This is a genomic window from Streptomyces zhaozhouensis, from assembly GCF_900230195.1.
GTDB classification, from domain to species: domain Bacteria; phylum Actinomycetota; class Actinomycetes; order Streptomycetales; family Streptomycetaceae; genus Streptomyces; species Streptomyces zhaozhouensis.
Genome location: NZ_OCNE01000001.1, coordinates 510,508 through 741,193, shown reverse-complemented (window position 1 = coordinate 741,193; position 230,686 = coordinate 510,508). Strand labels below are relative to the sequence as shown.

Below are 230,686 nucleotides of genomic sequence, written 5' to 3'. Positions count from 1 at the left end.
GCGCCGAGCACCTCCAGCTCCCCGGGGACGAGGAGAAGCGCCGCCTGGATCGGGTAGTACCCGGCGTCCAGCAGGGCGCCGCCGCCCAGCTCCGGCCGGTACCGGACGTCCGTGGCGGGGAGGGGAGGGAAGGCCATCGTGCTGCTGAACACGCGCAGTTCGCCCAGGGTGCCGTCGGCGAGGAGCTTCGCGACCGTCTCGTGCTGGGTGTGGTGGGCGAACATGCGGTTCTCCCGCAGGACGAGTCCCCGTTCGCCGGCCAGCCGGGCCAGGTGCCCGGCCTCCTCGGCCGTGGTGGCCAGCGGCTTCTCGGCCAGGACGTGCTTGCCCGCCCGCAGCGCGCGCTCGCACCACTCGGCGTGCAGGCCCGTCGGCAGCGGGAGGTAGACGGCCTCCACGTCGGGGCGGTCGAGGAGCCGCTCGTAGCCGGTCACGGCGTCACAGCCGAAGCGTTCGGCGAACCGCGCGGCCTTGCCGGGGTCGCGACTGGCGACGGCGACGACCTCGGCCTGACGGGAATCGGCGAACGCCGGGAGGGTGCGCCGCCAGGCGATACCGGCACAGCCCAGCACCCCGACCCTGACCGGCCCCCGCTCCTCGCCGGGGGCGTCCCCGGCACCGGCGACGCCGGGCTGACCGGCGTCCTGGGCCTGACGTGCGTGTGGTTGTCGTGCGCCAGCGGTTCCGTCAGCTGGCCGAGTGTGAGCCACCGGTAGTCCTCCGGGAATGACGTCGTGGCTGACGGCGTCCTCATCGATTCGAGCCACCACGCGGCTGGGGAGAGACGACGTGGCGGGTGGGGTCAACGGGCGCGCGGGGCGCCAGCCCTGCGGAGAGGGACCGGCCGGAAGACCGGCGGACCGGTGTCACACCGCCGCACGGGTACACGCCGCGTGTCTGTGGGCGAAGTCCCGTCCGCGACCACACCGAAGAGAGCCGGAATTACCGGACGGCCCCTCGCCGGGCTGAAAGGAAAATGGTAAGGAAAAACGTCAGGACGTTTGTGCGTTGGTGGGAGAAGAAACGGCGGCGATGCCGCGTTCGGCAGGCGTGCCCCTGGCATCTCACCACCTCGGTATACGTGTGGGCCGGATCGTGACTCGGGGATTCCCGAAGTTCGGCGCCGAGCGTAGAAGGCGGGGTACACCTGGTCAACCCCTAGCTGGGGCGGCCCCATTGGCCCGGTCGCGGGCCGGTGGACGGCCGGAACGCGGGTATTCCGGGGCGGTAGGGGGGCGGTAGGGGTGGGGTGACGGGTAAGGGGCGCAGACCCCGGTGCGGCGCCCCGTCGACTCCCGGCGGAGGGCATTCGTCTGGGGGATTTTCCCGCGCGTTCCCGGTGCATTCCGCAACCCGTGGAAAAGCGTTCGCCGCCGCGCGGAGCGAGGGAGGGCGGACACGCTTCTGCCGTGTCCGCCCTCACCTTCCCCCGGTCCCGGCCCGGGGGCGTCACCCGGGTGTCGCGGAACCACGCGTCCGCACCGCTGTGGTGGTCACGCGGCCCGACGCGACCCGCGCTGAGGCCACGCCCGGGGCCGGCGCCGTCAGGCCAGCGGCATCACCTGCACGTCGCGGAACCACACGTCCGAGCCGGTGTGGTGGTTCTGCAACCCGACGCGGCCCGAGCTGAGATCACGCTCGGGGTCGGCGCCCTCGGTGTCGAAGTCGTTGATCAGCACGCCGTTCAGATAGACCTGGACGCGCAGGTCCTCGACCACGATCTCGTAGCTGTTCCACTCGCCCGGCGGGTTCAGCGCCTCGTCGCGCGCCGCGATGTCGGCGCCCTGGAAGTTGTAGATCGCGCCGGTGGTCTTCTCCGGCTCGTCGGTGGCGTCGATCTGCACCTCGAAGCCCTGGTTGCGCGCCTCGGGGTCGCCCTGCGGGTCGGGAACGCCGATGTGCACGCCCGAGTTGTCGTCGCCGCCCATCTTCCAGTCCAGCTTCAGCCGGTAGTCGGTGAACTCCTCCGGGTGGGTGAGCAGTCCGAGCCCGCCCACCGAGCGGATCGTGCAGTCCGCCTGGTGGATGAAGTCACCGGGGGCCGCCATGTCCCAGTCGGCCAGCGAACCCTCGGTGCCGTCGAAGAGCATCCGGTAGCCCTCGTCCGGCTGCGCCGGGGCGCACGGCTCCTGCTGGATCCGGAGATGGTCCCAGTTGACGTGGCGGTCGTCGTCCTCGCCCGCCGAGACGGTGATGGTGTTGTTCCCCTCCCGCAGCTCCAACTGCTCGACGTGGTCCGCCCACGCGTTCCACACCTCGGTCGTCTCGACCGCGATCTGCCCCTTGTCCTCCCCGTTGACGTCCAGCGAGATCGTCTTGGTGCCGACATAGGGGTTGGGGCCGTTGGCGTAGCGGAACGTCACCGGGTAGGTGCCGGCCTCGTCGACCCGCACGTCCCAGGTCAGCTGGGCGCCGATGTTGTCGAACCCGTCGACGTAGCCCCCGCCGGTGTGGTGGGCGTGCTCGTCGTCGATGTCCGCCAGGCCGGCCAGCGTCCCGTTCTCCGCCTCGTAGACGCCGATCTCGTTCGGCGGCTCCTCGTAGTTCGGGATGGTGTGCACCGTGTACCACGCCTCGGTGCTCCACAGCTCCGTGCCGTCGGCCGCCTCGAACGGGCGGGGCGAGCGGACGTGCGCCACCCGGTCCTCACGCAGCCCCGGGATCTCCAGGCTCACCGTCCGGCCGTCGTCCGAGACCGAGGCGCCGGTGACCGCGAGGACCTCCTCGTTGCGCTTCTCCCCGCCGTACTGCTGCGTCGGGGTGTAGGACCACTGCTCCACCTCGTACCGCTCGGCCGCGTTCTCCACCACGTCGGCGGCGACCGGCTTGGTGTACGTCAGGTCGAACCCGGACTCCGTGACCTCCATCGACAGGATGTCCATCGCGTCGTCGGAGGTCCGCGTCAGCTTCTGGAGGCCGTAGGGGAACTTGCCCGGCTGCTCCCAGTTGCCGCCGCCGCCGATGCCGCCGACGTAGAACGAGCCGTCCGGGCCGATCGCCAGCCGGCTGACGCCCGACTCCAGGCCCTGGGTCATCCGGAAGACGGCGCCCTGCTTCCGGCCGTCGACCTCCTCCAGATAGGCGCGCTGGATGCCGCCGTAGGTGACGTCACCGAAGACCAACTGGCCGGCGAACGGGCCCTCCTCGACCACCACCGGATTGGTCGGCGAGTTGGAGATCTCGCCGTGCGGCAGCCACAGCACCGGCTCGGTGACCGGCTGGTCGTCGAACGGGCCCGGCGGCGTGGTGTAGTGGTTGTAGAACGCGCCCTCCTCGATCTCCACCAGCTTCGACGACGGCAGCCAGTCACCCTGGTTGTCCGTCACGAAGACCTCGCCCTCGGGTCCCCAGCCGATGCCGTTGGGGGTGCGCAGACCGCCGGCGACGTACTCCAGCTCGCCGGTCTCCTTCACGATCCGCACCGAGGTGCCGCGGTTCTCCACGTGCTGGGGGACCGTGGTCCGGCCGCCCGGGGTGATCGCCACCGACAGGTTGAGGTAGTAGTACTCCTCGTCGGCCAGCAGCCCGAAGCCGAACTCGTGATAGGTGCCGCCGCTCGGCCAGGTCGCCAGGGCCTCCTTGTCCTCGTAGACCCCGTCGCCGTCCGCGTCGATCAACCGGCTGAGCTGGTGCTTCTCGGCGACGACGACCTCGCCGTCCTCGACCAGCACGCCCTGCGGCTCGTTCATGTCGGTCGCCACCACCTCGGTGGTGACGTCCGCCGGGTCGGCGTCCTCGCCGACCGTGCCGTCCACGATCTCCACGGCGCCGTCGAAGCTCTCCCGGCCGGCCCAGGTGGTGATCACCATGCGCCCGTCGTCGAACCAGTCCATGCCGGTGATCCGCGGCTCGTAGCCCTCGGGCCGCAGGTCCGTCACCTCGTAGTCGGGGTGCACGCCCGCCAGCGGCGCGCCGTCCCCGGGGCTGGCGTCCACGTCGGAACAGGACTTCACGCCCGGCGAGGTCACCCGGGTGACGCCCTCGTCTGTGGTCAGCGCCGACTCCGGTACCAGCTCGAACTCCTCCTGGCCCGGCGGGCTCCACTCCAGGCGCAGGGCCTTGTCGTACGCGCCCTGGAAGTACTCGATGCGCAGGGCGTGCGCGCCGGCGGTCAGCTCGGCCGTGCCGTCGACGGCCGTCGGCGGCTGCCGCTGGTCGTTGACGATGATCTCCTGGTCGTCCAGGTACAGGCGGGAGCCGTCGTCGCTGATCAGCCGGAAGTCGTAGGTGCCGTCGTCCGGCACGTGGATGTTCCCGATCACGTGGGCGACGAAGTTGTTGCCGATGCCGCCGAAGTCCTCGTCGGACTCCCAGTCGACGGTCGGCCGCAGCACGTCGATGTTCGGCGTCTGGCCCTCGGTCAGCTGGCAGATCTGCTCCAGTTCGAGCCCGACGTCGAAGGCCCGCAGCGTGACGCCCGGCTCCTGCGGCGGCAGTTCGTCCTCCGGTGCCGCCTGGGCCGCGCCGATCGGCAGGACCACCGCGGCGACCAGACTGACGCCCAGGGTCGCCGCCGGGAGGCGGCGCCGTCTGGCGCGTGGTCTCACATGCATGGACAGACTCCTTTGATGCGACTCGTGCGACTGCGGGAAGAACCCCTTCGCCGGTTCGTTCGGCGGAATCGGCGAAGGGGCGGTCTCGTGGGTGTGGTAACGCGCGCAGGGCAGGACTGATCGGCCGGTCGCCCCGTGCCGGAAACGTGCGGCGGGGAATCGGCGAATGAACGGGCAGGACGGAACGAGCTCCGTGCGTTCGGCGCGACGGTAATGTCCGTCACCCGTGCTTGATTTCACGCCGGATTCGGCCGGCGGGTATGGTCGGCCCCGCCGACGCGGGGCCGGAAACGGCCGCTGGCCTGCGCAGACCTGACGGTTGATAAAGAAGACGCGTGATCACCGCGCCCACGGGCGACGTGCCCGTGACACGCGGCGATTCTGGCTACCTGGTGTCGCGAACGGGGGGCGCGGGGGTGGCGGACACGGTTCGGTGGGGGCGCTTCTTCGGGTGCGGGAAGAGTGGCGACGCTGGATACACGGGCAGCCCTCGTTCGCTCGACAGAAAGCGGTTTCTATCGCTGGAAATTACGGTCGCCTCAATCGAGTGTCAATAACGTGCGCAGGAGTTGAGGGCGATTCACATCCATGACCCGGGCAAAACCCGGACAACCCCCAGGAATCGCTTACCGGACCCCGGTGGCGCCGTCACGCGGCGGGCACGAGGCGCGCATGATCACCTCGCCCGGCACGCTGACGTCCTCGCTCAGCGGGCCGTCCGCGCCCAGCGCGAGGTCCGCCGCCCGCCGTCCGATGGCCGCCAGCGGGAAGCGCACGGTGGTGAGTTGGGGCGTGACGTCCGCCGCCGTCTCGATGTCGTTGAAGCCGGTGACGGCGATGTCGCGGCCCGGCTCGATCCCGCCGTCCCGCAGTGCCGTCATCGCCCCGACCGCCATGAAGTCGTTGCCCGCGCAGAGCACGTCGGCGCCGCCGATCCGCCCCGACTCGATCAGCCGGCGGGTGGAGCGGTAACCGCCCGAGCGGTCGAAGGTGTCGCTCTCGACCACGGCGATCCCGCCGCCCAGCGGCGCCAGCCCGCGCCGCAGCCCCTCCGTGCGCTCGGTCACCGTCTCCAGCCGTTCCGAGCCCGTGACCACCGCCGCCCTGCGGTAGCCGTGGCGCGCGATGGCGGTGCCGAGGTCGCGGGCGCCGGCCGCGTTGGCCGGGCGCACCGCGCCGAGGCCGCCGACCGGCTGGCTCAGGAAGACCGCCCGGCCGCCGCTTTCGGCGAACGCCCGCAGCTCGGCGAGGAGCGCGCCGGTGTGCGGGTTGCCCGCGATGCGGCTGCCGCCGACCAGGATCGCGCGCGGTCGCTGGCCGCGGATCGTGCGCACCGAGGTGAGCTCGCGGGCGCTGTCGCGCGCGGTGATGGCGATGGTGACGATCACGCCGTGGGTGTGCGCGGAGCTGACCACGCCCTCGGCGATCGCCGAGAAGTAGGGATCGTCGATGGAGCTGACGAGCAGCGCCAGCACGGGGGCGCTGCCCCGCGCCATGGCCTGCGCCGACAGGTCCGTGCGGTAGTCCAACTCCGCCGCCGCGCGCAGCACCCGCTCGCGGTGCTCGGCCCCCACCTTGCGGTCGCTGTCGTTGAGCACCCGCGAGGCCGTGGCCAGCGAGACCCCCGCGCGGGCGGCCACGTCGGTCAGGGTCGGATTGCCGCTGGACGCCCTGGCCCTCGGCTTGCGCTTCCCATGTCCCGGTCCCTGCAAGGGCATTGACCCTCCAACTGGCATGTACCTAACATCCCCGAAACGGGAAAGCGCTATCCCAGCTTCCGCGAACCGTCGTGTAAGCGCTTTCCCAGCCGGCGAGACTTCCCCCATCGTCCCTTGAAACGTGACGCGAGGTCCGCATGACCGAACTCACCCGGCAGACCCCAACTCTCCCCTCGGCCCGGCTCGTTCGGCGGGCGCGGCCCTCCCGGCGGCGCCGTGCCTCGCGCGGGCTGGTGGCGGCGCTCTACCCGGCCGTCTTCCTCGCGCTGGTGGTGGTGGCGTGGTTCCTCGTCACGGCCACCGAGATGGTCGAGCCGTACATCATCCCGTCGCCGGCCGACACCTGGGCGGCGTTCACCGACTATCCCGACTACCTCTGGGAGCACACCCTCGTCACCACCCGGGAGACCCTGGCCGGCTTCGCGATCGCCGCCCTGGTGGGGGTGCTGGTCGCCGTGCTGATGGTCTACTCCTCGACGCTGGAGAAGACGTTCTACCCGCTCATCCTCTTCGCGCAGGTGATCCCGAAGATCGCGATCGCGCCGCTCTTCGTGGTCTGGCTCGGCTTCGGCACCAGCCCGAAGATCCTGGTGGCCGTGCTGATGGCCTTCTTCCCCGTGGTGATCTCGGGGATCAGCGGGCTGCGCTCCGTCGACCCCGAACTCCTCGAACTCACCTCGACCATGGGCGCCTCCCCGGTGAAGACCTTTCTGAAGGTCCGCCTGCCCGCCGCCCTCCCCGAGCTGCTCTCCGGCCTGAAGGTCGCCGCCACGCTGGCCGTCACCGGGGCGGTGGTCGGCGAGTTCGTCGGTGCCAACTCCGGCCTGGGATACGTGATTCTCCAGGCCAACGGGAACATCGACACCGCCATGCTCTTCGCCGCGCTGATCATCATGTCCCTGCTCGGGGTGCTGCTCTTCGCGGTGATCCAGGTCGCCGAGATGTTCCTGATCCCCTGGCACGCCTCCCGCCGCAACCGCGGCTGAGCCGGCCCGCGTCCGCCTCCCTCCCGGGGCCGCGCCGGCGCCACCCCTACTCCCGGCACCACGGCACCCCTACCTCCGTCCCGCACGACCGAAGGATGACCCATGGCCCTGCGCACATCCCTCAGTCCGCACCGCTCGACCGGCCCGCGGCCCCCGCGACCGGCGCGCACCCGCCGCACCGCCCTGCTCGCCGGGGCCTGCGCCCTCGCCCTCGCCGCCTGCGGTGGCGGCGGTGGCGGCGGCGGGTCGGGCGCCGACGGCACGGACGAGATCACGCTCCAGCTGAACTGGTATCCCTACGGGGAGCACGCCCCCTTCTACTACGGGGTGGAGGAGGGCATCTTCGAGGAGCACGGGATCTCGCTCTCCATCGAGGCGGGCCAGGGCTCGGCCAGGACCGTGCAGGCGGTCGGCCAGCGGGACTTCGACTTCGGCTGGGCCGACGCGCCCGCCGTGCTGGCCAACATCGACCAGGGCGTCGACGTCCGGTCCGTCGCCGTCTTCCTCCAGTCCACGCCCTCGGCGGTCCAGGTCTTCAGCGACACCGGGATCGAGGAGCCTGAGGACCTGCGCGGCCGGACGATCGCGGTCTCCGCCGGCGACGCCGTGACGCTCACCTTCCCGCTCTACCTGGACGCGGTGGGGCTGGCCGAGGGCGACGTGGAGCAGCAGAACCTCGACTCGGCCGGCAAGAACGCCGCGATGATGGTCGGCCAGGTCGACGGGCTGATCGGCTTCGCCCACGACCAGGGGCCGACGCTCTCCGACGAGAGCGGCAAGGAGGTCAACTACCTGCGGTACACCGACGCCGGGCTGAACTTCTTCAGCAACGGCCTGATCGCCCACGGCTCGACGCTCGCCGACGACCCGGAGCTGGTGGAGCGGATGGTTGCCGCCACCTCCGAGGCGTTCGAGGCGGCGCGGCAGTCGCCGGAGGACGCGGTCGCGGCGATGGACAACGGCGACCCGCAGATGCCGAGCGCCGAGGTGCTGCTCGACCAGTGGGAGGCGACCATCCCGCTGCTGGCCACCGAGAACACCGAGGGCCAGGCGCCCGGCACCACCGACGAGGCGGACTGGCGGCAGACCATCGAGACGCTGGCAGAGGCGGGACTGATCGACGAGGCCAGGGAGACCGAGGCGTACTTCGACGCCTCGTTCACGGGCGGCGCAGCCTCCGAGGCGGGCTCGGCGGACGGCGCCGGTGATCCGGCGGAGGGGGACGCCGGTGACGCGGACGGCGCCGGCGACGCGGGCGAGGGGGAGTGACGATGGCGGCCGAGACCGTTGACGGCGCGGCCCGGGGTGCGGGGGCGCCGTCCGACGCGCCGATGGTGGACATCCGGGGGCTGGACGTCACCTTCCACTCCAAGGGCCGCACGGTGCACGCGCTCAGCGGCATCGACCTGGCCATCGAGCCGGGCGAGTTCCTGACCATCGCCGGCCCCTCGGGCTGCGGCAAGTCGACGCTGCTGCGCGTCATCGCCGGGCTGACCGAGGCGACCGCGGGCGAGGTCACGTTGCGCGGGACGCCGGTGGAGGGCGCGCGGCGCGACGTGGGCTTCGTCTTCCAGCGCGCGGCGCTGCTGGACTGGCGGAACGCGCGGGGCAACATCCTCTTCCAGGCCGAGATGCGCGGACTGCCCAGGGCGTGGGCGCGCGAGAGGGCCGACGCGCTCATGGAGATGACGGGGCTTACCGGCTTCGAGAACGCGATGCCCTACGAGCTGTCCGGCGGGATGCAGCAGCGGGTCTCCCTCTGCCGGGCCCTGCTGCACGAGCCCGACGTGCTGCTCATGGACGAGCCGTTCGGCGCGCTGGACGCGTTGACCAGGGAGAACATGAACGTCGAACTCCGCAGGATCTGGGAGGCCACCGGCATGACCGTGGTGCTGGTGACCCACTCGGTGGCGGAGGCCGTCTATCTGGCGTCGCGTGCGATCGTGATGGGGCCGCGCCCGGGGCGGATCATCGAGGAGTTCCCCATCGACCTGCCGGGGCACCGGGAGTACGAACCGACGCTGGAGAGCCCGGAGTTCCGCCGGGTCTCCGGCCGGGTGCGGGAGCTGCTCGGCTCGGCGGCCCACGCGGAGTAGCCTGCCCGCGGCGTGGCCTCGACGACTCACCTTGCCGGTGGGGCGCCGTTGTCGTCCGCGGGTCGGTGCGGAAGCACCGCGCGGTTCCCCGCGCCCCTCGGGGTGCGTCGTGGCGGGGGTTGTCCCCGACTCGCGGGTTTGTCGCGGGTCTGTGCCACGGTGCACCTTCGGGCGCGGGGAACCGCGCGAGCGACCGGCTGTCGGGCGCGGTCGACCGTGGTGGGTGAGCACCCGGGTCCGTGGTCGTCCGCCGGCCGTCTCAGACGCGGAATATCTCCAGGAAGCTGCTCCAGAAGCCCTTCTTCTGCGGGGTCTTCCCCGAGCCCGCCGGTGCGGCCGGGAGCGGGGCCGCCGGCTTGGCGGCGGTGGCGCGCGGGGCCGCGGAGCGGAACGCCGACGCCGTGCGGGTGGCCGGCGCCGGGCTGAACTCCACGGGCAGGGTGGCCAGCGCCCGGTGGAACGGGCCGGGCCGCCACGCCAGTTCGGAGGCCGGCTGGCTGAGCGCGATGTCGGGCAGCGCGTTGAGCAGTTGCTCGATGGCCGCGACCGCCACGACCTGCGCCAGGCTCTTGGCCGGGCAGGCGTGGGGACCCGCGCCCCAGGCGAGGTGGGCGCTGCGGCTGTGGGCCTGGCCCGCCTCGGCGAGTGCCGGGTCGTTGTTGGCGCCGGCGAAGCTGATGACGACCGGGGTGTTGGCCTTGGCCAGAACCCCGCCGAGGTCCACGTCCTGCAACGGGAAGTGGGTCGCGTAGTTGGCGATCGGCGGGTTGTTGAGCAGCACGCGGTCCAGGGCGTCCTCGACCTGCATACTCGGCTCGTCGCCGCCCCGTTCCAGCAGCAGGAGCAGCGAGTTGGCGATGAGGTTGCGCTCCGGCTCCACACTGGCGCCGATCAGCATCACCAGCTGGTCCTTGAGCTCCTCGTCGCTGAGCCCCGCGGAGTGCTGGACGAGCCAGGAGGTGACGTCCTCGTCCGGGGTGCGGCGCTTGAGGGAGACCAACTCCAGGAAGCAGGCGGTCAGTTCCTCGCTGGCGGCCTGCGCGTCGCGGCCGTCGAACATGTCGGCCATCGCGGTGGTCACCCGGTCGCCGATGGTGGCGGGCGAGCCGAACAGCTTGTTGATCAGCAGCATCGGCAGCAGCTTGGCGTAGTCGCTGATCAGGTCCGCCCGGCCGGTCTCGCTGAACCGGTCGATCAGGTAGGCGGCGATCGGTTCGACGTCGCGCCTCACCCGCGCCACGTTGAGCCGGTCGAGGCTCTCGGTGACCGCCTTGCGCAGCCGCAGGTGCTGGGCGCCGTCGGTGAACAGGCAGTTGGGCCGGTAGACCATCATCGGCAGGACCGGGCTGTCCAGCGGGATGCGGCCCTCGTTCAGGTCGGCCCAGCGCCGTCCGTCGCGGGCGAAGAGGCCCGGGTTCTGGAGGACCCGCCGGGCGGTCTCGTGCTCGACGACCAGCGTCGCGTCGACGCCGGGCGCGAGTTCGACGGGGCCGGCCGGGCCGTGCGCCCTGAGATAGTCGTAGACCTTCTCCGGGGCGTCGGCGAAGCCCTGGTCGTACATGGGACATCTCGCCGCACCGGCGGCGGGGTTGTGCTCGTCCATCTTCGTGTCCTTTGGGGGCCCGGGCCCTGGGGCCCGGTGAGGGGGGTCAGGCCGCGCGGTCGAGGAGGTGACGGACCAGGGCGATCAGTGCCTCGTTGGAGGAACGCCGGTCGCGCGCGTCGCAGTAGACGACGGGGGTCTCCGGAAGCAGGTCGAGTGCCTCGCGGATCTCCTCCTGGTCGAACTTCTCCGGGTCGGAGAAGGAGTTCACGGCGATGGCGTACTCCAGGCCGTACTCGTCGAGCAGGTCGATGACGGGGAAGGTCTCCTCCAGCCTGGCGGGGTCGACCAGCAGCAGGGCGCCAAGCGCCCCGCGTGCCATGTCCTCCCAGACCTGGATGAAGCGGTGCTGCCCCGGGGTGCCGAAGAGGTAGAGCACCAGCTCGTCGCTGAGGGTCAGCCGGCCGAAGTCGAGCGCCACGGTGGTGGTCGCCTTGTTCGGCACGCCGCGCAGGTCGTCGACGTGTACCGACGCCTGGGTCATCTTCTCCTCGGTGCGCAGCGGAGCGATCTCGGAAAGGGACCCGATGAAGGTCGTCTTTCCCACCGCGAAATGGCCCACCACCAGGATCTTCGCGGCGGCGGTCACGTCGTCGGAGACGTAGATGGAACCGTTCACCGCGGCGTCAGCCGATGTTGAGGGCTTCGAGTCCATGCAGAACCTTCTCGAGAATCGGTCGGGGAACGCCCTGGGCCGGGGGCGGTTCGGCGCGGCGCAGGAGGTGGCCCTGATCGGCCAGGTCGGACAGCAGCAGCCGGGTCACCCCGACCGGCAGTCCCAGATGGCCGGCGACCTCGGCGACCGACAGATAGCCGCCGGCGCAGAGGTCCCAGATGGCCCGCACCTCGGGGCTGGCCCCGGGCGGCAGGGTCCTGCCGGGGGCCAGGCACACCAGGGCGTGCAGGGCGAGTTCGCCTTCGGAGGGCAGGGTGCGGCCCCCCGTGATGACATAGGAGCGGACGAATCCGCTCGTCGCCGGGGTCTCCTCGCGCGGCGCACTCATGCGTCCGAGTCCGCGGTCAGCCGAGGCGCCGCGCTCATGGCCTTGGCCAGCGCGCCCGTGGTCTTCTGCATCCGGATCGACATGGCCTCCATGTCCACGTCCAGGGTGGTCGAGACGGCGAGGTAGGAGCCGCTGCCGCCGGCGATCAGGAAGATCCAGCCGCCGTCGAACTCGATCAGCGTCTGCTTCCAGTGCCCGCCGTCGCCGAGGAACGAGGCCACGCTCCGGCAGAGGGACTGGAGCGAACTCATCGCCGCGGCGTTGCGTTCGGCGTCGTCCCGGTCGATGCCGTCGGAGCGTTGCATGAGCAGGCCGTCCGCCGAGACCAGGATGGCGTGGCGTGCCCCGCGCACTTCGAGCACGTCGTTCAACACCCAGGACAGATCTGCGCTCACTGGTTCTGAGGTCCTTCCGTGTTGTCTGAGTCGCGGCCGAGCGCGGTGCCCCGCGCGAACGCCTTGAGGCGCGAGGCGGTCTCCGCGTTGACCTCGTCCGAGCCGTGCTCCGGCGTGGACGAGGGCACCACCGTGACGGCACCGCCGCGGCGCCGGCGGCGCTTGGGGAGGCCGCCGGCCGTCTGCCCGATGACCAGGGAGGCGATCGGGGTCGGCTTGTCCTCGTCCTCGTCCTCGTCGGACGTGTCGAGCGCGACCGGTTCCGGGGTGGGGAGCTCCGCCGTCAACAGGCTCTCGGGGACCCGGATGACGGCGCGCACGCCGCCGTAGGGCGAGACGGCGTCCACGGAGACGTGGAACCCGTAGTGGGCGGCGAGCTTCCCGGAGAGGGCGAAGCCGAACTTCGGCGGGTCGCCCAGACTGGTGATGTCGACGGCCCCGCCGGCGGACAGCAGGGACGCGGCGCGGGCCTTGGTCTCCTGGTCCATGCCGAGGCCGGCGTCGTCCACGATCAGGCAGATGCCGGTCGGCACGGCCTGCACGTTGATCTCGACCGGCGAACCCGGCGCGCTGTACTTGGTGGCGTTGTCGAGCAGTTCGGCCAGCACCATCGCGACCGGCTCGACGGCCCGGCTGGAGACGGCGACGTTCGCCTGGGAGTGGATGCGCACCCGCTCGAAGCTGCGGATGCGGCCCTGCGCGCTGCGCGCCACGTCGTACACCGAGGCGTCGCGGTCCCGTCGGCCGAGCCAGCCGCCGCAGAGCACCGAGATGCCCTTGGTGCGTCGGCTGAACTGGCTGCCGGTGTGGTCGACCAGCATCAGGTCGGCGAGGAACGCGCGGTGGTCGCCGTACTTCTGCTGGAGCTCGTCCAGCAGGGCCAACTGCTCCTCGGCCAGGGTGGCCAGGGTGCCCACCGCCGACTTCAGGGTCGCCTTGGTCGCGGACTCGGCGTCCTTGCGCACCTCCTCAAGATCCGAGGCGTGCCGGGAACTCTCGCTGGAGTGGCGCGCCTGGAGGTCGGTCAACTGACCGCGTGTGGTGACGAGTTCACCCTGAAGGGTGTTGTTGCTCGCGCGGAGCTGGACGTTGGTTCTCCGCGCTCGCGTCACTGCGAAGACCGCAGCGATGAGCACCACAAGCAGGACCCACAGAAGTGGGTCCTCAAACAATGACGTCATGAGACTCTCTTCAAGTCGCCTCGCGTCGGGAGTTCGATCGCTGGGGGAGCCCCCGGCAAGCGACCGCCGCGTTGCGGCCGCGGGGCTTTACCGGCGGATCAACGATCGCTCCTTCACGATGGGGCTGCTGTGGCTGTCCCCCGTCGGTACATGTGACGCACCGTCAGCCCGCTGAAAAGCGTATTGATCTTAACAGCCGGCGCCCCTGTCGAAGACCGTTCGAGGGCCCGGACGCAGGGCGGCGATGTGTTCGAACGCTGGCGAATGTGAACGCCCGGCAGCGGCGTTGTGCCTGGCCGGAGCCCTTCCGGCGAGGGAGTGGCGGTGGACGTGGGGGGCGTGCGCCCCGCCGCGGCCACCGCCGGGTCAGCGGGGCCCGAGAGGCGCTACCCGCGTCACGCGGACATCGATTCGACGCGCAGCATGGGATGACGCTCCATCAGTTCTTCGAGGGTGTGGAAACCGTCCGTGAGCGTCAGGGCGTGCGGCAGCAGCGCGCCGACGACCGACTCGATCGTCTCGGGCAACTGGCGCACCTGGTCGGCGGTCAGCCGCTCGTGGGCGAGCAACTCACCGCTGTGGGTGGCGACATAGCGCAGCGCGAAGAGCCGCTGAAGATCCGTCAGCAGCGCGCCGGCCTCCGGGTCCCCGGTCCGTTCGGCCGCCGACAGCACCGCGCGGGCGGCGAGGTGGTGCGCGTGCGCCTCCACCAGGGACAGCGCGTGGCCGGACGCGCCGTTCCACCGGTCCAGCGGGGAGCCGGCCCCCCGGTCCCGCAGCCGGGTCCTGGCGCGTTGGTGGCGCAGCCGCTCCAGGTCGGCCAGCAGGTCGAGCAGGTGGTGGGGATCGAGCAACGAGCGTGCGGCGGGCGGGGCGTCGGCGACGGGGCGCGGCGTGAAGCCGCCCAGCAGCATCTCGCCGGCGGCCTTGACCCAGATGACGGTGTTGTCGCCCTCGGCGGTGATCGTGCCCTCGTTGGCGGCGAGTTGGCCGGCGATGCCGTTGGAGAGCAGCAGGCCCTGCGCGCCGCAGCGCTCGCGGCACTCGGTCATGACCAGCCGGGCCTGCCAGGTGATCCAGCCCTTGGCTATGGCCACCAGCCGTTCGGCGTCCTCGCGCGTGTCGTCGTCCGCGCGCGCCCAGCGGTCGGTCACCTCACGCTGGAGGAAGTTGGCCGCGTACGTCGTCGCCAGCGCCTCGACGAGCGGGGCGTGGTGGGTGCGGTGGGCGAAGAGCGGCACCCGCTGGCCGCTGGTCATGCCGGAGGTGACCCGCTGGTGGGAGTGGCGCACGGCCACGGCCAGGGCGTGCCGCATGGTGCCCAGGCTGTAGGCGCTCATGCAGAGCTTTCCGCTGGTCACCCGGCCGATGGAGCGCAGGAACCGCTTCCGGGGGCTGCCCAGCGAGGAGGTGAACCCGCCGTCGGGCGCCAGCCGGCCGTGGTCGCCCTGGAGCATGGCGGTCAGCGGCAGCCGCACGCCGCGGAACGCGGTGGCGCAGTGGTCGACCGGGCTGCTGGCCGTCTGCGGCAGCGCCTCCACCTCGACGCCCGGCAGATGGCGGCCGTGCCCGTCGGTCAGCGGTGTGAGGAAGAGGAACACCCCCTCGTCCCTGCCGTCGATCACCAGGCGGGCGGCGACCAGGGCGTCCTTGGGGCCGCCCGTGGTGGAGGTGTTGGGCATCCATTTGCGCGCGCCGGGGTCGGGTGTCTCCAGCAGTAACGTCCCGGTGGCGCGGTCCAGCGTGGCTGTCGTCCTGAGCTGGGCGGCGTCGTTGCCGTGGGCCCGTTCCGTGCACAGGAAGGTGCCGACTCTCTCCATCCGCAGATAGGGGCCGAGGTCACGTTCGCCGTGGTCGTGGTCGAGCAGGCTGCCGAGGAACAGGTTGTAGTGGATGCTCAGAATCGTGGCCAGGCCGGCGTCCACGACGCCCGCCCACTCGTGCAGCGCGCTCAGCGCCTCGGCGTCCCGCACCAGCGCCTCCGGGTCGGGCAGCCCGGCGTTCACGACGCGCAGCCGCTGGTACGACAGCGCGACGCGCGCCTCGTGGGTCAGTCCCTCCTGGTAGTCGAAGACGGCGGAACCGAAGAAGCCCCGCAGCGGTTGGTGGACCGGGCGTCGCGTCTCGAACAGCAGGTCCCTGAGCGCGGAGGAGGGGGCCGGTGGGGTCGACGACGTGAACGGTGCGGCGTGCGCGGAGAGTTGAGTGACAGTCACCGGAGAAAGTTACCCCTCGTGGCCGAGAGTGACGTTATGAGGATGAACACGATTGGTGGGGTGCGATGTGCGGTAGATGCTTCCGTGCTCTGTGGGGCGGCGGACGCTCCCCCGGAGGGCTGACCGCCGGGGGGCGGGGCGCGTGAACGCGTGCACGGGTGCGGGCGGTGCCGGCGCGCCGGGAAAGGCGTCGCCGCCGCCTCCCGTCGCGCGTTTCGGAGCGAGGTCGCGCGGTGACGGAAGGTGCCCGCCGAAACGCCGGAGGGCGGGCGTCCGACGCGACCGCGCGGGGGAGCGGCGACTCCGGGGGAAACGGCTTTCCCGGTTTCCGTGGCCCCGGGTGAAATGCGCGGGGGGTGTCGGGTACGCGCAGGTAGAGGGGGGAGCGTGCGTGTGCCCGGGGGGAAGGTGCAGGCTTTTCCCGCGGCGTTCTGCCTCGTTTTCCTCGCCGCATTCCCATGCTTTTCCGTCGCGTTCCCGGATGGCTTTTCCGTCCTCTCGCCTGTCGCGGCGAAAGGGGTGCGCGTAATACCCATGACGGCTTTGTCGGGGGAGGAATGAAAACGCCGGGGCCCCTCGGCGGGACGGGGGAGCGGCCGGGTCCTGTCGTAGTGACGGTCAGTCAAGTCCACGTGTGCCGCGCCGCCTTGTGGCGAGAGTGGCGCACGAGGCGGGTGTGTCGCGGCGCCCGCCCCGCCCCGTCACACCGCCGACGGAAAGCGGAAGGACTGGCTCCGAGACGTGAATGTCGAAACCCTCTGGCGAAGACGGTGTGGGTCGTGTTCTTATTGCGGCGGCGGGGGGACGCCAGGGGGATGACCAGTCAGGAAATCCGGCCACAGGTCACGTCTTGATGGGGGGACGTGATGCGCTGCTCCGCGCCTCAGGGACTTCACGAGAGGTGCGGGAGGGGCCGCCGTGAGCGAGGTCAACGTCCATATCCAGCCGATCGAGACCACTGACCGCTGCGGGGTGGTTCTCGCGGCAGACGAGCGGGTCCCCCTGTCGGGATGGCTCGACTCCGGCGCGGGGACCGTCGAGAAGCTGGTCCACGAGCACGGCGCGGTGGTCCTGCGGAACTTCGCCACCGAGGGCGACGACGACATCCGGGCGATCGTGACCAGGCTGTCCGGCCCGCCGTTGGACTACACGGAGCGCTCCTCGCCCCGTTCCGAGGTCAGCAGCGGCATCTACACCTCGACGGACTACCCGTCGGAGAAGCGGATCTTCCTGCACAACGAGCAGTCGTACAACCTCCGCTTCCCCGAGCGCCTGTACTTCCACTGCGTGACGGCGGCGGAGGAGGGCGGGGCCACGATCCTCGCCGACAGCCGGCGCGTCCACGAGCGGCTGACCCCTCAGCTGCGGGCCCGCTTCGCCGACGGCTACCGGCTGGTGCGCAACTACCGGCCCCACGTGGGGCTCTCGTGGCAGGAGGTCTTCCAGACCACGGACCGCGACGAGGTGGCCCGCTACTGCGCCGCCAACGACATCGACGTGGAGTGGCTGGGCGACGACGAGCTGCGCACCAGCCAGCTGCGGCCGGTGGTCGCCCGGCACCCGGCGACCGGCGCCCGCTGCTGGTTCAACCACCTGACGTTCTTCCATGTCTCCTCGCTGGGCGAGGAGTTGGCGCGGATGCTGGTGGACGCCTACGGGGAGGACGGGCTGCCGACCAACACCTACCACGCGGACGGCTCCTCGATCGCGCCCGAGCTGACCGACCAGCTGCGGGACGCCTACGAGCGGGAGTGCGTGTCGCCGAGCTGGGAGGAGGGCGACCTGATGATCGTGGACAACCTGCTGGCCTCGCACGGGCGCGCCCCCTACCGGGGCGCCCGGCGGATCGTCGTCAGCATGGCCGGCGCGGTCACCTGGTCCCAGGTCGCGACGACCGTCTCCTGAGGGCCGCGCGGGGCCGCGCCGTTCGCGCCCCCTCGCGCACCCACGCACCACCCACACACACCGATCGTCGTCAACGCGTCGTGGGGACCGTTGACTCGCCAGTACGGCCGCGGCATGGCGACCGCGCGCCCCGTCCCGCCGTGGGGGACGGGCGGGGCGCCCGTGCCGTGTTCACACCCGGGGGGTTCGGATGGACACACCACTGTCGGACGAGGGCCTGGCGCTGTCGTTCGCCCAGCAACGTCTGTGGTTCATGGACCAACTGGTCCCGGGCAACCCGTTCTACAACGTGCCCAGCGCCCACCGGCTCGTCGGGCCGCTCGACGTCCGGGCGCTGGAGCGGGCGCTGACCGAGGTCGTCGCCCGGCACGAGACGCTGCGGACCCGGCTGGTGGGCTCCTCGGACACCCCGCGCCAGGTGGTCGACCCGCCGTCGGTCGTGAAGCTGCCGCCGGTCGACCTGGAGGCGGAGGCCGACCCGGTCGCCGCCGCAGGGGAGCTGACCGCGCGGGAGGCGCTGGCGCCCTTCGACCTCTCGGCCGGACCGCTGCTGCGGGCCCGCCTGCTGCGGCTGGCGGCCGACGACCACGTGCTGCTGGTGACGATGCACCACTCGGTGACCGACGCCTGGTCCCTGGGCGTCTTCAACGGTGAACTGGGCGTGCTCTACGACGCGTTCACGGCCGGTCGCGCGTCCCCGCTGCCGCCGCTGGAGATCCAGTACGCCGACTTCGCCGAGTGGCAGCGCGACTGGCTCACCGGCGACGTGCTGCGGAAACGGCTGGACTACTGGCGTGCGCGCCTTGCCGACATGCCGACCGCGCTGGAGCTGCCGGCCGACCGGCCGAGGCCCCTGGTCCCCAGCTACGCGGCGGGGTCGGTGCCCGTCCGGGTGCCGGCGGCGCTGACGGAGCGCCTGCGCGCCCTGGGCACGGAGCGCGGGGCGACGCTGTTCATGACGCTGCTGGCCGCGTTCGACGCGCTGCTGAGCCGGTACACCGGGGCGCTCGACCTCGCGGTGGGCGTGCCGGTCGCGGGCCGCAACCGGGCGGAGCTGGAGGGGCTGATCGGTTTCTTCGTCAACAACCTGGTGCTGCGGGTCTCCCTTTCGGGTGACCCGACCTTCGCCGAGCTGCTGGAGCGGACGAGGGAGGCGGCCCTCGGCGCCTTCGACCACGAGGACCTGCCCTTCGAGCGGCTCGTGGAGGAGCTGCACCCGCTGCGGGACCTGAGCCGCAATCCGCTGGTGCAGGTGGGGTTCCAGTTCGGGCAGCAGCAGCACACCGGGATGGAGGGGGCGGACGGCGCCGCCCGTTCCCTGGCGCTGCGCGGCGTCGAGAGCGGCACCTTCCAGGGGGAGGACGCGACGACACGGCTGGACGTCGAGTGGAACTGCGCGGAGTCGGCCGACGGGCTGACCGGCTCGCTGGTGTACGCCACCGACCTGTTCGACCGCTCCACGGCGGAGCGCCTCGCGGCCGGCCTGACGCGGGTGCTGGCCCAGGTCGCCGACGATCCGGGGGTGCGGCTCTCCGAGCTGTCCCTGCTGGACGCGCGCGAGTGGCACCGGCAGGTGGTGGAGTGGAACGACACCGCCGTGGACGTGCCCGCCGGGGTGACGGTCGCCGCGCTCTTCGACGGGTGGGTCCGGCGCACCCCGGAGGCGACCGCGGTCTCCTTCGGCGGCGCCTCGCTGACCTACCGCGCACTGGACGCGCGGGCCAACAGGCTGGCGCACCATCTGCGCGCGCTGGGCGTGGGCCCCGAGGTGCTGGTGGGGGTCTGCCTGGAACGGGGCCTCGACCTGGCGGTGAGCCTGCTCGCCGTCGTGCGCGCCGGCGGCGCCTATCTGCCGCTCGACCCGGACTACCCCCGGGAGCGGCTGGAGTTCATGCTCGCCGACTCCGGCGCCCCCGTGCTGATCACCGACACGGCGGAGGCCCCGGCGGCGCCCGGGGTCAGGACGGTCCGCCTCGACGCCGAGCGCGAGGCCGTCGCGGCCCGGCCCGCGGTCCCGCCGGAGTCCGGGCCGACGGCCGCGCACACCGCCTACGTCATCTACACCTCGGGTTCCACCGGCCGCCCCAAGGGCGTCGAGGTGACCCACGCGAACCTGGCCAACATGGTCGGGACCCAGCGCGGGCCGCTGGGCGTCGGGACCGACTCGGTGATCATGCAGTACGCCTCGGTCTGCTTCGACGCCTCGGTGATGGACATGTGGTTCAGCTGGTCCAGCGGGGCGGAGCTGCTGATCGCGCCCGGCGGACTGCTGGGCGCCGAGCTGGCCGAGGAACTGCGGCGCGGGCGCGTCACCCAGGTGCTGCTGGTGCCCTCGGTGCTGGCGACGCTGCCGCCGGTCGCCCTGCCCGCGCTGCGCACGCTGCTGATCGGGGGCGAGGCGGCGGACCCGGAGCTGGTCAACCGCTGGTCGGCCGGGCGCCGGCTGTTCAACCTGTTCGGGCCGACCGAGGCCACCGTCAACGCCACGGCGTACCACTGTGCCGAGCCCGTGGACCGGGTGCCGCCCATCGGCCGGCCCATCGGGAACGCCACGGTGCGGCTGCTGGACGCGCGGCTGCGGCCCGTTCCGGTGGGTGTGGCGGGCGAGATCTACGTGGGCGGCGCGGGTGTGGCGCGGGGCTACCGGGGGCGCCCCGGGCTGACCGCGAGCCGTTTCGTGGCCGACCCCTACGGCGGTCCCGGGGCGCGGCTGTACCGCACGGGCGACCGGGGGCGGCATCTCCAGGACGGCACGGTGGAGTTCCTCGGCCGGCTGGACGACCAGGTCAAGCTGCGCGGGCTGCGCATCGAGCTGGGCGAGGTCGAGGCGGCGCTGGCCCGGCACCCGGCGGTGCGCCAGGTCGCGGTCACGGCCCGCGAGGACGCCGACGGGGAACGGCGGCTGGTGGGCTGCGTCGTGCCGGCCGGGACCTGGGGACGGGCCCCGGGCGACCGGGACGCGGCGGACGAGGCGGCGGCGGCCGCGCTGCTCGACGAGTGGCGCGCCTCCTTCGAGCGCGCCCACCGTGCCGCGCCGCCGCCGACCGGCGCGCCGGCGGACCCGGACCGGGACGCGTGCGCGGCGACCGTGGAGGCGCGGATCGCGGCGCTGCGCCCCGCGCGGCTGCTGGAGGTCGGCTGCGGCGACGGGGCGTTGACCCGGCGGCTGGTCGCCCACGCCGAGCGGTACACGGCCTGTGACGTCTCGGCGGCGGCGATCGACCGGCTGCGGTTCGACCCCGGTCTCGCGGGGCGCGCGGGCCTGACCCTCGCGGTCGGCTCCGCCGAGGAGATCGAGCGGCTGCCCGGCGGCCCGTTCGACGCGGTGGTCCTGGACGGGGTGCCGCGACGGCTGCCGAGCCTGGCGCACCTGGAGCGGGTGGCGCGGAAGGCGGTGGAGGCGACGGTCGACGGCGGGCTCGTGGTCCTGGGCGACCTGGACAGCCTGCCGCTGCTGCCTGCCCGGCACGCCGCCGACCGGCTGGCCTCGGCCGACCCCGGGACGGAGGTCGCGGCCGTGGCCCGTCAGGCGCGGCTGGCGAGCGCGGGGGAGCGACAACTCGCCGTCTGGCCGGGGCACTTCGCGGCGCTGGCGCACGCCTGGGAGCGGGTGGGCGCCGTGGAGGTGGTCCCCAGGACCTCGCCGGTCGAGGACGGGGCGCGGGCGTTCCGCATGGACGTGCTGCTCTGGGTGGGCGAGCCGCCCGCGACGGTGGTGCCCGCGCGCTGGTGGGAGTGGGGGACCGAGGTCGAGGGGCTGGACGCGGTGCGCGCGCTGCTGGCGCGCGAGCCGGGCGCGTTCGGCCTGCGGGGGGTGCCGGACATCGAGGCCCGCGGCCGGTCGCGACTGGCCGCCCGGCTGGGCGGGGCCGTGGCCGGCACCCGGGTGGCGGCGCTGCGGGAGGCGCTGGCGGCCGAGGGCGCGGGGGCGGGGGTGAGCGCCGCCCGGCTGAAGGCGCTGGCGGAGGAGTCCGGCCGCCACTGCCGGTTCAGCTGGCTGGCGGGCGATCCGCACGGGGACTGGGACGTGGTGTTCCTGGGCGCGGGCGACCCCGCGCACGCCCCCGTCCGCTTCCCCGGCCCCGACGGGTCGGCCTCCGCGCCGCCCCCGGCCAACGACCCCGCGCGGGCGCGGCGCGACAGCGCGGACCGGGCCCGGCTCTTCGCCGAGCTGCGGGAGTTCGCCAGGGAACGGCTGCCCGAGTACATGGTGCCCACCGGGTTCGCCCTGCTCGAAGCGCTGCCGCTGAGCCCCAGCGGCAAGGTGGACCGCCGGGCGCTGCCGGACGCCGAGCACCGGACGTCCTCCTCCGGAAGGGCCCCGGTCGGTGCCGAGGAGGAGGCGCTGTGCCGTCTCGCCGCCGAGGTGCTGGGCCGCGAACGGGTCGGCGCCGACGACAACTTCTTCGACCTGGGCGGGCACTCCATGCTCGCGATCCGCCTGCTCAACCGCGTCCGTTCCGCCTTCGGCGCGGAGATCAGCCTCAGAGAGTTCTTCACCGGGCCCACCCCGGCCGATCTCGCCGCGCGGCTGCGCGGCTCCGGCGCGGGGGCCCCGGCCACCACCGACGGAGGTTTCCGATGAGCAATCCCTTCGACGACGTCGACGGCGTCTTCCGGGTGCTGCGCAACGAGGCGGGCCAGTACTCGCTCTGGCCCGACTTCGCCGAGGTCCCGGCGGGCTGGACGTCGGTCCACGGACCGGCGGCGCGCGCCGCGTGCCTGGAGTACGTCGAGAGCGACTGGACCGACCAGCGCCCCGCCGGCCTGGTGCGCGCCCCCGGGGCTGGCGACTGACGGCCGCCGGGGCGCGAGGAACGACGGCGGCCGGGGTGGACCGCCGCGAGGGAAACGGGGGAGAGAAATGACCGACGACCTGTTCGACTGCTCACTGCTCCAGCGCCGGCTGTGGTTCGTCGACCGGCTGAATCCGGGGGACGCCGCCTACAACATCTCGCTGGGCTCGCGGATCAGGGGCCCGCTCGACGCGGAGTTGCTGGAGGCGTCGCTGGACGCGGTGGTCGCCCGGCACGGGGCGTTGCGCACCTGCTTCGTCGAGGTCGGCGGTGAGCCGCGCCAACGGGTGCTGCCCGGGGCGCGCGTGCCCCTGGTCCGCACCGACCTCACGCGGGAGGCGGCGCACGACCCGGCCGCCGCGGAGCGGCGCGCGCTGGCGCTGGCCGCCGAGGAGAACCACGCCCCGTTCGACCTCTCCCGGGCCCCGCTGCTGCGCGCCCGGCTGATCCGCCTCGGCCCCGAGGACCACCTGCTGACCCTCACGGTCCACCACATCGTCTTCGACGGCTGGTCCGCCGGCATCCTGCTGGACGACCTCTCGCGGGCCTACCGCGACGACGCCCGGCTCCCGCCGCCGCCCGCGCAGTTCACCGACCTGGTCGCCTGGGAGCGGAGCACCCTGCACCGGGACGAGCGGGAACGGCTGCTGTCCTGGTGGCGGGAGCGCCTCGACGGCGCCCCCACGGTGCTGGACCTGGTCACCGACCGTCCCCGGCCCGCCGTCCAGGCGCACCGGGGCGCGCGCCACACGCTGAGACTCCCCGAGGAGACCGCCGAGGCCGTCGAGGCGCTGGGGCGCGTCTACCAGGTGACCCCGTTCCTCACCCTGCTCGCCGCGTTCGGCACCGTGCTGGCGCGCCACGCCGACCAGGACGAGCTGCTGCTCGGCACGCCCGTCGCGGCCCGCCCCGACACCCGGTTCGAGGAGGCCGTCGGGCTCTTTCTGAACACGGTGCTGATCCGCTACGACGCCACCGGCGACCCGACCTTCGCCCAGCTGCTCTCCCGCGTCCGCGGCACCGCCCTGGACGCCTTCGAGCACCAGCAGGTGCCCTTCGAAAGCCTGGTCAACGAGCTGGACCGGGAGCACTCGCTGAGCCGCAACCCGCTGTGCCAGGTCTTCGTCAACGCCGAACCCGAGCCGTCGCCGCTGACCCTGGCGGGCTGCGCCGTCGAGCCGCTGACCAACGAGCAGCTGTCGGCCAAGTTCGACCTCACCCTCTACGTGCGCACGAGGGAGGGCGGCCTCGAACTGGAACTCGTCTACGACGCCGACCTGTTCACCGCCGACCGGGCCGCCGAGCTGCTGGACCAGACCGGGCTGCTGCTCGCCCAGATCGGCCGCAACCCGCATCTGCCGGTGCGCGAGTACACCCTGGTCACCGAGCGCTGCCGGGAAGGGCTGCCCGACCCCACCCGCCCCATCGAGCGGCGCTGGGCCGGTTCGGTGCTGGACCGGCTGGCGCGCCACCGCGCGGCGACCCCCGACCGCACCGTGCTCTCCGCGCCGGGACGCGACTGGACCTTCGCCGAACTGGACGCGGACGCCGACCGGTTGGCCGACCGCCTGCTGGCCGCCGGGGTCCGCAGGGGCGACGTGGTCGGGCTGCTGACCACCAGGGACCCCTCCACCGCGATCGGGATGTTCGCCGCGCTGAAGATCGGCGCCCCGTTCGTGATCATGGACTCCACGCTGCCCGCCGGCCGTCTCGAACAGTGCGTGGCGGTGAGCGAGCCCCGCGCGCTGGTCGTCTGCGCGGGCCCCGAGGCCCTGCCGCCGGAGGCGCCGCCGCCCGGCGCCGGCGACATCCCGGTGGTCCGTCTCGACGACCCGGCCTGGAGGGCGGGCGACGCCGGGCAGCCGCACGCGCCCGCGCTCGGGCCCGAGGAACCGGTCTACGCCGTCTTCACCTCCGGCACCACGGGGCTGCCCAAGTGCGTGCGGACCACCCACGGCACGCTCTCGCACTTCTTCGAGTGGTACGAGGAGAGCCAGGAGCTGGGCACCGCCGACCGCTTCGCGGTGCTCTCCGGGCTGGGCTACGAGCCGCTGATGCGGGACATCCTGATGGCGGTCTGGGCGGGCGCCAGCTGCCACTTCCCCGCCCACGACCGGCTGGAGTTCGCCGCGATCGGCCAGTGGCTGTCGGACGCACGGATCACCGTCGCCCATCTCACCCCGCCCTACGCCGAGGAACTGGCCACCGTGCTGAAGCCGCTGCCCGAGATGCGGCTGGTCGGCGTCGGCGGCGACGTGCTGCGCCGGGGCACGGCCGTCGCCTGGGCGGCGCTGGCCCCCGAGGCACGGCTGCTCAACTACTACGGCACTACCGAGACGCCGCAGGCGATCTCCGTGCTCTCGCTGCGTGACCGCGCCACCGAGGACGGGGTGCGCGCCTTCGGTAACAAGCTGCCCATCGGCCCCGGCATCGAAGGCGTGGAGCTGCTCTGCGTCAACTCCGCCTGGCAGCTCTGCGGGGTGGGCGAGATCGGCGAGGTGATGGTCCGCACGCCGTATCTCGCGCGCTATGTCGGCCAGGACCGGGGCGGCTTCCTCACCAGCCCCTGGACCGAGGACCCCGAGGACCGGATCTACCGCACGGGCGACCGGGCCCGCTGGCTGGGCGACGGCTGCCTGGAGTTCATCGGCCGCACCGACCACCAGGTCAACCTGCGCGGCTTCCGCATCGAACCGGGCGACGTGGAGGCCGTGCTGACCCGCCATCCGGCGGTCGGCCAGGCCCTGGTGGTCGTGCGCGAGGACCCACACGGCGACCGCCGGCTGGTCGCCTACGTCACCGCCCCCGCCGGGGACGAGGCACCCACCGCGAGGGAGCTGCGGGCCCTGGTCGCGGAGTCGCTGCCCCGGCACATGGAGCCGGCCGCCTTCGTGGTGCTGGACGCGTTCCCGCTGACCGTGAACGGCAAGATCGACCGCCGGGCGCTGCCCGCCCCGGTCTTCGGCGCCGCCGGCTCCTCCCGTCCCGCGGGCACGGCGACGGAGCGCGCGCTCGCCGCCCTGTGGGCGGAGGTCCTCGGCGTCGAGGACGTCGGCGCCGAGGACGACTTCTTCGACCTCGGAGGCCACTCGCTGCTGCTGGCGCGGCTGCTGGCCCGGGTGCGCGAGGAGCTGGGGGCCTCCCTCGCGCTGCGGGAGGTCTTCGAGCGTCCCACCGTCGCCGGCTGGGCCGAGCTGGTCGAGGAACGCGCCGGCGAAAAGGCCGGCCCCGCCGCGCCCGACGAGGACGAAGGACGGTACGGGGAAGGGGAGTTCGCGCTCACCTCGCTCCAGCGGCGGCTGTGGTTCCTCGACCGCCTGCACCCGGGAGACACCGCCTACCACATGACGGTCACGGCCCGCCTGCGCGGCCGGCCGGACCTCGGGCTGCTGGAGGACGCGCTGAACGCGGTGGTCGCCCGCCACGGCGCGCTGCGCACCCACTTCGTCGAGGTCGAGGGAGAACCGCGCCAGCGGGTCGCCGCCCAGGTCCGGGTGCCTTTGCGCCGCGCGGCGGCCGGCACCGAACGGGAGGCGCTGGCGCTGGCCGCCGAGGAGAGCCGGCTCCCCTTCGACCTGGGCCACGGCCCGCTGCTGCGCGCGCTCCTGGTCGAGATCGCCCCCGGCGACCAACTGCTCAGCCTCACCGTGCACCACATCGTCTTCGACGGCTGGTCCGCCGGCATCCTGCTCGGCGACCTCTCCGCGGCCTACGCCCACGGAGCCCGACTCGACGAGGCGCCCGCCCGGTTGACCGACCTGGTCGCCTGGGAGCGGACCGCGCTCGCCCAGCGGGAGGAGGGCCTGCTCTCCTGGTGGCGGGAGCGCCTCGACGGCGCCCCCACGGTGCTGGACCTGGTCACCGACCGTCCCCGGCCCGCCGTCCAGGCGCACCGGGGCGCGCGCCACACGCTGACGCTTCCCGAGGAGACCGCCGAGGCCGTCGAGGCGCTGGGGCGGGCGCACGGCGTGACGCCGTTCATGACCCTGCTCGCCGCGTTCGGCACCGTGCTGGCCCGCCAGGCGGACCAGGACGAGCTGCTGCTCGGCACGCCCGTCGCGGCGCGCCCGCACAGCAGGTTCGAGGAGGCCGTCGGGCTCTTTCTGAACACGGTGCTGATCCGCTACGACGCCACCGGCGACCCGACCTTCGCCCAACTGCTCTCCCGCGTCCGCGCCACCGCCCTGGACGCCTTCGAGCACCAGGACGTCCCGTTCGAACGCCTGGTCACCGCGCTGGCGCCGGCGCCCGACCTCAGCCGCAACCCGCTCTTCCAGGTGCTGTTCTCGTTCCAGAACACCCCGCGCACCGCGCTGCGGCTGGGCGACGTGGACGTGGAGCTGCTGGACGGCTCCGAGGCGCGCGCGCAGGGCGACCTGTGCCTGCGACTGGCCCGCAGGGAGCGTGGCGTCACCGGGGTGCTGGACTACGACAGCGAGCTGTTCACCCCGGCCACCGCCGAGCGTCTCGTCCGCCAGTTCCGCACCCTGCTCGACGCGGTGACCCGACGGCCGGACGTGCCGCTGAGCGCGCTGCCGCTCGCCGGGCCCGAGGAGCGGCGGACCGTGCTGACCGACTGGCAGGGCCCCGCGCGCGACTGGACGACCGCGACCACCCTCCCGGGGCTGCTGGCCGAGCAGGCGGCGCGCACCCCGGCGGCCGAGGCCGTCGCGCTGGGCGAGCGCCGGCTGACCTATGCCGAACTCCACGGGCGCGCCGACGCGTTGGCGCGGCGACTGCGCGACCACGGGGTGCGGCCCGGCACGGTGGTCGGGGTCTGTCTCGACCGCTCGCCCGAGCTGGTCGTGGCGCTGCTCGCCGTGCTGAAGGCCGGCGGGGCCTATCTGCCGCTCGAACCCGAACTGCCGCGGGCCCGGCTGCGCGAGATGCTCGCGGACAGCGCGGCGCCCGTGGTCCTCGCCGGACCCGGCCGGGGCACCGCGCTCGGCGGGGCCGGGCGCGTGGTGCTCGCCGTGACCGAGGAGACGGCGCCCGGCGGGCCCGAGCCGCTGGCCGGCCCGGACGACCTGGCGTACGTCCTCTACACCTCGGGCTCCACCGGCGCCCCCAAGGGCGTGATGGTGCCGCACCGGGGTGTGGTCAACCGGCTGTGCTGGATGCGCGACGCCTACGGGCTCGACGGCGCGGACCGGGTGCTCCAGAAGACGCCGATCGGCTTCGACGTCTCCGTGTGGGAGCTGTTCCTGCCGCTGATCAGCGGCGGCTGCCTGGTGCTGGCCGAGCCCGGCCGCCACCGCGACCCCGACCACCTGGTCGAGGTGATCGCGCGGGAGCGGGTCACGGTCTGCCACTTCGTGCCGACCATGCTGGGCGCCTTCCTGGACGCGCCGGGCGTCGAGACGCTGGGATCCCTGCGGCTGGTGGTGTGCAGCGGGGAGGAGCTGCCGGCCGAGCTGGCGCGGCGCGCGCGGAAGACCTGGGACGCGCGGCTGGAGAACCTCTACGGGCCGACGGAGGCGTCCGTCGACGTCACGTCCTGGTCGGTCGACGGCGACGACCTCTGGCGGGTGCCGATCGGCGCCCCGCTGGCCAACGTCCGGGCCTACGTGCTGGACCGGCGGCTCGCTCCGGTGCCCGTGGGCGCGGTGGGCGAGCTGTACCTCGGCGGGGTCGCGCTGGCCCGGGGCTATCTGGGGCAACCGGGGCGCACCGCCGAGCGGTTCGTCGCCGACCCCTTCGGCCCCCCGGGCTCCCGGCTGTACCGCACGGGCGACCGGGCCCGCTGGTTGGACGGCGGCGCGCTGGAGTTCCTGGGGCGCACCGACCACCAGGTGAAGCTGCGGGGCTTCCGGATCGAGCCCGGCGAAATCGAGGCCGTGCTGGCGCGCCATCCGGCGGTCGGCCAGGCGCTGGTGGCGGTCCGTGAGGACGGGCGCGGGGACCGTCGGCTGGTCGCCTACGTGACGGCGACGCCGGGGGAGGGGGCGCCGACCGCGAGGGAGCTGCGGGCCCTGGTCGCGGAGTCGCTGCCCCGGCACATGGAGCCGGCCGCCTTCGTGGTGCTGGACGCGTTCCCGCTGACCGTGAACGGCAAGATCGACCGCCGGGCGCTGCCCGCCCCGGTCTTCGGCGCCGCCGGCTCCTCCCGTCCCGCGGGCACGGCGACGGAGCGCGCGCTCGCCGCCCTGTGGGCGGAGGTCCTCGGCGTCGAGGACGTCGGCGCCGAGGACGACTTCTTCGCGCTGGGCGGCGACTCGATGCACGCGGTCGCCGTGGTCGGCCGGGCCAGGGCGCGGGGGCTGACGCTCTCCGTGGACGCGCTGTTCCGCACACCCACCGTGGCCGCGCTGGCCGAGGCGCACGAGGAACGCGCCCACGCGGGAGGGGCGCCAGCGGCCGACCAACCCCCGTCCGACGTCGGGGCGTTCGGGCTGATGACGCCCGAGGACCGCGCCCGGCTCGGCCTGGGCCGGGGCCCGGAGTGAGCCCGCCCGTGGCCGTCGACTTCCTGATCCGCAACTCATGACCGGAGACGCCACCATGGCCGACCCCGCGAGGGACATCGAAGACGCCTATCCACTGACCCGGTTGCAGTCCGGCATGTTCTTCCACAGCCAGCAGGACGCCGGGCGCTCCACCTACCACGACCTGTCCAGCCTGCGGGTCACGGGACCGTTCCGCGCCGAGGCGCTGACCTCCGTGCTGGCGGCGCTGGGCGCGGCACACGAGGTGCTGCGCAGCGGCGTCGACCTGACGACGTTCAGCGAGCCGATGCAACTGGTGCGCGCCTCGGCCGCGATACCGCTGACCGTGGAGGACCTGACCGGGCTCGCCGAGGCCGAGCGGGACGCGCGGGTCGCCCGGTGGCGTGCCGAGGAGACGGCCAGGGGCTTCGACCTGTCGCGCGCACCGCTGCTGCGGGTGCACGTCCAGCGGCTGACGGACCAGGAGTTCTGGCTGCATCTGAGCTTCCACCACGCGATCCTGGACGGCTGGAGCCTGTCGCTTTTCACCTCGCGGCTGCTGGCCGAGTACGACGCCGCGCTGGGCGGTGCCACCCCCCGCGTTCCCCGGCCCGGCACCCGGTTCCGGGACTACGTGCTGCTGGAACGCAAGGCGCTGGCCGACGAGTCGGCGCGCGACTACTGGGCCGCGCTGCTCGCCGACACGGACAGCTGCGACCCGCCCCGCTGGCCCGACGAGGCGGGGGACGAGGGGCGCTCCGCCGCGCTGCACCCGGTGCCGCTGCCGGCGCACGCCGCGCGCGGGGTGCGCGAGGTCGCCGACCGCGCGGGGGTGCCGCCGAAGGCCGTGATGTTCGCCGTGCACGTCGCCGTGCTGGCCCGGCTCACGGGGCAGCGCCGCGTGGTGACCGGGCGGATCGCCAACAGCCGGCCGGAGACGGAGGACGGCGACCGGATGGTCGGCCTCTTCCTCAACGTCGTGCCGCTCGTCGTCGAGACCGGGGGCGCCGACTGGCTGGAGCTCGCGCGCCGGGTGCACCGGGCCGAGACCGAGGCGCTGCCGTTCCGCCGCTACCCGCTCAGCCAGATGCTGCGCGACGCCGGCCGGGAGACCCCGTTCGGGACGCTGGTGGACTACCGGGAGATGCGCAGCTACGGAAAGCTGGCCCACCGGCGGATCGCGGTCGCGGACGCGGACTTCTTCGAGCAGACCAACTTCGGGCTCTCCGCCAACTACGGCGCCGACGTGACCTCGGGCGAGCTGCGGCTGCGCCTCAACCACGACACCTCGACCTACTCCGCGGCCCGCGTCGCGGAGATCGGCGCCCACTACGCCGACGCCTTCGCCGCGCTCATCGAAGACCCCGAGGCGCCGGTCGGGGACGCGTTCGCCGCCCAGGACGCCGCGCTGGCGCGGGCGTTGGCCGACTGGAGCGACACCGCCACCGCGCTGCCGGCGGAGCGGACGCTGCCGGGACTGCTGGCCGCGCGCGCCGACGGCGTCGCCGACCGGGTCGCGGTCCGCTCCGGCCCGCACGCCCTGACCTACCGCCGACTCCACGCCTCGGTCGACGCCCTGGCGGGCCGGCTGCGGGAGCGCGGCATCGGCCCCGGGGCGGTCGTCGGCGTGCATCTGCCGCGCTCGCCCGCGCTGCTGGTCGCGCTGCTGGCGGTGATGCGGGCCGGCGGCGCCTATCTGCCGCTGGACCCGGAGTACCCGGCCGAGCGGCTGGCCTACACGCTCGCCGACTCGGGCGCCGCGCTGGTGCTGGCGGACACGGAACGGCCGGTGGCCGGCGACGCGACGCCCGTGCTGCGGCTGGGGCCCGAGCCGTGGCCGGCCGCGCCCGCCCCGCCTGACCTCCCCCCGGTGGCGCCCGAGGACCTGGCGTATGTGATCTACACCTCCGGCTCCACCGGGCGCCCCAAGGGCGTGCAGATCCCGCACGAGGCGCTGGTCAACCTGCTGCTGTCGATGTCCGACGAGGTCGGGCTGACCGCCGGGGACCGCTGGCTGGCGCTGACCTCGCTCTCCTTCGACATCGCGGGCCTTGAGGTCTTCGCGCCGCTGCTGGCCGGCGCCGAGCTGGTGCTGTCGCCGGACGGTGCGGCGGACGGCGGGCGGGTGCTGGAGGAGCTGCGGAACAGCGGCGCGACGATCGTGCAGGCCACGCCGTCCAGTTGGCGGCTGCTGCTGGAGGCCGGGCTCGGCGAGGAGCCGGGGGTGCGCGGCATCTGCGGCGGCGAGGCGCTGCCCGCCGCGCTGGCCGACCAGCTCGCCGGGCGGCTCGGCGCGCTGTGGAACGCCTACGGCCCGACGGAGACCACCATCTGGTCCTGTCTGGACCGGATCCGCGTCGGGGAGGCCGTCACCATCGGCCGGCCGCTGGCCAACACCGGGGTGCGGGTACTGGACGAGCGGCTGCGGCCGGTGCCCGTCGGGGTGCCTGGCGAGCTGTATCTGGCGGGCGAAGGACTGGCGCGCGGCTACCGGGGCAGGCCGGGTCTCACGTCGGGGCGCTTCGTTGCCGACCCGTCGGGGGAGGCCGGCCGGCGCGTGTTCCGCACGGGCGACACGGTGCGCTGGCGGCCCGACGGACGGCTGGAGTTCCTCGGCAGGTCGGACGACCAGGTCAAGATCCGCGGCTACCGCATCGAGCTCGGCGAGATCGAGACCGTCCTGGGCGAACACCCGGCGGTCGACCAGGCCGTGGTGGTCACGCGCCGCGACGAGCGGGGCGGCGACCGGCTGGTCGCCTACCTGGTCGGCGACGAGCGCGGGGAGGCGACGCGGGCGCCGGCCGCGCTGCGGGCCTTCGCCGCCGGACGGCTGCCCGCCCACATGCTGCCCTCGGCGTTCGTGGCGCTGGAGGCGTTCCCGCTGACGCCCAACGGCAAGGTGGACCGCAGGGCGCTTCCCGACCCGGGCCGGGAGCACGTCGGCGCGGGGCCGTTCGTCGCGCCCCTGACGGAGACCGAGCGGCTGCTGGCCCGGCTGTGGGCGGAGGAGCTGGGCCTGGACCGGGTGGGCACCGCCGACACCTTCCGTGACCTGGGCGGCCACTCCATCGCCGCGCTGCGGATCGCGCTGCGCGTCCGGGAGGCCACCGGCGTGGAGGTGCCGATCGCCGGGCTGCTGACCGGCGGCACCGTCGCCTCGCTGGCCGCCGGGATCGACGGCGGCGGCCGGTTCGAGGGCTCGGTGCTGGTGCCGCTGCGCGAACGGGGCGGGCGGACGCCGTACTTCCTCGTCCACCCGCTGGGCGGCAGCGTCTTCTGCTACGCGGCGCTGACCGAGGCGCTGCCCGAGGACCAGCCGGTCTACGCGTTCCAGGTGGCCGACCTCGCCGGCGGCGAGGGCCCGGAGAGCATCGAGGCGATGGCCGGGCTCTACCTCCGGGAGCTGCGCGCCGTCCAGCCGCACGGCCCCTACCGACTGGGCGGCTGGTGCCTGGGCGGGGTGGTGGCCTACGAGATGGCGCGCCGCCTGGCCGACGAGGGGGAGCGGATCGAGATCCTCGCCGTCGTCAGCTCCAGCATCGAGGACCCGGTGCCGCCCGAGTACGCGGTCGACGAGTCGGCCGCCGTGCTGGGCGCGTTCGGCGACCATCTGCCGATCACCCGCGAGGAGCTCCGGGCCGTCGAGCCCGAGCTGCGGCTGCCGCACGTGCTGGCGCTGGCCAGGGGCGACCTGGCCAGGCCCGACGTCGGCGGCGAACGGGATCTGGCCCGCCTGGTGCGGGTCTTCCAGCGGCACGCGCGGGCCGTGCTGGCCTACCGCGACACCGCACGCGCCCCCTACCCGGGCGCGTTGCTGGTGGTGCGCGCCGCCGACGAGGAGTACGGCAGCGCCCACCTCGGCTGGGCGGGGCGGGTCTCCGGCCCGCTGGTGCTGCTGGACTCGCCCGGCCGGCACAGCGGGGTGATGACCGCCGCGCACGCCGGGGAGCTGGCGGCCAGGCTGCGCGCCGTCGAGGCGTCGGGGCGCGCGGGTCTTGACCGGTTCGGGGCGAGCGAGTGGAGCGACGGTGAGTGAGACCACGACGGCCGACCAGAGCGAGGGGACGCCGGAGCGGCCCCCCAGCCTCTGGCGCGACCGCGACTTCGTGCGGCTCTGGGTGGGGCACACGGCCTCCCAGTTCGCCTCCCAGGTCAGCACCCTGACCGTGCCGCTGGTGGCGGTCATGGCACTGTCCTCCTCGCCCGACGAGGTGGGCCTGCTGCGGGCCGTGGGACAACTGCCCTACCTGCTCTTCGCGCTGTTCGTCGGCGTCCTGGTGGACCGCTGGCGGCGACGGAACGTGATGGTCGTCGCCGACTTCGCGCGGGCGCTGGCGCTGGGCGCCATCCCCCTCTTCTGGGCGCTGGACGCGCTGGGCACCCCGGTGCTCTACGCGGTGATGCTCGTCGTCGGCACCTTCACCGTGCTCTTCGACGTGGCCTACCAGGCCTACCTGCCCCGGCTGATCGACCGGGAGTCGCTGGCGCGGGGCAACAGCCTGATGGAGAGCAGCCGTTCGGGCGCGCAGATCGGCGGCCCGGCCTTCGGCGGCGTGCTGGTCTCGCTGCTCACCGCGCCCGTGGCGATCGTGGCCAGCTGCGTCACCTACCTGGTCTCGGCGATCTCCATCCAGCGCATCCGCAGGCCCGAGCCGGAGCCCGACCCCACCGCCGCGAAGGGCGGCGTGCTGCGGCAGATCCGGGAGGGCGTCGGCCTGGTGGCCCGCGACCCGATGCTGCGCACGGTCGCCGCCACGGCCTGCGTGTTCAACTTCTTCTTCTCCGCCTTCATGACGGCCTATCTGCTCTTCCTGCCCCGCGACCTGGAGCTGTCGGGCGCGGCGGTGGGCCTGTGCCTGGCGGCCTTCGGACCCGGCTTCCTGGTGGGCGCCCTCGTCGCCGGCACGGCCCCGGGACGCCTGGGCTACGGCCCGGTCCTGGTGCTGTCCGCCGCCGTCAGCGACGGCGTGATGCTGCTCGTCGGCGCCATGCACGGCTCCGGGGCGCTCACCGTGGCCGGGCTGGTCGTCATCAACTTCCTGTACGCCGCGTTCGCGCAGACGTTCAACGTGGCGCTGATGGCCGTGCGCCAGGCCATCACCCCGGACGAGATCCAGGGCCGGGTGGTGGCGACCATCCGCTTCCTCGGGGTGGGACTCGCCCCGCTCGGCAGCGCGCTCGGCGGCGTGCTCGGCGGCGCCGCCGGGCTGCGCGCCAGCCTGCTCGTCGCGGCCGGCGGGATGTGTCTGGCCCCGCTGGTCCTGCTGATCTCCCCCCTGGCGCGCCTCGGCAGGGAACTCCCCGAGCACGTCGAGCAGCCGGGGAAACGGGCGTGAGGGCGCACGGGGCGGCACCCCGGCCCGCGGGCCCCCCGCCCGGCAGGCCCACCGCACAACGGCACTCAGGCTTTGGAGAGCACTCATGATCGGAACGGAACTCCACACCCAGGTCGAGGCGTTGGAGACCCACGCGCCCGCGGTCCACCGGCTGGTCGACCCCGCGCGCGTCGCGCGCCAGGCGGGGCGGGAGGCCGGGCGGGCGCGGCCGGCCGACGCCTTCGGCGCCGCCAGCGGCGGCGGGCGCGGGGAGAGCTACATCGCCGCGCAGCGCGCCCTCCACACCCGCAGGCACGGCATCACCCAGCTGCTGGACCTGCTCACCGCCGACCACCCCGCGCCGTCGCCCGTCGTGCTCGACCTGCTGGGCGGCGACGGCCTGGTCGCCAAGGTGGTCGCCGAGTGGGACGAGCCCCGGCCCACGATCGTGACCTGCGACGCCTCCCCGTTCATGGTGGAGGCCGCCTGGGCGGACGGGGTACCGGCGCTGCGGCAGCGGGCCGAGGAGATGCTCTTCCGCGACGCCTCGGTGGACGGCGTGCTGCTCGCCTACGGCAGTCACCACCTCTCCCGCGAGCAGCGGGGCGCCGCGGCCCGCGAGGCGTTCCGGGTGCTCGGTGCAGGCGGCGCGTTCGTGCTGCACGACTTCCTGACGGGCTCGCCGATGGACACCTGGTTCGCCAAGGTCGTCGACGCCTACTCGCGGACGGGCCACGACCACGAGCACTTCGACCGCGCGGAGACCGAGGGCTATCTGCGTGATGCCGGCTTCGCCGACGTCCGGCTGACGCTGCTCGACGACCCGTTCGTCGCCACCGGCGCCAGCCGCCGGGAGGCCGAACTGGCCCTGGGCGCCTACCTGGTGAACATGTACGGCCTCGTGGAGCTGGTCGCCGAGCACGGCGAGCGGACCGCGCACGCCCGCGCCTTCGAGCTGGCCGCCGACATCTTCCGCTACGAGCGGCCGGACGGCGGCACCTGGGAGATCCGCACCGTTCCGGACGAGGAACGCGGCACCTGGACCACCACCATGCCCCGGGAGGCGCTGGTCGCCGTCGGCCGCAGGCCCTGACCCGCCCCCGCACGGAACGCCGACGGCAGCCGCCGTCGACCCGGCAGAAGGATACGGAGAACGATGGACCGACACGAGGCGGACGCGCGGCACGAGCCGCCGACGATGCCCGCGCTGTGGGCGCGCGCGCTGGCGCGCGACCCCGAGGCGACCGCCCTGGTCAGCGGCGAAGAACGCGTCAGCTACCGGGAGTTGGACCGGCGCGCGCGGGCCCTGGCGCGCCGACTGCGCGCGGCGGGCGCGGGCCGGGGGCGGATCGTGGGCGTCTGCGCCCGCCGCCCCGAGGAGATGGTCGCCGGGCTGCTGGGCGTCGTCCTGGCGGGCGCCGCCTACCAGCCGCTCGACCCCGACTACCCGACCGAACGGCTGCGGTTCCTGCTGGCGGACAGCGGCGCCCCGCTGGTGGTCACCGGCTCCGACGCGCCGCCCCCGGCCGTCGAGGGCGTGGCCACCGTCCCCCTCGACGCCGCGGCCGACACCGAGCCCGAGACCGCGGGCCCGGACGACGCGGCCGACGCCGCGGGCCCGGACGACGCGGCCTATCTGATCCACACCTCCGGCTCCACGGGACGCCCCAAGGGCGCGCTGGTCGCCCACCGTTCGGTCGCCGCGCTCGCCGCCGCGCTGCCGGCGGCGCTGCCGGAACGGGTCACCCGCCCGGGTGCCACCACCCTGCTCACCTCGTCGTTCTCCTTCGACACCACGGTCAAGTCGCTGCTGCTGCTCTTCTCCGGGGTCACGCTGCGGCTGCTTCCCGAGGAGCGGCGGCGCGACCTGGCGGAGGTGGCGCGCGCGGTGCGGGAGGACCGGGTGGACTCCCTGCTGGCCACCCCGACCCAGCTGTGGCCGCTGCTGGAGTCGGGCGCCCTGGACGGCGCGCGGGACCATCCCGTGCACGTCCTGGTGGGCGGCGAGGCGATCGGCGCCGAGCTGTGGGCGAGGCTGCGGGACACCCCGGGCGTCGGCGCCACCAACCACTACGGCCCCGCCGAGTGCACGGTGAACGTCACCGTGGCCCCGGTGGAGGGCGAACACCCCGTGCTGGGCGCACCGTTGGGCGACAGCCGGCTCCACGTGCTGGACGGACTGCTGGCGCCGGTTGCCGAGGGCGCGGTGGGCGAGCTGTATGTCGCGGGCACCTGCGTCTCCCTCGGCTACCTGGGCAGGCCGGCCCTGACCTCGGGGCGCTTCGTCGCCGACCCGTTCGACGGCTCGGGCGGGCGGATGTACCGCACCGGGGACCTGGTGCGCCGACGCGGGGACGGCGCGCTGGAGTTCGTGGGGCGCGCGGACCACCAGGTCAAGATCCGCGGCTTCCGGGTGGAGCCGGGCGAGGTGGAGGCGGCGCTGGCCGCCCACCCCGCGGTGCGCGAATGCGCCGTGCTGGCCTCGGCGGAGGCGGACGGCACCCGGCTGGTCGCCCATGTGACGGTCACCGACGACGCTCCCTGGCCGGTGGCCAGGGAGTTGCGGGGCCATCTGGCCGGCCTGCTGCCCGACTACCTGCTGCCCGCCGCCTTCCTGGTGCTGGAGCGGATGCCGCTGGACCCGAACGGCAAGCTGGACCGGGCCGCGCTGCCCGCCCCCGGGGACCCGAGGGCGGAGCTCGCCGACCAGTTCGTCGCGCCAAGGACCCCGCTGGAGGAACGCGTCGCGGCGATCTGGACCAAGATCCTGGGCCTGGACGAGGTCGGCGTCCTGGACAACTTCTTCGAGCTGGGCGGGCACTCGCTGCGCGCCGCGCAGGTCATCTCGCGGGTGCGCAACGAACTCGACGCCGACCTGACGCTGCGCCACCTGATCGAGGCGCCGACCATCGCCGAGCTGGCCGAGCGCGTCGCCACCGCCGACCCGGCCCCGCCGCCCATCACCCGCCGCCGGTCGGCCGCCGGCCCCGACGGCGGGTAGCGGGAGGGGCGTTGAGCGAGAAAGGGCCGTCGCACGCGGGAGGGCCGTCCCACGCGGGAGGGCCGTGGAACAGCGACCGCGCCGGCTCAGCCGACCGCGCCGGCTCAGCCGACCGCGCCGGCTCAGCCGGCGGCGCCGGCGGGCAGCGCGGCGCGCAGCAGCGCGGCGGCGCCGGACCAGTCGAGGTCGCCGACGAGCCCCGGCACGTCGGCCCCGCAGGCGGCCAGCTTGGTGGCGAGGTCGGCCGCCGTCGGCGGGCGCCCCGGCGCGCCGGGCGGCAGGTCGAGCACCGCCTCCCGGCGGGTGCCGTCGGCGAGTTCGACCGACAGCCGGGTCTCGCCGTCGAGCAGCCCGCCGCCGCCCTCGACCAGCCGCACCTCGGTGCGGTCCATCAGCGCGGCGGCGGCCGGACGGCCCACCGCCGCGTCGGTGAAGCTGCCGAAGCCGGGCGCCTGGTCCAGCAGGGTGGCCGCGAGGGCGTACTCCATGCTGAGCCTGCCCTCCGCCCCGGACGTCGGCCGATGGCTGATCAGCGGACCCACCGTGCTGGTCAGCGTGGTGACCCGCACCCGTTCCACCGGGGCGGCGAGGGGCTCCTCAGCCAGCAGCCGCCGCACCGCGCCGATGGGCCGCTGCAACGAGTAGCAGCAGGGGAAGAGCTTGATCGCCAGCCCGCCGGGGACGGCGGGACCCGCACACTCCACGGCCGCCGCGTCGCCCCCGACCAGGGCGAGCCACTGGTCGAGCGCCGTCGGGTCGGCGTCGGCCCCGGCGGCGACCAGGCGCGCGGCCCGCACCCCGGCGGCGGCGGCGAAGCCCACCTGGAGGGGCTTGGCCGACGTGCCGAAGGCGTTGCGCACCCCGCCCGCCGCCGGCACCGCCAGCGCCATGGCGGCGGCCACGCCCTCCGGGCCGAGCCCCAGCGCCAGCGCCGCCCCGGCGGCGGCGGCCGGGGCGCCCGCGGTGCAGGTGGCGTGCCACCCGCTGGTGTAGTGCGCCCAGCCAAGCGCCGTGCCCAGCCGGGCCATCACGCCCGCCGCCCCCAGATAGGCCCGCGCGTCGCCCCCGGTGGCGAGCACGGCCGGCACGCAGACCGCGCTGACGTGGCTCGTGGAGGGCATGTGCACGTCGTCGAAGCTCAGCACGTGGGCCAGCGCCGCCCAGCGCGCCTCCTCGGGCAGCGGCGCCACCAGCGGCACCAGCGGGTCCTCGCGGGCGGCCAGCGTCACGGCCACCGTGTCGTGGAGGGAACGCCGCGCCAACGCGAGGTCCTCCTCGGTCGGCGCCAACTCCTCGGCCCACAGGGCAAGTCGCTCCGCGATGCTCGTCATGGCGCGATCCTAGGTCGCCCCCCTCACGCCGGGACAGGCCCCGGAAGGCCGGCCCGGCGGTGCCCCCGCTCTCGTCCCACCCACCTCTCACAGGGAGTCAGCTCATGAACACCAACGGGGCCAAGCCACTGCTCGCCGTCGTGTACGACCTGGGCGCCGTCGATCCCGTGCGGATCTCGTCGGCGGCCCGCCCGCTGTGCGACGTGGTCTTCGTCCTCGACCGGGGCAGCGCCTACGTGGACCGCGCGGCCGAGGGCATCGCCCAGTACGCGCGGACCGTGGACGTCACCGGGCTCGACGGGGCCGAGGCCGCCCGCCGGGTCGCCGCCCTCGGCATCGCCGGCGTGCTGACGTTCAGCGAGTACCGGCTGGGGCTCACCTCGCTGATCGCCGAGGCGGCCGGCGTTCCCTTCCACTCGCCCGACACCGTGCGCGGCCTGACCGACAAGTTCGAACAGCGGCGGAGGCTGACCGCCTCCGGCGTCCAGGCCACCGGCTGCGTGGTGGTCCGCGACCCGGCCGGGGCCGAGGCCGCGGCCGAGGAGGTCGGGCTGCCGGCCGTGGTCAAGCCCCGCACCGGCGCGGGCAGCGTGGACACCTGCCGGGCGGAGACCGCCGCCGAGGCGGGCGCGGCCGTCGCGGCGTTCCTGCGGGACGGCGGCGCGGCCGAGTTCGTCGTGGAGGAGATGCTGGTCGGCGACCCGACGGCGGCCGGCGCCGGCCTCGGCGACTATGTCTCCGTGGAGTCGGTGCACTGCGGCGATCAGATCCAGACGGTGTGCGTCACGGGCAAGTTCGCGCTGGCCGACCCGTTCCGGGAGACCGGCTACTTCATGCCGTCCACCGTCCCCGACGCGCTGGCCGCCGAGATCGTCGACGTGGAGCGACGCGCGCTGCGCGCCCTCGGCGTCGACCACGGCATCACCCACACCGAGGTCAAGCTCACCCCGGAGGGACCCCGGGTGATCGAGGTCAACGGCCGCCTCGGCGGCTACGTCGGCGAGATCCTGCAACGGGCCGCCGGCATCGACCTGGTACGCACCGCCGTGCGCCTGGCGCTGGGCGAGAAGCTCACCGTCCCCAGGCCGCGCTGGCGCCAGGTCGCCTACCAGTACTTCCTCGCGCCGCCCGCCGGCGTCGAGGAGCTGGTCTCGTTGACCGGTGTCGAGGAGGTGAACGAGGTGGACGGCGTGCACTACCTCGACCTCCACACCGAGCCTGGCTCGCGCGTGCACTGGCGCGCCGGCACCCGCGCCCACCTCGGCATCGTCTACGGGTCGGCCCCGGACCACGACCGGATGCGCGCCGCGCTGAAGGAGATCGACACCCGGCTGAGGCCCGTCTACCGCTGAGCCGCCCCGGCGCCGCGGGGCACGGCCTCACGGGAGCAGCCGGTGCCGGGCGGCGGCCGCGACCGCGGCCGCCCTGGTGTGGACGCCCAACTTGGCGTAGACCCGGCCCAGATGGGTCTTCACCGTGCCCTCGCTCAGAAACAGCGCGCGGGCGATCTCCCGGTTGCCGAGCCCCTCGGCGAGACGGGCCAGCACCTCGCGTTCGCGGGCGGTGAGCGAGGGCCCCGGGGCGCGGAGCCGGGAGACCACCCGGCCGGCCACCGCCCCGGAGAGGGCGGCGCGGCCGGCGGCGGCGTCCCGCACCGCGGCGAACAGGCGCTCCGGCGGCTCGGCCTTCAGCAGATACCCGGTGGCGCCGGCCGCGACGGCCCGCTCGATGTCGGCGTCGGTGTCGAACATGGTGAGCACCAGGACCCGCGGCGGGGCGTGACCGTCGGGCGCCCGCCCGGGCCCGGTCAGCCGACGGGTCGCGGTCACGCCGTCCATTCCCCCGCCCAGTTGCAGGTCCATGAGCACCACGTCCGGTCGCAGGGCCGCGGCCATGTCCAGCGCCGCCTCGCCGCCGCCGGCCTCCCCGACGACGTCGATGCCGTCCGCGCTGGAGAGCAGGGCCCGCAGCCCGGCGCGGACCACGGCGTGGTCGTCGCAGAGCAGCACCCGGACGGCGGGGCCCCGGGCGCCGGGCGTCACGGCGTTCCCCCCACGACCCCTTCGGAGGGCCCCTCCACCGGGCCCCCGGCGCCGCCCGCCGCGACCGGCACCGACAGCGTGACCACCGTGCCCGCGCCCGGCGCCGAGTCGACGGTCAGCACGCCGCCGGCCCGCCGGGCGCGCGTCCGCATCCCCGGGATGCCGTGCCCGCGCCTCGCGCGGGCGCCCCGGGCCGGCGCGCTGGCCACGTCGAAGCCGCGCCCGTCGTCGGCGATGTCCACCGTCGTCCGGTCCGCCAGGCAGGTCAGGGTGACGACGGCCCGCCGCGCCCCGGCGTGCTCCCGCGCGTTGGCCAACGCCTGCTGCGTCACCCGCAGCAGCGCCGTCGCGCCAGGACCCGGCGGCACCACCGCGGCCCCGGGCTCCGCGTCCAGCCGGAACTCGACGGCCGGCCCCGGCGGCGCCTCCCGCTCGACGAGCGCCCGCAGCGCCTGGACGAGGGAGTCCTCGGCGAGGTCGAGCGGGGCCAGGTCGCGGACGAACCGGCGCACCTCGGCCAGCCCCCGGTCCGCCATCGCGGCGGCCTCCCGCACGTGCGCGTGGGCGGTGTCGGGGGCGGAGTGCCAGCGCCGTTCCGCCGCCTGGAGCAGCATCCGCTGGCTGGACAGGCTCTGGGCGAGGATGTCGTGGATCTCGGCCGAGAGCCGTTCCCGTTCTGCCAGGACGCCGGCCCCCCGCTCGGTGACGGCCAACTCCTGCCGGGTCCGCACCAGTTCGTCGATCAGCTCGCGCTGGCGTCCGGTCAGCCGCCGGCTGTGCACGAGAACGGCCGTGGCGACCGCGCCGAGCGCGAGCGGGGCGATGACCAGGTTCGGGTTGAAGTCGCCGGTGGACACCCGCACCTCGGTCACGACCACGAGCACCACGAGCCCGGCCGCGAGGGACGCCGCCATCCGCACGGGCAGCCGGTGCAGCCCCGTGAAGAGCAGGGGCATGGTGCACCACGTGGCGCTCGGTTCAAGCACGAGCAGCACCAGCCACACCCCGATCACCAGTGCGAGCCAGCACAGATGGCGCACGGTGGGACGCTCGCCGAGCCGGGGGCCGGGCGCCCTCAGCCGCCCGACCAGATAGACCAGCCCGAAGACCAGAAACAGCGCCAGCACCCATCCGCTCCTGGCACCGCCGTCCGCGTCGTGCGTCAGATAGCGGGCCACGGCGCCGCCCAGCAGCAGCACGAACGCGGCGTCCAGGGCGCCGGCCAGCCAGCGCGCGTCGGGATCGTCCTCCGCGCGGTCGCGTCCCGTGCGGTCCTCACCCACTCGTTCCTCCTGCCACTCGCTCGCCTCCCACGTGTACCGGGCGCGCCTCGAACCCACATCATCCGATCAGCCGACATCGGCATGGCCCGGCGGGACCGGAAGAGCCGACCGCGCGCCTGACGTGCGGGACGGCGCCGGCCGTGAGACTTGTGGAGACAGGTTCCCGAGGAAGCCCCCAGGAAGAACGAGCCAGCCATGTCGAAGAAGTCCACGGTCGGGAAGTCCACGGTCGAGCGGCCGAAGGCCGGGAAGCCGGGGACCGCGAAGTCCGCGGTCGGGAAGTCGAGGATCGGGAGGTCCGCGGCCGAGAAGCTCAAGGCCAACCGTGCCTCCCTCGGCCACCGCCTGGCCTACGCGCTGCGCCACCCCGGCCGGGTGCCGCGCCATCTGCGCCGCACCGTCCGCGACGCCTGGCTGTGGCGCCGTTCCGCGGACCATGTCGCCTACTACCGCGCGGTGATGCGCTCGGACACCCGCCGCGACCCGGACCTGGCCGTGGGCGGGCGCAGCCGGGAGCGGTGGCTGGCGCTTGGGCAGATGCAGTTCGACTACCTGGTCCGCCACGGGCTCCGCCCGGAGCACCGGCTCCTGGAGATCGGCTGCGGCAACCTGCGCGCCGGCTGGCGGTTCATCGAGTACCTGGAGCCCGGCCACTACTACGGCGTCGACATCTCCCCCGACATCCTCTTCGCCGCGCAGGACACCCTCCAGGACCAGGGCCTCCAGGAACGGCTGCCGACGCTGACGCCCGTGCGGGACCTGAGACTGGGATTCCTGCCGGACGGGGCGTTCGACGTGGTGCACGCGCACAGCGTCTTCTCCCACTCGCCGCTGTCGGTGATCGAGGAGTGCTTCGCCCACGTCGGCCGCCTCCTGGCACCGGGCGGCTGGTTCGACTTCACCTTCGACCGCACGGAGGGCGAGGAACACCACGTGCTGCGCGAGGACTTCTACTACCGCACCGAGACCCTCACCGCCCTCGCGGCCGACCACGGCCTCACGGCCCGCTTCATGGACGACTGGGAGGCCCTCCCGCACGGCCAGTCCAAGATCCGCGTGACGCACGCCCCGACGCCGGGGTGACCCCCCGCGCCGCCGGGGCGCCCGCCGCGACGCGCTTACGCCGAACCGGACTTGCGTCGACCCGGCTCGCGGGCCCACCGCGCGGACCAGGCCCTGACCCCCGCGCCCCCACGCGTGGGGGCGCGGCGAACACGGAACAACGAGAGAGGGCGGGAGTCGGTGAGACCGACTCCCGCCCTCTGCTGCGGTGTACGCACTGGTCAGCGGTACGTTCACGCTGTCCTTTGTGGAAGTGCCCCCGGCAGGATTCGAACCTGCGCACACGGCTCCGGAGGCCGTTGCTCTATCCCCTGAGCTACGGGGGCGCTTGGCGCCTTGGGCGGCGACGAAGAGAACACTACCAGCTCGGCCGGGGTGTCTCGCACCGGTTGTTTCCGCACGTGGGTGCGGAGGCAGGTACTCCCGGGTAGAAGTTGCCGGAAAGGCCGGACGGCGGCGGTGGTACGCGCTTACGCTGGCTTCGTGCCAGGCGCTCCCGGCCGGGTGCTGGTGGTGGACGACAGCCAGGTCATCCGGCAGCTGATCAGGGTCAATCTCGAACTTGACGGGTTCGAGGTCATGACCGCCTGCGACGGCGCCGAGTGCCTGGAGCGGGTGCATCGGTTCCGACCGGACGTGATCACTCTCGACCTGGCGATGCCCAGGCTCGACGGACTCGGCACCGTCGACCGGCTGCGGCTGGACCGCAGGACGCGGCACATCCCGTTGCTGCTGGTGTCGGCGAGCGTCGACCCCCGGCCGCCGGGCGCCGGGCCGCCGCCCTGGGGCGCGCGGGGCCCGTTCGAGGGGGACGTCGACGGGGGCGATCCGGACGCGCCGCCCGGCGGCGGCATCGACGCCGTGTTGAGCAAGCCGTTCGAGCCCGCCGAACTGGTCGGCCTGGTCAAGCGGTTCTGCGCCGAGGGGCGGCGGCGGGTCGTCCAGTTGGTGAAACCGCTGGCCGAGTGCGCCCCCGCCTCTCGTACGCTTGCCCCGTGACGCCGACCCAGCTCTCCCACGCCGTGCTGCGCTCCGTGCGCGACGCGGTGGACGGTGGTGAGCTGCGGGTCGCCGCGCTGCCGGAACGGGTCGGGTTGCGGCGCCCGCCCCGGCACGTGGGCGCCCATGTCTGGTCGACCGGGATCGCGCTGCGGCTGGCCGGCCCCGCGGGACTGCCCGCGCCCGAGGTCGCCGCGCTGCTGCGGCGGCGGCTGGCCGACGAGCCCGGCGTCGCCGACGTCGACGTGACCGGCGGCGGCTTCCTGACCATCGCGCTGGCCGCCGACTCCGACGTCGCCCTGTTGCGCGCCGCTCTCGCCGCCCCGCCGGCCCCGGGCCACCCCGACGACCCGGCCTCGGACGCCGCCCGCTGGGCGGCCGTCGCCGGCGGCGACCCGGCCGGCGGGCTGCTGGTCCAGCGCGAGGAGAACCCGCTCTTCCTGGTGCGGTACGCCCGCGCCCGCTGCGCCGGCCTGGTCCGCGCGGGCGCGGACCTCGGCGTGGTCGCCGACCCCGGCGCCGCCCCGTTCGAACTGCCCGCCGAGCGCGAGCTGTTGACGGCGCTCGGCGACGGCGGTCGCCCCGCCGCCCGGCTGACCGCGATCGCCGACGCCCTGCTGACCGTCGAGGCCGCCCGCCCCACGCTCCCGAGGGGAGACGAGAAACCCGGGGCCGTCCACCGCGCCCGGCTGGCCCTCGCCCAGGCCGCCGGGACGGTGCTCGCCGACGGCCTGACCGCCCTGGGCGTCAGCGCCCCCGAGCGGCTGTGAACCCTCCGGGCCACCCCCGAAACGAGGCGCCGGCCGCCAGATCCGAGGAAGACCGAGGAAAGTCACCCCATGAGTCGTTCCGCCCACCCCGCAGGCCCCCGCCATGCCGACGTGCTGCCCGAAGGCCACTATTCTGCACCCCCGGTCGACCTCAATGCCCTGGACCCCAAGGTCTGGGCACGCACCGTGCACCGTGGCGCCGACGGCGTCGTGACCGTCGGCGGGATCGACGTCCGCGCGCTGGCCGAAGAGTTCGGCACCCCCGCGTTCGTGCTCGACGAGGCCGACTTCCGCGCCCGCTGCCGCGCCTGGCGCGACGCGTTCGCGCCGGACGCGGACGTGTTCTACGCGGGCAAGGCGTTCCTCTCCCGCGCCGTGGTCCGCTGGCTGCGCGAGGAGGGGCTGAACCTGGACGTCTGCACCGGGGGCGAGCTGGCGACCGCGCTGGCCGGCGGGATGCCGCCGGAGCGCGTCGCGCTGCACGGCAACAACAAGTCGGTCGCCGAGATCGAGCGCGCGGTCGCGGCCGGGGTCGGCCGGGTGGTGCTCGACTCGTTCCAGGAGATCGAGCGGGTCGCCGAGGTGGCCGGCCGGCACGGGGTGCGCCAGCGCGTGCAGATCCGGGTGACGGTCGGTGTCGAGGCGCACACCCACGAGTTCATCGCGACCGCGCACGAGGACCAGAAGTTCGGCCTGGCCCTCGCCGACGGCACCGCGCTGGAGGCGGTGCGCCGCGTGCTGGCCGCCGACAGCCTCGAACTGGTCGGGCTGCACTCCCACATCGGCTCGCAGATCTTCGACATGGCCGGCTTCGAGGTCTCCGCCCGCCGGGTCGTCGGGCTGCTGCGCGAGATCCGGGACCGGCACGGCGTCGAGCTGCCCGAGATCGACCTCGGCGGCGGCCTCGGCATCGCCTACACCCCCGACGACGACCCGGCCGAGCCGCACCAGATCGCCAAGGCGCTGTGGGACATCGTCCACCGCGAGTGCGAGGCGGCCGGTCTCGCGCTGCCGCGCCTGTCGGTGGAGCCGGGGCGCGCGGTGGTGGGGCCGACGGCGTTCACGCTCTACGAGGTGGGCACGGTCAAGCCGTTGGAGGGCCTGCGCACCTATGTGAGCGTCGACGGCGGGATGTCGGACAACATCAGGACCGCGCTCTACGACGCCGAGTACTCGGTGGCGCTGGTCTCCCGGGCCTCGGCGGCGCCGCCGCTGCTGGTGCGCGTGGTCGGCAAGCACTGCGAGAGCGGTGACATCGTGGTCAGGGACGCGTATCTGCCCTCCGACGTGGCGCCGGGTGACCTGATCGCGGTGCCGGCGACCGGCGCCTACTGCCGGTCGATGGCCAGCAACTACAACCACACCCCGCGCCCGCCGGTGGTCGCGGTGGCCGGGGGGATGGCGGGTCTGCTGATCCGCAGGGAGACGGAGGAGGACCTGTTGCGGCTGGACGTGGGGTGAGACGGGCGGTCGCCCGCCGCCGGTGGGCGACCACTCCCCGGTTGATCACGTCCGCATGGTGAACGTGGCGGGGCGGCACGGCCCCGGTACGTGAGACTGGTAGTTCCGAGTGAGCTGAAAGGCTGGTCGAATGGTGCGCACTCGCTCGTCGCGTCCGCTGAGGGTGGCGCTGCTAGGCTGCGGCGTGGTCGGCTCGCAGGTGGCCCGGCTGATGCTGACGCAGGCGGACGACCTCGCGGCCCGCGTCGGGGCCCCCGTCGAGCTGGCCGGGGTCGCGGTGCGCCGCCCGGACCGGGCGCGCGAGACGGTGCCGCCGGAGCTGGTCACCACGGACGCGGCGGGGCTGGTGGCCTCGGGCGACATCGACGTGGTGGTCGAGCTGATCGGGGGCATCGAGCCGGCCCGGACGCTCATCGACAGTGCCTTCGCGCACGGTGCGAGCGTGGTCACGGCCAACAAGGCGCTGCTCGCCCAGGACGGCCCCGCGCGCTACGCGGAGGCCGAACGCCACGGCGCCGACCTGTACTTCGAGGCGGCGGTCGCCGGCGCCATCCCGCTGCTGCGCCCGCTGCGCGAGTCGCTGGCGGGCGACCGGGTCAACCGGGTGCTGGGCATCGTCAACGGCACGACCAACTTCATCCTGGACCGGATGGAGTCCACCGGCGCCGGCTACGGCGAGGCGCTCGCCGAGGCGTCGGCGCTCGGCTACGCGGAGGCCGACCCGACGGCCGACGTGGAGGGCTTCGACGCGGCGGCGAAGGCGGCGATCCTGGCCGGCATCGCGTTCCACTCGCGGGTCAGCCTGGACGAGGTGCACCGCGAGGGGATCACCGAGATCACCGCCTCGGACATCGCCAGCGCCCGCGCGATGGGCCGCACCGTCAAGTTGCTGGCCATCTGCGAGCGGTCCCAGGACGGACGCTCGGTGACCGCCCGGGTGCACCCGGCGATGATCCCGCTCAGCCACCCGCTGGCCTCGGTGCGCGAGGCGTACAACGCGGTCTTCGTCGAGGCGGACTCGGCGGGCCAGCTGATGTTCTACGGTCCGGGCGCCGGCGGGGCGCCCACCGCGTCGGCCGTTCTCGGCGACCTGGTCGCCGCCTGCCGCAACAAGCTCAACGGGGGCCGCGGGCCCGGGGAGTCGGCCTACGCGCGGCTGCCGGTCCGCCCGATGGGCGAGGTGGTCACCCGGTACCACATCAGCCTGGACGTGATGGACAAACCGGGTGTGCTGGCCCAGTGCGCGACGGTCTTCGCCGACCACGGGGTCTCCATCGACACGGTCCGGCAGAGCGGCAAGGACGGCGAGGCGGAGCTGGTCGTCGTCACCCACCGGGCGCCGGACGCGGCGCTCAGCGCGACCGTCGAGGCGCTGCGCGGGCTGGACACGGTGCACGGTGTGGCCAGCATCATGTACGTCGAGGGTGAGTGAACGCCGGTACCGTGCACAGCGCAATCCACCCCACGGGAAGCCTTCCCCGGGGCGAGCAGAAGGAATGAGATGGGCATGAACGCATCCACCCGCGCCAACGGGCAGTGGCGCGGCGTGATCGAGGAGTACCGCGACCGGCTCCCGGTGACCGGGCGGACGCCCGTCGTCACCCTGGGCGAGGGCGGGACCCCGCTGGTCGCGGCGGAGACGCTCTCCGAGCGCACCGGGTGCGAGGTGTACCTCAAGGTGGAGGGCGCGAACCCGACCGGTTCCTTCAAGGACCGCGGGATGACCATGGCCATCTCGCACGCGAAGGAGGCCGGGGCCCAGGCGGTGATCTGCGCCTCCACCGGCAACACCTCCGCCTCGGCCGCCGCCTACGCGGTGCGCGCCGGGATGGTCTGCGCGGTGCTCGTGCCGCAGGGCAAGATCGCGCTGGGCAAGATGGGTCAGGCGCTGGTCCACGGCTCCCGCATCCTCCAGGTCGACGGCAACTTCGACGACTGCCTGACGCTGGCCCGCGGCCTGTCGGAGAAGTACCCGGTGGCGCTGGTCAACTCGGTCAACCCCGCGCGCATCGAGGGCCAGAAGACCGCCGCGTTCGAGGTCGTCGACCGGCTCGGCGACGCCCCCGACATCCACGTGCTGCCGGTGGGCAACGCGGGCAACATCACGGCCTACTGGAAGGGTTACGGCGAGTACGCGGCCGGGGGCCCCGCCACCCGCACCCCCCGGATGTGGGGCTTCCAGGCCAGCGGCGCCGCCCCGATCGTGCGCGGCGAGCCGGTGAAGGACCCGACCACCATCGCCACCGCGATCCGCATCGGCAACCCCGCCTCCTGGACGCAGGCCGAGGCGGCGCGGGACGCGTCCGACGGCTTCATCGACGAGGTGACCGACCGTCAGATCCTCTCCGCGTACCGGTTGTTGGCCTCTCGGGAGGGCGTCTTCGTGGAGCCCGCCTCGGCCGCTTCGGTCGCCGGGCTGCTGAAGACGGCCGAGGCCGGCGGGCTGGACCGCGGGCAGCGCGTGGTGTGCACGGTCACCGGCAACGGGCTGAAGGACCCCGACTGGGCGGTGGCCGGCGCGCCCCGGCCCATCGTGGTCCCGGTGGACGCCGACGCCGCCGCCGAGCGCCTCGGCCTGGCCTGACGCGCCGGCACACCGTGGTCCGCGACACCTGACGGCCCTGTATCGCGTCTGAACCTTCCTTCGATAGGCTGGTATTCGTCCCGGAGTGGTAAGCCGCTCGTGGCCTCCGCGCCCGAGTGGTCCACAGTCCGATACGCGCCGTCGTGTACTCCCGCGTGCCGCGTGTCCGCAGGGGACACGCGCCGCACATCTCACCAAGGAGAGTCATCGAGCGATGGCCCATCCCGCCTTCCGCGCCGCCGCGGTCCGCGTCCGCGTGCCCGCCACCAGCGCCAACCTCGGCCCCGGCTTCGACGCCCTGGGCCTGGCGCTCGGGCTCTACGACGACGTGGTGGTGCGGGTCGCCGACTCCGGGCTGCACCTGGACATCGCGGGGGAGGGCGCCGACTCCGTCCCGCGCGACGAATCCAACCTGCTGGTCCGCACGTTGCGCACCGCGTTCGACGCGCTCGGCGGGCAGCCGAGGGGACTTGAGATCGTCTGCGCCAACCGCGTCCCGCACGGGCGCGGCCTCGGCTCCTCCTCGGCGGCGATCTGCGCCGGGCTGGTCGCCGCGCGGGCCGTGACGACCGGCGGCGAGGCGAAGTTGGACGATGTCGCGCTGCTGGAGCTGGCCTCCGAGATCGAGGGCCACCCGGACAACGTGGCGGCCTGCCTGCTCGGCGGATTCACCCTGGCCTGGGGCGAGTCGGGGGCGGTGCGCGCCATCCGGATGGAGCCGGCGGCGACCGTGGTCCCGCTGGTGTTCGTGCCGGCGCGCCCGCTCGCCACCGAGACCGCGCGCGGGCTGCTGCCGCGCGCCGTTCCGCACGCCGACGCGGCGGCCAACGCGGGCCGCGCGGCGCTGCTCGTCGAGGCGCTGACCAGGCGCCCCGAGCTGCTGCTTCCCGCCACCGAGGACCGGCTCCACCAGGACTACCGCGCGCCGGCGATGCCGGAGAGCATGGAGCTGGTGGGGCGGCTGCGCGCCGAGGGCGTGCCGGCGGTCATCTCGGGCGCCGGGCCGACGGTGCTGGCGCTCGCCGACGAGGGGCAGGTCGACAAGAGCGCGCTGCTGGCCGGCGAGGGCTGGACGGCCAACCGACTTTCCCTGGACACCGCGGGCGCCTCCGTGCTCCCGCTGGCCGGGGCCGCCGCGTGAGGCGCCCGTGCGGCGCCGGGCGCGCGGCGGACGGGCACGTCCGCGCATACGCCGGCGTGCCCGGGGAAACGCACGTGAAGAACCGCGGAGAGGGGGAATGAAGGCAGTATCCGGTAGTGTTAATCTCAAGTCCGCACGTACCGTTCTGTCGGGCGTCACACAGAATGCGTGCGGAATCCGGGTTCCGCTTCATGGGACCGATCTTCTTCCGGGAGCCTCCCTCATCTGCCTGAGCAGCCTGCCTGGTAGCGCCGAGCACGCTCCGGAACCGGTGCGCCGGTTCGACGGTTCAACGTTTCTTCGACGTGTCTCGTCGATCCCCGCGTACCACCACGCATTGATCTTCCGCCGTGATCGAACAGGCGGGTTTACCGCACCGGCCGGACCTCAGCGAAGGGGCCGCAGCCGGACAGCACGACCGGTCGCCGAGCCAGACAGGCCGACGTCCGCTCCAGGGAAGGACCCTTAGTGAGCGACACCACCGATCTGATGGGCGTGAGTGCCGACAGCGCCGACAAGACTTCCGGTGCTGCCACCGCGTCCGCCACGGACGCTCCCGCCGCCTCCGCCGCTCCCCGCCGCCGGCGTTCTGGTACCGGCCTCGACGGGATGGTCCTGGCTGAATTGCAGCAGGTCGCCTCCCAGCTCGGGATCAGGGGCACCGCGCGGATGCGCAAGAGCCAGTTGATCGAGGTGATCAAGGAGAAGCAGGCCGCCGGCTCCGGCGGCCAGGCCGCGGAGCGGAGCGAGCCCGCCCCGGCCGAGAAGCCGAAGCGCCGCAGCACCTCCCGGGCCCGCACGGGCGAGGAGGGCCAGATCGAGATCCCCGGTCAGCCCGCCGAGAACCAGCCCGAGGCGCCGAAGGCCGCCAGGACCGCCGAGGCCAAGGCCCCCGCCGAGCCGGCCGAGAAGGAGCGCCGCGCGTCCCGCGCCTCCGAGGGCAAGGGCGAGAACGCCAGGTCCGAGTCCGCCGGCAACGACGGCAAGGGCGGCGACGGCAAGGGCAACGAGGGCAAGGGCGGCGACGGCGGCCGGAACGACGGCGGCAAGGGCGAGGGCGCCTCCGACCGCCAGGGCAAGCGCGAGCGCCGCGGCAAGGGCGACCGCCAGGGCCAGAACAACCAGGGCGGCGACCGCCAGGGCGGTCAGAACAACCAGGGCGGCGGCCGCAACCGCGACAAGGACGGCGGCAGGGACCGCGACAACAACCGCGACGACGACTTCGAGGGCGGCCGCCGCGGCCGCCGCGGCCGCTACCGCGACCGCAGGGGCCGTCGCGGGCGCGACGAGGTCGTCGAGCCGCAGATCAACGACGACGACGTGCTGATCCCCGTCGCCGGGATCCTCGACATCCTCGACAACTACGCGTTCGTGCGCACCTCCGGCTATCTGCCGGGCCCCAACGACGTGTACGTCTCGCTGGCCCAGGTCCGCAAGAACGGCCTGCGCAAGGGCGACCACGTGACCGGCGCGGTGCGGCAGCCGCGTGACGGCGAGCGCCGGGAGAAGTTCAACGCCCTGGTGCGGCTGGACTCGGTCAACGGGATGAGCGTCGACACCGGCCGCGGCCGGCCCGAGTTCAACAAGCTCACCCCGCTCTACCCGCAGGAGCGGCTGCGGCTGGAGACCGACCCCAGCGCGCTGCTGACCCGGATCATCGACCTGATCACCCCGATCGGCAAGGGCCAGCGCGGCCTGATCGTGGCGCCGCCGCGCACCGGCAAGACCACGATCATGCAGTCGATCGCCAACGCCATCACGACGAACAACCCCGAGTGCCACCTGATGGTCGTCCTGGTCGACGAGCGTCCGGAAGAGGTCACCGACGTGCAGCGCGCGGTCAAGGGCGAGGTCATCTCCTCGACCTTCGACCGGCCTTCCGAGGACCACACCACCATCGCCGAGCTGGCCATCGAGCGGGCGAAGCGGCTGGTGGAGCTGGGGCACGACGTGGTGGTGCTGCTCGACAACCTCACCCGCCTCGGCCGCGCCTACAACCTGGCGGCCCCGGCCTCCGGGCGCATCCTCTCCGGCGGTGTGGACTCCGCGGCGCTCTACCCGCCGAAGAAGTTCTTCGGCGCCGCCCGGAACATCGAGGACGGCGGCTCGCTGACCATCCTGGCCACCGCGCTGGTCGAGACCGGTTCGCGCATGGACGAGGTGATCTTCGAGGAGTTCAAGGGCACCGGCAACATGGAGCTGAAGCTCGACCGGAAGCTCGCCGAGAAGCGGATCTTCCCCGCCGTGGACGTGGACGCCTCCGCGACCCGCAAGGAGGAGATCCTGATGGGCTCCGAGGAGCTGGCCGTGGTCTGGAAGCTCCGCCGGGTGCTGCACGCCCTCGACCAGCAGCAGGCCATGGAGCTGCTGCTGGACCGGATGAAGAAGACCAAGTCCAACGCCGAGTTCCTGATGCAGATCCAGAAGACGACGCCGACCCCGGGCAACGGGGACTGACCGGCCGCTCTCCGGGGACGCTCACGGGCCGGTGCCTCCGTTCCCCGCCGCACGACGGCGGGGAACGGAGGCACCGGCCCCGTCCGTGCGTGGCCCGGCCCTCCCGGGGCCGGGGAGCGTTTCCCGGCATAACAGGGCACAATGGCTGAATGGTCCCTCCAATGGGTGAGGGGTCCGAGGCGGTCTCCGGCCAGGAGGAGCCGCCCGGCCGCCCGCCGTCAGCGTCCCGTCGCCGCCGCCTGATCCGGGTGGCGCTGGTGGGCGTCGTCGCCCTCGCCGTCCTGCTCGGCGCCGCCGGCACCGTGCTCTACTTCAAGCTCGACGGCAACATCTCCCAGATAGACATCGAGGAGGCCCTCGGCGGGGACCGCCCGGAGGACAGCGACAACGGCTCGACGGACGTCCTGGTCCTTGGCTCCGACACCAGGACCGGCGAGAACGGCTCCTTCGGCGGCGACGACCCGGACGGCGAGGCCCGCTCCGACACGGCGATGATCCTGCACGTCAACGAGGACCACGACGCGGCCACCGTCGTCTCCATCCCCCGGGACACCATCGTGCCGCGGCCCGCGTGCGAACGGGTCGACGGCGAAGGCGAGGCCCCCGCGGTGGAGCGCACCATGTTCAACGAGGCGTACGGCGTCGGCGGGCCGGTCTGCGCGGTCAAGACGGTCGAGGCGATGACCGGGCTGCGGATGGACCACTTCCTCGAAGTGGACTTCGCCGGCTTCGAGCGGCTGGTCGACGCGCTGGGCGGGGTGGAGGTCACCACCAGCGAGGCGATCGAGGACAGCGACAGCCATCTGCGGCTGTCCGCCGGCACCCACACCCTCAGCGGCCGCGAGTCGCTGGCGCTGGTGCGCACGAGAAAGGCGGTGGGAGACGGCAGCGACCTCGGCCGCATCCAGCTCCAGCAGTCGTTTCTGCGCTCCCTGATGACCCAGGTCGACGGCGTGGACCTGATGGGCAACCCGAAGCGGCTCTACGACCTCGCCGACACGGCGACCTCGGCGCTCACCACGGACTCCGACCTGGCCTCGGTCCGCAAGCTCGTCGACTTCACCCGCACCCTGGGGGACGTGGGCCCCGACGCGACGCAGATGGTGACGCTGCCCGTCGGCTACGACCCCGCCGACCCCAACCGGGTCGCCCCGCTGACCGAGCAGTCCCGGCAGGTCTGGGACGCGCTGCGCGAGGACCGCCCGGTGCCCCGCTCGGCGATCCGCGACTCGGCGGCGGAGGAGGGCGGCGCCGACGACGTCATCCTGCGGGGCTGAGCGGGTGGGCGCCGTCGGTGCGGGGTGGCGGTGGTGGGCTGTCGTCCTCGGCCCGGTGGTGGGTTGCTCGCGCGGTTCCCCGCGCCCCTTGACTGCCGGTGGGCGGTTTTCGGGGGCGCGGGGAACCGCGCGGTGCATTCGTGGCGGGGGGCGGCCGACTGCTCACGTGCACGGCCCGGGTGGGTGGTCGCGCCCGAGCCTCGGCAGGGAATAACCGCTTCGTCGACCCCGTTTTGGTCGACACGTGCCAGTGCTGGCAGACTGGAGCGTCGGTCCCGGTTCACGGCGCGCATTCCGCGCGCCGACCCGGCGGCCCTCCCGAACCCTAGGAGAAGCCTTGAAGCGCGACATTCACCCGGAGTACGTCGAGACCCAGGTCAGCTGCACCTGCGGCGCGTCGTTCACCACCCGCAGCACCGTCGGCGGCGGCAGCATCCGCGCCGACATCTGCTCGGAGTGCCACCCCTTCTACACCGGTAAGCAGAAGATCCTCGACACCGGTGGTCGGGTGGCCAGGTTCGAGGCGCGCTTCGGCAAGAACGCCGGGTCGAACCGCAAGTAGCGACCCCGTCGGCGTCGGCCGGCCGCTTCTGCACCACGGCGGCCGGACCGGCGCCTTTCGCGTCCCCACCCCCGGTCCCACACTCCAGGAGCGACCCACCATGTTCGAGGCGGTCGAGGAACTGATCGGCGAGCACGCCGACCTCGAACGACGGCTCGCCGACCCCTCGGTCCACGCGGACCAGGCGGCCGTCCGCCGCTACGGCCGGCGCTACGCCGAGCTGACCCCGATCGTCCGCAGCTACCGGCAGTGGCTGGCGACCGGCGAGGACATCGAGACCGCCCGCGAACTCGCGGCCGAGGACCCGGAGTTCGCCGCCGAGCTGAAGAGCCTCTCGGCCCGCAGGGAGGAGCTGACCGACGAGCTGCGGTTGCTGCTCGTGCCCCGCGACCCGAGTGACGACAAGGACGTCATCCTGGAGATCAAGGCGGGCGAGGGCGGCGACGAGTCCGCGCTGTTCGCCGGCGACCTGCTGCGGATGTATCTGCGCTACGCCGAACGCGTCGGCTGGCAGACGGAGTTGATCGACGGCAACGAGTCTGACCTCGGCGGCTACAAGGACGTCTCGGTCGCGGTGAAGGCGAAGGGCACCCCCGAGCCGGGACAGGGCGTGTGGGCCCGGCTGAAGTACGAGGGCGGGGTGCACCGCGTGCAGCGCGTGCCGGCGACCGAGTCGCAGGGCCGCATCCACACCTCGGCGGCCGGCGTGCTGGTGCTGCCCGAGGCCGAGGACGTCGACGTGGAGATCAACCAGAACGACCTGCGGGTCGACGTCTACCGCTCCTCGGGGCCCGGCGGGCAGTCGGTGAACACCACGGACTCCGCCGTCCGCCTCACCCACCTGCCGACCGGCATCGTGGTCTCCTGCCAGAACGAGAAGAGCCAGCTCCAGAACAAGGAGCAGGCGCTGCGCATCCTGCGCGCCCGGCTGCTCGCCGCCGCCCAGGAGGAGGCCGACCGCGAGGCGTCCGACGCGCGCCGCAGCCAGGTGCGGACCGTGGACCGTTCGGAGCGGGTACGGACCTACAACTACCCGGAGAACCGGATCTCCGACCACCGGGTGGGTTACAAGGCGTATAACCTCGACCGCGTGCTCGACGGCGAGCTGGACGCGGTGATCCAGGCCTGCGTGGACGCCGACTCGGCGGCCAAGCTGGCCGCCGCGCAGTGAACGTAGGGTGGGCGATGTGACTGCTTCTTTCGGTTCCTCCGGTTCCGGGGCCGGGGCTTCCGAGTCCGGGGCGTCGGCCCCCGCGCCGGCGGGCGGCCCGCAGCCCCCGGCCGGCGGACGCTCCGTGCTGCTGGCCGAGGTGGCCAGGGCGACGCAGCGACTCGCGGACGCCGGCGTGCCCTCGCCGCGGTTCGACGCCGAGGAGCTCGCGGCGCACGTGCACGGCACGGAGCGGTCGCGGCTGCACTCGGTCGCCGACGCCGAGTTCGACGCCCGCTACTGGGAGGCGGTGGCCCGCCGGGAGGCGCGGGAGCCGCTCCAGCACATCACCGGCCGCGCGTTCTTCCGCTACCTCGAACTCCAGGTGGGCCCGGGCGTCTTCGTGCCCAGGCCGGAGACGGAGTCGGTGGTCGGCTGGGCGATAGACGCGGTCCGCGCGATGGACGTGGCCGAGCCGCTGATCGTCGACCTCTGCACGGGCTCGGGCGCGATCGCGCTGGCCCTGGCGCAGGAGGTGCCGCGTTCCCGGGTGCACGCCGTCGAACTGGACGAACGCGCGCTGGTCTGGGCCCGCAGAAACGTCGAGGGCAGCAGGGTGGTGCTCCACCACGGCGACGCCCGGGAGGCGCTGCCCGAGCTGACCGGCCAGGTCGACCTGGTGATCTCCAACCCGCCCTACATCCCGCTCGGCGAGTGGGAGCACGTGGCGCCCGAGGCGCGGGACCACGACCCGGAGCTGGCGCTGTTCTCCGGCGAGGACGGGCTGGACACCATCCGGGGGCTCGAACGGGCGGCACGCCGGCTGCTGCGGCCCGGCGGGATGATGGTCGTGGAGCACGCCGACACCCAGGGCGGGCAGGTCCCGTGGATCTTCACCGAGGACCGTGGCTGGGCCGACGCGGCCGACCACCCGGACCTCAACAACCGCCCGCGGTTCGCCACCGCGCGGCGGGTGGCCCGATGACCTGCGGTCGCGCACCGCGAGAGGAGCAAGTGTGATGGCACGGCGTTACGACTGCGCGGACGAGGTCGACCGCGGGCACGGGCTGCGCGAGGCGGCCTCCGCCGTGCGCCGGGGCGACCTGGTGGTCCTGCCGACCGACACGGTCTACGGCGTCGGCGCCGACGCCTTCAACGCCGAGGCGGTGGCCGACCTGCTGGCCGCCAAGGGGCGCGGTCGCGGCGTGCCCTCGCCGGTGCTGGTCGGCTCGCCGACGGTGCTGCACGGGCTGGTGACGGACTTCTCGGAGCTGGCCTGGGAGCTGGTCGACGCCTTCTGGCCGGGCGCCCTCACGCTCGTCGCGCGCCACCAGCCGTCGCTCAACTGGGACCTGGGGGAGACCCGCGGCACCGTCGCCGTGCGGATGCCGCTGCACCCCGTCGCGCTCGAACTCCTCAAGGACGTCGGCCCGATGGCCGTCTCCAGCGCCAACCTCACCGGCCGTACCGCGCCGAGCACCTGCGACGAGGCCAGGGAGATGCTCGCCGACTCGGTGGCCGTCTACCTCGACGGCGGCGCGACGCCGGACAACGTGCCGTCCTCCATCGTCGACGTCACCGGAGAGGTGCCGGTGCTGTTGCGCGCCGGGGCGGTGAGCGAGGAGGAGCTGCGCAAGGTCGTACCCGATCTGGAGTCCGCGCATTGACGGCGTCCGCTGAGGGCCCTCCCGACCCGGGCATAGCCGCGCCACGCGCCTTCGCCGAACCGGCCCTGGGGACGCCGGTGTTCCGCATCCTGCACGTCAGCACGGGGAACGTGTGCCGTTCCCCGATCACCGAACGTCTCACCCGGCAGGCGCTGGTCGAGCGGCTCGGCGAGGGCGCCAGGAGCGTGGTGGTGGAGTCGGCCGGCACCTGGGGCCACGAGGGCGCGCCCATGGAGGAGCACGCCGCCGAGCTGCTCGCGGAGTACGGGGCCGACCCGGGCGGCTTCTTCGGCCGTGAGCTGCTCGACGAGCACGTGATAAGGGCTGACCTGGTGCTGACCGCGACCCGGGACCACCGCGCGCAGGTGATCTCGATGGGGCACTCGGCCGGGCTGCGCACGTTCACGCTCAAGGAGTTCACCCGGCTGGTGCGGGCGATCGACCTGGCGACCCTGCCGGTCGCCGCCTCGCCCGAGGCGCTGGTGGTGCGCGCCAGGGCGCTGGCGCGGGCGGCGGCGGCGCTGCGCGGCTGGCTGCTGGCGCCGAGCGTGGAGGCGGACGAGGTGCAGGACCCGTACGGCGCTCCGCTGCCCTACTTCCGCAGCGTCGGCGAGGAGATCAGGACGGCCCTCGACCCGGTGGTCACGGCGTTGACCGGGGTGTCGACGCCCGAGGGCCGCGTGGGGACGCGCTGAGTGCTCCCCGGGTCCGGTGTGCGGAGCGAAAGGCGTGGCTTGGTCGTGGAGGTCCGATTCGCCGTGTGCTTACGCGGGTTTGACGTGGGCGGGCGTAGTCTCGGGGGGCGCTTGACGGAGGTGCGGACATGAGAGGGTGTTGCGCGGTAGTCCAGCGAGATCTCTGGGGCAGCTTGTGCGCGAATACCTCTTGACGCTCTGCGTCGCGGCGGCCGTCACCTACCTGCTGACCGGGCCGGTGCGGAAGTTCGCGATCGCCTGGGGCGCCATGCCCCCGATCAGGGCGCGGGACGTGCACCGGGAGCCGACCCCGAGACTGGGCGGCATCGCGATGTTCGGCGGGCTCTGCGCCGGGCTGCTGGTCGCCTCCCAACTCACCAACGTCGGCCAGGTGTTCCGCCTCTCGGACGAGCCCAGGGCGCTGCTCTCGGGCGCCGCGCTGATCTGGGTGGTCGGCGTCCTGGACGACAAGTACGGGGTGGACGCCCTGGTCAAGCTGGGGCTCCAGATGATCGCCGCCGGTGTGATGGTGCTCCAGGGGCTGACGATCCTGTGGCTGCCGGTCCCCGGCGTCGGCATGGTCGCGCTGACCCCGATGCAGGGCACGCTGCTGACGGTGGCGATCGTGGTGATCACCATCAACGCGGTCAACTTCGTCGACGGGCTCGACGGTCTCGCCGCCGGCATGGTGTGCGTCGCGGCCCTGGCGTTCTTCCTGTACACGTACCGGATCTGGTACGGCTACGGCATCGAGGCAGCGGCGCCGGCCACGCTCTTCTCCGCCGTGCTGATCGGGATGTGTCTCGGCTTCCTGCCGCACAACGTCCATCCGGCGCGGATCTTCATGGGCGACTCGGGTTCGATGCTGCTGGGCCTGGTGCTGGCGGCCGGCGCGGTGTCGGTGACGGGGCAGGTCGACCCGGACGCCATGCGCCTCTTCAGCGGCTCGGAGCGGAACGCGGTGACCGAGACGGTCCCGGTCTACATGCCGCTGCTGCTGCCGCTGACGATCATCGTGCTGCCCTTCCTGGACCTGGTGCTGGCGATCGTCAGGCGGACGTGGAACGGCCGCTCGCCGTTCGCCGCCGACCGGGGGCACCTGCACCACCGGCTGCTGGAGATCGGGCACTCGCAGAGCCGCGCGGTGCTGATCATGTACTTCTGGTCGGCGCTGGTGGCGTTCGGCGCGGTGGGGTACTCGGTGGGCGCCAACGCGTGGGTGGTGCCGCTGGTGGTGGTGCTCTCCGGGGTGGGGCTGGTGGCGTTGCTGCTGCCCCGGTTCACGCCGAGGGCACCCGCCTGGGCGGAGCGGATCGTCCCGCCGCGGTACCGGTACCGGGCGCGGCGCGAGGCGGCCTCCTCGGGGGAGGCCGCGTCCGCCGGGCCCGCGTCCGCGGCGGCGGAGCCGGTCTCCGGCGGGGCGGAGAAGTCGCCCGCGGACCAGGCGGAGCCGGCGGGCCAGGCGCGCACGCCGTCCGGGCCGCACGGGGCGACGGCGGTCGGCAGCCGCCAGCGCTTCGCGCCCCGCCGCAAGATCGACACCCACTCCTGACGTCGGCCGCCGAGCCCTTAGCAGGACCCCGCCGTCGCGGCGTTCGGACGCGCCGGGCATACTCCCAACGGTGTGAGGTCCTGCACACGTTCGAGTAAAGACCTCATCAAAAAGTTTGTGATAGCGTTCACGAAACCCGGCATGGAGGCCCAACGGCCGGGTGCGAAACCGCTCGTCAACGACGACAGTCCCCAAGCCCGTCGGAGAACACTTCCATGCAGTCCAACGACGCCCGGATCATCCGCGGCGCCGCGCTTCCCACTGCCACGGTAGGTGTCCTGGCCACCGTGGTCGCCGCGTTCGTGGCCGGGGGGCGGGGGGCCGGCGGGGTCGCGTTCGGCGTGTTCGTCGCGGCCGCCTTCTTCGGTATCGGGCTGCTGTCGCTCAACCACGTGGGCCAGCGCTGGCCCGACCTGTTCTTCGGCGCCGCCTTCCTGATCTACACCACGCAGATGGGCCTGTTGCTCGTGCTGCTGCTGTTGCTGAGGGACGCGGACTTCCTTGACGGGCAGGCCTTCGCCATCGGCGTCCTGGTGGGCGCCGCCGTCTGGTTGGCCGGGCAGGTCCGCGGCCACCTCCGGGTCAAGACCCTGTACGTCGAGGTGGACCGGAAGCCCGAGGCCGCCGACGCCGAGCGGTCCGCCGTCACGCCGGGCGGTCCGGCATGACCAGCCACGGTGAGCCGGGGGGCTGCATAATCGCCGCCCCTCCGTGCTGCTATCGTCCGTCGCCGGAGGGCGGCTCACAGGCGGCGCGCGCGGTGCCGGGGACAGCTCCGCGAGCGCGGACCGGCCTTCCCTCCGTCACACCTAGTCCAGTGCCGCTCCGTGGTATGCCGCCACGCCGACACATCGAGGTAGCCGTATCCATGCGTCACGCCGAGGGAGTCTCGCGGTGAGTAATGACCAGGTGCTCGCCTTCGAGACCGACTGCCATCTCTTCGACGACTGTGGCTTCCCCGCACCGTCCGAGTGGTCGTTCATCTTCGAACCGCTGTTCACCATCGGTTCGTTCGAGGTCAACAAGCCGATGGCGCTGGTGTTCCTGAGCACCTTCATCATCATCGGGTTCTTCTGGGCCGCCTTCGCCAAGCCGAAGGTCGTGCCGGGGAAGCTCCAGCTGCTCGCCGAGGTCCTCTACGACTTCGTGCGCCGGGGCATCGCCAAGGAGACCATCGGCAAGAAGGGCGAGCCCTACGTCCCACTGCTGGTCTCGCTGTTCTTCTTCGTCTGGATCATGAACATCTGGGCGATCATCCCGTTCGCCCAGTTCCCGGCGACCTCGATCATCGCCTATCCCGCGGCCCTCGCGCTGATCGTCTGGTGCACCTACATGTACCTGACGTTCAAGAACAACGGCCTGGTCGGCGGCATTCGCAACCTCTGCGTCCCCAGCGGGCTGCCCAAGGGGATCTACGTGATCCTCACGCCCATCGAGTTCATCTCCGCGGTCTTCATCCGGCCGCTGACGCTGACCGTCCGGCTCTTCGCGAACATGTTCGCGGGACACCTGCTGCTGCTGGTCTTCATCATCGGCACCTGGTACACGATGGGTACCGTCGTCGGTACGTTCTACTCGGCCACCTCGCTGATCATGACGCTGCTGCTCACGGTCTTCGAGATGTTCATCCAGGCGCTCCAGGCATACGTCTTCACGGTGCTGACCGCTTCCTACATCTCCCAGGCCCTCGAAGAGGCGCACTGAGAGAGGCCCCAGGGCGAGCCGGTCACCCGTGAGCGGCGCCCGATGCCCCCAAGATCCGCAACGCACTCCGGTGGACATTCCCCCACCGGGTCACCACAGAGAAGGAAACAACGGACATGTCCGCAGCTCTCGCCGCAGTTGAAGGCAGCGTCAACACCATCGGCTTCGGCCTCGCGGCCATCGGCCCCGGTGTCGGTATCGGCATCATCTTCGGTAACGGTGTCCAGGCCATCGCCCGTCAGCCCGAGGCCACCGGTGTCATCCGGCAGAACATGCTGCTCGGCTTCGCCGTCGTCGAGGCCCTGGCGCTGATGGGCTTCGTGCTCGCCTTCGCCCTCGGCGGCTGACGCAAGCACTCAAGCCACTACCGAGGAAGGGTCCACCATGCTGATGCAACTGGCCGCGGAGGAACCGCAGAGCCCTGTGGTGCCGGTGGTGCCTGAGATCGTCATCGGGCTGATCTGCTTCGGAATCATCTTCTTCGTCTTCTACAAGAAGCTCCTGCCGGCCATCAACAAGGCGCTTGATGAGCGGCGGGAAGCCATCGAAGGTGGCATGGAGAAGGCCGAGGCGACCCAGGCCGAGGCGCGGCAGACGCTCGAAAGCTACAAGGAGCAGCTCGCCGAGGCCCGTCACGAGGCGGCCAGGCTCCGTCAGGAGGCCAAGGAGCAGGGCGCCTCGCTCATCGCCGAGATGCGCGAGGAGGGTCAGCGCCAGCGCGAGGAGATCATCGCGGCCGGCCACACCCAGATCGAGGCCGACCGCAAGCAGGCGGCCGAGACGCTTCGCCAGGATGTCGGCAAGCTGGCCGTCGAGCTGGCGGGCCGGCTGGTCGGGGAGTCCCTTGAGGACCACGCCCGGCAGAGCCGGACCATCGACCGCTTCCTCGACGAGCTGGAGGCCAAGGCCCAGGCGGGAACCGAGGCCACCCGATGATGGGAGCGAGCCGCGAGGCGCTGGACGCCGCGCGGGAGCGGTTGGACACGTTGGCCGACAGCACCGGCGTCGATGTCGCCGCGCTGGCCGGCGAACTGGCCGCCGTCACCGTCCTGCTGGACCGCGAGGTCTCGCTGCGCCGGGTGCTGACCGACCCGGCGCAGGCCGGCGAGGCCAAGGCGGAGCTTGTGGGCAGGCTGCTCTCGGGACAGGTGGGCGGCGAGGCCGTCGACCTGGTCTCGGGCATGGTCCGCTCCCGCTGGTCCGCTTCGCGTGACCTGGTGGACGCGGTCGAGGAGCTGGCCGACATCGCCGACCTGATCGTCGCCGAGCGGGACGGCAGCCTGGACTCGGTGGAGGACGAGCTGTTCCGGTTCAGCCGGATCGTCGCCACCTCGCCCGAGCTGCGTGCCGCGCTCAGCGGCAAGGACCGTGGCGAGCGTGCCGTCGCCGCCCAGACCGAGCTGGTTCGCCGGCTGCTGGGCGGCCGGGCGCGCGAGGCCACGCTCCGCCTGGTCGTCCGCCTCGTGGAATATCCGCGGGGACGTAGCCTGGACAGTGGGCTCGACGCGCTCAGCGTGCTGGCCGCGGCCCGGCGCGACCGCTCGGTCGCCCAGGTCACCTCGGCGGTGCCGCTCAGTGACGCGCAGCGGGACCGTCTGGGCGCCGCCCTCGGCCGTATCTACGGCCGGAAGGTCCAGCTGAACCTCGACGTGGACCCCTCGGTCCTCGGCGGGATCTCGGTCCGGATCGGGGACGACGTCATCCACGGCACGATCAGCGACCGGCTGGACGAGGTCACCCGCCGCATGGCGGGCTGATCGCGCGCCGCGCACACCAACTCAACAAGCAGGACCAGCGGCCCGGGTTGGGCCGTAGCGGAAGAACTTACGGGCCCAACAAGGAGAGCAGGGAACCCAGATGGCGGAGCTCACGATCCGGCCGGATGAGATCCGGGACGCACTGGAGAACTTCGTCCAGTCGTACACGCCGGACGCGGCCTCGCGGGAAGAGGTCGGGACGGTCAGCGTTGCCGGTGACGGCATCGCGAAGGTCGAGGGACTGCCCTCGGCCATGGTGAACGAGCTGCTGGAGTTCGAGGACGGCACCCTCGGTCTCGCCCTCAACCTCGAGGAGCGCGAGATCGGCGTCGTCGTCCTCGGTGAGTTCAGCGGCATCGAGGAGGGCCAGTCGGTGCGCCGCACCGGCGAGGTGCTCTCCGTCGGGGTCGGCGACGGCTACCTCGGCCGGGTCGTCGACCCGCTGGGGAACCCGATCGACGGGCTGGGCGAGATCGAGACGGTGGGGCGGCGTGCCCTGGAGCTCCAGGCTCCCTCCGTCATGCAGCGCAAGTCGGTGCACGAGCCGATGGAGACCGGCTACAAGGCGGTCGACACCATGACGCCGATCGGCCGCGGTCAGCGTCAGCTGATCATCGGCGACCGGCAGACCGGCAAGACCGCGCTGGCCATCGACACGATCATCAACCAGCGCGACAACTGGCGCTCCGGCGACCCGGAGAAGCAGGTCCGCTGCGTCTACGTCGCGGTCGGCCAGAAGGGCTCCACCATCGCGTCCGTGCGCGGCGCCCTGGAGGAGGCCGGCGCGCTGGAGTACACCACCATCGTGGCGGCCCCGGCCTCCGACCCGGCGGGCTTCAAGTACATCGCGCCGTACACCGGTTCTGCCATCGGCCAGCACTGGATGTACGACAGCAAGCACGTGCTGATCATCTTCGACGACCTGTCCAAGCAGGCCGACGCCTACCGCGCCGTCTCCCTGCTGCTGCGCCGCCCGCCGGGCCGCGAGGCGTACCCGGGCGACGTCTTCTACCTGCACTCCCGGCTGCTGGAGCGCTGCGCCAAGCTCTCCGACGACATGGGCGCCGGCTCGATGACGGGCCTGCCGATCGTCGAGACCAAGGCCAACGACGTCTCCGCGTTCATCCCGACCAACGTGATCTCGATCACCGACGGTCAGTGCTTCCTGGAGTCGGACCTCTTCAACGCGGGCCAGCGGCCGGCGCTGAACGTGGGTATCTCGGTCTCCCGTGTGGGTGGCTCCGCGCAGCACAAGGCGATCCGGCAGATCACCGGCTCGCTCCGTGTCGACCTGGCCCAGTTCCGCGAGCTGGAGGCGTTCGCCGCCTTCGGTTCCGACCTGGACGCCACCTCCAAGACCCAGCTGGAGCGCGGTCGACGGATGGTCGAGCTGCTGAAGCAGGAGCAGTACAGCCCGTTCCCCACCGAGAACCAGGTCGTCTCCATCTGGGCCGGCACCAACGGCCTGATGGACGACATCCCGGTGGGCGACATCCGCCGCTTCGAGCGCGAACTGCTCGACCACCTCGGTCGGGAGCGCAAGGACCTGATGACCAGCATCCGCGAGGGCGGGAAGATGTCCGACGACACCGTCGAGGCCATCCGGAACGCGGTTGTCCAGTTCAAGCAGCAGTTCGAGACCGCGGACGGCAAGCTGCTGGGCGAGGACTGATCCATGGCTGCCTCGCTGCGCGTATACAAGCGGCGCATCAAGTCGGTCACCGCGACCAAGAAGATCACGCGGGCGATGGAGATGATCGCCGCCTCGCGGATCGTCAAGGCCCAGCGGAAGGTGGCCGCCTCGACGCCCTACGCCGACGAACTCACCTCCGCCGTCACGGCGGTGGCCGAGGGAGCCGACGTCAGGCACCCGTTGACCACAGAGGCCGCTCGGCCTCGGCGGGCCGCGGTGCTGATCATCACCAGCGACCGCGGCCTCGCGGGCGCCTACTCCAGCAACGCCATCAAGGCGGGTGAACACCTGACCAGTCAGCTGACCGCTGAGGGGAAGAAGGTGGACACCTACATCGTGGGTCGCAAGGGCGTCTCCTACTACGCCTTCCGGGAGCGCTCGGTGAAGCGGTCCTGGACGGGGTTCACGGACAACCCGACCTACGCCGACGCCAAGGAGGTGGCCGCTCCGCTGATCGAGGCGATCGGGCGGGACACCGACGAGGGCGGGGTGGACGAGCTGCACATCGCGTTCACCGAGTTCGTGTCGATGATGACGCAGACCCCGGTCGAGCGTCGGATGCTGCCGCTGCGGCTGGAGAAGAGCGCCGAGGACTCGGCCGAGGTCTTCCAGCAGGGTGAGCAGACGCACCCGCTCTACGACTTCGAGCCCTCGCCCGAGCAGGTGTTGGACGCGCTGCTTCCGCGCTATGTGGAGAGCCGCGTCTACAACGCCCTGCTCCAGTCGGCCGCCTCCAAGCACGCCGCGACCCGGCGGGCGATGAAGTCGGCGACGGACAACGCCGAGGACTTGATCAAGTCGCTGACGCGACTTGCCAACGCGGCCCGCCAGGCCGATATCACCCAGGAAATCTCTGAGATCGTCGGTGGCTCCAGCGCCTTGGCCGACGCGACCGCGGGAAGTGAACGCTAACCATGACTACTGCTGCTGAGGCGGCCCCCAAGCAGGACCTGCCGACCGGGCGGGTCGCGCAGGTTCGCGGCCCGGTCGTCGACGTGGAGTTCCCCGTCGACGCGATGCCCGACATCTACAACGCGCTGACCGTGGACATCGCGGACCCGGCCAACGACGGCGAGACCAAGACGCTGACCCTGGAGGTCGCGCAGCACCTGGGCGAGGGCCTGGTGCGCACGATCGCCCTGGAGCCCAACGACGGCCTCGTCCGTCAGGCCGTGGTGACCAACTCCGGCGCCGGCATCTCGGTGCCCGTCGGCGACGTCACCAAGGGCCGGGTCTTCAACACCCTGGGCCGCATCCTCAACGAGCCCGAGGCCGAGTCGGAGATCACCGAGCGCTGGGAGATCCACCGCAAGGCCCCGGCCTTCGACCAGCTTGAGTCGAAGACCGAGATGTTCGAGACCGGCCTGAAGGTCATCGACCTGCTGACCCCGTACGTCAAGGGCGGCAAGATCGGTCTGTTCGGTGGTGCGGGCGTCGGCAAGACGGTCCTCATCCAGGAGATGATCATGCGTGTGGCGAAGCTGCACGAGGGCGTCTCCGTCTTCGCCGGCGTGGGTGAGCGCACCCGTGAGGGCAACGACCTGATCGAGGAGATGGCGGAGTCCGGCGTGCTGCCGCAGACCGCCCTCGTCTTCGGCCAGATGGACGAGCCCCCGGGCACCCGCCTGCGGGTGGCGCTGACCGGTCTGACCATGGCGGAGTACTTCCGCGATGTGCAGAAGCAGGACGTGCTGTTCTTCATCGACAACATCTTCCGCTTCACCCAGGCCGGTTCCGAGGTCTCCACCCTGCTGGGCCGGATGCCGTCCGCGGTGGGCTACCAGCCCAACCTGGCCGACGAGATGGGTGTGCTCCAGGAGCGCATCACCTCGACCCGTGGCCACTCGATCACCTCGATGCAGGCGATCTACGTGCCCGCGGACGACCTCACCGACCCGGCGCCGGCGACCACGTTCGCCCACCTCGACGCGACCACGGTGCTCTCCCGGCCCATCTCGGAGAAGGGCATCTACCCGGCGGTCGACCCGCTGGACTCCACCTCCCGCATCCTGGACCCGCGGTACATCTCGCAGGACCACTACCAGTGCGCCTCGCGGGTCAAGGGGATCCTCCAGAAGTACAAGGACCTCCAGGACATCATCGCCATTCTCGGCATCGACGAGCTGGGCGAGGAGGACAAGCTGGTCGTCAGCCGCGCGCGTCGGATCGAGCGCTTCCTGTCGCAGAACACCCACGCGGCGAAGCAGTTCACCGGCATGGACGGCTCGGACGTTCCGCTGGACGAGTCCATCGCGGCGTTCAACGCCATCGCGGACGGCGACTTCGACCACTTCCCGGAGCAGGCGTTCTTCATGTGCGGTGGTCTGGACGACCTGAAGGCCAAGGCCAAGCAGCTGGGCGTCAACTGACGGCGACGCGTCGCGCACCGGTTCGCCGGCCGCGCGGCGCGGCCCGTCGGCCCGGCCCGAGCATGGTCACCCGTGGGACGGACCCCCGTCCCACGGGTGTTCGGGACCGGAGCCTATTCTTCGACCGGGACCCGTCGGGGGACTTCCCGACGGCCCCGGAGACCAAGCCAGTGACCATTCAGGGATATTCCAGGTGAAGATCCAGGTGAACAGGAGCCATCGTGGCTGAGCTGCACGTCGAGCTGGTCGCCGCCGACCGCAAGGTCTGGTCCGGCGAGGCCAGCCTGGTGATCGCGCGCACCACCGCCGGCGACATCGGCATCATGCCGGGCCACCAGCCGGTGCTCGGCGTGTTGCGTTCGGGCCCGGTGACCATCCGCACCACCGGGGCGACCGGCGAGGGGACGGTGGTCGTCGCCGTTCACGGAGGCTTCCTGTCCTACACGGACGGTAAGCTGTCGCTGCTCGCCGAGGTGGCGGAGCTGGCGGACGAGATCGATGTCCAGCGGGCCGAGCGCTCACTGGAGCAGGCGAAGGCTGACGAGGACGTCGAGGCCGAGCGTCGGGCCTCGGTCCGCTTGCAGGCCGCGGCGGCGGAGCGCTGAGAGAAGACGGAGCGATCGCGCCCGGGTGAGAGCCGGGACGGACGCACGAGGCGAGGAGGTCGGTCGAGATGGTCCTCGCCTTGACCGTGCTGGGCGCGATCCTGTTGTTGTTGGTGATCGGACTCTTCGCCTTCGGGCTGCGCCGCCGGGTGATCCAACGCTCCGGCGGCACTTTTGACTGTAGCGCCCGCTTCACCCCGCCGCCGTCCGGCACCTCGCCGGGAAAGGGCTGGCGGTACGGAGTCGCCCGCTACAACGGGGACCGGGTCGAGTGGTTCCGGGTCTTCTCCTACGCGCCGCGTCCCCGGCAGGCGCTGCATCGGGAGCGCATCGAGGTGCGGGAGCGCCGACTGCCGGCGGGTGACGAGGAGTTGGCGTTGCTGCCGGGGGCGGTGGTGCTCAGCTGTCGGCAGGACGGCCTCGACGTCGAGCTCGCGATGAGCGAGGACGCGTTGACCGGCTTCCTCGCCTGGCTGGAGGCGGCCCCGCCGGGGCAGCGGGTCAACGTGGCCTGAGAGGCCCCTGACAGACCCTGACAGGCCCCAGAGAGAACGGCGCCGTCCGGCGGGTGGCTTCGCTCTCGTGCCGCTTTCGCTCTCTTCTTCTTCCGGGACCCGTGGCGACGGGTCTCTTTCGCGTTCGAGGGCACTGCGTTCGAGGCATGGCCTTCGGGTGGCCCGGTGTTCGAGTAACGGCGTTCGCGGGGACGGCGTTCGAGGGACTGTGCTCGGGGACACGGGGACACGGGGACACGGGGGCACGGCTTCGGGGCACCCGCTTTCCCGGGCCGCCGTCCGCTCCACGGCCCTCGTGCCCCGGCGTCCTGCTTCCGAGCGCAGCCTTCCGAACACGGCCTCCCGAGCACAGCGAACGGCGGGGTGGTACCGGCGGCCGCCGGTACCACCCCGCCGGGGTGTCCCTCGCTGAGCTGTCCCTCGCTGGGGTCAGGCGGCGCTGAGGCCGCTGTCGATGGCGTCCAGCAGGGCGCCGTCGGAGGTGTCGCCGGAGAACTCCCAGAAGAAGGCTCCGCCGAGACCCTGCTCGTTGGCCCAGGCCATCTTCTCGGTGATGGTCTCGGGGGTGTCGTAGCTCCACCAGTTCTGGCCGCAGTGGGCGTAGGCGGTGCCGGCGACGGTGCCGGAGGGCGGGCAGGACTCGGCGAGCACCTTGTAGTCCTCGATGCCGTCCTCGTAGGTGCCGGGCGCGGGTCCGGTGGCGCTGCCGCCGGGCTCGGCCTGGGAGACACCGGTCCAGCCGCGGCCGTAGAAGCCGACGCCCAACAGCAGCTTCTCCGAGGGCACGCCCTGGGCCTGGAGCGCGGCGATGGCGTCCTCGCTGGTGAAGCCCTCCTGCGGGATGCCGTCGTAGCTGGTCAGCGGCGAGTGGGGGGCCGTGGGCCCGTCCGCGTCGAAGGCGCCGAAGAAGTCGTAGGTCATCACGGCGAGATAGTCCGCGTACTCGGCGCCGTAGGCGTAGTCGGCGGCGGCTATCTTGCCGCCGTCGGAGGCGTCGGCGGTGATCGCGGCGGTGACGAGCTGGTCGCCGAAGGCGTCGCGGAACGTGCTCATCATGTCGCCGAAGATCTCGGGACCGGACTCGTCACAGGTCAGACCGCAGGCGTTGGGGTACTCCCAGTCCAGGTCGATGCCGTCGAAGACGCCTTCCCAGCGCGGGTCGTTGACCAGGTCGTAGCAGGACTGGGCGAACGCCTCGGGGTTCTGCATGGCCTCGGTGAAGCCGTCCGACCAGGTCCAGCCACCGAAGGACCACAGCACCTTGATGTCCGGGTACTGCTCCTTGAGCTGCCGCAGCTGGTTGAAGTTGCCGCGGAGGGCGCCGTCCTCCCAGGTGTCGGCCTCGCCGCTGACGCTCTCCTCGGCGGTGTAGGCGCGGTCGTAGGCGGCGTAGGAGTCGCCGACCGTGCACTCGCCGCCGACGACGTTGCCGAAGCCGTAGTTGATGTGCGTGATCTGGTCGGCGGAGCCGGAGTCCACGATGTTCTTGACGTGGTAGTTCCGGTCGTAGACGCCCCACTCGGTGAAGTAGCCGAGGCGGACGTCGCCGGCCGCGCTGGGCTCGGAGGCGACGATCTCGGGGGACGCCGGTTCTTCGGCCCCGGCGGTGGAGGTGAGGGCGACCAGGCCGCCGGCCGGGATCGCGAGGGCGGCGAGAACGGTGATGAGCCGGCGCATCCGACGCGGCCGGCGCTGCTCGACGGTGGTGGATGATCTCAAGGAGACTCCCGATGTCGGAGAAGAGACGGTGGGGGTGACTTCGTCTCCACGGGGAGCACGCGGTGGTCAGTGACCTCCGGGGGCGTGGGGCCGCCAGGGGGACTGACGGTGTTCTCTCAAGGGCGTGCTCGGCGTGTGCCCGTGAGAGTAGAGTGGTCTGGACCACGGGTCAATAGGTCTGTACCAAAGGCGGGTTGGCGATCGCGGCGGTCGACGGCCGGCGCCGTGGGGCGGTCGGTCTTCTTCCGAGGGCCGGTCAGCGGTGCGTGTCCGGGCGGGGGGTGTCCTGGAGGCCCAACTCCTGGGCGAGGACCGCCGCCTGCACCCGGTTGGTCAGGGCCAGCTTCCCCAGCATCCGGCTGACATGGGTCTTCACCGTGGCCTCGGCCATGGAGAGGCGTGCGGCGATCTGCGCGTTGGACAGGCCGGCGCCGACCTGGGCCAGCACCTGGCGCTCGCGCGGGGTCAGCTCGGCCAGCCGCCCGGCGGCGGGGGAGGGGGCGGGCGCCGGCGGCCCCGGAGTGTTTCTCGCGAACTCCGCGATCAGTCGGCGCGTCACCGCCGGGGCGATCAGCCCCTCGCCCGCGGCCACCGTGCGGACGGCGGTGATCAACGTGGCCGTGTCGCTGTCCTTGAGCAGGAAGCCGCCGGCGCCGGCGCGCAGGGCGCCGAAGACGTACTCGTCGAAGTCGAACGTGGTCAGCACCAGCACCTCGGCGAGCCGCCGCTCGACGATCAGCCGGGTGGCGGAGACGCCGTCGAGCCGGGGCATCTGGATGTCCATCAGCACCAGGTCGGGGCGCAGCTCGGCGGCGAGGGCGACCGCGGCCTCGCCGTCCGCCGCCTCCCCGACCACCTCGATGTCGTCGACGCTGCGCAGGATCAGCACCAGCCCCTGGCGCACGGCCGCCTGGTCGTCGGCGACCAGCACCCGGATCGTCATGCGTGGTGTCCTTCCGGGAGTTCGGAGAGTTCGGAGAGGGGGAGCTCGGCGGCGACCCGCCAGGTCCGCGGCCCGGCGGGCTCGGTGACCGGGCCGGCGTCGAAGCTGCCGTGCAGCAGCTCGACCCGCTCCGCCATCCCCACCAGGCCGGCGCCGGAGCCGGGGGCGCGGGAGGTGGCGTCGGTGCGGTAGGGGCTGGTGACGGTCACCGTCAGGCGCTCGTCCCGGTGGCCGAGGTGGACCTCGACCAGACCGGGGGCGGCGTGCTTGACCGCGTTGGTCAGGGACTCCTGGACGATGCGGTAGGCGGCCAGCTCGACGGGGGCCGGCAGCCGCAGGGCGGCGTCGCGCTCGTCCCGGCTGACGAAGCTGAGCTCGCCCGAGGCGTCGCCCCTGGCGGCGCGGTCCAGCAGCACGTCCAGGCCGTCGAGCGTCGGGTTGGCCTCCGGGGGGCGCTGCTCGGAGTCCTCCTCGCGCAGCAGGCCGATGAGCCGGCGCATCTCGGTGAGGCCCTGGGTGCTGTTCTCCCGGATGACGGCCAGCGCCTCGGCGCTGGTCTCCGGCTTGTTGAGGGAGAGAGCGGCGGTGGAGTGGATGGCGATGGCCGACAGGTGGTTGGCGACGATGTCGTGCAACTCCCTGGCCATCCTGGCCCGTTCCGCCGTCACCGCCTGCGCCCTGTCGATCTCGGCGAGGAGCGCCGTCTGCTCGGCGCGCAGCCGCTCCGCCGCCGCGACGTCCCGGTGCTCGCGCAGCAGCAGCCCCGTCCAGGCGGGAGCCGCGGAGATGCCCGCCAGGCCGGCGCCGAGGACCAGCGCCTCCGGCTGGCGCAGCCAGGCGACGAGGGCGACGGCGCCGGCGGCGCTGAGCATCGTGGTGCCGGAGACGACGGAGCGGCCGAAGCGGGCGGGGCCGTAGAGCACCGCCGCGTAGACCACGTCGGTGAACATGACGAGCACCGGCAGCGAGCCGCCGGTGAAGGCGTCGGCCACCAGGGCGAGCCCGGCGCCGGCCAGCGCCGTCCTCGGCATGACGCGGCGCAGCACCTCGGCGGCGGTGATCACCAGCAGGGCGGGGAGACGCAGGGCCGCGGCGGTCTGGTGCGGGTTGAAGGTGTAGAGGTCGAAGGCGATGGCGACCAGCCCCGTGACGAGGCCGGCCAGCGCGATCAGCAGATCGTCGCGGTGCGGTCGGGCCGGTCGGGACAGTCGTGCCATGGGGACATTCGAGCACGGGCGGGGGGTCCGGCGGGACCGTCGTCGGATCTACATCGAAGGATGCAGGCGCCGGTCAGGGAATCGTCACTGAGGGTGACGTGCGGTGGGGGATGGGTGGGCGACTCTTGAGGGGAACGTCTGACCGGAGAGTCCGAGGGGGGTGTGGGGCGATGATGGTGGGCCTGATCCTCGCGGCCGAGGTGGCCTTCTGGCTGGTGCTGGCCGCCGGCCTGGGGGCGCGCTACCTGCTGCGGATGCGGCGGCTGGGCGGGGCGCTGCTGCTCGGCGTTCCGCTGATCGACGTGCTGTTGTTGACGGCGACGGCGATCGACCTGCGGGGCGGCGGCGAGATGAGCACGGGGCACAGCCTGGCCGTGCTGTACCTGGGGTTCACGGTCGGCTGGGGGCACTACCTCGTCCGCTGGGCCGACGGCCACGCGGCGCACCGCGTCGGCGGGGCGCCGAAGCCGGCGAAGCCGCCGCGGTACGGCGCGGCCAGGGCGCGGCACGAGTGGCGGCTGTGGCGCCTGACGCTGGTCTCGGTGCTGATAGCGGTGGCCGTCGCGCAGCTGCTGCGGTGGTACATATCAGGGCCGGAGACCGACGAGGGCATGGCCGCGGTGCAGTGGAGCGCGCTGCGGGTGCTCGGCATCCACGCCGTGATCGCCCTGTCGTACACGCTCTGGCCCAGGCGGGCCAAGGGCGGTGAGGCGCCGGAGGCGCCCGGTTCTGTGCCGCCGGCGGGTGGCGGGCCGCGGGCGGTGGTGTGGCGGGCCCCGGAGGAGGGTCGGCGGCCGGGGAGCCCTGACGGGCACACGGGCTTCGGCGGGTCCCCGGACGGCGGTACCCCGCCCGGGGTGTGGCGCCGGTCGGACGCGGAGCGCGGGAGCTGAGCCGCGCCCGGCCGCGGGACCTTCCGGCGGCCCCGGGCGGGGGCGGCGGTCAGCGGCTCGGCGTCAGCGGTTCTCGCCGGGGACCCAGAGCACGTCGCCGGTCTCCTTGTTGGCGGTCCTGGCGAGGATGAAGAGCAGGTCGGAGAGCCGGTTGAGGTAGGTGGCCGTCAGCGGGTTCATGGTCTCGCCGTGCTCCTCCAGGGCGGCCCAGGTGGAGCGTTCCGCCCGGCGGACCACCGTGCAGGCCTGGTGGAGCAGGGCCGCGCCGGGGGTGCCGCCGGGGAGGATGAAGCTGCGGAGCTTCTCCAGCGAGGCGAGGAAGTGGTCGCAGTCCGCCTCCAGACGGTCGACATAGCTCTGTTCGACGCGCAGGGGCGGGTGCTCGGGGTTCTCCACGACCGGGGTGCTCAGGTCGGCGCCGACGTCGAAGAGGTCGTTCTGTACGCGCACCAGGACGGTCGCGACATCCTCGGGGAGTCGGCCCAGCGCCAGGGCGGTGCCGATGACCGCGTTGGCCTCGTTGGCGTCGGCGTAGGCGGAGATCCGTGAGTCGGTCTTGGAGGTCCGGCTCATGTCGCCCAGGGCGGTGGTGCCGCTGTCTCCGGTACGGGTGTAGATCCGGGTGAGGTTGACCATGCCGGGAGCCTACTGGGCGGGGTCAGGCGCCGGCCCTGCGGAAGAGCCGGGTGCCGAGGGTGAGGGAGGCGGCCGAGAGCAGGAGGGCCGCGAGGGCGCCGACGGCGAGCGCGCTGTCGCCGTAGTCGCCGACGAAGGCGGCGCGGACGCCGTCCACGAGATAGCGGAAGGGGATGAGGTGTGAGATCACGTCCAGCCAGGTGGGGGCGAGCGCCATCGGCAGCAGGATGCCGGAGAGGAGCATCGCGGGCAGGTTGATGGAGTTGATCACGGGGGCGAACTCCTGGGGGGTGTTCACCCGCATCGCGAAGGCGTAGGACAGCGACGCGAGGGAGGCGGCGAGGACGGCCACGAGGACGAAGCCGATCAGCACGCCGAGCAGAGGCGCCCGCAGGCCGAAGGCGACCCCGGCGAGCACGAGGATCACCGACTGGACCAGCAGCAGGGCGACGTCGCGCAGCGTTCTGCCCAGGAGCAGCGCGGTGCGGCTGACGGGGGTGACCCGCATCCGCTCCACGATGCCGTGCTGCTTCTCGATGAGGATGCCGAAGCCGGCGAACGAGGAGCTGAACAGGGCGAGTTGCACCAGCAGTCCGGGGACGAGGATCTGCCAGGAGTCGCCCTCGCGGCCCAGCGGGACGTCCTGGAGGAGAGGCCCGAAGAAGCCGAGGAAGAGCATCGGCTGCATCAGTCCGAAGATCAGGGTGATCCGCGAGCGGAGCGTCTGGCGCGCGTAGCGTTCGAAGACGAGGAGGGAGTCGGCGAGCACGGTGGGCATGGTGGGCTGAGCCTTTCGGCGGGCTGGGATCGGGCCGTGCGGGGCGGTGGCGTCGCGCCGGGTGTCACACGGTCAGGGGCGCGGGCTCCTCGCGGCGCGGGCCGTGGCCGGTGATGGCGATGAACGTGTCCTGGAGGGTCGCCTCCGGCGAGCCGCCGTAGCGCTCCTTGAGCGCGGCCGGGGTGCCCTCGGCGACGACCTCGCCGTGGTCGACGATCACCAGCCGGTCGGCGAGGGCGTCCGCCTCGTCGAGGTAGTGGGTGGTGAGGAAGATGGTGGTGCCCTCGTCGCGGATGCGGCGCACCAGCTCCCACAGGTCGGCGCGGCTCCCGGGGTCGAGTCCTGTGGTGGGCTCGTCCAGGAAGAGCAGGGCCGGCCGGTGGGTGAGGGCCATGGCGATGTCCAGCCGGCGGCGTTGGCCGCCGGAGAGCTCGGCGCAGGTGCGGTCGAGGAGCTCGGTGAGGTCGAGGTCGACGGCGAGCTCCTCGGCCCTGGCCTCGGCCTCGGCGCGGCTGAGGCGGTAGAAACGGCCCTGGAGCACCAGCTCGGAGCGGACCCGCTCCTGCGGGTCGAGCCCGCCGGACTGGGCGACATAGCCGATCTTCCGCCGCACCGCGCGGGGCTGGGTCGCCAGGTCGTGGCCGGCGACGGTCGCCGTGCCCCGGGTGGGCGCGAGCAGGGTGGTGAGCATCCGCAGGGTGGTGCTCTTGCCCGCGCCGTTGGGGCCCAGGAAGCCCAGGATCTCGCCCTGTTCGACGGCCAGGTCGATGCCGCGGACGGCCTCGACCGGCCCTCGCTTGGTGGAGAAGGTCAGCGCCAGGTCGTGGGTGCTGAGGATCGCTGTCATGGCCGCCAGAAAATCAGACCCTCTACAAAAATGCAATCGCCCCAAGTTTTCAGTTGGTCAAGAAACGTTACGATGCCCCCCATGACCGGATTGAGGGAGCGCAAGAAGCGGCAGACCAGACAGCACATCTCGGATGTGGCCACCGGACTGTTCCTGGAGCGCGGCTTCGACGCGGTCACCGTCGCCGAGGTGGCCGAGGCCGCCGAGGTCTCGGTGAACACGGTCTACAACTACTTCCCGGCCAAGGAGGACCTCTTCTTCGACCGCGAGGAGGAGGTCGTCGACCGCCCCTCGGCCCGGGTGCGCGACCGCGCACCCGGCCAGTCCGCCGCCGAGGCGATCCTCGGCGGGATGCGGGAGGACATCGACCGCCGGCCGGTCAACCTGGGCATGGTCGACGGGTTCGACCGGTTCGTCGCCGTGGTGACCGGCTCCCACTCGCTGCTGGCGCGGCTGATGAGGATGCAGCACCAGACGACCGCCCAACTCGGCCGCACCCTCGCCCGGGAGACCGGCCGCGAGCCGGGCGACCCGCTCCCCGAGCTGGTCGCCGCCCAGCTGATGGCCGTCCACGCCAACCTGCACCAGACCGTCCGCCGTTCCTTCCGCGCCGGCCGCGACGTGGAGGAGCTGCGAGCGGACCTGCTGCGGAGACTGGACATCAGCGAGCGTCTGCTCAGCGCCGAGGTGCGGGACTTCGCCCGACGTCCCCTCGGCGGGCGGGAAGGGGGCGACGGGCCGGACGGGAGCCGGCGGGCGGAGGCGCCCGGCGACGACGCGTGCGACACGTGCCGCCCCGCCCGTTGACGGCCGGTCCGCGCGCCGCCGGTCGTGACGCGTGTCTCTTCTCCCCCCACGAACGGCCCCCGGCCGCTAGGGTCTAGTCTCCCCGGAGTCGCCGTGTATCAAGGGAGATCACTCGTGGCCAGGAAGCTCGCCGTCGTTGGTGCCGGTCTGATGGGCTCCGGCATCGCCCAGGTCGCCGCCCAGGCCGGCTGGGACGTGGTGCTGCGCGACCTCACCGAGGACGCGCTCGCCAGGGGACGACGAGCGGTGGAGACCTCACTGGCCAAGTTCGTCGAGAAGGAACGCGTCGAACAGGCCGACGCCGACGCCGCGTTGGCCCGGATCACCACCACCACCGACCTCGACGCCGCCGCCGACGCCGACCTCGTCGTCGAGGCGGTCTTCGAGGACGTCGACACCAAGCGTGAGCTGCTGCGCACCCTCGACGGCCTGGTCAAGGACGACGCCGTGCTGGCCTCCAACACCTCGGCCATCCCCATCACCAAGCTGGCCGCCGCCACCGGACGTCCCGACCGCGTGGTCGGCACCCACTTCTTCTCCCCGGTGCCGCTGATGCCGCTCTGCGAGCTGGTGCGCGGTCACCTGACGAGCGACCAGACCCTGGCCACCGCCCGGGACTTCGCCGAGTCGACCGGCAAGACCGTCATCGTGGTCGAACGCGATGTCGCCGGCTTCGTCACCACCCGGCTGATCACCGCGCTCGTCATGGAGGCCGTCAGCCTCTACGAGTCCGGGGTCGCCACGGCCGAGGACATCGACACCGCCTGCCGCCTGGGCTTCGGCCACGCGATGGGCCCGTTGGCCACCGCCGACCTCACCGGTGTCGACGTGCTGCTGCACGCCACGGAGAACATCCACCGCGAGTCTGCCGACGGCAAGTTCGCCCCGCCCGAGATCATGCGGCGGATGGTCGACGCCGGCAGTCTCGGCCGCAAGACCGGCCAGGGCTTCTACCCCCACTGACCCCCGCCCCGGCCCGCCACACCCCGCGCCGGCCTTGCCACCCGCCGTCCGGCGCCGCGACGGCCGCGCCGTACCCCGGCCACGCCGTCCCCGGGACACCGTTGTCCCACCACCCCCACACGCATCGACAGCGAAGAGCGACGGAAGAGCCATCGCCACCATCAACGCACTCATCAGCACAGCCAGTTCGGCGGGCGCGCCCGGGGCGGGCCAGCGCGGCCCGGAGGACCGCCGGCGCGCCAGGCCGCGCACCCACCTGTCCGCGCTCTCCCAACCCCCGGCCCCCTCGACCGAGGGCCCCTGCCTGCGGATCACCGGCGACGCCGCCGCGCTGGTCGTCGGCGGCCGGCTCGACGTGCGCAGCGCGGCCGACGCCAGGATCGCGCTGCACCGCGCCGTCGACTCGGGCGAGGGCGACCTGGTGCTGGACATCTCCGGGTTGAACGCCTGGGACGCCACCGGGCTCGGCGTCATCATGGGCGTCCACCGCAGGGCCGGGCGCGCCGGCCGGCGGCTGGTGCTGCGCGACGTGCCGCCCCGGATGTGGCGGGTTCTGGTCGCCGCACGGTTGCACCGGGTCCTGACCATCGCCTCCTGAACGGCCCGCCTCCGGGCGGCGGGAGGCGGGGAGCGGCCCGTGCGGCCCGTGCGGACGCCGCCGTGCCGCGCCGCCCCGCGCCGGGGCCCGGCGCGGCGGTGCCAACCGGAGCCGGTGCTCACGGAATTAGCGGTACCGAGGTTCGTTCTGTCACACCCCACGGGTAGCGTGGGCACCATCATCGGGCGGCGTCGCCGCACTCACTGCCGAGAGATTCTGACCCATGGACCTCAACCACCCCTCGCAGCCCGCCGACCGGCCAGCGCAGCACAGCGGCGCGGGCGACGGGTCGGAGCGGGCGACCTGGCTGGTCGCGGGTGACTTCCTGCTCACCATCAACCCCGTGGACGGCAGCGAGATCGTGCCCTGTCCGCCCGGGCGCAGGCCGCTCGCCCCCCGCCGCGCCGCCGCCGCAAGCGCCGGCCACGCCGAGCCGGGCCCGCCGCTGCTCGACCGCGAGGAGCAGCGCGCCCGGCTCCGTTCGCTGCTGGCCAGCGGCCGTTCCGTCCGGCTGACCGGCCCGTCCGGCGCCGGCCGCAGCGCGCTTCTGGCCGCCGTCGCCGAGGACTGCGCGACGCTCGCCCCCGACGGGGTGGTGCGCCTCAGCGGCCACCGGCGCACCCCTCGCGACCTGCTCCACGAGCTGTACGCGGCCGTGCACCACGTGGACAACTACCGTCCGGGCCCGACCGAGTTGACCGCCGCGCTGCGCGAGGTCGGCGCCGTGGTGGTGCTGGACGACGTGGAGTTCGGCGGCGCCGCCCTCGACGAGCTGCTCAACGCGACGCCCGAGTGCGCCTTTCTGCTGGCCCAGCGTCCGGAGGCGCCGGCGCCCGGGGCGAGTTCCGGCGTCGCCGACGAGCCGGTCGCCGGCATCGGCGCGGAGGCCGGCCGCCGGCTGCTGGCCCTCGCGGTCGCCCGCGAGCTGACCGCGGCCGAGGTCGAGTGGGCCGACGAGCTGGGCCGCGCCGGCGGCGGCCTGCCGCGCCACTTCGTGCAGGCCGGCGCCGTGCTGCGGTACCGCGCGTTGGACGGCACCGGGCCGTTGCCCCCGGTCGACGCGCTGGTCACCACGTTGGCCGCCTCGATATCCGAAGGCGCCAGGGAGCTGCTGCGCATCGGACTGGCGCTCGGCGGCGAGCTGCCCGACCCGGCGGCGCTGCCCGCCCTCACCGGTGACGCCGAGGCCGCCACCGCCCACACCGAGCTGGACGACTGCGGGCTGCTCACCCGCGTCGGCCGCCGCCGGCGGCTGGCGCCGGACGCGACGGCCGCGTTCGAGGGGTCGGAGCTGGCCGCCGAGGGCGCCGCCAGGACGGCCGCGCTCACCCGGCACTTCTCCTGGTGGCTCGCCGAGTCCGGCACCCCGGTCGACGAGGTGGTCGCCCAGGCCGACGTGGTGCTCGCCGCGCTGCGCGCGGCCCAGCAGGCGTCCCTGCACACCGAGGTCACGGAGCTGGTGCGCCGCACCGCCCCGCTGCTGGCCGCCGGGCTGCGCTGGGGCGCCTGGGAGCGCGCCCTGCGCACCGGCCAGGAGGCCGCCAGGGCCACCGGGGCCGTCGCCCAGGAGGCCTACTTCCACCACGAGTTGGGCGTCCTCGCCATCTGCGAGGGGCAGTTGGCGCGCGCCCGCGTCGAGTTGGAGGCGTCCACCGCGCTGCGCGGCGTGCTCTCCGACGCCGGCGGCGCCGTCGCCGGCCGCCGGGCGCTGACGCTGGTGGACGACCTGACCAGGGCGCCCGCCCCGCCGCCCGCGCACACTCCGCCGTTCGGCGCCCAGGCGGCCGTCACCCAGCAGCCGCCGCCCGAGGTGAACGGGCCGGAGACCCCCGTCGGGCTGCGCGCCCCCGAGCCGCCGGGCGCCACGGAGCTGACCCTGACCATCAGGGGGCGCTCGCCCGAGGAGTCGGGCGCCACCCTGCGCCGGATGTTCACCCGGGGCAACCGCCGCAACGCGGTCGCCACCGGCGCCGGCGCGCTGCTCGCCGCCGTCCTCGGCACCGTCGTCGCCCTCGGCCTGACCTCGGGCGACCCGGATGACGACAAGGAGAACGTCACCCGCGACGACCCGGCGACCAGCGAGGAGGACGCCCCGGCCGTCGAGGAGACCGAGCCGGAGGAGTCGGCCACCGAGGAGCGCGAGGAGCCCACCGAGGACCCGGCGACGGAGGAGGAGACGACCCCGGAGCCGACCGAGGACCCGACGACCGAGCAGCCCCCCGCGCCGGACCCGACCACCGCCGACCCGACGCCGTCGGAGTCCGGCGGCTCGGACGACGGCGCGGACGGCGGTGCCGACGGCGGCGGTGGCGGTGGCGGCGATACCGACCCGCCGACGGAGGACCCGGACGACCCGCCGACCGAGGACCCGGACCCCCCGACGGAGGACCCGGACGACCCGCCGACGGAGGACCCGGACCCGCCCACGGAGGATCCCGAGGACCCGCCGACCGAGGGCGACGACGGGGGGCCGGACGCCTCGCCGTCCGCGGGCGAGCCGTCGCCCACGGCCTCCTCCTCCCTCGGCGCCTCGGCCACCGTCCGCTAGGACAGCGCGACCCGGCGGGGGCCCGTCGGGGCCCCGCGGGACGGGCCGCGACCGGAGCACCGTTGACCCGATGCCGTGCGGCGCGTGCGCCTCGGGCCGGTGGCGGCCTGAAGGGGCGCGGGGAGCGGCGCGGCGCGGGAGTGGCGGGGGCGGTCGACTACTCACCCGCGTGGCCCGGGTGGGGTTACGGCGCGGGCCCCGTCGCGTGGTCGCTCGCGCCGTTCCCCGCGCCCCAGCCGCCCACCGGCGGCGAAGGGGTGCGGGGAGCGGCGCGAAGGCTGGGGGCGGCCGCGGCCGGCGGTCAGAACAGGCGCAGCTTGTCGTCCTCGATGCCGCGCAGCGCGTCGTAGTCCAGGGTCACGCAGCGGATGCCCCGGTCGGTCGCCAGCGTCCTGGCCTGCGGCTTGATCTCCTGGGCCGCGAACAGGCCCTGGACGGGCGCGAGATGGGGGTCGCGGTTGAGCAGCTCCAGGTAGCGGGTCAACTGCTCGACGCCGTCGATCTCGCCGCGCCGCTTGATCTCCACGGCCACGGTGGCGCCGTCGGCGTCCCGCCCCAGGATGTCCACCGGGCCGATCGCCGTCGGGAACTCACGGCGGATCAGCGTCCAGCCCTCGCCCAACGTCTCCATCCGGTCCGCCAGCAGCTCCTGGAGGTGTGCCTCCACACCGTCCTTGATCAGCCCCGGGTCGACACCCAACTCGTGCGAGGAGTCATGGAGAACTTCCTCCATGGTGATGATCAGCTTCTCGCCCGTCTTGTTGACCACCGTCCAGACCCGGCCGCCGTCCTCCGTCTCGTCCTCCTTGAGACTGCACGGCGGCGACATCCAGTTCAGCGGCTTGTAGGCGCGGTCGTCGGCGTGGATCGAGACCGAGTTGTCGGCCTTGACCAGGACGAGCCGCGGGGCCATGGGCAGATGAGCGGTGAGGCGGCCGGCGTAGTCGACCGAGCAGCGAGCGATGACAAGACGCATGGTGTGCAGCCTAGATCGTCCCGCCGACACCCACGTCACCGTTCCCTGGTTCCCGCCGGGGCCGCCGCCCCGGCGGCCATCGCCGGAACGGACCCGGAACGACCGCCGCCGGCCGGTGGCCCCGTCCGGGAGAACGGTGCCGCCGGCCGGCGCTCCGGCCTTCGTCGCCCGCGGCGGGCGTCAACCCCCGCGACGCGCCCTGCCCTTCGGGCGTCAGTGGGCTTTGGACTCCTCGGCGCCGGTGGTCGCCTCGGCGCGTTCCCCCGGCTGCTTCGCCAGCCGGCCCCCGGCGCTCGCGCCGTCGCCTGGACCGTCGCCGCGACGGTCGTCGGGGGCGTCGTCACCGCCGCCGTGGCCGTGGTCGTCCGTCATCGACGACTCGTCGAACGGCAGCCGCCCGGCCAGCACCTCGGTGGCGCGCTCCCGGTCCAGCTCCTTGGTCCACGTGCCGACCAGCACGGTGGCCACCGCGTTGCCGGCGAAGTTGGTCAGCGCCCGCGCCTCGCTCATGAAGCGGTCGATGCCGACGATCAGGCCGACGCCGTCGAGCAGTTCCGGCCGGTGCGACTGGAGCCCGCCGGCCAGGGTGGCCAGGCCGGCGCCGGTGACGCCGGCGGCGCCCTTGGACGCGATGATCATGAAGAGCAGCAGGCTGATCTGCTCGCCCACCGACAGCGGGTCGCCCATCACCTCGGCGATGAAGAGCGAGGCCATGGTCAGGTAGATCGCGGTGCCGTCCAGGTTGAACGAGTATCCGGTCGGCACGGTGATGCCCGCGACGGGCTTGCTGACGCCCAGGTGCTCCATCTTGGAGATCAGCCTCGGCAGCGCCGACTCCGAGGAGGAGGTCGACAGGATCAGCAGGAACTCCCGGCCCAGGTACCTGAGCAGGGAGAAGATGTTGATCCTGGCCACCACCCAGAGCAGCACGCCCAGCACCAGCACCACGAAGATCACACAGGTGACATAGAAGCCGATCATGATGACCGCGAGCGAGCGCAGCGCGCCGGCGCCCGTCTCGCCGACCACGGCGGCCATCGCGCCGAACGCGCCGACCGGGGCGGCCCACATGATCATCGCCAGGATGCGGAAGACCAGCTTCTGGAGGTGCTGGACGCCGCGCAGCACCGGCTCGCCGGCGCGGCCCATGGTCTGGAGCGCGAAGCCGGTCATCAGCGCGACCAGCAGCGTCTGGAGCACCTCGCCCTCGGTGAACGCCGAGGCGAAGGAGGTGGGGATGATGCCCAGCAGGAAGTCGACGGTGGACTCGCTGGCGCCTTCGGCCTGGGCAGCGCCCGCCTCCCGGGTGGCCTCGGTGATGTCCAGCCCGGAGCCCGGGTGCAGGACGTTGCCCACCAGCAGGCCGATGATCAGCGCGAACGCCGACATCACCATGAAGTAGCCGAGGGCGAGACCGCCCACCGCGCCCACCTTGGCGGCCTTGCGGACCGAACCGATGCCCAGGACGATGGTGCAGAAGATGACGGGCGAGATGATCATCTTGATCAGGTCGACGAAGCCCGTCCCGAGCGGTTTCAGCTCGACGGCGACATCGGGGGCGGCCATGCCGAGCGTGACGCCGGCGACCACCGCCACGATCACGAATATGTACAGATAGTGCGTGCGGTCGCGCCGCTTCCTCGGCCCCGGGGGAGCGGGGGCGTCGGCGGAGGGCTTGGCAGCCACGGGTTCTCCTCGTCGTCGTGGAGTCGGCCTGTCGTGAGCGGTCGGCCTGGAGCTCTCGCGACTATCCATCCGGGCGTGACGTCGGTCACCCTTGCGTTCATTGAGTTCGCGCGGGACGGGGCTTCGCCCGGCCCCGACCGGGCCCGTGGCTTCCGGTGAACGTCCCGGCTGAGCACACTGTGCGCTATGGCTCTCCCCCGACCGCGCTCGCTGGCCGGCCAGCTCTTCGCCATGCAGGTCCTGCTGGTGGCGCTGGTCGTCGCGGGCTGCGCGGTCTTCACCTACCTCAACACCCGCGACCAGGCGGAGGAGGCGGCGCGCACCGAGGTGACCGTGGTCGCGCGGACCATCGCGGACGCCCCCTCCGTGCTCTCCGCGCTCGACTCGGACGACCCGAGCGCCGCCCTCCAGCCCTACGCCGAGCAGGTGCGCCGGGACACCGGCATCACGTTCGTCACCATCATGCGTCCCGACGGGGAGCGGCTCACCCATCCCAATCCGGAGCTGATCGGAGAGTCGTTTCTCGGCCACACTGAGCCGGCTCTTCGTGGAGAGACCTTCACGGAGTCCTACACCGGCACCCTCGGCCCCTCGACGCGGGTGGTCACCCCCGTCTGGTCGGACGACGAGATCGTGGCGCTGGTGAGCGCGGGGCTGGCCGTCGAGACCATAGGGCGTCGGGTCGCCGACCAGGTCAGCGGCCTGCTGATGGTGGCGGGCGGGGCGCTGGCGCTGGGCGGGGTCGGCACCTGGGCCGTCAACGCCAGGCTGCGTCGGCACACCCACGGCATGAACGCGGCCGAATTGAGCCGGATCTACGACTACCACCAGGCGACGCTGCGCGCGTTGCGGGAGGGGCTGTTGCTGCTGGACGGGACTGGCCGGATCGCGCTGGCCAACGACGCGGCGCTGGAGCTGCTCGGGCTGCCCGACGAACCGGTCGGCCGAACCCCCGAGGAGCTGGACCTCTCCGGCGAGCTGGTCGCCACCCTCCGGGCCGAGGGCCCTCTGGTGGACGAGGTGCGGGTCACCGAGGACCGGGTGCTCCTCGTCAACGCGGCGCCGGTCTCGGGCGGCAGCAGGCGGGGCACGGTTGTAACGCTGCGCGATCACACAGAGCTACAGGAGCTGGCCGGGGAGCTCGACTCGGCGCTGGCGTTCACCGACGCGCTGCGCGCCCAGGCGCACGAGGCCGCCAACCGGCTGCACGCCGTGGTGGCGCTGATAGAGCTGGGGCGGGCGGACGAGGCGGTGGAGTTCGCCACCGCCGAGCTGGAGCTGGCCCAGGCGCTGACCGACCGGGTGGTGGACGCGGTGGCCGAACCGGTCCTCGCCGCCTTGCTGTTGGGAAAGGTGTCGCAGGCCAACGAGCGCGGCGTCGAGCTGCTGCTGACCGACGACAGCAGGATCGACGACGGCGTGCTGCCCCGCGCGCTGCCGCCGCGCGACCTGGTGACCATCCTGGGCAACCTGATCGACAACGCCATGGAGGCCGCGATGGAGTCCGCACGGGAGCGCGCGGCAGCCGAGAGCGCCCGTGAGAGCACCCCGCGCGCCGGCGCGCGGGTGTGGGTGCGGGCGCGCGCCGACGCGCACGAACTGCTGCTGGAGGTGAGCGACTCCGGCGGCGGGCTGCGCGCGGAGAGCGCGGAGGCCGCGTTCGACTGGGGCTGGTCGACCAAGCCGGCCGGGGACCGGTCGCGCGGCCCGCGCGGCGTCGGACTGGCCCTGGTGCGCCAGGCGGTCCGTCGCAACCGGGGGACGGTCGAGGTCTCCCGCGCGGCGACGGGCGGAGCACGGTTCACCGTTCGGCTGCCGCTGCGGGTGGGGGTCGCGTGACCGGATCCGGGGGCGAACCGGCGCCGGTGCGGGTGCTGGTCGTCGAGGACGAGCCGCTGGCCGCCGAGGCGCATCGCGGCTATGTGGAGCGGGTGCCCGGCTTCGTCGTCAGCGGGGTCGCCCGTTCCGGCGCGGAGGCGGCGCGGCTGCTGGCCACCACGGAGGTCGATCTGCTGCTGCTCGACCTCTACCTGCCCGACGGCCACGGGCTGCGGCTGGTGCGGGCGCTGCGCGGCGCCGGGCACGCCGTGGACGTGATCGCGGTGACCTCGGCCCGCGACCTGACGGTGGTGCGGGAGGGGGTCTCGCTCGGGGTCGTGCACTACGTCCTCAAGCCCTTCACCTTCGCCACGCTCCGTGACCGGCTCGTGCGCTACGCGGCGTTCCGCCAGGCCGAGGGGGAGGCGGGCGGGCAGGAGGAGGTGGACCGCACGCTGGCGGCGCTGCGTTCCCCGGTGGCCGCCGCGCTGCCCAAGGGGTTGAGCCAGCACACGCTGGAATCGGTCATCGAGGCGCTGCGCGCCGCCCCCGAGGGGTTGACGGCGACGGTCGCGGCCGGGCGCGTGGGGGTCTCACGGATCACCGCGCGACGGTATCTGGAACATCTGGTGGCGACCGCGCGCGCCCTCCGTGCGCCCCGCTACGGCGGGGTGGGCCGGCCGGAGCTGTGTTACCGCTGGCTGGATGAGGAGGGTGAGCATGGGGTGGCGGAGTGGTAACCGGGTGAGGTCAACGGCGCCTGCTATGGGGAGGATTCAGCGGATTCGACAGTGGCCAGTTATGTGCCCAATCCACTGACACCACCGGTCGCGCGGCCTAACGTGACTTACGTCCGTCCTCGGATCTTCGTGAGGCTCCGCGTTCCCCCCTGCGCCCCCGGGCGCCGGGCGAGCCCACGGCGAGCCGGAAGGCGGACCCAAGGGGGGTAGCCGCTCGCACGTCTGAGCCGTGTGCGGCATCCCTCGGGCCAGTCCGCGCCTGACCCCGACGGGGGTCGCGAGAGGAGAAACCCATGTCGCTCGATGTCTCACCGGCGTTACTGGAACAGGCCGAGCGGGGCGAGGTCGACGAGAAGGAGTTCGTCGACTGCGTCCGCACCTCCCTGCCCTTCGCCTGGGACATGATCAGCAACCTGGTCACCCGACTCCAGGTCGACGGCGGGGAGTTCGCCGACAACACCACACCACCACCGGACGAACAGGCGCGCGGACAGCTGCTGCGCGCCCTCGCCAGCGACGCCATCAGGGGTGCCCTCGAACGGCACTTCGGCGTCCGCCTGGCCTTCCAGAACTGCCACCGGGTCGCCGTCTTCCCGCTCGACACGTCGAGCGACGAGCGGCACGCCCGGTTCACCTCCATCCGCGGTCAGATCCTCAACCAGTCCCCGGTGCTGCGCGACTGCTGAGCACGGAGACCCCGGTCGCTGCCGCCTCCTTCCCCGCGTGTCCGGGGAGGAGCGGCAGCACGTCCTCCGCGAGCCGGCGCACGTTCCGCTCCGTGGCCGCGGTCTCGCCCGAGCCCTCGACCATCAGCGCGAAGCGGGTGATGCCCGTGCGCTCGCTGGTCGACGCGAGCCGGTCGGCGCAGAGCTGGGGGTCGCCCACCGGGTGCAGCTCGCACAGCAGCTCCGTGTAGGCGCGCGGGTCGCGCATGGCGCGCGGGCCGCCGTCCAGGGTCTGGTGCGCCGAGAGCCCCTGCCGCAGCCAGCCGGGCAGCGAGCGGCGCAGCGTCTGCACGGCCTCCGACTGGCTGTCCCCGACCTGCCCCACGCCCGCCGCCACATGGTCGGCCGCGCGCACCGCCTCCGGGGGCAGCCCCGCCTGCGTCGCCGTGGACCGCCACAGCGCCACCATCTCGGCCTTCTCCGCGTCCCCGATGTGCATCCCCAGCAGCATCGGCAGCCCGCGCCGCGCCGCCAGGCGCACGGTCGCCGGCGAGGTGCACGCCACCACGACGGGCGGCGGCGGGTCGGACTCCTCGCCCGGCCTGGGCACCACCGGCACCGAACGGAAGCGGTAGCGCTCCCCGTCCGCGTCCACCGCCGGCTGCGTCAGCCACCGCAGCAGCAGGTCGAGCGACTCGGGGAAGTCCCGCTCCAGCGCCTCCCTGCCCGTGCCGAAGACCTCCAGGTCGACCCAGGGGCCGCCGCGCCCCACGCCGAGGGTGAAGCGGCCGCCCGAGGTCAGATGGAGCAGTGTCGCCTGCTCGCCGAGGGCCACCGGGTGCTGCGTGGAGAGCACGCTGATCGCGGTCCCGACCCCGATCCGGCGGGTGCGGCCGAGCAGCAGGGCGGCCAGGGTGGTCGCCGACGGGCACAGTCCGTAGGGAACGAAGTGGTGTTCGGCGAGCCAGACGGTGTCCAGCCCCACCTCGTCGGCCGTCTCGGCGGAGCGGACCGCCCGGTCGAGTGCCTCCCGCTGGCCCTGACCCGGAAACTGACCGGCCAGCACAAATGTCCCTATCCGTATGGTCGTCATCGCTTCCGCCCTCCTCGCGCGCCCGGACGGGCTCGCCGTGACCTGCCTGGTTCCGCGTCTCCCCATGGGCCTTAACGCGTGACACGTGCCAAAGGCACGGGACGGCGGCAGGTTTTTCCGATGATCACCAATTGACCGTCGGGAGGGCGGGTGAGTGCCCCGCGTAAACTCGTTTGCGTCGCCCGGCCCCCTGTGCTCCGCGTCCTCCCGGCGCGTGACCGCCGGGCCGGCCGCCCGCCAGCCGAACCGCCGAGCCAGGTCGAGGTGTTCCGTGTCCCCCCGTCGCAACCGCCCCCGCGGTCGTCAGCAGCCCCCCACGGGCGGTGAGGGCCCCCGCGAGTACGGTCTGGAGCGCACCGACGAGTGGCGCGGCGAGGAGTGGGTCGTGCGCGGGGTCACCGGCGCCGCGGCGGCCAAGCACTACCGCTGCCCCGGCTGCGACCAGGAGATCCCGCCGGGCGTCCCGCACGTGGTGAGCTGGCCGAGGATGGGCGCGGTCGAGGACCGCAGGCACTGGCACCGCGCCTGCTGGAACGCGAGGGACCGCAGGGGCGTGCGGCCCCCGCGGTCCCGGAACGCACCGCGCTACTGAGCCCGTCGCCGCACGGGCCCCGTGCCGCGGTTCGGACGTCGGTCGCCTCGGGTCAGACGTCGGTGGTGGTCAGGCGCGCCAGCGCCGCGATCGTCGCGGCGGCCGTCACCCCGGCCAGCAGCCCCAGCATGGTCCAGCCGGAGCCCGGCTCGCCGACCATCGGGATGCGGAACATCGACGCCAGCCCGTTCAGCGGCGAGTACTCGATCAGCGCGTCCCGCAGGTCCCGCAGGCTCTCCCCGGCCATGAAGAGCGCGGCGATCAGCGGCACCAGCACCACGCCCAGCATGGTGCTGATCGCCCCCGCCGAGTGCCGCAGCAGGGTGCCGACGGCGAGCGCCAGCAGGCCGAGCAGCGCCACGTACAGCGAGGCGCCAAGAGTGGCGTCGACCCAGTGGCCGGTCGTGGCCACGATCTCGCCGTTCTCGATCGACCCCTCCATGTCGGGGTTGTCGTACTCGTAGGCGGGCACGGTCTGGTCGCTCAGCATCGAGGAGTGGATCAACGCGGTGAGCCCGGTCGAGGCCAGCGTCACCGTGAACGAGAGCGCGAAGAAGACCAGCGCCTTGGCGACCAGCACCCGGGAGCGCCGGGGGCTGGCGGTCAGCGTGGTGCGGATCATGCCCGTCCCGTACTCGGAGGTGATCACGAGCACCCCGAGACTGATCACGCAGAGCTGGCCGAACATCAGGCCGAAGAAGCCGCCGGCGAGCAGCGGCATCCCCACGTAGTCGTCCGTGCTCAGCGCGGCGGCGAAGATCAGGCCGATCCCGACCGTCAGCAGCACGGTCAGCGCCAACGTCCAGACCGTGGAACGCACGGTGCGGATCTTGGTCCACTCCGAGACCAGGGCGTGCCCGAGATGCGTCCGCACCATCGGAAGCGACGAGCCGCCCGCCGGCGCCTGCCCCTGCCACTCCTGCTGCCGCTGCCCGGGAACCTGCGGCGGCGCCTGCGGCGGGAACGGCTGCTGCCCCGGCGCCTGCTGGGGCGGAGCCTGCTGGGACGGGACGTGCTGCGGAACGTGCTGGGGCGGCGGCGGAGTCGTCATCGGGCGTCCTCGGGGCGGTACGGGGCGGCGGCCTGGTGCGAAGCGTGCGGTGGGTGCGGCGGGGCGGCGTGCGCCGGCGGGGGCGCGCCGTAGCCGCCGAGCGGCGGCGGGGCGTAGCCGCCCTGCGGGCCCGCCGGCTGCTGCCAGCCGCCCGGCACCTGCTGCGGCGGCGCCTGGAGCCCGGAACGCTGGTCGTCGCTGGAGCGGTAGTCCACCGCGCCCTGCGTCATGCGCATGTACGCCTCCTCCAGCGAGGCGTGGTGCGGCGACAGCTCCCACAGCCGGACGTCGGCCGCGTGCGCCAACTCGCTGATGCGCGGCAGCTCGACGCCCGTGACCTTGAGCGTCCCCTCCGGCTCGGCCAGCACCTGGCCGCCGGCCTCGGCCAGGGCCCGCACCAGCTTCTCGCGCCCCGCCTCGTCCCCGTCGGGCGTGCGCACGCGCGCGAAGCCGGTGGAGTTCTGCTCGATGAACGCGCGCACCGGCAGGTCCGCCATCAACTGGCCCCGGCCGATCACGATCAGATGGTCGGCGGTCTGAGCCATCTCGCTCATCAGATGGCTGGAGACGAACACCGTCCGTCCCTCACTCGCCAATCTCCGCATCAACTCGCGCACCCAGCGGATGCCCTCCGGGTCGAGCCCGTTGACCGGCTCGTCGAAGAGCAGCACCTGCGGGTCGCCCAGCAGGGCCGCCGCGATGCCCAGTCGCTGGCCCATGCCCAGCGAGAAGCCCTTGGAACGCTTCCTGGCCACCTGCGTCAGCCCCACCACGTCCAGCACCTCGTCGACGCGCCGCGCCGGGATCCCGGAGAGCTGCGCCAGACACAGCAGGTGCGCCCGCGCGCTGCGCCCCCCGTGCTTGGCGTTGGCATCCAGCAGCGCCCCGACCAGCCGAGGGGCGTTGGGAAGCTGGTGGTACTGGTGGCCGCCGATGGTGACCGACCCGTTGGTGGGGGCGTCCAGGCCCAGGATCATCCGCATGGTGGTCGACTTCCCGGCGCCGTTGGGGCCGAGAAACCCGGTGACCTTGCCGGGTTGCACCCGGAAGTTCAGGTTGTAGACGGCCGTCTTCGAGCCGTAGCTCTTGGTCAGGCCGGTTGCCTCGATCATCGGGGCCTTCCTTTGTGGATACCTTCGGTTCAGCCGGGGGAGGAAACGAAGCTCCCGCGGAGCAGGGCAGGGAAACCTCGGGATCCGTCTCACGTTCGCCTCGCCGGGGCACCCGCGCGGGCTCCGCACCGCGCCCCTGTTCGGCAGACCCTAGTATCAAACGCTCACCAGTACACAAACTCTGCGCGGTGAGGGCGCCCGCCCCTCGGAGACGGCGGTGCCCGTCAGGCGTCGCGGTGGCGGAGGACGAGCCAGCCGGCGAGGACGGCCGCGGCGACCCAGGCGAGCATGATGAGCAGACCGGTCCAGGGGCCGTAGGGCCAGCCGCCGGTGTCGACGACCGCCATCGCGCGGGAGCCGGCCTGGTCGGGGAGGTAGTCGCCGATCTTCTCGGTCGCCGGGACGTTGGCCAGGATGTTGGAGATCATGAAGAAGAACGGGATCTGCACCCCGAACGACAGCAGCGGGCTGCGCAGCACCCACGTCAGCCCCATCGCGAAGAGCGCGATCAGCCCCATGTAGAGGCCGGTGCCGAAGACCGCGCGCAGCACGCCGGGCTCCGAGAGGTCGGTGCGGTGGTCGCCGAGCGCCAACTGGCCCAGCAGGAACGAGGCGAAGGCCGTCACCATCCCGACCGCCAGCGCCAGCGCGGTGGCCACCGCCAGCTTGGCGACGAGGAGTCGGCCACGCACCGGCACCGCCGACAGGGAGGAGCGGATCATGCCGGTGCTGTACTCGTTGGCGACCACCAGGATGCCGAAGGCGATCATCGCCAGCTGCCCCAGCTGGGTCCCGGAGAAGCTGATGAACGTCGGGTCGAAGGTCAGCCGGTCCTCGCGGGCGAGGTCGTCGAAGGTGTTGTTGAGCAGCGCGCTGATCAGCACGCCCAGCGCCACCGTGACCACCAGCGCGCTGACCAGGGTCCAGAGCGTGGCACGGACGGTGCGGATCTTGGTCCACTCCGAGAGCAGGACCCGGGACATGGGGGACACGGCTCAGCCCTCCTCGGCGCCGACATGCGCCTGGTACTCGACGGACTGGCTGGTCAGCCGCATGAACGCCTCCTCAAGTGAGGCCCGGTGGTGCCCGAGCTCGTGGAGGACCAGGCGGCGGTCGGCGGCCAGTTCGCCGACCGCCGCGGTCCGGTCGCCCTCCAGCTCCCACGCGCCCTCGGCGCCCGGGTCGCGGGAGGGCACCGCGTCGAGCCCGGCATGGGTGAGCGCGTCCAGCAGCCCCTCGCGGTCGGGGGAGCGGACACGCGTGTAGGAACGCGCGTTCTCCTCGATAAAGCCGGCCATCGACGTGTCGGCCAACAGCTGCCCCTGCCCGATCACGATCAAATGGTCGGCGGTCAGAGCCATTTCACTCATCAAATGGCTCGACACAAAGACAGTTCGGCCTTCGGACGCCAGTCTCCTGATCAGATTCCGAACCCAGTGAATGCCTTCGGGGTCGAGTCCGTTCACCGGTTCGTCGAAGATCAGAATGCGCGGATCGCCGAGCAACGCGCTCGCGATGCCGAGGCGTTGCCCCATGCCCAGCGAGAAGCCCTTGGGGCGCCGGGTCCCCACCGCGCCCAGACCCACCAGGTCGAGCACCTCGCCCACCCGCCGCCTGGGGATGCCGTTGCTCTGCGCCAGGCACAGCAGATGGTGGTACGCGGTCCGCCCCGGGTGGACGGATCTGGCCTCCAGCAGCGCGCCGACCACCGTCAACGGGTCGATCAGCCGCGCGTACGGCCTTCCCTCCACCAGCGCGCGGCCGGCCGTGGGACGGTCCAGGCCGAGGATCATCCGCATCGTGGTGGACTTGCCGGCGCCGTTGGGGCCGAGGAAGCCCGTGACCAGACCGGGCCTGATCACACAGGTCAGCTCCCGCACCGCCGTCTTGAGTCCGTACCGCTTGGTCAGTCCCGACAGCTCGATCATGTCCACGACGCTAGAACGGGCCAGGGCCCGCCGCCCGTGGACGGCGGCGGGCCCTGGCCCGTTGGAGTGAGCGGCGGCTCAGCGGGACTGCTGGGCGGGAACGCCCTGGCTCAGCCCCTCGTCGCCGTCGTCCGTGTCGCCCAGCGTCGCGGCCGCCACCTGGGCGCCGGTCAGCGTGGCCAGCATCTCGCGGACGTTGGTCAGCTGGGCGTTGATGCTGTCCCTGCGGTTGGTCAGGGCGGCCAGCTCGCGCTCGGACTCGCTGCGGATGCGGTCGGCCTTGGCGTTGGCGTCCGCCACGATGTCCTCGGCCTGGCGCTGCGCCGTCTCCACCGTCTGGCGGGCCCTGCGCTCGGCGTCCGTACGGAGCTTCTCCGCCTCCAGACGCAGCTGCTCGGCACGGTGCTCGATCTCCGCCAGCCGCTTCTCGGCCTTGGCCTGACGCGAGGCCAGGTCGCGCTCGGACTGCTCCCGGCGCTTGGCCAGGTTGGTCTCGAAGTCGGCCGCGGCCTGGGCCGCCTTGGCGCGGGTGTCCTCGAAGAGGGCGTCCGCCTCCTCGCGCTTGGCCTGGGCGTCCTTCTCGGCCTCGGCGCGGGTCGCCGACGCCTCACCCTCGGCCTTCTCGACGATCCGGACGCCGTCTTCCTCGGCCTTGGCCTTGCGCTCGGCCGCGTACGCCTCGGCGTCGTTCCGCACCTGCTGGGCCGCGCCCTCGGCGAGCTCGCGGTGCTGCTCGGCCGACCTGCGGGCCTCCTCGCGCAGGTCCTTCGCCTCCTCCTCGGCGAGGCGCAGGATCTTCTCCACGCGCGCGCCGAGACCGGCGTAGGAGGGCTCGGAGTCGTTGATCTGGGCCTGGGCGTTCTGGGTTTCGAGGTGCAGTTCCTCGATCCGCTTCTCCAGGGAGGTGATGCGCGCCAACGCGCCGTCGCGATCCGCGACGAGCTTGGAGATGCGGTCCTCCACCTGCCCGCGGTCGTAGCCACGCCGAACGAGCTCGAAGCCGAATGGGGAAGAGGAAGTGTCGCTCATGGGGTTCCTGTCGATTCAGACGGGTGAGTGAGTAGGGGATCGGGGCTTGGCGTTCTGCGCTTCGAGGTCCTGGCTCCCAACCAAGGTGAAACGTCGGTCGATTCGGAACGGGGTGCGTGCCTCGGAGGCTTCATCCTAGGGGGCATAACGGCGTGTCTTCGAGCGGATCTCAGCACTCTGTGGAGAATGTTCGCCGCTTCCGCCCATCGTGACGGTGAGTCGTGCGCACGCGCGTGCGACTCAGGCGCCGGGGCGCTTCCCGCCCGGCCGTCCGGAGCCGGCGCCGGCGGCGGCCGTGACCGAACCGGGCTGCCCCTTGCCGGACTTGGCGGACCCGGAAGGCTTGGGCGCCTCGAACCCCTCCAACGCCTCCAGGACGTCCTGCACGCGGGAGATCTCGGCGTTGATGTCCTCGCGCCTCCGGGCCAGCTGCTCCAGCTCACGCTTGCCCTCCTCGACCATGCGCGTCGCCTCCCGCTCGGCCTGGACGCGGGCCTCCCGCGCCTCGGCGAGGGTCGCCGTCCGCTGTAGCTCCGTCTCCTTCAGCAGCGCCTCGGCCTTGCGCACGGCGGCGACACGGACCTTGCCCGCCTCGGCATTGGCGTCGGCCGTGATCTTGGCGGCGGCCTCCCTGGCCTCCTCGCGCTGCTCCTCGGCCGCGCGCATCAGCTTGTCGACCCGCTCGCCGGCCGCCCTGGCCTGCTCGGCGGACTCCCGCCTGGCCCGGTCGTGCAGCTCCTCGACCTCGGCCTCGACCCGCGTGCGCAGCTCCTCCGCGCGCCCCCGGATCGCCGACGCGTCCCGACGGGCCTCCTCCAGCAGCGTGTTGGCGTCGGCGCGCGCACGCTCCACCGTCTCCTGGCCGTTGGCCTTCGCCTCGGCGAGAAGACGCTCGGACTCCTTGCGGGCGGCCGAGACCATGCTGTCGGCCCGCTTCTCCGCCTCGGCGGTCAGCCGCTGCGACTCCTCCGTGGCCCTGGCGACCAGCTGGTCCGCCTGCTCGGCCGCCTCGGCGCGGCGGCGGGACGCGTCCTCGCGCGCCTCGTCGCGTGCCGCCTCGGCCTCGGCGCGGAGCCGTTCGCCCTCCTCCGTGGCCCTGGCGACCAGCTGGTCCGCCTGCTCGGCGGCCTCGGCGCGGCGGCGCGAGGCGTCCTTGCGGGCGCCGTCCAGCACCGCCTCGGCCTCGGCGCGCACCCGCTCCGACTCCGCCTCCGCCTCCCGGCGCCTGGCCTCGGCGTCGGCGATCGCCTCCGTGACGGTCCGCTCGGCGAGCGCGGCGGCGGCCTCCTTCTCTTCCGCCGACTCGCGCAGCACCCGCGCCGCGGCCCGCTCGGCCTCGGCGCGGTGGGCCGCGATCTCGGCCTCGGCCTCCTCGCGCAGCCCGGAGACCGAGTCCCGCACCTGCTGCGCCTTGTGCTCGGCGGCCGAGACCAGCGTCTCGGCGCGCCGCTCCGCCTCGTCGAGCCGGGTGCGGGCGTCGGCCAGCAGCTCCTCGCTCTGCTCGTGCGCCTGCGAACGCTCCTGGTGGGCCGCGTCCCGCGCCTCGGCCAGCAGCGTCTCGCCCTTGGCCCGCAGCCGGGCCGCCTCCTCCTGCGCGGCGGCCAGCGCCTCGGCCGCCTCGCCCGCGGTCCGCTCGGCCGCCGCCGCCGCGTCGGCCCGCGCGCGGTCGGCCGCCGCGGCGGCCTCCTCGCGCAGCCGGTCCGCCTCGGCGAGCGCCTCGCCGCGCAGCCTGACGGCCAACTCCTCGCCCTCGACCCGGGCCTTGGCCGCGTCCGCCGTCGCCTCGGCCCGCATCTCCTCGGCCGAACGCTCCGCCTGCTCCGTCAGGGTCCTGACGCGCTCCGCCGTCTCGGCCCGCAGCTGCTCGGCCGCCTCGTGCGCCTCGGCGCGCGACCGCTCCGCCTCCGCCCTGGCCTCGGCCAGCTCCGCCTCCGCCGACGCCAGACGCTCGGCCGCCTCGGTGCGCAGTCGCTCCAACTCGTCGGCCGCCGCCTCCCGTTCGGCCCGGCCGGCCTCCCTGGCCTCCTCGCGCAGCCGCGCCGCGGCCTCCTTGGCCTCGGCCCCCACCCTCTCGGCGGCCTCGGCGGCCTCCTCGCGCAGTTGGTCGGCCTCGCCGCGCGCCTTGCGCAGCGCCTGCTCGGCCTGGTTGCGCAGGGTGGTGGCGCGTTCGATGGCCTCGGTGCGGACCCGCTCGCTCTCGGTGGTCGCGGCCGAACGCAGCTCCTCCGCGTCGGCCTTGGCCTGGGTCAGCAGCTCCTCGGCGCTGGCCGCCGCCTGCTCGATCTGGGAGACCGTCTCGCGGCGGGCCTCCGCCCTGATCCGCTCGCCCTCCTCGACGGCCTCGGCCCGCAGCTGCTCGGCCTCGCCGCGCAACCGCCGCGCCTCCTCCTGCAGTTCGACGGTCTTGGCGCGGTAGTCGGCGGTGTCGTCCTTCGCGGCGCCGCGCAGTTGCTCGGCCGTCTCGTGGGCCTCGGCGCGCAGCCGGTCGGCCTCGGCCTCCGCCTCGGCGCGCAGCCGCTCGGCCTCCTCGGTCGCGGCCTTGGTCGTCGCCTTGGCCTCGCCCGCCGCCTTGTTGAGTACCTCCTCGGCGGTGCGCGCCGCCTCGGCCAACTGCGCCGCGTACTCCTCGGCCGAGCGGGACCGCGCGTCCTCCGCCGCCTCCGCCAGCAGCTGCTCGGCCCGCGCCTTCGCCTCGTCCAGCGCGTTCTGCGCCTCGGTCCTGCGGCGCTCGGCGTCGGCCGTCGCCTCGCTGACCATGCGGGCGACCTCGGCCTTCGCGGTCGCGGTGCGCTGCTGGTACTCGTTCTCCGCGTCGGCGCGGCGCCGCTCGGACTCCTCGGCGGCCTCCGCGCGCAGCCTGTCGGCCTCCTCGCGGGCGAGCCGCAGCGCGGTCTCCGCCTCGGCGGCGCGCTCCTCGGCCTTCCGCACCAGCGCGGCGGCCTCGCGCCGGCCGGTCTCCGCCTCCTCCGCGGTGGAGCTGCGCAGCCGCTCCGCGTGGTCGGCGGCCTCGTCGGCCTGCGCGGACGCGGCGGACACCAGCCGCTCGGCGTCGGCGCGCGCCCGGCGCAGCAGCTCCTCGGCCTCGGCCCTGGCGGCCTCGGCGTCGCTGACCAGCCGCTGCCTGGCCTCCTCGGTCAGCCGGGCGGCCTCGGCCCTGGCCTGGCTGACGGTCCGTTCCGCCTCGGTCCTGGTCTCCTCGATCAGCCGCCTGGCCTGCGACTCGCTGCGGGCGCGCAACTGCTCGGCCCAGGCGACGTTCTCGTTGACGTGGGTCTCGACGGTGGAACGGCGCTGCGCCAGCTCCTCGTCCAGCCGCTGGCGGCGGTTGACCGCCTCGGCGTGCAGCTCGGCCTCCATGCGGGCGCGCTGCTCGGACTGCTCCTGGAGCACCTGCTGGGTGCGCGCCCGCGCCTCGCGCAGCTCGCGCTCGGCGTCGGCGCGCAGTTGGTCGGCCTGGTGCTGGGCCGAACGCAGCACCTGCTCGGCGTGTGACGTGGCGTCGCCGTAGACCGGACGCACCGCCAGCGCACGGCGGACCTCGTGCAGCTTGGCGCGCAGGACCTCGACCTGGTAGCCGAGGTCGTCGGCGTGGTCGACCGCCTTGTCCCGCTCCTTCTTGAGCCGGTCCATCTCGGCTTCGAGTCGCGAGAGGTGGTCGTCAGCCTGGTAGGCGTCGTAGCCCCGCACCGTGCGGCCCCATCCGTCCCCTGGTCGTGGTAAAGCTGATCCGGTCGTCGGCGAACACGGGACGAGAAGTGCCCCAAAGCCCCGGCTGGGCCACTCTACCGGCCTGGGAGCCTTGCGTCAGTGGGCCTCAGGTTCCGCTGAGGTCTCGGTCGGCGCCGAGGTGACCAGTTCGGTGAGCACGCCGTGACAGTCCTTGGGGTGGAGAAAGGTGATCCGCGAACCCATCGAGCCGCGCCTCGGCTGGTCGTAGAGGACCCGCACGCCCTTGTCCCTGATCGCTTCCGCTTCGCCGTCGACGTCGGCCGTGCCGAAGGCGATGTGGTGCACGCCCTCGCCGTTCTTGGCGAGCCACTTGGCGACGGGCGAGTCGTCCCGGACCGGCTCCAGCAGCTGGAGCCAGGTGGCGCCCCCGTCGTCGGTGCCGTTGACCCTGAGCATGGCCTCGCGTACGCCCTGCTCCTCGTTGACCTCGGAGTGGTGCACCTCGAAGCCGTAGGTGGTCCGGTAGAACTCGACGGTCGCCTCGAGGTCGAAGCAGGCGATCCCGATGTGGTCGATGCGCGTCAACATGCTCCCAGTGCACAGGGTTTGGCACCGATCGCGCAACGTGCCCACGGTCACAGGCGGGCGCGGGTGACCCGGTGGGGCGCCCTCGGTAGATTGAAGTGAACCATCGTTTACCTCGGGGCGGCCCCGGTGCCGTGTCCCGTCCCAGCGCGAGGAGTGCATGATGACGACTTCCCCACAGCGTCGTTCGGTGATCGTCTCGGGCGCCCGCACCCCGATGGGGCGGCTGCTCGGCTCGATGTCCGGGTTCTCGGGGGCCCGGCTGGGCTCGTTCGCCATCCGGGCGGCCCTGGAGCGGGGCGGGGTGGCGGCCGAGCAGGTCGACTACGTGGTCATGGGACAGGTGCTCACCGCGGGCGCCGGCCAGATCCCGGCCCGCCAGGCGGCGGTCGGCGCGGGCATCCCGATGACGGTGCCCGCCCTCACGGTCAACAAGGTCTGCCTCTCCGGGCTGGACGCGGTGGCCCTGGCCGACCAGCTGATCAGGGCCGGCGAGTTCGACGTGGTGGTGGCCGGCGGCCAGGAGTCGATGAGCAACGCCCCGCATCTGCTGCCGGCCGGCCGGCGCGGCGTGAAGTACGGCGCGATGCAGGTGCTGGACGCGATGGCGCACGACGGGCTCACCGACCCGTTCGACGGGGCCGCGATGGGCGAGTCGACGGAGACCTTCAACGGGCGGCTCGGCATCACCAGGGAGGAGCAGGACGCGGTCGCCGCGCTCTCCCACCAGCGCGCCGAGGCCGCGCGGAAGAACGGGCTGCTGGCCGAGGAGATCGTGCCGGTGAGCGTTCCCCAGCGGCGGGGCGAGCCGCTGCTGGTCGAGGAGGACGAGGGCATCAGGCCGGATACCACCGTGGAGTCCCTGGCCCGGCTGCGGCCCGCGTTCCCCGGCGCTGACGGCCAGGGCACCATCACGGCCGGCTCCGCCTCGCAGATCTCCGACGGTGCCGCGGCCCTGGTGGTCATGGAGCGCTCGCGGGCCGAGGCGCTCGGCCTGAGCTGGCTGGCCGAGATCGGCCCGCACGGCAACGTCGCGGGCCCGGACAACTCTTTGCACTCCCAGCCGGCCCGCGCCATCGAACACGCGCTGGACCGGGCGGAGTTGACGGTCGACGACCTCGACGTGGTGGAGATCAACGAGGCGTTCGCCGCCGTGGTCGTCCAGTCAATGCGCGACCTGGGAATCTCCTCCGAACGTGTGAATGTCAACGGTGGCGCGATCGCCCTGGGGCACCCCATCGGCATGTCCGGCGCCCGGCTCGCGCTCCATCTGGCGTACGAGCTGCGCAGGCGGGGCGGCGGCACCGGCGCGGCCGCCCTGTGCGGCGGCGGTGGCCAGGGCGACGCGCTGCTGCTGAGCGCGCCGCGTGACTGAGGACCGCGGGCGGGCCGCCGGCGCCGACGTCGGCGAGCTGGTGGCGCGCGCCCGGCGGGGGGAGCCGCGCGCCGTCGCGCGGCTGATCTCGCTGGTCGAGAACGAGTCACCCCGACTGCGCGCGGTGATGGCCGCGTTGGCGCCGCTCACCGGCCACGCGCGGGTGGTCGGGCTGACCGGCTCGCCCGGCGTCGGCAAGTCCACCACCACCTCGGCGCTGGTCACCGCCTACCGGCGGGCGGGCAAGCGGGTCGGGGTGCTGGCCGTCGACCCCTCGTCGCCCTTCTCCGGCGGCGCGCTGCTGGGCGACCGGGTGCGGATGAGCGAGCACGCGCTGGACCCGGGCGTCTACGTCCGTTCGATGGCGACCAGGGGCCACCTCGGCGGGCTCTCCTGGGCGGTGCCCCAGGCGGTGCGGGTGCTGGACGCGGCCGGCTGCGACCTGGTGCTCGTCGAGACCGTCGGCGTCGGCCAGTCCGAGGTGGACATCGCCGCGCAGGCCGACAGCACGGTGGTGCTGCTGGCGCCGGGGATGGGCGACGGGGTGCAGGCGGCGAAGGCCGGCATCCTGGAGGTCGGCGACCTCTTCGTGGTCAACAAGGCCGACCGCGACGGCGCGGGCACCACCGTCCGGGAGCTTCAGCACATGCTCGGCCTCGGCCCGCCGCGCGCGCCGGGGGAGTGGCGCCCCTCGGTCGTCCGCACGGTCGCGGCGCGCGGCGAGGGCGTGGACGAGCTGGTCGAGGCGCTGGAGAAGCACCACGGCTGGCTGGTGGAACACGACGCGTTGGCCGCCCGCCGGGAGCGGCGGGCGGCCAACGAGGTCGAGAGCATCGCGCTGACGGCGCTGCGCGCCCGGATGGACGCGCTCCGGGGCGACCAGCGCCTGGGGGCGCTGGCCACCCGGGTGCGTGACGGGGAGCTCGACCCGTACGCGGCGGCGGATCTGCTGGTGGAGGGGGTCTCCGAGACGTAGCCCCGCCGGGGGCGACCCGCGTCAGTCGTCGTGCCGGTCGTCGTCGCGGTCGTCCCTGTCGTCGTCGCGGTCGTCGCGGTCGTCGCGGTCGTCGTCCTGGTCGTCCCTGTCGTCGTTCCGGTCGTCCCGGTCGTCCCTGTCGTCGCGGTCGTCGTCGCGGTCGTCCCGGTCATCGTCGTCGTCCCGGTCCCGCTCCTCCTCCACGATGTCGCCGTTCTGGAGGCTGATGGCCAGCTCGTACTCGGTGCCGTCCTCGCCCCGCAGCTCCAGCTCCCAGCGGCCGTCGTCGACGTCGGCCTCGCGGAGGGTGGCGCCGGTGTGGGACTCGGCGGTGGCGATCGCCGTCGCCGCGTCCGTGCTGGCCTCGGCGGCCAGCAGACTGCGGGCGGCGGCCAGGTCGTCGTCCCCGTCGTCGTCCCAGTCGTCGTCATCGTCGTCGTCGCCCGACCGGCCGCTGCGCTCGTCGAGCACCTCGCCGCCGTCCTCGCTGACCACCACGCGGTGCCAGGTCTCCGACTCGTCGTAGATCTCGATCTCCCAGCCGCGCGGCCCGTCGTCGTCGCGGTCCAGCTCGATCTCCGTGACGACGCCCGGCGCCGCCGCCAGCGCCGTGGCCACCGCGCGCAGCGCCGCGGAGTCACCGGCCGCGTCCGCCGCGTCCGAGGCGTCCGTCGCGTCGTCGTCCTGGTCGGCGGAGCCGCCCTCCTGGATCGACAGGTTGCTGCTCAGCGCCGCCTGGTCCGTGCGCTCCTCGCCGCCCGCGCCCATCGCGATCCCCGCGAGGGTGCCTCCGGCGACGACGGCTCCGGCTGCGGCGACCGCGACGATCATGTTGCGCTTCATGTTGGGGTCCTCCCACTCGAATCCCGGCTTCTCAGCCCGCCGTCCGGCCCCTCGCCGTTCGACGTGACCCCACAGTCGCCGAACGTTGCTGAAGCTGAGCTGAAGGCGGCTGAAGAAGTCTTCAGCATCCGTTTGCGAAGCTGGTCCCCGTGCGCGTGCTGATTGTGGAGGACGAGAAGCGGCTGGCGATCTCGCTGGCCCAGGGACTGCGAGCCGAGGGCTTCGCGGTCGACGTGGTGCACACCGGCACCGACGGGCTGCATCGGGCGACCGAGGGCGGCTATGACCTGATCGTGCTGGACATCATGCTGCCCGGCATGAACGGCTACCGCGTCTGCGCCGCGCTCCGCGCCGCGGGCGACGAGACGCCGATCCTGATGCTGACGGCCAAGGACGGCGAGTACGACGAGGCGGAGGGGCTCGACACCGGCGCCGACGACTACCTCACCAAGCCGTTCTCCTACGTGGTGCTGGTCGCCAGGGTCCGCGCCCTGCTCCGCCGGCGCGGCCGGGGCGCGGCACCGGAGCTGCGGGTCGGCGACCTGGTGGTGGACCGCTCCACGCGCCGGGTGACCAGGGGCGGGCGTGAGATCGGCCTCACCGCCAAGGAGTTCACCGTGCTGGAGCGGCTGGCCGGGCGGGCGGGCGAGGTGGTCTCCAAGGCGGAGATCCTGGAACACGGCTGGGACTTCGCCTACCAGGGCGACCCCAACATCGTGGAGGTCTACGTCAGCGCGCTGCGCCGCAAGCTCGGCCCCGGGCTGATCGTCACCGTGCGCGGTGCCGGCTACCGGCTGGTGGCCGGGAACGAGGGCGGCGATCGGCGTGGGTAGCGTCCGGGCGCGGGCCACGGTGGGCGCGACGCTGGTGGTGGCGGTCGCGCTGGTCGCCGCCGGGCTGCTGCTGGTGTGGCTGCTGCGCGACAACCTCCAGGAACAGGTCGGTCTCCAGGCCGAGGTCACCGGCCGCGACGTCGCGGCCCAGCTGGCGACCGGGCGCGCGCTGGACGACCTGGACCTCGACCACGCGCGGCCGGTGCAGGTGGTGGACCGCGACGGGCGGGTCTACCAGGTCAGCGACGGCCTGGAACGGATCACCGGCACCGGCAGCGACAGCGTCACCCCCGACCCGCCGGCCCGCGACGGCCAGGCCGACCAGGCCGAGCGGGGGGAGGGCCGGGAGCGCGCCGACGAGGACGACGATGACGACGATGACGACGACGAGGAGCGCCCCGGGGCCGACGGCGACGAGGACTCCTTCCCCGGCCCCGGCGAGCTGGACGAGGAGATCGGCTCGGTCACCGGCAGCGCCGTCGTCGACGGTGAGGACGGGGAGTACCTGTTCGCCGTCGTCGAGGTGACCACCCCCTGGGACGAGGACCTGGTCGTCTACGCGGGCGCCCCGCTGGACGTCGAACGGGCCGCGATCGACAGCGTGCGCAGCTCGATGCTGGCCGGCGTCCCCGCCCTGCTGGCCGTGGTGGCCGGAGTGACCTGGCTGGTGACCCGCAGGGCGCTGCGCCCGGTGGAGGGCATCCGGCGGGGGATGGCCGACATCACCCGCTCCGAGGACCTGAGCCGGCGGGTCCCCGAGCCGGAGGCCAGGGACGAGATCGGCCGGCTGGCCAGGACGACCAACGAGACGCTGGCCGCGCTGGAGTCCTCGGTGGAGCGGCAGCGCCGCTTCGTCGCCGACGCCTCGCACGAGCTGCGCAGCCCGATCGCCTCGCTCCGCACCCAGCTGGAGGTGGGCGAGGCCCATCCCGAGCTGCTCGACCTGCCGGGCGCGGTGCAGGACACCGTCAGGCTCCAGGGGCTCGCGGCCGACCTGCTGCTGCTGGCCAGACTCGACGCCGGGGAACGCCCGCTGAGCGCCACGGTCGAGCTGGGGCGGCTGGTCGACGAGGTGCTGGAGGAGCGGGTCGGCGACCGCCACCCGGTGCACCTCGCGGAGCTGGCCGACCTCACGGTGCGCGGCTCGCGCGGGCAGTTGGCCAGGGTGCTGGGCAACCTGCTGGACAACGCGCAACGGCACGCGGCCGGTCGGGTGCGGGTCTCGCTGCGGGCCGTCGGCGACGAGGCGCTGCTCGAGGTCGGCGACGACGGGGCCGGCGTGCCCGAGGCCGACCGGGAGCGGATCTTCGAGCGCTTCGTGCGCCTCGACGACGCCCGCAGCCGGGACGAGGGCGGCGCCGGGCTCGGGCTGGCGATCGCCAGGGACGTCGCGCGGCGCCACTCGGGGGAGCTGGGCGTGGGCACCGCGCCCGAAGGCGGCGCGCTGTTCACGCTGCGCCTGCCGCTGGCCGGGCGTGGGTCCGAGGAGGAGCCGGCGGCGGGTTAGGGTCTGCCACGCCGCCGGTGGAGGTGCTCGGCGACCGGGGCGAGGGCCTGGTGCAGCGCGGCCAGCTCCTCCGGCGAGAGCAGGTCGATGAAGTGCTGGCGCACCGACTCCACGTGGTGCGGCGCCACCCGCCGCATCACGGTCCAGCCCTGCTCGGTGAGGACGGCGAACAGCCCGCGCTTGTCCGAGTCGCAGTGCTCGCGCCGCACCAGCTCCGCCTTCTCCATGCGGGTGATCTGGTGTGACAGCCGGCTCTTCGACTGGAGCGTGGCCGCGGCCAGGTCGCTCATCCGCATCCGCTGGTCCTCCGACTCGGAGAGGTGGACCAGGATCTCGTAGTCGTTCATGGTCAGCCCGAACGGCTGGAGATCGCGCTCCAGCTGGTGGGTCAACAGCCTGCTGACGTCCAGATGGGTCCGCCACGCACGCTGTTCCGCGTCGCTGAGCCAGCGGGTGCCGATGTCGGTGTCCATGACTCGAACGATAGCCAACGCCGGCGACCCCCGACTCCTGGTCGTCCGGGGGACTGCGACAATGGCTTGTGCACCGGTTCACATGAGATCTTCACCCGGCATTCGAGAGGTCGCGCTTCCCCATGGACATGAAGACGCTGAAAGCCCTGCACCGGCTCCGTCTGGTGTCGGCCCCCGAGGCGGTCTCCTTTCTGCTGTTGCTGGTCTGCTCGGTGCTGAAGCGGACCACCGACTTCAACGCCGTGCCCGTCATGGGCGCGGTGCACGGGGTGCTCTTCGTCGCCTACGTGCTGCTGTGGGCCGACGCGTGGAACCGCGCGAAGTGGTCGCCCGCCACCGCCGCCTGGTTCTTCCTGATGGCGGTCATCCCGGTCGGCGGCTTCTTCGCCGAGCGCCGGCTGCGCCGTTCCCAGGACGACGCGGTGATCGCCGCCCGCGCCCGCAAGGAGGGTGTGGTCAACGCCTGAGACGAGGGCGCTGACACCCCTGGGGTAGCTCGCACGGACCGCTTCGGTTCGACAGAGATCACTTTCTGACGTGTCTTTGATGTGTCGGGTTGTGGTTTCTGTCCCGAAAAGGAGTGTTCCGTGCGGTCCCAGCGGTATGACTACGAGGTCTACAGCCGCCTCGCCGGCCCGCTCACCGAGCCGGGCCCCGGCTACCGGGTGCGGTACCGGAGCCTGCTCGCCCGGGAGCCGCACCGCACCCGCGCCACCCTGCTGATGGCCCTGGCGCCGACGCTCTCGCTGGTGCTGCTGGTGTGGCTGGTGTGGCCGAGTCACTGGACCGAACGCAGCGACTCCCCGGTCTGGTTGGTCGCCGCCGACGCGGTGATGCTCGGCTGCATCGCGCTGATCGAGCTGTTCCGGCTGGTCAACGTGGTCTCCGTGGCCCACGCCACCATGGTCGCCAGGGACCCGGTGCCGGTGGCGCCCGAGACGGGGACGCGGGTCGCGTTCCTCACCACCTTCGTGCCGGGCAAGGAGCCCCTCACCATGGTGCGGGGCACCCTGGAGGGCGCCGTCCGGCTGCGGCACACCGGACCACTGGACGTCTGGCTGCTGGACGAGGGCGACGACCCGCAGGTCAGGGAGATGTGCGCCGAGTTGGGGGTGCACCACTTCACCCGCAGGGGCGTCGCCCGCTGGAACCAGCCGAGCGGCCCGCACCGCGCCAGGACCAAGCACGGCAACTACAACGCCTGGCTGGACGCGCACGGCGACGACTACGACTACTTCGCCTCCGTCGACACCGACCACGTGCCGCTGCCCGGCTTCCTGGAGCGGATGCTCGGCTACTTCCGCGACCCCGACGTGGCCTTCGTCGTCGGCCCGCAGGTGTACGGCAACTACGAGGGACCGGTCACCAAGTCCGCCGAGAGCCAGCAGTTCCTCTTCCACGCGCTGATTCAGCGCGCCGGCAACCGCTACCGCTCGCCCATGTTCGTCGGGACCAACAACGCCGTGCGGATCGCGGCGCTGCGCACCGTCGGCGGGCTCTGCGACTCGGTCACCGAGGACATGGCCACCGGCTTCGAGCTGCACCGCACGGTCAACCCGGAGACCGGCAACCGCTGGCGCTCGGTGTACACGCCCGACGTGCTCGCCGTGGGGGAGGGCCCCTCCTCCTGGACGGACTTCTTCACCCAGCAGCTGCGCTGGTCGCGCGGCACCTACGAGACGCTGATCCGCCAGTACGGGCGCGGCGGGCGCCGCCACCGGCCCGGGACGCTGCTCAACTACTCGCTGATGCTGGCCTTCTACCCGATGGCCGCGATCACCTGGACGCTGGGCGTGCTGGGCTGCGTGCTCTACCTGCTGCTTGGTGCCTCCGGCACCCAGGTCTCGTCCTCGGTGTGGCTGATGCTCTACAGCGACGTCGCCGCGCTCCAGGTCGGCCTCTACGTCTGGAACCGGCGGCACAACGTCTCCCCCCACGAACCCGAGGGCTCCTCCGGCACCGCGGGGATGCTGATGTCCGCGCTCTCCGCGCCGGTCTACGCCCGTTCGCTGCTGGACGCGGTGCTCCGCCGCACCTCCGGGTTCGTCGTCACCCCCAAGGGCGGCGAGGCCAGCCCGGACCGGCCGGCCACCTTCCGCTGGCACCTGGGCTGGGCCGGGCTGCTGACCTTCGCGCTGCTGGTCTCCGTGGTCCTCGGCCACACCCATGTGGCGATGCGCAGTTGGGCGTTGATCGCCCTCGCGGTCGCGCTCGCCCCGCCGGCCGTCTGGGCTTGGACCACCCGCGAGCCGCGCCGCCGGCCCACCGGCCGGCACCGCGCCGCGGGACCGCGCGCCCGGCCCGGCGCCGCCCGACGCCCGGCCCCCGTGCCCGAAGCCGACGCACCGAACCACCCCGGCGGTGAACGACCGCCCCGACGCCCCGTGGGAGCCGACGCATGAGCCGTCAACGACGTGTCCGCCACCGCTACCGCCCCGGCCGCCGGCTGCGCAAGCTGGCGCTGGGCAGCGGGATCACCCTGCTGCTCGTCGGTCTGAACGCCCCGGCCGCCGTGTCCTTCGCCGAGCGGCAGCTCCACGAGTACCGCATATCGCGACCCGCCTACCAGGCGAAGTACGGCTCCTGGGAGATGGTCGACGTGCCCGAGGAGTACCGCACCAACGCGATCCACGCGGCGCTGCTGCACACCGGCAAGGTGCTGCTGATCGCCGGCTCCGGCAACAAGGAGGACCAGTTCGACGAGGGGACCTTCGACACGGTCCTGTGGGACCCCGAGGACAACTCGTTCGAGAAGGTGCCCACCCCCGACGACCTGTTCTGCGCCGGGCACGCCCAACTCCCCGACGGCAAGCTGCTGGTGGCCGGCGGCACGCTCCGCTACGAGGTGCTGGGCGACGCGGTCACCCACGCCGGCGGGGCGATGCTGATCAAGAACGAGGACCCCGACCGCAGCCGCGAGTTCCCCGAGGGCACCCGGCTGCGCGGACCGAACGGCCAGCTCTACGAGACGACCAACGCGATCACCGTGCCCGCCGCCGACAAGGAGGAGCGCGAGCCGGAGCGTGACGGGGACGACACGGCGGTGGAGGAGGCCGGCGCCGAGCCCGGTGCGGAGCCCGAGGAGGAGTTCACCATCACGGCCGGCGAGGAACGGGTCTTCGTCACCGCCGTCGAGGAGGGCGAGGAGAGCGTCGTCGACGAGGCCGGCCAGTACGAGATCCTCGGCCTCGAAGGCGCCGACGCCCGCAACCTCTACGGGCTGGCCTCCCGGATCACCCTGGAGGACCAGGACTTCCAGGGCATCGACGTGGCCTACGAGTTCGACCCGGTGGCCGAGCGCTACATCCCCGTCGACCCGATGGCCGAGGCCCGCTGGTACCCGACGCTGACCACGCTCCCCGACGGCCGGGTGCTCTCCGTCTCCGGCCTCGACGAGGTGGGCGAGGTGGTCCCCGGGATCAACGAGATCTACGACCCCGAGACCAAGACCTGGTCCGAGGGGCCGGAACGGTACTTCCCGACCTACCCCGCGCTCTTCCTCACCGAGGGCGGGAAGATCTTCTACACCGGCTCCAACGCGGGCTACGGCCCCGCCGACGAGGGCCGGGTGCCGGGCATCTGGGACCTGGAGGAGAACACCTTCGAGGAGGTCGGCGGCCTCTCCGACCCCGACCAGCTGGAGACCTCCGCCTCCCTGCTGCTGCCGCCCGCGCAGGACCAGCGGTTCATGGTGCTGGGCGGGGGCGGCGTCGGGGAGTCCGCGAAGTCGACGGAACGGACGGCCGTCGTCGACCTCACCGAGGAGGACCCCACCTACCGCGAGGGGCCGAGCCTGCCGCAGGGCACCCGCTACCTCAGCAGCGTGCTGATGCCCGACGACACCGTCTTCACCTCCGGCGGCTCCGAGGACTACCGGGGGCGCGGGAAGAGCGACGTGCTGCGGGCGCAGTTCTACGACCCGGAGCAGGACGCGTTCGTGCCGGCCGCCGACCCGACCGTGGGCCGCAACTACCACTCGGAGGCGCTGCTGCTGCCCGACGGGCGGGTGGCGACGTTCGGCTCCGACCCGCTCTACGGGGACAAGGACAACACCAGGGCCGGCGAGTTCGAGAAGCGGATCGAGGTCTTCACCCCGCCGTACCTCCACGACGGGCGCGAGGAGACCCGGCCGGCGCTGGGCGACGGGCCGGAGAGCGCCACGCTCGGCGAGACCGTCGCCTTCGCGACGGACGACGCGGAACGGATCACCGAGGCCCGCCTGATGCGCCCCAGCGCGGTCACCCACACGACGGATGTGGAGCAGCGCTCGTTGAAGCTGGAGCTCGAACGGACGGAGGACGGTGTGGAGCTGACCGTTCCCGAGGACCCGTCGCTGGTGCCTCCCGGCTGGTACATGATCTTCGTCACCGACGGGGAGGGCACGCCCAGCGAGGCCACCTGGATCAAGGTCGGCCCCACGTAGCACCTCGGGCCGGTTACGGCCTGAGGGCGCATGGGTGGCGGGGGTTGGTCGACCACCGGCCTTGCTGGCCCGGGTGGGTTGTCGGCCTGAGCCCGATGGGTGGTTGCTCGCGCAGTTCCCCGCGCCCCTGCACTGCCGTGGGCGGGTTGTTTGGGGGCGCGGGGAACTGCGCGGTGCATTTGTGGCGGGGTGCGGACGACCACCGGCCTTGCCGGCCCGGGTGGGTTGTCGGCCTGAGCCCGATGGGTGGTTGCTCGCGCAGTTCCCCGCGCCCCTGCACTGCCGTGGGCGGGTTGTTTGGGGGCGCGGGGAACTGCGCGGTGCATTTGTGGCGGGGTGCGGACGACCACCGGCCTTGCCGGCCCGGGTGGGTTGTCGGCCTGAGCCCGATGGGTGGTTGCTCGCGCAGTTCCCCGCGCCCCTGCACTGCCGTGGGCGGGTTGTTTGGGGGCGCGGGGAACTGCGCGGTGCATTTGTGGCGGGGTGCGGACGACTATTGACCTTGCCGGCCCGGGTGGGTTGTCGTCCGCGCCCCGGTGGTGGGTTGCTCGCGCCCCTGCACTGCCGTGCGCGGTGCATTCGTGGCGGGGGTGAGACGACCGCGGTGCGGTACCGGCCAGGTGGGTGGTCGCCCCCGTTCAGCCCTCCGCGCGTTCGGCCAGGCCCAGCGCGTACTCGGGCCACCACTGCCCCGGCGGCGGGCCGCCCCGGCACTCGCCGTCGGACTCGCCGGGCCGCTTCACCCACAGATAGGCGTCGACCAGGTCGTCCCCCGTCTCCGTGGTCGGCGGCGTGCCCAGCGCCCGTCCCGGCGGGTTGCACCAGCGTTCGTCGCCGCCGTCCTCCCAGGGCCCGTTGCCGTTGCGGCTGGTGTCGATGACGAAGTGCGCGTCGTCCAGCAGCCCGGACAGCTCCCGGCCGTACTCCGTGCTGGCCTCGGTGGTCTGGAAGTTGGAGACGTTGAGCGCGAAGCCGTCGGCCCGTTCCACGCCCGAGTCGCGCAGCGCCTGCGCGAGCCGCCCCACGTCGGTGACCCAGTCGGGGTTGCCCGCGTCCAGGTAGACCCGGGTGCCCGGCTGCTCCTTGAGGCGGTCGACGGCCTCGGAGAGCAGCGCGTAGCGGTCCTGGACGTACATCGGTGCCGTGCAGCCGTCGAGCGTGTGAGGGACCGCGTCCGGCTCCAGGACGACGACGGTCTCCGCGTCGCCGACGGCCTCGGCCAGGTCGTCGATCCAGTCCCGGTAGGCGTCGTCGCTGGGCGCGCCGCCCTCCGAGTACTGGCCGCAGTCGCGGTGCGGGATGTTGTACGCGACCAGCAGCGCCGTCCGCCCGGCCTCGGACGCGGCCCCGGTGACGTCCCGGACCAGCGGCGCCGGGTCGCCCTCCGGCGGCCAGTGCGACAGCGGGCGGTCGGCGATCCGCCGCACCAGCCGGGCCTCGTCCGCGCGGCCCGACTCCTCCCACTGCCGCACCTGCCGGGCCGCGGGGGAGTCGGGGTCCACCCAGAACCCCGAGCTGTCGTCGATGAGCTGTCCCTCGGGGCCGCCCTCGCCGCCGGGCGGCGCCGCGTCGCCCGAGGAGCAGCCGAGCGCGAGCAGGGCGAGCGTCAGCGAGGAGAGCGCCAGGGTGAGCGACAGGGGCCGGTCGGGCCGGCGGGACACTGCGGTGGTGGGGCCGGGCATGTGCGTCATGGTGCCACGGCCCGCGACCGTGAGTCGCCGCGCCATGACGGAGCGTGCGGGAGTTCCGGGGGGCGGGTCGCCTCCGGTCGGGGCGCGCGGCAACGGGCCCGCGCCCCCGGGAGATTCACCACAACGGCCGCATCCGTCACTGGCGTGCCGGGTAGGGTCGCCCTCGTGTCGAAGCCGCTGAGTCTCCCGTTCGATCCCATCGCGCGAGCCGACGACCTGTGGAAGCAGCGATGGGGCTCCGTGCCGTCCATGGCCGCGATCACCTCGATCATGCGGGCGCACCAGATCCTGCTGGCGGAGGTCGACTCCGTGGTCAGACCGCACGGTCTGACGTTCGCCCGCTACGAGGCGCTGGTGCTGCTCACCTTCAGCAGGGCCGGCGAGCTGCCGATGTCCAAGATCGGCGAGCGGCTGATGGTCCACCCGACCTCCGTCACCAACACCGTGGACCGGCTGGTGCGTTCCGGCCTGGTCACCAAGCGGCCGAACCCGAACGACGGGCGCGGCGTCCTCGCCTCCATCACCGCGCGCGGGCGCGAGGTCTGCGACGCGGCCACGCGGGACCTGATGGCCGCCGAGTTCGGGCTCGGCGCCTACGACGACGAGGAGTGCCGGGAGATCTTCGCCATGCTGCGCCCGCTGCGGGTGGCGGCCAGGGACTTCGCCGCCCCGGGCGAGGCGTGACCGGTATGACCCGATAGGCTCGCCGGCATGAAGCGGAGTGTGCTCACCCGGTACCGGGTCATGGCCTATGTCACTGCGGTGATGCTGCTGGTCCTCGGCACCTGCATGGTCTTCAAGTACGGCTTCGACACCGGCGAGGGGCTGACCCTGGTCGTCTCCCAGGTGCACGGGCTGCTGTACATCGTCTATCTGGTCTTCGCGTTCGACCTGGGGCAGAAGGCCCGCTGGCCGTTCGGGAAGCTGCTGTGGGTGCTGGTCGCCGGCTCCATCCCGTTCGTCTCCTTCTGGCTGGAGCCGCGGATCACCGCCGAGACGCGGCCGCTGCTGGAGGGTGACGACGACGAGCCGGCCGTCGCCGAGGGCGCCGTCGGCGCCTGAGGTCCTCCTCCCGGCCGGCGCGGAACCGGCCGGGCACTTCCTTGGACAGATACTTGGACGTCCAAGTAAATTGGCGGTATGGACGCTGACGCCATCGAAGCGGGCCGCCGACGCTGGCAGGCCCGGTACGACGCGGCCCGCACCAGGGACGCCGACTTCACCACGCTCTCCGGAGACCCCGTGGAGCCCGTCTACGGCCCCGCCCCCGGCGACGACCACGCCGGTTTCGAGCGGATCGGCTGGCCGGGGGAGTACCCCTTCACCAGGGGACTCCACCCCACCGGCTACCGGGGCAGGACGTGGACCATCCGCCAGTTCGCCGGCTTCGGCAACGCCGAGCAGACCAACGAGCGCTACCGCACCATCCTGCGCAACGGCGGCGGCGGGCTCTCCGTCGCCTTCGACATGCCGACGCTGATGGGCCGCGACTCCGACGACCCCAAGGCGCTGGGCGAGGTGGGCCACTGCGGGGTCGCCATCGACTCGGCCGCCGACATGGAGATCCTCTTCCGGGACATCCCGCTGGGCGAGGTCACCACCTCGATGACCATCTCGGGCCCCGCCGTGCCCGTCTTCTGCATGTACCTGGTCGCCGCCGAGCGGCAGGGGGTGCCCGTCGAGACGCTCAACGGCACGCTCCAGACCGACATCTTCAAGGAGTACATCGCGCAGAAGGAGTGGCTCTTCCCGCCCGAGCCGCACCTGCGGCTGATCGGCGACCTGATGGAGTACACCGCCGCCCGCATCCCGGCCTACAAGCCGCTGTCGGTCTCCGGCTACCACATCAGGGAGGCCGGGGCCACGGCGGCGCAGGAGCTCGCGTACACCCTCGCCGACGGCTTCGGCTACGTGGAGCTCGGCCTCAGCCGGGGGCTGCCGGTGGACGACGTGGCGCGCGGGCTGTCGTTCTTCTTCGACGCGCACGTCGACTTCTTCGAGGAGATCGCCAAGTTCCGTGCCGCGCGCCGGATCTGGGCCCGCTGGATGCGCGACGTCTACGGCGCGGCCAACGAGCGCGCGCAGTGGCTGCGTTTCCACACCCAGACGGCCGGGGTCTCGCTGACCGCGCAGCAGCCGTACAACAACGTGGTGCGCACCGCCGTCGAGGCGCTGGCGGCGGTGCTGGGCGGCACCAACTCGCTGCACACCAACGCGCTGGACGAGACGCTGGCGCTGCCGAGCGAGCGGGCGGCCGAGATCGCGCTGCGCACCCAGCAGGTGCTCATGGAGGAGACCGGGGTCACCTCGGTCGCCGACCCGCTGGGCGGCTCCTGGTACGTGGAAGCGCTGACCGACCGGATCGAGGCGGACGCGGAGCGGATCTTCGAGGAGATCGCCGAGCGCGGCCGGCGGGCGCTGGCCACCTCGGGCGCGCGGGAGCACCCGATCGGGCCGATGACCTCGGGGCTGCTGAGCGGCATCGAGGACGGCTGGTTCACCGGGCAGATCGCGGAGTCCGCGTTCCAGTACCAGCGGGCGCTGGAGAAGGGCGACAAGCGGGTCGTCGGCGTCAACTGCCACACCGCCTCCGTCACCGACGAGCTGGAGATCCTGCGGGTCAGCCACGAGGTGGAACGCGAGCAGGTGCGGACCCTCGGCGCCCGGCGGGCGGAGCGCGACGAGGCGGCGGTGCGGGACCGGCTGGCGGAGCTGGTGCGGGTGGCGCGCGGCGAGGGCGACACGATCGCGCCGATGTTGGAGGCGGTGCGGGCGGAGGCGACGCTGGGCGAGATCTGCGGCGCGCTGCGCGAGGTGTGGGGCGGCTACACCGAGCCGGCGGGTTTCTGAGCGCCCCCTGAACGCCGGCGCACACCCCCGGCGGCGCGGTGCCGGCGCGCCGGGGGTGGCACCGCGTTCCCGAACGGGGACACCGCGTTCCCGAACGCGTGCGGGAGGGGGGAGACTGGTCCCATGCAGCCACGCAACATGTCCATGAGCGGAGCGGTCGATCTCTCCGCGGTCAAGGCCGCGGCCGAGGCCAAGCAGAAGGCCGAGCAGGCCCGCGCGCAGCGGGCGGCGCAGCCGGAGGGGGAGGCGGCGGCCGTCTCCCTGGTGATCGACGTCGACGAGGCGACCTTCGAGCAGGAGGTCGTCCAGCGCAGCGCCGAGGTCCCGGTGGTCATCGACTTCTGGGCCGAGTGGTGCGGGCCGTGCAAGCAGCTCAGCCCGGTGCTGGAGCGGCTCACCGCGGAGTACGCGGGGAAGTTCGTCCTGGCCAAGATCGACGTCGACGCCAACCAGCGGCTCTTCCAGCAGTTCGGGGTGCAGGGCATCCCCGCCGTCTTCGCGGTGATCGCCGGCCAGGCGCTGCCGCTGTTCCAGGGGGTCGCGCCGGAGGCGCAGGTGCGCCAGGTGCTCGACCAGCTGATCCAGGCCGCCGAGGAGCGGTTCGGGATCGTGGGCGAGGCGGTCGACCCCGAGGCCGCCGCCGCGGCCCGCGCGGCCGAGCCGGAGGAGCCGCCGGTCGACCCGGCGCTGGCCGCCGCGCACAGCGCGCTGGACACCGGTGACCTGGACGGCGCCATCAAGGCGTACGAGTCCCTGCTGGCCGCCGACCCGGGCAACGTGGAGGCCGCGCTCGGCCTCGGCCAGGCCCGGCTGCTGGCGCGCGTCCAGGACCTCGTGCCGGAACAGGTGCGCAAGGACGCGGCCGACCGTCCCGGCGACGTGCCGGCCCAACTCGCCGCCGCCGACCTCGACCTGGTGGGCGGCCATGTGGAGGACGCCTTCAGCCGGTTGATCTCGACGGTGCGGGGCACCTTCGGCGACGACCGGGAGACGGCGCGGGTGCGGCTGCTGGAGTTGTTCGAGGTCGTGGGCCCCGACGACCCCCGGGTGGTCGCCGCGCGCTCCGCGCTCGCCCGCGTGCTCTTCTGAGCCGTACCGCTCTCAACCGTTCCCCGGCGGCCGCGTTTTACCAAAACTTGGTAAACGTGGCCGCCGTCACATTCAGTGGGGGCAACCCTGTGAGGTGCGGGAGTTGTGGGCGATTCGGTCGGCTATGGGGTGCTTTCGGGTCGACACCCTGCGTGGGTGAACGGACACGATTCACCCCGCTCCGGCATATCGCCATTACTGGCAAGTAACGAACCTCTTGTGTCCTGCCGTGAGATAGACCACGATCGGCGGGGCCGACTCGGCCACGCGTCGGCCGTGGTGTGCGACGTCGCCCCGGGCGACGCCGGTGTGCCACGCAACCGAAGGCCGTCTCCCGGCGGCCAGTGGCTGTCTCCCTCAGCGCATCTGTCGGGGACAACGCACCTCTCCCCACCGGGGTTCCCGGGCGGTACACCTCATCGATCGCCGGCTCCGAGGGAGATGTTCGTCCGAGAAGGAGGAAGTCATGGAGTCACAGGCTCGCGGCGGCACCAGATGGCGGCGTTTCGGTCTGGTCATGGTGCCGAGCGTGGCCGCTACCGCTGCGATAGGCGTCGCCCTCTCCCAGGGGGCACTCGCCGCCTCGTTCGCCGTTTCGGGGCAGCAGTTCAAGGTCAGCGTCGACAAGCTGGACGGTGATGGCTTCGTTCAGTACGGAGCCATGGTCACCCCGGCCGGCGGTGAGGAACGGCCGGTCGCGGTCTCCGCGTTCGACCACGCCACCATCAACAACCTGTGCCAGTCGGTGGTGCTGCCGGTCCCGTTCTTCGGGGACGTCACCGTCAAGATCGGCGCGGGTTCCGACCCGGACAACCCGGTCGAGGCGGACAACCTCTTCATCGACCTGGAGCAGCTCAACGCGGACGCCGAGTTCAGGAACATCGACATCGGTGTGGCCGCCGACCAGACGACCAAGGGGCCCACCCCCGAGGCCGGCACGCTGCCCGGGTCGTTCGCCCAGCAGGCCGACGGCGCGGTCCTGACCGACGTCCGCCAGACCGCATGGGCGACCTCCGCTGGGACCTTCAAGCTCAGCGACCTGGACCTGTCCCTGCACCGAGGCGCGAACGAGTGCTTCTGACGGTCTGAACCGCGCCTGGGGCAGGGCGGAGGTCCTGCCTCTGCCCCAGGGGCCACCGCCGTATCGTGCGTCCCGCCACTGAACCGCGCCAAGGGGAGTACGTGCCGTGAGCACCAACATCGATGCCGCGCCCGCCGAGTCGTTCGTCACCCGGGGGAGGCTGGCCTTCCGCCGCTTCCGGTGGGGACGGCCGTTCTGGGCCGGGCTGTTCACGATCATCGCCGGGCTGCCCATCGCCTATCTCCCTTACGCCAACCTGACGTTGGGGCAGCTGACCATCCGGATGGCCACCACGGCCGGCGCCGGTTCGCTGGTGATCGGCATCCTGCTGGTGGTGCTCGGACTGACCATATGGTTCCAGCCGCAGGCGCGCATATTCGCCGGCGTCGCCGCCATCCTGCTGTCGCTGGTCTCACTGGTGGTGTCCAACTTCGGCGGATTTCTCGTGGGGTTCGTCTTCGGCATGGTCGGCGGTGGCATGAGCATCGCCTGGGTGCCCGGCGAGCCCGTCGCCTCGCCCGCGGACGAGGCGGACGACACCGCTGACCGGGAGCCTCCGGTTCCGACGCCCGGCACCGGCAGCGCGCTGGCCTCCTTCGGGAGCACCGCGCCGGCGTCCGGGGAGGGAACGGGGAAGGGAAACCAACGTGCCGACTGAAGACATATCCGCCGCGGGCGAGGCGGCCCGGCTCGCCTCGCGGCGGTCACTGATCCGCCGGCTGCACATGCCGGTGGGCAAGGCGATCGCCCTGGCGGCGATGCCCTCGGCCGCGCTGCTGGGCATGGGGTTCACCTCCCCGCTGGCCAAGGCCGACTCGCAGCCGGAGAACCCGTTCGCGGGTGAGTCCTGCGTCGAGATGCCCGACGAGCCGCTCGCCGAGGACGACGCCGAGAACGCCGAGGACGCGGCGGTCGAGGAAGACGCCGAGGACGCCGAGGACGACGCCGAGGAGCCGGCGGACGGGACCGAGGAGGACGCCGCCGAGGACGCGGAGGGCTCGGAGGAGACCGACGGGTCCGCGTCCGGGCAGCCGCCGTCCGACGGTACCGCCGAGGCGCCGGAGACCCCGGAGGCCCCGGACGAGTCCGCCGACGAGGCACCGCCGGCCGGCGACGCCCCCGAACGGGACGAGGGCGAGGAGGAGGACGAGTTCAACCCCTGGGACCCGCTGGGCCTGGGCCAGGGCCTCGCAGACCTGGGCGAGGACGTCTGGGACCTGCTGACCCCCGGCGAGCGCGAGGAGTTGGCCGAGGCCCAGCGCGAGGCCGAGGAAGCCGAGGAGGCGGAGGAGGCCGAGCGGGCCGCGGCGGAGGAGGCCGAGCGCCGCGAGGCGGAGGAGCGGGAGGCCGAGGAGGCCGAACGCCAGCGCGAGGAGGAGGAAGCCGCCAGGCGCGAGGCGGAGGAGGCCGAGCGCGCCGAACGCGAGGAGGCGGAACGCGAGGAAGCCGAACGCGAGGAGGCGGAGGCCGCCGCCAGGGAGGAAGAGGAGGCCGCCGCGCGCGAGGAGGAGGACCGGGCCGCCGACGAGGAGGCCGAGGCCGGCGCGATCCCCGGCGCCGGCGAGCCGTTCCCCTGCCCCACCGAGGAGCGGGTGCCCGGCGAGGACGAGCAGACCGCGATGACGCTGCCGGACGAGTCCTGGTACCTGGACGCCACCTATCTGACCCTGCGCGGCCTCAGCTACCACGGCGTGGTCAACGTGACGACGGCCAACGGGACGGTCAAGCAGGTACTCAAGTTCACCGCCGACAAGCTGGACATCGGCGACCTGCACCAGATCGTCGACGCCCAGGACGGCATCCGCTACCACGTGGCGACCGCGCCCGGCTCCAACTCGACCTTCCGGGACGGCACGGTGACGATGTACACCGAGCGGCTGGAGGGCAACCTCTTCGGCGTGATCCCGGTGACCTTCGACGCCGAGCACCAGCCGCCGCTGGACCTGCCGATCGCCCACTTCACCGACGTCTTCGTCACCCAGGCCGGGCAGTTCGGCGGCACCCTCTCCATGGAGGGGATGCACACCTACACCACGCCCGACGGCCCCACCGTCCCCTGACGGGCCGCAGGGAAGGCCCCGACTCCCCGTCCCCGCACAAACGGCTTCCCCGCCGCTCCCGAACCCTCGGAAGCGGCGGGGAAGCCGTGTGCGGAGCGAGCGGCGCGGGGCGGCTCAGGCGCCGCCGTGGCCGCCCAGGTGGTGGACGCGGACCATGTTGGTGGTGCCGGGCACGCCGGGGGGCGAACCCGCCGTGATGATCATGGTGTCGCCGGTCTCGTAGCGGTTGAGCCGGGAGAGCTCGGCGTCACACAGCTCGACCATCTCGTCCGTGTGGTTGACCAGCGGCACCACGAAGGTCTCCACCCCCCAGCTGAGCGTCAGCTGGTTGCGGGTGGACGCCTCGGTGGTGAACGCCAGGATCGGCTGCACCGCCCGGTAGCGGGAGAGACGGCGGGCGGTGTCGCCCGACTTGGTGAAGGCGATCAGCGCCCGCGCGTCCAGGAAGTCCGCCATCTCGGCCGCCGCCCTGGCCACGGAACCGCCCTGGGTGCGCGGCTTCTTGCCGGGCACCAGCGGCTGGAGGCCGCGCGAGAGCAGCTCCTGCTCGGCGGCGACCACGATCTTCGACATGGTCTTGACGGTCTCGATCGGATAGCGCCCCACCGAGGACTCCGCCGAGAGCATCACCGCGTCCGCGCCGTCCAGGATCGCGTTGGCCACGTCGGACGCCTCGGCGCGGGTCGGGCGCGAGTTGGTGATCATCGACTCCATCATCTGGGTCGCCACGATCACCGGCTTGGCGTTGCGGCGGCAGAGGTCGATCAGCCGCTTCTGCACCATGGGCACCTGCTCCAGCGGGTACTCCACGGCCAGGTCGCCACGGGCCACCATCACCCCGTCGAAGGCGAGGACGACCTCCTCCATGTTCTCCACGGCCTGCGGCTTCTCGACCTTGGCGATCACCGGCACCCGGCGGCCCACCCGGTCCATCACCCGGTGCACGTCCCGCACGTCGTCGGCGTTGCGGACGAAGGAGAGCGCCACCATGTCGGCGCCGAGCCGGAGCGCGAACTCCAGGTCCTCGACGTCCTTCTCGGAGAGCGCCGGCACGTTGACCGCGACGCCGGGCAGGTTGATGCCCTTGTGGTCGGAGATCACGCCGCCCTCGATGACGATGGTGCGCACCCGGGGACCGTCCACCTCCAGCACCTGGAGCGAGACGTTGCCGTCGTTGATCAGGATCGACTCGCCCTTGGCGACGTCGCCGGGCAGCCCCTTGTAGGTGGTGCCGCAGATCGAGCGGTCGCCGGGGACGTCCTCGGTGGTGATGGTGAACTCGTCGCCGCGCGTCAGCTCCACCGGCCCGTTGGCGAAGGTCTCCAGACGGATCTTCGGCCCCTGGAGGTCGGCCAGCACCCCGATCGGGCGGCCGGTCTCCTCGCTCGCCTTGCGGAGTCGGTGGTAGCGCTCCTCGTGCTCCTCGTGGCTGCCGTGGCTGAAGTTGAAGCGTGCCACGTTCATGCCGGCATCGATCAGCGACTTCAGGTTCTCGAAGGAGTCGACGGCGGGACCCAGGGTGCAGACGATTTTGGAGCGGCGCATGAAAGCGATCCTCTCATTTTGTTCCATGTGGGAATAATGGCGGGCTCAGGCTAGCGGAGTTCAGGCGTTGACCAGCGCGAACGCCTGGGTCGCGATCTCCAGTTCCTCGTCCGTCGGCACCACGGCGACCGCGACCCGAGCGTACTCCGGGGAGATCAGCCGGGGGCCGCGGTCGGCGGCGGTGTTCAGCCGTTCGTCGACGACGGGCCCCAGCGCGTCAAGGCCGGCGACGGCGGCCGTTCGCACGCGGGAGGCGTTCTCGCCGACCCCGGCCGTGAAGGTCACCGCGTCGACCCGGCCCAGCACCGCGAAGTAGGCGCCGATGTAGGAACGCAGCCGGTGCGCGTACACGTCGAACGCCAGCCGCGCGCGCCCGTCGCCCTCGTCCATCCGGCGCACCACCTCGCGCATGTCGTTGTCCCCGCACAACCCCCGCAGCCCGGAACGGGAGTTGAGCAGCTCGTCGATCTCGTCCACGGACATGCCCGCCACCCGGTGCAGGTGGAAGACGACCGCCGGGTCCACGTCCCCCGACCGGGTCCCCATCACCAGTCCCTCCAGCGGCGTCAGCCCCATCGAGGTGTCCACACACCGCCCGCCGGCCACCGCCGCCGCCGAGGCGCCGTTGCCCAGGTGCAGCGTGATGACGTTGACCTCCTCGGGGCGGCGGTCCAGCAGCGCGGCCGTCGCGCGCGAGACGAACGCGTGCGACGTGCCGTGGAAGCCGTAGCGGCGCACCCGGTGCGCGGCCGCCACGTCGGCGTCGATCGCGTAGCACGCCGCGTGGTCGGGGATGGTGGTGTGGAACGCGGTGTCGAAGACCGCCACCTGCGGCAGCTCCGGGTTGAGGGCGCGGGCGGTGCGGATGCCCGCCAGGTTCGCCGGGTTGTGCAGCGGAGCCAGGGGCACCAGCCGCTCGATCTCCGCCAGCACCCGGTCGTCCACCAGCGTCGGCTCGGTGAACGACCGCCCGCCGTGCACCACCCGGTGGCCGACCGCCGCCAGCCGGGGCGAGTCGAGACCGGTGCCGTCGGCGGCCAGCTCCTCGCCGGCCGCGCGCAGCGCCGCCGCGTGGTCCGGCACCGAGAGCGCGCGCTCCCTGCGCTCCCCGCCGGCCGGGGTGTGGACCAGCCGGCCGGTGCCCTGCTCCCCGATCCGCTCCACCAGCCCGGAGGCCAGCCGGCTGCCGTCGGCCATCTCCAGCAGCTGGTACTTCAGCGAGGAGGAGCCGGAGTTGAGCACCAGCACCTGAGTGGCTTTCACGCCGAGGCGTCCTTTCGGGTCCGGGCGGCGGCCTCCTGGGCCTGGACGGCGGTGATCGCCACCGTGTTGACGATGTCCTGCACCAGCGCGCCGCGCGACAGGTCGTTGACCGGCTTGCGCAGCCCCTGGAGCACCGGGCCGACGGCGACGGCGCCGGCCGAGCGCTGCACCGCCTTGTAGGTGGCGTTGCCGGTGTTGAGGTCCGGGAAGACCAGCACCGTGGCCTGGCCGGCGACCTCCGACTCCGGCAGCTTGGTCGCCGCCACCGAGGGCTCGACGGCCGCGTCGTACTGGATCGGGCCCTCCACCAGCAGCTCGGGCCTGGCCGCCCGCACCAGCTCGGTGGCCTCCCGCACCTTGTCGACGTCGGGGCCGGAGCCCGAGGTGCCCGTCGAGTAGGAGAGCATCGCCACCCGGGGCTCGACCCCGAACTCCGCCGCCGTCCGCGCCGACTGGACCGCGATGTCCGCGAGCTGGGCCGCGTCCGGGTCCGGGTTGACCGCGCAGTCCCCGTAGACCAGCACCCGGTCGGCCAGGCACATGAAGAAGACGGAGGAGACGATCGCCGCGTCCGGCTTGGTGCGGATCACCTCGAACGCCGGCCTGATGGTGGCCGCCGTCGAGTGCGCGGCGCCGGAGACCATGCCGTCGGCCAGGCCCTCGTTGACCATCAGCGTGCCGAAGTAGGAGACGTCCGAGACGACGTCGTACGCCAGCTCCTCGCTGACCCCCCGGTGCGCCCGCAGCCGCGCGTAGACCTCGGCGAAGCGCTCGCGCAGCGGTGAGGCCACCGGGTCCACCACCCGCGCCACGGGCCCGGTGCCCTCGGCCGCCTCGTCCGCGCCCAACAGGGCCAGGTCGAGGCCGAGTTCGGCGGCGCGGCGGCGGACGGCCGGCTCCTCGCCGAGCAGCGTCAGGTCACAGACGCCGCGCCGCAGCAGTACCTCGGCGGCGCGCAGCACGCGCTCCTCGGTGCCCTCGGGCAGCACCACGTGGCGCCGGTCGGTGCGGGCCCGCTCGATCAGGCCGTGCTCGAACATCATCGGCGTCACCCGGTCCCCGCGCGCCACCGCCAGCCGCCCGGCGAGCGCGGCGGTGTCCACATGGGTCTCGAAGAGGCCGAGCGCCAGCTCCGCCTTGCGCGGCGTCGCCGCCGTCAACTGGCCCTCAAGCCCGGACAGCTCCGTCGCGGTGACGAACGAACCCGCCGCCACCGACAGCACCGGCGTCCCCGGCGCCAGCCGCGCCGCCAGCCTCGTCGTCGCCTCGTCCGGCCGTTCGCCCAACGTCAGCAGCACGCCGGCGATCGGCGGCGAACCCGCCGAGTGCGCGGCCAGCGCGCCCACCAGCAGATCCGCCCGGTCCCCCGGGGTGATCACCAGGGCGCCCTCGGTCAGGGCGGCGAGGAACGTCGGCAGCGTCGCCCCGCCGAAGACGAAGTCCCGCACGTCCCTCGCCAGCCCCGCGTGGTCCCCCAGCACCGTCTCCGCGCCGAGCGCCCTGGCGACCTGCGCCACCGTCGGCGCGGCCAGCGTCGGGTCGTCCGGCAGCACCGAGACCGGCACCGGCAGCCGGTCGGCCAGCGCCTCCAGCGTCGCGCCGGTCTCGGCGTCCGGGACCCGGTTGGCGACCATCGCCAGCACGTCGCAGCCGAGGGCGGCGAACGCGTTGTGCGCGTTGCGCACCTCGGCGGCGATGGCCTCGCCGTCCTGGTCGACACCGGCGACGACGGGCAGCACGGGCGCGCCGAACTCGTTGGCCAGCCGGGCGTTGAGCGTCAGTTCGGCCGGCAGCTGGGTGTCGGCGTAGTCGGTGCCCAGCACCAGGACCACCTCGTAGGCGTCGGCCACCCGGTGGTAGCGCCGCACCAGCTCGGTGACCAGCTCGTCCATCCCCCGCTCGGCCAGCAGCGCGGCGGCCCGCTGGTAGTCGAGGCCGAGTATCTCGTCGGCCGGCTGGCTCAGCCGGTAGCGGGCCCGCAGCAGCTCCACCACCTGGTCGGAGCGGCCGTCGTGCGCGAGCGGCCGGAAGAGCCCGACCCGGTCGACCGTCCTGGTCAACAGCTCCATCACGCCCAGCTCCACCAGCTGGCGGCCGTCGCCCCGGCCGATGCCGGTCACATACACGCTGCCTGGCACGTTCCCCTCCCTCTCCTCGCGCTACTCGGCGGGCCCGCGCCGGCCCACCGGCCGGCGACGCCGCTCCTCCGCCTGACCGTAACCCGGCGCTCGCCCGGCGGGCGCGGTGGCTTCCCCCGGCCGTCGCCGGCGACGTTCGTCGTCACCCAGCCTCTCGTGAAACAATCCGAACGGCCCCGAAGGCGAGGCCGGTCACCCTCATCCCCAACAGCGCCAACGAGGAAAGAGCGGTCCCAAAATGCGCATCGGAGTTCTCACCGCCGGCGGCGACTGCCCTGGTCTCAACGCGGTGATCCGGTCGGTTGTGCACCGTGCCGTGGTGGATCGCCGAGACCAGGTGATCGGGTTCGAGGACGGGTTCAAGGGGCTGCTCGAAGGCCGCTACCGTCCGCTCGACATCAACGAGGTCAGCGGCATCCTGGCCAGGGGCGGCACCATCCTGGGCTCCAGCCGGCTGGAGCGCTCCCGGCTGCGGGAGGCGTGCGACAACGCGGAGCAGTTCCGCCGCAAGCTCAGCCTGGACGCCCTGATCCCGATAGGCGGCGAGGGCACCCTGACCGCGGCGCGGATGCTGGCGGACGCCGGCATCCCCGTGGTGGGGGTCCCGAAGACCATCGACAACGACATCTCCGCCACCGACCGGACGTTCGGCTTCGACACGGCCGTCGGCGTGGCGACCGAGGCGATCGACCGGCTGAAGACCACCGCCGAGTCGCACCAGCGGGTGATGGTCGTCGAGGTGATGGGGCGGCACGCCGGCTGGATCGCGCTGGAGGCGGGCATGGCCGGCGGCGCGCACGGGATCTGCGTGCCGGAGCGGCCGTTCGAGGTCGACGCGATGTGCAAGATGATCGAGGACCGCTTCGAGCGCGGCAAGAAGTTCGCGGTGATCTGCGTCGCCGAGGGCGCCCGGCCGGCCGAGGGCTCGATGCCGTACGAGCGCGGCGAGATCGACCCCTACGGCCACGAGCGGTTCACCGGCATCGGCACCCGGCTCGCCGCCGAGCTGGAGCAGCGGCTCGGCAAGGAGGCCAGGCCGGTCATCCTCGGCCACATCCAGCGCGGCGGCACGCCCACCGCGTACGACCGGGTGCTGGCCACCCGCTTCGGCTGGCACGCGGTGGAGGCCGCGCACCGGGGCGAGTTCGGCATGATGACCTCGCTGCGCGGCACGGACATCGTGATGACCCCGCTGGCGGACGCGACCGCCGAGCTGAAGCGCGTGCCGCAGAACCGGATGGACGAGACCGAGGCCGTCTTCTGACCGTCTCCCGGTCTCACCGTCTCCCCGGCGTCCTGACGTCCCGGCGTCTCGACGGAGGGGGCGCGCGGCCGGTCCCCGGGCGCGGGGGCCGGCCGCGCGCGCTCTCAGCGCGCCCCGGCGCGTTCCCGTTCCGGCTCCCCGCCGTGTTCGCGCCCGGTCCCCGGGCGCGGGGGCCGGCCGCGCGCGGTCTCAGCGCGCCCCGGCGCGTTCCCGTTCCGGCTCCCCGCCGTGTTCGCGCCCGGGTGTCCGCCCCCGCTCCCGGCCGCGCGTGCCTCCGTGCAGCGCGACGGTCAGCGGGGTGGCGGTGAACACGGAGGACGCCGTGCCGACGACCAGCCCGATGAGCAGCGCCAGGGCGAAGTCGGTGAGGGTGCCGCCGCCCAGCAGCGCCAGCGCGCACAGGACGAAGAGCACCCCCATGCCGGTGTTGACCGTCCTCGGCAGGGTCCCCGTGATCGCCGCGTCGGCGTCCTCGGCGAACGGCCGGCGGCTCCCGCCCTCCCCGCCGCCGGCGGCGCGCAGCTCGCGCAGCCGGTCGAAGACGACGACCGAGTCGTTGACCGAGTAGCCGATGACGGTCAGCAGGGCGGCGAGGAAGACGCCGTCCACGGGCCGGCCGAGCCAGGCGAACGCGCCGACCAGGATCACCGCGTCGTGGACCAGCGCGACGACCGCCGCCGTGGCGTAGGTCCAGCGGAACCGGAAGGCCAGATAGGCCAGTTGGACCGCGAGCGCGGCGCCGAGCGCCCACAGCGCGGCGGTGCGCAGTTCCGCGCCCATGCTGGGGCCGATCATCTCGTCCCTGACCTTCTCGCCGCCGTCCCCGAGCCCGGCGAGCACCCGTCCGACCTCCGCCTCCTCCTCGTTCGACAGCTCCTGGACGCGCACCGAGACCTCGCCCTCCTCGGTGGTCTGCACCACCGCGCCGGGGAAGCCGGCGTCCGCGAGCGCGTCCCGCGCCTCCTCCGCGCCGACCGGGCGCTCGGTCGCGTACTCGACCATGCGTCCGCCGGTGAACTCCACGCCCAGCTCCAGACCGCGCACCCCGATGCCGCACGCGGCCAGCGCGACGGCGACGGCCGAGAGCGCCAGCCACAGCCGGTGCCGGCGCATCGGGCGCGGCCCCCGCCGCTCCAGCCAGGTGCGCACCCGGCCGCGCACCGCCACGCCGGACCTGGCGGCCCGCCGGCTCCCGCCCGGCCGGTCGACGGTGAGTCCCGCCAGGGCACGGGTGATCACCAGCGCGCTGAACATCGAGGCCAGCACGCCGATGCCGAGCGTCACGCCGAAGCCGCGTACCGGCCCGGAGGCGAGCAGGAATAGCAGCGCGGCGGCGATCAGCGTGGTGATGTTGGTGTCCGCGATGGCGCTGAACGCCCTGCGGAAGCCGGCGGCCAGCGCCGTGCGCACGGTGGTGGCGCGGCGCGCGGTGTACTCCTCGCGGGCCCGCTCGAAGACCAGCACGTTGGCGTCCACCGCCATGCCGATGGCCAGCGCGAACCCGGCGAGCCCCGGCAGCGTCAGGGTCGCTCCCAGGGCGACCAGCGCGGCGTAGGAGATCAGCGCGTAGCAGACCAGCGCGCACGCGGCCAGCAGCCCGAGCAGCCGGTAGACCACGATGACGAAGAGCGAGGTGAGCGCGGCGCCGATGAGCGCGGCCCAGGCGCTGGCCTCGATGGCCCGCTCCCCGAGGGTCGGGCCGACGGTCCGCTGCTCGACGGTCTCCACCGGAACGGGCAACGCGCCGCCGTTGACCAGCAGTTCGAGCTCCCGCGCGTCGTCGGCCGTGAAGTCGCCGGTGATCTGCGTGGTGCCGCCGGTGATGCCGGTGCCGCAGGCCACGGAGGAGGCGACGGAGGGCGAGGAGATCACCTCGTCGTCCAGGACGATGGCGACGCGGCGCGTCGGGTCGCCGGGCGCGGCGCAGGCGGCGCGGCCGGTCACCGCCGCCCAGGCGGCCTCGCCCGCGCCGTCGAAGTCCACGGTGACGTACCAGCCCGTGGCCCGCTGGGTCTCCAGCAGCGCCTCGGCCCCCGAGACCTGGGCGCCGGTCAGCTCGGCCGGGCCCAGCCGCAGCGGCCGCCCCTCCTCGTCGGGCAGGGTCCGTTCGCCCTCCTCGCCCTCCTCGCCCTCCTCGTCCGCCTCGGCGTCCGGGGCGGCGGCGCCGAGCACCGGGTGGAACGTCAGCTGGGCGGTGCGGCCGAGGACGTCGGCGGCCTCGGCCGGGTCCTGGACGCCGGGGAGTTCGACGATGATCCGGTTCTCGCCGGAGCGGGTGAGGGTCGGTTCGGCGACGCCGAGCGCGTCGACCCGCTGGCGCAGCACCTCCAGGGTGCGGTCGGTGGCGGTGGCGTCGGCCCGCGCGTCGGCGGTGTCGCGGGTCTCCAGCACGATCTGCGTGCCGCCGCGCAGGTCGAGCCCGAGGCGCGGCGGGACGGCGACGGCCAGGACGGCCGACAGGACGAGCACGAGCAGTGAGAGGGCGCAGCGCACCCGGGTGGCACGGGTCAAGGGAACGGCTCCAACGGGCATACCGCGGCGCACGGCGAACGTGGGCCGCGTGGGGGGCAGGTGAACCTGGGCTGGGTCAGCTGCCCGGGGGCGGAGCGCGTCCGGTGCGCGGCGCGGCGTACGGCGGGTGCGCGGCGGGGAGCCCGGCGCGCGCCGGCCCGGCGGCCGTGGCGCGCGCGACCGGCGGCGCCGACCGCGCCGGCAGCACCCACGGCTGCGGGTGCGCCTCGCCCTGCGCCGCCTGCTGCGCGCGCGGCGGCGCGACGGCCTCCGGCCGCTCCGCGCCACCGGCGCCGGCGGCCCGGTCGGCCGGTGCCTCGGCCGCCGCCGCGGCGGGCGCGCCCGCCGCGTGGACCGTGCCCGGCTGGGCGAAGAGGCCGACGACGACGAGCAGCAGGACGAGGGGCGTCAGCCACCGCCGTGCGCGGAGCCGCCCGAGGACCGCGGCGTGCCACGAGGGCATGGCGGCCTCCTCAGGCGTCCGGGGCGGCGACGTCGCGGCGACGGGCCCGTCGGGTTCAGGGCTCGATCAGACCGGCGCGGATAGCGTAACGGGTCAGTTCGAGGCGGTCCCGCATCCCCAGCTTGTGCAGCAGGTTGGCCCGGTGGCGGTGCACCGTCTTGACGCTGATCACCAGGGTGTCGGCGATCTCCTGCGAGGTGTGGCCCTCGGCGATCAGCTTCAGGACCTCCTCCTCGCGGGGCGTCAACAGGCTCTGCGGCACCTCCTCGCCGTCGCGCGCCCGGTCCAGGTAGTTGCGGATCAGCGCGGTCACGGCCCCCGGGTAGAGGAAGGGCTCGCCACGACGGACCGCGCGGCAGGCCTCGACCAGGTCGCGGTCGGCGACCGACTTGAGCACATAGCCGCAGGCCCCGGCCTTGAGCGCCTGGAAGAAGTACTGCTCGTTGTCGTACATGCTCAGCATCAGGATGCGCAGCCCCGGCCGGGTGCGGGCCAGTTCGCGGGCCGCCTGGAGCCCGGTCATGCGCGGCATGGCGACGTCGAGGATGGCCAGGTCCGCCTCGTGGGTCGCGGCGGCCCGCACGGCCTCGGCGCCGTCGCCGGCCTCGGCCACCACGGTGAAGTCCGGCTCGCCCTCCAGGATCAGGCGCACCCCCCGGCGCACCAGGGCGTGGTCGTCGGCGAGCAGGATGCGCGTCAGGGGGGCGCTGTTGTCGGTCACGGTCGGTCGCCCTCTCGCATGGTCGGCACGGTCAGCAGCACGCGGGTGCCGCCGGCGGGTCCGGGGGCGATGTCCAGGGTGGCACCGACCAGCAGCGCCCGCTCCCGCATCCCCCTGATCCCCGCGCCCTCGGGCGCCCCGCCGACGCCGTGCCCGTCGTCGTCGATCCGCAGCACGACACGGGACCCCTCGCCGTGGAGCGCGAGTTCCACGCGGGTGGCCTCGGCGTGGCGGGCGACGTTGGTCAGCCCCTCCTGGGCGATCCGGTAGACCACCAGCTCGGCGTCGGGGCCCAGCGCCGGCAGCCCGGCGCGCAGGTCGCGCGCGACCTTCACCCCGGTGTGGGTGGCGACGTCGGTGGCCAGCGACGTCAGCGCCGCCACCAGACCGAGGTCCTCCAGCACCCCGGGCCGCAGCCGCCGGGCGAGGCGGCGCACCTCGTCCAGGCTGTCCCGCACGGTCTCCTGCGCCAGCAGCAGCTCCCCGCGCAGCGGCTCGGGTGCCTGGTCGGCGACGCGCTTGATGCCCAGCAGGACCGCGGTGAGGCTCTGTCCCACCTCGTCGTGCAACTCGGCCGAGACACGGCGGCGTTCGGTCTCCTGCGCGGAGAGCGCGCGGGCGTTGGACAGGGCGCGTTCCGCCTCCAGCCGGTCCAGCATGGAGTTGAACGCGTGCACCGGCTCCGCGATGCCGCCGCGCGCCGGTGGGGAGAGCCGCTGTCCGGGACGGAGCAGGTCGACGGTGGACATCAGCCGCGACAGCCGGTCCAACGGGGCCAGCCCGATCCGCAGCAGCGCCGCGTTGGCGATCAGCATCACGGCGAGGCCGCCGAGCAGGATGGCCGCCTCGGGAAGCAGGATCGGCACCGAGACGGTCACCGGCGCCCACAGCAGCAGCGCCGTGGCGGCCCCCAGCACCACCGCGTTGAGGGCGAAGATCCGCCAGAAGAGCGACACCGGATCCGCGCCTCCTCGTTCCCGCCTGTGCCCGCGACCGCGCCGGGGGCGACGCGGCACCGTCCCCGGCCAAGCCTGCCTGGCGCGTCGCGACGGGTCGATGGCGACCGGGCCCCATTCGCCTCGGCCGGGGCGGGCCGTCGGCCGCGCCCTCTGCACCACGCTACCCACCCGAAATGGGGTCCGCGCCCCATGGCGGTCGCCACGGGGGTCGGGTGACACTGGGAATTTCAGGGAGGAGCGGACCGGTGCGCCGGACCACTCCTCCATACGATTGTGTGGCGAAGGGATCAAGTTCGCTATGGCACCGGAGACGTCCCGGCCCCCGGCCGACGCGCTGGACGAGCGGCAGGTGAGGGAGCGGCTCGTCCACGAGCGCGCGACCCGGTTGGAGCAGTTGCGGGCTCTCGACGAGTCCACCGCCGGCGCGGGCAACGACGCGCTGACCGTGACCCAACGGGGCGCCGTGCGCGCCGCGTTGGAGGACATCGACGCCGCGCTCGCCCGGCTCGCCGCCGGCACCTACGGCGCCTGCCAGGGGTGCGCCGCGCCGATCCCGGCGGGACGCCTGGAGATCCTGCCGCACGCCCGGTTGTGCGTCCCCTGCCGGGAGCGCGCGGGCTGACCCTCGGACCCCCACCGACACCGTCAGCTCCGGCCGCCGCCGGGGTCTTTTTCTTTTTGGGGCCCTTCCTGAGGGGCGCGGTGGAACGGAGCCCGTCCACCGCGCCCCGCCCCCCGCCCGAAGGGACGGAACCATGTCAGAACCGATCCCGCGCGCCCAACCCCCGCCCGTCGACCGCTGGTGGCGGTGGCGCCGGAACCCGCTCCGCCGCCGCGACGACCTCCTCCAGGCGTGGGTCGGCCTGGTGTTGGCGTCGACGGTCACGCTCGCCGCCCCGCTGGTGGCCTGGGCCGTCGGCTCGTCCGTCCACGACGCGCTGACCGCCGCGGCGCGCCGGGAGGCGGGGGAGGGGCGCCATCTGGAGGCCGCGCTGGTGGACGACGCGCCGCGCCATCCTGAGCCGGGCTCGGCGGAGGCGCGGGAGACGCGCTACCCGGCCGAGGTCCGGTACACCGCGCCGGACGGCACCGTCCGCACCGGCACCGCCGAGGTGCTGCCGGGACTGGCCGCCGGGGCGCGGACGCGGATCTGGGTGGACGGCGAGGGGAACGTCGCCGACCCGCCGATGAGCCGGGACGCCATCCGCTACCGCGCGGTGGGATGGGGCGGGGCCGGCGGCGGCGCGGTCGCCGTCACCGGCAGGGGCGCGTACGCCGCGACCGCCTGCCTCCTGGACCGCCGTCGGGCCGCCGCCTGGGACGAGGCGTGGCGGCGCGCCTCGGCGCGGTGGACCGCGCCCCCGTGACGCGCCGGCGCGAGCAACCCCCGGGCGCGCCTTCTCGTCCTTCCCGGTGTCCAGGTCGCGGGCGCGCCCCGTCGTGACAGGCCCGACCGTCCCGTGACCGGAAAGGCACCCGCATGGCATTCGACCCCGACATGTGCGTCGAAGTCCCCGCCGGTTTCGACGACTCGGACGAGGACACCCAGGTCTACCCCGTCGCCTGCAAGCTCTTCATGGGCGTCACCGCCTCCGAGGCGTTCGCCAGGGCGGGCCACTGGGTGGCCGCGCACGACGTCCGGGTGACGGACGTCTCCTGGGACAACATGCTCGGCGAGGACGAGCCCCACACGCTGAGTCTCTACTTCGTGTTCGAGCTGGACGAGGAGGACGAGGAGGACGAGGACTGAGCGGTCGCGGGCGTCAGCCGGCGAGGTCGGAGGGGTCCGTGTTGGCGCCGCAGAGCACCACGCAGACCTCGCCCGCGGACCCGTCAGGCGCCCCGGCCAGCGCCGTGGCCGCCGCGTGCTCCACCGCGATCCGGTGCTCACGCCAGAGCCGGAGCCGGGTGGCGACGATCGTCTCGTCCTCCACCAACTCCGCGCGCACATGGGGCTGCCGGCCCCACCACAGCGCGTCGGCCGAGACCCGGCGCGCGCCCAGCGAGTCGGCCGCGACCGAGGCCACGGGCACGTCCACCACCCGCCCGGCCTCCAGCGCCGCGTGCCACGCCCGGCAGTGCGCGGGCTCCACGCCCACCACGTCCAGCCCGTGCTCCGCGGCGGCCGCCGCCACCCCGGCCAGCAGCCCGCCGCCGCCCACCGCGACCACCACCGTGGTCACCGAGGGGCGGGCCGCGAGGATCTCCTCGACCAGGGTCCCGGCGCCGGCGGCGACCAGCGGCTGGTCGTAGGCGTGCGAGGCGAGTGCGCCGCTCTCGGCGACGAACCGCGCGCACGCCTCGGCCGCCTCGGCGTACTCCGTGCCGACCTGCCGCACCTCGGCGCCCAGCGCGCGCAGCCGCGCGACCTTGACGCCGGGCGCGGTGGTGGGCGTGAACACCGTCGCCGGCACCCCCTCGCGCGCCGCGGCCCAGGCGGCGGCGAGCCCCGCGTTGCCGCCGGAGGCGATCGCCACGCCGGCGGCGGGCAGCCGGCCGGCCGCGCGCCGTTCGCTGAGGAAGTTGAGCGCGCCGCGTGCCTTGAACGACCCGGTGTGCTGGAGGAACTCCAGGGCGAACCACGTCCGTTCCCCCGCACGCGCCAGCGCCACCGGCCGCGTGACCCCCGCGATCCGCTCGGCCGCCGCCCGCACGTCCGCGTACCCCAGCCCACTCGCGCTCATGCCGTCACTCTAACCACGGCGGCGGCTCAGCCCGCGGCCGACCAGAAGAGGGTGCCGTTGAGCGAGACCAGCGCGGCCAGCACCGCGAGGTCCGCGACGCCCAGCGCCGCGCCCAGCAGCGCCCGGCCGCGGCGGCGCGTGCCCCGCAGCAGTGCCACGGCGGAGAACGCCAGGGCCAACGGTCCGAGCAGCAGGTTGCCGACCAGCAGCCCGGTCAGGCCCGCGACGAACGCGGCCACGGCGGCGTCGTCCACGGTCCGTCGCCCCGCCGACTCCCCGCGCGCGGCGAGCCGTTCCCGCACGGCGAAGAGCGCCAGCCAGGTCGCGATGCCGCACCCCGCCACCAGCGTGAGGTCCACCGGCAGATGGGCGGCGGCACCGGTCAGGACGCCGAGCCCGGCGAGCGCGAAGACGAGGAAGAGCACGATCGGCCCCCTTCGGGTTCAGTGAACAGTTGTAGGAACAGTTGTGCACTGAGTCTGAGTGTAGCGATCCTGGCGCGCACGGGGAAACAGTTGTTTACTGAATCGGATGAGCCGCACCACCGTGACCGGGTCCCGCGAGGCCCAGAAGCTGAGGACGCGTCAGGCGATGCTCGACGCCGCGCTCGACCTGCTGGAGGAGCAGAGCCTCTCCAGCCTCGGCCTGCGCGAGGTCACCCGTGCCGTGGGCGTCACGCCCACGGCCTTCTACCGGCACTTCCGCGACATCGAGGACCTGGGCGTCGCCCTCGTCCACCAGGCCCTCGGCAACCTGCACACCCTGGTCCGTGCCACCCTCGTCGAGCACGACGACGTCGGGGACCGGATCGACCACACCGTCGCGCTGATCGAGCGCCATGTCCGCGCCCACCCCGCGCATCTGCGTTTCCTGGTGCGCGAGCGGCACGGCGGCGTCCGTGCCGTGCGCCTGGCCATCGCCGAGCAACTCGATCGCTTCGTGCGGGAGTTGGCCGCCGTTCTCGCGCTGGAGGAGATGTCCGAGGGCTGGAGCGAGTCCGAGCTGGAGATGCTCGCCGGGCTGCTGGTCGACCAGATGGTGCTGGCCGTCTCGGCCTTCCTCTCGGCGATGCTCGACGAGGGCCCGTCCGCCCCCGAGGTCGCCGCCGCCACCGGCCTCCGACTCCGCCTGATCCACCTCGGCCGCGCGGCCTCGGGCCGGCGGGCCCCGTGAGGACCGACCGCCCCCCGCGCGCAGTCCCCCGAGCCGGCGCCGGCGTGTGAGGGGCGCGGGGAACTGCGCGAGTAACCGGCCGCCGGGGTCACGTCGACGACCCACCCGTCCATGAAGCTCCGTAGTCGACCGCGGCCCGCCGCCCGGCATTCGCGCGGTTCCCCGCGCCCCTGAGGGGGTTGGAGGGGCGCGGGGAACTGCGCGGGTAACCGGCCGCCGGGGTGAGGGCGGCAGGACACCGATCAGTCGCGGACGGTGGTCGCTCCCCAAAGCGCCGGCAAGGCCGCCGCTCCCGGAAACCGCCGGTGAGGCGGTAGGTTCGGGCGCCATGGACATAGCGATCAGATCCGGTTATGTGGTGCCCGTGGACGGCGAGCCCATCACCGGAGGCACGGTGCTGGTGGTTGACGGGAGGATCGCGGCCGTCGGGCCCGACGCCGAGGTGGCGGTGCCGGACGGGGTGCGGGTCGTGGACGCGGCCGGGCGGTGGGTGCTGCCGGGGTTCGTGGAGGCGCACGGACACATCGGGGTCCACGAGGAGGCCGAGGGCTGGGCCGGCCAGGACACCAACGAGATGACCGACCCGGTCGGCGCGCGGATGCGGGCGTTGGACGCCATCAACCCGGCCGACCTCGGCTTCGCCGACGCGCTCGCCGGCGGCGTCACCAGCGCCGTGATCAAGCCGGGCTCCGGCAACCCCATCGGCGGCCAGACCGTCGCGGTCAAGTGCTGGGGCCGGACCGTCGACGACATGCTGGTGCGCCAACCGGTCAGCGTGAAGAGCGCGTTGGGCGAGAACCCCAAGCGGATCTACGGCGAGAAGAAGCAGCTGCCCTCCACCCGGCAGGGCGTCGCCGCCGTGATCAGGGACGCGTTCACCCGCGCACAGGACTACCGCGCGCGCCGGGCGCGGGCCGAGGAGGAGGGGAAGCCGTTCGAGCGCGACCTCACCCTGGAGGCGCTGGTCCGTGTGCTGGACGGTGAACTGCCGTGGTGCCAGCACAGCCACCGCGCCGACGACATCGCCACGGCGATCCGGCTGGCCGACGAGTTCGGCTACCGGCTGGTGCTCAACCACGGCACCGAGGGGCATCTGCTGGCCGACGAGATCGCCCGCCGGGAGATCCCGGTGATCAGCGGGCCGCTCTTCACCTCGCGCAGCAAGGTGGAGGTGCGCCACCGCACCCTGGCCAACCCGGGCATCCTGGACCGCGCCGGCGTGCGGGTGGCGATCACCACCGACCACCCGGTGGTGCCGATCAACTTCCTGGTCCACCAGGTGACGTTGAGCGTCAAGGAGGGGCTGGACCGGGACCGGGCGCTGGCCACCATCACCACCAACCCGGCCGCGATCCTCGGTCTCGACGACCGGGTCGGCGCGCTGCGGCCGGGGCTCGACGGCGACGTGGTGATCTGGTCGGGCGACCCGCTCGACGTGATGAGCCGCGCGCTGCGGGTCTTCGTCGAGGGCCGCGAGGTCTACTCCTACGACACCGGGCGCGGCGTCGGCGAGGTCCTCGACCCGTTCTACCGGGAGTCGGAGGCGGGCTCGGCCCGCTCGTAGGGGTCGGGGGCCGGGGCGAACCAGACGGTGGCCAGCGGCGGCAGCGTCGGGGTCACGCTGGCCGGCTGGCCGTGGCTGGGGGCCGCCTCGGCCTTCAGCGGCTCGGGGTTGATGACCCCGCCGCCGCCGTAGCGGAGCGCGTCGGTGTTCAGCACCTCGCGCCAGGCGTCGGCGGCGGCGGGCACCCCCAGCCGGTAGTCCGGGCGGACCACGGCGGAGAAGTTGCTGACCGCCAGTAGCGGGCTCCCGTCGGCGGCGAAGCGCAGGAACGCCAGCACGTTGTCGGCGGCGGCGTCGGCCGCGACCCAGGAGAAGCCGCCCGGGTCGGTGTCGCGCTCCCAGAGCGCGGGGGTCGCGCGGTAGCGCGCGTTCAGCTCGCGCACCAGGTCGCGCACGCCCCGGTGGTCGCCGGCGGCCACGTAGTCGTCGTCGAGCACCCACCACTGGGGGCCCTCGGTCTCCGACCACTCGGCGCCCTGGGCGAACTCCTGCCCCATGAACAGCAGTTGCTTGCCCGGATGGGACCACATGAACCCCAGTGCGGCCCGCAGGTCGGCCCGGCGGCGCCACCAGTCGCCCGGCATCTTGTTGACCAGCGCGCCCTTGCCGTGGACCACCTCGTCGTGGGAGAAGGGCAGCACGTAGTTCTCCGAGTAGGCGTAGTGCATGGCGAACGTCATGCGGTGGTGGTGCCACGCCCGGTGTACCGGGTCCTCCGCCAGATACCTCAGCGAGTCGTGCATCCAGCCCATGTTCCACTTGAAGCCGAAGCCCAGCCCGCCGTGGTCGGTGGAGCGGGTGACGCCGTCCCAGGCCGTGGACTCCTCGGCGACGGTGAAGACACCGGGGCAGCGGCGGTAGACCGTGGCGTTCATCTCCTGGAGGAAGGCGACGGCGTCCAGGTTCTCCCGGCCGCCGTGCGCGTTGGGCAGCCACTCGCCTTCCTCGCGCGAGTAGTCCAGGTAGAGCATGGAGGCGACGGCGTCCACCCGCAGCCCGTCCACGTGGTACTCCTCGCACCAGTAGACGGCGTTGGCCACCAGGAAGTTGCGCACCTCGCGGCGGCCGTAGTCGAACTCCAGCGTGCCCCAGTCCGGGTGCTCGGCGCGGCGCGGGTCGGGGTGCTCGTAGCAGGGGGTGCCGTCGAAGCGGGCCAGCGCCCACTCGTCCTTCGGGAAGTGCGCGGGCACCCAGTCGATCAGCACCCCGATCCCGGCCTGGTGGAGCGCGTCCACCAGGTGCTTGAAGTCGTCCGGGGTGCCGAGTCTGGCGGTGGGCGCCCAGTAGCCGGTCACCTGGTAGCCCCAGGAGCCGCCGAAGGGGTGCTCGGCCGGGGGCATCAGCTCGACGTGGGTGAAGCCCAGGTCGTTCACGTAGGCCGGGAGTTCCTCGGCGAGCTCGCGGTAGCCGAGCCCGGGGCGCCAGGAGGCGGGGTGCAGCTCGTAGACCGACATCGGCGCGGCGTGCGGCCGGCGCCGCGCGCGGGAGGCCAGCCAGGCGTCGTCGCCCCAGACGTACTCGCCGCGGTGCACGACGGAGGCGTTGGCCGGCGGGCACTCGGTGCGGCGCGCGAGCGGGTCCGCGCGCAGGGAGTGCACGCCGTCGGCGCCGAACACGTCGTACTTGTACAGCGCGCCGGAGTCCACCCCCGGGACGAACAGCTCCCACACGCCGCTCGCGCCGAGCGAGCGCATCGGCAGCGCCGTCCGCTCCCAGTGGGTGAAGTCCCCGACCACCCGCACCCCGCGCGCGTTCGGTGCCCAGACGGTGAAGCGGGTGCCGGCCACGCCCTGGTGGACCATCGGGCGGGCGCCGAGGGCCTCCCACAGCCGTTCGTGCCGGCCCTCGGCGATCAGGTGGAGGTCCAGCTCGCCGAGGGCCGGCAGAAAGCGGTAGGCGTCGTGTCCCACCGACTCGGAGCCGTCGGGGTAGGCCGTCACCAGCCGGTACTCCTCGGGCGGCGGGCCCGGCAGCACGCCGGCGAAGAGGCCGTCCCCCAGGGCCTCCAACGCGGTGTCCACGCCGCCGACGCGCACCGAGACCCGGCGCGCGAGCGGGCGCAGCGCGCGAACGAGCGTCCCCTTCGCGACCGGATGCGCCCCCAGCAGCGCGTGCGGATCGTAGTGCGCTCCTTCGAGCAACAACGCGCGGTCCTGGGCGGAAAGCTTCACGGTGCGGGTCTCCTCGGGGGGAACGGCGGGAGCGCCGGGGGATCGACAGGATGCGGGACGGGGAGGTGTGCTCAGGCGGCGGCCTCGGCCAGCCGCCGGATCGCCATCATCGGGACCGGCAGCCAGGAGGGCCGGTGGCGCGCCTCGTACAGCACCTCGTAGACGGCCTTGTCCGTCTCGTACGAGAGCAGCAGCTCCCGTTCGGCCAGGGGGTCCTCGCCCCCGGCGTCCGCGTAGCCGGCGCAGTAGGCGGCCCGGTTGGCGCGGGACCACTCGGCGGCTCCGGAGTCGCCGTCCACCTGGTGCTGGCAGGCCGCGTAGTCGAAGGAGCGCAGCATTCCCGCCACGTCCCGCACCGGCGGCCCCGGCTCCCTGCGGTCGGCGAGCGGCCTGGCCGGCTCGCCCTCGAAGTCGATCATGGTCCAGTGGGCGCCGGCCTCGCCCCCCGGGCCCTGGGCCGTCAGCACCTGGCCGAGGTGGAGGTCGCCGTGCAGCCGTTGGACGCGGGCGCTGCCGCCGCGCGCCGCGTGATCGGCGAGCGCGACATAGCCCCGGCGCAGCCCGTCGCGGTAGGGGCGGAGCGCGGAGACCACCTCGACGGCCTGGTCCAGCCGTTCCATCATGCCCAGCGCGATGCCCTCCAGCCGGCGCCCGGCCAGCAGGTCGGTGGGCAGCGCCTCGGCCAGCGCGGCGTGCACCTCGGCCGTGGCCCTGCCGAGCGCGTGGGCGGCCGGCGTGAAGTCCGGGCCCTCGGCGAGCGAACGCTGGGCCAGTTGCCACCCGTCGGTCGAGCCGGCGAGGAACGGCTGGAGCACCCCCAGGGTCAGCGGCTCGTCGGGGCCGCCCGGCCAGTGCGCCTCGAACCAGGCGGCCGGCGCCGGCACCCGGGCGCAGCCGGTCCTGGCCAGCGCCAGCGGCAGCTCCAGGTCGGGGTTGACGCCGGGGGAGACCCGGCGGAAGAGCTTGAGGATGTGGGCGTCGCCGAAGACCACGGACGAGTTGGTCTGTTCGCCGGTGAGCACGCGGGGCGCGAGGCCGGAGGGGATGGCGGCGCCGGGCGCCCGGCCGAAGGTCAGGGTGCCCAGGCGGCCGGGGGTGCGCAGCCGCTCCAGCAGCAGCCCGGCCAGGCGCGGGTCGTGCAGCGCCTCGTAGACGGCCCGCCCGCGCAGCGGCCCCTCGGTGGGGCGGCCGACCAGTGCCGGTCCGAGCGCGTCGGGCAGCGCGGCCCTGACCCCGAGCAGCAGCTGGTAGCAGTCGCCGGCCGAGGCGTCGGGCGACCGGCCGGGCCGTGCCCCCGCCCGCACCAGCAGGTGGAGCAGGCCGGGGGCGGTGCCCGTGGGGGAGAGGGGGAGCAGCTCGGTCGCCGAGATCAGCGCCAGCTCGCCGAGCGGGCGCCCCTTGCCCGCGAACCAGCGTTGCTCCGGAAGCCAGTTGGCGAGCAGCCCGGTGAGGGAGCGCAGCAGGGCGCTGCCCTGTGCCTGCGAGGACGGGGACTGACCCTGCGAGCCGGATGCCCGAGCGGTCCGGGGCGCGGAACTATCCGACATATCATCCTTTCCCCGGGCATGAGATATGTCACGAAGTGTCCCGGATCGAGGCGTGAGTTGCCTGGTCGTGCGGGACGTGTCGTGCAGGAACGGCCGTGCGGGTGAGGGCCGTAACGGAGCGGGAGGCCCTGGCCAATGCCCTGCCGGGGGGAGGCTTCCCCCAGCGTGCTGGGGGTAAGCCCGTGCGGCGCCCTTCTACGCCTTATGACTCCGAGGCTTTACGGAGCCGAAACCAGTAGAACCCGTGACCCGCCAGGGTCAGCAGATAGGGCAGTTCCCCGATGGGCGGGAAGCGCACCCCGCCGATCAGCTCGACGGGCACCCGGCCCGTCCACGGCCTCAGGTCCAGCTCGGTCGGCTGGGAGAACCGCGAGAAGTTGTTGACGCACATCACCAGGTCGTCGCCGTGCTCCCGCAGATAGGAGAGCACCGCCGGGTTGGACGAGGGCAGCTCGGTGTAGGTGCCGAGCCCGAACGCCGGGTTCTGCTTGCGGATCTCCACCATCCGCCGCGTCCAGTGCAGCAGCGAGGCCGGCGAACTCATCGCCGCCTCGACGTTGGTGACCTGGTACCCGTACACCGGGTCCATGATCGTCGGCAGCGACAGCCGGCCGGGGTCGCAGGAGGAGAAACCCGCGTTCCGGTCCGGTGTCCACTGCATCGGGGTGCGGACCGCGTCCCGGTCGCCGAGCCAGATGTTGTCGCCCATCCCGATCTCGTCGCCGTAGTACAGGATCGGCGAGCCGGGCAGGGAGAGCAGCAGCGCGGTGAAGAGCTCGATCTGGTTGCGGTCGTTGTCCAGGAGCGAGGCCAGCCGCCGCCGGATGCCGATGTTGGCGCGCATCCGCGGGTCCTTGGCGTACTCCGCGTACATGTAGTCGCGCTCCTCGTCGGTGACCATCTCCAGGGTCAGCTCGTCGTGGTTGCGCAGGAAGATCCCCCACTGGCAGCCGGCGGGGATCTGCGGGGTCTTGGCGAGGATCTCCGAGACCGGATAGCGGGACTCCCGGCGCACGGCCATGAAGATGCGCGGCATCACCGGGAAGTGGAACGCCATGTGGCACTCGTCGCCGCCCTTGTCGTAGTCGCCGAAGTAGTCGACGACGTCCTCGGGCCACTGGTTGGCCTCGGCGAGCAGCACCGTGTCGGGGTAGTGCGCGTCGATCTCGGCCCGCACCCGCTTGAGGAAGCCGTGGCTGGCCGGAAGGTTCTCGCAGTTGGTGCCCTCCTCCGCGAAGAGGTAGGGCACGGCGTCCAGCCGGAAGCCGTCGATGCCGAGGTCCAGCCAGAACTTCAGCGCGGAGATCATCTCCTCCTGGACCGCCGGGGACTCGTAGTTGAGGTCCGGCTGGTGGGAGAAGAAGCGGTGGAAGTAGTACTGCTTGCGGACCGGGTCGAACGCCCAGTTCGACGACTCGGTGTCGACGAAGATGATCCGGGCGTCCGCGTACCCCTTGTCGTCGTCGGCCCAGACGTAGTAGTCGCCGTAGGGGCCTTCCGGGTCCCTGCGGGACTCCTGGAACCAGCGGTGCTGGTCGCTGGTGTGGTTCATCACGAAGTCGATGATGACCCGCATCCCCCGCTGGTGGGCCGCGTCCACGAACTCCACGAAGTCCGCGAGGTCACCGAACTCGGGGAGCACGTCCGTGTAGTCCGACACGTCGTACCCGCCGTCGCGCAGCGGGGACTTGAAGAAGGGCGGCAGCCACAGGCAGTCCACGCCCAGCCACTGGAGATAGTCGAGTCTCGCGGTGATCCCCTTCAGATCACCGACACCGTCGCCGTTGCTGTCCTGGAAGGAGCGGACGAGGACCTCGTAGAAGACCGCGCGCTTGAACCACTCGGGATCGCGGTCGCGGGCTGGCGTGTCCTCGAAGGTGTCGAGGACCGGCTCATTGACGCTCATCGTTGGGTGACCCTCCGGTCTGTGAGGACGGTCGCAGGGCCAGTACGTGGGCCGAGGAGGCGTACGCATCCGCACGGCCCGGCTCAAGCCGCACATAGTTGTCCCTGCCCCAGTAGTAGGTCGTCCCGGTGAGCTGGTCGCACACCGGAAAGGGCTCGGCGCCACCTTCCTGCGCGGGCGTGAGGCCGCACCCCTGGAGTTGCTCCATATCCAACGAGACCGTCGCTTCGTGGGTGTGGTGGGGATCGAGGTTGACCACGATCAGCACGCAGTCGGCCTGAGGTGTCCGCGTCCGCTTGGAGTAGGCCAGGATGTGCTCGTTGTTGGTGCGGTGAAAGTGAAGATTCCGAAGCTGCCGCAGCGCGGGGTGGCGCCGCCGGAGCGCGTTGAGCAGCGAGACGAGCCCCGTGATGCTCTCCCCCGAGGCCTCGGCGCCCGCCCAGTCGCGCGGGCGGAGCTGGTACTTCTCCGAGTCCGCGTACTCCTCGCTCCCCGGCGCCGCCGGCGTGTTCTCGCACAGCTCGTAGCCCGCGTACATCCCCCAGGTCGGGGAGAGGGTCGCCGCCAGCACCGCCCTGGTCTGGAACGCGGGCCGGCCGCCGTTCTGGAGATAGGCGTGCAGGATGTCCGGGGTGTTGACGAAGAAGTTCGGCCGCATATAGGACGCGGCGGGCCCGCTGAGTTCCGTCAGGTACTCGGTGAGTTCGTCCTTGGTGTTGCGCCAGGTGAAATACGTGTAGGACTGCTGGAAACCGATCTGTGCCAACGTGTGCATCATCGCCGGCCTGGTGAACGCCTCGGCCAGGAAAAGCACGTCCGGATCGGTCCTGTTGATCTCCATGATGACCTTCTCCCAGAAGACCACCGGCTTGGTGTGCGGGTTGTCCACCCGGAAGATCCGCACGCCGTGCGACATCCAGAACCGAAGCACCCGCAACGTCTCGGTGACCAGGCCGCGGAAGTCCTGCTCGAAGGAGATCGGATAGATGTCCTGGTACTTCTTCGGCGGGTTCTCGGCGAACGCGATCGTTCCGTCCGCGCGCCGCGTGAACCATTCCGGGTGGGACTTCACCCACGGATGGTCGGGACTGCACTGGAGGGCGAAGTCGAGCGCCACCTCCATCCCCAGCTCCCCGGCCCGCGCGACGAACGCGTCGAAGTCGTCGAGGGTGCCCAGGTCCGGGTGGACCGCGTCGTGGCCGCCGTCGGCCGAGCCGATCGCCCAGGGCGAGCCCACGTCGTCGTGGCGCGCCGAGAGCGCGCCGCCGCGTCCCTTGCGGAACGCCGCGCCGATGGGGTGGATCGGCGGCAGATAGACCACGTCGAAGCCCATCTGCGCGACGGCGGGCAGCCGTTCGGCGGCGGTGCGCAGGGTGCCGGAGACGGGGGGCGTGTGGGGCCGGACGCGCGCGCCCTCCGAGCGCGGGAACAGCTCGTACCAGGAGCCGAAGAGGGCCCGTTCGCGCTCGACCACCAGCGGAAGCGGCCGGGAGGCGCTGAGCTGTTCGCGCAGCGGGTGGGCGGTCAGCACCCCGACGAGCTCGGCGGACTGCGCGACCGCCAGCCGGGTCGCCGGCGGCAGTTCGGGGTCCTCCAGCGCGTCGGCGGCGCGCAGCACCGCCTCGCGCCCGTCGTTCTTGGGCACGCCGACGGCCGCGCGGCGCAGCAGCTCCGCGCCCTCGAGAAAGGTCAGCTCGATGTCCACGCCGGCCGGGACCTTGATCGCGGCGCGCTGCCGCCAACTGGTGACCGGGTCGCCCCACGCCTCGACGGCGAACGTCCAGCGGCCCTCGCGGTCGGGGGTGATCTCGGCACCCCACCGGTCGAGTCCCGGCTGGAGCTCCCGCATCGGGATCCACGGGCCGCCGCGGCCGCCCGGGTCGCGCAGCACGACGTTGGCGCCGACCGCGTCCGGGCCCTCCCGGAAGACGGTGGCCGTCACCGGGAACGTCTCGCCCGGAACGGCCTTGACCGGGCGGCGCCCGCAGTCAACGCGCGGTTGGACGTCGAGGACAGGGATACGACCGATCATGTGGGGATCACCTGGATGCGTCGGGGGCGGGCTTTTTCCCTCGCCGGGAGGGAACTTCGTCCTTTGTATCCGCTGAACCGCTGAATGGCGGGATTCGGGCATGGCCGCTCCGGTGCGCGTTCACTCGTGTGGGGGGTGCCGTGTCGCAAGCCTGCCCACGCGGGGCCCCCGCACAATCCGCTCCCCGATGACCGTCACGTATCCGGTCGGGAAAACTCCGGAGCAGCCCCCGAAGATCCGGTGATGTCGTATACACCGCACGGTATTACGCCCGGAACAATCGCCGCGACAGCGCGGCAGCACGCCCTCGCGGAAGCGCGCGCGGGAAAGCCGGCCCCCACCTGCGGGAAACAGGTGGGGGCCGGCTCCGGTGAATCCGTGAATGGTCCGGTGGCACATTCCCCCGGACAGGACCGGAGGCGGGGCCCACCGGCCGGGAGCGCCTACTGGTAGGAGATGTCGTCCTCGGAGTAGAGGCAGTGGGTGCCGTCGGGACCCTCGCCGCTCTCCTCCGGCTCGTCGCCCGAGTCGTTGCCGATGTACCGCTGGCACGGCACGACCCCGTCGTCGCCGATCACCGTGACGGCGCGGAGGATGGCGGTGTCACCGTAGTTCTCGTTGATCCCGGCCAACCGGTCGGCCGGCGCGGTCACCTCCACGCCGTCCAGCACCACGGAGCGCTGGTACTGGCCGGAGCAGTTGCCGCACGAGCGGTAGAGGGTGGTGAAGTCCTCGGCCGCGAAGTCGGTGACGGTCAGCGTCCCGCCGCCGTTGTGCTGGAGCACCTTGTCGTCGGCGCCGCGCGCCGCGCCGCCGGAGACCGTGAAGACGGAGCCCTCGCCGCCCCGGAAGGTCGCGGCGTCCTCGCCGACGTCCTCCCACCACACGCGGTTGAGCGCGCAGCTGCCCTCGCAGTGCACCCCGTCGGCGCCCGGCGAGCCGATGATCACATCGTTCAACGAGCCGCCCTCGGCCACCTCGAAGACCGGCAGCTGGTCCTCGCCCTGGTCGCCGTCGCCGAGCCCGGGGCCCGGCACATAGCGCACGTTGCCACCGTCGAACGGGCCGTCCACCTCGATCGTCTCGTTCACCTCCACCTCGTCGGCGGCCTCCGGCCAGTCGACCGCCAACGCACCGGACTCGGCGGCGGTCGAGGCCGTCGACACCTCGGATGCGGTCGAGGCCGTCGACGCGGCGGCGTCCAGCGCGAAGCCGGGGTGCGGCGGCTGGTTGTAGGCCGTGTTCTGCCAGGCCACGCCCGTGCGGTACTGGCGGTCCTCCATCAGCGTCGGGAACGACAGGTCACTGGGGATGTCCGTCGAGTGGACGCGCAGCGCGCTGTTGTCCGAGGTGCGCCAGATGACCTCCTCGCGCCAGTCGCCGAGGATGTCGGCCGACAGCGCGGGCGTCGCCTTCGTGCCGTTGTTGGAGGCCACGCCCTCGGCGGTCAGCAGCCGCTCGTCGCCGTCGGGGCCGTACTTGTCGATGTGGGTGTCGTCCAGCAGCTCGCGGGTCGCGTCACCGTCCCACCACACCAGGAAGTTGGCGCTGGACGGCTTGCGGCCGATCTCGGCGCCCGACAGGTCGCGCAGCGCACCGTCGGCGCTGGACCAGAACTCGGCGCCCGGGTTGTCCGCCCAGATGTCGCCGGCCACGCCGCGCCCGTTGTCCGAGCCGCCCGGGGTCTCCCACAGCACGTCCCCGTTCGCCGGGTCGATCAGCAGCGAGGCCGGCGAACCGCTGTTCTCCGAGACCTTGTAGAACTCGAGCCCCTCGCGCGCCGGGTCGAAGTCCCCCAGGTGCTGGGCGTCGCCGTGCCCGGTGCCGGTCGTCCACATCGGCGAGCCGTCGTCGTCGATCGCCATCGCGCCGTAGACGATCTCGTCCCGGCCGTCGAGATCCACGTCGCCCACGGAGAGGCTGTGCGAGCCCTGCCCCGCGTACTGGTCGCCGGACACGTCGCTGTCGAAGAACCAGCGCCGGGTCAGCGACTGCCCGTCGAAGTCCCAGGCCGCGACCGTGGAGCGGGTGTAGTAGCCGCGCGCCATGATCAACGAGGGGCCCTCGCCGTCCAGATAGGCGGTGCCGGCGAGGAACCGGTCGACGCGGTTGCCGTAGTCGTCGCCCCAGTCGCCGACGTCGCCGCGCGGCGGCGCGTAGTCGACGGTGTCCACCGCCGCGCCGCTCGGCCCGTCGAAGACGGTCAGGAACTCGGGCCCGGACAGCACGTAGCCGTCGCCGTTGCGGTGGTCGGCGCCCGCGTCGCCGATCACGGCGCCCGTGCCGTCCACCGTGCCGTCGGCGGTCTTCACGGCGACCTCGGCCGTGCCGTTCCCGTCGTAGTCGTACACCTGGAACTGGGTGTAGTGCGCGCCGGCCCGGATGTTGCGGCCCAGGTCGATCCGCCACAGCTGCTCGCCGGTGAGGGTGTACGCGTCCAGGTAGACGTTCCCGGTCACGCCGGCCTGCGAGTTGTCCTTCGCGTTCTCCGGGTCCCACTTGACGACGATCTCGAACTCGCCGTCCCCGTTCAGGTCGCCCACCGAGGCGTCGTTGGGCACGTGCTCGTTCGAGGGCCGGTCCAACGGGATGTCGGTGGACGCGGTCGGCATGGCCAGCGCCTCGTCGGCGGCCCTCGTCTCGACGCCGTCGGCCACGGTGGTCAGGGAGTACTCGGCGTCGGTCGGCGCGCCCTCGTCGAGGTGGCTGGTGCGCCCGGTCAGCGGCTCGTCGGTGATCCGGGCGCCGTCCCGGTAGAGGTGGAAGGCGATGTCGTCGGGGTCGGCGGCCAGCGAACGCCAGCTCACCAGGTTGCCCTGGTCGCCGCCGACGCTGACCAGGCCGCGCCCCAGGCCGTCCGCCGGCGCCGTGGCGGCCGGTTCGGCGCCGGCGGACGCCTCGCCCGCCTCGGCCAGCGCGGCCATGCCGCCGGAGGCCAGCACGCCGCACAGGGCGGCGGCCAGCAGCGCCCTGCGGCGCCTGGGGGATCGTGCGCGTTGCGGGGAAGACACGGGATCTCCTCGTTCGTGGGGGGAGTACGGGTCTGTCTCCTCCCGGTGGTCGCCGGGGCGCATGAGGTTGCCGCGCCCCGCGGGGAATCTCGCGCCGGCGCGGACGACCGCGCGCATCCCGGCCGCGTGCGCCCGCGGCGCGAACCCCGTCCGCGCGCCGCCCCGCGCGGGCCTCTCGGGGACGGAACGCGCCGCGCGCGCGGCCCGCGCGCCACGTCTCAGCTCGGTATCGCCGCGCTTGACGATGTTCACAGTCAAATTCCCGCGCAGTAATGTGCGGTCCACCGGACAGGGCACACGCCCCGACCCCTCTGAGGTGGATCAATGCGCATAGCAAGACCCCGCGCCGCGAGGACGTTCGTGGCGGCCCTGGCGATCGGGCTGGTCGCCAGCGGCTGCGCGAGCGAGCGCGACGACGACAACTCCGGTGGCGACTCGGAGGTGTTCGTCTTCGGTGCGGCCGGCGACCCGGCCGCCATCGACCCGTCCCTGGGCAGCGACGGAGAGACCTTCCGTGTGACCAGGCAGGCGTTCGAGACCCTGATCGACCACGAGCCGGGCGGCACCGAGCTGGTCGGCGGACTCGCCCACGACTGGTCCTCCAACGAGGAGGGCACGGAGTGGACGTTCGAGCTCGAGGAGGGCGTGACCTTCCACGACGGTGAGGAGCTGACGGCGGAGGTCGTCTGCCAGAACTTCGACCGCTGGTACAACTGGGCGGGCACCTACCAGAACACCACGCTCTCCTACTACTGGCAGGCCGTCTTCGGCGGCTTCGCCGAGAACGAGAGCGAGGACGTCCCCGAGCCCAACTACGTCGGCTGCGAGGCGCCCGACGAGCTGACCGCGACCATCACCGTCGCGGAGCCGTCGGCCAACTACCCCGGCGGCTTCTCGCTCCAGGCGTTCTCGATCCACTCGCCCAAGGCCATCGAGGCGTACGCCGAGGACGACCCCAGCGGCGAGGGCGAGAACATCACCTTCCCCGGCTACAGCCAGGAGGCCGGCACGGTCGCCGGCACCGGCCCGTTCCAGGTCTCGGAGTGGAACAAGGGCAACGGCGAGGTCACCCTGGAGCGTTTCGACGACTACTGGGGCGAGACCGACGCGGGCGTCGAGGAGCTGGTCTTCCGCACCATCCCTGAGGAGTCGGCCCGCCGCCAGGCGCTCCAGGCCGGTGACATCCACGGCTACGACCTGGTCGCGCCCGCGGACGTCAGCACGCTGGAGGAGGAGGGCTTCCAGGTCCCGATCCGCGGCGTCTTCAACATCCTCTACATGGGCATCATCCAGGAGCGGCAGCCGGAGCTGGAGGACGTCCAGGTCCGCCAGGCCCTCGCCCACGCCCTGGACCGGCAGAACATCGTCGACACCCAGCTGCCCGAGGGCGGCGTGGCGGCGACCCAGTTCATCCCGGACACCGTCGCCGGCTACTCCGAGGACGTGCAGACCTACGAGTACGACCCCGAACTGGCCCAGGAGCTGCTGGCCGAGGCCGGCGCCGAGAACCTGACGCTGGAGTTCTGCTACCCGACCGAGGTCACCCGCCCGTACATGCCGGCGCCCGCCGACATCTACGAGCTGCTCCGCGCCGACCTGGAGGCCGTCGGGATCACCGTCGAGCCCAAGCCGCTCACCTGGAACCCCGACTACCAGGAGACCACCAGGTCCGGTGGGTGCGACGTGTACCTGCTCGGCTGGACCGGTGACTTCAACGACGCCTACAACTTCCTGGGCACCTGGTTCGACGGGTACACCAAGGAGTGGGGCTTCCAGAACGACGAGATCTTCGACCTGCTGAGCGAGGTCCGCACCGAGCCCGACGTGGCGACCCGTGAGGCCATGTACGAGGAGGCCAACGAGGCGATCATGGAGTTCCTGCCCGGCGTGCCGATCTCCAGCTCGCCCCCGTCCATCGCCTTCTCGCCCGACGTCAACCTGCCGACGGTCTCCCCGCTGACCCAGGAGAACTTCGCAGAGGTTTCCTTCAAGTAGCCCCAGCGGGCAAGGGGTTGGTCTGCCGCCCGGCCACGGGACCCGTGGCCGGGCGGCGGTCTTCCCCGGTAGCGAAGAGAGAAAGGGGAGCCCCTAGGTGCTCCGTCTCGTCGTCCGCAGGCTGTTGCAGCTGATACCCACGCTGTTCGGCCTGACGGTCCTTCTGTTCATCTGGATCCACCGACTACCCGGCGGCCCCGCGTGGGCGTTGCTCGGCGAACGCGGCAACGAGGCGGCACGCCGCCAGATCGAGGAACAACTCGGTCTCAACGAGCCGCTGCTCGTGCAGTACGGCCGCTGGTTGCGTCGCCTCTTCGAGCTCGACCTGGGGAACTCCGTCAAGACCGGCCAGCCGGTCTGGGACGAGTTCACCCTGCGGTTCCCCGCCACCTTCGAACTCGGGGTCACCGCCCTGCTGTTCGCCGTCATCATCGGCATCCCGCTCGGCTACTTCGCGGCCCGTCGCCGCGGCAGCTGGCTGGACGTCACCGCGGTCTCCGGATCGCTGCTGGGGATCTGTGTCCCCGTCTTCTTCCTCGCGATGATCCTGCGTTCGATCTTCGCCGTGAACCTCGGTTGGCTGCCCAGCGGCGGCCGGCTGACCACGGGGATCGACGCCACGGACGTGACCGGGTTCGCCGTCCTCGACGGGGTCCTCACCGGCGAGTTCGACGCCTCGTGGGACGCGATCCAACACCTGATCCTCCCCGGCCTCGCGCTCGCCTCGATCCCGCTCGCCGTCGTCGTCCGGATCACCCGCGCCAGCGTGCTGGAGGTGCTCAGCGAGGACTACGTCCGCACCGCCGAGTCCAAGGGCCTGCGCAAGAGCGTGGTGCGCGGCCGGCACGTGCTGCGCAACGCGCTGCTGCCGGTGGTCACCACCGTCGGTCTGCTCACCGGCAGCCTGCTCTCCGGGGCGGTGCTGACGGAGTCGGCGTTCTCCTTCGGCGGCATCGGCAGCTTCATCCGCCAGGCGATCTCCGACCGTGACTACCCCGTGCTGATGGGCTTCATCCTCTTCATCGCCCTGCTCTACATGCTGATCAACCTGGTGGTGGATCTGACATACGGGCTGATCGACCCGAGAGTGCGGGTGAACTGATGTCCACCAAGACCGACAAGATCGACCGGCTCGCCGCACTCACCGCCCAGCGGGAGACCACCACCGGCGGCAGCCTGTGGGTGGAGGCGTTCCGCCGGCTGCGGTCCAGCAAGATGGCCCTGATCGGCGTCGCCATCATGGCGCTGTTCGTGGTCATCGCGCTGATCGGGCCGTGGATCGCGCCGCACAACCCGACCTCCCAGCTCTGGCGGGACGAGGTCTTCACCAACCGGGGCGAGTTCGTGGGCCCCCGCGGCGAGAACTGGCTCGGCCTGGACCACCTCGGCCGCGACCAGCTCTCCCGGATGCTGGTCGGCGCCCGGCAGACGCTGCTGGTCGGTGTGATCTCCACCGTCCTCGGCTTCGTCGTCGGCGCGCTGATCGGCGGCGTCTCCGGCGCCGCCCTCGCCTTCGGCGGTCGCGCCGGGCAGCGCCTGGACACCGTGCTGATGCGCTTCATCGACATGATGCTGGCGATGCCCTCGCTGCTGCTCGCGGTGAGCATCGCGGCGGTCATGGGACAGAGCCTCACCACGGTGATGATCGCCGTGGGCGTGGTGCAGGTGCCCATCTTCGCCCGGCTGCTGCGCGGTTCGATGCTCTCCCAGGCGAACGCGGACTACGTGCTCGCCGCCCGCGCGCTGGGCGTGCGCCGCCGGCGCGTGGTGATGGGGCACGTGCTGCCCAACTCCCTCGGCCCGGTCATCGTCCAGTCCACGCTGGCCCTGGCCACGGCCATCATCGAGGCCGCCGCCCTGTCCTACCTGGGCCTCGGCAACCCCGACGCCGCGCAACCCGAGTGGGGCGTGATGCTGGCGCAGGCCGAACGGTTCTTCGACGAGGCGCCGTTCATGGCCATCTGCCCCGCACTCGGCATCATCGTCACCGCCCTTGGCTTCACCCTGCTGGGCGAGTCCATGCGGGAAGCGCTCGACCCGAAACTGCGGAGCTGATCCCATGCCCCTGCTTTCCGTGGACGAACTGAAGGTCACCTTCCAAGGGCAAGGCCGCCGCGCGAGCACCGCCGTCTCCGGGGTCTCCTTCGACGTGGACGAGGGCCAGGTCGTCGGCCTGGTCGGCGAGTCGGGCTGTGGCAAGAGCGTCACCTCGCTCGCCCTGATGGGCCTGCTGCCGAAGAAGGGGGTGCGCGTCGAGGGCCGGGCCGACTACCGGGGCACCGACCTGCTGTCGCTGCGCCCCTCGGCGATGCGCGACCTGCGCGGCACCCAGCTGGCGATGATCTTCCAGGACCCGCTCTCCTCGCTGAACCCGGTGGTCCCCATCGGCGTCCAGGTCACCGAGATCCTGAGCCGGCACCGGGGGATGCGCGGCCAGGCCGCCCGCGACGAGGCCGCCGCGCTGCTGGAGCGGGTCGGCATCCCCGACCCGACGCGGCGGCTCAAGGAGTACCCGCACCAGCTCTCCGGCGGTATGCGGCAACGCGCGTTGATCGCCATGGCGGTGGCCTGCGCGCCCCGCCTGCTGATCGCCGACGAGCCGACGACCGCGCTCGACGTCACCATCCAGGCGCAGATCCTGGAGCTCCTCAAGGAGCTGGTCGACCAGGAGGGCACCGCCCTGCTGATGATCACCCACGACCTGGGGGTGGTCGCCGGGCTCTGCGACGACGTCAACGTGCTCTACGCCGGCAAGGTCGTGGAGTCCGCCGACCGGCGGAACCTCTTCGCCGAGCCGGCCCACCCCTACGCGCACGGGCTGCTCAACTCCATCCCCCGGCTGGACGCCCCGCGCGGCCAGCCGCTCAACCCCGTGCGCGGCTCCATCAACGACCAGATCGCCTGGGCGGACGGCTGCGCGTTCGCCCCGCGCTGCGACCACTACACCCTGGAGTGCCTGGAGGGGGCCCCGGAGCTCGGCCCGCTGGCCGGCGCCGGGGCGCCGGCGGGCCACCAGGTCCGCTGCGTGAACCCGGTGCGCGAACGGCTGGAGACCGTCACCCTCGCCGACGTCGGCGCCGGCGACGACTCCCCGGCCGAGCCGGTCACCCAGAAGGAGGAGACCTCCGAATGAGCCTGCTGGAACTGAACGAGGTCAAGGTCCACTTCCCGGTCAAGCGCGGGGTGTTCTTCGACCGCACGGTCGGTCACGTCTACGCCGTGGACGGCGTCTCGCTGACCATCGAGGCGGGCCAGACCTACGGCCTGGTCGGCGAGTCGGGCTGCGGCAAGACCACCCTGGGCCGGGCCGTGCTACGGCTCAACGAGATCACCTCGGGAGAGGTCGTCTTCGACGGCACCGACCTGGCGGCGCTCCCCGACGAGGAGATGCGCCGCAGCAGGCGCCGTCTCCAGATGGTCTTCCAGGACCCGCTGGGCAGCCTCAACCCGCGGCAGAACATCGAGTCGATCCTCGCCGAGGGCATGGCCGCCCACGGCATCGGCGCGAACCGCACGGAGCGCCGCGCCAAGATCGTCGAGGTCCTGGAGCGGGTCGGGCTGCCGGCCGACGCGCTCTCCCGCTACCCGCACGAGTTCTCGGGCGGGCAGCGGCAGCGCATCGGCATCGCCAGGGCCCTGGTCCTGGAGCCGGACCTGATCATCTGCGACGAGCCGGTCTCCGCCCTGGACGTCTCCATCCAGGCGCAGGTCATCAACCTGCTGGAGGAGCTCCAGGAGTCGATGGGCCTCACCTACCTGGTGATCGCCCACGACCTGGCGGTGGTGCGGCACATCTCCGACGTGATCGGCGTGATGTACCTGGGCGCGCTCGTCGAGGAGGCGCCCAGCGACCTGCTCTACGCCGAGCCCCGGCACCCGTACACCCGGGCGCTGATGTCCGCTGTCCCGGTGCCCGACCCGGAGGTGGAGGACAACCGGGAACGCATCCTGCTCCGCGGCGACCTGCCGTCCCCGGCGAACCCGCCGACCGGCTGCCGCTTCCACACCCGCTGCCCCTGGCGGCAGGCGGAGCGGTGCGACACGGAGCGGCCCGTGCTCACCGAACTGGCCGACGGCCACCGCGTGGCCTGCCACTACGCGGCGGAGATCGCCGACGGCACGATCCAGCCGGTCAGGGAGCTGGCGGAACGGATCATCCCGGAGGGCGAGTCGGTGGCCGTGTCGGAGAAGGCCGACACCGGGGAATAGCCCCCGCCGCCGTTCCCCGCGCCCCGCGGCTGTGTCAGGGGCGCGGGGAACGGCGCGAGCGACCCTCCACCGGTCCGCGGTCGACGACGTGCCCGCCCGCACCGCGCTGTGGTCGCCCACCGCTAGCCCAGCGGCCAGCGCCCAGCGTCCCGCTGGTCCCCGGGGGTGGTTGTCGGCGGCGTTCGTGCTGAATCCGTCGGAATCCGCCGCAACCGTCCCCGGGCCCCCGCTACGGTCGAGGGGTGAAGGCCATCCGTCGCTTCTCCGTACGCCCCGTCCTTCCCGAACCCCTCCGACCCCTCCAGGAACTGGCCCGCAACCTGCGCTGGTCCTGGCACCCCGAGACCCGGGAGCTGCTGCGTTCCGTCGACCCCGACGGCTGGCACTCCGGCGGTGAGGACCCGGTGCGACTGCTGGGCACCGTCACGGCAGGCCGGCTGGAGGCGCTCGCCGCCGACCGCGGCTTCCGGCGCCGCCTCGGCATGGCCGCCGAGGACCTGCGCGACTACCTCACCGAACCCCGCTGGTACCAGCAGACCGACGCCCGCGCCGGCGGCGAACTGCCGCGCGCCATCGCCTACTTCTCCCCGGAGTTCGGCATCACCGCCGCGCTCCCGCAGTACTCGGGCGGCCTGGGCATCCTCGCCGGCGACCACCTCAAGGCCGCCAGCGACCTGGGCGCGCCCCTCATCGGCGTCGGCCTGCTCTACCGGCACGGCTACTTCCGCCAGAGCCTGTCGCCCGACGGCTGGCAGCAGGAGCAGTACCCGGTCATCGACCCGCACGAGCTGCCGCTGACCCCGCTGCTCGAGGCCGACGGCAGCCGCGCCCGGGTGACCCTGGCGCTGCCCGGGGGGCGGACGCTGACCGCGCAGATCTGGCAGGTCCAGGTCGGCCGGGTGCCGCTGCTGCTGCTCGACTCGTCCGTCGCGGAGAACGGCCCCGCGGAACGCGACGTCACCGACCGTCTCTACGGCGGTGGCAGCGAGCACCGGCTGCTCCAGGAGATGCTGCTCGGCATCGGCGGGATGCGCGCGGTGCGCGCCTACTGCCGGCTGACGGGGCACCCGGAGCCCGAGGTGTTCCACATGAACGAGGGCCACGCCGGCTTCCTCGGCCCCGAGCGGATCAGGGAGCTCGGCGAGCTGGGCGTCGGCTTCGACGCCGCGCTCCGCGCGGTGCGGGCCGGCACGATCTTCACCACGCACACGCCGGTGCCGGCCGGCATCGACCGGTTCGCCGAGGAGCTGGTCGCCCGGCACTTCGGCGACGGCGGGGAGCTGGCCACGCTCGACCTCCAGGCGCTGCTCGGCCTGGGCCGCGAGCCGCTGGGCGCGGCGGCCCCCGGCGGGCAGCCGGTGCGGGAGGGTGAGCCGGCCCCGTTCAACATGGCGGTGCTCGGCCTGCGCACCGCGCAGCGCTGCAACGGCGTCTCCACGCTGCACGGGCATGTCAGCCGGGGGATGTTCGCCGGGCTCTGGCCCGGGTTCGACGCGGCGGAGGCGCCGATCGGCTCGGTCACCAACGGGGTGCACGCCCCGACCTGGATCGCCGACGCCACCCGCAGGACCGCCGAGGGCGGCCGTTCCGACACCGAGCTGTGGGAGCTGCGGCGCTCGCTGCGCGAGCAGTTGGTGCACGACGTGCGGGTGCGGCTGCGCGCCTCCTGGCGCCAGCGCGGCGCCGGCCAGGCCGAGCTGGGCTGGGTCGACGAGGTCTTCGACCCGGACGTGCTCACCCTCGGCTTCGCCCGCCGCGTCCCCTCCTACAAGCGGCTGACGCTGATGCTTCAGGACCAGGACCGGCTGCGGGCGCTGCTGCTGCACCCGACCCGGCCGGTGCAGATCGTGGTGGCAGGCAAGGCCCACCCGGCGGACGACGGCGGCAAGCGCCTCATCCAGGAGCTGGTCCGCTTCGCCGACGACCCGGAGGTCCGCCACCGGATCGTCTTCCTGCCCGACTACGGCATGGGCATGGCGCGTTCGCTCTACGCCGGCTGCGACGTCTGGCTCAACAACCCGCTGCGTCCCCTGGAGGCGTGCGGCACCTCGGGGATGAAGGCCGCGCTCAACGGCTGCCTCAACCTCTCGGTCCGCGACGGCTGGTGGGACGAGTGGTTCGACCCGGACTTCGGCTGGGAGATCCCCACCGCCGACGGCGTCGCCGCCGCCGAGCCGGAGCGCAGGGACGCCATCGAGGCCGCCGCCCTGTACGGCCTGCTGGAGCAGCAGGTCGCGCCCTGCTTCTACGACCGTGGCGTCAACGGAAGCGGGCTGCCGGGGCGCTGGCTGGAGATGGTCCGCGCGACGCTCGACCGGCTGGGCCCCCGGGTGCTGGCGGAACGGATGCTGCGCGAGTACATCACCACCTACTACGCCCCGGCCGCCGCCGGCCACCGGGCGATGACCGCGGAGGCGGCGGGCGAGCTCGCGGCCTTCGCCGAGCGCGTCACCCGCGAGTGGCCCGGTGTCGCCGTCGAGCACGTGGAGCCGGGCAACGAGCCGCCGACGCTCGGCGGCACGGTCTCGCTGCGGGTGCGGGTCGCGCTCGGCGGCCTTGAGCCCTCGGCGGTCGAGGTGCAGGCGGTGACCGGCCGCGTCGACGCCGACGACACGCTCGCCGAGCCCGGCTACGTCCCGTTGAAGGCGACCGGTGGCCCCGACCTCGCGGGCCGCTGGACCTTCGAGGGCGAGCTGACCCTCAACCGCCCCGGCCCCTACGGCTACACGGTCCGGGTCCTGCCGGCCCACCCCCTGCTGGCCTCCCGCGCCGAGCTCGGCCTCGTCGCCGAGGCCGGGGACGCCGCCCTGCCCCACTGACGGCCCGCCCTTCCCCCGTCCTCGCCCGCGCGCCGGCCCCGGCGCGTGGGCGAGGACGCGTGGAGCGGGCTCACGCCGGCTCCGAGGGGCGCGGCGCCGCGTCCTCCTGCGCCTGGAGCAGCGCGTCCCCGTGCTCGACCGCCCAGTGCCCCAGCGCGGCCAGCGGCCCCTCGACCAGGCTCTCGCCCAGGCCCGTCAGGGCGTACTCGACCCGAGGGGGCGCCTCGGCGTGGGCGCGGCGGTCGACCAGTCCGTGGGAGAGCAGCCGGCGCAGCGTGTCGGTCAGGACCTTGTCGCTGATCCCACCGATCGCGGCGCGCACCTCGCGACGCCGGCGCGGCCCCGCGCGCAGCGCCGCCAGGACGACGGGGTCCCAGGCGTGCGCGAGGAGATCGGTGGCCGCGCGCAGCCGGCAGTCGGCGACCCACTCGTCGGGAGGGTCTCGGTGGTCGGTCATCTCGTCGTCCATCATCCCGCGTCCGTCACGCACCGTCCGGTGCGTAACGCCCTTTCTAGCGTGGGCTCCGAGCGACTGACACCGGAGAGGAAACCACGATGCGGATCGGCATTCTGGGAACGGGAACACTGGCCGCCGCCCTCGGGGAGGGCTGGGCGGGCGCGGGCCACGAGGTGGCCGTCGGCGGACGGTCGCGGGACAGGGCGGAGGCCCTCGCCGCGCGGCTGGGCCGGGGAACGCGCGCCGTCACGCCGCGCGAGGCGGTCACCGGGCGCGACGCGGTGCTTCTCGCCGTGGCCTGGGACGGGGTCGAGGAGGCGCTGGAACGGGCGGGGGCCACCGAGGGCGCGCTCGCGGGGACCCCGCTGATCGATCCCACGAACGCGGTCGCGCACGGCGTCGGCGTGCTGCTCACCGAGCCCGGCGCGTCCATGGCGGGCCGGATCGCCGCGCTGGCCACGGGCGCCCACGTGGTCAAGGCGTTCCATCTCCTTCCCGCCGACCGGTGGACGAGCCCGCCGGAGGACGGCCGGCCGGGCGTGACGGTGGCGATGTGCGGCGACGACCCGGAGGCGCTGGGCGTCGTCGGCGCGCTGGCGCGTGACGTCGGCGGGACGCCGGCGGTGCTCGGCGCGCTGGACCGGGCCCGCCAGTTGGAGGAGGCGGCCGGATTCGTCATCGGCCTGGCCTTCGCCGGCTTCGACCCCGCCTCCGCGGTGCCCGGCGCCCACCCCCCGGCCGCCGAGGGCTGAGCCCGCCGGGGACGCGGCCCCCGCGGGGGCCGCGGTGCGACGAGCGCGGGTTCCCCGCGGAGACGCGGGGAACCCGCGCTCGACGCGCACGCGTCGCGTCGGTCGCGTCAGCAACCGGGAGACCCGGACACCGTGGTCGGTCGCTGGCGGCGGAGGTGGTCAGTCAGAGGCGTGCCGGGCGAAGGCGGCCATCCGCCGGGCGTAGCCGTCCGGGTCGCCGAAGTGCACCGCCAGGTGCTCGGCTCCGGCGGTCCGAAAGGCTTCGGCGGTGCGGGCGGCCTCGCCGACGGTGCTGTCCGGGCCGTGCCAGTCGATCCGGGTGCCGGGGGACACCGCGCGGCCGTTCGTTCGCGCCCGCAGGTACGCCAGCCGTTCGGCGAACGCCGCCGGGTCCAGGCCCACGCCCTGCCAGACGTCGGCGTACCGGGCCGCCCGGCGCAGGGCGCCGTCGCTGACACCGCCGGTCATCACCGGGACCGGGCCGTCGGGGCGGGGCTCGAAGACACCCGTCTCGAAGCCGTACCAGCGCCCCTCGAAGGGCCCCCGGCCGGACCGGAACAGGTGCCGGAGCAGGGCGACGGCCTCGTCCGCGCGGGCCGCCCGGCTCCGGAAGTCGGCGCCGACGGCGGTGAACTCGCGTGCGTCCCAGCCGATCCCCACGCCCAGGGTGATCCGTCCGCCGGACAGCGCGTGGAGGGTCGCGACCTGTTTGGCCACCACGAAGGGACTGCGGAGGGGCAGGACGAGCACGGAGGTGCCGAACCGGATCCGGGTGGTCGCGGCCGCCAGCCAGCCCATGGTCACCAGCGGTTCGAGGACCCCTCCGTACACCGGGCCGTACTCGCCGGGCGGCAGGATGTGGTCGGGGAGCCATGCCGTGTCGTAGCCGAGGGCCTCGGCCCGCCGCGCCAGGTCGGCGAGTCGGCGCGGATCGGCCCCGGCGGTCTCGTTCGGGAGGACGACCTGCAGTCTCACTCCACCTCACCGTCCTTCCCCTCCGAGAGCGGGAGGGAGCGGAGAAAGCCGAGGACGGGCCTCAGCCACTCCTCCGGCCGCTCCACCATGACCACGTGGTCGCTGGCGATCTCCGTGTACCGCGCGTCTCGGATCCCGGCCGCCAGGGCGCGGGATCCGGCGGGCGGGACCACGCTGTCGGCGGTCGTCGCGACGACCAGCGTCGGGACGGCGACCCCGGTCAGGTCACCGGTGGTGTCCAGGGAGGGGATCAGGTCGATGTGCGGGTGGAGTGCGGGCGGCACCTCGGCCCGCCAGCCGGGGAGGAGGCCGAGCACATGGTCGTCGGGCCGCGCGAATCCGGCGGTCAGCACGAGCGCGGTCACCCGCTCGGGATGGCGTACGGCGGCGCGCACCGCCACCAGCGTGCCGAGCGAGAAGCCGAGCACCGCGAACCGGTCGACGCCGCTCCGCACGGCGGAGTCGACGACCGCGTCCGTGAGCTCGTCGAGGTCCAGTGGGGCGGCGGCGACCGGGGTGCCGCCCGAGCCGGGGTAGTCCGGGGCGACGACGGTGTGTTCGGCGGCGAGGGCGGCCAGGACCGGGGCGAAGTTGTCCTCGACGCTGCCGGTCGCCCCGTGGGCGAGCAGCAGCCCCGGGCCGGTTCCGGCGACCGTGGTGACGAGGGCGGGGAATGAATCGCGCATGTCCCGTACGTTGACCCATCACATCGGTGTGAAGGTCAAGTGCCAGGCGTGGTGAGGAGAGGCCGGTGCTGATAGGCGAGCTGTCACGGCGGACCGGAGTGGTGGCCCGGCTGCTGCGGTACTACGAGGAGCAGGGCCTGCTGTGCCCCGGCCGCGACAGCAGCGGATACCGCGTGTACGCGCCCGACGCCCCGTACGTCGTCGCCCGCATCCGCGGCATGTTGGCTGCCGGGCTGACCACCGACGCCATCCGCGGGATGCTGCCGTGCGCCACCGACGCCGGGCCGGGGATCGAGCCCTGCCCGGAGGTGCTGCGGACGATGACCGCGTATCTGGAGCGGATGGACGCGGACATCGAGGACCTGCGTCGCCGCCGGGCCGCGCTGGCCGCGTTCCGTGACGCGACCGAGGCGCGGCAGGGGCAGGCGCGGGCTGACTGAGGGGCGCCGGCCGGCCTCGACGCGGGCACCCGAGCCAACCACGCTCACGGTGCCGCGCCGGGGCACGGAAGCGGGGCCGCCGCGACGGGCAGGTGCACGGGGACCCGCCGTTCCCCGTGCGGCGCCCACGCGGGTGTCCGGGAGAACGCGGACCCCGCGGACCAGGGGCTCAGGCCAGGGACTCGCGCCAGGCCCGGTGCAGGTCGGAGAAGCGGCCGGTGCCGGCGACCAGGTCGGCGGGGGCGCCGTCCTCGACGACGCGGCCCTGCTCCATCACCAGCACCCGGTCGGCGATCTCCACCGTGGACAGGCGGTGCGCGATCACCAGCGCCGTGCGGTCGCGCAGCACCGTCACCATCGCGTCCTGCACCGCGCGTTCGCCCGGGATGTCCAGCGAGGAGGTCGCCTCGTCGAGGATCACCACCGCGGGGTTGGCGAGCAGCACCCGGGCGAAGGCCACCAACTGCCGCTGGCCGGCCGAGATCCGGCCGCCGCGCTTGCGGACGTCCGTGGCGTAGCCGTCGGGCAGCTCCGCGATGAAGTCGTGCGCGCCGATCGCGCGCGCGGCGGCCTCGATCTCCTCCGGGGAGGCGTCGGGCTTGCCCAGCGCGATGTTCTCAGCGACGGTGCCGGAGAAGAGGAATGCCTCCTGCGTCACCATCACCACGCCGCGCCGCAGCTCGGTCGTGGTCAGCTGCCGCAGGTCCGTGCCGTCCAGCAGCACCCGGCCCTCGGTCGGGTCGTAGAAGCGGGCGAGCAGCTTCGCCAGCGTCGACTTGCCCGCGCCCGTCGCCCCGACCAGCGCCGTGGTCTCGCCGGCGGCGAGCGTCAGCCGGAAGCGCGGCAGCACGTCGCCGCCGGTGCGGTACGCGAAACGGACGTCCTCGAAGACGACCTCGCGCCCCGGGCGGTCGGCCGGCCGCTCGGGCAGCGGCGCGGGGGCCTCCGGCTCCGGCACGTCGGGCCGCTGGGCCAGCAGCCCGGAGATCTTGTGCAGCGAGGCGACGGCCGCCTGGTAGCTGTTGAGCAGCATGGCGAACCGGTCCAGCGGGTCGTACAGCCGCCGGATGTACAGCGCGCCGGCGGCCAGCGCGCCCAGCTCCATGTCACCGGCCCGCACCCGCTGCGCGCCCCAGAGCACGATGCCGGCCACCGCGACGGCGGCGATCAGCCGGGAGAGCACCACGAAGCGGCACATCTCCATGATGGTGTCGCCGTTGATCCGCTCGTGGTGGCGGTTGAGCCGGTCGAACGAGGCGTCGTTGGCCTTCTCCCTGCGGAACGCCTTCACCGGCCGGATGCCGTTGACCGTCTCGGTGAACTTCACGATCACGGCGGCGATCGCCGTGGAGCGCTCGTCGAACTTCTCGGCGGAACGCCGCCGGTAGCTCCGCACCAGCAGCGCCAGCGGCACGAAGGAGACCAGGGCGGCGGCGCCGAGGCCGACGTCGAGATAGAAGAGCAGACCGCCGATGTAGGTCAGGGAGACCAGGATCAGCAGCATCTCCTGGAGGCCCTCGTTCAGCAGCTCGCGCAGCGACTGGACGTCGCTGGTGGAGCGGGAGATCAGCCGGCCGGAGGTGTAGCGGTCGTGGAAGTCGAGGCTGAGCGCCTGCGCGTGCCGGTAGATGCGGCCGCGCAGGTCGAGCAGCACGCTCTGGTTGACCCTGGCGGAGATCAGGATGAAGAACGACTGGAGCACCCCGGCGCCCAGCGCGCAGAGCAGATAGGCGACGGCGATCGCGATCAGCGGGCCGTTGTCGTCGTCGCGCAGCGCGGGCACGCCCGAGTCGATGGCGTACGCGACCAGCAGCGGAACGGCCTGCACCGCGGCCTGTTGGGCGAGCAGCAGCACGGCGGCCAGCGCCACCCGCGCGCGGTGGGGGCGCAGCAGGGACAGCAGCAGCCGCCGGGAGGCGCCCTTCGGGGTCGGCAGCCGGTCGTCGGTGTAGGCGTCGGCCGTGTCGATCGGCTCGAACGGCTCGTCGGAACCGCCGGCCCCGGCGGGGAGGGGCGCCTCGTCGGGGCGGCGGTCGTCGTCGTGGTCGGTGTCCTGGCCGGTAACGGAGGTAGTCATGGGCGGGCGCCTCACGCGGATCGGGACGGGGCGGTCAGCGGACCGCCGGAGGGGGAGGACTGGGTCCGGCCGCCGGAGAGCTGGGACTCACCGGTCATCAGCCGGCGGTACTCGGCGTTCTCACGCAGCAGCGCGGTGTGGGTGCCGACGGCGGCGACCCGGCCCTCGGAGAGCAGCGCGACCCGGTCGGCGAGCTGCACCGTGGAGGGGCGGTGCGCCACGACCAGGGCCGTCGTGCCGACCAGCACCTCGCGCAGCGCGGCCTCCACCCGCGCCTCGGTGTGCACGTCGAGGGCGGAGAGCGGGTCGTCCAGCACCAGGAACCTCGGCCTGCCGACCACCGCGCGGGCCAGCGCCAGCCGCTGCCGCTGGCCGCCGGACAGGCTCAGGCCCTGCTCGCCGACCTCGGTCTCCAGCCCCTCGGGCAACGCGCGGACGAAGCCGTCCGCCTGACTGACCCGCAGCGCCCTCGCCAGCTCGGCCTCGTCGGCGTCCTCCCCGCCCATCAGCACGTTCTCCCCGACGGAGGCGGAGAAGAGCGTCGGCTCCTCGAAGGCCATCGCGATCCGCTCGCGCACCTCGGCGCGGGAGAGGGTGGCGGTGTCCACGCCGTCCAGGGTGATGCGGCCCGAGGTCACCTCGTGCAGCCTGGGCAGCAGCGCGAGCAGCGTGGTCTTGCCGCTGCCGGTCGCGCCGACCAGCGCCATCGTCTCGCCGGTGCGGACGTGGAGCGTGACGCCGTCCAGCACGGGCGGGGCGTCGGGCGGGGCGTCGGGGTAGCGGAAGACGACGTCCTCCAGGCGCAGCCCGTCGCCCGGCGGGGCGTCGGGCCGCGGACCGTCGGGAGGGCCGGCGGGGCGGGGCGCCTCGGCGGCGGCCCGGCCGCCGGGCTCGTCGGGGATCTCGGTGTCCAGCACCTCGAAGTAGCGGTCGGTCGCGGTGGCCGCCTCGTTGCACAGCGCCAGCAGGAAGCCCATGGACTCCACCGGCCAGCGCAGCACCATCGCCGTGGCCATGAACGCGACCAGGGTGCCGGCGGTCAGCTGCCCGTCCGCGACCTGGGAGACGCCGAGGACCAGCGCGGCGCCGAGGAACAGCTCGGGCAGCGCGAGGATCACCAGCCAGATCGCCGCCAGCAGCCGCGCCTTGCGCATCTCGGTGTCGCGCAGCTCGCCGGAGAGCAGCTTGAAGGCGCGGGCCTGGCTGCGGTGACGGCCGAAGCCCTTGATGATGCGGATCCCGAGGATGGACTCCTCGACGACCGTCGTCAGGTCGCCCATCTGGTCCTGCGCGCGGCGCGCGACTACGGAGAACCGCTGCTCGAAGAGCGCGCAGAGCACGATCAGCGGGACCACCGGCAGCACCAGCACCAGGCCGAGCGTCCAGTCCTGGGAGAGCAGCACCCCGAAGCCGATGAGGATGGTCGCGCTGTTGACGATGAGGAAGGTCAGGCCGAACGCCAGGAACATCCGCAGCAGCTGGAGGTCACCGGTGGCGCGGGAGAGCAGCTGCCCGGTGGGCCAGCGGTCGTGGAAGGTGACGGGCAGCCGCTGGAGGTGACGGTAGATCGCGTCCCGCATGTTGGCCTCGACCCTGGCCAGCGGGCGGGCGACCAGCCAGCGGCGCAGCCCGAAGAGCAGCGCCTCGGCCAGCCCGACGAGCAGCAGCACCAGCCCGCCGAGCCACACGCCGCCCGTGTCCCCGTCGGCGACCGGGCCGTCCACCATCCACTTCAGCACCAGCGGCATCACCAGCCCCATGGAGGCGGCGACGACGGCGACGGCGGCGGCGCTGAAGACGCGGACCCGGGCGGGATACACATAGGGCCACAGCCGCAGCAGGGCGCGGACGACGGAGCGTTTTCGTCTGGGGGCGGTGGGCGCGGCGGGGGAGGAGGCTGTGGGAGACATCTCCTTGAGACTACGAGCTGCCACTGACAACGCCCACGGGTTTTAGCCCTAGGACCTGCGGCGGAAGCGACCGGCGAAACCCGCGTCCTCCTGCGGTTTCCGCCGACCGGACGCGGCCGGGGAGCCGGCGGGGGCGACGTCGGGCGCACGGTGTCAGTGGGGGCGCCTACTGTGTGCCCCATGAGTCAACAGGCTGAGCTGCGCGAGCTACAGGCGGCGCTGCGGACGGCGTCCGACGTCGCGTTCGACCAGGAGCCGCCGGCCGGCGAGCAGGCCGCCGTGCTGGTCGACGCGTTGCGCCGGGCGCTGACGGCCGCGCAGGCGCTGACCGAGGGGCCGGGGGAGACCGGTTGCCGTGAGCATCCCAGGGGCGCGGTCGACCCGCTGCACGGTGACCCGGAGGATCCGCTGCCGCCCGGCTGGGGCCGCTGCCTGCTGTGCAACGACCGGCGGCGGCGCGCCAGCACCCGCCGCCGGCAGGCGCGGTAGGCGCCGCGCGCCCCGGCCGGGAGCCGGGAGGGGTCAGCGGTGGGGGACGCGCATCTCGAACCAGGTCGACTTGCCGTGCGCGAGCAGGTCCACGCCCCACCGGTCGGCGAGGGTGTCGACGAGGAAGAGCCCCCGCCCGCTGATGACCTCCATGTCCCGCACGGGCAGCAGCGCGGGCAGCGCGCGGGACGGGTCGCGCACCTCGACGCGCACCCAGCCCCTGCGCCGCTTGATCCGCAGCCCGAACTCGGCGGCCCCGGCGTGCTGGACGGCGTTGCCCACCAGCTCGGAGACGAGGAGCACCGCGTTCTCCGTCAGCTCCTCGGGCAGCAGCCAACGGCCGCCCAGCTGGCGGCGGGTGAGCCGGCGGGCGTGCCCGGCGGACGCCGGCTCGGAGGGCAGCAGTATCTCGGCGAGGGAGGGGTCCTCAAGCCGGTGGCGGGCGGCGGTGACGTCGCGGTCGGGGAGTTCGGTCGTTTCGAGAGCGCTCGTGGGGACGTCCGCCGGTGCAGCCATGTGCCCCATCATGGCGGCGCGAGCCGGGCGCGCGGGCCGTTTCCGGGGAACTGCCCCCGCACCGGGGCGCCCGGCTCAGCCCCGGCGGCGGAAGCGCGCCTTCCCCGGGCCGTCCTCGACGAAGGAGCGGAAGCCCTCCGTCCGGTCCTCGGTGGCGAAGAGGCTGGCGAACCAGGTGCGTTCGACGGCGAGCCCGGTGTCGATGCCCGCGTCGAGCCCGGTGTCGACGGCCTCCTTGGCCGCGCGCAGCGCGGTGGCCGGTCCCGCGGCGAGCCCGGCCGCCCAGGCGTGCGCCTCGGGCAGCAGTTGGTCGGCCGGCAGCACCCGGTCGACGAGGCCGATGGCCAGCGCCTCCTCGGCGGTGAGCTGCCGCCCGGTGAAGATCAGGTCCTTGGCCCGGGAGGGGCCGACCAGCCGGGGCAGCCGCTGGGTGCCGCCGGCGCCCGGGATCAGCCCGAGCAGGATCTCGGGCTGGCCGAGCTTGGTGCCCTCGGCGGCGAAGCGGACGTCGGCGGCGAGCGCCAACTCCAGCCCGCCGCCCAGCGCGTAGCCGTGCAGGGCGGCCACCACCGGCTGGGGCAGCCGGGCCACGGCGGTGAAGGCGTCCTGGAGGTCCCGGGCGCGCGCGATCATCGCGGCCTGGTCCATGGACGTCATCTCCTTGATGTCCGCCCCGGCGGCGAAGGCCTTGCCCTCGCCGGCCAGCACGACGGCGCCGATGTCCTCGCGGCCGGCGATCTCGGTGGCCAGCGCGCGGATCCGGTCCTGGAGCGCGATGTCCAACGCGTTGAGTGGCGGACGGTCGAGCCGCAGGGTGCCGACGCCGTCCGCCACTTCCAGATGTACCGTCATACCGTTCAGGTTAGGGCACGTTCACCGCCGCGGCGGCGGCCCCGGCGGATCACTGCCCGGCGCCCCACTCGGCCCAGTCCATGTTCCAGCCGTTGATGCCGTTGTCCGGGGCGATCACGTCGTCGTCGGAGTTGATCACCTCGACGACGTCGCCGATCATCGAGTTCTCGTAGAACCACGCGCCCTGGGTGTTCGGGTCGCCCGCGCCCTGCGCGTCGCCGAGCCCGACGCAGCCGTGGCTGACGTTCGCGCTGCCGAACGTGCCGGACGAGGCCCAGTAGTTGCCGTGGATGAAGGTGCCCGAGGTGGACAGGCGCATCGCGTGCGGCACGTCGGGGATGTCGTACTCACCGCCGAAGCCGACCGTCGCCCCGTCCATCCGGGTCTCCTTGTGCTTCTCGGTGATCACCATCTTCCCGTTCCAGGTCTCGGTGCCCGGGGCGCCGGCCGTGATCGGGATGGTGCGCACCTCCTCGCCGTCCCGGACGACCCTCATGGTGTGCGCCGCCGCGTCGACGGTGCTGACCTGGCTGCGGCCCACCGTGAAGGAGACGTTCTCGCGCAGGGTGCCGAAGACCCCGTCCGCGCCCTCGACCCCGCGCAGGCGGAAGCCGATCTCGACCTCGGTGCCCGGCTCCCAGTACTCCTCGGGCCGGAAGTCGATCCGCTGGTCGCCGAACCAGTGGCCGCGCACCTCGACGGGCGGGTCGGTGGTGATCCGGACGGCCTCGGCGACCTCGGCGGTGTTCTGGATCGGGGTGTCGAAGGTGACCGAGAGCTCCATGCCGACGCCGACCTCGGAGCCGTCGGGGATGTTCCAGTAGCTGGAGAAGGTCGCGTCGGCCGCCACGGTGGTGAAGGTGGCGGTCGAGGTCGCCTCCTCGCCCCCGGGGTTCTCGCCGACCGCCGTCACGGTGTACTCGGTGTCGTTGGCCAGGGCCTCGTCGGGCGCCCAGGCGTCCGCCTCCTCGGTCAGCGCGCCCGGCACCTCCTCGCCCTCGGGGCCGGCGACGGTCACCCCGGTGAGCGTGCCGCCCTCGGCGGTCACCGCCAACTCGCCCTCGGTGGGCACGTCCTGGGCGCCGTCCTCCGGCGTGATGGTGAGGGCGACGGGCGCCGGCCCGTTCTCCTCCTCCGGCTGCTCCTTCGCGCTCCCCTCGCCGCCGCACGCGGTCAACGCCAGCAGCAGGACCCCCAGCAGCGCGCCCGTTCCGCCGCGCCGTCTTCCACTCCCCGTCAGCACGCCTGTTGCTCCCCTCACGACCCCGGAATCGGTGATCAGATAATCACAGCAATACGGGTGTGACGGATTCGGTCCTGTCACCGTTCCGTCGCAGTTCAGGCAGGTGCACGTCCTCGCCCGCCGGGGCGCGTGATTCCGCGCCCGGCGTGCGCGCGGTCGCGAACGGGTTATCCGGGCAATTCATGGCAAAATGCCGTGATCCCGGGTCGGGGGCGGCACCGTGGCGGAGCCGAGGGAGAACGCGGCGCCGCCCACGCGTGCGGGCACCCGCGAACCGGGAACCATCGGGTCACAGACATATATGGAGGGCGCCCCGTGTCCCTGGTACCTGAGCACGCGAGGACCGACGTCTGGCCCGGCCATCCCCAGCCCCTCGGCGCCCGCTTCCGCGTCGGCCCCGACGGCACCGAGGGCACCAACTTCGCGCTGTGGGCCGGCGGCGCCGAGGCCGTCGAGATCTGCCTCTTCGACGACGAGGGCCGCGAGACCCGTCGCCACCTGGAGGAGCTGACCCACGAGATCTGGCACGGCTTCCTGCCGGGCGTCCGCCCGGGGCAGCGCTACGGCTACCGGGTCCACGGCCCCTGGGACCCGGCGGCCGGCGCCCGCTGGAACCCGGCCAAGCTGCTGCTCGACCCCTACGCCCGCGCCGTGGACGGCGAGTTCGCGCTCCCCGACGCGGTCTACGCCCACGACCGGTACCACCGGCCCGCCGACCGCGCCGACACCGTGCGGGACGACCACGACTCGGCCCCGCACGTGCCCAAGGGCGTGGTGGTGCACGACGCCGACGCCTGGATCGACGACCGCCGGCCCAAGACGCCCTGGCCCGACTCGATCATCTACGAGCTGCACGTGCGCGGCTTCACCATGCGGCACCCCGGCATCCCGCCCGCACTGCGCGGCACCTACGCCGGGCTCGGCCACCCGGCCGCGATCGAACACCTCGTCCAACTCGGCGTGACCGCTGTCGAGTTGCTTCCGGTTCACCAGTTCGCCCACGAGGACCACCTGCTGCGCAGGGGACTGGTCAACTACTGGGGTTACAACTCCATCGGCTACTTCGCCCCGCACGCCGCCTACAGCGCCTCCGGCACCAGGGGCCAGCAGGTCGGCGAGTTCAAGAACATGGTCAGGGCGCTGCACCAGGCCGGCATCGAGGTGATCCTCGATGTGGTCTACAACCACACCGCCGAGGCCGGCGAGGGCGGCCCCACCCTCTCCCTGCGCGGCATCGCCAATCCCGGGTACTACCGCCTCGGTGAGAACCCGCGCCACTACGCCGACTACACCGGCTGCGGCAACACCCTCCACGTCGTCCAGCCCCAGGTGCTGCGGCTGATCACCGACTCGCTGCGCTACTGGGTGCAGGAGATGGGCGTCGACGGGTTCCGCTTCGACCTGGCCGCCGCGTTGGCCCGTTCCTTCCACGACGTGGACATGCTCTCCCCGTTCCTCGCCGTGATCGCCCAGGACCCCGTGCTGCGCCGGGTCAAGCTGATCGCCGAGCCCTGGGACGTCGGGGACGGCGGCTACCAGGTCGGCGCGTTCCCCCCGCTGTGGACGGAGTGGAACGACCGCTACCGCGACACCGTCCGCGACTACTGGCGCGGCGCGCTGCCCGACGTGCGCGACCTCGGCTACCGGCTCTCCGGCTCCAGCGACCTGTACGCCTGGGGCGGCCGACGGCCCTACGCCTCCGTCAACTTCATCACCGCCCACGACGGGTTCACCCTGCGCGACCTGGTCTCCTACGAACGCAAGCACAACGAGGCCAACGGCGAGGAGAACCGCGACGGCACCGACGACAACCGCTCGTGGAACTGCGGCGTCGAGGGCGAGACCGAGGACCCGGCGACCAACGCGCTCCGCCGCCGCCAACTCCGCAACCTGCTGACCACCCTGCTGCTCTCCACCGGCGTGCCGATGCTGGTGGCGGGCGACGAGTTCGGCCGCACCCAGGGCGGCAACAACAACGGCTACTGCCAGGACAACGAGACCGGCTGGGTGGACTGGTCGCTGCCGGCCGACCCCTGCTGGCGCCCGCTGCTGGAGCTCACCCGACGCCTGATCCGGATGCGCCGGGAGCACCCCGTGCTGCGCCGGCGCGCGTTCTTCTCCGGGCGCCGGCAGGCCCCGGCGGGGATAAGGGACCTCGGCTGGTTCACCGCCGACGGCCGGGAGATGACGGGGGAGGACTGGCACGCACCGAGCCGCACGGTGGCGATGTATCTCTCCGGCCGCGACATCCCGCAGCGCGACGAGAAGGGGCGGCCGGTGACCGACGTCAGCTTCCTGGTCGTGCTGCACGCGGGCGGGGAGCCGACCGACTTCCCGCTGCCCGGACCGCCCTGGGGCTCCGTCTACCGGCTGCTGCTTGACACCTCGCGCGAACGCCAGGACCTCCCGCCCGACTCCACCCACCTGGGCGGGACGACGCTGCGGGTCCCGGAGCGCTGCGTGCTGCTGCTGCGCGTCGAGCCGACGGCACCCGAGATCCGCGCCGGGGCGTGAGTCGCGAACGGGGGCGCGCACCGCGACAGCCGGTGCACGCCCCCTTCGGCGGTCAGGTCAGCGAGCGCCCGGCCGCGGGGGCTGGTTGCCGTGCGGCGCCGTGGCCGGGCCGCCGTGCCGGGCGGGGTCTCCGTACGGCGTGGGCGCCGGCGCGGGGGCGCGGAGATCGGCGCGGCGGACCGTGCGCACGCCGGCCGCCTGACCGACGGTGTCGCCCTCGCCGAACGCCACCATCAGGACGAGCAGCACATAGCCGACCAGCCACCGGCCGACCGCCCGGAACAGCCCGACCCGCCCGCCGTCCTTCGCGCGGACCACCAGCAGACCGGTCACCAGCTTGCCGAGGCTGCCGCGCAGCACCCACATGCCGAACACCTGGTTGACGAAGCCGACCGCCACGACGTACCCGGCGACGGTCAGCACGTGCTCCCCGAGGTCGACCGAGCCGTCCTGGGTCCCTCTGGCGAGGAGGAAGCCACCGAACGTCGCCACCAGCACGTCGAGGAACGTCGCCAGGCCGATTCGTCCGCCTCCGGCTTCCTTCGGTATCACTGCCCTCTCCCGTCACAGGCGTCACATGTGCGTCCCCGACGTTACGGGCTCGCCGGCGACGGCCCAGTGCCGGGCACGTCACGGAACCTCGACAGCGGCGACGGCACCGGCCCGCCCGCTCAGGACGCGGCCGGCACGTCCGCGAACCGCTCGCCCTCGGCGGCCAGCCGCACCAGCCGCGCCGGGGGCGCGAAGCGCTCGCCGTACCGCGCGGCCAGCTCGGACGCGCGGGCCACCGCGCCGTTCACGCCGCCGGGGAAGCCGTTGAGGTACTGCAACACGCCACCCGTCCAGGCGGGGAAGCCGATGCCCAGCAGCGAGCCCACGTTGGCGTCGGCCACCGAGGTCAGCACCCCCTCGTCCAGGCAGCGCACCGCGTCCAGGGCGGGGGCCAGCAGCAGCCGGTCGACCAGGTCCTCGAACGGCGGCGCGTCGCCCGCGTCCGCCGCGCGCCCGAAGTGCTCGCGCAACCCCGGCCAGAGCCCGGCCCGTTCACCGTTCTCGTACACGTAGAACCCGGCGCCCGCCGAGCGGCCGGCGCGGCCGAACTCGTCGACCATCCGGTCCAGCACCGCGTCCCCGGGGTGCTCCGGCCACACGCCGCCGGCCTCCTCCACCGCCCGCCGGCTCTCCTGCCTGATCCGGCGCGGCAGGGTCAGCGTCAGCTCGTCGAGCAGCGCCAACACCCGCGCGGGATAGCCCGCCTGGGCCGCGGCCTGCTCGACGGTGGCCGGCGCGACGCCCTCGCCGACCATGGCGAGCCCCTCGGTCAGGAAGTGGCCGATGACCCGCGAGGTGAAGAAGCCGCGCCCGTCCCGCACCACGATCGGCGTCTTGCCCAGCGCCCGCACCAGGTCGAAAGCCCGGGCCAGCGCCGCCTCCCCGGTGCGGGCGCCCACCACGATCTCGACCAGCGGCATCCGGTCGACCGGGGAGAAGAAGTGCAGCCCGACGAAGTCCTCCGGGCGGCGCACGCCCTCGGCGAGCTCGGTGATCGGCAGTGTCGAGGTGTTGGAGCACAGCAGCGCGTCCGGCGCCACCACCTCCTGCACCTCCGCGAAGACCTCGCGCTTCAGCGCCGGGTCCTCGAAGACGGCCTCGATCACCACGTCCACGCCGGCCAGCTCGGCCACCTCGGCGGTCGCCGTGACCCGGCCCAGCACCTCGTCCCTGCCGGCTTCGCTCAGCCGCCCGCGCTCGACCGCACGGTCCAGCACGCCCCGCACGGCGTCCCTGCCGCGCTCCGCCGCCTCGGCCGAGACGTCCCGCAGCACCACGTCGAGGCCGGCGACCGCGCAGGCGTGCGCGATGCCCGCGCCCATCATCCCGGCGCCCAGCACCGCGACCCGGCCCGCCGACCGCGCGGAAACGCCCTGTGGCCTTCCACGACCGGAGTTGACCGTGCGCATATCGAAGAAGAACGCCTGCATCATGTTCTTGGCGGTCTGGCCGACCACCAGCTCGGTAAAGTACCGCGCCTCGATCACCCCGGCCGTCTCCACGTCCACCTGCGCGCCCTCGACGGCCGCCGCCAGGATGTTGCGCGGCGCGGGATAGGGTGCGCCGTTCAACCGCTGCCGCAGCCGCGCCGGGAACGCCGGCAGCTGGGCGGCGAGCTTCGGGTGGTTCGGCGTGCCGCCCGGCATCCGATAGCCGGGGGCGTCCCAGGGCTGCGCCGACTCCGGGTGCTCCTCGATGAACGTCCTCGCGCGGGCCAGCAGTTCGGCCTGGTCGGCGGCGATCTCGTCGACCAGCCCCACCTCGACCGCCTGCCGCGGCCGGTAGCGCCTGCCCTCCAGCAGCACCTTGACCAGCGCGTCCGTCAGCCCGAGCAGCCGCACGGCGCGCACCACGCCGCCGCCGCCCGGCAGCAGTCCGAGCGTCACCTCGGGCAGCCCGAACCTGGCCTTCGGCGCGTCCAGCGCGATCCGGTGGTGGCAGGCCAGCGCGATCTCCAGACCGCCGCCGAGCGCCGTGCCGTTGAGCGCGGCGACCACCGGGCGGCCCAGGGTCTCCAGGGCGCGCAGCGCGCGCTTCACCCGCAGGCTCCGCTCGAAGACGTCCTCGGCCTGCTCGGGGGTGGCGGCCAGCAGATCGTTGAGGTCGCCGCCGGCGAAGAAGGTCTCCTTGGCGGAGGTGACCACCACTCCGCGCACCTGGTCACGCACGGCGACCAGTTGGGCGACGGCGTGCTCCAACGAGTCGATGAACGCCGCGTTCATGGTGTTCGCCGACTGCATGGGATCGTCCAGGACCAGGGTGACGACGCGTCCGGCGCCCTCCCTCTCCTCGGCCTCCCACTCCCACCGGACGGTGTTCCGCTCCGGTGTGGCGACGGAGGCGGGCTGCGCTGACTCCTGGGGCCCCGGCGGGGTGGCGGGCGCGGACGGGGTGGTGGACATGAGGTGCTCTCTCCTCGGGCGGCGGGGAACGGCGGACGGCCGCGAAGGCGCGGCGGGAAACGGCGGAACGGGGGGAACGCGCGACGGGGAACGGGGGCGGGACGGTGGTCAGAGACGCTCCAGCACGGTCGCGACCCCCATCCCGCCGCCCACGCACAGCGTCACCAGCCCGTACCGGCCGTCCCTGCGCTCCAACTCGTCCAGCAGGGTGCCGACGATCATCCCGCCGGTGGCGCCCAGCGGGTGCCCCAGCGCGATGGCGCCGCCGTTGACGTTGACAATGTCGTGGCTGAGGCCCATCTCCCGGACGAAGCGCAGCACCACGGCCGCGAACGCCTCGTTGATCTCCACCAGGTCCAGGTCGGCGACCGTCAACCCGGCCTTGGCCAGGGCCTTGCGGGTCGCCGGCGCGGGGCCGGTCAGCATGATCGTCGGCTCGGAACCGGAGACCGCCGCCGAGACGACCCGGGCGCGGGGCCGCAGCCCGTACCGCTCGCCGGCCTCGCGCGAACCGATCAGCAGCAGCGAGGCGCCGTCCACGATGCCCGAGGAGTTGCCCGCGTGGTGGACGTGGTCGATCCGCTCCAGCCAGTGGTACTTCTGGAGCGCGACCGCGTCGAAGCCGCCCTGCTCGCCGACGGCGGCGAACGACGGCTTCAGCTTCGCCAGCGACTCCAGCGTGGTGCCGGGGCGCGGGTGCTCGTCCCGGTCCAGCACCAGCAGGCCGTTGCGGTCGAGCACCGGCACCACGGAACGCGCGAAACGGCCGTCCTTCCAGGCCGCCGCCGCCCTGTTCTGCGACTCGACGGCGTAACCGTCCACGTCAGCGCGGCCGAAGCCCTCGACCGTGGCGATCAGGTCGGCTCCCACCCCCTGGGGGGCGAAGCCGGTGGTGTAGCTGGTCATCGGGTCGTGCGCCCAGGCGCCGCCGTCGGAGCCCATCGGCACCCGCGACATCGACTCGACGCCGCCGGCCAGCACCAGGTCCTCCCAGCCGGAACGGACCTTGGCCGCGGCCAGGTTGACCGCTTCGAGGCCGGAGGCGCAGAAGCGGTTCTCCTGGACGCCGGCCACCGTGTCCGGCAGCCCGGCGGCCAGCGCCGCGGTGCGGGCGATGTCGGCGCCCTGGTCACCGATCGGGGTGACCACGCCGAGCACGATGTCGTCGATCGCCGCCGGGTCGAGTGCGGGGAAGCGGCGGCGGATCTCGTGGATCAGCCCGACGACCAGGTCGACCGGCTTGACCTCGTGGAGCGCACCGTTGGCCTTGCCGCGCCCGCGTGGGGTGCGGACGGCCTCGTAGACATAGGCGTCGCTGCTCAACGTCGGAGCCCCTTTCCGGGGAGTGCGGGGTACGGGAACGTGTTCAACTGGTCAGGCTGTGGGCCAACTGGTCAGACAGTTCGCCCGGTTGGTCATTCATGTGGTCAGGTCGCCATCGGCGCTGGTCGTCAACCGGTCGGGTCGTCAACGGGTGCCGGCGGTGGCCGGTCATTTCACCAGCGAGCGGCCGATGATCTCCTTCATGATCTCCGTGGTTCCGCCGAAGATCGTGCCGACGCGGCTGTCGGCGAACGCCCGCGCCACCCGGTACTCGGTCATGTAGCCGTAGCCGCCGTGCAGTTGGAGACAGCGGTCGGTCACCCGGTTGGCCAGCTCCGTCGCCCACCACTTGGCCATCGACGCGTGCACCGTGTCCAGCCCGCCCGCGTTGTGCTCCACCACGCAACGGTCGACGAAGGTCCTGGTCACGGTCGTCTCGGTGGCCAACTCGGCGAGCTGGAAACGCACGTGTTGCAGCGCGGCCAGCGGACGACCGAACGCCTCCCGCTCCTTCACATAGCCGACCGTCTCCTCCAGCACCGCCTCGGCCGCCGCGATCGCGCCCACCGCGATGGTCAGCCGCTCCTGGGGCAGCCGCGCCATCAGATGAGCGAAGCCCTGGTTCACCTCGCCCAGCAGGTTCTCCCTGGGCACCGCCACGTCGGTGAACGACAGCTCGGCGGTGTCCTGGGCGTGCATCCCCAGCTTCTCCAGATTCCGCCCGCGCGCGAAGCCCGCCATGCCGCGCTCGACGACCAGCAGGCTCAACCCCTTCGCGCCGCCCTCGGGCGTCGTCCTGGCGGCGACCACCACCAGGTCGGAGAGGATCCCGTTGGAGATGAACGTCTTGGCGCCGTTGAGCAGGAAGTGGTCGCCCCGGTCCTCCGCGGTGGTGCGGATGCCCTGAAGATCGGAACCCGCCCCCGGCTCGGTCATCGCGATGGCCGCGATGGTCTCACCCGAACAGAAACCGGGCAGCCAACGCCGCTTCTGCTCGTCCGTGGCCAACTCCGTGAGATAGGGCCCCACGATGTCGTTGTGCACCCGGAAGCCGGGACCCGTCGCCCCGACCCGGGCCAGCTCCTCCGCGAGCACCAGGGGGAAGCGGAAGTCAGCCGAGCCGCCGCCCCCGTACTCCTCGGGCACCGCCAGCCCGAGCAGGCCCTGCGCGCCCGCGGCCCGCCACAGCGAGCGGTCCACCGCGCCCTCCCGCTCCCACCGCTGGTGGTGCGGCAGCACCTCGCGCTCCACGAAGGCGCGCACACTCTCGCGGAACGCCTCGTGCTCCGCCTCGAAGATCTCCCGACGCATCCGTCAGCTCCCCGTCTCTCTCAGCTCGCCGGCCGTGCCGTGCGCATCCGGTCCACCCGTTCCCCGCGCCCCCGCGCCGACCCCGTCCGTCCGGCTCACCCCGCGGCCTCCCCGCCGTCCTCGGCGCGCAGCGCGGCGACGCCCCAGTCGTCGGCCACCTCGGCGGTGTCCGCGCCGGGGCACGCGGGCGCCCGGCGCAGCGCGCCCGGCGTGCGGGAGAAGCGGGGCGCCGGCGCGGGCTGGGTGAGCCCGTCCGCCGTCACCAGCGTTCCCCGGGCCGCCAGATGCGGGTGCCGGGCCGCCTCGCGCAGCGTGAGCACGGGCGCGACGCAGGCGTCCGTCCCCTCGAACAGGGCGGCCCACTCGTCCCGTTCCCGTTCGGCGAACCGCGCCGCGATCAACGCGCGCAGCTCCGGCCAGCGGGTGATGTCGGCGCGGTCCGGCGCCCCGCCGGGCAGCGGGAGCAGCCGCGCGAACTCCGCGTAGAAACGGTCCTCCAGCGCGCCCACGGCCATCCAGCCGCCGTCGGCCGTGGCGTACACCGCGTAGTAGGGGCAGCCGCCGTCCAGCAGGTTGGCGCCGCGGGCGCCGTCCCGCCAGGCACCGGCGCCCAGCAGCCCCCAGAGCATGGTGCCCAGGTGCGCGGCGCCGTCGACGATCGCCGCGTCCACCACCTGGCCCTCGCCGCCGCGCGCCACATGGAGCAGGGCGGCCAGCACCCCGCTGACCAGGTAGAGCGAGCCGCCGCCGTAGTCGCCCAGCAGATTGGCGGGGATCGCCGGCGGGCCGCCCGCCTCGCCGATCAGCCCCAGCGTGCCGACCGTCGCCAGATAGCCGATGTCGTGCCCGGCGCTCGCGGCCAGCGGACCCTCCTGGCCCCAGCCGGTCATCCGCCCGTAGACCAGGCGCGGGTTGCGCGCGAGCGCCTCCTCGGGACCGACGCCGAGCCGCTCGGCGACCCCCGGCCGGAACCCCTCGACCAGCACGTCGGCCGCCGCCGCCAGCTCCAGCACGGTCGCCGCGCCCCCGGACGTCTTCAGGTCGACCAGGACCGAACGCTTGTTGCGGTTGGTGACGTCCCGCGCGGGGGCGATCCCGATGGGCTGCCCGCCCGGCCGGTCCACGCGGACCACGTCGGCGCCCAGATCGGCCAGCAGCATCGTGGCGAACGGCGCGGGGCCGATGCCCGCCAGCTCCACCACCCGCACGCCGGTCAGCGGCCCAACCGCCGTGTCGCTGCTGGTCATCGCGCTCCCCGCCGTCGGCGAACGGTGGCCGCGGCGCCACCCCGTTCCGCGATGTTACGAACGGGTAGCCTCCCGCGCAAGGCGGGCCGGGGCGCGGGCGAGGGTCCGTCGCGCGGGCGACGGGACGCCGACCCCGCGCGCCTGGATCAGCGGCCGTGTCGCTTGAAGTCGCCGACCTCGTCCAGCGTGATCACCCTCGGGTGCTGGTAAACGTGCTCCAGATGTGCGAGCGAGTTGTGTTGACCACCGGTCAGGAACTCTCCCGACCAGGTGACAAACCAGCTCCAGTCCGTCTGGTAGGCGTCCAGCAGGTCCGGGTCCGGGATCGAGCCGCACTCGGTGAGCGCCACCAGCTTGGTGTCCTCGCCCAGTTCGACCAGCCGGTCGTAGGTCGCGCTCAACGGGCCGTGGTCACCCGCCGGCGGGTAGGAGTCGGCCGAGAGAATGTCCACCACGTCCTCGCCGGGGAACCACTCGGGGTCGACCGAGTTCCAGACCCATATGAGGTTGTCCAGTTCATGGACATCGGTCATCCGCTCGTACATCAGCCGCCACAGCTCCTTGGCGGCCTCGGGACCCTTGGCGCCCCACCAGAACCAGCCCCCCTCGGCCTCGTGCAACGGCCGCCAGAGCACCGGGATGCCGGCATCCTCCAGCCGCTGCAACTCCTCCGAGATCGCGTCGATGTCGCGCAGCAGCAGCGCGTACTCCTCCGACCCGGGGTCGGCGAGCGCCGCCTCCACGTCGAAGGTGGTCGCCTCCGTGTAGAAGCCGCGCCACCACTCGTTGCCCGGCTCGTCGATCAGTCCCGTGGGAGCGTTCCAGTGCCAGACGAACGTGGTGATCCCGCCGCGCGCGTCCCACTCCAGCGCGTGGTCCACGTCGACGCCGACCGTTCCCCGCTCGACGCGGCTGGGGGAGTAGTCCATCAGGTCGAGGCCGGCGATGGCCGGGGTGGCGCCCAGGTTCTCCTCGATCCACTCGACGGAGGCGATCTCCTGCTGGCCGCTCAGGATCGACTCGCCGTACCGGTCGGTGAGGTAGGAGAGCAGCGACCTCGCCTCGGGGGAGGCGTCCGGGTTCACCGGTTCGCCGGTCACCTGGTGCGGCGGGCGCTCGGGTGCCGGCGTCAGCTCGACGGCGTCGATCTCGTACCAGCCCCAACCGCTGCGCACGGTCAGGGTGTTGGTGCCCTCCTCCAGCAGCACCTTGCCGGCCGGGAGCGAGCTGAACTCCGTCGTCTCCGGCAGGGTGATCTCGCCCATCCCGCCGCCGTTCAACTCCAGCACGGCGTTCTTCTGGCCGTTGGGCGCGCGGAAGCGCACGGTCAGCTCGTGGAGGCCGCCCGGGCTGTCCGGGATGGTGACGGTGACCTGGTCGCCCTCCTCGTCGAAGCCGGTCACATAGCCGGTTCCCGAGTAGCCGGCGGCGGTCGACTCGACCTGGGTGCCGACGAGTTCGCCGTCCTCCGCCTCGTACACCTCGGCGGCGGGCGCGGGGTCGGCGGCGGGTGTGGTGGTGACCCGTGGCGCGGGCGCGTTCCCGGCGACCGCACCGGTCGTCTCGGCGCCGGCGGCCGGGGCGACGGCGGCGCCCGTGGCGACCAGCAGTCCGGCGGTGAGCAGGCCGAGCGGCCCGCCGCGCGGTCGTGCGAAGAGTCTCATCTGTCTCTGGCTCCCTGTCCCGAACGGGCTGTGCCGCGCCCGGTGCCTCCCGGCGCGCGGCCCTGGCGTTACTGGGAGCGCTCCCAAGTGCCCATTGGAGCGGGGGAGTTGACCAGTGTCAACGAGTGGTAGCTGACAGGCGTGAGGGGGTGGTCGGTGCCGGCGCGTTCAGCCGGCCGCGCGCGGGGCAGGGACGGCGGGGGAGGCGGGGGAGCCCGCGGTGGACTCGCGGATCACCAGGCGGTGCGGGACCACCAGCTCCTTCGGCGGCTGGCGCCCGCCGTCCGGGGCGGCGGCCGGCTCGCCGGCGCCGCCGGTGGCCGGCGCGTTGGCCTCGGCTATGCGCTCGATCAGCAGCGCGACCGCCTCCGCGGCGATGGCCGTCTTGTCCGGCGCCACGGTGGTCAGCGTGGGAACGCTGTACCGCCCCGCCTGCACGTCGTCGAAGCCGACCACCGCCACGTCGTCGGGGACCCGCAGGCCGTGCTCGTGCAGCGCGCGCATGGCGCCGATCGCCATCTGGTCGTTGAGCGCCAGCGCCGCGTCGAACGCCAGCCCGCGCGCCAGCGCCCCGTGGACGGCCTCCGCGCCGAAGGGGGCGGCGAACTGCGCGACGGGCAGGACCAGTTCGGGATCGAACGGGATGCCGGCCGCGGCGAGCGCGGCCCGGTGGCCCCGGGTGCGCACCTCGGCCGTCCCCTCGCTGGCGCCGTCCACGCCGCCGATCACCAGCACCCGGCGGCGGCCGAGCGCCAGCAGATGGGCGGTGGCCTCGTGGGCGGCGGCCGCGTTGTCGATGGCGACGTGGTCGGCGCGCTCGGCGTTGAGCTTCTCGCCGAGCAGCACCGTGGGCAGGGCGCCGCGGCGTGCCCTCAGGTCCTCGTCGACCAGGGCGAGCGGGCTGAGGATCACGCCGTCGGCGAAGTCGGAGCCGAAGCCGTCGAGCGCGGCCAGCTCGTGCTCGCGGTCGGCGCGGGTCTGGTGGACCAGCACGGTCAGCCCGTTGCGCGCGGCCTCGGCGATGATCAGGTTCCCCAACTCGGCGAAGTAGGGCAGGTCCAGCTCGGGGACGACCAGCGCGATGATGCCGGTCCTGCCGCGCCGCAGGTGGCGGCCGGCCAGGTTGACGCGGTAGCCGAGGTCGTCGATCGCCTGTCTGACCACGCTGCGCGTGCGGTCGGACACGTGCACGTAGTCGTTGATGACGTTGGACACGGTCTTCTCGGAGACTCCCGCGCGCTGCGCCACGTCCTTGATTCTGGGCCTCGCCACCCGAACCTCCCTCTCGCCCGGGGCCTGATCGTACCCGCGTTGACCGACCGGTCGAACAGTGACCTTACGTGCGGAAAAGCCGACAGAAAGAAACTCTTAGCAACCTCTTTACACACCTTCTTACATCGATGTAAGACGTACCAACAACCCAGCGTCGGGTGGGAAAGGTGCGAAATGAGCTTTGATCATTCCGGACACGGTGGCCGGCTCAGGATGGGGCGTCGAGGCTTTCTGCGATGGGGACTCGCGGGTGCGGGCGCGGTGGCGGCACCCGGGCTGCTGTCCGGCTGCGCCTCGCCCGCCTCGCCCTCGGGCGCCTCCTCGCTGCGGGTCTGGGACCTCTTCTCGGGGGGCGACGGCCTGTTGATGGACGAGATGATCGAGGCCGCCAGCTCCGGGCCCGACGCCTTCGACGTGGACCGGACGATCCTGGAGTGGGGCGCCTCCTACTACACCAAGCTCGCCATGGCGGCGGCCGGCGGTCGCGCGCCCGAGGTGGCGGTGCTGCACCTGTCCCGGCTGGCCGGTTACGCCCCCGGCGGCCTCATAGAACCGTTCGACCTGGACATCCTGGCCGAGTTCGGCATCGCGGAGGAGCACTTCGCGCCCGCGATCTGGGAACGCGCCCAGTGGGAGGGGGAGGTCTACGCGATCCCGCTGGACACCCACCCCTTCATCGTCTTCTACGACAAGGAGATCGCCGGCAACGCCGGACTGCTCGACAGCGACGGCGAGTTGGCGCCCCTCGGCTCGCCCGAGGCGATGTACGCGGCGAGCGAGGCGCTCGCCGAGGAGCAGGGCGGCGCGGGCGTCCTCTTCGGGCACATCGCCGACGAGTCCCAGTGCTGGCGGCTCTTCAACGGGCTCTACGCCCAGACCGGCGCGGTCTGGGAGCTGCCGGAGGGCGGCGAGCCGCGGGTGGACGAGGAGGCGGCCGTGCGGGTGCTCACGTTCATGACCGAGATGTTCGACGGGCGGCGCAACCCCAACAACCTGGACTACATCGGCGCGATGGCCGCCTTCCAGGGCAGCAGGGGCGCCATGATCTTCGCCGGGGAGTGGGAACTGCCCAACCTGCGGATCACGGACCGGCCGTTGGGCGCCGCCCCGTTCCCGCAGATCTTCGACCAGCCGGCCGTCAACGCCGATTCCCATAGCTTCGTACTACCCCGCCAGGAGCGAGTTGACCAGGCCCGGCGCAGGGAAGCCCACCGTTATGTGGCCACCATGTTGAAGGCGAGCTACACCTGGGCCTCGGCCGGCCACATCCCGGCTTACCAGCCGGTGATCGCCGAGGACCGCTACGCCGAACTGGACCCGCAGGCCTCCTACGCCGGCGCTTCCGAGATCGCGGTGCTCGACCCGCCGAACTGGTTCACCGGTTCCGGGTCCAACTTCCAGAACCAGATGACGCAGCCGATGTCGGCGGCGCTGCTCGGCAACACGTCGCCGGAGGCGGCCGTGGCCCGGATGATCAGCGCCTCCAAGTCCCTGCTCGACCAGCCCAACCCGGTCGCGTGACGAGAGGCAAGGAGTGTCTGACGTGAGCACCACCACTTCGCGTGCCAACGCGACCGAGGACGACGGCACCCCCGCGTCCCGCCCCACGCCCAAGCCGGTCGCCGTGGAGCGGCGCACCCGCTCCACGGGCTGGCTCTTCGTGCTGCCCTTCGCGCTCGCCTTCGGCCTGTTCATGGTCTGGCCGATCGTCCAGGGCCTGTGGATGAGCTTCACGGACGAGTCGTTGACCCTCAACGGCACCGACTTCGTCGGCTTCGACAACTACGCCGAGGCGTTCGGCGACCCCGACGTGTGGAGCAGTCTCGGCAACACCGTGTTCTTCACGGTGATCACCGTGGTCCCACTGGTGGTCGTGGCCCTGGGCATGGCGCTGCTGGTCCACTCGGGGCTGGCCGGCCAGTGGGTGTGGCGGCTGGCCTACTTCGCGCCTTACCTGTTGCCCGTCACGGTGGTCACCCTGATCTGGCAGTGGCTTTACCAGCCGGACCTCGGCATGGCCAACCAGTTGTTGGACACGTTGGGCATGGAGCCGATCGGCTGGCTCTCCGACGAGAAGTTCGCCATGTGGTCCATCGCGGCGCTGACCGTCTGGTGGACGGTCGGGTTCAACTTCCTGCTCTATCTGGCCGCCCTCCAGTCGATCCCCGACCAGCTGTACGAGGCCGCCGCGCTGGACGGCGCCGGGGCCTGGCGGCGGCTGTTCTCCGTCACGCTGCCGCAGCTCAGCCGCACCACGGCGCTGGTGGGGATGCTCCAGGTGCTGGCCTCGCTGAAGGTCTTCGACCAGATCTTCATCCTCACCAAGGGCGGGCCCAACAACTCCACCCGCCCGATCCTCGAATACATCTACGACGTCGGCTTCACGGGCTACCGGCTGGGCTACGCCTCCGCGATCTCCTACCTGTTCTTCGCCCTGATCATCATCATCTCCATCGCCCAGCTGCGGTTCTTCCCGCGTCAGGAGGGCTGACCGTGTCCGCGACGACCACGCGTCCCCGTCTCCACCCCGCCGGAGGTCCGCTGAACCGGCGCCGCCGCCCGAAGGCCGAGCCGGAGGGCGCCCCGCTGCTGCTCGGTCACGGCCGGCTGCCGAAGGTGCTCGCCAGCGGCGCGCTGATCATCTTCGCCGCGCTCTGGCTGCTGCCGTTCGTGTGGGCGATCGCCACCTCGTTCCAACAGGAACAGGACGTGGCCAAACCCGGGCTCAACCCGATCAAGGGCGCGCTGACACTTGAGCCCTACCGCGTCATTCTCGAACGTGGCAACGTGCCGGTCTGGGCGTTCAACAGCATCCTGATCGCCGTGCTGGTCACCGTGATCACCATCGCCATCTCCACGCTCGCCGCCTACGGGCTCTCGCGCGGCACGTTCCGGGGGCGGAAGCTGCTACTGGCGCTGACCGTCTCCTCGATCATGGTCCCGCCGCAGCTGCTGATCGTGCCGCTCTTCCAGGAGATGCTGGCGTTCAACCTGGTCGACACCTACTGGGCGGTCATCCTCCCGCAGGTGGTCGCCCCGATGATGGTCTTCATCCTCAAGCGGTTCTTCGACGGCATCCCGCGCGAGCTGGAGGAGGCCGCCCGCATCGACGGCGCCTCCGACCTGCGGGTCTTCTGGTCGATCGTGCTGCCGCTCTCCCGGCCGATCGTCGCCGCCGTGTCGGTGTTCGTCTTCATCGGCGCGTGGAACAACTTCATGTGGCCCTACATCGTCACCAACGACCCGGCGCTGATGACGCTGCCGGTCGGCCTGGCCACCGTCAAGGACGCCTACGGCGTGGTCTACGCCCAGAGCATGGCCTCCGCGCTGCTCGCCGCGGCGCCGCTGATCATCGTCTTCCTGTTCTTCCAGCGCCGCATCGTGAAGTCCGTGGCCACCACGGGCCTGGGCGGCACCTGATCGTCGGGCGCGTTCCGGAAGGGGAGCGGCCCCGGAGCCACCGGGGCCGCTCCCGCGCCCGTACCACGAGCACGACCCGCGCGCTGCGGAACCTCGCAACGCGAACAACCCATCTCTCTGGAGTCTCTGTGCCTTCCCCCTCCGCCATCCCGCGGCCCGAGTACCCGCGGCCGCAGTTCGTCCGTGGCGACTGGCTCAACCTCAATGGCACCTGGCAGTTCGAGTTCGACCGTGGCGACAGCGGCATCGACCGAGGACTGACAGAACGTGACCTCAACGGCGAGATCACTGTTCCCTTCTGCCCGGAGTCGGAGCTTTCCGGCATCGGCGAGACCGACTTCCTCGAAGCCGTCTGGTACCGGCGCACCGTGACCGTCCCCGCCGACTGGGCCGGCCGCACCGTGCTGCTGCACTTCCAGGCCGTGGACTACGACACCACCGTCTGGGTCAACGGCACCGAGGTGGTCCGCCACCGGGGCGGGTTCACCCCCTTCACCGCCGACCTGGGCGACGTCGCCACGGCCGGCGAGGAGATCACCATCGTGGTGCGTGCCCGGGACCCGAAGGGCGGCCCGCAGGCGCGCGGCAAGCAGGCCGTCCGCTACGCCAACACCGACTGCCACTACACCAGGACCACCGGCATCTGGCAGACCGTGTGGCTGGAGCCGGTGGCCACCGACCACCTCAAGCGGCCCCGGATCACCCCCGACCTCGCGGGCTCCGCGTTCCACCTGGAGCTGCCGCTGACCGGCAACCGCCCCGGCTACCAGGTCCGCGCCGTCCTCAGCGACGCCGAGGGCGAGGTGGTCTCCGCGACCGCCCGCGCCGACCTCGACCTGGCCCCGCGCCTGCACCTGCCCGTCCCGGCCGAGCGCCGCCGGGTCTGGAGCACCGACGACCCGCACCTGTACGACCTGCGGTTCGAACTCCTCGACGCGGACGGCACCGTGGTCGACAGCGCCGACAGCTACGCCGGGCTCCGCTCGGTCGGCATCGACGGCAAGGCCATCACCCTCAACGGCAAGAAGGTCTTCCAGCGACTGGTCCTCGACCAGGGCTGGTACCCCGACGGCCTGATGACCGCCCCCAGCGACGAGGCGCTGCTGCGCGACATCGAACTCTCCCTGGAGGCCGGCTTCAACGGCGCCCGACTGCACCAGAAGGTGTTCGAGGAGCGGTTCCTCTACCACGCCGACCGGCTGGGCTACCTGGTCTGGGGCGAGTTCGGCGACTGGGGCTGCAACATGGGCGGTCGCCCCGACGACCGGCAGCAGCCCGACGCCTCCTATGTCTCCCAGTGGCTGGAGGCCGTCGAGCGCGACTACTCGCACCCCTCGATCATCGGCTGGTGCCCGTTGAACGAGACCTTCCAGGAGCTGAACGACCGGATCGGTCAGCTCGACGTCATCACCCGGGGCATGTTCCTGGCCACCAAGGCCATGGACACCACCCGCCCGGTGCTCGACGCCTCCGGCTACTCGCACCGGGTCCCGGAGACGGACGTGTGGGACTCGCACAACTACGAGCAGGACCCGGCCAAGTTCGCCGAGCAGGTCGGCGGGCTGAGCAGGGGCGAGCCGCACACCAACTTCCACGAGGCGTCCAAGCCCTGGTCGCTGCCGTACGCGGGACAGCCGTACTTCGTCAGCGAGTTCGGCGGCATCTGGTGGTGCCCCGAGACCGCAGCCGAGGCGCGCGGCGACGACCGCACCGAGTCCTGGGGCTACGGGGACCGGCCGCGCGACGAGGAGGACTTCCAGGTCCGCTTCGCCGGGCTGACCGGCGTGCTGCTGGAGGACCCCGACATGTTCGGCTACTGCTACACGCAGCTGACCGACGTCTTCCAGGAGCAGAACGGCGTCTACCGCTTCGACCGCTCGGTCAAGCTGGACGTCGAGCGGGTCCGCGCGGCGCAGCTGCGGCCCGCGGCCATCGAGGACGGCGAGGAGTGACACGTTGACGTCATGACCGCGTCCGCGTCCGCGCTCGCGCCCGGCCGCACGGGCGCGGGCGCACGTGCGCGGGCGCGGCGCCGCGCAGGTGCGCCACCGCGGTGCCGCGCCCGCCGTCGGACACCCCTTCCCGCCCCCGGGGCCGGCGCGCCCCCGGGCAGACTGGGGCCGTGGAACGGGTGACGACGGACGACGGGGTGCGGCTGTGGACCGAGACGACGGGGCCCGACCGCGCCGCCGCCCGCCCGGTGCTGCTGCTGCACGGCGGACCCGGGCTGTGGGACTATCTGCGGCCGGTCGCCGCGCTCCTTGAGGAGGACGGGCCGGTGCACCGCTTCGACCAGCGGGGCTGCGGACGTTCCGACCCCTCGGACGACCTTCGGATGGCGCGCGCGGTCGCCGACATCGAGGCGCTGCGGCGGCACTTCGGCCATGCGCGCTGGACGGTCGTGGGCCATTCGTTCGGTGCCACGCTCGCCCTCGCCTACGCCTGGACGCACCCGGGACGCGTCGCCTCGCTGGTCGCCCTGAACGGCACGGGTCTCGGTGACTGGCGCACCGCCTACCGGGCCGAACGCGACCGCCGCGCGACAGCCGAGGAGCGCGCGCGGCTGGGGGAGTTGGCCGCGCTGGCGCGGCGTTCCCCCGGGGAGGAGCGGGAGTTCAGGACGCTCGCCTGGTGCACCGACCACGCGGACCGGGCGCGGGCCCGACGCTGGGCGGCCGAGGACGCGGCCGCGCCGCACGCGATCAACTGGTCGGCCAACCGGCGACTGGCCGCCGAGGCCGACGGCTGGACGGAGACCTGGGTACGCGCCCGCCTCCGCCGGATCACCGCCCCGGCGGCGGTCGTCCACGGCGCCGGCGACCCCCGCCCGGCCGGGCCGCCCGCCGCGCTTGCCCGCGCTCTCCCCCGTGGACGCTTCCAAAAGCTCCCTGCCGCCGGCCACCATCCCTGGCGCGAACGGCCCGACCAGCTACGGGAGTTGCTGCGGCGGGCGGTGGCGGCCCGGGCGGACGCCGACGACTGGTAACGCGTGGTAATGACCAGTGATGATCGCTGATGACTGGTAAAGCCACCACGCACTGAGCGGAAAGGTGCGGGACGCGTCGATCGCGGGCGGCGCACTCAGCGTGAAAGGGGCGCGCAGGGGTTGTGTCACGCTCGCGCTCTTTCGTGCGCCCCGGGGAAGCGGGTTACGGTGCGTGCGGAGTCGAGCACCAGGAGGTGGTGGCGTTGTCCTCGCGGTACCCCCAGCGCAAGCACCGTTCGCCCGTCGGCGACGACGGACACCAGCCGGGGCGGCCCATCCCGCCGCCGCTCCCCGATGAGCCCGACCCGCCGCGCCGCGAGGAGGACGGGTCGGAGCAGGACGACGCGTGACGGCCACCCCGGCCGAGGAGAGCGCGGTCGCCCGGCTGCTCGCGCACGTCGCCGACTTCCTGGGCCGTCCGGTGCCCGGGGAGTGGGCCCGGGCGCTGCGCGCCGTGCCCCGTCATCTCTTCCTGCCCGACCTGGTGTGGCTGCGGGACGGGCGCGGCGGCCACGCGCCGTGCGACCGGGCGCGCGAGCCCGCGCGCTGGTGGGAGGCGGCCTACGCGGACGTGCCCGTGGTGACCAGGCTGACGCGGGAGCCGGGCGGCGCGACGGTCCCGACCTCGTCGGCCTCGGCGCCCGGGACGGTCGTCGCCATGCTGGAGGCGCTGGACCTCCGCGCCGGGGACCGGGTGCTGGAGATCGGCACGGGCACCGGCTGGAACGCCGCGCTGCTGGCGGTCCTGGCCGGGGACAGCGGTGTCGTCACCGTGGAGGTGGACGCCGAGGTGGCCGACAGGGCGCGCGCCGCGCTGGCGGGCGCCGGGCGCACGCCCCGCGTGGTGACCGGTGACGGCGCGGCGGGCTGGCCGGCCGGCGCGCCCTACCAACGGGTGGTGGCCACCTGCTCGGTGCGCGCGGTCCCTCCCGCCTGGCTGGATCAACTCGCCGCGCCCGGACGGCTGGTGGCTCCCTGGGACGCGGCCTGGTGCTCCTACGGCACCCTCGTGGTGGAGACCGACGCGCGCGGGGCGGCCACCGGTCGTTGGCAGCCCGGGGGTTCCTACATGCCGTTGCGTCCCGCCGACGACGGGGTGGTCGACCCCGGGGCGGGGACCGCCACCGGGACCGACGCCGGCGGAAGCCCCGCCGCGGGGGCCGTGGCGGAGACGGAGCGGGCACGCCCCGAGCCGACGCCGCTCTCCCCGTGGGCGGTGGCCGGCGCCGACTACGAGGCGCAGTTCGTGGTCGGGCTGCTGGTGCCCGGCGTCTGGCACGCGTGGGAGACCGGGGAACGGCGGGCGGGTGTCCACGCCCGGCTGTGGGTGCGCGCGGAGGACGGCGCCTCGACCGCCCTGGTCGAGGTGGCGGCGGCCGGAGGGCGCACGACGGTGCGCCACCGGGGCCCGCGCCGGCTGTGGGACGAGATCACGGCCGCCTGGCACTGGTGGCACGCCGCCGGCCGCCCCGACATGACCCGCTTCGGGTACTCGCGGGAGCCGGGCGGCCGGCCCCTGCTCTGGCTGGACACCCCGGAACGCCCGCTGCCCGCCGGCTCCGTCCGGCCGTGAGGCCGCGACCCGTCGCGCTACCCCCTGACCAGTAGCACACTGACCACCCCGTGCCCCCTGAGGACCACCGTGAAGGTGCCGTCCGGAGCCAACGGCAGCTCGGCGACCGGGCGTTCGTCCGCCATGCAGCGCAGGGCGCGGGCCTCGGGAGCGGTGGTCAGGTCGGGATGGGGGAGGGTGACCTCCTGTTCGTCCTCCGACAGGTTCTGGAGGCGGACGAGCAGCCCCTCGGCGGTCCGGGCGGCGGCGACGGTGGTCCGGATGTGCGGCGGGGTCGGCAGGTCGAGCAGGGTCCCGGTGGCCGGGAGAGGGCCGGGGCCGTGCCGGTGGCGGTCGAGGCGGGTGATCTCGGAGGCCAGCAGCCCGTGGCGCAGCCGGCGGCCGAAGGCCCCGGCGGCCGCCGGGTCGAAGCGCGCGACCGGGGTGAACGCGTACCGCAACGTCAGCGAACCGGCCTGGGACGGCGGGGTGTTGGTCGGCCAGTAGTTGTTCATCACCCAGGAAAGGACCGTGCCGCTCGCCGGGTCGAAGCGCGTGGGCCAGGTACCCCGCACGATGTCGCCCACGGTGAACAGCGGCGCGTCGGCCGAGCTCCACACCACGCCCGCCCCCTCGGGGCCGCCCTCCGTGACGGCCACCCCGTACTGGGTGGTCAACCACTCGTGGCAGGCGCCCGGGGGGTGGTCGACCGCCGGGTCGATCCAGCCCTGCTGGCGGTCGTAGTGGACGGTGGGCCGTGTCGCGGCGAACGGGAAGGCGACATAGACCGACTCCTTGGAGAGCACGGCCTCCTTCTCCAGCGTGACCGTGACCTCCACCCGGTCGTCCTCGTCCCGCAGCAGCAGTTCGACGTCCACGGCGGGGAGATGGGGCGCCGCGCCGGTCCACCGCAGCCGGTGGCCGTCGTGCGTCCTGCGCACGCCCGCCGCCCGGGTGGTCGCCGGGGTCACGGAGAGGGCCGGCGGGGGCGCCGGCGGCAGCCGGTCATGCAGCGTCGTACGCCCCGCCGCGGTGGGGAGGGGCGCGAACGTGTCCCCGTGGTGGTGGTGCCCGGCGAAGGCGCCGCTGCCGTCGCCCCTGGTCAACTCCTCAGGTCCGTCGGCGACATGGAGCAACTGGCCGAGCCGCCAGGGGGACGCCACGTTCAGCAGCGCGCGCCCGGACTCCCGGTGGACCAGTTGCTTGACCAGTCCGCTCTGCTGGTCGAACTCGACCGACCAGCGCGGGGTCTCCAGCTTCTCCGGCGGCGCGGGCGGCTCCGCGAACGGCCGCGCCGCCACCGGGCCGGTCTCCCCCGAACCCTCCGCGCCGCCCGGCCCCACCTCGGCCTCGCCGCCGCCCAGCGGCAGCACCCGCCAGCCGAACGCCGGCACCTCGGGCACGGAGAGCCGCAGCCGGCGCAGCCCACCGGTGTGGACGGTCAGCACCTCGGCCGGCAACGTCCGCCCCTCGTCGTCGAACACCACGGCGTCCGCCGGGAGTTCGACGACCACGTCACCGGACAGCGGCTCCGAGCCGGGGTTGGCGACCAGCAGCGCGGGCCCCCGGGTGGTGACCAGATCGCCCAACTGGCTGAGCGCGCGCCTGATCTCGTCGAGGGCCGTGCGGTGCGCGCGGTGCACCCGGCTGCGCTTCCAGTCGAGTTGGTCGTGGACCTGGTGGCCTTCGGGGTGGGCGTTGGCGTGCGACCAGGTGAAGGTGTGCTCGCAGCCGTAGAGCGCGTCGTCCCAGGCCCCGTCCAGCGTCCGGGTGCGGGGGGACAGCCCGGCGCCGCCCCGGGCGAGCAGCGCCGTGAGCGCCTCGGCGGCCGGCAACAGGCTCTGCGTCAGGCGGTGTTCCGCGGTCAGGGCGGCCGCCGTCCCGGCACCGTCCTCCCAGTAGCTGCCCCCGTCGCCCCGGTGCACCGGCAGCCGGTCGGCCAGCGGGCGGACCGCGTCCAGGTAGTCGGGAAGCGTGGAGATCACGAGCCGGGGCCAGTCGTGGACGGCGTTCCACCGGGCGACGAAGCCGTGGTCGCCGTCGGCCAGGTCCTCGTTGTCGGCGTGGGTGCCGACCAGCGCCAGGTCCGACGGCAGGTAGTCGGCCCGTTCGTAGCGTGCGACATAGCGGTCGAACGCCTGGGCGCCGCCGTCCAGGGTCTGCGGGTCGGCCGCCATGAAGCGGAGCTGCGAGTAGGAGTCGGCGTAGTGGGTCAGCACCCGGGTGCCGTCCACGCCCTCCCAGAGGAACGGGGAGTCCAGGTGCAGCAGGTCGCTGTCGGCGTTGCCGCCCCGAGCGTGGTTCATGATGCCGACGAAGCCGTCCAGGCCCAACTCGGCGAGGACACCCGGCAGCGCGGCGCTGTAGGAGGGCACGTCGGTGAGGTTGGCGTGCCGGACCGGGACGCCGTGCTCGGCGCGGAGCCGGGCGGCGACCGTGGCGGCCCGGTAGCTCTCCTCCAGCGAGGCGAGACCGGAGAGGAAGAGGCTGTGGAACGCGTTGACCGCCATGCGGCCCTCGCGCAGCGCGGTCAGCACCCGCTCGGCGCGCCGCGCGTCCCGGCTGGCCAGGTACTCGGCCACCACCATGGCGCCGTCCACGCTGTAGGCGAACTCCGGGTCGCGCGCCCCGGCGTCCAGCGCGCGGTCCAGGTTGCGGTTGTGGAGCTCGATGACCTTGCCCTGGTAGTCGGTGAAGCCGATGTCGAGGTGGACGTGCGGGATCAGGTGAAGTGTCCACTTGCGCGCCGGAAATACCTCGGTCGCGGTGGCCGGTCCCTCGTCCAGCCGGACCTCGGCGGCCAGCGGCGCCGACCGGCCCCCGTCCGTGCCCGGTTCGGGGACGGGGAAGCGGACGGTGAGCTGCCCGAAGTCCCGTTGTGCCGCCGGCTCCCCGGTGGACAGGTCGAGTTCCGTCCGGTGGTCACCGATCCGCACCAGGGCGCGGCGCGGAGCCGGGCGGCCGGGCGCCAACCCCACCGTCAGGTCGAAAAGTTCACAGGAGACGCCGTCCACGGTCCGGTAGAACGGGGTCGCGCGGAGCGCCGAGGTCGGCGCCTTCGGCGGTGGTCCCGCGGGCAGCAGCCGCAGACAGTCCCAGGTGAACCCGCTGCCGAACCAGTTCCCGTACTGCTCGCGGTGGCGCCGGCGCTCCTCGGCCGGCGGCCCGTCGCCGTCCAGCGCGCCCGGCAGCGTGGTGGTGACCGACAGCCGGTGCCGGCCGGGGGCCAGCCAGTCGGCCGGCACCGGGACGTCGACGCGGGCATGACCGTTGATCGGGGACTGGCCCCAGACCTCGGCGCGGCTCTCCCGCACGATCCGGGGTCGGAACCCGCCCCGGTGCCGGCCGTCCCACGCGATGGCGAGGTCGGGGCAGGGGCCGTGCGAGGCGAAGAGGAAGAGCTGCAGAAGCCAGCCGCCGGCGGCCGGTCGGGCGCCCTCGGCGGGTGAGTCGGGCGCGGGCTCCGGCACGGTGAAGTCGATCTCCAGCCGGTGGCCGCGCCAACCGCCCTGGGCGTCCCAGGGGCCCGGGTGGAACGCGGGCCAGACCTCGGCCGGGTCGTCGGCGCCGACCTCGAAGGCGACAAGGGGCGGCGCCTCCGCGGTGGGCCAGGAACCGCCGAACTGTCCCGGGCCGAGGCCGGGGGTGCCGACGGACCAGAGGGGGCGGGAGGATGAGAGGGCAGCTTCTTGGTGCATCGTGGTGCTCCATGTGCGAGGCTGTTCGATCTCCAGCATGAAGCCCCGCCCGAGACCGCGGCAATGGGCCGGACCGGACTCGTTCACACAGCACGAAGGCGCGCGCGGGGAAAGCCCGATGGGGCAAGGATGGGCGCGACCGGTCAACTTTCAAACCCTTATGTGCACCTTGTCACACCCGCTTCGGCGCTCTCGTCACCGGCGGCGGCCAGCGTGAAGGATGGGCGGAGTTGTCCCGGCAAGCGCTTTCGGACGGGTGTGGCGGGTACGGCGGGTGCGCCATCCGCGCGCGCCTGGCCTCGCGCCCGGTCCCGGCCGAGCCGAAGGGGTCCGAGGCGCCCGAGGGTCAGGCGTCGAAGCGCCGCCCCGGCCGTCCGTCCCGCGTGACCGGCCCGACCTCGTATCCGTCGAACGGAGTCCGCATGACGTCAACCGCCGCGCAACCCCGCCGGGCCCTGGTGATCCGGGGCGGCTGGGAGGGCCATGCCCCGGTCGAGACCACCGACCTGTTCCTCCCCTTCCTGCGTGACCAGGGCTTCGAGGTGACCGTCTCCGACAGCCTCGACGCCTACCTGGACGCGGACGCGCTCGCCGCGACCGATCTGGTCGTCCAGTGCTGGACCATGGGCGAGATCACCCCCGAGCAGACGGAGGGACTGGCCGCCGCCGTGCGTGCCGGCACCGGGCTGGCCGGGTGGCACGGCGGGATCTGCGACGCGTTCCGCGCGAACACCCGTTACCAGTGGCTGACCGGTGGTCAGTTCGTCATGCACCCCGAGCGCTGGCTCGACCACACGGTGGACGTGCGGCCAGACCGGGCCGACCACCCGGTCGTCGCCGGGCTGCCCGGCCAGATCCCGCTCCACACCGAGCAGTACCTGGTCCACACCGACCCCTCCGTCGACGTACTGGCCACGACCACCTTCTCCGCCACCGACCAGGACGTCCCCGAGGAGTCCCGGGGCGTCACCTGCCCCGCCGTCTGGACGCGGCGCTGGGGCGCGGGACGGGTCTTCGTGAGCACGATCGGCCACAAGCCCGACGACCTCACCGACGACACCGTGCGCACGCTGACCGAGAGGGGGCTGCTGTGGGCGGCCCGTTGAACGTCTCGTCGCACGCGCCGCTGCGCGTCGGCGTCGTCGGCGCCGGCGCGATCAGCGGCCAGTACCTGCGGTACTTCGACGAGCACGGCGCGGCGGCCGGCGTGCGGCTGGTGGCCGTCGCCGACCTCGACCCGGCACGGGCCGCCGGCGCCGTCGGCGGCCGCGAGGGCGTCCGCGCCACGACGCCCGAGGAGGTGTACGCGGCGGACGACGTGGACGCCGTCCTCAACCTGACCGTCCCCGCCGCCCACGCGTCCGTTGCGCTCGCGGCGATCGCCGGCGGCAAGCACGTCTACGGCGAGAAGCCGCTCGCCGCCACCGTCGTCGAGGCGCGTGAGGTGCTCGCCGCCGCGCGCGGCGCCGGGGTGCGGGTCGGCTCCGCGCCGGACACCGTGCTGGGGCGCGGCACGCAGACCGCGCGCGCCCTGGTCGACGCCGGCCGGATCGGCCAACCCGTCGCCGCCACCGCCTTCTTCGCCTGCCCCGGGCACGAACGCTGGCACCCCGACCCCGACTTCTACTACCAGCCGGGCGGCGGCCCGCTGTTCGACATGGGGCCCTACTATCTGACCGCGCTGGTCCAGCTGTTGGGCCCGGTCGCCGCCGTGACCGGCGGCGCGGTGCGCAGCGGCGGGGAGCGGACGATCGGCTCGGGGCCGCGCGCCGGGGAACGCTTCCCCGTCGACGTGGCCACCCACGTCACCGGCGTGCTGCGGCACCGGGGCGGCGCGTTGAGCACCGTGGTGATGAGCTTCGACGTGGTCGGCCACGAGCTGCCGCGGATCGAGGTGCACGGCACGGCCGGCAGCGTCTCGGTGCCTGACCCCAACACCTTCGAGGGGCCGGTGCGGTTGTCCACCCGGGCCGCGCGCGAGTGGGCCGACGTGCCGCTGACCCACGGTTACGCGGCGGCCGGGCGCGGCCTCGGCCTCGCCGACCTGGCGCGCGCGGTGCGCACGGACGGCGCCGCGCGGGCGGACGGCGAGGTGGCGCTGCATGTGCTGGAGGTGATGGAGGCGTTGCTGCGGGCGGCCGAGGAGGAACGCGTGGTGGCCGTCGAGAGCGCGTGCGCGCGGCCGGCGCCGGTGCCCGAGTCGGCGCGGGTGGCCGTCGACTGAGCCCCGCGGGGCGCCCGGGGGCGGCGTCGCGCACCGGGCGGGCGCCGCCCTCGCGGTGCGGCGCCCGCCCATTCGGGGCGTGCGCGGGTATGGACACGCGCTCGGCGGCTGTGTTGTTCTATGGGCGGCCGTGTTGTACATCGTTGGAAAACGTTGGTTGCCGGTCCCGGTCGGCCGGTGGACACGGCAGGACCGAACCCGAGACTGACCCTCTCCGTTCCCCCAGGAGCCGCACCATGTCCCGGATGTCTCCCTCCGCCCGACGCTCCCTCACCGCCGCCGGCGCGCTCGCGCTGGCCGCGCTGGTGCCCACCGCGCCGACCGCGCAGGCCGCGGCCGCGCCCCGACTGGTCATCGACACCGACTTCCCCGACCCCGACGTGGTGGTCGCCGACGGCGAGTTGTGGGCGTACGCCACCAACTCGTCGGCCGGCGGCAACGTGCAGACCGCCAGCGCGACCTCGCCCGAGGGGCCCTGGACGCGGCAGGCGGACGCGCTGCCCGAGCTCGGCGACTGGGCGCGCACCGGGCTGACCTGGGCGCCGGAGGTCGCGGCCCAGCCGGACGGCAGCTATGTCATGTACTACACGGCCAGGGACACTGCCTCCGAGCGGCAGTGTGTCGGCACGGCCGTCTCCGACACCCCGGGCGGTCCCTTCACCCCGGTCGGCGACGGACCACTGGTCTGCCCGGCCGACGAGGGCGGCGCGATCGACGCGACCACCTTCACCGACGACGACGGCACGCCTTACCTGCTGTACAAGAACGACGGCAACGCGGTCGGCGTCGACACCTGGATCTACCTCCAGCAACTCACCCCGGACGGGCTGGCGTTCGCCGGCGACCGGGTGCAACTGCTCAAGCAGGACCGCCCCGAGGAGGGCGGGCTCATCGAGGCTCCGACACTGGTCAAGCGGGACGGCGACTACGTGCTGTTCTACTCGGCCGGCTTCTACGGCGACGGCAGCTACTTCACCGGCTACGCCACCGCGCCGGCCTTGACCGGGCCGTTCACCAAGTCCGACGAGCCGCTGATGAACACCGACAACACCGGCATCGTCGGCCCCGGCGGCCAGGACGTGATCCCGGGCGAGGACGGCGACTGGCTCGCCTTCCACGGGGTGCTCTCCGAGGACCCGCTGGTGCGCGGCATGTATGTGACGCCGCTGCACTGGGACGGGTCGACGCCCTCGGTGGACTGAGCCGGCCGGTCGGGCCCCGGCCGCCGGGGCCTGACCGCCGCCCCGGGTGGCAGGTCGGTTGACCACCTGCCACGATGCTCTCGTTCGTCACACTGGCAAGCAGCAGTGGTAACCGGGGGAGCGCAGGGTGGTCGTCGCCGTCGTCGTCGTGTCCATGGCCGTGTTGGTGGCTCTGACCGTATGGGTGGCGGCGAAACTGGACAACTGGCAGGGGGCGCGCTTTCCGCGGAAGAGGCGCGGTGGTAGAAACTGCCCCTCCTGCGGCGGCTTCTTCAGCCGGGTCGTGGAGTCGGACGACCGGCTGAACGGCTACCGCGAGTGCCGTGGCTGCCACTTCACCTGGGATCCCGAAGCGCGCTGACGGGCCGTCAGCGCGCTTCGCCACGTGTGGCGTTCAGAGCCCGAGCCGCTCCAGCCGCGCGTGGTAGTCGTCGGTGATCTCCTCGATGTCCCGCGTCTCGTCCTCCCACATCCGGTAGAGGTGCGCGCGGGTCTCCTCGTCCAGCGCGTCCCAGCGCCGGCGCAGCTCCTCGGCCCTCAGCGTCCAGTAACCGACCGTGGAGTAGCTGCCGTTGGGCAGCCCGCGCTGGTGACGGAGGTTCTTGCGGACCGCGCGCATCACGCCGGTCTCGCCGGCGAACCAAAGATAGCCGGGCTCCTCGGGAAGTTCGAGGTCGCGGATCACGGCGTCCAGCCGCGACGGGGTGTGCCCGTTCCCCGCGTAGAGCCACTCCACGGTCAGTTCCTCCGCGTCGCGCTCCGGGTCGCCGAGGCTGATCGGCTGCCGGTGGCGCGGGTCGACGACCTCGAGCACGACCCGGGTGCGCACGCCGGGCGGGGTCTGCGCCACCAGCCGCGCGGCGGCGGGCAGGCCCGCGGCGTCTGCCACCAGGATCTGCCAACGCGCCTCCGCCGGGCGCTTGTAGAGGCCGGTCGGCGAGGTCATCCCGACCGCGTCGCCCGGCGCGGCGGCCAGCGCCCAGGCGGCGGCGATCCCGCCGTCGTGGACCACGAAGTCGATGTCCACCGTGCCGGCCTCGGGGTCGACGCCACGGATGGTGTACGTCCGCATCGGCGCCGGCCGCTGCTCCTCGTCCCAGCTCCAGCCGCCGCGCTCGGCGGGCGTCGGCAGCTCGGGCTCGCGGGTGCCCTCGGCCGGGAAGAACAGCCTGACGTACTCGTCGCCCACGCCGGTTGTCGGGTATCCGGCCAGGTCGGGGCCGCCCAGGGTGATCCGGACCATCCCGGGCGTCAGCCGGCGGGTCGCGGTGACCAGTGCGCGGTGAATGGTGAGCGTCATCGGCCCTCAAGCTCCTTCTCGACGAACGGCAGCGTCTGCCGGGGTGGGACGGTCAGCGGGGGAACGGCGGCGAGCGGCACGCGTGTCGGCGAGCACGAAGCGCCCCGGCCCTCCGGCGCGCCGGGCCTCCCGGGTGCCGGGATAGTCACGTCGCACCGTGGGGTGGTCGCGTCGAACCGTGCGGTGGTCACGTCGCACCGTGGGTGTGGTCACGTCGCACCGTGCGGTGGTTAGACGTGAGGTGACCACGCCCGCAGTGGTCAACCCCGGGCTGGTCAGGCGCAGTGGCTCCGGCGCGGGACGGGCCGGGCCGGGTGCGGTGTGATGGACTGCGTCGGGCGCGACGTGACTGGTAGGCGGCATGGTGCGGCAGGTAGTTCCACTGGGCTGGCAGTAAGGCAAGCCTTACCTTAGCCCAAGGTTCGAAGCGTTGTCACCGCCCCGCGGTCGCCGTTCTCCTCCCGGCGCGGTGTCGTCCCGAAGGCCTGCGCCGGGCGGGCCGCGGACGGGGCGACATGGTCGCGTGCCCTCCGGCCTGCGTCTACGCGGGCGGCCCCCTCTTCGGCCTCGCTCTCATCACCGGCGGCGGGGCCGCGGAGGCCGCCGCGGCGGCGTACGGGCCCGGACCGGCCGCCCGCCGGTCGTCGAACCGGCCGAACCGGCCGCGCCCTCCCGGGGCATGGGAACCGGGCGCGACCGCGCCGCGCGGGTGCGTCCCGAGCCGTGGGGCGCTCGGCCGGCGGGCGCCGGCCGGCGGAGCGGGGGGTTCGACAGTGCGCCGCTCGCCGCCCCGGCCCCGCGCGTCCGTCGCGACGTCGCTCCGCCCGCCGGGGCGGGACCGTCGTACGCCGGCGCGCCCGTGTGCTTAACCTCCGCGCTCCCCGTCGGCGGCGCACGGGTTGACCAGTGCGCGGCCGAGCGCGGCGCCCGGGTGTCGGTCCGGGGCTACGGCTTGATGCCGACCACCGACCACATGGAGACCAGTGCGGCCAGGTCGCCCTCCACGGTCTCCCGCTGGGTCTGCTCGTCGGGGCGCCACAGGTGCGGCGGGACGATGCCGGGCTCCACCAGTTCCAACCCGTCGAAGAAACGCAGGATCTCCTCGCGGCTCCTGGACTGCGCGGCCATCCCGCCCTGCCGGTAGATCTCCTCGACCCGCAGCATCACCGTGGCGTCGAAGTCGTGCGTGCCGTGCGAGAGCACCAGCGCCGAGCCCGAGGGAAGCGCGTCCAGCAGCGCGCCGACGACCTCGCGCGCCCCCTGCTCGTCGGGGACGAAGTGCAGCAGCGCCACCAGCGAGAGCGCCACCGGCCGGTCGCGGTCCAGTACCTCGAAGGCCTGGTCGAGGATGCGCTCGTGGCCGGCCGAGACGTCGGCCTCCACATAGAGCGTGCGGCCCTCGGGCGCGCTGCGCATGAGCGCGTCCGCGTAGGTCAGCACCAGCGGGTCCTTGTCGACGTAGACCACCCGCGAGTCGGGGGCGACGGACTGGGCGACCTGGTGCAGGTTCGGCTCGGTCGGGATGCCGGTCCCGATGTCGAGGAACTGGCGCACGCCGCGCTGCCCCAGGAAGCGCACCGCGCGGTGCATGAACTGCCGGTTGGTCCGTGCCGCCGCCCGCGCGCCCGGCCAGACCCCCAGCACGGTGTCCCCGGCCTGGCGGTCTATCGCGTAGTGGCTCTTGCCGCCCAGGTAGTAGTCGTAGACCCGCGCGGTGTGCGGCACGTCGTACGTCGGTATTTCCATGCTTCCCCACTCGTCTCGCTCTCGCGCAGACGCACTACCCCACCGACTTCCGTTCAGTCACCGCCCGTGCGCGGCCGCTGTTGGGCGGGGTCGGGCGTGCGGGGAGCGGTTCGTGCGGGGAGTCGTGCGCACGGCGCCGACTGGTCGGAAATGATCTCATGCGCCGATGTGACGATATGAATCTGACTCGGTCGTGGCGACCTGCCGTCGGACGACCCGTCAGCCGCGTCGGGCTGCCTACCGTGACCTGGTGAACGACACCGGCTTGACGCGCTTCTCCCCGCCGCGGTGGTCGCGGAGGCTGAGGAGGGCCGGCGCCCCGACCAACTGGTTCCCCACCAGACTGCACGACCCGCGCACGGCCGTCGCCGTCGGCAGGTGGTTGGGCGCGGGAGTACTGGTCTGCTTTCTTACCGGACTGGTCAGCCACGGCCTCCAGAGCCCGGGGGACTGGTTGGCCACCCGGTTGCCCACCCGCCCGGTGTGGGGTTACCGGTTGACGCAGGGGCTGCACGTGATCACCGGATTCGCCCTGGTGCCGCTGCTCCTGGTCAAGCTGTGGGTGGTCTACCCCCGGCTCTTCGTCCTGCCCCCGGTGCGTTCCCTCCGCCACGCGCTCGAACGGTTCTCCGTGGCGGTGCTGGTCGGCGCGGCCCTGCTCCAGGTGTTCCTCGGACTGGTCAACATCGTGCAGTGGTACCCCTGGCCCTTCTCGTTCCGGCCCGTCCACTGGGCGTTGGCCTGGGTGCTTCTCGGCGCGACGCTGCTGCACGTGGCGGTCCAGGCCCCGGCGATCGCCGCGTACTGGCGGGGGAAGGGAAGGGACCCGGACGGCCCCGAGCGCCGGTCGCTGCTGCTCGGACTCGGCGCGGCCGTCGGAACGGTGACACTGGTGACCGCCGGGCAGACGGTGGCGCCGCTGCGCCGGGTGACGCTGCTGGCGCCGCGCCGCCCCGACGGCTCGGCGCAGGGGCTGCCGATCAACCGGACCGCCGCCGAGGCCGGTGTCCGCGAAGTCTCGCCCGAAACCTGGCGGTTGCGGCTGGCGGGGCCGCGCGCCCACGAGCTGTCGCTCGCGGAGCTGCGCCGACTCCCGCAGCACGGCGCGCGCCTCCCCATCGCCTGCGTCGAGGGGTGGAGCGCCACCGCCGACTGGTCGGGCGTGCGGGTGCGCGACCTGCTGGAGCTGGTCGGGGCGCCGCCGGGGGCGAGCGCCCGGGTGGTGTCGCTCCAGCGCCGTGGCGGCTACCGGGTGAGCGAACTGCCCCCGCAGTTCGTACGCGACCCCCTGACGCTGCTGGCGCTGCGCCTCAACGGCCAGGTGCTCTCCCTCGACCATGGCTTCCCCGCCCGGATCATCGCGCCCAACCGGCCCGGCGTGCTCCAGACCAAGTGGGTCACCACGATCGAGGTGTCGGCGTGACGCCGCTGCGCTGGACCCTCGGGCTGCTCGGCGTGGCGGCGATGCTCGCCGGCGCGCGGCTGCTGGTGGCGGGGACGCCGCCCGGGACGCCCCTCGACGTCGCGCTCTGGCTCGCCGGTGCCGTCATGGCCCATGACCTGCTGCTCGCCCCGCTGGTGCTGCTGGTGGGGGCGGTCGTGTGGCGGCTGCCCGAGCGGCGCGCGCTCCGGGGCGCGCTGCTGACCATCGGCTGCGTGGCGCTGATCACGCTCCCGATCCTGCTGCGCCCGGGGCCGCCCCGCAACGCGACCGTGCTGCGGCTCGACTATCCGCTGAACCTGCTGGGCGTGGTGGCCGCCGTCCTGCTCGCGGCCTCGGCCCTGGTGGGCGTTCGCCGGGCCCGCCGACGCGGTGACGCGCCGAACGCCACCGGCCCCGGCACCTGACCGCCGGTGCGCCGTGCGGCTCCGACGCCCCCTCGGCGACGCCCCCTCGCGACGCGCCGTTCGTTCTGCGTCGCGGCCCGCGTACCCGAGGCCCCCGGCCGGTCCCTGTGACAGCATTTCCCTCATGCATCGCAGCAGACTGCACGTGGTCCTGATCGACTCGCCGCCGGAGACAGCGGACGCCGGAATCGCCTTCTGGAGCGCCGCGTTGGGGAAGACGCCCGAGCCGGCGGAGGGAACGCCGTACACCTTGCTGAGCCGTCTCGAAGGTGGGGAGATGCTGGCTCACCAACGCATGGAGGAGGGACAGGCGCGCGTCCATCTCGACCTGGAGACCGACGATGTGCCGGCCGAGGTGGCCCGGCTGGAGGCGCTGGGCGCGACCAGGACCGGGGAGGCCGACGGCTGCGTTCACCTGCTGGACCCGACCGGGCTGGTCTTCTGCGTGGTGCCGACCCAGAGCGAGGACTTCACGGAGCACGCCACCGTCTGGCCCTGAGACCGGCTCGCTCTGACGAACGGTGGCCCCTCGTCGGCCGGCCGTTCGTGTCGGCCTGCGGTTCGTGCCGTCCGGTGCCCCGGGGACGCCGGGGCACCGGACGGCCCCCGTCAGTTGGCTATGCGATGCGTGCCGAACGCGGACCCGGTCCCGGGCGACTCCTGGCCGACACCGCCCTCCTCGTTGTTTTCCACGAGGACCTCGTCGAAGACCTGTCCTTCGGCGTCGTAGGCGCGGACGGTGACGGAGTCCACGTCGCCTCCGACGGGGATGGTGCCCTCGAAGTAGTAGCCGCCCCAGCCCTCCTCGCCTTCGAGCTGGACCAGCTTCGCCTCGACGGTCTCCACCTCGTCCCCGCTCCTGACCTCGGCGGCGATCCGGGACGGGGCCCCGTCGACGCGCCAACCGCCGCCGAGCACGGCGAAGTCAGGTTCCAGTCGGAAGTCGCCGCTGATCTTGGAGGGCTTCAGCGGGACGCCGCCGCTGCCCTTAGCCCACTCCAACGCCCGATCGAAGTCCTCCGCGCCGGAGAACACGTAGTTCGGCGCGTCCTCAGGGAGCAGGGCCATCAGGTCGTCCGGGCCGACCTCGATCGGCGCGTACGCCTCCACGGTCTCGACCGGAGCGGCGGCCACTTCCTGGGACGAGCCGGATGAGCCGGAGGAGCCCGTCGAGTCGGGCGAGGCGGAGGCGATGGCCGGCTGGGCCAGAACCCCGATCAGCACGACTCCGGCAGCCGCCATCAGGGCCTTGCGCGCACGCGTTCCGCGGTGGGTCATGTGGGTGTCCTGCTCTCTGCTCACGACGAACGTCGGTCTGGCGCGGAGCACTTGCTGCCCGCTACCGGTCGTGACTATACACGGGGTGTATAGCGGAGTGCCATCGTCCCTTCGGGGAGATCTCTGCCGTTTCCCTCTACGCTCGGTGACGAACTCGCCCGCGCGGCAACACGCCCCGGACGAGACCCGCCCCGGGCGGTCAGCGCGTTCTCCGGCGGCATTCCCCGGCCGCGTTGCCCGGGACGTTCCTCAGCGGCGCCCCACCGCGCGCACCCACACCGTCAACGGCCCTGCTCCGGCAGCGGATTCGGGGTCCGCGTCGAGGAACGGCGCCAGTGCAGGCGCCAGCTCCCCGACCGGCACATGTGTGCCGCGGAACGGTAGTCGGTCAGGCGTCACCGACCCCGTCGAGCACCGCAACTGCCCGGCCTGCGCGTCGTGCCACACGTAGAACGTCACCGGCCCGGCGAACCCCGCGCCGGCGATCCGCGCCGCGATCCCGTCGGCGGTCCGCTCGAACGCGGCGGCCACCGCCCCGACCGTCAGCGACCGCCGGTCCTCGTCCGACGCGCCCAACCGCCAGGTGTTGGCGGCCAGTTCGGCTGACCGGTCGGCCGCATTCAGCACCAGCGGCTCTTCCGCGACCTGGGCGATCCAGGTCAGCAGGCGTTGCGCGGCGTCCCCCGGAGGGGAGGGCCCGACGGCGGCGGAAGGCTCCTTGCCGGTTTCCACTACCCCGTGCGCCGCCGGCGCGCGTGCGCGCGCGCCTTCATGCGGTTGCCGCAGGCCGCCATGGAGCACCAGCGCGCGGTCCCCGGGCGGCTGTGGTCGACGAGGAACAGGTGGCACTCCTCGTTGGCACAGGGGCGCAGCCGCCCCGCCAGCTCGGTGGTGACGCGCGACCAGGCCAACACCACGCGGACGGCCAGACGTTCGTCGGGCGGGGTCTCCAACTCCCAGGCCACGCCGGCCGGCGAGACCTCGGGCCGCAGTCGCGCCCCACGCAGCGCGGCGGACAGGGCGTCGGTGTCCGAGGAGGTCCGCCGGATGAGCGCGTGCAGCGCTTCGCGCACCAGGCGCAGCCGTTCGCACTCCGCCGCGGTCCCGTGCCCGCCCAACGCCGTCCGCACCCATTCCGCCGCGCCCTCGCCGCGCAGCCGGTCGGTGGGGTGCCCGTCGATCACCGGCGCGCTGTTGAGCACGGCGAGCAGCAGTTCCTCGTCCTCGACCACGGCTCACCTCCCGTTCCCTCACTTCTTGACACGCCGCGTGGGCCCTGTGCATCATCAGCGTAACCTAACCGGTTAAATCGAAGTAAGGGGTTACCGTGGTCGCTGTTTACCACCCGGTGTACCACCGCGCCGTGGACGTCGACGGACTGGACGTCTTCTACCGGGAGGCGGGCCCGGCGGACGCCCCCGTGCTCCTGTTGCTGCACGGGTACCCGACGAGTTCGCACATGTTCCGCCATCTGATCCCGGCCCTGGCCGGCCCCTACCGGGTGATCGCCCCCGACCACATCGGCTTCGGCCGCTCCTCGGCGCCCGACGCCGGCGAGTTCGCCTACACCTTCGACGCCCTCGCCGACGTCACCCGCCGCTTCCTCGCCGCACTCGACGTGCGCCGTTACGCGCTCTACGTCCAGGACTACGGCGCCCCCGTCGGCTGGCGGCTCGCGCTGGCCGCCCCCGAGTCGGTGCTCGCGGTGATCTCGCAGAACGGCAACGCCTACGAGGAGGGCTTCGTCCCGGAGTTCTGGGAACCGGTCTGGGCCTACGGGGACGACCGCACCCCCGAGAACGAGGCCCGCGTCCGCACCGCGCTGAGCAGGGAGGCCGTCGAGTGGCAGTACACCCACGGCGTCCCCGACCCCACCCTGATCGCCCCCGACACCTGGGAACACGACCTGGCGCTGCTCGCCCGCCCCGGCGTCGACCGCGCCCAACTCGCCCTGTTCGCCGACTACCGGACCAACCGCGCGCTCTACCCGGCGGTGCACGCCTGGCTGCGCGCCTACCGCGTCCCGGTCCTCGCGGTCTGGGGTCGCAACGACGAGATCTTCGGCCCGGCCGGCGCCGAGGCGTTCCGAGACGACGTCCCGGACGCGGAGGTCGTCCTGCTCGACGGCGGCCACTTCCTGCTGGAGAGCCACCTGGACGAGGTCGCCACCGCGATCAGGGACTTCCGTCCGCGCCTGCGCCAGGAGGAGTGAGCGCGGCCCGAGTCCGCGTTCTTCGGCGCCTGAGGGCGGGGTGGCCGGCGGAAGGGGCCGGGGCGTCGGGCGGGCCCGCGCCCGCGTCGCCCGGTGGGGGCGCGTTGCGCGCCCCCACCGGCACGTACCACCATGTACCGCCACGCGTCAGGGAGAACGGGAACGGGGAACCACCGCATGGCCGCGCACGAGGAGCCGAAGGCGGCCGCGAGCCGCGCCCGCCAAGCCCTGCCGCCCCGGCACGCGCGGGCGGACGAGGCCACGGCGGGGTTGGTGGAGGCGACGGCACGGAACATCGCCACGTTCGCCTCCCATCTGCCGAAGGCGCCGGCGTTGACCAGGAAGGTGGCCAACTGGGCCATGAACCTGACCGGTCACCTGCTGCTGTCCGACCCCTCCGCCGCCCGCGCCGAGACCCGCCGGAGTCTGCTGCTCGTCGCACAGGCGGGCACCGCGGCCTGCGTTCTCGCGGGCCGCGCGGCCCACGCCCCGCCGGAGCAAGCCGCCACCGATGAGGCGCCGTTGCTCCGTGTGACGCTCGAACTGCCCGCAGGCGCGCAGGAGTTCGCGCTGCCGCCCGTGCCGTCGCGCACCCCGCTCCGCGTGGCCGAATGGCAGAACGCCCTCTGGGCGGCGGTCATCTGCCGCGAGCGGCGGCTCGTCGAGGACCTGGTCCGGGTGCCGGAGGACGCCATCGGCAGGGGCGGCGGGGCGCTCGACCCCTACATGCGCGCCTGGACGGGGGCGATGCGCGCCTTCTTCCGGGAGGATGCCGACGTGTATGACCGGATCAACCGCGGCATCGAACTCACCGCGCCCGAGGAACTGCGGAACGCCACTCCCGAGATCGCCCTCCACCGCCACTTTCCCCTGATGAGGCTGCTGTTCGACGTCGCGGCCGGATGGTCCGACCGTTTCGACGAGGACCTTCGTGAAGCCGTGTGCCTGCACCACGCGTTCTGGACGGCCAGGGGCGGGCCGGAGGAGTTCACGACGGACCGGTCGGTCGTTCCGGAGGGCTTCTTCGCGCTGGGCCCGACCGCGTTGGCCTGCCTCGCCCACGATCGGGGCCTCCCCGTCGGGGTGACCTCCGACTACCTGCCCGAGCACCTGATCAGGCCGCCGACCCGCACCCCGTGACGGTCCGGTCGCCGACCGGCCCTCCGTGACGGTCCGGTCGCCGGCATTCCCGCGCGGTCGGTGAGTCTCCCGCCTCGCGCCGACGGTCAGCGGCGCGTGGGCGCCCCGCGGAACCCTCGCGCCGGCGTCCGCTGTGCTGTCCTGGGCCTAGGCCTGGGCCTCGGCTTCGGCGCCGAGTTCCGCGAGGCGGGTCAGGGCGGGCAGGGCCGAGGCGATCGCCTCGCGTTCCCCGGGCGTCAGCCGCGCGATCAGCGGGGCCAGGCGGCGTTCGCGCTCGTCCTGTCGGGCCTGGCGGACCGCTCGCCCGGCCTCGGTGAGATGGACGAGGACGGCCCGGCCGTCCGCCGGGTCGGGGCGGCGTTCCACCAGGCCGTCGCGTTCGAGCCGGGTGACCAGTTGGGTGAGTCCCGGCTGGCTGATCTGCTCCGTCTTTACCAGTTCGGTCAGCCTCTTCGGGCCCCCGGAGACCAGTGCGTCCAGTACGGACAGGGTGGTAAACGACAGCTGCTGTACCGACGGAAGCCGGATGTAGTAGCGGTTGAAGTTCTCGATGGCGGTGGTCAGGTCGACGACGTTCAGGCCGCCCATGTCGTCGGCGCGCTGGGGAGGAGTCACGCCTGGAAATATATCGCGGACATATATAAGCTCCTTATGTATCGCGCCGGGACCCCGACCCGGCGCGACCGCGTGACCCACCTCGGCGCAACGGCGCGTCAACGAACCCCCAGAGCGCTAGAGGAGCACCTCCATGACCGTGCGCATCGGCATCAACGGCTTCGGACGCATCGGCCGCAACGTCTTCCGCGCGGCCGCCGCGCGCGGCTCGGAGTTGGAGGTCGTCGCCGTCAACGACCTCGGCGACGTGCCCACGATGGCCCATCTGCTCGCCTACGACTCGACGTCGGGGCGCTTCCCCGAGGAGGTCGTCGCCGAGCCCGGCGCGATCCGGGTGGGGGAGCGGACGGTCCGGGTCCTCGCCGAGCGCGACCCGGGCGCGCTGCCCTGGGGCGACCTGGGCGTGGACATCGTGATCGAGTCCACCGGCCTCTTCACCGACGCCGCGAAGGCCCGCGCACACGTAGAGGGCGGAGCGAAGAAGGTCATCATCGCGGCCCCGGCCAGCGGCGAGGACATCACGGTGGTGCTGGGTGTCAACGACGGCGACTACGACCCCGCGCGCCACACCGTCATCTCCAACGCCTCCTGCACCACCAACTGCCTCGGCGTGCTGGCCAAGGTGCTGCACGACGCCGTCGGCATCGACAGCGGCATGATGACCACGGTCCACGCGTACACCCAGGACCAGAATCTCCAGGACGCCCCGCACAAGGACCTGCGCCGGGCCAGGGCCGCCGCGTTGAACATCGTTCCCACCTCCAGCGGCGCCGCCAAGGCCATCGGCCTCGTGCTGCCCGAACTCGCCGGCCGGCTGGACGCGTTCGCGCTGCGGGTGCCCGTGCCGACCGGCTCGGTCACGGATCTGACGGTGGTCACCCGCCGCGCCACCACCGTGGAGGAGGTGCGGGAGGCGTACGCGGCGGCGGCCTCGGGGCCGTACAAGGGGCTGCTGTCCTCCGTGGACGCGCCGCTGGTCAGCGCCGACATCGTGGGCGACCCGGTCTCCTGCGTCTTCGACGCCGCGCTCACTCGGGTCTCCGGCCCCCAGGTCAAGGTCGTCGGCTGGTACGACAACGAGTGGGGCTACTCGAACCGCCTCGTCGACCTGGCGCTGCTCGTGGGGGCGTCCTCGTGACCTTCCGTCGAACGGGCGTCGTGGCCTCGCCCGCTGCGGCGCCCGGCGGCAGGAGCGGCTGACGTGTCCCGGGAGCCGCCGAGCAACCGGCTGTCGCGAAAAGGGAGTTGACGCCTCCAGAGCCCTGATCGGCGCCTTTCCCCGTGGCCTGGAGAGGCAGAAAAATCAACGTTCAACTACCTCTTGTCCGGCGGGCCGACGCGCGCGAGACTCGCCATGACCTCCTGGCCGGAGGAGCCGCCGGGAGGTCCACGACAGACTCCCGCGCGCACTCCTCCGCGCGTTCTCCTCAAGGAGGCATCGATGAAGTTATCCCGTCGTGTGGTCGGACTGCTCACCGGTCTGCTCGCCACCTGCACGCTCTCGCTGGCCGGGGCGACGCCCGCGTCGGCGGCGACCTGGACGTTGCAGTACTCGCCAGGTCATCCGCAGCGCATCTGTGTCCACCCCGACCGGGGCTGGCCCAGCACCTACTTCCTCGCCTCGCTGCGCGGGACGTGGTCGACCGTGATCACGACCGGCGTCTCGGACCTGCCCGAGGGCTCCTACAGCGACGGCGGCGCGGTCCATCCCGGCGAGTGGAACGAACACCTCGACGGAGCCACGGGGTTCGTCCACGTGTCGATCGCGCCCATCCCCGTCGGCGACTACCCCGCCACCCTCTGGGCGGACGACGGCACCGAGATCCAGACCGAACCCGTGTTGATCGTCTCCCGCGAGGACTGCCTGGCGGACGTGCGGGGCTGAGCGCCGCCACGGCCGCGCGCGCCCCGGCGCGCGGTCGACGTCCGGCCCCTTGAAGTCGCCCCGGTGGCGGGGGCGTTCACCACTCCGTCGCGGTGAACGTCGCGCCGCTCCGGCGGACTTCGACGACGCCTGAGCCGCCGAAGTGCGCGGGTATCAGTAACTCGCGATTGTCGGCGGCCTGTTGGAGCACGCGGTGGCGGGTGGCCGCGGCCTGGGCGGGGGCGAGGCAGGCGCCGCTGTTGTGGTGGGGGTGCGGGATCTGGACGGGGCTGTGCAGCAGGTCGCCGGCGAAGACCGCGCGGTCGGTACCGGAGGCCAGGCGCAGCACGGAGGAGCCGGGGGTGTGGCCGGGGGCGGACTCCAGGGTGAGGGCGCCGTCGAGGCGGTGGTGGCCGTCCCAGCGTTGGGCGAGGCCGGCGCGGTGGATCGGCGCGACGCTGTCCTGGTAGATCAGCCGGTCGACCTCGGCGGCGCCGCCGCCGTAGGCGTTCTCCGGGCCGTAGTGGTGGTCGTCGGCGGCCGGCAGCAGGTAACGGGCGTGGGGGAACGTGGGGACCCAGGTGCCGTCGTCGGCTGCCCTGGTGTTCCAGCCGACGTGGTCGACATGCAGATGGGTGTTGACCACCAGGTCGACGTCGTCGGGGGCGAGGCCGGCCGCCGCGAGAAGGTCGAGGAAGTCGCCTTCGCACTGGTGGAACGGCGGCATTCCCGGGCGTTCGCGCCCGTTGCCGGCGCCGGTGTCGACCAGGATGGTCCGGCCCTCGCTGCGCAGCACCCAGTACTGGAGCGCGAGCACCGCCCATTTGTTGACCGGTTCATAGTGGTCAGGTACCAGCGACTCGGCGTGGTCGGTCCACGCCTCGGGCGCTGCTTCCGGCACCAGCTCGGCGGCGGGCGCGAACGGGCGGTGCCACTCGACGAGTCGGATGATCTCGACGTCGCCGAGGGCGAAGCGCCGGACGCGGGCGGCGGGTTCGGTCGCGGTCGGGTCTGTCGCGGGTGCCGTTGTCCCGGCCGGTGTGGTCCCGGCCGGTGTGGTCCCGGTCGTCCTGGTCTCGGCCGGTGTGGTCTCGGCCGGTGTGCTCTCGGTCATGGAACGGACCCTAGAAACAGTGAGTTGAGCGGTTCAATGTGTGACCGGCTCACTGGAATACGTGGTCCGCTCACTGGTCAGTTCCCCGTGGAAGTGGTCAACCAGGCGGGGCGGATAGCCTGCGACGGTGGATGTGGTCAGCGACGCGATCTCGGCCGTGCGGTTGGGGCACCCGACGTCCCACCGGGTGTGGCCGGCCGGCCGTTGGCAGGCGAGGCGGGAACGGTACGAGGGCGCGGGGTTCTACGTGGTGCTGGCCGGCGGGTGCCGGCTGCTGCCGGACGGCGACGGCCCGCCGGTGGTGCTCGGCGCGGGGGACGCGGTGCTGCTGCCGCACGGCACCGGGCACGTGCTCGCGGACGCGAGGGCGAGCGAAGGGCGGGCGGCGGCGACGCGGCGCGCGGTGCCGTTCGCGCGCTGGGCGGCGGCGAACGGCACGCGCACGGAGGCGTCGCGAGCACCCGGTGCCGCGGACCCGACGGAGATCCTCTGCGGGACCTACCGGCTGGACTGCAGCCGGCTGCATCCGTTGCTCGTCGAGCTGCCCGAGGTGGTCCACCTGCCGAGCCGGATCGGCGCACATCCCGAACTCCGTTCGGCGATCGAGCTGTTGGCGGGCGAGCTCGACCAGACGCGGCCCGGCTCGTGCGTGGCGCTGCCGAGCCTGCTGGACCTGCTGCTGGTCTATCTGATCCGGTCCTGGCTGGCGGAGGCGACCGGCGGGGCCTGGCCCCGGGCGCTGAGCGACCCGGTGACGGCCGCCGCGCTGCGGGCGTTGCACGGCGACCCGGCCGCGCCGTGGACCGCCGACCGGCTGGCGGCGGAGGCGGGCGTCTCGCGGCCGACGCTGGCCCGCCGGTTCGGCGCGCTGGTCGGCCGGCCGCCGATGGCGTATCTCACCTGGTGGCGGCTGATCCTCGCCGCCTCGCGACTCCGGGAGTCCGGCGACACGTTGGCGAGCGTCGCGGAGCGTGTCGGATACGGCAGCCCGTACGCGCTCTCGCACGCGTTCGTCCGGGAGTTCGGTATCACGCCGGGGCGCTACCGGCTGCGGAGCGCCGCGCGCACGGTGGTCACGGCGCCGGACGATCCGCACGATCCGGATGGCCGAGGCGGGCCGGGGGCGGCGGTCCCTGGCTGAGCGTGGGCGTCGGCGACACGGGGCCCGGTCGGGCCCGGCCCGAACCGCACGGCACGGCACGCGGCTGGTCCGCGCGGCAGACGCGGAACGGTTGCGCGCCGCCTGCTCGGGCCCCCGAGGCGCTCGACGGCCGGAGCCGTGACTCGGCGCGGCCGCCCGGGAGTTGACCGGGGGCGTGGCGTGGTTCGAGCGGGGTGTGGGGTCGTCCTGGACGGCCGTGGTGCGGTTCGAGCGGGGTGTGGGGTCGTCCTGGACGGCCGTGGTGCGGTTCGAGCGGGGTGTGGGGTCGTCCCGGACGGCCGTGGTGCGGTTCAAGCCGGGTGCGGGACCGCCCCGGACGACCGTGCCGCGATCGTCCCGCTGAGCAGGACGGCGCGTCGACGGGTGACGAGGCGTGGCAGTCGCACGGTGAGTGCGTTCAACCGGCCGGACTGCACGCTGGGCCGGCGGCCGCGGTCGAGTGCGCGCATCGCGGTCGCGACCACCTGCTCGGGGGTCTGGTAGCTGCCCCGGTAGGTTCCCCCGCGCAGGCCGTCGAAGAACTCGGTGCGGGTGAGGCCCGGGGCGAGGGAGAGCACGCGCAGGCCGGTGCCTCGCGACTCGTACCAAAGGGCCTCGGTGAAGCTGAGGACGAACGCCTTGCCGGCCGCGTAGGCCGCCATGCCGGGGGTGGGTGTGTAGGCGGCCATGCTCGCGAGGTTGACCAGTACGCCCCGGCCGGAGGCCCTGAGCGGTTCGATGAACGCGCGGGTGAGGTCGACGAGGTTGGCGACGTTCACGTTGATCTCGTCGGTGAGCCGGGCCGGGTCCTCCTGGTGGAACGCGCCGTCGGTGCCGAATCCGGCGTTGTTCACCAGGCCGTCGACGGCGAGGTCCCGCCGGGTCAGTTCGGCGGCCAGCCGTCGGCCCGCGCCGGGCTCGCTCAGGTCGAGGGCGACCGCGACGGCCCGCACGTCGTGCTTCTCCCGCAGCGCGGCGGCCAGCTCTTCCAGGCGGTCGCGCCGCCGGGCGACGAGGACGACATCGGAGCCGCGGCGGGCGAGTTCACGGGCGAAGGCGGCGCCGATGCCCGAGCTGGCGCCGGTGACGATCGTGGTCTGGCCGGAGAAGTCGATCGGAGTCATGTCTGCACTGTAGGCAGATGTTTGCACTCGGTGCAAGATTTGCCCTCCGGTGCGGGACCGTAGGCTGGGTGCATGGCCGACACCCCCACGCTCCGGGAGCGCGCCCGCCGCGCCGCGCGCGCGGAGATCGCCGCCACCGCCATCCGGCTCTTCGCGGAGAACGGCTTCGAGGCGACGACCGTCGACCAGATCGTCGCCGCGGTCGGCATCTCGCGCCGCTCGTTCTTCCACTACTTCGGGAGCAAGGAGGACCTCGTCCTCGGCGACGTGGACGCCCTGGGCGAGTCCGTGCGGGCCGCGCTGGAGTCCCGGCCGGAGGAGGAGTCGGCCTGGGAGGCGATGCGGGCGGCCCTGCTGGTCCTCCGCCAGGTCGGGGGCGATCCGGCGGAGCAACTCACCCTCGCCGGCCTCCACCACGAGGCGCCCTCGCTGCGTGCCCGGCACCTGGAGAAGCATCTGCGCTGGCGGGCGCTGCTCGCCCCCGAGGTGCAGCGCCGGCTGGGCCTGCCGGCGTCGCCGGAGCCCGACCCCAGGGCCGAGGCGTTCGTCGCCGCCGCGCTGGCCTGCGTCGACGTGGCCGTCGACGCCTGGTACCGCTCCGGGGGGAAGGACGACCCGGAGCGTCTCTTCGACGAGGCGGTCGCCGCCCTCCGAGGCTAGGGCCGCCTTACGCCGCGGGACCGGAGGCGGCGACCCGCCTCTGGTCCCGCGCGCCCCGCGCCGGTGATCCGGGTCCTTCCGCGAGGGGCGCAACCGCGCGCGCCCCGAGGCGCGTTCGGTCAACAGCCGACAAAAAGTGAAGGTTGTCGCGCTCCTGCGGTGATCGTTTGATCTTTTCGCGGGTATGTTCGTATCGCCGGGGGGCACACGCACAGGACATACGGGGGGAGAGTCGCGCCGCCATCGGGGGGTGGGCGGCGACCTTCCCGGGTCATCGGTGGCCCTCGGTTCCGCACGAGGCGCGCGCTGCGCGCAGAACCTGAAGGGTTTTCACATGAGACTGACCCGTGTCGCGGTGACCGTCGCGGCCACCGCGCTGGCGCCGACGCTGCTGCTGGCCACGCCCGCTCTCGCCTCCGGCGGGGCCGGCGCGACCGGCCCGGCGGGCGACGGCGTGGTGCCGACGGCGGCGGCGGACGACGAGTTGGACGAGCTCCGCGTCGCCGTCGCCCGCATTCTGCACGCCGCCACGGAGGCCGGCGACAGGGCGGTGATCCGTGGGGCCAACGAGGCGCTGGACGCCGGCACCGAGGAGGCGCTGCGCGCGTTCCTCGAAACCGGCTATCCGGCGGCGCAGTTCGAGGACGACCGGGTGGCGGCCTTCCGCATCTTGAACCTGGCGCGGGAGGCCGGTGACAGGGCCGTGGAGCGCGAGGTGACCGAGGCACTGGAGGCCGGCACGGCGGAGGCGCTGCGGGAGTTCCGCGAGACGGGTTACGCCGTCGCGCAGTTCGAGGACGACCGGGTGGCGACCTTCCGCATCCTGAACCTGGCGCGGGAGGCCGGTGACAGGGCCGTGGAGCGCGAGGCGATCGCGGCGCTGGAGGCCGGAACGCCGCAGGCCGTGCGGGAGTTCCGGGAGACCGGCTACCGGCTCGCGCAGTTCGAGGACGACCAGGTGGCGACCTTCCGCATCCTGGCCGACCCGGACACCAGCGACGCGCTGCGCGCCGCCGCGGAGGCGGCGTTGGAGGAGGGCACGCCCGAGGCGTTGCGCTACTTCATCACGCGGGGGCAGTACGAGGTCGACGCGTGACCCTCGCGGCCCGGTAGGCCGGCGCGGCGGACGGCGGGCGACCGTCGTCCGCCGCGCCGGGCGTCGACGAAAGTGGCTGGGCAACGCCGTCGCGGACGTGTTTCGATGCCACGATGGGCAACGAGAACACGCGACGGACGCACGTCCCGACCCCGAGTGTCCGGCGCAGGACCGACGGCGATCTCGACGCGTGCGTGCGTGCGCTGGAGGGGGTTCACCGGGAAGACCGCTATCCGATGAACTGGCCGGGGGACCCCGGCGCCTGGCTCACCCCGCCCACGCTGCTCGCCGCCTGGGTGGCGGAGCTGGACGGCCGCGTGGCCGGTCACGTGGTGCTCTCCGCGAGCGACGGGGGAGACGTGGCGCCGGGCCTGTGGAGCGCCCACGCGGGGGTCGGGCCCGAGACGACGGCCGTGGTCAACCGGCTCTTCGTCGCGCCGTGGGCCCGGGGCCACGGCCTTGGCGCCCTGCTGATGGCACGCGCCGCCGCCGAGGCGGGGGAACGCGGCCTGCACCCGGTGCTCGACGTCGTGGCCTCGGACGCCGCGGCGGCGGCGCTGTACGAACGGCTCGGCTGGCGGCTGTTGGGCACGGTCGAGGAGTGGTGGGAGCCGGAACAGCGGGTGGACATCCACTGCTACGCGGCGTCCGGCTGACCCGGCTGACCCGGCTGACCCGGCTGACCCGGCTGACCAGGCCGAACGTCCGAGTTCCACATGAGACGGCCTAGTCCTGTGCCTTTCCGGTCGTGATGCGGGACATGACGAGCGCGAGCAGGATGATCGAGCCGTTGAGCGCGTCGATCCACTCGGCGGGGACGCCGCCGAGGGTGAGCACGTTCTGGATCATGAACAGCAGCAGGATGCCGGTGAAGGCGCCGAAGAGGCTGCCCCGGCCGCCGGAGAGGCTGACGCCGCCGATGACGGCGGCGGCGAAGACGGTGAAGATCGCGCCGTCGCCCTGGGCCGCGGCCACCGAGCCGAGGCGGCCGGAGAGCAGCAGCCCGCCGAGCGCCGCCAGCAGACCCGCCACCACCAGCACGATCGCGACCGTGCGGCGGGTGCGGATGCCGGCGGCGCGGGCCGCGTCCTCGTTGCCGCCGATCGCGTAGAGGGATCGGCCGAAGCTGGTCCAGCCGAGCACCGCGATGCCGACGGCGAAGAGCGACAGGCAGAGCCAGACGGACGCCGGCAGGCCGAGCCACTGGGTGGTGCCCAGATAGCTCATGGACGACGGGAGTTGGAAGAACGTCTGGCCGCCCGAGATGCCGGTGAGGGTGCCGCGCAGCATGATCAACATGCCGAGCGTGACGATGAAGCCGCTCAAGCCGAAACGGACGATCAGCAGCGCGTTGACCAGCCCGATCGCCACCCCGACCGCCAGGGTGAGCGGCACGGCGAAAGCGCCGGGCAGCAGGTCCAGACCCTGGCCGGCCTCGGTGACGGTCAGCCAGGCGGCGATCCCGGGCGCCAGCCCCATGGTCGATTCCAGCGACAGATCCATCTTCCGCACGATCAGCACCAGCGCCTGGGCCAGCACCAACAGGGCGATCTCGGACATGGTCTGAAGGATGTTGATCACGTTCTGGCGCTGGACAAAGACCGGGTCCACGATCCAGCCGGCGATCGCCACCACCACGATGGCCGGGACCAGGGCGAACTCCCGCAGTCTGGCGATCGGTATCCGGCCGCCCAGCAGTCGGGGCGGCCGTGCCCCCGGCTGCCGTTCCGGCGCTTCGACGACCGTGGAGTCAGGCATCGTCGGGTACCCCTTCCATGGCGGTGACCAGTTCGTTGTCCGTCCAGCCGGCGGCGAACGCGGCGACCAGCCGGCCGCGGAACATCACCAGCACCCGGTCGCAGAGGGCCAGGTCGTCCAGTTCGTCGGAGGCGATCAGCACGCCGGTGCCCTCGGCGGCCACCTCGTCCGCCTTGCCGAGCAGGAAGTCCTTGGACCGCACGTCGACGCCGGCGGTCGGGTTGACCAGCACCAGCAGCCGGGGGCGGTTGGCCAGCGCCCTGGCCATCACGACCTTCTGCTGGTTGCCCCCGGAGAGGCCGGAGACGGGCAGCCCGGGGCCGGGGGTCTTGATCGCGAGATCGTCGATCATCTCCCGCGCCAGGGCGTCCCGTCGGCGCGCGTCGATCAGCCCGTTCGGTCCCAGCCGGTCGGGAACGGTCAGGGTGGCGTTGTTGGCGATCGTCATGTCCGGGACCAGCCCCTGCCGGTGGCGGTCCTCGGGAACGAAGCCGACGCCGGCGGCCAACGCGGACGGCACGTCGCCGGGCCGGGGCCGGCGCCCGTCCACCTCGACCGTTCCGGCGTCGGCGGCCCGCAGCCCGGCGAGGGTCTCCGCCAGCTCGATCCGGCCGCTGCCCGCCGCCCCCGCCAGCCCGACCACCTCGCCGGCGCGCACGGTGAACGAGACGTCCGCGTACCGGCCTTCGAGCGACAGTTCCTCGACGGTGAGCACCGGGTGCGCGTCGGCCGGCGGCTCGGCCTGGCGCTCCCGCAGCCGGCCGGAGGAGGTGGTGACCTCCTCGCCGGTCATCGCGGCGACCAGCTCCCCCCTGGACAGCCCGGCGACCGGCGCGGTCAGGATGTGCCGGGCGTCGCGGAAGACGGTCACCGTGTCGCAGAGGTCGTAGACCTCCTGGAGGTGGTGACTGATGAAGAGAAAGGTGACCCCGCGCTGCTGGAGCTCCCTGATCCGGGCGAAGAGCCGGCCGATCGCGGCGGCGTCCAGCTGGGCCGTCGGCTCGTCCAGCACGATGAATCTCGCGCCGCCCGAGAGCGCGCGGGCGATCTCCACGAACTGCCGCTGCTCGACGGACAGTTCGCCGGCGAGCGCGTGCACGTCCGCCGCCACGTCCCACTCCGCCAGCAGCGCGGCCGCCTGGCGACGCAGAGCTGACCAGTTGACCAGTCCAAGACGGGTGGTCGGTTGCCGGTGCAGAAACAGGTTCTCCGCCACCGTCAGACCGGGGATGACCGTCGACTTCTGGTAGACGCAGGCGACCCGGCCGCGCCACGCCTCCCGGTCGGCCAGCCGGGGCGCCGGCCGGCCGTCGAAGGCGATCCGGCCCTCGTCGGGGCGGACCAGCCCCGTCATGATCGACACCAGCGTCGACTTGCCCGCGCCGTTCCGTCCCACCAGCGCGTGGGTCTCGCCCGCGGCCACGCTGATCCCGGCCCCGTCCAGCGCCACCGTCGACCCGTAGCGCTTGCTCACCCCGACGGCCAGCGCCGCCGGCGGGCGCTTCGGCGCCCGCTCCCGCCTCGCCTCGTTCCCCACCGGAAAGCCTCCCTGTCTCCGCGTCCCCGCGCGTCCTGGCGGCCCGCTCCGCGGGGGACGACGGCCCTGCGCGGTCAGTCGCGGTCGTTGCCCCACAGCGAGGGGTCGTCGTACGGCAGGCTCTCCACCCCGCCGTAGGTGCCGCCGTCCCTGGTGACCAGTGGCGCAGGCAACTGGTCCTCCAGCACGCCCTCCCGGACCTCGACGATCTCGCTGCCGTGGTCGGTCGGTCCCGGCTCGAACTCCTCGCCGTCCAGGGCGGCCCGGAGGTAGGTCAGCGCGTACTCGGCGTAGAGGTCGGCGGGTTGGGAGACGGTCGCGTCGATCTTTCCCTCGCCGATCAGCTGGAGTTCCTGCGGGATGCCGTCGTTGGAGACGACGAACACATGCTCGGGGTCGTCCGGCGGGACCGCCATGTTCAACTGGTCAAGTACCTGGAGCGTCCCGGAGAGCCCGAACGTGGCCTGCATATAGACCCCGCGCACGTCCGGGTGGGCGGTGAGGGTGGTCTGGAGCTTCTGCGCGGCGGTGGCCGCGTCCCAGTTGGTGGCCTCGCCGAAGACCCGGATGCCGGGGTACTCGGCCTCCACGCAGTCGTGGAACGCCTCGGTGCGGTCCCGGCCGTTGATCGAGGCCAGGTCGCCCTGGAGCATCACGACCTTGCCCTCCCCCTCCAGCTGGCTGCCGAGGTAGTGGCACGCCTGCTCGCCGTAGGCCCGGTTGTCGGCGCGCACCACCATGTAGACCTCGCCCTCGTCGGGTCGGGTGTCCACGGTGACGACCGGGATGTCCCGTTCGGCGAGGGTCCGGAGCACCGGCGCGACGGCCGCCGTGTCCTGCGGGGCGATGGCGACGCCGTCCACGCCCTGGCTGAGCAGGGTCTGCACGTTGGAGGCGAGGGTGGCGACGTCGTTGCCCGAGTTGGTGGTCTTCATGTCGAGGCCGAGCCGCTCGGCGTACTCGGGGACGTAGTCGATGTAGGAGTTCCAGAAGTCGGTGTCGGAACGGGGGTAGTCGACGCCGATGGTGGCGCCCTCGGCGCCGCCTCCGGGGTCGTCGGCGCAGGCGGTCAGCAGCGCGGTGGAGAGCAGCAGGGTTCCGGCCAGGCGGGGGAGACGGAGCTTCACTTCTGATCTTCTCCTTCGGACGGGCGCACGGCGCTGGGCCGCCGGTCCGCGAGCGGGGCGCGGCGCGGGAGTTGACGGGGAACGGCGACAACTCGGCGGAGTCGGATCGGGGAGTGGGGGACACGCGCCGGGGCCCGTCGGCGCGACCAGACATGGGATCGTTTTATAGACCCCGCCGGTGATGCTGTCCATGGCCCGCGCAAACAACACCACGCCACCGCTGGTCAGCGAGGAAAGCCCGCACCATCCCACGGAGTTGGGGAGGTGAAGTGACCCTATGTCTGCGTCGGGGGCGACGCTGTGAAGGCCCGTCGTCACCCGGAGGTGCTCTAAGGTGAGGCATCCCCACGCGGACGGTGGGGTGAACGACGGGCGTACGCGCGGCACGGGCGCACGCGAGCGGAGGCACGTGATGGAACTGGGCGACGCCCTTCCCCGCGTCGGGGCGGTGGTGCTGACCATGAACGACCGCCCCCGCGAGCTGGGCGAGGCACTGGCCTCGCTCCGTGCCCAGCGCGGCGTGGAACTGGACATCGTGGTGGTCGGCAACGGCTGCGTCCCCGAGGGCATTCCCGACGGGCTGCGCACCGTCTCGCTGCCGGAGAACGTCGGCATCCCCGAGGGAAGGAACGTGGGCGCCGGGCAGGTCGCGGGCGACCATCTGGTCTTCTTCGACAACGACGCCGTGCTGCCCACCACCGACGCGCTCGCGCGACTGGCCGCCCATCTCCGCGCCGACCCCCAACTGGCCTATGTCCAGCCGAGGATCGCCGACCCCGACGGCACGACGCTGCGTCGCTGGGTGCCCCGGCTGCGCGCCTCCGACCCGGCGCGGGGCGGGGTGGCGACGGTGATGGCGGAGGGCGTGGTGCTGGTGCGGCGCTCCGCGTTCGAGGAGGTGGGCGGCTGGCCAGGGCACTTCTTCCTCTTCCACGAGGGTGTCGACCTCGCCTGGCGGCTGTGGGACCACGGCTACACCGGCCGCTACACGCCGGAGGTCGTCGTCCACCACCCGGCGACCAGCCCGACGCGGCACGAGGGCTTCTACCGGCTCACCGCGCGCAACCGCGTCTGGCTGGCGCGCCGCAATCTGCCGCCGGTGCTGGTTCCTTTCAACCTGGCCAGTTGGCTGGTGGTCACCCTGGCCCGCACCCGGGAGGGGCGGGCGCTGCGGGTCTCCTTCCAGGGCTTCGCGGAGGGGTGGCGCGGGGACTACGGGCGGCGCGCGCCGATGAGCTGGCACACGGTCCGCCGGTTGACCAAGGCGGGGCGGCCGCCACTCGTCTAGCACACCGGGGTGACCACATCCCCGTGCGCGGCTCGGGTGGTTGATCACCCTCGGCCCGGTGGTCGGTCGTGCGCGCGGTCCCCCGCGCCCCGGTGCGCCGGTGGGCGGCTCCTTTCAGGGGGACCGCTTGTCGGGTCCTAGGGGGATCGCTTGTCGAGGATGCCGGAGGTGGCCAGGATCACCAGGCCGGCCAGCGGGACCAGCACCAGGCCCAGGCGGATCGACTCCGCGTCGGCGATCAGCCCGATCACCGGCGGCGAGGCCAGGAACCCGACGCGCAGCAGGAACGCCGCCACCGCGATGCCCGCGCCCGGCCACAGCCCGGGGATCTCGTCCGCCGCGTGGAAGGCCGCCGGGATCAGGGTGGCGATCCCGATGCCGCAGAGCGCGAAGCCCAGCACCGTCGTCGGCACCGAGGGCCACAGCAGCGCCACTCCCATCCCGACGACCACCAGCAGCCCGCCGATCCGCGCCGTGGTCCGGTCGCCGAGCCGGCGCACCACATGGTCCCCGCAGAGCCGGGCGACGGTCTGCGTGCCCTGGAGCGCCATGAACGCGAGGCCGCCGACGAACGGGCTCGCGTCCAGCTCGTTCTGGAGGTAGTTGGAGCCCCAGGAGGCGGGCGCGTCCTCCACGACGGCCGCGGCCGCCGTCAACAGCCCCAGCAGCAGGAACGCCGTCAGCACCGGCCGCCGCAGCCAGGCGCGCCGGCCCGGCGCCGTCGTCCGGGCACTCTCGGCGGCCGACTCAGCCGGCGCGCGTTCCGCGTCCTCCGGGCCCGGCAGCAGGAAGCGGTTCGAGGTCAACGCCGAGGCGATGGCCAGCGCCCCGACGATCGCCAGATGGATCGCCAGCGACAGCCCGGCCTGGGCCGCGCCGGCGCCGGCTATCCCGCCGACCACCGCGCCGATGCTCCACACGCCGTGGAAGGAGTTGAGGATGGAACGTCCGTACCGCCGCTGCACGCGCAGGCCGTGGGCGTTCATCGCGATGTCGGTGACCGAGTCGAGGCTGCCGGCGAGGAACATGCCCAGGCAGAGCACCGCGAGGTTGGGCGCGGTGCCGACCAGCAGGATGTTGAGGCCCATCAGCAGCTGGCTGAAGACGGCGGTGCGGGCCGAGCCGAATCGTTTGATCAGGGGGCTGGCGGCCAGCCCCAGCAGCAGCGCGCCCAGCGGCATGGCGGCGATGGCGGTGCCCAGCGCGGCGTTGGAGAGGGCCAGGTCCGTCTTGATCTCGGGGTAGCGGGGGACGACGTTGGCGAAGAGGAAACCGTTGGTGAAGAAGAGCGCGGCGACCGCGCAACGCGCTTTGACGGGGCGGTCGGTGGCGGCAGGGGAGGGCATGGCTCTCTTTCCGGGCGTGCGATGGCGTCGGTCGGAGTGAAGGAGTGGGTGGGGGCGCGGGTCCGCTACGGGACCCCGAGGCTTGTCCGGGTCAGCGAACGGTGTTCGGCGCGGAGGTCGTGACGGGAGCGGCGGGCGTGGGCGGCGTGGCCGGGGACGTCGCCCCCGCCGTGATCCTGGCGATCGCCTCGATCGTCAGGGAACGGTCGTGCGGCTCGGTCTCCAGCGCCCGGTGGATCGCCAACCCCTCGATGAGCGCGTCCAGTTGACGTGCGGTGACCGGGTCGAAGTGCCATTCGAGGGCGACCCGGCTGCGGCGCATCCACTCCCGGGTCAGTTCGCGGAACGCCGGCTTCCGTGCCGCCAGCGTGTACAGCTCGTGGGTCAGCACGATCGACCGCTGGTTGCCCTCGTCGCCCCGGGAGAGATGGTGGACCAGGTCGGCCACCGCCTCCCGGGCCTCCGCCGGGCTCCGCGCGGCGCCCAGCCGTTGCTCGAAGGTGGTGACCACCGTCATGGCGAAGCCGGTGAACGCCTCCCGCAGTAACGCGTCCATGCCGTCGAAGTGGTAGGTCATCGACCCCAACGGCACCCCGGCCCTGGCCGCGATCCTCCGGTGGGAGGCGCCCGCGACCCCGACCTCGGCGATCACGTCGAGCGTCGCGCGCAGTATGCGGTCGCGGCGGTCCGGGTCGTGTCGCCCGAACGTCACGGCCGCCGCCCGTGTGTCACGGCGCGGCCCCGGGGGCGCGGTGGCGGCGCGGCGTCGCGGAGACGGGGCGCGTCTCGGTGCGGGACCCCACTACAGCGACCTGATCACCCGGGCCGGGTTCCCCAGGGCGAGAACGCCGGCCGGGATGTCCCGGGTGACGACCGAGCCGGAGCCGATCACCGAGTCGTCCCCGATGGTCACCCCCGGGAGCACGATGACGCCGCCGCCCAGCCACACGTTGTCGCCGAGCGTGATCGGCTTCGCTGCCTCCAGCTTGTCGCGGCGCGGCTGGGGCTCCAACGGGTGCGTGGGCGTGAGGAGTTGCACGTTGGGCCCGATCTGGCAGTCGGCGCCGATGGTGATCGGGGCGACGTCCAGCGCGGTCAGGTTGTAGTTGACGAAGGTGCGGTCGCCGACGGAGAGATAGCTGCCGTAGTCGACGTACAGCGGTGGCCGGATGTGGGCGTCCGCGCCGAGCGAGCCGACCAGCTCCCTGACGATCGACTGGGCGCCCTCGATGTCGGTGGCGTAGGCCGCCGCGTACTCCCCGGCCAGACGGACGGCGCGCTGCTGCGCCGCGAGGATTCTGGGGTCGTCGGCGATGTAGAGGTCGCCCGCGAGCATCCGCTCCAGATTGCTCCGGTCGTCCCCGGCGAAGTAGTCCGTCACCCGAGCGAGACTACACCTCGGGTGTACGAACGTACACCCGTCCTGAACTGGCCTTTTCTCGTGAGGGAACGGGGGGTTGGGCCCCGGCCCGCGGGCGAAAACCGCTGGGCGCCGGACGGTGTCCGTGCTACCGCTGGGGGCTATGAGGACTACCCCTTCCGACTCTTCTCTTCACCCCGCCGCTCCGGCCGAGCGGGTCGCGTTGGTCACCGGGGCCGGCCACGGCATCGGCGAGGCGGTCGCCGAGGCGCTGGGCCGGCGCGGTGTCGCCGTGCTCTGCGCCTATCTGCGGGCGGCGGACGGCGGCGGCGACGGCGAGCCGGTCGCGGCGCGCGTCCGCGCCGCCGGCGGCCGGGCCGCCGCCTTCGAGGCGGACCTGGCGCAACCGGCCAGCGCCGCCCGGCTGTTCGACGCCGCGGAGGAGTTGCTCGGCCCGGTCGACACGCTGGTCAACAACGCCTCCGGCTGGGTCCAGGACTCCTTCGACGCCACGCGCCCCGACGCCGTCGGCCGGGCCTCCGCGCCCGTCACGCCCGAGACGGTCGCCCACCAGTTCGCGGTCGACGCCCAGGCGCCGGCGCTGCTGATCGCCGAGTTCGCCCGCCGCCACCGGGAGCGCGGCGCGGACTGGGGCCGCATCGTCGGCCTGACCTCGGGCGGCGGCGAACTCGGCTTCCCCGGCGAGGTCTCCTACGGTGCGGCGAAGGCGGCCCAGACCCACTACACGCTCTCGGCCGCCGCGGAGTTGGCGCGCCACGGGATCACGGCCAACGTGGTGCACCCGCCGGTGACCGACACCGGCTGGATCACCGACGAGGTCCGCGCGTTCGTGGCGGGCAGCGCGACGCACTTCCACGTCGCGGACCCGGCGGAGGTGGCGGAGACCATCGCGTTCCTCGTCTCGCCGGAGGCGCGGCTGGTGACGGGCAACGTGCTGACCCTCCGCTGAGCCCCGCCGGGGGTTGTGGGGGGCGGCGGCTCGCCGTTGTGGTTGCGGTTGTGGTCCGTCTGCGGCTCGTCGTGGATGCGCCGCGCAGTTCCTCGCGCCCCTGGGGGGCCGGCGCCGGCGGTGAGGTCCGCGCCCCTGAAGCCCCCTGCGGGGGGCTTCAGAGAGTCGCGGTCAGTGATTCCCGGATCACGTGGCGGGAGTTGGCCGCGAGGGCCGGGTTGGTCACGCGGTAGTAGGGGAGCTGGATCAGCGCGACCGACAGGGCCCAGCCCCGGCCCCGCAGCCAGGTCGTCTCGTCCGAGCCGACCGTCGCGCGGAACGTGTCGCGCGCGGACGCCGGGAGCAGGTTCCAGGCGACGGCCTGGTCGGACGCCGGATCGCCGACCCCGATCCCGCCGAAGTCGATCACCGCGCTCAGCCGGCCGTCGTCGCCGGTCAGCACGTTGCCGGGGGAGATGTCCCCGTGCAGCCAGCGGTCGGGGCCGCCGGGGTCCGGCAGGGCGACCGCGTGGTCCCAGAGGGCCGTCACCTCGTCCAGGTCGAACGGCTCCGCGCCGGGCGGGAGTCGGGCCAGCCGGGCGAGCGCGTCCCGGGTGTCGGCGTCCCGCGCGGCCAGCGGCACCCCGCGCCGGGCGCGCGGCGCGTCCGCCGGCGGGGTGAGGGAGCGCAGCGCCACCACGAACTCGCCCAACTCGCGGGCGAGCGGCGTTGGTTCGGGGATCTCGCCGACCACCGGGTTGCGGCCGGGCAGCCAGCGGTGGACCGACCAGGGCTGGGGGTAGCCGCCGCCGGGCGCCCCGACCTCCAGCGGAACGGGCACGGCCACCGGCAGGTGCGGCGCCAGCGCGGCGGGCCAGCGTGCCTCCCGCGCGACCGTCTCCTCGTCGCCGGGCCGGCGTGGCAGTCGCACCACCAGGGCCTCGCCCAGCCGGAACATCGCGTTGTCCGTGCCGGAGGACGGCACCCGCCGCACCGGCAGTCCTGACCAGCGCGGGAACTGGTCGGTGACCAGTCGCCTAACCAGTGTCTCGTCGAGCTCCAGCTCGTCCTCGTGCATCTTCGTCGTCGACCCCACCGGCCCATCCGAACGGGGTCGCCGCCCGCTGTCCACCGGATTTCCGCGCAGGCACCGCGCTCGGCGACCGCGCGGGCACGGAAAGAGACATCTCTGTGAACTGTTGACAGTTTGCAGTTGACGGTCGAGTGTTGCTGCACGCCGGCACGCCCCTTTGTGAACGTCCCCTTCTTCCCCGTTGGAGTGATCATGCAGAGCGACTCCCCAGCTCGCGCTCCACAGCAGTCCCTGCGCGCGTCGGCGTCCAGCTTTCTCGGGACCACGCTGGAGTGGTACGACTTCTTCATCTACGGGACCACCGCCGCGCTCGTCTTCGGTGACCTGTTCTTCCCGAACGCCAGCGACGTCGCCGGCACGCTGGCCTCGTTCGCCACCCTCGCCGTGGGCTTCGCCGCCCGACCGCTCGGCGGCATCCTCTTCGGGCACTACGGCGACCGGATCGGCCGCAAGAAGATGCTGGTCCTGTCGCTGCTGACGATCGGCGTCTCCACCGTTCTGATCGGCTGTCTGCCCACCTATGACCAGATCGGCGTGGGCGCGCCCGTCCTGCTGGTGATACTCCGGCTCTTCCAGGGCGTGGCCCTGGGCGGCGAGTGGGGCGGCGCCGCGCTGATGTCCATCGAGCACGCGCCGAAGAACAAGCGGGGGCTCTTCGGCAGCGCCACCCAGATGGGAGCGCCGGGCGGGATGCTGCTGGCCGCCGGGGCGATCAGCCTGGCCAGCTGGGTCAGCGGGGACGGCTACGAGTCCTGGGGCTGGCGACTGCCGTTCCTGGCCAGCGTCGCGATCGTCGCGATCGGTACCGTGATCCGCTCCCGGGTCGCCGAGAGCCCCGAGTTCCAGGCCGCCGCCGAGCGCAAGGAGCAGGCGAAGCTGCCGATCGCCGACGTGCTGCGCGAGGACTGGAGGGCCGTGCTGCTGGGCTCCGGGCTGGCCGCCGCGAACAACGCGATCTTCTACACCGTCTCCACCTACACGCTGTCCTACGCCACCGACCACCTGGACGTGGACAAGGACCAGGTGCTGCACCACGTGACGCTGGTCGCCGCGCTCTACCTGGTGACCGTGCCGCTCTTCGGGGCGCTGGCCGACCGGATCGGGCTGCGCCGTCAGGTGGCGATCGCGGGGGCGCTCAGCGCGCTGATGATCTTCCCCTACTTCCTGCTGGTGGAGACCGGGAACACCTGGGTCATCCTGGCCTCCATGGCCGTGGCCCTGGCCGTGGTCCAGTCCGCCGCCTACGCCCCGCAGCCGGCGATCTACGCCGACCTCTTCCCGCCGCGCGTCCGCTACACCGGCGCCTCGCTGGCCTACGCCATCCCGACCACGCTGGTCGGCGGCACCGCCCCGTTCATCGGCACCGCGCTGTACGCCTGGTCCGACAGCAACTACCCGTTCGCCCTCTACATCGCGGCGCTCGGCGCGCTGGCCGCCGGCTGCGCGCTCGCCGCGAAGTCCCGGTACGCGTCGGACGGCACCCCCGCCGGCTCCGCCGCGCCCGAGCCCACCACCGTCGGAGGAGGCCGCCGTGGCTGACCAGCAGACCCGGGGGGAGGCCGCCCACGCGTGGGGACGGCTGACCGAGTGGGCCGCCGAGCTGGCGGCGGGCGGGATCGGCGCGCTGCCGGAACGGGTCCGGCGCCGGGCCGCCACCATCCTGGTCGACGACCTGGCCGCCATGGCGGGGGCCAGGACCGACCGGCAGGTCACCGAGGTCGCCGCGCTCGCCGTCCGCAGGGGCGCCGGCGCCGAGGCCACCCTGCTGACCCGGGCCCCCGCCCGCGCCGAACGGGGCTGGGCCGCGTTCGCCAACGGGGTCGCCGCCAACTGGCAGGAGCTGGACGAGGGTTACCGCCGCGCCACCTGCCACGGCGGGCTGTACACCGTGCCGGCGGCCGTCGCCGAGTGCGAGGCCGAGGGGGCCGCGCTCGGGCGCGCCCTCACCGCGCTCGCGGTCGGCTACGAGGTCGTCACCCGGGTCGCCCGCGCCTACCCCGCGCCCCGGCCCCCCGCCCTGCACCCGCACGCCACGCTCTCCCCGATCGGCGCCGCCGCCGCCGTCTCCGCGGCGCGCGGCCACACCGCACGCGCCCTCGCCGACGCGGTCTCCGGCGCGGCGAGCCTCGCGATGGTCGGCCCCTTCGCCCACGCCGGCCGGGGTGCCCTGGTGCGCAACGCCTGGGCGGGCGCCGGCGCCCAGGCCGGCTTTCTCGCCGCCGACCTGGCGGCGCTCGGCATCGCCGGCCAGGACGACGGGCTCGCCTCCGTCTTCGCCGACGGCCTCGGCCACCCGGCGGAGCCGGCCGCCCTCACCGAGGGCCTCGGCGAGCGGTACGCCGTCGAGGACGGCTACCACAAGGTCTACGCCTGCTGCCAGTACGCGCACGCCGCCGTCGAGGCCGCCCACGCGCTGCGCGCCGGGCCGCTGGCCTCGTTCGCGCCCGAGGAGGTCGCCTCCGTGCGGGTGGAGACCCACCCGCTGGCGCTGACCCTGGACGGCGACCGGCCGGAGAACGTGCTGGCCGGGAAGTTCTCCGTGCCCCACGCCGTCGCCGCCACCCTGGTCACCGGGTCCACCGCGCCGGAGGTCTTCTCCGCCGAGTGGCTCGGCGACCGCGCGGTCGCCGAGGTGCGCGGCCGGGTCGAGCTGCGCGAGCACCCGGCGATCGGCGACCCGCCGCACGACCGGCCCGCGCGGGTCACCGTGGAGCTGCGCGGCGGCGCCCGGCACAGCCACGAGGTGGTCAGCGCGCTGGGCGGCCCCGACCGGCCGCTGTCGGCCGGCGACCTGCTGGGCAAGATCGACACCCTCACCGCCGGCCGCTACCCGCGCTTCGCCGAGGTCGCCGCGGTCACCCTCGGCGAGGGCGTCGACTGGGACGTTCCGTTGACCGACCTGCTGGCGCGGCTCACCGCCGACGCCGGGGAGGGGGCGCGATGACCACGCACCGGACGACCGCCGCCCGCCTGCTGGCGGACGCCGTGCTCGCCGCGGCCGACCCGCGCGTCGAGCCGCCGGCCGCGGTGCTGGCCGCCGCGCGGCTGCACTTCCTGGACGCCTGCGGGGTGGCGCTGGCCGCCGCCGCGACCGGCCCGGTCACCGGCGTCACCGCGCTGGCCGGGCGGCCGGAGCGCGGCGGCCCCTGCACCGTCATCGGCACCGGCGCCACCGCGCCCGCGCCGCTGGCCGCGCTGGTCAACGGCACCCTGACGCACTCGCTGGAGTACGACGACACCCACGTCGCCTCCGTGATGCACGGCAGCGCCGTGCTCGCCCCCGCCGCGCTCGCCGCCGCCCAGGAACGGGCCGCCGTCGAGGGGACCGGCGCCGGGGGCGGGGCGCGGATGCTGCGCGGCTACGCGCTGGGCTGGGAGACGCTGATCCGGGTCGGACTGGCCGCCCCCGGCGCCATCCAGGCCCACGGGTTCCAGGGCTCCTCGGCCGCCGGGCCGTTCGCGGCGGCCGTCGCCGCCGGGGTGGTGCACGGGGTCGACGCCGAGACCATGACCCACGCGCTGGGCATCGCCGGCAGCCAGGCCGCCGGCACCTTCGCGTTCCTGCGGCAGGGCGCCACCGTCAAGGCCGCCCAGCCCGGCTTCGCCGCCCAGTCCGGGCTGCTCGCCCTGGACCTGGCGCGCGCCGGGGTCACCGGACCCGACGGGGTGTTCGAGGGAACGACCGGCTTCTTCGAGCTGTTCGCCGGCGACGCCACCGGCGCCGACCGGCTCGCCGCGCTGGCCGCGACGGTCGGCACCCGGTGGTATCTCCCGGAGGCCGCGTTCAAGGGCTACCCCTGCTGCCACTTCATCCACCCGTTCGTCGAGGCGCTGGCCCGGGTCCTGGACTCGGGCGTGGCCCCCGCCGACGTCGCCGAGGTGCGCTGCGCGGTCCCCGAGGGGCAGCTGCCGGTGATCGCCGAGCCGTGGGAGGCGAAGCGCGCCCCGGCCAGGGCCAACGACGCCCGCTGGAGCCTGCCCTACGCCCTCGCCGCCCGACTGGTCGACGGCGACGTGCGCGCCGACCACTTCCGCGGCGAGGTCCGCCCCGACCTGCTCGCCGCCGCCCGGCTGGTGACCGCCGAGCCGTGGGCCGACTCCGGCTACCCGGAGGTCTTCCCCGCGCGGGTGCGGGTGCGCACCACCGACGGCGCGTCGCACGAGGCGTCCGTCGAGGACGTGCGCGGCTCGGCCCGCCGCCCGATGAGCACCGGGGAGGTGGTGGCGAAGTTCCTCGGCAACGCCGCGCTCGGCGGGGTGCCGGACCACGCCGCCAGGGCCGTGGCGGACGAACTGCTCGGCGCGCCCGACCCCGACCTCGGCGTGCTGCGCCTGACCACACGTGAGCGAACGACACCCGCGACGACACCCGGAACGTCCCACCGGGAGGGGAACGACCATGGCTGAGCACACCGCGCCCCCGCAGGGGCAGGCGCACGAGCAGAAGGTCCCGCCCCGGGTGGTGGCCGCCGGCGCCGTCGGGTCGATCGTCGAGTACTTCGACTTCGGCGTCTACGGCTATGTGGCGACCATTCTCGCCACCCACTTCTTCGTCAGCGGCGACGACACCGCCGCGCTGCTCTCCACCCTCGCCACGTTCGCCGTCGCCTTCGCGCTGCGCCCGGTCGGCGGGGTGATCTTCGGTCACCTCGGCGACCGCTACGGCCGGAAGAACGCCCTGGCGGGCACCGTCGTGCTGATGGCCGTCGCCTCCGGGCTGATCGGGGTGCTCCCCACCTACGGCGCGATCGGCGTCGGCGCCTCCGCGCTGCTGGTGCTGGCCCGCTGCCTCCAGGGCATCGCCGCCGGCGGCGAGTTGGGCGGCGCCGCCTCGTTCGTCGCCGAGTACTCGCCGCCGAAGCGGCGCGGCATGTACTGCTCCACCACCCAGACCGGGGCGCTGGCCGGTTCGCTGCTCGCCGCGCTGACCGTCTCGCTGCTCAACGAGACGCTCGGCGAGGACGCCATGCACGACTGGGCGTGGCGGCTGCCGTTCCTGATCGCCATCCCGCTGGGCGTCGTGGGGCTGCTGATCCGCGCCAAGCTGCACGACTCGCCCTCGTTCCGCAAGGTGGAGCGGAAGGACGAGAAGTCCGGCGCGCCCGTGCTGGAGGCGCTGCGGCTGCACCGCAAGGCGCTGGTCCAGTGCGTGGGCCTGTCGATCCTGCTGTTCTCCGCGTACTACGTCTTCTACGTCTACGTGAACATCCATCTCACCGAGACGGTCGGCATGGACTCCGGGCTGGCGTTCTGGTCGACCACCGCGACCCTCGCCGTCTCCACGGCCTGTATGCCGCTCTTCGGCGCGCTGACCGACCGCGTCGGGCGGAAGCCGGTCTTCGTCGGCGCCTCGGTGGCCGCGCTGGTGCTGCCGGTGCCCGGGTTCATGCTCTTCGAGATGGGGCCCGGCTGGGCGATCTCCTCGCACATCGTGATGGGGCTGATCGACTCGGCGCTGATGGGCGCCGCGTTCTCCACGTTCGCCGAGATGTTCCCGACCCGGGTCCGCTACACCGGCATCGCGCTGGGCTTCAACATCGGCAGCGCGGCGGCCGGCGGCACCGCGCCCTACATCTGCACCTGGCTGGTCGACCAGACCGGATCGCCCCTGGCGCCCGCCTGGTTCGTCATCGGCACGGCGGTACTGACGCTCATCGCCGCGCTGAGCCTGAAGGAGACTGCCGGTACGACCCTGCGGGACACCTGAACCGGTCCCCGAACACGACAGGAGAGCCGATGTCCGAGTCCGACCAGAGCCGCGTGCTGCCGAGGAACAACACCTACGCGCAGGCCACCGAGTCCGTGCTGCGCGAGATGATCCTCGACGGCTCCATAGGACCCGGCCAGCGGCTCAACGAGGTGACCCTCGCCTCGTCGCTCGGCATCAGCCGGGGCCCGCTGCGGGAGGCGATCCAACGCCTCACCAGCGAGGGGCTGCTGACCGTGATCAGCCACCGGGGCGCCTTCGTGCGGACGTTCTCCCGGGACGAGATCGTCGAACTCTACGAACTGCGCGCCGCGTTGGAGCTGCACGCGGTGCGGCTGGTGTGCGCGCGGGCCAGCGACGCGGAGCTGGAGGACCTGGACGCCCTGCTCTCCGACACCGAGAGCCGGATGCGGGAGTCGACCGGGCACACCTACCCGCAGGAGCTGGACTTCCATCTGCGGCTGGTGCTGCTGGCCGGCAACCAGGCGCTGATGCGCAGCGCCCTGGAGGTGCACCGGCAGCTGTCGTTGGCCCGTTCCATGTCCGGCCAGCGCCCGACCCGCGCGCGGGCGGCCGTCGTCGAGCACGCCGAGCTGGTGGCGGTGCTGCGGGCGCGGGACCTGGAGCGGGCCACCGCGCTGATGATCCGCCACCTCGACCACTCCATGGCCAGCGCCATCGCGGTGCTGGGACTGCCAGGCGACGAGGACGCCCCCACGACCCGACCCGACGAGCGGCGCGGCGTGGACGGCGCCGTCGCACCCGACTGAAGCCAAGAACACCGATACGCGAGTGAAGGCGAGCATGAGAACGACGACCAGGCTGCGGCAACTCCTCGAGCGCGACGAACGGCCGCTGATGCTGCCGGGTGCCCCCAACGCGCTCACGGCCAGAGTGGTCGAGCTCTCCGGGTTCGAGGCGGTCTACGTGTCGGGCGCCGGGGTGACCAACACCCAGCTCGGGATGCCGGACCTGGGGCTGCTCAGCCTTCCCGAACTGGCCGGGCAGGTCGCCGCGATGGCCGACGCGGTCCCCCTGCCGCTGGTCGTCGACGCCGACACCGGCTTCGGCAACGCGCTCAACGTGCAGCGCACCGTGCGGACCCTGGAGCGGGCCGGAGCGGCGGCCGTGCAGATCGAGGACCAGGTCAGCCCGAAGAAGTGCGGCCACTTCGACGGCAAGGAGATCGTCTCCACGGCCGAGATGGTCGGCAAGATCCACGCCGCCGTCGACGCCAGGAACGACCCGGACCTGCTGGTCGTCGCCCGCACCGACGCGCGGGCGCTGGAGGGGATAGAGGCCGCCTGCGAGCGGGCCGCCGCCTTCGTGGAGGCCGGCGCCGACGTGCTCTTCGTGGAGGCGCCGACCAGCAGGGAGGAGATGCGGTACATCACCGAGACGGTGCCGGGCCGGCACGTCGCCAACATGGTGGAGGGCGGGCGCACCCCCCTGCTGTCCCGGGAGGACCTCGCCGACCTCGGCTTCTCCGTCGCGCTCTACGCCAACGCGGCGATGCGCGGCGCGGTCCTCGGGATGCAGGCGGTGCTCGACCACCTCGCGCGGCACGGCGACACCCGGGAGGCCGCCGACCTCATGATCAGCTGGACGGAACGCCAGGAACTGGTGCGCAAGCCACACTTCGACGCGTTGGACCGCCGGTACGCCGAGCGGCCCGGCGCCGAGGAGACCGACCCGGACGCCCGCACGGACGCCCCCGAGTAACGGAGCCCTGATGAACGAGTACGACCTGCGGCTGACCGGCGGCCGCGTCTTCCTGCACGAGAGCGGGCTGGTCGACGCCGACCTGCTGATCCACGAGGGCCGGATCGCCGGCATCGTCGAGCCGGGCGCGCCCGGCGCCCCGGCCGCCGCCCGTGAGACCGTCGACCTGAGGGGCGCGACCGTGCTGCCCGGCGCGATCGACCCGCACGTGCACCTGGGCAAGGACATCCGGGTGCCGAAGGACCGCGACGACGCCGAACGGGAGACCGCGTCGGCGGTGGCCGGCGGGGTCACCTCGATGCTGGTCTACCTGATGAGCTCCGAGCCGTACGAGGAGGTGCACGCCGCCTCGCGCCGCGCCATGGAGTCCGGCACCCACACCGACTTCGGCTTCCACTTCGTGCTCGGCACCGACGAGCACGTGCGGGCGGTCCCCGACTACGTGCGGGAACTGGGCGTCTCCAGCTTCAAGTTCTTCATGAACTTCCGCGGCGACGAGGGCGCCTACCTGGGGATGCCGGGCAACGACGACGGCTTCATGTACGACCTGCTGGGCATCACCGCCGACCACGGGGCGATGGTCAACCCGCACCCCGAGAACATCGAGATCGTCTGGAAGCTCAAGCAGCAGCCCAGGGACGAGTCCCGGGGCCCGCTGCACGCCTGGCACCTGACCCGCCCGCCGCTGGTGGAGGCCGAGGCCGAGCAGCGCGTCGCCTATCTGGCGGCGGCCACCGGCGCCTCGGCGTACGCGGTGCACACCTCCAGCGCCGCCGGGCTGAACGCGATGCGGATGCAGCGCTCCGCCTACCCGAACCTCTTCGTCGAGACCTGCACCCACTACCTGACGCTGACCACCGGCTCCTCCTGCGGCACCTACGGCAAGGTCAACCCGCCGCTGCGGCCCGAGTCCGACCTGGAGGCCCTCTGGGAGGGGATCGCGGACGGCAGCGTCGACACCGTGGGCTCGGACCACAACGCGCGGCACCGCTCGTTCAAGGAGAAGGACATCTGGTCCGCCTCCGCCGGCTTCCCCGGCACCGGAGTGCTGCTGCCGCTGACCCTGGGGGAGGGGCTGCGGCGCGGGGTGCCGCTCTCCCGGCTGGTGGACGCCACCAGCACCCGTTCCGCGAAGCTCTTCGGGCTCTACCCGCGCAAGGGCGTGATCCGGGTCGGCGCGGACGCCGACCTGGCCGTGGTCGACCTGGAGGGCGAGACCACCATCGCCGCGGAACGGCAGCACTCCGCCGCCGAGTACACCCCGTGGGAGGGGCGGAAGGCGCCGGTCCGGGTCGTCCACACCCTGGTGCGCGGCCACTTCGCCGTCCGCGACGGGGAACTCTCGCACACCCCCCGGGGCGCCTACCTGCCCCGGGCGCACAGCGGCGCCTCGGCCCTGGCCGCCGCGGAGAAGGAGCAGTCACGATGAGCGATTCCACGCACCCCGACCGCGACGCGGGCGGCGCCGAGCAGCCCTGGACCGTGGGCGGCGCCGGGGTGATCGACGCGGAGACCAGGCACCGCTACGAACTCGCCGGCTTCGGCCGGCCCTCCGGGCTCGGCACCCGGCCCGCGCTGCTGATCATCGACGTGCAGTACCGCACCGTCGGCACCCGGCCGATGCCGTTCGAGGAGGCCACCGGCGAGTTCACCACCAGCTGCGGGGAGACCGGCTGGGCCGCCGTGGAACGGATCGGCACCCTGCTGCGCGTCTTCCGGGAGAACGGCTGGCCGGTGCTGTACCCGCACGTGGCGCCCAAGCGCGGTTACGACGCCGGCCGGCTCGGCGCCAAGGTCCCCGGCATCATGGAGATCCCCGAGCACGGCTACGACTTCGTCGCCGAGGTGGCGCCCGCCGAGGGCGACGTGCTGCTGCCCAAGCGGCACCCCAGCGCGTTCTTCGGCACCCCGCTCACCAGCTATCTGGTGGAGGCGGGCGTCGACACCCTGGTCGTCACCGGCTGCACCACCTCGGGCTGCGTGCGCTCCAGCGTCGCGGACGCGTTCTCCTACAACTTCCGGGTCGCCGTGCCCAGCGACGCGGTGTACGACCGCAGCCCCGTCGTCCACGAGGTCAACCTCTTCGACATGGCGCAGAAGTACGCCGACGTCTCCACCACCGAGCAGCTGCTGCCCCGGCTGGCGGCGCTGCGCGACGACCGTAACCAGCGGAACCAGCCGAACGAGCAGCGCACCGAGGGGAGTCGGCGATGAGCGACCGGAGAAGTGACGTGGGCGAGGACGTGGACGTCGACGTGGTCGTCGTCGGGGCCGGCGGCGGCGGGCTGACGGCCGCCATCGCGGCGGCGGAGGGCGGCGCGAGCGTCGCCCTGCTGGAGAAGCTGGAACGCTGGGGCGGCAACACGTTCGTCTCCACCGGCTCCATCCCCGCCGCGGGCACCCGCTACCAGAAGGCCGCCGGCATCGAGGACGACCCGGAGCGGATGACCGCCGACCTGCTGCGGCAGAGCGGCGCGCACGACGCCGAGCACCTGGTCCGCTTCCTGGCCGAGGAGTCCGCCTCCCTGGTGGAGTGGCTGGTCGAGCGGCACGCCGTCGACCTGCGGATCATCACCGACTACAAGCACGTCGGGCACAGCGTCCAGCGGCTGCACGCCCCGCCGGACCGGCGCGGCGAGTCCCTGGTCAAGGACCTGACGGCCGCCGCCAAGCGGCTCGACGTGGACGTGGTCACCGGGAACCCGGTGCGCGAGCTGCTCGTCGAGGACGGCCGGGTGGTCGGCGTCCGGGTCGCGGGCGACCGCGCCGGTACCTACGAACTCCGGGCGCACGCCGTGGTGTTGGCCGCCAACGGCTTCGGCAACAACAAGGAGATGATCGCCCGCTGGATCCCGGAGTCGCTGCGCGCCCAGTACTTCGGCGCCGAGGGCTCCACCGGCGAGGCCATCGCCTGGGCCGACCAACTGGGGGCCAGGCTGCTGAACATGGGAGCCTTCCAGGGCTACGCGGCCGTCGCCTACCCGCACGGCTCCATCGTCAGCTGGACCTCGGTCGAGAAGGGCGGCTTCCTGCTCTCCCCGGACGGGCTGCGGATGGGTGACGAGAGCGTCGGCTACTCCGGCTTCGCGCCGGTGGTCGCCGGGGTCGCGGAGGAGAGCTGGGTCGTCTTCGACACCCGCGTCCGGGACTTCATCGCCGGCAACGAACCGGAGTTCGCCGAACTCGTCGAGGCGGGCGGCGTCAAGGAGGCCGCCACGCCGGAGGAGGCCGCCGCGATCATCGGCTGCCCGCCGGAACGGTTCGCGGAGGCGGTCGCCGACCAGCAGCGGGCCGCCGAGAGCGGCGGGGCGGACGCGACGGGCAGGACCGACTTCCCGATGGGCCCGCTGACCGCGCCGTACTGCGTGGTCCGCTCCGTTCCCGCGCTCTTCCACACGCAGGGCGGGGTGGACGTCGACCGCGCGTCGCGCGTCCTGACGGAGGCGGGGGAGCCGATCCCCGGGCTGTACGCGGTCGGAGGCGTGGCGGGGGGCCTCTCCGGCCGCTCCGGCGCGCGGGGCTACTCCTCGGGCAACGGCCTCCTCTCGGCCGTCGGCCTCGGCCGCGTGGCCGGCGCGGCTGCGGCTGGCGCGGTCGCGGCTGGCGCCGCCGGCCTCGGGAGGCGACTGCCGTAGCGGTTGGTGCGGTGGGTTGTCGTCCTCGGCCCGGTGGTGGGTTGCTCGCGCAGTTCCTCGCGCTCCCAAGCCGCCCGCCGGCGGAGAAGGGGCGCGGGGAACTGCGCGGTGCGTGGGTGGCGGGGGTCAGTCGACCACGGTGCCGCACCGGCCGGGTGGGTTGTCGTCCTCGGCATCGCCGGAGGCGCCCGCCGCGGTCATCACCTGGTCGAGGACCTCGCGACTCGCTTCGAGACGGGCGATCATGCGGTCCAACCGGGCCCGTTCCACGGCCAGTTCGGACAGCAACGTCGGGGTCGCCGTCTCCGAGGGGCCGCCGTCCTCGTCCCTGAGGCAGGGCAGCAGCTCCGCGATCTTCGCGCTGCACAGCCCGGCGGCGAAGAGTTCCTGCACACGGATCACCCGATCCACCGCCTTCTCCGGGTAGCGGCGCTGGCCGCCCGCGGTGCGTTCGGCGGCGAGCATCCCCTGCTGCTCGTAGTAGCGCAGCGACCGTTCGCTGACACCCGTGCGGCGGGCCAGTTCGCCGATCCCCATCAGACCGGCGTCACTTGAACCTGACACCGATGTCACCTCCTACCGTCCCGGCATGACGCACACGGACACGCCCACGAACGCCGGGCTTCTCACACCGTATTCCCTCGGTCGGCTCAGCCTGCCCAACCGGCTGGTGATGGCACCCATGACGCGCTACCGGGGCACCGAGGACGGCCGGCCGCAGCCGTTCGTCGCCGACTACTACGCCCAGCGCGCCGGGGCGGGGCTCATCGTCACCGAGGGGCTGTGGCCGAGCGCCGCCGGGCAGAGCGGCTGGCGGATCCCCGGCATGGCCGACGCCGCGCAGGCCACCGCCTGGCGGGCGGTGACCGACGCGGTGCACGCGGCCGGCGGCCGGATCTTCGCGCAGCTGATGCACGGCGGCCGGCTGGGCCACCCGGAGGGACGCGTGGACGGCAGCCGGCCCGCCGGCCCCTCGGCCGTCGCCGCGCCGGAGCGCGTCGTGCTGCGCGACGGCAGCCGCCAACCGTCGGCCGTGCCACGGGAGATGACCGAGGAGGACATCGCGCGGACGTTCGCCGAGTACGCCGAGGCCGCCAGGCTGGCGGTCACCACCGCCGGCTTCGACGGGGTCGAGCTGCACGGCGCCAACAGCTATCTGCCGCACCAGTTCCTCGCCGACAACACCAATCTGCGCACCGACCGCTGGGGCGGTTCCCCGGCCAACCGGCGCCGCTTCCCGCTGCGCCTGGTCCGCGCCGTCGTCGACGCGGTGGGGGCCGAGCGCACCGCGCTGCGGCTGTCGCCAGGCAACCCGCAGTTCGGCATGGTCGAGGCGGACCCGGCGCCGGTCTACCGGCCGCTGGTCGAGGAGTTGGACGGTCTCGGCCTGGCCTATCTGCATCTGACCGACAACGACCGCTACCCCGCGCTGGCCGACCTCGGGCCGCGCTGGACGGGAACGCTGGTGGCCAACGTCGGCGAGAACGGCCCGGCCACCACCCGCGCGCAGGGCGAGGCGCTGATCGCCGAGGGACGGGCCCAACTGGTCTCCTACGGGCGGGCGTTCCTCGCCAACCCCGACCTGCCCGCCCGGTTCGCCGCCGGCGCCCCGCTCAACGAGGTCGTCCCGGAACGGCTCTACGGATGGGGCCCCGAGGGCTACACCGACTATCCGGCCCTCGCCGACGGCCCCGAGCCGGCGGCGCTAACGGACGCCGGCCGATGACGGGCGGCGCGACGGCGGGTGCGGCGGCGGGGGCGCGTACGCCGGGCGCGGGGGCACCGAGGGGCGCACGGGCACCGAGGGGCGCCCCGGCGCTAACGCCGAGGGTCCGGCGGGCGGCGTCGGCGGCCCCGGCGGCCGGGGCGGGACGGCCGGCGCGGTCGGGACGGCCGGCCCCGCCGGCTCCTCGGACGCGGCCGGTGCCGCCTCCTCGCCCCGGTTCAGCTTGGCGAGCTCGGCGTTGAACTGGGCGCCGGACAGCAGCGCCAGATTGGAGACCCACAGCCACACCAGGAAGACCACGATCCCGGCCAGCGAGCCGTAGAGCCGGTTGTAGGTGGGGACATGGGAGGCGTACAGCGCGAAGCCGGCGGAGGCGACCAGCCACAGCAGCACCGCCAGCGCCCCGCCAGGCAGCGCGCGCTGCGGCGAGCGGGACTCGTCGGGGCCGGTCCTGAAGACGACGAGGACCAGGGTGGCGACCAGCACGACGAGCAGCGGCCACTTGAAGACCGTCCACGCCGTGCTGCCGCCCTCACCCAGATTCAGCACCCGCCCTATGGCCCGCACCGCCTCGCCGCTGAGGATCAACGCCGCCGC

The 230,686-nt window shown here is 73.3% G+C and carries 187 protein-coding genes, 1 tRNA gene and 2 pseudogenes (2 of these 190 running past the window's edge); 110 read left to right on the top strand and 80 right to left on the bottom strand.

Features of this window, described 5'->3' with window-relative positions; all coding sequences use genetic code 11:
* The 3 genes from CRP51_RS03250 to CRP51_RS03240 form a co-directional block, all read right to left on the bottom strand.
* Positions 1-572: the 5' portion of a Gfo/Idh/MocA family protein gene (locus tag CRP51_RS03250; protein WP_245880323.1), read on the bottom strand. It extends 388 nt beyond the left edge of the window; 572 of the gene's 960 nt are visible here — the first part of the coding sequence; its start codon is at positions 570-572; the stop codon falls past the left edge of the window.
* Between the two features lie 972 nt (positions 573-1,544).
* On the bottom strand, positions 1,545-4,553 hold the full coding sequence (locus tag CRP51_RS03245) for a 3-keto-alpha-glucoside-1,2-lyase-like domain-containing protein (protein ID WP_097229375.1): 3,009 nt from the start codon (positions 4,551-4,553) through the stop codon (positions 1,545-1,547).
* Positions 4,554-5,179: 626 nt separating this feature from the next.
* Positions 5,180-6,271 carry a LacI family DNA-binding transcriptional regulator gene (locus tag CRP51_RS03240; protein WP_212615807.1) on the bottom strand — a complete coding sequence of 364 codons (1,092 nt, stop codon included), beginning with the start codon at positions 6,269-6,271 and terminating at the stop codon, positions 5,180-5,182.
* 137 nt (positions 6,272-6,408) lie between these two features.
* Here CRP51_RS03240 and CRP51_RS03235 point away from each other — a divergent pair, with 137 nt between their 5' ends.
* The 3 genes from CRP51_RS03235 (at position 6,409) to CRP51_RS03225 (ending at position 9,353) form a co-directional block, all read left to right on the top strand.
* Positions 6,409-7,257 carry an ABC transporter permease gene (locus tag CRP51_RS03235; RefSeq protein WP_097229373.1) on the top strand — a complete coding sequence of 283 codons (849 nt, stop codon included), beginning with the start codon at positions 6,409-6,411 and terminating at the stop codon, positions 7,255-7,257.
* Between the two features lie 102 nt (positions 7,258-7,359).
* A complete protein-coding gene (locus CRP51_RS03230; RefSeq protein ID WP_097229372.1) occupies positions 7,360-8,526 on the top strand; it encodes an ABC transporter substrate-binding protein in 1,167 nt (388 codons plus the stop codon).
* A 2-nt stretch (positions 8,527-8,528) separates the two neighbouring features.
* A complete protein-coding gene (locus CRP51_RS03225; RefSeq protein ID WP_097229371.1) occupies positions 8,529-9,353 on the top strand; it encodes an ABC transporter ATP-binding protein in 825 nt (274 codons plus the stop codon).
* 259 nt (positions 9,354-9,612) lie between these two features.
* On the opposite strand, the gene CRP51_RS03220 is transcribed toward CRP51_RS03225, so the two are convergent.
* The 6 genes from CRP51_RS03220 to CRP51_RS03195 all read right to left on the bottom strand — a co-directional run bounded on the left by CRP51_RS03220 (position 9,613) and on the right by CRP51_RS03195 (position 15,752).
* Entirely contained in the window at positions 9,613-10,956 is a 1,344-nt protein-coding gene (locus CRP51_RS03220; protein WP_245880322.1) for a cytochrome P450 family protein, read from the bottom strand.
* Positions 10,957-11,002: 46 nt separating this feature from the next.
* Positions 11,003-11,611, bottom strand: a complete 609-nt coding sequence (locus CRP51_RS03215; protein ID WP_097229369.1) for a GTP-binding protein — start codon at positions 11,609-11,611, stop codon at positions 11,003-11,005.
* Positions 11,583-11,960 (bottom strand): DUF742 domain-containing protein, encoded by a 378-nt coding sequence (locus CRP51_RS03210; RefSeq protein ID WP_097229368.1) that lies wholly within the window; start codon positions 11,958-11,960, stop codon positions 11,583-11,585. The genes CRP51_RS03215 and CRP51_RS03210 overlap by 29 nt, the downstream gene beginning before the upstream one ends.
* Positions 11,957-12,355 (bottom strand): roadblock/LC7 domain-containing protein, encoded by a 399-nt coding sequence (locus CRP51_RS03205; RefSeq protein WP_097229367.1) that lies wholly within the window; start codon positions 12,353-12,355, stop codon positions 11,957-11,959. The genes CRP51_RS03210 and CRP51_RS03205 overlap by 4 nt, the downstream gene beginning before the upstream one ends.
* Positions 12,352-13,536: an ATP-binding protein gene (locus CRP51_RS03200; protein ID WP_097229366.1), complete on the bottom strand. Its 1,185-nt coding sequence runs from the start codon at positions 13,534-13,536 to the stop codon at positions 12,352-12,354. The genes CRP51_RS03205 and CRP51_RS03200 overlap by 4 nt, the downstream gene beginning before the upstream one ends.
* Before the next feature lie 395 nt (positions 13,537-13,931).
* Positions 13,932-15,752: an acyl-CoA dehydrogenase family protein gene (locus CRP51_RS03195; RefSeq protein ID WP_170970410.1), complete on the bottom strand. Its 1,821-nt coding sequence runs from the start codon at positions 15,750-15,752 to the stop codon at positions 13,932-13,934.
* A 918-nt stretch (positions 15,753-16,670) separates the two neighbouring features.
* On the opposite strand from CRP51_RS03195, the gene CRP51_RS03190 reads away from it, so the two are divergent.
* From CRP51_RS03190 to CRP51_RS03155, 8 genes are all read left to right on the top strand, one after another.
* The gene (locus tag CRP51_RS03190) at positions 16,671-17,657 is read left to right on the top strand and encodes a TauD/TfdA family dioxygenase (protein ID WP_097229365.1); all 987 of its coding nucleotides are present in this window, start codon (positions 16,671-16,673) and stop codon (positions 17,655-17,657) included.
* Positions 17,658-17,847: 190 nt separating this feature from the next.
* Entirely contained in the window at positions 17,848-22,242 is a 4,395-nt protein-coding gene (locus CRP51_RS03185; RefSeq protein WP_097229364.1) for a non-ribosomal peptide synthetase, read from the top strand.
* On the top strand, positions 22,239-22,454 hold the full coding sequence (locus CRP51_RS03180; RefSeq protein ID WP_097229363.1) for an MbtH family protein: 216 nt from the start codon (positions 22,239-22,241) through the stop codon (positions 22,452-22,454). Before CRP51_RS03185 ends, CRP51_RS03180 begins: the two co-directional genes overlap by 4 nt.
* 67 nt (positions 22,455-22,521) lie before the next feature.
* Positions 22,522-28,899: a non-ribosomal peptide synthetase gene (locus CRP51_RS03175; RefSeq protein WP_097229362.1), complete on the top strand. Its 6,378-nt coding sequence runs from the start codon at positions 22,522-22,524 to the stop codon at positions 28,897-28,899.
* A 37-nt stretch (positions 28,900-28,936) separates the two neighbouring features.
* The gene (locus CRP51_RS03170; protein WP_097229361.1) at positions 28,937-32,914 is read left to right on the top strand and encodes a non-ribosomal peptide synthetase; all 3,978 of its coding nucleotides are present in this window, start codon (positions 28,937-28,939) and stop codon (positions 32,912-32,914) included.
* Positions 32,907-34,214, top strand: a complete 1,308-nt coding sequence (locus CRP51_RS03165) for an MFS transporter (RefSeq protein WP_097229360.1) — start codon at positions 32,907-32,909, stop codon at positions 34,212-34,214. Before CRP51_RS03170 ends, CRP51_RS03165 begins: the two co-directional genes overlap by 8 nt.
* A gap of 85 nt (positions 34,215-34,299) precedes the next feature.
* Positions 34,300-35,286 carry a class I SAM-dependent methyltransferase gene (locus CRP51_RS03160; RefSeq protein ID WP_097229359.1) on the top strand — a complete coding sequence of 329 codons (987 nt, stop codon included), beginning with the start codon at positions 34,300-34,302 and terminating at the stop codon, positions 35,284-35,286.
* 63 nt (positions 35,287-35,349) lie between these two features.
* Positions 35,350-37,194 carry a non-ribosomal peptide synthetase gene (locus CRP51_RS03155; RefSeq protein ID WP_097229358.1) on the top strand — a complete coding sequence of 615 codons (1,845 nt, stop codon included), beginning with the start codon at positions 35,350-35,352 and terminating at the stop codon, positions 37,192-37,194.
* Between the two features lie 122 nt (positions 37,195-37,316).
* On the opposite strand, the gene CRP51_RS03150 is transcribed toward CRP51_RS03155, so the two are convergent.
* On the bottom strand, positions 37,317-38,525 hold the full coding sequence (locus tag CRP51_RS03150) for an MmgE/PrpD family protein (protein WP_097229357.1): 1,209 nt from the start codon (positions 38,523-38,525) through the stop codon (positions 37,317-37,319).
* A gap of 104 nt (positions 38,526-38,629) precedes the next feature.
* On the opposite strand from CRP51_RS03150, the gene CRP51_RS03145 reads away from it, so the two are divergent.
* Complete coding sequence (locus CRP51_RS03145) at positions 38,630-39,877, top strand: ATP-grasp domain-containing protein (protein WP_097229356.1); 1,248 nt, start codon at positions 38,630-38,632, stop codon at positions 39,875-39,877.
* Positions 39,878-39,904: 27 nt separating this feature from the next.
* Here CRP51_RS03145 and CRP51_RS03140 read toward each other — a convergent pair whose 3' ends face one another.
* Both CRP51_RS03140 and CRP51_RS03135 read right to left on the bottom strand, forming a co-directional pair.
* Positions 39,905-40,567: a response regulator gene (locus tag CRP51_RS03140; RefSeq protein ID WP_097229355.1), complete on the bottom strand. Its 663-nt coding sequence runs from the start codon at positions 40,565-40,567 to the stop codon at positions 39,905-39,907.
* Positions 40,564-41,850: a sensor histidine kinase gene (locus tag CRP51_RS03135; RefSeq protein WP_097229354.1), complete on the bottom strand. Its 1,287-nt coding sequence runs from the start codon at positions 41,848-41,850 to the stop codon at positions 40,564-40,566. Before CRP51_RS03135 ends, CRP51_RS03140 begins: the two co-directional genes overlap by 4 nt.
* Positions 41,851-42,045: 195 nt before the next feature.
* Here CRP51_RS03135 and CRP51_RS03130 point away from each other — a divergent pair, with 195 nt between their 5' ends.
* On the top strand, positions 42,046-42,933 hold the full coding sequence (locus CRP51_RS03130) for a class I SAM-dependent methyltransferase (protein WP_097229353.1): 888 nt from the start codon (positions 42,046-42,048) through the stop codon (positions 42,931-42,933).
* Positions 42,934-43,166: 233 nt separating this feature from the next.
* Here CRP51_RS03130 and CRP51_RS03125 read toward each other — a convergent pair.
* Positions 43,167-43,238: transfer RNA gene (locus CRP51_RS03125), tRNA-Arg, on the bottom strand.
* A 157-nt stretch (positions 43,239-43,395) separates the two neighbouring features.
* Here CRP51_RS03125 and CRP51_RS03120 point away from each other — a divergent pair.
* The 24 genes from CRP51_RS03120 to CRP51_RS03005 all read left to right on the top strand — a co-directional run bounded on the left by CRP51_RS03120 (position 43,396) and on the right by CRP51_RS03005 (position 67,870).
* The gene (locus tag CRP51_RS03120) at positions 43,396-43,911 is read left to right on the top strand and encodes a response regulator (protein WP_097229352.1); all 516 of its coding nucleotides are present in this window, start codon (positions 43,396-43,398) and stop codon (positions 43,909-43,911) included.
* Positions 43,908-44,681, top strand: a complete 774-nt coding sequence (locus tag CRP51_RS03115) for a DALR anticodon-binding domain-containing protein (protein ID WP_097229351.1) — start codon at positions 43,908-43,910, stop codon at positions 44,679-44,681. The genes CRP51_RS03120 and CRP51_RS03115 overlap by 4 nt, the downstream gene beginning before the upstream one ends.
* Before the next feature lie 69 nt (positions 44,682-44,750).
* Complete coding sequence (gene lysA, locus CRP51_RS03110) at positions 44,751-46,142, top strand: diaminopimelate decarboxylase (RefSeq protein WP_097229350.1); 1,392 nt, start codon at positions 44,751-44,753, stop codon at positions 46,140-46,142.
* Positions 46,143-46,272: 130 nt separating this feature from the next.
* Positions 46,273-47,574 (top strand): homoserine dehydrogenase, encoded by a 1,302-nt coding sequence (locus CRP51_RS03105; protein WP_097229349.1) that lies wholly within the window; start codon positions 46,273-46,275, stop codon positions 47,572-47,574.
* 69 nt (positions 47,575-47,643) lie between these two features.
* The gene (thrC, locus tag CRP51_RS03100) at positions 47,644-48,726 is read left to right on the top strand and encodes a threonine synthase (protein ID WP_170970409.1); all 1,083 of its coding nucleotides are present in this window, start codon (positions 47,644-47,646) and stop codon (positions 48,724-48,726) included.
* A gap of 214 nt (positions 48,727-48,940) precedes the next feature.
* Complete coding sequence (gene thrB, locus CRP51_RS03095; RefSeq protein ID WP_097229348.1) at positions 48,941-49,867, top strand: homoserine kinase; 927 nt, start codon at positions 48,941-48,943, stop codon at positions 49,865-49,867.
* Between the two features lie 468 nt (positions 49,868-50,335).
* Positions 50,336-52,324, top strand: coding sequence for a transcription termination factor Rho (rho, locus tag CRP51_RS03090; RefSeq protein WP_097229347.1), 1,989 nt, complete (start codon positions 50,336-50,338; stop codon positions 52,322-52,324).
* A 161-nt stretch (positions 52,325-52,485) separates the two neighbouring features.
* Positions 52,486-53,601 carry an LCP family protein gene (locus tag CRP51_RS03085; protein WP_099459281.1) on the top strand — a complete coding sequence of 372 codons (1,116 nt, stop codon included), beginning with the start codon at positions 52,486-52,488 and terminating at the stop codon, positions 53,599-53,601.
* A 337-nt stretch (positions 53,602-53,938) separates the two neighbouring features.
* The gene (rpmE, locus tag CRP51_RS03080) at positions 53,939-54,163 is read left to right on the top strand and encodes a 50S ribosomal protein L31 (protein WP_097229345.1); all 225 of its coding nucleotides are present in this window, start codon (positions 53,939-53,941) and stop codon (positions 54,161-54,163) included.
* Between the two features lie 100 nt (positions 54,164-54,263).
* Entirely contained in the window at positions 54,264-55,334 is a 1,071-nt protein-coding gene (prfA, locus tag CRP51_RS03075; protein WP_097229344.1) for a peptide chain release factor 1, read from the top strand.
* Between the two features lie 124 nt (positions 55,335-55,458).
* A complete protein-coding gene (gene prmC / locus CRP51_RS03070; RefSeq protein WP_097229343.1) occupies positions 55,459-56,298 on the top strand; it encodes a peptide chain release factor N(5)-glutamine methyltransferase in 840 nt (279 codons plus the stop codon).
* A 34-nt stretch (positions 56,299-56,332) separates the two neighbouring features.
* Entirely contained in the window at positions 56,333-56,980 is a 648-nt protein-coding gene (locus CRP51_RS03065; protein WP_097229342.1) for an L-threonylcarbamoyladenylate synthase, read from the top strand.
* Positions 56,977-57,675: an arsenate reductase/protein-tyrosine-phosphatase family protein gene (locus CRP51_RS03060; protein ID WP_097229341.1), complete on the top strand. Its 699-nt coding sequence runs from the start codon at positions 56,977-56,979 to the stop codon at positions 57,673-57,675. The genes CRP51_RS03065 and CRP51_RS03060 overlap by 4 nt, the downstream gene beginning before the upstream one ends.
* Before the next feature lie 175 nt (positions 57,676-57,850).
* On the top strand, positions 57,851-59,227 hold the full coding sequence (locus tag CRP51_RS03055) for an MraY family glycosyltransferase (protein WP_097229340.1): 1,377 nt from the start codon (positions 57,851-57,853) through the stop codon (positions 59,225-59,227).
* Between the two features lie 215 nt (positions 59,228-59,442).
* A complete protein-coding gene (locus CRP51_RS03050) occupies positions 59,443-59,895 on the top strand; it encodes a Cg1360 family ATP-synthase-associated protein (protein WP_097229339.1) in 453 nt (150 codons plus the stop codon).
* A 226-nt stretch (positions 59,896-60,121) separates the two neighbouring features.
* On the top strand, positions 60,122-60,931 hold the full coding sequence (gene atpB, locus CRP51_RS03045; protein ID WP_097229338.1) for a F0F1 ATP synthase subunit A: 810 nt from the start codon (positions 60,122-60,124) through the stop codon (positions 60,929-60,931).
* A 116-nt stretch (positions 60,932-61,047) separates the two neighbouring features.
* A complete protein-coding gene (gene atpE / locus CRP51_RS03040) occupies positions 61,048-61,278 on the top strand; it encodes an ATP synthase F0 subunit C (protein WP_097229337.1) in 231 nt (76 codons plus the stop codon).
* 37 nt (positions 61,279-61,315) lie between these two features.
* Positions 61,316-61,867, top strand: coding sequence for a F0F1 ATP synthase subunit B (locus CRP51_RS03035; protein ID WP_097229336.1), 552 nt, complete (start codon positions 61,316-61,318; stop codon positions 61,865-61,867).
* Positions 61,864-62,688, top strand: a complete 825-nt coding sequence (locus CRP51_RS03030) for a F0F1 ATP synthase subunit delta (protein WP_097229335.1) — start codon at positions 61,864-61,866, stop codon at positions 62,686-62,688. The genes CRP51_RS03035 and CRP51_RS03030 overlap by 4 nt, the downstream gene beginning before the upstream one ends.
* Positions 62,689-62,788: 100 nt before the next feature.
* Positions 62,789-64,360 (top strand): F0F1 ATP synthase subunit alpha, encoded by a 1,572-nt coding sequence (atpA, locus tag CRP51_RS03025; protein WP_097229334.1) that lies wholly within the window; start codon positions 62,789-62,791, stop codon positions 64,358-64,360.
* A 3-nt stretch (positions 64,361-64,363) separates the two neighbouring features.
* Entirely contained in the window at positions 64,364-65,293 is a 930-nt protein-coding gene (locus CRP51_RS03020) for a F0F1 ATP synthase subunit gamma (RefSeq protein ID WP_097229333.1), read from the top strand.
* Between the two features lie 2 nt (positions 65,294-65,295).
* The gene (atpD, locus tag CRP51_RS03015; RefSeq protein WP_097229332.1) at positions 65,296-66,750 is read left to right on the top strand and encodes a F0F1 ATP synthase subunit beta; all 1,455 of its coding nucleotides are present in this window, start codon (positions 65,296-65,298) and stop codon (positions 66,748-66,750) included.
* Between the two features lie 221 nt (positions 66,751-66,971).
* Positions 66,972-67,355: a F0F1 ATP synthase subunit epsilon gene (locus tag CRP51_RS03010; RefSeq protein WP_097229331.1), complete on the top strand. Its 384-nt coding sequence runs from the start codon at positions 66,972-66,974 to the stop codon at positions 67,353-67,355.
* 68 nt (positions 67,356-67,423) lie between these two features.
* Positions 67,424-67,870: a DUF2550 domain-containing protein gene (locus CRP51_RS03005; protein WP_097229330.1), complete on the top strand. Its 447-nt coding sequence runs from the start codon at positions 67,424-67,426 to the stop codon at positions 67,868-67,870.
* 429 nt (positions 67,871-68,299) lie between these two features.
* Here CRP51_RS03005 and CRP51_RS03000 read toward each other — a convergent pair whose 3' ends face one another.
* From CRP51_RS03000 to CRP51_RS02990, 3 genes are all read right to left on the bottom strand, one after another.
* On the bottom strand, positions 68,300-69,589 hold the full coding sequence (locus tag CRP51_RS03000; RefSeq protein WP_245880321.1) for a glycoside hydrolase family 18 protein: 1,290 nt from the start codon (positions 69,587-69,589) through the stop codon (positions 68,300-68,302).
* A gap of 256 nt (positions 69,590-69,845) precedes the next feature.
* A complete protein-coding gene (locus tag CRP51_RS02995; RefSeq protein WP_097229328.1) occupies positions 69,846-70,532 on the bottom strand; it encodes a response regulator in 687 nt (228 codons plus the stop codon).
* Entirely contained in the window at positions 70,529-71,749 is a 1,221-nt protein-coding gene (locus tag CRP51_RS02990) for a sensor histidine kinase (protein ID WP_097229327.1), read from the bottom strand. The genes CRP51_RS02995 and CRP51_RS02990 overlap by 4 nt, the downstream gene beginning before the upstream one ends.
* Before the next feature lie 170 nt (positions 71,750-71,919).
* Between CRP51_RS02990 and CRP51_RS02985 the strand changes: the two genes are divergently transcribed.
* Positions 71,920-72,642 (top strand): hypothetical protein, encoded by a 723-nt coding sequence (locus tag CRP51_RS02985; protein WP_342748998.1) that lies wholly within the window; start codon positions 71,920-71,922, stop codon positions 72,640-72,642.
* Between the two features lie 63 nt (positions 72,643-72,705).
* Here CRP51_RS02985 and CRP51_RS02980 read toward each other — a convergent pair whose 3' ends face one another.
* The 3 genes from CRP51_RS02980 to CRP51_RS02970 form a co-directional block, all read right to left on the bottom strand.
* A complete protein-coding gene (locus CRP51_RS02980) occupies positions 72,706-73,278 on the bottom strand; it encodes a cob(I)yrinic acid a,c-diamide adenosyltransferase (protein WP_097229326.1) in 573 nt (190 codons plus the stop codon).
* 22 nt (positions 73,279-73,300) lie between these two features.
* Positions 73,301-74,056: an ABC transporter permease gene (locus tag CRP51_RS02975; RefSeq protein ID WP_097229325.1), complete on the bottom strand. Its 756-nt coding sequence runs from the start codon at positions 74,054-74,056 to the stop codon at positions 73,301-73,303.
* 64 nt (positions 74,057-74,120) lie between these two features.
* Positions 74,121-74,903: an ABC transporter ATP-binding protein gene (locus tag CRP51_RS02970; protein WP_097229324.1), complete on the bottom strand. Its 783-nt coding sequence runs from the start codon at positions 74,901-74,903 to the stop codon at positions 74,121-74,123.
* An 81-nt stretch (positions 74,904-74,984) separates the two neighbouring features.
* Here CRP51_RS02970 and CRP51_RS02965 point away from each other — a divergent pair, with 81 nt between their 5' ends.
* The 4 genes from CRP51_RS02965 to CRP51_RS02950 all read left to right on the top strand — a co-directional run bounded on the left by CRP51_RS02965 (position 74,985) and on the right by CRP51_RS02950 (position 79,819).
* The gene (locus tag CRP51_RS02965) at positions 74,985-75,710 is read left to right on the top strand and encodes a TetR/AcrR family transcriptional regulator (RefSeq protein ID WP_097229323.1); all 726 of its coding nucleotides are present in this window, start codon (positions 74,985-74,987) and stop codon (positions 75,708-75,710) included.
* Between the two features lie 114 nt (positions 75,711-75,824).
* Entirely contained in the window at positions 75,825-76,673 is an 849-nt protein-coding gene (locus CRP51_RS02960; RefSeq protein ID WP_097229322.1) for a 3-hydroxyacyl-CoA dehydrogenase family protein, read from the top strand.
* A gap of 304 nt (positions 76,674-76,977) precedes the next feature.
* A complete protein-coding gene (locus CRP51_RS02955) occupies positions 76,978-77,271 on the top strand; it encodes an STAS domain-containing protein (RefSeq protein WP_097229444.1) in 294 nt (97 codons plus the stop codon).
* Positions 77,272-77,494: 223 nt separating this feature from the next.
* The gene (locus CRP51_RS02950; RefSeq protein WP_097229321.1) at positions 77,495-79,819 is read left to right on the top strand and encodes an ATP-binding protein; all 2,325 of its coding nucleotides are present in this window, start codon (positions 77,495-77,497) and stop codon (positions 79,817-79,819) included.
* A 301-nt stretch (positions 79,820-80,120) separates the two neighbouring features.
* Here CRP51_RS02950 and nucS read toward each other — a convergent pair whose 3' ends face one another.
* Together nucS and CRP51_RS02940 are read right to left on the bottom strand one after the other, a co-directional pair.
* On the bottom strand, positions 80,121-80,795 hold the full coding sequence (nucS, locus tag CRP51_RS02945; RefSeq protein ID WP_097229320.1) for an endonuclease NucS: 675 nt from the start codon (positions 80,793-80,795) through the stop codon (positions 80,121-80,123).
* Positions 80,796-81,008: 213 nt separating this feature from the next.
* On the bottom strand, positions 81,009-82,481 hold the full coding sequence (locus CRP51_RS02940) for a cation:dicarboxylate symporter family transporter (protein ID WP_245880320.1): 1,473 nt from the start codon (positions 82,479-82,481) through the stop codon (positions 81,009-81,011).
* 186 nt (positions 82,482-82,667) lie between these two features.
* Here CRP51_RS02940 and CRP51_RS02935 point away from each other — a divergent pair, with 186 nt between their 5' ends.
* The 3 genes from CRP51_RS02935 (at position 82,668) to CRP51_RS02925 (ending at position 85,725) form a co-directional block, all read left to right on the top strand.
* Positions 82,668-84,320, top strand: a complete 1,653-nt coding sequence (locus tag CRP51_RS02935; protein WP_097229318.1) for a sensor histidine kinase — start codon at positions 82,668-82,670, stop codon at positions 84,318-84,320.
* Entirely contained in the window at positions 84,317-85,039 is a 723-nt protein-coding gene (locus tag CRP51_RS02930; protein WP_097229317.1) for a response regulator, read from the top strand. Before CRP51_RS02935 ends, CRP51_RS02930 begins: the two co-directional genes overlap by 4 nt.
* A gap of 293 nt (positions 85,040-85,332) precedes the next feature.
* Complete coding sequence (locus CRP51_RS02925; RefSeq protein ID WP_097229316.1) at positions 85,333-85,725, top strand: SCO5389 family protein; 393 nt, start codon at positions 85,333-85,335, stop codon at positions 85,723-85,725.
* Here the strand turns inward: CRP51_RS02925 and CRP51_RS02920 are convergent.
* The gene (locus CRP51_RS02920) at positions 85,694-86,788 is read right to left on the bottom strand and encodes an LLM class flavin-dependent oxidoreductase (RefSeq protein WP_097229443.1); all 1,095 of its coding nucleotides are present in this window, start codon (positions 86,786-86,788) and stop codon (positions 85,694-85,696) included. The two genes, CRP51_RS02925 and CRP51_RS02920, sit on opposite strands and share 32 nt — an antisense overlap.
* 280 nt (positions 86,789-87,068) lie before the next feature.
* Between CRP51_RS02920 and CRP51_RS02915 the strand changes: the two genes are divergently transcribed.
* Entirely contained in the window at positions 87,069-87,389 is a 321-nt protein-coding gene (locus CRP51_RS02915) for an Rv1322 family protein (protein ID WP_097229315.1), read from the top strand.
* A gap of 52 nt (positions 87,390-87,441) precedes the next feature.
* Here CRP51_RS02915 and CRP51_RS02910 read toward each other — a convergent pair whose 3' ends face one another.
* The 7 genes from CRP51_RS02910 to mce form a co-directional block, all read right to left on the bottom strand.
* The gene (locus CRP51_RS02910) at positions 87,442-88,440 is read right to left on the bottom strand and encodes an ABC-2 transporter permease family protein (RefSeq protein WP_097229314.1); all 999 of its coding nucleotides are present in this window, start codon (positions 88,438-88,440) and stop codon (positions 87,442-87,444) included.
* Complete coding sequence (locus CRP51_RS02905; RefSeq protein ID WP_097229313.1) at positions 88,437-89,552, bottom strand: ABC transporter ATP-binding protein; 1,116 nt, start codon at positions 89,550-89,552, stop codon at positions 88,437-88,439. Before CRP51_RS02905 ends, CRP51_RS02910 begins: the two co-directional genes overlap by 4 nt.
* A 224-nt stretch (positions 89,553-89,776) precedes the next feature.
* Positions 89,777-90,535: an ABC transporter permease gene (locus tag CRP51_RS02900; protein ID WP_097229312.1), complete on the bottom strand. Its 759-nt coding sequence runs from the start codon at positions 90,533-90,535 to the stop codon at positions 89,777-89,779.
* Between the two features lie 12 nt (positions 90,536-90,547).
* Positions 90,548-91,480: an ATP-binding cassette domain-containing protein gene (locus tag CRP51_RS02895; protein WP_097229311.1), complete on the bottom strand. Its 933-nt coding sequence runs from the start codon at positions 91,478-91,480 to the stop codon at positions 90,548-90,550.
* Positions 91,481-91,558: 78 nt separating this feature from the next.
* Positions 91,559-92,509 carry a coiled-coil domain-containing protein gene (locus CRP51_RS02890; RefSeq protein ID WP_097229310.1) on the bottom strand — a complete coding sequence of 317 codons (951 nt, stop codon included), beginning with the start codon at positions 92,507-92,509 and terminating at the stop codon, positions 91,559-91,561.
* Positions 92,510-92,749: 240 nt separating this feature from the next.
* The gene (locus CRP51_RS02885) at positions 92,750-96,196 is read right to left on the bottom strand and encodes a polarized growth protein Scy-related protein (RefSeq protein ID WP_097229309.1); all 3,447 of its coding nucleotides are present in this window, start codon (positions 96,194-96,196) and stop codon (positions 92,750-92,752) included.
* A gap of 117 nt (positions 96,197-96,313) precedes the next feature.
* Entirely contained in the window at positions 96,314-96,766 is a 453-nt protein-coding gene (mce, locus tag CRP51_RS02880; protein WP_097229308.1) for a methylmalonyl-CoA epimerase, read from the bottom strand.
* A gap of 160 nt (positions 96,767-96,926) precedes the next feature.
* On the opposite strand from mce, the gene CRP51_RS02875 reads away from it, so the two are divergent.
* Positions 96,927-98,138, top strand: coding sequence for an acetyl-CoA C-acetyltransferase (locus CRP51_RS02875; protein ID WP_097229307.1), 1,212 nt, complete (start codon positions 96,927-96,929; stop codon positions 98,136-98,138).
* Entirely contained in the window at positions 98,131-99,114 is a 984-nt protein-coding gene (gene meaB / locus CRP51_RS02870) for a methylmalonyl Co-A mutase-associated GTPase MeaB (protein ID WP_097229306.1), read from the top strand. Before CRP51_RS02875 ends, meaB begins: the two co-directional genes overlap by 8 nt.
* A 21-nt stretch (positions 99,115-99,135) precedes the next feature.
* Here meaB and CRP51_RS02865 read toward each other — a convergent pair whose 3' ends face one another.
* Entirely contained in the window at positions 99,136-99,957 is an 822-nt protein-coding gene (locus tag CRP51_RS02865) for a PepSY domain-containing protein (RefSeq protein WP_097229305.1), read from the bottom strand.
* Between the two features lie 149 nt (positions 99,958-100,106).
* On the opposite strand from CRP51_RS02865, the gene CRP51_RS02860 reads away from it, so the two are divergent.
* Positions 100,107-100,790 carry a response regulator transcription factor gene (locus CRP51_RS02860; protein WP_097229304.1) on the top strand — a complete coding sequence of 228 codons (684 nt, stop codon included), beginning with the start codon at positions 100,107-100,109 and terminating at the stop codon, positions 100,788-100,790.
* Positions 100,783-102,297: a sensor histidine kinase gene (locus CRP51_RS02855; protein ID WP_097229303.1), complete on the top strand. Its 1,515-nt coding sequence runs from the start codon at positions 100,783-100,785 to the stop codon at positions 102,295-102,297. Before CRP51_RS02860 ends, CRP51_RS02855 begins: the two co-directional genes overlap by 8 nt.
* Here CRP51_RS02855 and CRP51_RS02850 read toward each other — a convergent pair.
* Complete coding sequence (locus CRP51_RS02850) at positions 102,294-102,770, bottom strand: MarR family winged helix-turn-helix transcriptional regulator (RefSeq protein ID WP_097229302.1); 477 nt, start codon at positions 102,768-102,770, stop codon at positions 102,294-102,296. The genes CRP51_RS02855 and CRP51_RS02850 overlap by 4 nt on opposite strands.
* Positions 102,771-102,892: 122 nt before the next feature.
* On the opposite strand from CRP51_RS02850, the gene CRP51_RS02845 reads away from it, so the two are divergent.
* From CRP51_RS02845 to glxA, 3 genes are all read left to right on the top strand, one after another.
* Positions 102,893-103,237: a DUF3817 domain-containing protein gene (locus tag CRP51_RS02845; protein WP_097229301.1), complete on the top strand. Its 345-nt coding sequence runs from the start codon at positions 102,893-102,895 to the stop codon at positions 103,235-103,237.
* A gap of 120 nt (positions 103,238-103,357) precedes the next feature.
* On the top strand, positions 103,358-105,172 hold the full coding sequence (locus CRP51_RS02840) for a glycosyltransferase family 2 protein (protein ID WP_097229300.1): 1,815 nt from the start codon (positions 103,358-103,360) through the stop codon (positions 105,170-105,172).
* A complete protein-coding gene (gene glxA, locus CRP51_RS02835) occupies positions 105,169-107,193 on the top strand; it encodes a radical copper oxidase GlxA (protein WP_097229299.1) in 2,025 nt (674 codons plus the stop codon). Before CRP51_RS02840 ends, glxA begins: the two co-directional genes overlap by 4 nt.
* 638 nt (positions 107,194-107,831) lie before the next feature.
* On the opposite strand, the gene CRP51_RS02830 is transcribed toward glxA, so the two are convergent.
* Positions 107,832-108,875: a glycoside hydrolase family 6 protein gene (locus CRP51_RS02830; protein ID WP_097229442.1), complete on the bottom strand. Its 1,044-nt coding sequence runs from the start codon at positions 108,873-108,875 to the stop codon at positions 107,832-107,834.
* Between the two features lie 174 nt (positions 108,876-109,049).
* Between CRP51_RS02830 and CRP51_RS02825 the strand changes: the two genes are divergently transcribed.
* The 7 genes from CRP51_RS02825 (at position 109,050) to CRP51_RS28690 (ending at position 115,964) form a co-directional block, all read left to right on the top strand.
* Positions 109,050-109,568, top strand: coding sequence for a MarR family winged helix-turn-helix transcriptional regulator (locus tag CRP51_RS02825; RefSeq protein ID WP_097229298.1), 519 nt, complete (start codon positions 109,050-109,052; stop codon positions 109,566-109,568).
* A gap of 27 nt (positions 109,569-109,595) precedes the next feature.
* Positions 109,596-109,946 (top strand): DUF3817 domain-containing protein, encoded by a 351-nt coding sequence (locus CRP51_RS02820; RefSeq protein WP_097229297.1) that lies wholly within the window; start codon positions 109,596-109,598, stop codon positions 109,944-109,946.
* A 78-nt stretch (positions 109,947-110,024) separates the two neighbouring features.
* Entirely contained in the window at positions 110,025-111,734 is a 1,710-nt protein-coding gene (icmA, locus tag CRP51_RS02815; protein ID WP_097229296.1) for a coenzyme B12-dependent isobutyryl-CoA mutase large subunit, read from the top strand.
* A 123-nt stretch (positions 111,735-111,857) separates the two neighbouring features.
* Positions 111,858-112,823: a tetratricopeptide repeat protein gene (locus CRP51_RS02810; RefSeq protein WP_097229295.1), complete on the top strand. Its 966-nt coding sequence runs from the start codon at positions 111,858-111,860 to the stop codon at positions 112,821-112,823.
* A 466-nt stretch (positions 112,824-113,289) separates the two neighbouring features.
* Positions 113,290-113,904, top strand: a complete 615-nt coding sequence (locus CRP51_RS02805; protein ID WP_097229294.1) for a DUF6230 family protein — start codon at positions 113,290-113,292, stop codon at positions 113,902-113,904.
* Between the two features lie 106 nt (positions 113,905-114,010).
* On the top strand, positions 114,011-114,562 hold the full coding sequence (locus CRP51_RS02800) for a DUF6114 domain-containing protein (protein ID WP_245880319.1): 552 nt from the start codon (positions 114,011-114,013) through the stop codon (positions 114,560-114,562).
* Positions 114,552-115,964, top strand: coding sequence for a hypothetical protein (locus tag CRP51_RS28690; RefSeq protein ID WP_097229293.1), 1,413 nt, complete (start codon positions 114,552-114,554; stop codon positions 115,962-115,964). The genes CRP51_RS02800 and CRP51_RS28690 overlap by 11 nt, the downstream gene beginning before the upstream one ends.
* A gap of 114 nt (positions 115,965-116,078) precedes the next feature.
* Here the strand turns inward: CRP51_RS28690 and pyk are convergent, their stop codons facing one another.
* Genes pyk through pta form a run of 3 tightly spaced genes read right to left on the bottom strand, consistent with a single transcriptional unit; the run spans position 116,079 to position 120,910 of the window.
* Positions 116,079-117,509 carry a pyruvate kinase gene (gene pyk, locus CRP51_RS02790; protein ID WP_097229292.1) on the bottom strand — a complete coding sequence of 477 codons (1,431 nt, stop codon included), beginning with the start codon at positions 117,507-117,509 and terminating at the stop codon, positions 116,079-116,081.
* A 60-nt stretch (positions 117,510-117,569) separates the two neighbouring features.
* Entirely contained in the window at positions 117,570-118,772 is a 1,203-nt protein-coding gene (locus CRP51_RS02785) for an acetate kinase (RefSeq protein WP_097229291.1), read from the bottom strand.
* A complete protein-coding gene (gene pta, locus CRP51_RS02780; RefSeq protein ID WP_097229290.1) occupies positions 118,769-120,910 on the bottom strand; it encodes a phosphate acetyltransferase in 2,142 nt (713 codons plus the stop codon). The genes CRP51_RS02785 and pta overlap by 4 nt, the downstream gene beginning before the upstream one ends.
* A 238-nt stretch (positions 120,911-121,148) precedes the next feature.
* On the opposite strand from pta, the gene CRP51_RS02775 reads away from it, so the two are divergent.
* Positions 121,149-122,174, top strand: coding sequence for an ATP-dependent 6-phosphofructokinase (locus CRP51_RS02775; RefSeq protein ID WP_097229289.1), 1,026 nt, complete (start codon positions 121,149-121,151; stop codon positions 122,172-122,174).
* 189 nt (positions 122,175-122,363) lie between these two features.
* Here the strand turns inward: CRP51_RS02775 and secD are convergent, their stop codons facing one another.
* From secD to CRP51_RS02755, 4 genes are all read right to left on the bottom strand, one after another.
* Positions 122,364-124,685 carry a protein translocase subunit SecD gene (gene secD / locus CRP51_RS02770; RefSeq protein WP_245880318.1) on the bottom strand — a complete coding sequence of 774 codons (2,322 nt, stop codon included), beginning with the start codon at positions 124,683-124,685 and terminating at the stop codon, positions 122,364-122,366.
* A gap of 76 nt (positions 124,686-124,761) precedes the next feature.
* Positions 124,762-125,148 (bottom strand): hypothetical protein, encoded by a 387-nt coding sequence (locus CRP51_RS02765; RefSeq protein ID WP_097229287.1) that lies wholly within the window; start codon positions 125,146-125,148, stop codon positions 124,762-124,764.
* Positions 125,149-125,203: 55 nt separating this feature from the next.
* Entirely contained in the window at positions 125,204-125,869 is a 666-nt protein-coding gene (locus CRP51_RS02760; RefSeq protein ID WP_097229286.1) for a response regulator, read from the bottom strand.
* Positions 125,866-126,825: a sensor histidine kinase gene (locus CRP51_RS02755; RefSeq protein ID WP_245880317.1), complete on the bottom strand. Its 960-nt coding sequence runs from the start codon at positions 126,823-126,825 to the stop codon at positions 125,866-125,868. The genes CRP51_RS02760 and CRP51_RS02755 overlap by 4 nt, the downstream gene beginning before the upstream one ends.
* 301 nt (positions 126,826-127,126) lie before the next feature.
* Here CRP51_RS02755 and CRP51_RS02750 point away from each other — a divergent pair, with 301 nt between their 5' ends.
* From CRP51_RS02750 to CRP51_RS02740, 3 genes are all read left to right on the top strand, one after another.
* A complete protein-coding gene (locus CRP51_RS02750) occupies positions 127,127-127,450 on the top strand; it encodes a TraR/DksA C4-type zinc finger protein (protein WP_097229284.1) in 324 nt (107 codons plus the stop codon).
* 133 nt (positions 127,451-127,583) lie between these two features.
* On the top strand, positions 127,584-128,195 hold the full coding sequence (locus tag CRP51_RS28415; RefSeq protein WP_097229283.1) for an Rv1733c family protein: 612 nt from the start codon (positions 127,584-127,586) through the stop codon (positions 128,193-128,195).
* A 113-nt stretch (positions 128,196-128,308) separates the two neighbouring features.
* Positions 128,309-128,578, top strand: coding sequence for a hypothetical protein (locus CRP51_RS02740; protein ID WP_097229282.1), 270 nt, complete (start codon positions 128,309-128,311; stop codon positions 128,576-128,578).
* A 13-nt stretch (positions 128,579-128,591) separates the two neighbouring features.
* Here the strand turns inward: CRP51_RS02740 and CRP51_RS02735 are convergent, their stop codons facing one another.
* Together CRP51_RS02735 and CRP51_RS02730 are read right to left on the bottom strand one after the other, a co-directional pair.
* Positions 128,592-129,512, bottom strand: coding sequence for a pyridoxal-phosphate dependent enzyme (locus tag CRP51_RS02735; protein WP_097229281.1), 921 nt, complete (start codon positions 129,510-129,512; stop codon positions 128,592-128,594).
* Positions 129,513-129,538: 26 nt separating this feature from the next.
* Positions 129,539-129,829 carry a DUF4190 domain-containing protein gene (locus CRP51_RS02730; protein ID WP_439333112.1) on the bottom strand — a complete coding sequence of 97 codons (291 nt, stop codon included), beginning with the start codon at positions 129,827-129,829 and terminating at the stop codon, positions 129,539-129,541.
* A gap of 214 nt (positions 129,830-130,043) precedes the next feature.
* Between CRP51_RS02730 and CRP51_RS02725 the strand changes: the two genes are divergently transcribed.
* Positions 130,044-130,685 (top strand): TetR family transcriptional regulator, encoded by a 642-nt coding sequence (locus CRP51_RS02725; protein ID WP_097229280.1) that lies wholly within the window; start codon positions 130,044-130,046, stop codon positions 130,683-130,685.
* Positions 130,686-131,013: 328 nt separating this feature from the next.
* Positions 131,014-132,249, top strand: coding sequence for an amidohydrolase (locus tag CRP51_RS02720; RefSeq protein ID WP_097229279.1), 1,236 nt, complete (start codon positions 131,014-131,016; stop codon positions 132,247-132,249).
* Here CRP51_RS02720 and glgB read toward each other — a convergent pair.
* The 6 genes and pseudogenes from glgB to CRP51_RS02700 form a co-directional block, all read right to left on the bottom strand.
* The gene (glgB, locus tag CRP51_RS02715; RefSeq protein WP_245880316.1) at positions 132,213-134,420 is read right to left on the bottom strand and encodes a 1,4-alpha-glucan branching protein GlgB; all 2,208 of its coding nucleotides are present in this window, start codon (positions 134,418-134,420) and stop codon (positions 132,213-132,215) included. The two genes, CRP51_RS02720 and glgB, sit on opposite strands and share 37 nt — an antisense overlap.
* Before the next feature lie 71 nt (positions 134,421-134,491).
* The gene (locus CRP51_RS29285; protein WP_245880315.1) at positions 134,492-135,967 is read right to left on the bottom strand and encodes a maltokinase N-terminal cap-like domain-containing protein; all 1,476 of its coding nucleotides are present in this window, start codon (positions 135,965-135,967) and stop codon (positions 134,492-134,494) included.
* Positions 135,968-136,169: 202 nt separating this feature from the next.
* Positions 136,170-137,873 (bottom strand): maltose alpha-D-glucosyltransferase, encoded by a 1,704-nt coding sequence (gene treS / locus CRP51_RS02710; protein ID WP_097229277.1) that lies wholly within the window; start codon positions 137,871-137,873, stop codon positions 136,170-136,172.
* Complete coding sequence (locus tag CRP51_RS02705; protein WP_097229276.1) at positions 137,860-139,905, bottom strand: alpha-1,4-glucan--maltose-1-phosphate maltosyltransferase; 2,046 nt, start codon at positions 139,903-139,905, stop codon at positions 137,860-137,862. Before CRP51_RS02705 ends, treS begins: the two co-directional genes overlap by 14 nt.
* A 443-nt stretch (positions 139,906-140,348) precedes the next feature.
* Positions 140,349-141,014, bottom strand: a pseudogene (locus CRP51_RS29280) (pectate lyase); the annotation flags it as partial.
* Positions 141,015-141,086: 72 nt separating this feature from the next.
* Positions 141,087-142,916: pseudogene (locus CRP51_RS02700) on the bottom strand (rhamnogalacturonan lyase); the annotation flags it as partial.
* 324 nt (positions 142,917-143,240) lie between these two features.
* Between CRP51_RS02700 and CRP51_RS02695 the strand changes: the two are divergent.
* The 6 genes from CRP51_RS02695 to glgP all read left to right on the top strand — a co-directional run bounded on the left by CRP51_RS02695 (position 143,241) and on the right by glgP (position 151,939).
* Positions 143,241-144,911 (top strand): ABC transporter substrate-binding protein, encoded by a 1,671-nt coding sequence (locus tag CRP51_RS02695; RefSeq protein ID WP_097229274.1) that lies wholly within the window; start codon positions 143,241-143,243, stop codon positions 144,909-144,911.
* Between the two features lie 97 nt (positions 144,912-145,008).
* Positions 145,009-146,013, top strand: coding sequence for an ABC transporter permease (locus CRP51_RS02690; RefSeq protein WP_097229273.1), 1,005 nt, complete (start codon positions 145,009-145,011; stop codon positions 146,011-146,013).
* Positions 146,013-146,966 carry an ABC transporter permease gene (locus tag CRP51_RS02685; RefSeq protein ID WP_097229272.1) on the top strand — a complete coding sequence of 318 codons (954 nt, stop codon included), beginning with the start codon at positions 146,013-146,015 and terminating at the stop codon, positions 146,964-146,966. The genes CRP51_RS02690 and CRP51_RS02685 overlap by 1 nt, the downstream gene beginning before the upstream one ends.
* Before the next feature lie 4 nt (positions 146,967-146,970).
* On the top strand, positions 146,971-148,044 hold the full coding sequence (locus tag CRP51_RS02680; protein WP_097229271.1) for an ABC transporter ATP-binding protein: 1,074 nt from the start codon (positions 146,971-146,973) through the stop codon (positions 148,042-148,044).
* Positions 148,041-149,120 (top strand): ABC transporter ATP-binding protein, encoded by a 1,080-nt coding sequence (locus CRP51_RS02675; protein ID WP_097229270.1) that lies wholly within the window; start codon positions 148,041-148,043, stop codon positions 149,118-149,120. Before CRP51_RS02680 ends, CRP51_RS02675 begins: the two co-directional genes overlap by 4 nt.
* 242 nt (positions 149,121-149,362) lie before the next feature.
* Positions 149,363-151,939: an alpha-glucan family phosphorylase gene (gene glgP / locus CRP51_RS02670; RefSeq protein ID WP_097229269.1), complete on the top strand. Its 2,577-nt coding sequence runs from the start codon at positions 149,363-149,365 to the stop codon at positions 151,937-151,939.
* A 70-nt stretch (positions 151,940-152,009) separates the two neighbouring features.
* Here the strand turns inward: glgP and CRP51_RS02665 are convergent, their stop codons facing one another.
* A complete protein-coding gene (locus tag CRP51_RS02665; protein ID WP_170970417.1) occupies positions 152,010-152,396 on the bottom strand; it encodes a winged helix-turn-helix transcriptional regulator in 387 nt (128 codons plus the stop codon).
* A gap of 98 nt (positions 152,397-152,494) precedes the next feature.
* On the opposite strand from CRP51_RS02665, the gene CRP51_RS02660 reads away from it, so the two are divergent.
* Positions 152,495-153,148, top strand: a complete 654-nt coding sequence (locus tag CRP51_RS02660; protein ID WP_097229267.1) for an NADPH-dependent F420 reductase — start codon at positions 152,495-152,497, stop codon at positions 153,146-153,148.
* A gap of 159 nt (positions 153,149-153,307) precedes the next feature.
* Here the strand turns inward: CRP51_RS02660 and CRP51_RS02655 are convergent, their stop codons facing one another.
* Together CRP51_RS02655 and CRP51_RS02650 are read right to left on the bottom strand one after the other, a co-directional pair.
* Positions 153,308-154,123 carry a TIGR03619 family F420-dependent LLM class oxidoreductase gene (locus CRP51_RS02655; protein WP_097229266.1) on the bottom strand — a complete coding sequence of 272 codons (816 nt, stop codon included), beginning with the start codon at positions 154,121-154,123 and terminating at the stop codon, positions 153,308-153,310.
* Positions 154,120-154,809: an alpha/beta fold hydrolase gene (locus tag CRP51_RS02650; protein WP_097229265.1), complete on the bottom strand. Its 690-nt coding sequence runs from the start codon at positions 154,807-154,809 to the stop codon at positions 154,120-154,122. Before CRP51_RS02650 ends, CRP51_RS02655 begins: the two co-directional genes overlap by 4 nt.
* A gap of 65 nt (positions 154,810-154,874) precedes the next feature.
* Here CRP51_RS02650 and CRP51_RS02645 point away from each other — a divergent pair, with 65 nt between their 5' ends.
* Entirely contained in the window at positions 154,875-155,249 is a 375-nt protein-coding gene (locus CRP51_RS02645; RefSeq protein WP_097229264.1) for a MerR family transcriptional regulator, read from the top strand.
* A gap of 169 nt (positions 155,250-155,418) precedes the next feature.
* On the opposite strand, the gene CRP51_RS02640 is transcribed toward CRP51_RS02645, so the two are convergent.
* Both CRP51_RS02640 and CRP51_RS02635 read right to left on the bottom strand, forming a co-directional pair.
* A complete protein-coding gene (locus CRP51_RS02640; protein ID WP_097229263.1) occupies positions 155,419-157,326 on the bottom strand; it encodes an ABC transporter ATP-binding protein in 1,908 nt (635 codons plus the stop codon).
* Between the two features lie 11 nt (positions 157,327-157,337).
* Positions 157,338-159,236, bottom strand: coding sequence for an ABC transporter ATP-binding protein (locus CRP51_RS02635; protein WP_097229262.1), 1,899 nt, complete (start codon positions 159,234-159,236; stop codon positions 157,338-157,340).
* A gap of 180 nt (positions 159,237-159,416) precedes the next feature.
* Here CRP51_RS02635 and CRP51_RS02630 point away from each other — a divergent pair, with 180 nt between their 5' ends.
* Positions 159,417-159,725 (top strand): hypothetical protein, encoded by a 309-nt coding sequence (locus CRP51_RS02630; protein ID WP_170970408.1) that lies wholly within the window; start codon positions 159,417-159,419, stop codon positions 159,723-159,725.
* A 33-nt stretch (positions 159,726-159,758) separates the two neighbouring features.
* On the opposite strand, the gene CRP51_RS02625 is transcribed toward CRP51_RS02630, so the two are convergent.
* The 3 genes from CRP51_RS02625 to CRP51_RS02615 form a co-directional block, all read right to left on the bottom strand.
* Positions 159,759-160,241: an ATP-binding protein gene (locus CRP51_RS02625; RefSeq protein WP_245880314.1), complete on the bottom strand. Its 483-nt coding sequence runs from the start codon at positions 160,239-160,241 to the stop codon at positions 159,759-159,761.
* Positions 160,242-160,316: 75 nt separating this feature from the next.
* Positions 160,317-161,093, bottom strand: coding sequence for an enoyl-CoA hydratase/isomerase family protein (locus tag CRP51_RS02620; RefSeq protein ID WP_097229260.1), 777 nt, complete (start codon positions 161,091-161,093; stop codon positions 160,317-160,319).
* A 49-nt stretch (positions 161,094-161,142) separates the two neighbouring features.
* Positions 161,143-162,336 carry a L,D-transpeptidase gene (locus CRP51_RS02615; RefSeq protein ID WP_097229259.1) on the bottom strand — a complete coding sequence of 398 codons (1,194 nt, stop codon included), beginning with the start codon at positions 162,334-162,336 and terminating at the stop codon, positions 161,143-161,145.
* 297 nt (positions 162,337-162,633) lie between these two features.
* Between CRP51_RS02615 and glgX the strand changes: the two genes are divergently transcribed.
* On the top strand, positions 162,634-164,850 hold the full coding sequence (gene glgX / locus CRP51_RS02610; RefSeq protein WP_097229438.1) for a glycogen debranching protein GlgX: 2,217 nt from the start codon (positions 162,634-162,636) through the stop codon (positions 164,848-164,850).
* Between the two features lie 57 nt (positions 164,851-164,907).
* On the opposite strand, the gene CRP51_RS02605 is transcribed toward glgX, so the two are convergent.
* The 7 genes from CRP51_RS02605 to CRP51_RS02575 all read right to left on the bottom strand — a co-directional run bounded on the left by CRP51_RS02605 (position 164,908) and on the right by CRP51_RS02575 (position 174,621).
* A complete protein-coding gene (locus CRP51_RS02605; protein ID WP_097229258.1) occupies positions 164,908-165,402 on the bottom strand; it encodes an RDD family protein in 495 nt (164 codons plus the stop codon).
* A 119-nt stretch (positions 165,403-165,521) separates the two neighbouring features.
* The gene (locus tag CRP51_RS02600; protein WP_097229257.1) at positions 165,522-167,804 is read right to left on the bottom strand and encodes a 3-hydroxyacyl-CoA dehydrogenase NAD-binding domain-containing protein; all 2,283 of its coding nucleotides are present in this window, start codon (positions 167,802-167,804) and stop codon (positions 165,522-165,524) included.
* Between the two features lie 108 nt (positions 167,805-167,912).
* Positions 167,913-169,127, bottom strand: a complete 1,215-nt coding sequence (locus tag CRP51_RS02595; protein ID WP_097229256.1) for an acetyl-CoA C-acetyltransferase — start codon at positions 169,125-169,127, stop codon at positions 167,913-167,915.
* A gap of 168 nt (positions 169,128-169,295) precedes the next feature.
* Entirely contained in the window at positions 169,296-170,438 is a 1,143-nt protein-coding gene (locus tag CRP51_RS02590) for an acyl-CoA dehydrogenase family protein (RefSeq protein ID WP_097229255.1), read from the bottom strand.
* 95 nt (positions 170,439-170,533) lie between these two features.
* Positions 170,534-171,685, bottom strand: coding sequence for a CaiB/BaiF CoA transferase family protein (locus CRP51_RS02585; RefSeq protein ID WP_170970407.1), 1,152 nt, complete (start codon positions 171,683-171,685; stop codon positions 170,534-170,536).
* Positions 171,686-171,831: 146 nt separating this feature from the next.
* Positions 171,832-173,349 (bottom strand): glycosyl hydrolase, encoded by a 1,518-nt coding sequence (locus CRP51_RS02580; protein WP_141514528.1) that lies wholly within the window; start codon positions 173,347-173,349, stop codon positions 171,832-171,834.
* A gap of 168 nt (positions 173,350-173,517) precedes the next feature.
* On the bottom strand, positions 173,518-174,621 hold the full coding sequence (locus tag CRP51_RS02575; RefSeq protein WP_097229253.1) for a LacI family DNA-binding transcriptional regulator: 1,104 nt from the start codon (positions 174,619-174,621) through the stop codon (positions 173,518-173,520).
* A 174-nt stretch (positions 174,622-174,795) separates the two neighbouring features.
* Here CRP51_RS02575 and CRP51_RS02570 point away from each other — a divergent pair, with 174 nt between their 5' ends.
* The 7 genes from CRP51_RS02570 to CRP51_RS02545 all read left to right on the top strand — a co-directional run bounded on the left by CRP51_RS02570 (position 174,796) and on the right by CRP51_RS02545 (position 182,600).
* Positions 174,796-176,142, top strand: coding sequence for an extracellular solute-binding protein (locus CRP51_RS02570; RefSeq protein ID WP_097229252.1), 1,347 nt, complete (start codon positions 174,796-174,798; stop codon positions 176,140-176,142).
* Positions 176,143-176,164: 22 nt separating this feature from the next.
* The gene (locus tag CRP51_RS02565; protein WP_439333107.1) at positions 176,165-177,112 is read left to right on the top strand and encodes a carbohydrate ABC transporter permease; all 948 of its coding nucleotides are present in this window, start codon (positions 176,165-176,167) and stop codon (positions 177,110-177,112) included.
* A 2-nt stretch (positions 177,113-177,114) separates the two neighbouring features.
* On the top strand, positions 177,115-178,041 hold the full coding sequence (locus CRP51_RS02560) for a carbohydrate ABC transporter permease (protein ID WP_170970406.1): 927 nt from the start codon (positions 177,115-177,117) through the stop codon (positions 178,039-178,041).
* Positions 178,042-178,169: 128 nt separating this feature from the next.
* Positions 178,170-179,993: a glycoside hydrolase family 2 protein gene (locus CRP51_RS02555; protein ID WP_097229251.1), complete on the top strand. Its 1,824-nt coding sequence runs from the start codon at positions 178,170-178,172 to the stop codon at positions 179,991-179,993.
* A 170-nt stretch (positions 179,994-180,163) separates the two neighbouring features.
* Positions 180,164-181,027: an alpha/beta fold hydrolase gene (locus CRP51_RS02550; RefSeq protein ID WP_170970405.1), complete on the top strand. Its 864-nt coding sequence runs from the start codon at positions 180,164-180,166 to the stop codon at positions 181,025-181,027.
* 203 nt (positions 181,028-181,230) lie between these two features.
* Positions 181,231-181,377 carry a hypothetical protein gene (locus CRP51_RS28680; protein WP_170970404.1) on the top strand — a complete coding sequence of 49 codons (147 nt, stop codon included), beginning with the start codon at positions 181,231-181,233 and terminating at the stop codon, positions 181,375-181,377.
* A complete protein-coding gene (locus CRP51_RS02545; RefSeq protein ID WP_097229249.1) occupies positions 181,374-182,600 on the top strand; it encodes a methyltransferase domain-containing protein in 1,227 nt (408 codons plus the stop codon). The genes CRP51_RS28680 and CRP51_RS02545 overlap by 4 nt, the downstream gene beginning before the upstream one ends.
* A gap of 17 nt (positions 182,601-182,617) precedes the next feature.
* Here the strand turns inward: CRP51_RS02545 and CRP51_RS02540 are convergent, their stop codons facing one another.
* A complete protein-coding gene (locus CRP51_RS02540; protein WP_099459279.1) occupies positions 182,618-186,277 on the bottom strand; it encodes a glycoside hydrolase family 38 N-terminal domain-containing protein in 3,660 nt (1,219 codons plus the stop codon).
* Between the two features lie 422 nt (positions 186,278-186,699).
* Between CRP51_RS02540 and CRP51_RS02535 the strand changes: the two genes are divergently transcribed.
* From CRP51_RS02535 to CRP51_RS02520, 4 genes are all read left to right on the top strand, one after another.
* On the top strand, positions 186,700-187,383 hold the full coding sequence (locus tag CRP51_RS02535; protein WP_097229247.1) for a ThuA domain-containing protein: 684 nt from the start codon (positions 186,700-186,702) through the stop codon (positions 187,381-187,383).
* Positions 187,368-188,501, top strand: coding sequence for a Gfo/Idh/MocA family protein (locus CRP51_RS02530; protein ID WP_097229246.1), 1,134 nt, complete (start codon positions 187,368-187,370; stop codon positions 188,499-188,501). Before CRP51_RS02535 ends, CRP51_RS02530 begins: the two co-directional genes overlap by 16 nt.
* A gap of 245 nt (positions 188,502-188,746) precedes the next feature.
* On the top strand, positions 188,747-189,703 hold the full coding sequence (locus CRP51_RS02525) for a glycoside hydrolase family 43 protein (RefSeq protein ID WP_097229434.1): 957 nt from the start codon (positions 188,747-188,749) through the stop codon (positions 189,701-189,703).
* 127 nt (positions 189,704-189,830) lie between these two features.
* Positions 189,831-190,064, top strand: a complete 234-nt coding sequence (locus tag CRP51_RS02520) for a hypothetical protein (protein WP_097229245.1) — start codon at positions 189,831-189,833, stop codon at positions 190,062-190,064.
* 33 nt (positions 190,065-190,097) lie between these two features.
* Here CRP51_RS02520 and CRP51_RS02515 read toward each other — a convergent pair whose 3' ends face one another.
* Both CRP51_RS02515 and CRP51_RS02510 read right to left on the bottom strand, forming a co-directional pair.
* Positions 190,098-191,003, bottom strand: coding sequence for a siderophore-interacting protein (locus CRP51_RS02515; protein ID WP_097229244.1), 906 nt, complete (start codon positions 191,001-191,003; stop codon positions 190,098-190,100).
* A gap of 945 nt (positions 191,004-191,948) precedes the next feature.
* Positions 191,949-192,749 carry an SAM-dependent methyltransferase gene (locus tag CRP51_RS02510; protein ID WP_097229243.1) on the bottom strand — a complete coding sequence of 267 codons (801 nt, stop codon included), beginning with the start codon at positions 192,747-192,749 and terminating at the stop codon, positions 191,949-191,951.
* Positions 192,750-193,050: 301 nt separating this feature from the next.
* On the opposite strand from CRP51_RS02510, the gene CRP51_RS02505 reads away from it, so the two are divergent.
* The 3 genes from CRP51_RS02505 (at position 193,051) to CRP51_RS02495 (ending at position 195,096) form a co-directional block, all read left to right on the top strand.
* Positions 193,051-194,172, top strand: a complete 1,122-nt coding sequence (locus CRP51_RS02505) for a molybdopterin-dependent oxidoreductase (RefSeq protein WP_097229433.1) — start codon at positions 193,051-193,053, stop codon at positions 194,170-194,172.
* The gene (locus tag CRP51_RS02500) at positions 194,169-194,597 is read left to right on the top strand and encodes a hypothetical protein (protein ID WP_170970403.1); all 429 of its coding nucleotides are present in this window, start codon (positions 194,169-194,171) and stop codon (positions 194,595-194,597) included. The genes CRP51_RS02505 and CRP51_RS02500 overlap by 4 nt, the downstream gene beginning before the upstream one ends.
* 124 nt (positions 194,598-194,721) lie before the next feature.
* Positions 194,722-195,096, top strand: a complete 375-nt coding sequence (locus tag CRP51_RS02495) for a VOC family protein (RefSeq protein ID WP_097229242.1) — start codon at positions 194,722-194,724, stop codon at positions 195,094-195,096.
* 110 nt (positions 195,097-195,206) lie between these two features.
* On the opposite strand, the gene CRP51_RS02490 is transcribed toward CRP51_RS02495, so the two are convergent.
* The 3 genes from CRP51_RS02490 to CRP51_RS02480 form a co-directional block, all read right to left on the bottom strand.
* Entirely contained in the window at positions 195,207-195,875 is a 669-nt protein-coding gene (locus CRP51_RS02490; RefSeq protein ID WP_097229241.1) for a hypothetical protein, read from the bottom strand.
* Between the two features lie 249 nt (positions 195,876-196,124).
* Positions 196,125-196,607 carry a hypothetical protein gene (locus CRP51_RS02485; RefSeq protein ID WP_097229240.1) on the bottom strand — a complete coding sequence of 161 codons (483 nt, stop codon included), beginning with the start codon at positions 196,605-196,607 and terminating at the stop codon, positions 196,125-196,127.
* Positions 196,607-197,107 (bottom strand): CGNR zinc finger domain-containing protein, encoded by a 501-nt coding sequence (locus tag CRP51_RS02480; protein WP_097229239.1) that lies wholly within the window; start codon positions 197,105-197,107, stop codon positions 196,607-196,609. The genes CRP51_RS02485 and CRP51_RS02480 overlap by 1 nt, the downstream gene beginning before the upstream one ends.
* Positions 197,108-197,238: 131 nt before the next feature.
* On the opposite strand from CRP51_RS02480, the gene CRP51_RS02475 reads away from it, so the two are divergent.
* Together CRP51_RS02475 and CRP51_RS02470 are read left to right on the top strand one after the other, a co-directional pair.
* Positions 197,239-198,087: an alpha/beta fold hydrolase gene (locus tag CRP51_RS02475; RefSeq protein ID WP_170970402.1), complete on the top strand. Its 849-nt coding sequence runs from the start codon at positions 197,239-197,241 to the stop codon at positions 198,085-198,087.
* 177 nt (positions 198,088-198,264) lie between these two features.
* Positions 198,265-199,227 carry an immunity 49 family protein gene (locus tag CRP51_RS02470; RefSeq protein WP_170970401.1) on the top strand — a complete coding sequence of 321 codons (963 nt, stop codon included), beginning with the start codon at positions 198,265-198,267 and terminating at the stop codon, positions 199,225-199,227.
* Positions 199,228-199,374: 147 nt separating this feature from the next.
* On the opposite strand, the gene CRP51_RS02465 is transcribed toward CRP51_RS02470, so the two are convergent.
* The gene (locus CRP51_RS02465; protein WP_245880313.1) at positions 199,375-199,842 is read right to left on the bottom strand and encodes a MarR family winged helix-turn-helix transcriptional regulator; all 468 of its coding nucleotides are present in this window, start codon (positions 199,840-199,842) and stop codon (positions 199,375-199,377) included.
* A 133-nt stretch (positions 199,843-199,975) separates the two neighbouring features.
* Between CRP51_RS02465 and gap the strand changes: the two genes are divergently transcribed.
* Together gap and CRP51_RS02455 are read left to right on the top strand one after the other, a co-directional pair.
* Positions 199,976-200,980 carry a type I glyceraldehyde-3-phosphate dehydrogenase gene (gene gap / locus CRP51_RS02460; protein WP_097229236.1) on the top strand — a complete coding sequence of 335 codons (1,005 nt, stop codon included), beginning with the start codon at positions 199,976-199,978 and terminating at the stop codon, positions 200,978-200,980.
* A 303-nt stretch (positions 200,981-201,283) separates the two neighbouring features.
* Positions 201,284-201,727: a DUF5980 family protein gene (locus CRP51_RS02455; RefSeq protein ID WP_097229235.1), complete on the top strand. Its 444-nt coding sequence runs from the start codon at positions 201,284-201,286 to the stop codon at positions 201,725-201,727.
* A 76-nt stretch (positions 201,728-201,803) separates the two neighbouring features.
* Here CRP51_RS02455 and CRP51_RS02450 read toward each other — a convergent pair whose 3' ends face one another.
* Positions 201,804-202,820: an MBL fold metallo-hydrolase gene (locus CRP51_RS02450; RefSeq protein WP_097229234.1), complete on the bottom strand. Its 1,017-nt coding sequence runs from the start codon at positions 202,818-202,820 to the stop codon at positions 201,804-201,806.
* 127 nt (positions 202,821-202,947) lie between these two features.
* Here CRP51_RS02450 and CRP51_RS02445 point away from each other — a divergent pair, with 127 nt between their 5' ends.
* A complete protein-coding gene (locus CRP51_RS02445; protein WP_097229233.1) occupies positions 202,948-203,961 on the top strand; it encodes an AraC family transcriptional regulator in 1,014 nt (337 codons plus the stop codon).
* A 311-nt stretch (positions 203,962-204,272) separates the two neighbouring features.
* Here the strand turns inward: CRP51_RS02445 and CRP51_RS02440 are convergent, their stop codons facing one another.
* Positions 204,273-205,085 carry an SDR family NAD(P)-dependent oxidoreductase gene (locus tag CRP51_RS02440; protein WP_097229232.1) on the bottom strand — a complete coding sequence of 271 codons (813 nt, stop codon included), beginning with the start codon at positions 205,083-205,085 and terminating at the stop codon, positions 204,273-204,275.
* A 72-nt stretch (positions 205,086-205,157) separates the two neighbouring features.
* On the opposite strand from CRP51_RS02440, the gene CRP51_RS02435 reads away from it, so the two are divergent.
* The 3 genes from CRP51_RS02435 to CRP51_RS02425 all read left to right on the top strand — a co-directional run bounded on the left by CRP51_RS02435 (position 205,158) and on the right by CRP51_RS02425 (position 207,497).
* Positions 205,158-205,745: a TetR/AcrR family transcriptional regulator gene (locus CRP51_RS02435; RefSeq protein WP_097229231.1), complete on the top strand. Its 588-nt coding sequence runs from the start codon at positions 205,158-205,160 to the stop codon at positions 205,743-205,745.
* 334 nt (positions 205,746-206,079) lie between these two features.
* Positions 206,080-206,841 (top strand): ALF repeat-containing protein, encoded by a 762-nt coding sequence (locus CRP51_RS02430; RefSeq protein ID WP_097229230.1) that lies wholly within the window; start codon positions 206,080-206,082, stop codon positions 206,839-206,841.
* Positions 206,842-206,954: 113 nt separating this feature from the next.
* Entirely contained in the window at positions 206,955-207,497 is a 543-nt protein-coding gene (locus CRP51_RS02425) for a GNAT family N-acetyltransferase (RefSeq protein WP_097229229.1), read from the top strand.
* Between the two features lie 70 nt (positions 207,498-207,567).
* Here CRP51_RS02425 and CRP51_RS02420 read toward each other — a convergent pair whose 3' ends face one another.
* The 3 genes from CRP51_RS02420 to CRP51_RS02410 form a co-directional block, all read right to left on the bottom strand.
* Positions 207,568-208,599, bottom strand: coding sequence for an ABC transporter permease (locus CRP51_RS02420; protein ID WP_097229228.1), 1,032 nt, complete (start codon positions 208,597-208,599; stop codon positions 207,568-207,570).
* A complete protein-coding gene (locus CRP51_RS02415) occupies positions 208,592-210,136 on the bottom strand; it encodes a sugar ABC transporter ATP-binding protein (RefSeq protein WP_097229227.1) in 1,545 nt (514 codons plus the stop codon). Before CRP51_RS02415 ends, CRP51_RS02420 begins: the two co-directional genes overlap by 8 nt.
* A gap of 74 nt (positions 210,137-210,210) precedes the next feature.
* Positions 210,211-211,263, bottom strand: a complete 1,053-nt coding sequence (locus tag CRP51_RS02410) for a sugar ABC transporter substrate-binding protein (protein ID WP_439333106.1) — start codon at positions 211,261-211,263, stop codon at positions 210,211-210,213.
* A gap of 412 nt (positions 211,264-211,675) precedes the next feature.
* On the opposite strand from CRP51_RS02410, the gene CRP51_RS02405 reads away from it, so the two are divergent.
* A complete protein-coding gene (locus CRP51_RS02405; RefSeq protein WP_097229225.1) occupies positions 211,676-212,551 on the top strand; it encodes a glycosyltransferase family 2 protein in 876 nt (291 codons plus the stop codon).
* A 137-nt stretch (positions 212,552-212,688) separates the two neighbouring features.
* Here CRP51_RS02405 and CRP51_RS02400 read toward each other — a convergent pair whose 3' ends face one another.
* The 3 genes from CRP51_RS02400 to CRP51_RS02390 form a co-directional block, all read right to left on the bottom strand.
* Positions 212,689-213,897, bottom strand: coding sequence for an MFS transporter (locus CRP51_RS02400; protein ID WP_097229224.1), 1,209 nt, complete (start codon positions 213,895-213,897; stop codon positions 212,689-212,691).
* Between the two features lie 91 nt (positions 213,898-213,988).
* Positions 213,989-214,609: a TetR/AcrR family transcriptional regulator gene (locus CRP51_RS02395; protein ID WP_097229223.1), complete on the bottom strand. Its 621-nt coding sequence runs from the start codon at positions 214,607-214,609 to the stop codon at positions 213,989-213,991.
* Positions 214,610-214,699: 90 nt separating this feature from the next.
* Positions 214,700-215,278 carry a sugar O-acetyltransferase gene (locus CRP51_RS02390; RefSeq protein ID WP_245880312.1) on the bottom strand — a complete coding sequence of 193 codons (579 nt, stop codon included), beginning with the start codon at positions 215,276-215,278 and terminating at the stop codon, positions 214,700-214,702.
* Positions 215,279-215,420: 142 nt separating this feature from the next.
* Between CRP51_RS02390 and CRP51_RS02385 the strand changes: the two genes are divergently transcribed.
* The gene (locus tag CRP51_RS02385; RefSeq protein WP_097229222.1) at positions 215,421-216,227 is read left to right on the top strand and encodes an SDR family NAD(P)-dependent oxidoreductase; all 807 of its coding nucleotides are present in this window, start codon (positions 215,421-215,423) and stop codon (positions 216,225-216,227) included.
* A 157-nt stretch (positions 216,228-216,384) separates the two neighbouring features.
* Here CRP51_RS02385 and CRP51_RS02380 read toward each other — a convergent pair whose 3' ends face one another.
* Entirely contained in the window at positions 216,385-217,284 is a 900-nt protein-coding gene (locus CRP51_RS02380) for an aminoglycoside phosphotransferase family protein (RefSeq protein ID WP_097229221.1), read from the bottom strand.
* 207 nt (positions 217,285-217,491) lie between these two features.
* On the opposite strand from CRP51_RS02380, the gene CRP51_RS02375 reads away from it, so the two are divergent.
* From CRP51_RS02375 to CRP51_RS02335, 9 genes are read left to right on the top strand one after another with little or no spacing between them, the layout of a single operon-like run.
* A complete protein-coding gene (locus tag CRP51_RS02375; protein ID WP_097229220.1) occupies positions 217,492-218,838 on the top strand; it encodes an MFS transporter in 1,347 nt (448 codons plus the stop codon).
* The gene (locus CRP51_RS02370) at positions 218,831-220,243 is read left to right on the top strand and encodes an MmgE/PrpD family protein (protein ID WP_097229219.1); all 1,413 of its coding nucleotides are present in this window, start codon (positions 218,831-218,833) and stop codon (positions 220,241-220,243) included. The genes CRP51_RS02375 and CRP51_RS02370 overlap by 8 nt, the downstream gene beginning before the upstream one ends.
* Positions 220,240-221,706: an MmgE/PrpD family protein gene (locus CRP51_RS02365; protein WP_097229218.1), complete on the top strand. Its 1,467-nt coding sequence runs from the start codon at positions 220,240-220,242 to the stop codon at positions 221,704-221,706. Before CRP51_RS02370 ends, CRP51_RS02365 begins: the two co-directional genes overlap by 4 nt.
* Positions 221,699-223,006 (top strand): MFS transporter, encoded by a 1,308-nt coding sequence (locus CRP51_RS02360; RefSeq protein WP_245880311.1) that lies wholly within the window; start codon positions 221,699-221,701, stop codon positions 223,004-223,006. Before CRP51_RS02365 ends, CRP51_RS02360 begins: the two co-directional genes overlap by 8 nt.
* A 29-nt stretch (positions 223,007-223,035) precedes the next feature.
* Positions 223,036-223,776, top strand: coding sequence for a GntR family transcriptional regulator (locus tag CRP51_RS02355; protein WP_097229217.1), 741 nt, complete (start codon positions 223,036-223,038; stop codon positions 223,774-223,776).
* 34 nt (positions 223,777-223,810) lie between these two features.
* Positions 223,811-224,728, top strand: coding sequence for an isocitrate lyase/PEP mutase family protein (locus tag CRP51_RS02350; protein WP_097229216.1), 918 nt, complete (start codon positions 223,811-223,813; stop codon positions 224,726-224,728).
* Between the two features lie 10 nt (positions 224,729-224,738).
* Positions 224,739-226,157 carry a dihydroorotase gene (locus CRP51_RS02345; RefSeq protein WP_097229215.1) on the top strand — a complete coding sequence of 473 codons (1,419 nt, stop codon included), beginning with the start codon at positions 224,739-224,741 and terminating at the stop codon, positions 226,155-226,157.
* Positions 226,154-226,942: an isochorismatase family protein gene (locus CRP51_RS02340; protein ID WP_097229214.1), complete on the top strand. Its 789-nt coding sequence runs from the start codon at positions 226,154-226,156 to the stop codon at positions 226,940-226,942. Before CRP51_RS02345 ends, CRP51_RS02340 begins: the two co-directional genes overlap by 4 nt.
* A complete protein-coding gene (locus CRP51_RS02335; protein WP_097229213.1) occupies positions 226,939-228,363 on the top strand; it encodes an FAD-dependent oxidoreductase in 1,425 nt (474 codons plus the stop codon). Before CRP51_RS02340 ends, CRP51_RS02335 begins: the two co-directional genes overlap by 4 nt.
* 126 nt (positions 228,364-228,489) lie before the next feature.
* On the opposite strand, the gene CRP51_RS02330 is transcribed toward CRP51_RS02335, so the two are convergent.
* Positions 228,490-228,900, bottom strand: coding sequence for a MerR family transcriptional regulator (locus tag CRP51_RS02330; protein WP_097229212.1), 411 nt, complete (start codon positions 228,898-228,900; stop codon positions 228,490-228,492).
* 52 nt (positions 228,901-228,952) lie between these two features.
* Between CRP51_RS02330 and CRP51_RS02325 the strand changes: the two genes are divergently transcribed.
* Entirely contained in the window at positions 228,953-230,089 is a 1,137-nt protein-coding gene (locus CRP51_RS02325; RefSeq protein WP_097229211.1) for an alkene reductase, read from the top strand.
* Here the strand turns inward: CRP51_RS02325 and CRP51_RS02320 are convergent.
* A protein-coding gene (locus CRP51_RS02320; protein ID WP_141514527.1) for a YihY/virulence factor BrkB family protein crosses the window boundary here: on the bottom strand, positions 230,069-230,686 show its 3' portion. Its footprint extends 477 nt past the window's final position; only the last 618 of its 1,095 coding nucleotides appear in the window; its start codon lies beyond the right edge, outside the window; its stop codon occupies positions 230,069-230,071. The two genes, CRP51_RS02325 and CRP51_RS02320, sit on opposite strands and share 21 nt — an antisense overlap.

What these genes read in the sequence shown, in the direction of transcription:
- CRP51_RS02850 (WP_097229302.1), bottom strand. Translation starts at nt 102,770, where the DNA reads ATGGACACCGACATCGGCACCCGCTGGCTCAGCGACGCGGAACAGCGT.
- prfA (WP_097229344.1), top strand. Translation starts at nt 54,264, where the DNA reads ATGTTCGAGGCGGTCGAGGAACTGATCGGCGAGCACGCCGACCTCGAA.
- CRP51_RS02925 (WP_097229316.1), top strand. Translation starts at nt 85,333, where the DNA reads ATGTCGCTCGATGTCTCACCGGCGTTACTGGAACAGGCCGAGCGGGGC.
- CRP51_RS02490 (WP_097229241.1), bottom strand. Translation starts at nt 195,875, where the DNA reads ATGACCCACCGCGGAACGCGTGCGCGCAAGGCCCTGATGGCGGCTGCC.
- thrC (WP_170970409.1), top strand. Translation starts at nt 47,644, where the DNA reads ATGGGCATGAACGCATCCACCCGCGCCAACGGGCAGTGGCGCGGCGTG.
- CRP51_RS02935 (WP_097229318.1), top strand. Translation starts at nt 82,668, where the DNA reads ATGGCTCTCCCCCGACCGCGCTCGCTGGCCGGCCAGCTCTTCGCCATG.
- CRP51_RS02820 (WP_097229297.1), top strand. Translation starts at nt 109,596, where the DNA reads ATGAAGCGGAGTGTGCTCACCCGGTACCGGGTCATGGCCTATGTCACT.
- CRP51_RS02440 (WP_097229232.1), bottom strand. Translation starts at nt 205,085, where the DNA reads ATGACTCCGATCGACTTCTCCGGCCAGACCACGATCGTCACCGGCGCC.
- CRP51_RS02435 (WP_097229231.1), top strand. Translation starts at nt 205,158, where the DNA reads ATGGCCGACACCCCCACGCTCCGGGAGCGCGCCCGCCGCGCCGCGCGC.
- CRP51_RS02380 (WP_097229221.1), bottom strand. Translation starts at nt 217,284, where the DNA reads ATGCACGAGGACGAGCTGGAGCTCGACGAGACACTGGTTAGGCGACTG.
- CRP51_RS02580 (WP_141514528.1), bottom strand. Translation starts at nt 173,349, where the DNA reads ATGAGACTCTTCGCACGACCGCGCGGCGGGCCGCTCGGCCTGCTCACC.
- CRP51_RS02345 (WP_097229215.1), top strand. Translation starts at nt 224,739, where the DNA reads ATGAACGAGTACGACCTGCGGCTGACCGGCGGCCGCGTCTTCCTGCAC.
- CRP51_RS03235 (WP_097229373.1), top strand. Translation starts at nt 6,409, where the DNA reads ATGACCGAACTCACCCGGCAGACCCCAACTCTCCCCTCGGCCCGGCTC.
- CRP51_RS02890 (WP_097229310.1), bottom strand. Translation starts at nt 92,509, where the DNA reads ATGAGCGACACTTCCTCTTCCCCATTCGGCTTCGAGCTCGTTCGGCGT.
- CRP51_RS03240 (WP_212615807.1), bottom strand. Translation starts at nt 6,271, where the DNA reads ATGCCCTTGCAGGGACCGGGACATGGGAAGCGCAAGCCGAGGGCCAGG.
- CRP51_RS02375 (WP_097229220.1), top strand. Translation starts at nt 217,492, where the DNA reads ATGCAGAGCGACTCCCCAGCTCGCGCTCCACAGCAGTCCCTGCGCGCG.
- CRP51_RS03230 (WP_097229372.1), top strand. Translation starts at nt 7,360, where the DNA reads ATGGCCCTGCGCACATCCCTCAGTCCGCACCGCTCGACCGGCCCGCGG.
- CRP51_RS02950 (WP_097229321.1), top strand. Translation starts at nt 77,495, where the DNA reads ATGGACCTCAACCACCCCTCGCAGCCCGCCGACCGGCCAGCGCAGCAC.
- CRP51_RS03200 (WP_097229366.1), bottom strand. Translation starts at nt 13,536, where the DNA reads ATGACGTCATTGTTTGAGGACCCACTTCTGTGGGTCCTGCTTGTGGTG.
- CRP51_RS02425 (WP_097229229.1), top strand. Translation starts at nt 206,955, where the DNA reads ATGGGCAACGAGAACACGCGACGGACGCACGTCCCGACCCCGAGTGTC.
- lysA (WP_097229350.1), top strand. Translation starts at nt 44,751, where the DNA reads ATGAGTCGTTCCGCCCACCCCGCAGGCCCCCGCCATGCCGACGTGCTG.
- CRP51_RS02865 (WP_097229305.1), bottom strand. Translation starts at nt 99,957, where the DNA reads ATGAAGCGCAACATGATCGTCGCGGTCGCCGCAGCCGGAGCCGTCGTC.
- CRP51_RS02620 (WP_097229260.1), bottom strand. Translation starts at nt 161,093, where the DNA reads ATGACGGTACATCTGGAAGTGGCGGACGGCGTCGGCACCCTGCGGCTC.
- CRP51_RS03020 (WP_097229333.1), top strand. Translation starts at nt 64,364, where the DNA reads ATGGCTGCCTCGCTGCGCGTATACAAGCGGCGCATCAAGTCGGTCACC.
- thrB (WP_097229348.1), top strand. Translation starts at nt 48,941, where the DNA reads ATGGCCCATCCCGCCTTCCGCGCCGCCGCGGTCCGCGTCCGCGTGCCC.
- CRP51_RS02695 (WP_097229274.1), top strand. Translation starts at nt 143,241, where the DNA reads ATGCGCATAGCAAGACCCCGCGCCGCGAGGACGTTCGTGGCGGCCCTG.
- CRP51_RS02680 (WP_097229271.1), top strand. Translation starts at nt 146,971, where the DNA reads ATGCCCCTGCTTTCCGTGGACGAACTGAAGGTCACCTTCCAAGGGCAA.
- CRP51_RS02995 (WP_097229328.1), bottom strand. Translation starts at nt 70,532, where the DNA reads ATGACGATCCGGGTGCTGGTCGCCGACGACCAGGCGGCCGTGCGCCAG.
- CRP51_RS02900 (WP_097229312.1), bottom strand. Translation starts at nt 90,535, where the DNA reads ATGTCCCGGGTCCTGCTCTCGGAGTGGACCAAGATCCGCACCGTCCGT.
- CRP51_RS02965 (WP_097229323.1), top strand. Translation starts at nt 74,985, where the DNA reads ATGACCGGATTGAGGGAGCGCAAGAAGCGGCAGACCAGACAGCACATC.
- CRP51_RS02325 (WP_097229211.1), top strand. Translation starts at nt 228,953, where the DNA reads ATGACGCACACGGACACGCCCACGAACGCCGGGCTTCTCACACCGTAT.
- CRP51_RS03155 (WP_097229358.1), top strand. Translation starts at nt 35,350, where the DNA reads ATGGACCGACACGAGGCGGACGCGCGGCACGAGCCGCCGACGATGCCC.
- CRP51_RS02585 (WP_170970407.1), bottom strand. Translation starts at nt 171,685, where the DNA reads ATGACCAGCAGCGACACGGCGGTTGGGCCGCTGACCGGCGTGCGGGTG.
- CRP51_RS02455 (WP_097229235.1), top strand. Translation starts at nt 201,284, where the DNA reads ATGAAGTTATCCCGTCGTGTGGTCGGACTGCTCACCGGTCTGCTCGCC.
- CRP51_RS02630 (WP_170970408.1), top strand. Translation starts at nt 159,417, where the DNA reads ATGAGTCAACAGGCTGAGCTGCGCGAGCTACAGGCGGCGCTGCGGACG.
- CRP51_RS02660 (WP_097229267.1), top strand. Translation starts at nt 152,495, where the DNA reads ATGCGGATCGGCATTCTGGGAACGGGAACACTGGCCGCCGCCCTCGGG.
- CRP51_RS03170 (WP_097229361.1), top strand. Translation starts at nt 28,937, where the DNA reads ATGACCGGAGACGCCACCATGGCCGACCCCGCGAGGGACATCGAAGAC.
- CRP51_RS02705 (WP_097229276.1), bottom strand. Translation starts at nt 139,905, where the DNA reads ATGATCGGTCGTATCCCTGTCCTCGACGTCCAACCGCGCGTTGACTGC.
- CRP51_RS02355 (WP_097229217.1), top strand. Translation starts at nt 223,036, where the DNA reads ATGTCCGAGTCCGACCAGAGCCGCGTGCTGCCGAGGAACAACACCTAC.
- CRP51_RS02330 (WP_097229212.1), bottom strand. Translation starts at nt 228,900, where the DNA reads ATGGGGATCGGCGAACTGGCCCGCCGCACGGGTGTCAGCGAACGGTCG.
- CRP51_RS03085 (WP_099459281.1), top strand. Translation starts at nt 52,486, where the DNA reads ATGGGTGAGGGGTCCGAGGCGGTCTCCGGCCAGGAGGAGCCGCCCGGC.
- pyk (WP_097229292.1), bottom strand. Translation starts at nt 117,509, where the DNA reads ATGCGCCGCTCCAAAATCGTCTGCACCCTGGGTCCCGCCGTCGACTCC.
- CRP51_RS02340 (WP_097229214.1), top strand. Translation starts at nt 226,154, where the DNA reads ATGAGCGATTCCACGCACCCCGACCGCGACGCGGGCGGCGCCGAGCAG.
- CRP51_RS02830 (WP_097229442.1), bottom strand. Translation starts at nt 108,875, where the DNA reads ATGCCCGGCCCCACCACCGCAGTGTCCCGCCGGCCCGACCGGCCCCTG.
- icmA (WP_097229296.1), top strand. Translation starts at nt 110,025, where the DNA reads ATGGACGCTGACGCCATCGAAGCGGGCCGCCGACGCTGGCAGGCCCGG.
- CRP51_RS02895 (WP_097229311.1), bottom strand. Translation starts at nt 91,480, where the DNA reads ATGATCGAGCTGTCGGGACTGACCAAGCGGTACGGACTCAAGACGGCG.
- CRP51_RS02360 (WP_245880311.1), top strand. Translation starts at nt 221,699, where the DNA reads ATGGCTGAGCACACCGCGCCCCCGCAGGGGCAGGCGCACGAGCAGAAG.
- CRP51_RS02980 (WP_097229326.1), bottom strand. Translation starts at nt 73,278, where the DNA reads ATGGTCAACCTCACCCGGATCTACACCCGTACCGGAGACAGCGGCACC.
- CRP51_RS28415 (WP_097229283.1), top strand. Translation starts at nt 127,584, where the DNA reads ATGTCAGAACCGATCCCGCGCGCCCAACCCCCGCCCGTCGACCGCTGG.
- CRP51_RS03005 (WP_097229330.1), top strand. Translation starts at nt 67,424, where the DNA reads ATGGTCCTCGCCTTGACCGTGCTGGGCGCGATCCTGTTGTTGTTGGTG.
- CRP51_RS02510 (WP_097229243.1), bottom strand. Translation starts at nt 192,749, where the DNA reads ATGGAAATACCGACGTACGACGTGCCGCACACCGCGCGGGTCTACGAC.
- CRP51_RS02720 (WP_097229279.1), top strand. Translation starts at nt 131,014, where the DNA reads ATGGACATAGCGATCAGATCCGGTTATGTGGTGCCCGTGGACGGCGAG.
- CRP51_RS02650 (WP_097229265.1), bottom strand. Translation starts at nt 154,809, where the DNA reads ATGCGCGATTCATTCCCCGCCCTCGTCACCACGGTCGCCGGAACCGGC.
- CRP51_RS02990 (WP_097229327.1), bottom strand. Translation starts at nt 71,749, where the DNA reads ATGGCACGACTGTCCCGACCGGCCCGACCGCACCGCGACGATCTGCTG.
- CRP51_RS02910 (WP_097229314.1), bottom strand. Translation starts at nt 88,440, where the DNA reads ATGACGACTCCGCCGCCGCCCCAGCACGTTCCGCAGCACGTCCCGTCC.
- CRP51_RS02515 (WP_097229244.1), bottom strand. Translation starts at nt 191,003, where the DNA reads ATGACGCTCACCATTCACCGCGCACTGGTCACCGCGACCCGCCGGCTG.
- atpD (WP_097229332.1), top strand. Translation starts at nt 65,296, where the DNA reads ATGACTACTGCTGCTGAGGCGGCCCCCAAGCAGGACCTGCCGACCGGG.
- CRP51_RS02525 (WP_097229434.1), top strand. Translation starts at nt 188,747, where the DNA reads ATGTCTCCCTCCGCCCGACGCTCCCTCACCGCCGCCGGCGCGCTCGCG.
- CRP51_RS03065 (WP_097229342.1), top strand. Translation starts at nt 56,333, where the DNA reads ATGGCACGGCGTTACGACTGCGCGGACGAGGTCGACCGCGGGCACGGG.
- CRP51_RS02810 (WP_097229295.1), top strand. Translation starts at nt 111,858, where the DNA reads ATGCAGCCACGCAACATGTCCATGAGCGGAGCGGTCGATCTCTCCGCG.
- CRP51_RS02495 (WP_097229242.1), top strand. Translation starts at nt 194,722, where the DNA reads ATGCATCGCAGCAGACTGCACGTGGTCCTGATCGACTCGCCGCCGGAG.
- CRP51_RS03245 (WP_097229375.1), bottom strand. Translation starts at nt 4,553, where the DNA reads ATGCATGTGAGACCACGCGCCAGACGGCGCCGCCTCCCGGCGGCGACC.
- CRP51_RS03220 (WP_245880322.1), bottom strand. Translation starts at nt 10,956, where the DNA reads ATGGACGAGCACAACCCCGCCGCCGGTGCGGCGAGATGTCCCATGTAC.
- CRP51_RS02640 (WP_097229263.1), bottom strand. Translation starts at nt 157,326, where the DNA reads ATGACTACCTCCGTTACCGGCCAGGACACCGACCACGACGACGACCGC.
- CRP51_RS03035 (WP_097229336.1), top strand. Translation starts at nt 61,316, where the DNA reads ATGCTGATGCAACTGGCCGCGGAGGAACCGCAGAGCCCTGTGGTGCCG.
- CRP51_RS03210 (WP_097229368.1), bottom strand. Translation starts at nt 11,960, where the DNA reads ATGAGTGCGCCGCGCGAGGAGACCCCGGCGACGAGCGGATTCGTCCGC.
- CRP51_RS02635 (WP_097229262.1), bottom strand. Translation starts at nt 159,236, where the DNA reads ATGTCTCCCACAGCCTCCTCCCCCGCCGCGCCCACCGCCCCCAGACGA.
- CRP51_RS02470 (WP_170970401.1), top strand. Translation starts at nt 198,265, where the DNA reads ATGGCCGCGCACGAGGAGCCGAAGGCGGCCGCGAGCCGCGCCCGCCAA.
- CRP51_RS02875 (WP_097229307.1), top strand. Translation starts at nt 96,927, where the DNA reads ATGACGACTTCCCCACAGCGTCGTTCGGTGATCGTCTCGGGCGCCCGC.
- CRP51_RS03145 (WP_097229356.1), top strand. Translation starts at nt 38,630, where the DNA reads ATGAACACCAACGGGGCCAAGCCACTGCTCGCCGTCGTGTACGACCTG.
- CRP51_RS02740 (WP_097229282.1), top strand. Translation starts at nt 128,309, where the DNA reads ATGGCATTCGACCCCGACATGTGCGTCGAAGTCCCCGCCGGTTTCGAC.
- CRP51_RS02430 (WP_097229230.1), top strand. Translation starts at nt 206,080, where the DNA reads ATGAGACTGACCCGTGTCGCGGTGACCGTCGCGGCCACCGCGCTGGCG.
- CRP51_RS02750 (WP_097229284.1), top strand. Translation starts at nt 127,127, where the DNA reads ATGGCACCGGAGACGTCCCGGCCCCCGGCCGACGCGCTGGACGAGCGG.
- CRP51_RS03215 (WP_097229369.1), bottom strand. Translation starts at nt 11,611, where the DNA reads ATGGACTCGAAGCCCTCAACATCGGCTGACGCCGCGGTGAACGGTTCC.
- CRP51_RS02405 (WP_097229225.1), top strand. Translation starts at nt 211,676, where the DNA reads ATGGAACTGGGCGACGCCCTTCCCCGCGTCGGGGCGGTGGTGCTGACC.
- CRP51_RS02765 (WP_097229287.1), bottom strand. Translation starts at nt 125,148, where the DNA reads ATGCCCTCGTGGCACGCCGCGGTCCTCGGGCGGCTCCGCGCACGGCGG.
- atpA (WP_097229334.1), top strand. Translation starts at nt 62,789, where the DNA reads ATGGCGGAGCTCACGATCCGGCCGGATGAGATCCGGGACGCACTGGAG.
- CRP51_RS02665 (WP_170970417.1), bottom strand. Translation starts at nt 152,396, where the DNA reads ATGACCGACCACCGAGACCCTCCCGACGAGTGGGTCGCCGACTGCCGG.
- CRP51_RS02335 (WP_097229213.1), top strand. Translation starts at nt 226,939, where the DNA reads ATGAGCGACCGGAGAAGTGACGTGGGCGAGGACGTGGACGTCGACGTG.
- CRP51_RS03150 (WP_097229357.1), bottom strand. Translation starts at nt 38,525, where the DNA reads ATGACGAGCATCGCGGAGCGACTTGCCCTGTGGGCCGAGGAGTTGGCG.
- mce (WP_097229308.1), bottom strand. Translation starts at nt 96,766, where the DNA reads ATGTTGACGCGCATCGACCACATCGGGATCGCCTGCTTCGACCTCGAG.
- atpE (WP_097229337.1), top strand. Translation starts at nt 61,048, where the DNA reads ATGTCCGCAGCTCTCGCCGCAGTTGAAGGCAGCGTCAACACCATCGGC.
- CRP51_RS02725 (WP_097229280.1), top strand. Translation starts at nt 130,044, where the DNA reads ATGAGCCGCACCACCGTGACCGGGTCCCGCGAGGCCCAGAAGCTGAGG.
- CRP51_RS03175 (WP_097229362.1), top strand. Translation starts at nt 22,522, where the DNA reads ATGACCGACGACCTGTTCGACTGCTCACTGCTCCAGCGCCGGCTGTGG.
- CRP51_RS02775 (WP_097229289.1), top strand. Translation starts at nt 121,149, where the DNA reads ATGCGCATCGGAGTTCTCACCGCCGGCGGCGACTGCCCTGGTCTCAAC.
- CRP51_RS02735 (WP_097229281.1), bottom strand. Translation starts at nt 129,512, where the DNA reads ATGAGCGCGAGTGGGCTGGGGTACGCGGACGTGCGGGCGGCGGCCGAG.
- CRP51_RS02685 (WP_097229272.1), top strand. Translation starts at nt 146,013, where the DNA reads ATGTCCACCAAGACCGACAAGATCGACCGGCTCGCCGCACTCACCGCC.
- CRP51_RS02570 (WP_097229252.1), top strand. Translation starts at nt 174,796, where the DNA reads ATGAGCTTTGATCATTCCGGACACGGTGGCCGGCTCAGGATGGGGCGT.
- CRP51_RS02365 (WP_097229218.1), top strand. Translation starts at nt 220,240, where the DNA reads ATGACCACGCACCGGACGACCGCCGCCCGCCTGCTGGCGGACGCCGTG.
- CRP51_RS02975 (WP_097229325.1), bottom strand. Translation starts at nt 74,056, where the DNA reads ATGCCCACCGTGCTCGCCGACTCCCTCCTCGTCTTCGAACGCTACGCG.
- CRP51_RS29285 (WP_245880315.1), bottom strand. Translation starts at nt 135,967, where the DNA reads ATGTCGGATAGTTCCGCGCCCCGGACCGCTCGGGCATCCGGCTCGCAG.
- CRP51_RS02385 (WP_097229222.1), top strand. Translation starts at nt 215,421, where the DNA reads ATGAGGACTACCCCTTCCGACTCTTCTCTTCACCCCGCCGCTCCGGCC.
- CRP51_RS02845 (WP_097229301.1), top strand. Translation starts at nt 102,893, where the DNA reads ATGGACATGAAGACGCTGAAAGCCCTGCACCGGCTCCGTCTGGTGTCG.
- CRP51_RS02905 (WP_097229313.1), bottom strand. Translation starts at nt 89,552, where the DNA reads ATGATCGAGGCAACCGGCCTGACCAAGAGCTACGGCTCGAAGACGGCC.
- CRP51_RS03225 (WP_097229371.1), top strand. Translation starts at nt 8,529, where the DNA reads ATGGCGGCCGAGACCGTTGACGGCGCGGCCCGGGGTGCGGGGGCGCCG.
- CRP51_RS02985 (WP_342748998.1), top strand. Translation starts at nt 71,920, where the DNA reads ATGATGGTGGGCCTGATCCTCGCGGCCGAGGTGGCCTTCTGGCTGGTG.
- CRP51_RS03030 (WP_097229335.1), top strand. Translation starts at nt 61,864, where the DNA reads ATGATGGGAGCGAGCCGCGAGGCGCTGGACGCCGCGCGGGAGCGGTTG.
- treS (WP_097229277.1), bottom strand. Translation starts at nt 137,873, where the DNA reads ATGAGCGTCAATGAGCCGGTCCTCGACACCTTCGAGGACACGCCAGCC.
- CRP51_RS02590 (WP_097229255.1), bottom strand. Translation starts at nt 170,438, where the DNA reads ATGCGTCGGGAGATCTTCGAGGCGGAGCACGAGGCGTTCCGCGAGAGT.
- CRP51_RS02970 (WP_097229324.1), bottom strand. Translation starts at nt 74,903, where the DNA reads ATGACAGCGATCCTCAGCACCCACGACCTGGCGCTGACCTTCTCCACC.
- CRP51_RS03050 (WP_097229339.1), top strand. Translation starts at nt 59,443, where the DNA reads ATGCAGTCCAACGACGCCCGGATCATCCGCGGCGCCGCGCTTCCCACT.
- CRP51_RS03160 (WP_097229359.1), top strand. Translation starts at nt 34,300, where the DNA reads ATGATCGGAACGGAACTCCACACCCAGGTCGAGGCGTTGGAGACCCAC.
- CRP51_RS02535 (WP_097229247.1), top strand. Translation starts at nt 186,700, where the DNA reads ATGACGTCAACCGCCGCGCAACCCCGCCGGGCCCTGGTGATCCGGGGC.
- CRP51_RS02350 (WP_097229216.1), top strand. Translation starts at nt 223,811, where the DNA reads ATGAGAACGACGACCAGGCTGCGGCAACTCCTCGAGCGCGACGAACGG.
- gap (WP_097229236.1), top strand. Translation starts at nt 199,976, where the DNA reads ATGACCGTGCGCATCGGCATCAACGGCTTCGGACGCATCGGCCGCAAC.
- CRP51_RS02450 (WP_097229234.1), bottom strand. Translation starts at nt 202,820, where the DNA reads ATGACCGAGAGCACACCGGCCGAGACCACACCGGCCGAGACCAGGACG.
- glxA (WP_097229299.1), top strand. Translation starts at nt 105,169, where the DNA reads ATGAGCCGTCAACGACGTGTCCGCCACCGCTACCGCCCCGGCCGCCGG.
- CRP51_RS03185 (WP_097229364.1), top strand. Translation starts at nt 17,848, where the DNA reads ATGGACACACCACTGTCGGACGAGGGCCTGGCGCTGTCGTTCGCCCAG.
- CRP51_RS02675 (WP_097229270.1), top strand. Translation starts at nt 148,041, where the DNA reads ATGAGCCTGCTGGAACTGAACGAGGTCAAGGTCCACTTCCCGGTCAAG.
- CRP51_RS02625 (WP_245880314.1), bottom strand. Translation starts at nt 160,241, where the DNA reads ATGGCTGCACCGGCGGACGTCCCCACGAGCGCTCTCGAAACGACCGAA.
- nucS (WP_097229320.1), bottom strand. Translation starts at nt 80,795, where the DNA reads ATGCGTCTTGTCATCGCTCGCTGCTCGGTCGACTACGCCGGCCGCCTC.
- CRP51_RS03130 (WP_097229353.1), top strand. Translation starts at nt 42,046, where the DNA reads ATGTCGAAGAAGTCCACGGTCGGGAAGTCCACGGTCGAGCGGCCGAAG.
- CRP51_RS02400 (WP_097229224.1), bottom strand. Translation starts at nt 213,897, where the DNA reads ATGCCCTCCCCTGCCGCCACCGACCGCCCCGTCAAAGCGCGTTGCGCG.
- CRP51_RS02600 (WP_097229257.1), bottom strand. Translation starts at nt 167,804, where the DNA reads ATGTCCACCACCCCGTCCGCGCCCGCCACCCCGCCGGGGCCCCAGGAG.
- CRP51_RS02805 (WP_097229294.1), top strand. Translation starts at nt 113,290, where the DNA reads ATGGAGTCACAGGCTCGCGGCGGCACCAGATGGCGGCGTTTCGGTCTG.
- CRP51_RS03180 (WP_097229363.1), top strand. Translation starts at nt 22,239, where the DNA reads ATGAGCAATCCCTTCGACGACGTCGACGGCGTCTTCCGGGTGCTGCGC.
- CRP51_RS02540 (WP_099459279.1), bottom strand. Translation starts at nt 186,277, where the DNA reads ATGCACCAAGAAGCTGCCCTCTCATCCTCCCGCCCCCTCTGGTCCGTC.
- CRP51_RS02420 (WP_097229228.1), bottom strand. Translation starts at nt 208,599, where the DNA reads ATGCCTGACTCCACGGTCGTCGAAGCGCCGGAACGGCAGCCGGGGGCA.
- CRP51_RS03105 (WP_097229349.1), top strand. Translation starts at nt 46,273, where the DNA reads ATGGTGCGCACTCGCTCGTCGCGTCCGCTGAGGGTGGCGCTGCTAGGC.